243 protein-coding genes, 5 tRNA genes, 2 pseudogenes, 2 riboswitches and 1 other annotated feature (2 of these 253 running past the window's edge) are annotated in these 230686 nt (G+C 40.4%); of the genes and pseudogenes, 213 read left to right on the plus strand and 37 right to left on the minus strand.

Annotation, left to right across the window (positions count from 1 at the left end; all coding sequences use genetic code 11):
• The 18 genes from prmA to recO form a co-directional block, all read left to right on the plus strand.
• On the plus strand, nucleotides 1-614 hold the 3' portion of the coding sequence (gene prmA / locus O2S85_RS08100; protein WP_269412156.1) for a 50S ribosomal protein L11 methyltransferase. 322 nt of this gene lie to the left of the window's left edge; only the last 614 of its 936 coding nucleotides appear in the window; its start codon lies beyond the left edge, outside the window; the stop codon is at nucleotides 612-614.
• 26 nt (nucleotides 615-640) lie between these two features.
• Nucleotides 641-1399, plus strand: coding sequence for a 16S rRNA (uracil(1498)-N(3))-methyltransferase (locus tag O2S85_RS08105; protein WP_269412518.1), 759 nt, complete (start codon nucleotides 641-643; stop codon nucleotides 1397-1399).
• Nucleotides 1399-2754 (plus strand): tRNA (N(6)-L-threonylcarbamoyladenosine(37)-C(2))-methylthiotransferase MtaB, encoded by a 1356-nt coding sequence (gene mtaB, locus O2S85_RS08110; protein ID WP_269412157.1) that lies wholly within the window; start codon nucleotides 1399-1401, stop codon nucleotides 2752-2754. The genes O2S85_RS08105 and mtaB overlap by 1 nt, the downstream gene beginning before the upstream one ends.
• A gap of 26 nt (nucleotides 2755-2780) precedes the next feature.
• The gene (gene deoC / locus O2S85_RS08115) at nucleotides 2781-3440 is read left to right on the plus strand and encodes a deoxyribose-phosphate aldolase (protein WP_269412158.1); all 660 of its coding nucleotides are present in this window, start codon (nucleotides 2781-2783) and stop codon (nucleotides 3438-3440) included.
• A gap of 177 nt (nucleotides 3441-3617) precedes the next feature.
• Complete coding sequence (gene rpsU / locus O2S85_RS08120; RefSeq protein WP_018931586.1) at nucleotides 3618-3794, plus strand: 30S ribosomal protein S21; 177 nt, start codon at nucleotides 3618-3620, stop codon at nucleotides 3792-3794.
• A gap of 15 nt (nucleotides 3795-3809) precedes the next feature.
• Nucleotides 3810-4256 carry a GatB/YqeY domain-containing protein gene (locus tag O2S85_RS08125; protein WP_269412159.1) on the plus strand — a complete coding sequence of 149 codons (447 nt, stop codon included), beginning with the start codon at nucleotides 3810-3812 and terminating at the stop codon, nucleotides 4254-4256.
• 207 nt (nucleotides 4257-4463) lie between these two features.
• A complete protein-coding gene (locus O2S85_RS08130) occupies nucleotides 4464-5795 on the plus strand; it encodes an NfeD family protein (protein ID WP_439649441.1) in 1332 nt (443 codons plus the stop codon).
• 27 nt (nucleotides 5796-5822) lie between these two features.
• Nucleotides 5823-6818 (plus strand): flotillin-like protein FloA, encoded by a 996-nt coding sequence (gene floA, locus O2S85_RS08135; RefSeq protein ID WP_269412160.1) that lies wholly within the window; start codon nucleotides 5823-5825, stop codon nucleotides 6816-6818.
• Nucleotides 6819-6847: 29 nt separating this feature from the next.
• The gene (locus O2S85_RS08140) at nucleotides 6848-7312 is read left to right on the plus strand and encodes a YqfB family membrane protein (RefSeq protein WP_269412161.1); all 465 of its coding nucleotides are present in this window, start codon (nucleotides 6848-6850) and stop codon (nucleotides 7310-7312) included.
• Nucleotides 7313-7416: 104 nt separating this feature from the next.
• Complete coding sequence (gene yqfC / locus O2S85_RS08145) at nucleotides 7417-7695, plus strand: sporulation protein YqfC (protein WP_439649442.1); 279 nt, start codon at nucleotides 7417-7419, stop codon at nucleotides 7693-7695.
• A 32-nt stretch (nucleotides 7696-7727) separates the two neighbouring features.
• Nucleotides 7728-8954: a sporulation protein YqfD gene (gene yqfD, locus O2S85_RS08150; protein WP_269412162.1), complete on the plus strand. Its 1227-nt coding sequence runs from the start codon at nucleotides 7728-7730 to the stop codon at nucleotides 8952-8954.
• A gap of 2 nt (nucleotides 8955-8956) precedes the next feature.
• Nucleotides 8957-9916, plus strand: a complete 960-nt coding sequence (locus O2S85_RS08155; RefSeq protein WP_269412163.1) for a PhoH family protein — start codon at nucleotides 8957-8959, stop codon at nucleotides 9914-9916.
• Nucleotides 9917-9987: 71 nt separating this feature from the next.
• Nucleotides 9988-12132 (plus strand): HD family phosphohydrolase, encoded by a 2145-nt coding sequence (locus O2S85_RS08160; protein WP_269412164.1) that lies wholly within the window; start codon nucleotides 9988-9990, stop codon nucleotides 12130-12132.
• A gap of 136 nt (nucleotides 12133-12268) precedes the next feature.
• The gene (ybeY, locus tag O2S85_RS08165) at nucleotides 12269-12733 is read left to right on the plus strand and encodes an rRNA maturation RNase YbeY (RefSeq protein WP_269412165.1); all 465 of its coding nucleotides are present in this window, start codon (nucleotides 12269-12271) and stop codon (nucleotides 12731-12733) included.
• Nucleotides 12711-13091: a diacylglycerol kinase family protein gene (locus O2S85_RS08170; RefSeq protein ID WP_269412166.1), complete on the plus strand. Its 381-nt coding sequence runs from the start codon at nucleotides 12711-12713 to the stop codon at nucleotides 13089-13091. The genes ybeY and O2S85_RS08170 overlap by 23 nt, the downstream gene beginning before the upstream one ends.
• Nucleotides 13092-13321: 230 nt before the next feature.
• Entirely contained in the window at nucleotides 13322-14224 is a 903-nt protein-coding gene (gene era, locus O2S85_RS08175; RefSeq protein WP_269412167.1) for a GTPase Era, read from the plus strand.
• Between the two features lie 307 nt (nucleotides 14225-14531).
• Nucleotides 14532-14678, plus strand: a complete 147-nt coding sequence (locus O2S85_RS08180; RefSeq protein ID WP_269412168.1) for a YqzL family protein — start codon at nucleotides 14532-14534, stop codon at nucleotides 14676-14678.
• Between the two features lie 55 nt (nucleotides 14679-14733).
• Nucleotides 14734-15477 (plus strand): DNA repair protein RecO, encoded by a 744-nt coding sequence (recO, locus tag O2S85_RS08185; protein ID WP_269412521.1) that lies wholly within the window; start codon nucleotides 14734-14736, stop codon nucleotides 15475-15477.
• A 116-nt stretch (nucleotides 15478-15593) separates the two neighbouring features.
• Here the strand turns inward: recO and O2S85_RS08190 are convergent, their stop codons facing one another.
• Nucleotides 15594-17309: an IS1634 family transposase gene (locus tag O2S85_RS08190; protein WP_269412169.1), complete on the minus strand. Its 1716-nt coding sequence runs from the start codon at nucleotides 17307-17309 to the stop codon at nucleotides 15594-15596.
• Between the two features lie 226 nt (nucleotides 17310-17535).
• Nucleotides 17536-17705: a binding site (T-box leader), on the plus strand.
• Nucleotides 17706-17763: 58 nt separating this feature from the next.
• Here O2S85_RS08190 and glyQ point away from each other — a divergent pair.
• The 11 genes from glyQ to O2S85_RS08245 all read left to right on the plus strand — a co-directional run bounded on the left by glyQ (nucleotide 17764) and on the right by O2S85_RS08245 (nucleotide 30684).
• Nucleotides 17764-18642 carry a glycine--tRNA ligase subunit alpha gene (gene glyQ / locus O2S85_RS08195; RefSeq protein ID WP_269412170.1) on the plus strand — a complete coding sequence of 293 codons (879 nt, stop codon included), beginning with the start codon at nucleotides 17764-17766 and terminating at the stop codon, nucleotides 18640-18642.
• Nucleotides 18642-20726 carry a glycine--tRNA ligase subunit beta gene (gene glyS / locus O2S85_RS08200; RefSeq protein ID WP_269412171.1) on the plus strand — a complete coding sequence of 695 codons (2085 nt, stop codon included), beginning with the start codon at nucleotides 18642-18644 and terminating at the stop codon, nucleotides 20724-20726. The genes glyQ and glyS overlap by 1 nt, the downstream gene beginning before the upstream one ends.
• A 142-nt stretch (nucleotides 20727-20868) precedes the next feature.
• Nucleotides 20869-21498 carry a transcriptional regulator CcpN gene (gene ccpN, locus O2S85_RS08205; protein WP_269412172.1) on the plus strand — a complete coding sequence of 210 codons (630 nt, stop codon included), beginning with the start codon at nucleotides 20869-20871 and terminating at the stop codon, nucleotides 21496-21498.
• Between the two features lie 55 nt (nucleotides 21499-21553).
• Complete coding sequence (locus O2S85_RS08210; protein WP_269412173.1) at nucleotides 21554-22351, plus strand: pyruvate, water dikinase regulatory protein; 798 nt, start codon at nucleotides 21554-21556, stop codon at nucleotides 22349-22351.
• A gap of 395 nt (nucleotides 22352-22746) precedes the next feature.
• Nucleotides 22747-24564, plus strand: coding sequence for a DNA primase (gene dnaG / locus O2S85_RS08215; protein ID WP_269412522.1), 1818 nt, complete (start codon nucleotides 22747-22749; stop codon nucleotides 24562-24564).
• A gap of 120 nt (nucleotides 24565-24684) precedes the next feature.
• Nucleotides 24685-25809, plus strand: a complete 1125-nt coding sequence (gene rpoD, locus O2S85_RS08220; protein WP_269412174.1) for an RNA polymerase sigma factor RpoD — start codon at nucleotides 24685-24687, stop codon at nucleotides 25807-25809.
• A gap of 302 nt (nucleotides 25810-26111) precedes the next feature.
• Complete coding sequence (cccA, locus tag O2S85_RS08225; protein ID WP_269412175.1) at nucleotides 26112-26498, plus strand: cytochrome c550; 387 nt, start codon at nucleotides 26112-26114, stop codon at nucleotides 26496-26498.
• Nucleotides 26499-26576: 78 nt separating this feature from the next.
• A complete protein-coding gene (locus O2S85_RS08230; RefSeq protein WP_269412176.1) occupies nucleotides 26577-27296 on the plus strand; it encodes a tRNA (adenine(22)-N(1))-methyltransferase in 720 nt (239 codons plus the stop codon).
• The gene (locus O2S85_RS08235) at nucleotides 27277-28392 is read left to right on the plus strand and encodes a Nif3-like dinuclear metal center hexameric protein (RefSeq protein WP_269412177.1); all 1116 of its coding nucleotides are present in this window, start codon (nucleotides 27277-27279) and stop codon (nucleotides 28390-28392) included. The genes O2S85_RS08230 and O2S85_RS08235 overlap by 20 nt, the downstream gene beginning before the upstream one ends.
• Nucleotides 28393-28449: 57 nt before the next feature.
• A complete protein-coding gene (locus O2S85_RS08240) occupies nucleotides 28450-29763 on the plus strand; it encodes a DEAD/DEAH box helicase (protein WP_269412178.1) in 1314 nt (437 codons plus the stop codon).
• Between the two features lie 27 nt (nucleotides 29764-29790).
• Nucleotides 29791-30684, plus strand: a complete 894-nt coding sequence (locus tag O2S85_RS08245) for a deoxyribonuclease IV (protein ID WP_269412179.1) — start codon at nucleotides 29791-29793, stop codon at nucleotides 30682-30684.
• Nucleotides 30685-30754: 70 nt separating this feature from the next.
• On the opposite strand, the gene O2S85_RS08250 is transcribed toward O2S85_RS08245, so the two are convergent.
• Nucleotides 30755-31042 carry a DUF2624 domain-containing protein gene (locus O2S85_RS08250; RefSeq protein ID WP_269412180.1) on the minus strand — a complete coding sequence of 96 codons (288 nt, stop codon included), beginning with the start codon at nucleotides 31040-31042 and terminating at the stop codon, nucleotides 30755-30757.
• 370 nt (nucleotides 31043-31412) lie between these two features.
• On the opposite strand from O2S85_RS08250, the gene O2S85_RS08255 reads away from it, so the two are divergent.
• Nucleotides 31413-31823, plus strand: coding sequence for a DUF4190 domain-containing protein (locus O2S85_RS08255; protein ID WP_269412181.1), 411 nt, complete (start codon nucleotides 31413-31415; stop codon nucleotides 31821-31823).
• Nucleotides 31824-32079: 256 nt separating this feature from the next.
• On the opposite strand, the gene yqfZ is transcribed toward O2S85_RS08255, so the two are convergent.
• Nucleotides 32080-32412: a protein YqfZ gene (gene yqfZ / locus O2S85_RS08260; RefSeq protein ID WP_269412182.1), complete on the minus strand. Its 333-nt coding sequence runs from the start codon at nucleotides 32410-32412 to the stop codon at nucleotides 32080-32082.
• Nucleotides 32413-32486: 74 nt separating this feature from the next.
• Between yqfZ and O2S85_RS08265 the strand changes: the two genes are divergently transcribed.
• From O2S85_RS08265 to O2S85_RS08295, 7 genes are all read left to right on the plus strand, one after another.
• Nucleotides 32487-33122 carry an NfeD family protein gene (locus O2S85_RS08265; protein WP_269412183.1) on the plus strand — a complete coding sequence of 212 codons (636 nt, stop codon included), beginning with the start codon at nucleotides 32487-32489 and terminating at the stop codon, nucleotides 33120-33122.
• Nucleotides 33123-33264: 142 nt separating this feature from the next.
• Nucleotides 33265-34893: a Na/Pi cotransporter family protein gene (locus tag O2S85_RS08270; protein WP_269412184.1), complete on the plus strand. Its 1629-nt coding sequence runs from the start codon at nucleotides 33265-33267 to the stop codon at nucleotides 34891-34893.
• Between the two features lie 215 nt (nucleotides 34894-35108).
• A tRNA-Asn gene (locus O2S85_RS08275) sits at nucleotides 35109-35183 on the plus strand.
• 5 nt (nucleotides 35184-35188) lie between these two features.
• Nucleotides 35189-35265: transfer RNA gene (locus O2S85_RS08280), tRNA-Met, on the plus strand.
• Nucleotides 35266-35416: 151 nt separating this feature from the next.
• Nucleotides 35417-35493: transfer RNA gene (locus O2S85_RS08285), tRNA-Ile, on the plus strand.
• Nucleotides 35494-35504: 11 nt separating this feature from the next.
• Nucleotides 35505-35597, plus strand: a tRNA-Ser gene (locus tag O2S85_RS08290).
• Between the two features lie 49 nt (nucleotides 35598-35646).
• Nucleotides 35647-35722, plus strand: a tRNA-Phe gene (locus O2S85_RS08295).
• A 69-nt stretch (nucleotides 35723-35791) separates the two neighbouring features.
• Here O2S85_RS08295 and O2S85_RS08300 read toward each other — a convergent pair.
• The gene (locus O2S85_RS08300; RefSeq protein WP_269412185.1) at nucleotides 35792-36043 is read right to left on the minus strand and encodes a hypothetical protein; all 252 of its coding nucleotides are present in this window, start codon (nucleotides 36041-36043) and stop codon (nucleotides 35792-35794) included.
• A 205-nt stretch (nucleotides 36044-36248) separates the two neighbouring features.
• Between O2S85_RS08300 and O2S85_RS08305 the strand changes: the two genes are divergently transcribed.
• The 4 genes from O2S85_RS08305 (at nucleotide 36249) to O2S85_RS08320 (ending at nucleotide 41957) form a co-directional block, all read left to right on the plus strand.
• Nucleotides 36249-36860: a superoxide dismutase gene (locus tag O2S85_RS08305; RefSeq protein WP_269412186.1), complete on the plus strand. Its 612-nt coding sequence runs from the start codon at nucleotides 36249-36251 to the stop codon at nucleotides 36858-36860.
• Between the two features lie 164 nt (nucleotides 36861-37024).
• On the plus strand, nucleotides 37025-38287 hold the full coding sequence (locus tag O2S85_RS08310; protein ID WP_269412187.1) for an MFS transporter: 1263 nt from the start codon (nucleotides 37025-37027) through the stop codon (nucleotides 38285-38287).
• 71 nt (nucleotides 38288-38358) lie between these two features.
• Nucleotides 38359-40437 (plus strand): peptidoglycan D,D-transpeptidase FtsI family protein, encoded by a 2079-nt coding sequence (locus tag O2S85_RS08315; RefSeq protein WP_269412188.1) that lies wholly within the window; start codon nucleotides 38359-38361, stop codon nucleotides 40435-40437.
• A gap of 221 nt (nucleotides 40438-40658) precedes the next feature.
• The gene (locus O2S85_RS08320; RefSeq protein ID WP_269412189.1) at nucleotides 40659-41957 is read left to right on the plus strand and encodes an IS91 family transposase; all 1299 of its coding nucleotides are present in this window, start codon (nucleotides 40659-40661) and stop codon (nucleotides 41955-41957) included.
• Nucleotides 41958-42428: 471 nt separating this feature from the next.
• Here the strand turns inward: O2S85_RS08320 and O2S85_RS08325 are convergent, their stop codons facing one another.
• The gene (locus O2S85_RS08325; RefSeq protein ID WP_269412190.1) at nucleotides 42429-42767 is read right to left on the minus strand and encodes a hypothetical protein; all 339 of its coding nucleotides are present in this window, start codon (nucleotides 42765-42767) and stop codon (nucleotides 42429-42431) included.
• A 164-nt stretch (nucleotides 42768-42931) separates the two neighbouring features.
• Here O2S85_RS08325 and rpmG point away from each other — a divergent pair, with 164 nt between their 5' ends.
• From rpmG to O2S85_RS08350, 5 genes are all read left to right on the plus strand, one after another.
• A complete protein-coding gene (gene rpmG, locus O2S85_RS08330; protein WP_026681152.1) occupies nucleotides 42932-43081 on the plus strand; it encodes a 50S ribosomal protein L33 in 150 nt (49 codons plus the stop codon).
• Nucleotides 43082-43180: 99 nt separating this feature from the next.
• The gene (locus O2S85_RS08335) at nucleotides 43181-43750 is read left to right on the plus strand and encodes a 5-formyltetrahydrofolate cyclo-ligase (protein WP_269412191.1); all 570 of its coding nucleotides are present in this window, start codon (nucleotides 43181-43183) and stop codon (nucleotides 43748-43750) included.
• Nucleotides 43747-44760 carry a ThiF family adenylyltransferase gene (locus tag O2S85_RS08340; protein ID WP_269412192.1) on the plus strand — a complete coding sequence of 338 codons (1014 nt, stop codon included), beginning with the start codon at nucleotides 43747-43749 and terminating at the stop codon, nucleotides 44758-44760. The genes O2S85_RS08335 and O2S85_RS08340 overlap by 4 nt, the downstream gene beginning before the upstream one ends.
• Before the next feature lie 66 nt (nucleotides 44761-44826).
• Nucleotides 44827-45024, plus strand: coding sequence for a protein YqgO (yqgO, locus tag O2S85_RS08345; protein ID WP_269412193.1), 198 nt, complete (start codon nucleotides 44827-44829; stop codon nucleotides 45022-45024).
• A gap of 116 nt (nucleotides 45025-45140) precedes the next feature.
• Nucleotides 45141-46325 carry a rhomboid family intramembrane serine protease gene (locus O2S85_RS08350; protein ID WP_269412194.1) on the plus strand — a complete coding sequence of 395 codons (1185 nt, stop codon included), beginning with the start codon at nucleotides 45141-45143 and terminating at the stop codon, nucleotides 46323-46325.
• 82 nt (nucleotides 46326-46407) lie between these two features.
• Here the strand turns inward: O2S85_RS08350 and O2S85_RS08355 are convergent, their stop codons facing one another.
• Nucleotides 46408-47271: a hypothetical protein gene (locus tag O2S85_RS08355; RefSeq protein WP_269412195.1), complete on the minus strand. Its 864-nt coding sequence runs from the start codon at nucleotides 47269-47271 to the stop codon at nucleotides 46408-46410.
• 118 nt (nucleotides 47272-47389) lie between these two features.
• Between O2S85_RS08355 and O2S85_RS08360 the strand changes: the two genes are divergently transcribed.
• Both O2S85_RS08360 and O2S85_RS08365 read left to right on the plus strand, forming a co-directional pair.
• Nucleotides 47390-47626 (plus strand): YqgQ family protein, encoded by a 237-nt coding sequence (locus O2S85_RS08360; protein ID WP_269412196.1) that lies wholly within the window; start codon nucleotides 47390-47392, stop codon nucleotides 47624-47626.
• Entirely contained in the window at nucleotides 47601-48557 is a 957-nt protein-coding gene (locus O2S85_RS08365) for an ROK family glucokinase (RefSeq protein WP_269412197.1), read from the plus strand. Before O2S85_RS08360 ends, O2S85_RS08365 begins: the two co-directional genes overlap by 26 nt.
• A 91-nt stretch (nucleotides 48558-48648) precedes the next feature.
• On the opposite strand, the gene O2S85_RS08370 is transcribed toward O2S85_RS08365, so the two are convergent.
• On the minus strand, nucleotides 48649-48825 hold the full coding sequence (locus O2S85_RS08370; RefSeq protein WP_367748993.1) for a DUF2759 family protein: 177 nt from the start codon (nucleotides 48823-48825) through the stop codon (nucleotides 48649-48651).
• Nucleotides 48826-48988: 163 nt separating this feature from the next.
• On the opposite strand from O2S85_RS08370, the gene O2S85_RS08375 reads away from it, so the two are divergent.
• Both O2S85_RS08375 and O2S85_RS08380 read left to right on the plus strand, forming a co-directional pair.
• Nucleotides 48989-49612 (plus strand): MBL fold metallo-hydrolase, encoded by a 624-nt coding sequence (locus O2S85_RS08375; protein WP_269412198.1) that lies wholly within the window; start codon nucleotides 48989-48991, stop codon nucleotides 49610-49612.
• Nucleotides 49613-49886: 274 nt separating this feature from the next.
• Complete coding sequence (locus tag O2S85_RS08380) at nucleotides 49887-50177, plus strand: hypothetical protein (RefSeq protein WP_269412199.1); 291 nt, start codon at nucleotides 49887-49889, stop codon at nucleotides 50175-50177.
• A gap of 158 nt (nucleotides 50178-50335) precedes the next feature.
• Here O2S85_RS08380 and O2S85_RS08385 read toward each other — a convergent pair whose 3' ends face one another.
• Nucleotides 50336-50518 carry a YqzE family protein gene (locus tag O2S85_RS08385; RefSeq protein WP_269412200.1) on the minus strand — a complete coding sequence of 61 codons (183 nt, stop codon included), beginning with the start codon at nucleotides 50516-50518 and terminating at the stop codon, nucleotides 50336-50338.
• 181 nt (nucleotides 50519-50699) lie between these two features.
• Here O2S85_RS08385 and comGA point away from each other — a divergent pair, with 181 nt between their 5' ends.
• From comGA to O2S85_RS08425, 8 genes are read left to right on the plus strand one after another with little or no spacing between them, the layout of a single operon-like run.
• Nucleotides 50700-51713, plus strand: a complete 1014-nt coding sequence (gene comGA / locus O2S85_RS08390) for a competence type IV pilus ATPase ComGA (RefSeq protein ID WP_269412201.1) — start codon at nucleotides 50700-50702, stop codon at nucleotides 51711-51713.
• A gap of 52 nt (nucleotides 51714-51765) precedes the next feature.
• Nucleotides 51766-52428, plus strand: a complete 663-nt coding sequence (locus tag O2S85_RS08395) for a type II secretion system F family protein (protein WP_269412202.1) — start codon at nucleotides 51766-51768, stop codon at nucleotides 52426-52428.
• A 13-nt stretch (nucleotides 52429-52441) separates the two neighbouring features.
• Nucleotides 52442-52726, plus strand: coding sequence for a type II secretion system F family protein (locus tag O2S85_RS08400; RefSeq protein ID WP_269412203.1), 285 nt, complete (start codon nucleotides 52442-52444; stop codon nucleotides 52724-52726).
• Nucleotides 52727-52743: 17 nt separating this feature from the next.
• Entirely contained in the window at nucleotides 52744-53049 is a 306-nt protein-coding gene (comGC, locus tag O2S85_RS08405; RefSeq protein ID WP_269412204.1) for a competence type IV pilus major pilin ComGC, read from the plus strand.
• 50 nt (nucleotides 53050-53099) lie between these two features.
• Complete coding sequence (locus tag O2S85_RS08410; protein ID WP_269412205.1) at nucleotides 53100-53489, plus strand: hypothetical protein; 390 nt, start codon at nucleotides 53100-53102, stop codon at nucleotides 53487-53489.
• On the plus strand, nucleotides 53473-53820 hold the full coding sequence (locus tag O2S85_RS08415; RefSeq protein WP_269412206.1) for a type II secretion system protein: 348 nt from the start codon (nucleotides 53473-53475) through the stop codon (nucleotides 53818-53820). Before O2S85_RS08410 ends, O2S85_RS08415 begins: the two co-directional genes overlap by 17 nt.
• Nucleotides 53768-54223 carry a competence type IV pilus minor pilin ComGF gene (locus O2S85_RS08420; protein WP_269412207.1) on the plus strand — a complete coding sequence of 152 codons (456 nt, stop codon included), beginning with the start codon at nucleotides 53768-53770 and terminating at the stop codon, nucleotides 54221-54223. The genes O2S85_RS08415 and O2S85_RS08420 overlap by 53 nt, the downstream gene beginning before the upstream one ends.
• The gene (locus O2S85_RS08425) at nucleotides 54195-54587 is read left to right on the plus strand and encodes a hypothetical protein (protein ID WP_269412208.1); all 393 of its coding nucleotides are present in this window, start codon (nucleotides 54195-54197) and stop codon (nucleotides 54585-54587) included. Before O2S85_RS08420 ends, O2S85_RS08425 begins: the two co-directional genes overlap by 29 nt.
• Nucleotides 54588-54637: 50 nt before the next feature.
• Here the strand turns inward: O2S85_RS08425 and O2S85_RS08430 are convergent, their stop codons facing one another.
• Nucleotides 54638-54772 carry a hypothetical protein gene (locus O2S85_RS08430; protein WP_269412209.1) on the minus strand — a complete coding sequence of 45 codons (135 nt, stop codon included), beginning with the start codon at nucleotides 54770-54772 and terminating at the stop codon, nucleotides 54638-54640.
• A gap of 62 nt (nucleotides 54773-54834) precedes the next feature.
• Here O2S85_RS08430 and O2S85_RS08435 point away from each other — a divergent pair, with 62 nt between their 5' ends.
• Both O2S85_RS08435 and O2S85_RS08440 read left to right on the plus strand, forming a co-directional pair.
• Nucleotides 54835-55074, plus strand: coding sequence for a DUF2626 domain-containing protein (locus tag O2S85_RS08435; RefSeq protein ID WP_269412210.1), 240 nt, complete (start codon nucleotides 54835-54837; stop codon nucleotides 55072-55074).
• Between the two features lie 290 nt (nucleotides 55075-55364).
• Nucleotides 55365-55618: pseudogene (locus tag O2S85_RS08440) on the plus strand (transposase); the annotation flags it as partial.
• A gap of 163 nt (nucleotides 55619-55781) precedes the next feature.
• Here O2S85_RS08440 and O2S85_RS08445 read toward each other — a convergent pair.
• Together O2S85_RS08445 and O2S85_RS08450 are read right to left on the minus strand one after the other, a co-directional pair.
• A complete protein-coding gene (locus tag O2S85_RS08445) occupies nucleotides 55782-56573 on the minus strand; it encodes a YqhG family protein (protein ID WP_269412211.1) in 792 nt (263 codons plus the stop codon).
• The gene (locus tag O2S85_RS08450) at nucleotides 56563-58218 is read right to left on the minus strand and encodes a DEAD/DEAH box helicase (protein ID WP_269412212.1); all 1656 of its coding nucleotides are present in this window, start codon (nucleotides 58216-58218) and stop codon (nucleotides 56563-56565) included. Before O2S85_RS08450 ends, O2S85_RS08445 begins: the two co-directional genes overlap by 11 nt.
• Before the next feature lie 538 nt (nucleotides 58219-58756).
• A riboswitch (glycine riboswitch) is annotated at nucleotides 58757-58853 on the plus strand.
• 231 nt (nucleotides 58854-59084) lie between these two features.
• Here O2S85_RS08450 and gcvT point away from each other — a divergent pair.
• Genes gcvT through gcvPB form a run of 3 tightly spaced genes read left to right on the plus strand, consistent with a single transcriptional unit; the run spans nucleotide 59085 to nucleotide 63009 of the window.
• On the plus strand, nucleotides 59085-60191 hold the full coding sequence (gcvT, locus tag O2S85_RS08455) for a glycine cleavage system aminomethyltransferase GcvT (RefSeq protein WP_269412213.1): 1107 nt from the start codon (nucleotides 59085-59087) through the stop codon (nucleotides 60189-60191).
• Nucleotides 60192-60206: 15 nt separating this feature from the next.
• Complete coding sequence (gcvPA, locus tag O2S85_RS08460) at nucleotides 60207-61559, plus strand: aminomethyl-transferring glycine dehydrogenase subunit GcvPA (protein WP_269412214.1); 1353 nt, start codon at nucleotides 60207-60209, stop codon at nucleotides 61557-61559.
• A complete protein-coding gene (gene gcvPB / locus O2S85_RS08465; RefSeq protein ID WP_269412215.1) occupies nucleotides 61549-63009 on the plus strand; it encodes an aminomethyl-transferring glycine dehydrogenase subunit GcvPB in 1461 nt (486 codons plus the stop codon). Before gcvPA ends, gcvPB begins: the two co-directional genes overlap by 11 nt.
• A 112-nt stretch (nucleotides 63010-63121) precedes the next feature.
• On the opposite strand, the gene O2S85_RS08470 is transcribed toward gcvPB, so the two are convergent.
• Nucleotides 63122-63487, minus strand: a complete 366-nt coding sequence (locus tag O2S85_RS08470; RefSeq protein WP_269412216.1) for a rhodanese-like domain-containing protein — start codon at nucleotides 63485-63487, stop codon at nucleotides 63122-63124.
• A gap of 417 nt (nucleotides 63488-63904) precedes the next feature.
• On the opposite strand from O2S85_RS08470, the gene O2S85_RS08475 reads away from it, so the two are divergent.
• The 3 genes from O2S85_RS08475 (at nucleotide 63905) to O2S85_RS08485 (ending at nucleotide 68036) form a co-directional block, all read left to right on the plus strand.
• Entirely contained in the window at nucleotides 63905-66466 is a 2562-nt protein-coding gene (locus O2S85_RS08475; protein ID WP_269412217.1) for a vitamin B12-dependent ribonucleotide reductase, read from the plus strand.
• Nucleotides 66467-66614: 148 nt separating this feature from the next.
• Nucleotides 66615-67031, plus strand: coding sequence for a transcriptional regulator MntR (gene mntR / locus O2S85_RS08480; protein WP_269412218.1), 417 nt, complete (start codon nucleotides 66615-66617; stop codon nucleotides 67029-67031).
• 114 nt (nucleotides 67032-67145) lie between these two features.
• Nucleotides 67146-68036, plus strand: a complete 891-nt coding sequence (locus O2S85_RS08485; RefSeq protein WP_269412219.1) for a patatin-like phospholipase family protein — start codon at nucleotides 67146-67148, stop codon at nucleotides 68034-68036.
• A gap of 82 nt (nucleotides 68037-68118) precedes the next feature.
• Here the strand turns inward: O2S85_RS08485 and O2S85_RS08490 are convergent, their stop codons facing one another.
• A complete protein-coding gene (locus O2S85_RS08490) occupies nucleotides 68119-68496 on the minus strand; it encodes an SA1362 family protein (protein WP_269412220.1) in 378 nt (125 codons plus the stop codon).
• A 374-nt stretch (nucleotides 68497-68870) separates the two neighbouring features.
• Between O2S85_RS08490 and O2S85_RS08495 the strand changes: the two genes are divergently transcribed.
• The 25 genes from O2S85_RS08495 to spo0A all read left to right on the plus strand — a co-directional run bounded on the left by O2S85_RS08495 (nucleotide 68871) and on the right by spo0A (nucleotide 90832).
• The gene (locus O2S85_RS08495; protein ID WP_269412221.1) at nucleotides 68871-69380 is read left to right on the plus strand and encodes a YqhR family membrane protein; all 510 of its coding nucleotides are present in this window, start codon (nucleotides 68871-68873) and stop codon (nucleotides 69378-69380) included.
• A 203-nt stretch (nucleotides 69381-69583) separates the two neighbouring features.
• Entirely contained in the window at nucleotides 69584-70645 is a 1062-nt protein-coding gene (locus O2S85_RS08500) for a M24 family metallopeptidase (RefSeq protein ID WP_269412222.1), read from the plus strand.
• Nucleotides 70646-70944: 299 nt separating this feature from the next.
• Complete coding sequence (gene efp / locus O2S85_RS08505) at nucleotides 70945-71508, plus strand: elongation factor P (RefSeq protein WP_269412223.1); 564 nt, start codon at nucleotides 70945-70947, stop codon at nucleotides 71506-71508.
• Nucleotides 71509-71644: 136 nt separating this feature from the next.
• A complete protein-coding gene (gene spoIIIAA, locus O2S85_RS08510) occupies nucleotides 71645-72571 on the plus strand; it encodes a stage III sporulation protein AA (RefSeq protein ID WP_269412224.1) in 927 nt (308 codons plus the stop codon).
• Nucleotides 72568-73080, plus strand: a complete 513-nt coding sequence (gene spoIIIAB / locus O2S85_RS08515; RefSeq protein WP_269412225.1) for a stage III sporulation protein SpoIIIAB — start codon at nucleotides 72568-72570, stop codon at nucleotides 73078-73080. The genes spoIIIAA and spoIIIAB overlap by 4 nt, the downstream gene beginning before the upstream one ends.
• Before the next feature lie 122 nt (nucleotides 73081-73202).
• Entirely contained in the window at nucleotides 73203-73409 is a 207-nt protein-coding gene (spoIIIAC, locus tag O2S85_RS08520; protein WP_269412226.1) for a stage III sporulation protein AC, read from the plus strand.
• A 4-nt stretch (nucleotides 73410-73413) separates the two neighbouring features.
• Entirely contained in the window at nucleotides 73414-73806 is a 393-nt protein-coding gene (spoIIIAD, locus tag O2S85_RS08525) for a stage III sporulation protein AD (RefSeq protein WP_269412227.1), read from the plus strand.
• A gap of 243 nt (nucleotides 73807-74049) precedes the next feature.
• On the plus strand, nucleotides 74050-75252 hold the full coding sequence (spoIIIAE, locus tag O2S85_RS08530) for a stage III sporulation protein AE (RefSeq protein ID WP_269412228.1): 1203 nt from the start codon (nucleotides 74050-74052) through the stop codon (nucleotides 75250-75252).
• A 10-nt stretch (nucleotides 75253-75262) separates the two neighbouring features.
• On the plus strand, nucleotides 75263-75895 hold the full coding sequence (gene spoIIIAF / locus O2S85_RS08535) for a stage III sporulation protein AF (protein ID WP_269412229.1): 633 nt from the start codon (nucleotides 75263-75265) through the stop codon (nucleotides 75893-75895).
• Nucleotides 75879-76514 (plus strand): stage III sporulation protein AG, encoded by a 636-nt coding sequence (gene spoIIIAG / locus O2S85_RS08540; RefSeq protein ID WP_269412230.1) that lies wholly within the window; start codon nucleotides 75879-75881, stop codon nucleotides 76512-76514. Before spoIIIAF ends, spoIIIAG begins: the two co-directional genes overlap by 17 nt.
• A gap of 15 nt (nucleotides 76515-76529) precedes the next feature.
• Nucleotides 76530-77093, plus strand: coding sequence for a SpoIIIAH-like family protein (locus O2S85_RS08545; RefSeq protein WP_269412231.1), 564 nt, complete (start codon nucleotides 76530-76532; stop codon nucleotides 77091-77093).
• A 280-nt stretch (nucleotides 77094-77373) separates the two neighbouring features.
• Nucleotides 77374-77877, plus strand: coding sequence for an acetyl-CoA carboxylase biotin carboxyl carrier protein (gene accB, locus O2S85_RS08550; protein WP_269412232.1), 504 nt, complete (start codon nucleotides 77374-77376; stop codon nucleotides 77875-77877).
• A 12-nt stretch (nucleotides 77878-77889) separates the two neighbouring features.
• A complete protein-coding gene (accC, locus tag O2S85_RS08555; protein WP_269412233.1) occupies nucleotides 77890-79245 on the plus strand; it encodes an acetyl-CoA carboxylase biotin carboxylase subunit in 1356 nt (451 codons plus the stop codon).
• Between the two features lie 26 nt (nucleotides 79246-79271).
• Nucleotides 79272-79667 carry an Asp23/Gls24 family envelope stress response protein gene (locus tag O2S85_RS08560; protein ID WP_269412234.1) on the plus strand — a complete coding sequence of 132 codons (396 nt, stop codon included), beginning with the start codon at nucleotides 79272-79274 and terminating at the stop codon, nucleotides 79665-79667.
• 172 nt (nucleotides 79668-79839) lie between these two features.
• Nucleotides 79840-80214, plus strand: a complete 375-nt coding sequence (gene nusB / locus O2S85_RS08565; protein ID WP_269412235.1) for a transcription antitermination factor NusB — start codon at nucleotides 79840-79842, stop codon at nucleotides 80212-80214.
• Between the two features lie 81 nt (nucleotides 80215-80295).
• Nucleotides 80296-81150, plus strand: a complete 855-nt coding sequence (gene folD, locus O2S85_RS08570; RefSeq protein WP_269412236.1) for a bifunctional methylenetetrahydrofolate dehydrogenase/methenyltetrahydrofolate cyclohydrolase FolD — start codon at nucleotides 80296-80298, stop codon at nucleotides 81148-81150.
• Complete coding sequence (gene xseA / locus O2S85_RS08575; protein WP_269412237.1) at nucleotides 81147-82547, plus strand: exodeoxyribonuclease VII large subunit; 1401 nt, start codon at nucleotides 81147-81149, stop codon at nucleotides 82545-82547. The genes folD and xseA overlap by 4 nt, the downstream gene beginning before the upstream one ends.
• On the plus strand, nucleotides 82531-82767 hold the full coding sequence (locus tag O2S85_RS08580) for an exodeoxyribonuclease VII small subunit (RefSeq protein WP_269412524.1): 237 nt from the start codon (nucleotides 82531-82533) through the stop codon (nucleotides 82765-82767). The genes xseA and O2S85_RS08580 overlap by 17 nt, the downstream gene beginning before the upstream one ends.
• On the plus strand, nucleotides 82767-83651 hold the full coding sequence (locus O2S85_RS08585; RefSeq protein WP_269412238.1) for a polyprenyl synthetase family protein: 885 nt from the start codon (nucleotides 82767-82769) through the stop codon (nucleotides 83649-83651). Before O2S85_RS08580 ends, O2S85_RS08585 begins: the two co-directional genes overlap by 1 nt.
• Before the next feature lie 1001 nt (nucleotides 83652-84652).
• Entirely contained in the window at nucleotides 84653-85225 is a 573-nt protein-coding gene (locus O2S85_RS08590) for a hypothetical protein (RefSeq protein WP_269412239.1), read from the plus strand.
• Between the two features lie 23 nt (nucleotides 85226-85248).
• Nucleotides 85249-86091 (plus strand): TlyA family RNA methyltransferase, encoded by an 843-nt coding sequence (locus tag O2S85_RS08595; protein ID WP_269412240.1) that lies wholly within the window; start codon nucleotides 85249-85251, stop codon nucleotides 86089-86091.
• A complete protein-coding gene (gene ahrC, locus O2S85_RS08600) occupies nucleotides 86084-86533 on the plus strand; it encodes a transcriptional regulator AhrC/ArgR (protein WP_269412241.1) in 450 nt (149 codons plus the stop codon). Before O2S85_RS08595 ends, ahrC begins: the two co-directional genes overlap by 8 nt.
• Before the next feature lie 48 nt (nucleotides 86534-86581).
• On the plus strand, nucleotides 86582-88312 hold the full coding sequence (gene recN / locus O2S85_RS08605) for a DNA repair protein RecN (RefSeq protein ID WP_269412242.1): 1731 nt from the start codon (nucleotides 86582-86584) through the stop codon (nucleotides 88310-88312).
• A 204-nt stretch (nucleotides 88313-88516) separates the two neighbouring features.
• On the plus strand, nucleotides 88517-89797 hold the full coding sequence (gene spoIVB, locus O2S85_RS08610) for a SpoIVB peptidase (RefSeq protein WP_269412243.1): 1281 nt from the start codon (nucleotides 88517-88519) through the stop codon (nucleotides 89795-89797).
• 252 nt (nucleotides 89798-90049) lie between these two features.
• Complete coding sequence (spo0A, locus tag O2S85_RS08615; RefSeq protein WP_269412244.1) at nucleotides 90050-90832, plus strand: sporulation transcription factor Spo0A; 783 nt, start codon at nucleotides 90050-90052, stop codon at nucleotides 90830-90832.
• Nucleotides 90833-90918: 86 nt separating this feature from the next.
• Here spo0A and O2S85_RS08620 read toward each other — a convergent pair whose 3' ends face one another.
• Nucleotides 90919-92265: an aspartate kinase gene (locus O2S85_RS08620; RefSeq protein ID WP_269412245.1), complete on the minus strand. Its 1347-nt coding sequence runs from the start codon at nucleotides 92263-92265 to the stop codon at nucleotides 90919-90921.
• 100 nt (nucleotides 92266-92365) lie between these two features.
• On the minus strand, nucleotides 92366-92605 hold the full coding sequence (locus tag O2S85_RS08625) for a DUF2627 domain-containing protein (protein WP_269412246.1): 240 nt from the start codon (nucleotides 92603-92605) through the stop codon (nucleotides 92366-92368).
• Nucleotides 92606-92789: 184 nt separating this feature from the next.
• On the opposite strand from O2S85_RS08625, the gene O2S85_RS08630 reads away from it, so the two are divergent.
• The 8 genes from O2S85_RS08630 to O2S85_RS08665 all read left to right on the plus strand — a co-directional run bounded on the left by O2S85_RS08630 (nucleotide 92790) and on the right by O2S85_RS08665 (nucleotide 102775).
• The gene (locus O2S85_RS08630; RefSeq protein ID WP_269412525.1) at nucleotides 92790-94871 is read left to right on the plus strand and encodes a sigma 54-interacting transcriptional regulator; all 2082 of its coding nucleotides are present in this window, start codon (nucleotides 92790-92792) and stop codon (nucleotides 94869-94871) included.
• A gap of 166 nt (nucleotides 94872-95037) precedes the next feature.
• Entirely contained in the window at nucleotides 95038-96132 is a 1095-nt protein-coding gene (locus O2S85_RS08635; protein WP_269412247.1) for a Leu/Phe/Val dehydrogenase, read from the plus strand.
• A 116-nt stretch (nucleotides 96133-96248) separates the two neighbouring features.
• Nucleotides 96249-97670 carry a dihydrolipoyl dehydrogenase gene (gene lpdA, locus O2S85_RS08640; protein WP_269412248.1) on the plus strand — a complete coding sequence of 474 codons (1422 nt, stop codon included), beginning with the start codon at nucleotides 96249-96251 and terminating at the stop codon, nucleotides 97668-97670.
• Between the two features lie 148 nt (nucleotides 97671-97818).
• On the plus strand, nucleotides 97819-98811 hold the full coding sequence (locus O2S85_RS08645; RefSeq protein ID WP_269412249.1) for a thiamine pyrophosphate-dependent dehydrogenase E1 component subunit alpha: 993 nt from the start codon (nucleotides 97819-97821) through the stop codon (nucleotides 98809-98811).
• Between the two features lie 15 nt (nucleotides 98812-98826).
• The gene (locus O2S85_RS08650; protein WP_269412250.1) at nucleotides 98827-99810 is read left to right on the plus strand and encodes an alpha-ketoacid dehydrogenase subunit beta; all 984 of its coding nucleotides are present in this window, start codon (nucleotides 98827-98829) and stop codon (nucleotides 99808-99810) included.
• 52 nt (nucleotides 99811-99862) lie between these two features.
• Nucleotides 99863-101137: a dihydrolipoamide acetyltransferase family protein gene (locus tag O2S85_RS08655; RefSeq protein ID WP_269412251.1), complete on the plus strand. Its 1275-nt coding sequence runs from the start codon at nucleotides 99863-99865 to the stop codon at nucleotides 101135-101137.
• 117 nt (nucleotides 101138-101254) lie between these two features.
• Entirely contained in the window at nucleotides 101255-101686 is a 432-nt protein-coding gene (locus O2S85_RS08660) for a BrxA/BrxB family bacilliredoxin (protein WP_269412252.1), read from the plus strand.
• A gap of 99 nt (nucleotides 101687-101785) precedes the next feature.
• Nucleotides 101786-102775, plus strand: coding sequence for an aromatic acid exporter family protein (locus O2S85_RS08665; RefSeq protein ID WP_269412253.1), 990 nt, complete (start codon nucleotides 101786-101788; stop codon nucleotides 102773-102775).
• Nucleotides 102776-102794: 19 nt separating this feature from the next.
• Here the strand turns inward: O2S85_RS08665 and prli42 are convergent, their stop codons facing one another.
• Nucleotides 102795-102941 (minus strand): stressosome-associated protein Prli42, encoded by a 147-nt coding sequence (prli42, locus tag O2S85_RS08670; protein WP_269412254.1) that lies wholly within the window; start codon nucleotides 102939-102941, stop codon nucleotides 102795-102797.
• A 177-nt stretch (nucleotides 102942-103118) separates the two neighbouring features.
• Between prli42 and O2S85_RS08675 the strand changes: the two genes are divergently transcribed.
• The gene (locus tag O2S85_RS08675; protein WP_269412255.1) at nucleotides 103119-104246 is read left to right on the plus strand and encodes a M20/M25/M40 family metallo-hydrolase; all 1128 of its coding nucleotides are present in this window, start codon (nucleotides 103119-103121) and stop codon (nucleotides 104244-104246) included.
• A gap of 11 nt (nucleotides 104247-104257) precedes the next feature.
• Here the strand turns inward: O2S85_RS08675 and O2S85_RS08680 are convergent, their stop codons facing one another.
• The gene (locus tag O2S85_RS08680) at nucleotides 104258-105943 is read right to left on the minus strand and encodes an IS1182 family transposase (protein WP_269412256.1); all 1686 of its coding nucleotides are present in this window, start codon (nucleotides 105941-105943) and stop codon (nucleotides 104258-104260) included.
• 209 nt (nucleotides 105944-106152) lie between these two features.
• Here O2S85_RS08680 and O2S85_RS08685 point away from each other — a divergent pair, with 209 nt between their 5' ends.
• The 17 genes from O2S85_RS08685 (at nucleotide 106153) to argH (ending at nucleotide 128313) form a co-directional block, all read left to right on the plus strand.
• The gene (locus O2S85_RS08685; protein ID WP_269412257.1) at nucleotides 106153-107400 is read left to right on the plus strand and encodes a DNA polymerase IV; all 1248 of its coding nucleotides are present in this window, start codon (nucleotides 106153-106155) and stop codon (nucleotides 107398-107400) included.
• 130 nt (nucleotides 107401-107530) lie between these two features.
• A riboswitch (SAM riboswitch) is annotated at nucleotides 107531-107635 on the plus strand.
• Nucleotides 107636-107731: 96 nt separating this feature from the next.
• Nucleotides 107732-108928: a M20 metallopeptidase family protein gene (locus O2S85_RS08690; protein WP_269412258.1), complete on the plus strand. Its 1197-nt coding sequence runs from the start codon at nucleotides 107732-107734 to the stop codon at nucleotides 108926-108928.
• Between the two features lie 28 nt (nucleotides 108929-108956).
• Nucleotides 108957-110564, plus strand: a complete 1608-nt coding sequence (locus tag O2S85_RS08695) for an ABC transporter substrate-binding protein (protein ID WP_269412259.1) — start codon at nucleotides 108957-108959, stop codon at nucleotides 110562-110564.
• 310 nt (nucleotides 110565-110874) lie between these two features.
• Complete coding sequence (locus O2S85_RS08700; protein ID WP_269412260.1) at nucleotides 110875-112479, plus strand: ABC transporter substrate-binding protein; 1605 nt, start codon at nucleotides 110875-110877, stop codon at nucleotides 112477-112479.
• A 72-nt stretch (nucleotides 112480-112551) separates the two neighbouring features.
• Nucleotides 112552-113496, plus strand: a complete 945-nt coding sequence (locus tag O2S85_RS08705) for an ABC transporter permease (RefSeq protein ID WP_269412261.1) — start codon at nucleotides 112552-112554, stop codon at nucleotides 113494-113496.
• A 51-nt stretch (nucleotides 113497-113547) separates the two neighbouring features.
• Nucleotides 113548-114405, plus strand: coding sequence for an ABC transporter permease (locus O2S85_RS08710; protein ID WP_269412262.1), 858 nt, complete (start codon nucleotides 113548-113550; stop codon nucleotides 114403-114405).
• A gap of 33 nt (nucleotides 114406-114438) precedes the next feature.
• The gene (locus O2S85_RS08715; RefSeq protein ID WP_269412263.1) at nucleotides 114439-115464 is read left to right on the plus strand and encodes an ABC transporter ATP-binding protein; all 1026 of its coding nucleotides are present in this window, start codon (nucleotides 114439-114441) and stop codon (nucleotides 115462-115464) included.
• The gene (locus O2S85_RS08720) at nucleotides 115457-116455 is read left to right on the plus strand and encodes an ABC transporter ATP-binding protein (protein ID WP_269412264.1); all 999 of its coding nucleotides are present in this window, start codon (nucleotides 115457-115459) and stop codon (nucleotides 116453-116455) included. Before O2S85_RS08715 ends, O2S85_RS08720 begins: the two co-directional genes overlap by 8 nt.
• A 20-nt stretch (nucleotides 116456-116475) precedes the next feature.
• Nucleotides 116476-116925: a hypothetical protein gene (locus tag O2S85_RS08725; protein WP_269412265.1), complete on the plus strand. Its 450-nt coding sequence runs from the start codon at nucleotides 116476-116478 to the stop codon at nucleotides 116923-116925.
• A gap of 155 nt (nucleotides 116926-117080) precedes the next feature.
• Entirely contained in the window at nucleotides 117081-118124 is a 1044-nt protein-coding gene (argC, locus tag O2S85_RS08730; RefSeq protein WP_269412526.1) for an N-acetyl-gamma-glutamyl-phosphate reductase, read from the plus strand.
• 12 nt (nucleotides 118125-118136) lie between these two features.
• Nucleotides 118137-119360, plus strand: coding sequence for a bifunctional ornithine acetyltransferase/N-acetylglutamate synthase (gene argJ, locus O2S85_RS08735; protein ID WP_269412266.1), 1224 nt, complete (start codon nucleotides 118137-118139; stop codon nucleotides 119358-119360).
• 13 nt (nucleotides 119361-119373) lie between these two features.
• Nucleotides 119374-120183, plus strand: coding sequence for an acetylglutamate kinase (gene argB, locus O2S85_RS08740; protein ID WP_269412267.1), 810 nt, complete (start codon nucleotides 119374-119376; stop codon nucleotides 120181-120183).
• Nucleotides 120180-121349: an aspartate aminotransferase family protein gene (locus O2S85_RS08745; protein WP_269412268.1), complete on the plus strand. Its 1170-nt coding sequence runs from the start codon at nucleotides 120180-120182 to the stop codon at nucleotides 121347-121349. Before argB ends, O2S85_RS08745 begins: the two co-directional genes overlap by 4 nt.
• Nucleotides 121350-121368: 19 nt before the next feature.
• Nucleotides 121369-124560 (plus strand): carbamoyl-phosphate synthase (glutamine-hydrolyzing) large subunit, encoded by a 3192-nt coding sequence (carB, locus tag O2S85_RS08750; RefSeq protein ID WP_269412527.1) that lies wholly within the window; start codon nucleotides 121369-121371, stop codon nucleotides 124558-124560.
• Entirely contained in the window at nucleotides 124557-125525 is a 969-nt protein-coding gene (gene argF, locus O2S85_RS08755) for an ornithine carbamoyltransferase (RefSeq protein WP_269412269.1), read from the plus strand. Before carB ends, argF begins: the two co-directional genes overlap by 4 nt.
• 124 nt (nucleotides 125526-125649) lie before the next feature.
• Nucleotides 125650-126879 (plus strand): argininosuccinate synthase, encoded by a 1230-nt coding sequence (locus O2S85_RS08760; RefSeq protein ID WP_269412270.1) that lies wholly within the window; start codon nucleotides 125650-125652, stop codon nucleotides 126877-126879.
• A gap of 57 nt (nucleotides 126880-126936) precedes the next feature.
• On the plus strand, nucleotides 126937-128313 hold the full coding sequence (gene argH, locus O2S85_RS08765) for an argininosuccinate lyase (protein ID WP_269412271.1): 1377 nt from the start codon (nucleotides 126937-126939) through the stop codon (nucleotides 128311-128313).
• 69 nt (nucleotides 128314-128382) lie between these two features.
• Here argH and rnz read toward each other — a convergent pair whose 3' ends face one another.
• Genes rnz through O2S85_RS08780 form a run of 3 tightly spaced genes read right to left on the minus strand, consistent with a single transcriptional unit; the run spans nucleotide 128383 to nucleotide 131096 of the window.
• Nucleotides 128383-129309: a ribonuclease Z gene (gene rnz, locus O2S85_RS08770; protein ID WP_269412272.1), complete on the minus strand. Its 927-nt coding sequence runs from the start codon at nucleotides 129307-129309 to the stop codon at nucleotides 128383-128385.
• A gap of 11 nt (nucleotides 129310-129320) precedes the next feature.
• Nucleotides 129321-130337, minus strand: a complete 1017-nt coding sequence (gene namA / locus O2S85_RS08775; protein WP_269412273.1) for an NADPH dehydrogenase NamA — start codon at nucleotides 130335-130337, stop codon at nucleotides 129321-129323.
• Nucleotides 130338-130349: 12 nt separating this feature from the next.
• The gene (locus O2S85_RS08780) at nucleotides 130350-131096 is read right to left on the minus strand and encodes a glycerophosphodiester phosphodiesterase (RefSeq protein ID WP_269412274.1); all 747 of its coding nucleotides are present in this window, start codon (nucleotides 131094-131096) and stop codon (nucleotides 130350-130352) included.
• A 66-nt stretch (nucleotides 131097-131162) separates the two neighbouring features.
• On the opposite strand from O2S85_RS08780, the gene O2S85_RS08785 reads away from it, so the two are divergent.
• The 7 genes from O2S85_RS08785 to O2S85_RS18780 all read left to right on the plus strand — a co-directional run bounded on the left by O2S85_RS08785 (nucleotide 131163) and on the right by O2S85_RS18780 (nucleotide 134907).
• Nucleotides 131163-131375: a hypothetical protein gene (locus O2S85_RS08785; protein WP_269412275.1), complete on the plus strand. Its 213-nt coding sequence runs from the start codon at nucleotides 131163-131165 to the stop codon at nucleotides 131373-131375.
• Between the two features lie 82 nt (nucleotides 131376-131457).
• Nucleotides 131458-132423: an MBL fold metallo-hydrolase gene (locus O2S85_RS08790; RefSeq protein WP_369420018.1), complete on the plus strand. Its 966-nt coding sequence runs from the start codon at nucleotides 131458-131460 to the stop codon at nucleotides 132421-132423.
• Between the two features lie 3 nt (nucleotides 132424-132426).
• Nucleotides 132427-133233 (plus strand): SDR family NAD(P)-dependent oxidoreductase, encoded by an 807-nt coding sequence (locus tag O2S85_RS08795; protein WP_269412529.1) that lies wholly within the window; start codon nucleotides 132427-132429, stop codon nucleotides 133231-133233.
• A gap of 222 nt (nucleotides 133234-133455) precedes the next feature.
• The gene (sspO, locus tag O2S85_RS08800; protein ID WP_269412276.1) at nucleotides 133456-133608 is read left to right on the plus strand and encodes a small acid-soluble spore protein SspO; all 153 of its coding nucleotides are present in this window, start codon (nucleotides 133456-133458) and stop codon (nucleotides 133606-133608) included.
• A gap of 18 nt (nucleotides 133609-133626) precedes the next feature.
• On the plus strand, nucleotides 133627-133836 hold the full coding sequence (locus tag O2S85_RS08805) for a hypothetical protein (RefSeq protein ID WP_269412277.1): 210 nt from the start codon (nucleotides 133627-133629) through the stop codon (nucleotides 133834-133836).
• 397 nt (nucleotides 133837-134233) lie between these two features.
• Entirely contained in the window at nucleotides 134234-134656 is a 423-nt protein-coding gene (locus O2S85_RS08810) for a helix-turn-helix domain-containing protein (RefSeq protein ID WP_269412278.1), read from the plus strand.
• A 170-nt stretch (nucleotides 134657-134826) separates the two neighbouring features.
• Complete coding sequence (locus tag O2S85_RS18780; protein ID WP_367746093.1) at nucleotides 134827-134907, plus strand: putative holin-like toxin; 81 nt, start codon at nucleotides 134827-134829, stop codon at nucleotides 134905-134907.
• A gap of 183 nt (nucleotides 134908-135090) precedes the next feature.
• Here O2S85_RS18780 and O2S85_RS08815 read toward each other — a convergent pair.
• A pseudogene (locus O2S85_RS08815) lies at nucleotides 135091-135234 on the minus strand (LLM class flavin-dependent oxidoreductase); the annotation flags it as partial.
• Between the two features lie 498 nt (nucleotides 135235-135732).
• Here O2S85_RS08815 and O2S85_RS08820 point away from each other — a divergent pair.
• From O2S85_RS08820 to O2S85_RS08880, 13 genes are all read left to right on the plus strand, one after another.
• On the plus strand, nucleotides 135733-135870 hold the full coding sequence (locus tag O2S85_RS08820) for a hypothetical protein (protein WP_269412279.1): 138 nt from the start codon (nucleotides 135733-135735) through the stop codon (nucleotides 135868-135870).
• A 571-nt stretch (nucleotides 135871-136441) separates the two neighbouring features.
• The gene (locus tag O2S85_RS08825) at nucleotides 136442-137344 is read left to right on the plus strand and encodes a phosphate ABC transporter substrate-binding protein (RefSeq protein WP_269412280.1); all 903 of its coding nucleotides are present in this window, start codon (nucleotides 136442-136444) and stop codon (nucleotides 137342-137344) included.
• 111 nt (nucleotides 137345-137455) lie between these two features.
• Nucleotides 137456-138427, plus strand: coding sequence for a phosphate ABC transporter permease subunit PstC (pstC, locus tag O2S85_RS08830; RefSeq protein ID WP_269412281.1), 972 nt, complete (start codon nucleotides 137456-137458; stop codon nucleotides 138425-138427).
• Nucleotides 138428-139312: a phosphate ABC transporter permease PstA gene (pstA, locus tag O2S85_RS08835; RefSeq protein WP_269412282.1), complete on the plus strand. Its 885-nt coding sequence runs from the start codon at nucleotides 138428-138430 to the stop codon at nucleotides 139310-139312.
• A gap of 30 nt (nucleotides 139313-139342) precedes the next feature.
• Nucleotides 139343-140131, plus strand: a complete 789-nt coding sequence (pstB, locus tag O2S85_RS08840; protein WP_269412530.1) for a phosphate ABC transporter ATP-binding protein PstB — start codon at nucleotides 139343-139345, stop codon at nucleotides 140129-140131.
• 137 nt (nucleotides 140132-140268) lie between these two features.
• On the plus strand, nucleotides 140269-140973 hold the full coding sequence (locus O2S85_RS08845) for a response regulator transcription factor (protein WP_269412283.1): 705 nt from the start codon (nucleotides 140269-140271) through the stop codon (nucleotides 140971-140973).
• Complete coding sequence (gene pnpS, locus O2S85_RS08850; protein WP_269412284.1) at nucleotides 140970-142346, plus strand: two-component system histidine kinase PnpS; 1377 nt, start codon at nucleotides 140970-140972, stop codon at nucleotides 142344-142346. The genes O2S85_RS08845 and pnpS overlap by 4 nt, the downstream gene beginning before the upstream one ends.
• Nucleotides 142347-142742: 396 nt before the next feature.
• Nucleotides 142743-143918, plus strand: a complete 1176-nt coding sequence (locus tag O2S85_RS08855; protein WP_269412285.1) for a hydroxymethylglutaryl-CoA synthase — start codon at nucleotides 142743-142745, stop codon at nucleotides 143916-143918.
• Between the two features lie 150 nt (nucleotides 143919-144068).
• The gene (locus tag O2S85_RS08860) at nucleotides 144069-144695 is read left to right on the plus strand and encodes an RQC-minor-1 family DNA-binding protein (RefSeq protein WP_269412286.1); all 627 of its coding nucleotides are present in this window, start codon (nucleotides 144069-144071) and stop codon (nucleotides 144693-144695) included.
• Nucleotides 144650-144826 (plus strand): zinc-ribbon domain containing protein, encoded by a 177-nt coding sequence (locus O2S85_RS08865; protein WP_269412287.1) that lies wholly within the window; start codon nucleotides 144650-144652, stop codon nucleotides 144824-144826. Before O2S85_RS08860 ends, O2S85_RS08865 begins: the two co-directional genes overlap by 46 nt.
• Nucleotides 144827-144849: 23 nt before the next feature.
• Nucleotides 144850-145314 carry a DUF6398 domain-containing protein gene (locus O2S85_RS08870; RefSeq protein ID WP_269412288.1) on the plus strand — a complete coding sequence of 155 codons (465 nt, stop codon included), beginning with the start codon at nucleotides 144850-144852 and terminating at the stop codon, nucleotides 145312-145314.
• Between the two features lie 62 nt (nucleotides 145315-145376).
• Nucleotides 145377-145676, plus strand: a complete 300-nt coding sequence (locus O2S85_RS08875) for a calcium-binding protein (RefSeq protein ID WP_269412289.1) — start codon at nucleotides 145377-145379, stop codon at nucleotides 145674-145676.
• A gap of 31 nt (nucleotides 145677-145707) precedes the next feature.
• Nucleotides 145708-146484, plus strand: a complete 777-nt coding sequence (locus O2S85_RS08880) for a class I SAM-dependent methyltransferase (RefSeq protein ID WP_269412290.1) — start codon at nucleotides 145708-145710, stop codon at nucleotides 146482-146484.
• A 107-nt stretch (nucleotides 146485-146591) separates the two neighbouring features.
• Here the strand turns inward: O2S85_RS08880 and O2S85_RS08885 are convergent, their stop codons facing one another.
• The 5 genes from O2S85_RS08885 to O2S85_RS08905 all read right to left on the minus strand — a co-directional run bounded on the left by O2S85_RS08885 (nucleotide 146592) and on the right by O2S85_RS08905 (nucleotide 149074).
• A complete protein-coding gene (locus O2S85_RS08885) occupies nucleotides 146592-146729 on the minus strand; it encodes a YjcZ family sporulation protein (protein WP_269412291.1) in 138 nt (45 codons plus the stop codon).
• 44 nt (nucleotides 146730-146773) lie between these two features.
• A complete protein-coding gene (locus tag O2S85_RS08890; protein WP_269412531.1) occupies nucleotides 146774-146878 on the minus strand; it encodes a YjcZ family sporulation protein in 105 nt (34 codons plus the stop codon).
• 387 nt (nucleotides 146879-147265) lie between these two features.
• A complete protein-coding gene (locus O2S85_RS08895) occupies nucleotides 147266-147421 on the minus strand; it encodes a hypothetical protein (protein WP_269412292.1) in 156 nt (51 codons plus the stop codon).
• A 63-nt stretch (nucleotides 147422-147484) separates the two neighbouring features.
• On the minus strand, nucleotides 147485-147826 hold the full coding sequence (locus O2S85_RS08900; RefSeq protein WP_269412293.1) for a YolD-like family protein: 342 nt from the start codon (nucleotides 147824-147826) through the stop codon (nucleotides 147485-147487).
• 18 nt (nucleotides 147827-147844) lie between these two features.
• Entirely contained in the window at nucleotides 147845-149074 is a 1230-nt protein-coding gene (locus O2S85_RS08905) for a DNA polymerase IV (protein WP_269412294.1), read from the minus strand.
• Between the two features lie 193 nt (nucleotides 149075-149267).
• On the opposite strand from O2S85_RS08905, the gene O2S85_RS08910 reads away from it, so the two are divergent.
• The 3 genes from O2S85_RS08910 (at nucleotide 149268) to O2S85_RS08920 (ending at nucleotide 152144) form a co-directional block, all read left to right on the plus strand.
• Complete coding sequence (locus tag O2S85_RS08910) at nucleotides 149268-149858, plus strand: histidine phosphatase family protein (protein WP_269412295.1); 591 nt, start codon at nucleotides 149268-149270, stop codon at nucleotides 149856-149858.
• A gap of 242 nt (nucleotides 149859-150100) precedes the next feature.
• On the plus strand, nucleotides 150101-151285 hold the full coding sequence (gene prpF / locus O2S85_RS08915; protein ID WP_269412296.1) for a 2-methylaconitate cis-trans isomerase PrpF: 1185 nt from the start codon (nucleotides 150101-150103) through the stop codon (nucleotides 151283-151285).
• A gap of 82 nt (nucleotides 151286-151367) precedes the next feature.
• On the plus strand, nucleotides 151368-152144 hold the full coding sequence (locus O2S85_RS08920) for a class I SAM-dependent methyltransferase (protein WP_269412297.1): 777 nt from the start codon (nucleotides 151368-151370) through the stop codon (nucleotides 152142-152144).
• 595 nt (nucleotides 152145-152739) lie between these two features.
• Here the strand turns inward: O2S85_RS08920 and O2S85_RS08925 are convergent.
• Entirely contained in the window at nucleotides 152740-153660 is a 921-nt protein-coding gene (locus O2S85_RS08925) for an aldo/keto reductase (protein WP_269412298.1), read from the minus strand.
• 112 nt (nucleotides 153661-153772) lie between these two features.
• On the opposite strand from O2S85_RS08925, the gene O2S85_RS08930 reads away from it, so the two are divergent.
• The 6 genes from O2S85_RS08930 (at nucleotide 153773) to O2S85_RS08955 (ending at nucleotide 158216) form a co-directional block, all read left to right on the plus strand.
• Nucleotides 153773-154318, plus strand: coding sequence for an NUDIX hydrolase (locus O2S85_RS08930; RefSeq protein ID WP_269412299.1), 546 nt, complete (start codon nucleotides 153773-153775; stop codon nucleotides 154316-154318).
• 3 nt (nucleotides 154319-154321) lie between these two features.
• A complete protein-coding gene (locus tag O2S85_RS08935; RefSeq protein WP_269412300.1) occupies nucleotides 154322-155500 on the plus strand; it encodes an endonuclease Q family protein in 1179 nt (392 codons plus the stop codon).
• A gap of 171 nt (nucleotides 155501-155671) precedes the next feature.
• On the plus strand, nucleotides 155672-156310 hold the full coding sequence (spoIIM, locus tag O2S85_RS08940; RefSeq protein WP_269412301.1) for a stage II sporulation protein M: 639 nt from the start codon (nucleotides 155672-155674) through the stop codon (nucleotides 156308-156310).
• Between the two features lie 117 nt (nucleotides 156311-156427).
• Complete coding sequence (fur, locus tag O2S85_RS08945) at nucleotides 156428-156883, plus strand: ferric iron uptake transcriptional regulator (RefSeq protein WP_269412532.1); 456 nt, start codon at nucleotides 156428-156430, stop codon at nucleotides 156881-156883.
• 196 nt (nucleotides 156884-157079) lie between these two features.
• Nucleotides 157080-157751 (plus strand): DUF421 domain-containing protein, encoded by a 672-nt coding sequence (locus O2S85_RS08950; protein WP_269412302.1) that lies wholly within the window; start codon nucleotides 157080-157082, stop codon nucleotides 157749-157751.
• A 72-nt stretch (nucleotides 157752-157823) separates the two neighbouring features.
• Complete coding sequence (locus O2S85_RS08955) at nucleotides 157824-158216, plus strand: hypothetical protein (RefSeq protein WP_269412303.1); 393 nt, start codon at nucleotides 157824-157826, stop codon at nucleotides 158214-158216.
• Nucleotides 158217-158227: 11 nt separating this feature from the next.
• On the opposite strand, the gene O2S85_RS08960 is transcribed toward O2S85_RS08955, so the two are convergent.
• The 5 genes from O2S85_RS08960 to O2S85_RS08980 are packed head-to-tail and all read right to left on the minus strand — an operon-like array spanning nucleotide 158228 to nucleotide 163534.
• On the minus strand, nucleotides 158228-158854 hold the full coding sequence (locus O2S85_RS08960) for an NTP transferase domain-containing protein (protein WP_269412304.1): 627 nt from the start codon (nucleotides 158852-158854) through the stop codon (nucleotides 158228-158230).
• Entirely contained in the window at nucleotides 158787-159887 is a 1101-nt protein-coding gene (locus O2S85_RS08965; RefSeq protein ID WP_269412305.1) for an XdhC family protein, read from the minus strand. Before O2S85_RS08965 ends, O2S85_RS08960 begins: the two co-directional genes overlap by 68 nt.
• Entirely contained in the window at nucleotides 159871-160359 is a 489-nt protein-coding gene (locus O2S85_RS08970; protein WP_269412306.1) for a (2Fe-2S)-binding protein, read from the minus strand. The genes O2S85_RS08965 and O2S85_RS08970 overlap by 17 nt, the downstream gene beginning before the upstream one ends.
• A gap of 2 nt (nucleotides 160360-160361) precedes the next feature.
• Nucleotides 160362-161198 (minus strand): FAD binding domain-containing protein, encoded by an 837-nt coding sequence (locus O2S85_RS08975; RefSeq protein ID WP_269412307.1) that lies wholly within the window; start codon nucleotides 161196-161198, stop codon nucleotides 160362-160364.
• Entirely contained in the window at nucleotides 161195-163534 is a 2340-nt protein-coding gene (locus O2S85_RS08980) for a xanthine dehydrogenase family protein molybdopterin-binding subunit (RefSeq protein WP_269412308.1), read from the minus strand. Before O2S85_RS08980 ends, O2S85_RS08975 begins: the two co-directional genes overlap by 4 nt.
• A gap of 269 nt (nucleotides 163535-163803) precedes the next feature.
• Here O2S85_RS08980 and O2S85_RS08985 point away from each other — a divergent pair, with 269 nt between their 5' ends.
• The 15 genes from O2S85_RS08985 to O2S85_RS09055 all read left to right on the plus strand — a co-directional run bounded on the left by O2S85_RS08985 (nucleotide 163804) and on the right by O2S85_RS09055 (nucleotide 176697).
• The gene (locus O2S85_RS08985) at nucleotides 163804-164010 is read left to right on the plus strand and encodes a DUF4227 family protein (protein ID WP_269412309.1); all 207 of its coding nucleotides are present in this window, start codon (nucleotides 163804-163806) and stop codon (nucleotides 164008-164010) included.
• Nucleotides 164011-164015: 5 nt separating this feature from the next.
• On the plus strand, nucleotides 164016-164906 hold the full coding sequence (gene xerD, locus O2S85_RS08990; protein ID WP_269412310.1) for a site-specific tyrosine recombinase XerD: 891 nt from the start codon (nucleotides 164016-164018) through the stop codon (nucleotides 164904-164906).
• 177 nt (nucleotides 164907-165083) lie between these two features.
• Complete coding sequence (deoB, locus tag O2S85_RS08995; RefSeq protein ID WP_269412311.1) at nucleotides 165084-166259, plus strand: phosphopentomutase; 1176 nt, start codon at nucleotides 165084-165086, stop codon at nucleotides 166257-166259.
• Nucleotides 166260-166367: 108 nt separating this feature from the next.
• The gene (locus tag O2S85_RS09000; RefSeq protein ID WP_269412312.1) at nucleotides 166368-167672 is read left to right on the plus strand and encodes a pyrimidine-nucleoside phosphorylase; all 1305 of its coding nucleotides are present in this window, start codon (nucleotides 166368-166370) and stop codon (nucleotides 167670-167672) included.
• A 178-nt stretch (nucleotides 167673-167850) separates the two neighbouring features.
• Nucleotides 167851-169032 (plus strand): D-alanyl-D-alanine carboxypeptidase family protein, encoded by a 1182-nt coding sequence (locus O2S85_RS09005; RefSeq protein WP_269412313.1) that lies wholly within the window; start codon nucleotides 167851-167853, stop codon nucleotides 169030-169032.
• Nucleotides 169033-169208: 176 nt separating this feature from the next.
• The gene (gene spoIIAA / locus O2S85_RS09010) at nucleotides 169209-169562 is read left to right on the plus strand and encodes an anti-sigma F factor antagonist (protein ID WP_269412314.1); all 354 of its coding nucleotides are present in this window, start codon (nucleotides 169209-169211) and stop codon (nucleotides 169560-169562) included.
• On the plus strand, nucleotides 169559-169999 hold the full coding sequence (gene spoIIAB / locus O2S85_RS09015) for an anti-sigma F factor (protein ID WP_269412315.1): 441 nt from the start codon (nucleotides 169559-169561) through the stop codon (nucleotides 169997-169999). Before spoIIAA ends, spoIIAB begins: the two co-directional genes overlap by 4 nt.
• An 11-nt stretch (nucleotides 170000-170010) precedes the next feature.
• Nucleotides 170011-170766: an RNA polymerase sporulation sigma factor SigF gene (gene sigF / locus O2S85_RS09020; RefSeq protein ID WP_269412316.1), complete on the plus strand. Its 756-nt coding sequence runs from the start codon at nucleotides 170011-170013 to the stop codon at nucleotides 170764-170766.
• Nucleotides 170767-170873: 107 nt separating this feature from the next.
• Nucleotides 170874-171476 carry a stage V sporulation protein AA gene (locus O2S85_RS09025; RefSeq protein ID WP_269412317.1) on the plus strand — a complete coding sequence of 201 codons (603 nt, stop codon included), beginning with the start codon at nucleotides 170874-170876 and terminating at the stop codon, nucleotides 171474-171476.
• Entirely contained in the window at nucleotides 171469-171897 is a 429-nt protein-coding gene (locus O2S85_RS09030; protein WP_269412318.1) for a stage V sporulation protein AB, read from the plus strand. Before O2S85_RS09025 ends, O2S85_RS09030 begins: the two co-directional genes overlap by 8 nt.
• 28 nt (nucleotides 171898-171925) lie before the next feature.
• Nucleotides 171926-173422, plus strand: coding sequence for a spore germination protein (locus O2S85_RS09035; RefSeq protein ID WP_269412319.1), 1497 nt, complete (start codon nucleotides 171926-171928; stop codon nucleotides 173420-173422).
• Nucleotides 173423-173598: 176 nt separating this feature from the next.
• A complete protein-coding gene (lysA, locus tag O2S85_RS09040) occupies nucleotides 173599-174903 on the plus strand; it encodes a diaminopimelate decarboxylase (RefSeq protein ID WP_269412320.1) in 1305 nt (434 codons plus the stop codon).
• Between the two features lie 118 nt (nucleotides 174904-175021).
• Complete coding sequence (locus O2S85_RS09045) at nucleotides 175022-175459, plus strand: peptidylprolyl isomerase (protein WP_269412321.1); 438 nt, start codon at nucleotides 175022-175024, stop codon at nucleotides 175457-175459.
• A 35-nt stretch (nucleotides 175460-175494) separates the two neighbouring features.
• On the plus strand, nucleotides 175495-175956 hold the full coding sequence (locus O2S85_RS09050; RefSeq protein WP_269412322.1) for a M50 family metallopeptidase: 462 nt from the start codon (nucleotides 175495-175497) through the stop codon (nucleotides 175954-175956).
• A 369-nt stretch (nucleotides 175957-176325) separates the two neighbouring features.
• Nucleotides 176326-176697 carry a GNAT family N-acetyltransferase gene (locus tag O2S85_RS09055; RefSeq protein ID WP_269412323.1) on the plus strand — a complete coding sequence of 124 codons (372 nt, stop codon included), beginning with the start codon at nucleotides 176326-176328 and terminating at the stop codon, nucleotides 176695-176697.
• 149 nt (nucleotides 176698-176846) lie between these two features.
• Here the strand turns inward: O2S85_RS09055 and O2S85_RS09060 are convergent, their stop codons facing one another.
• Nucleotides 176847-176930, minus strand: coding sequence for a YjcZ family sporulation protein (locus tag O2S85_RS09060; protein WP_064503397.1), 84 nt, complete (start codon nucleotides 176928-176930; stop codon nucleotides 176847-176849).
• Between the two features lie 206 nt (nucleotides 176931-177136).
• On the opposite strand from O2S85_RS09060, the gene O2S85_RS09065 reads away from it, so the two are divergent.
• The 11 genes from O2S85_RS09065 to O2S85_RS09115 all read left to right on the plus strand — a co-directional run bounded on the left by O2S85_RS09065 (nucleotide 177137) and on the right by O2S85_RS09115 (nucleotide 188173).
• Nucleotides 177137-177880: a segregation/condensation protein A gene (locus O2S85_RS09065; RefSeq protein WP_269412324.1), complete on the plus strand. Its 744-nt coding sequence runs from the start codon at nucleotides 177137-177139 to the stop codon at nucleotides 177878-177880.
• Nucleotides 177877-178470 carry an SMC-Scp complex subunit ScpB gene (gene scpB, locus O2S85_RS09070; protein WP_269412325.1) on the plus strand — a complete coding sequence of 198 codons (594 nt, stop codon included), beginning with the start codon at nucleotides 177877-177879 and terminating at the stop codon, nucleotides 178468-178470. Before O2S85_RS09065 ends, scpB begins: the two co-directional genes overlap by 4 nt.
• Nucleotides 178471-178586: 116 nt before the next feature.
• Nucleotides 178587-179690, plus strand: coding sequence for a D-alanyl-D-alanine carboxypeptidase family protein (locus tag O2S85_RS09075; RefSeq protein ID WP_269412326.1), 1104 nt, complete (start codon nucleotides 178587-178589; stop codon nucleotides 179688-179690).
• A gap of 1 nt (nucleotide 179691) precedes the next feature.
• Nucleotides 179692-180276, plus strand: a complete 585-nt coding sequence (locus tag O2S85_RS09080) for a nucleoside recognition domain-containing protein (protein WP_269412327.1) — start codon at nucleotides 179692-179694, stop codon at nucleotides 180274-180276.
• Between the two features lie 2 nt (nucleotides 180277-180278).
• A complete protein-coding gene (locus tag O2S85_RS09085; protein WP_269412328.1) occupies nucleotides 180279-180809 on the plus strand; it encodes a spore maturation protein in 531 nt (176 codons plus the stop codon).
• A 107-nt stretch (nucleotides 180810-180916) separates the two neighbouring features.
• Complete coding sequence (locus tag O2S85_RS09090; RefSeq protein WP_269412329.1) at nucleotides 180917-181657, plus strand: pseudouridine synthase; 741 nt, start codon at nucleotides 180917-180919, stop codon at nucleotides 181655-181657.
• Nucleotides 181658-181711: 54 nt separating this feature from the next.
• The gene (gene resA, locus O2S85_RS09095; RefSeq protein WP_269412330.1) at nucleotides 181712-182284 is read left to right on the plus strand and encodes a thiol-disulfide oxidoreductase ResA; all 573 of its coding nucleotides are present in this window, start codon (nucleotides 181712-181714) and stop codon (nucleotides 182282-182284) included.
• A 24-nt stretch (nucleotides 182285-182308) separates the two neighbouring features.
• Nucleotides 182309-184291, plus strand: coding sequence for a cytochrome c biogenesis protein ResB (gene resB, locus O2S85_RS09100; protein WP_439649455.1), 1983 nt, complete (start codon nucleotides 182309-182311; stop codon nucleotides 184289-184291).
• A 38-nt stretch (nucleotides 184292-184329) separates the two neighbouring features.
• Nucleotides 184330-185517, plus strand: coding sequence for a c-type cytochrome biogenesis protein CcsB (ccsB, locus tag O2S85_RS09105; RefSeq protein ID WP_269412332.1), 1188 nt, complete (start codon nucleotides 184330-184332; stop codon nucleotides 185515-185517).
• Nucleotides 185518-185693: 176 nt separating this feature from the next.
• A complete protein-coding gene (locus O2S85_RS09110) occupies nucleotides 185694-186407 on the plus strand; it encodes a response regulator transcription factor (protein WP_269412333.1) in 714 nt (237 codons plus the stop codon).
• A complete protein-coding gene (locus O2S85_RS09115) occupies nucleotides 186407-188173 on the plus strand; it encodes an ATP-binding protein (RefSeq protein WP_269412334.1) in 1767 nt (588 codons plus the stop codon). The genes O2S85_RS09110 and O2S85_RS09115 overlap by 1 nt, the downstream gene beginning before the upstream one ends.
• 374 nt (nucleotides 188174-188547) lie before the next feature.
• Here O2S85_RS09115 and O2S85_RS09120 read toward each other — a convergent pair whose 3' ends face one another.
• Nucleotides 188548-188799 (minus strand): ferredoxin, encoded by a 252-nt coding sequence (locus tag O2S85_RS09120; RefSeq protein WP_269412335.1) that lies wholly within the window; start codon nucleotides 188797-188799, stop codon nucleotides 188548-188550.
• Nucleotides 188800-188903: 104 nt separating this feature from the next.
• On the opposite strand from O2S85_RS09120, the gene O2S85_RS09125 reads away from it, so the two are divergent.
• The 4 genes from O2S85_RS09125 to O2S85_RS09140 are packed head-to-tail and all read left to right on the plus strand — an operon-like array spanning nucleotide 188904 to nucleotide 192384.
• Nucleotides 188904-189941, plus strand: a complete 1038-nt coding sequence (locus O2S85_RS09125; protein WP_269412336.1) for a YpbB family protein — start codon at nucleotides 188904-188906, stop codon at nucleotides 189939-189941.
• 10 nt (nucleotides 189942-189951) lie between these two features.
• A complete protein-coding gene (locus O2S85_RS09130; protein ID WP_269412337.1) occupies nucleotides 189952-191496 on the plus strand; it encodes a RecQ family ATP-dependent DNA helicase in 1545 nt (514 codons plus the stop codon).
• A complete protein-coding gene (locus O2S85_RS09135) occupies nucleotides 191489-192070 on the plus strand; it encodes a CPBP family intramembrane glutamic endopeptidase (protein WP_269412338.1) in 582 nt (193 codons plus the stop codon). Before O2S85_RS09130 ends, O2S85_RS09135 begins: the two co-directional genes overlap by 8 nt.
• A complete protein-coding gene (locus O2S85_RS09140; protein ID WP_269412339.1) occupies nucleotides 192067-192384 on the plus strand; it encodes a hypothetical protein in 318 nt (105 codons plus the stop codon). The genes O2S85_RS09135 and O2S85_RS09140 overlap by 4 nt, the downstream gene beginning before the upstream one ends.
• Nucleotides 192385-192501: 117 nt before the next feature.
• Here the strand turns inward: O2S85_RS09140 and O2S85_RS09145 are convergent, their stop codons facing one another.
• Nucleotides 192502-194565 (minus strand): catalase, encoded by a 2064-nt coding sequence (locus O2S85_RS09145; protein WP_439649443.1) that lies wholly within the window; start codon nucleotides 194563-194565, stop codon nucleotides 192502-192504.
• A gap of 203 nt (nucleotides 194566-194768) precedes the next feature.
• Between O2S85_RS09145 and O2S85_RS09150 the strand changes: the two genes are divergently transcribed.
• The 5 genes from O2S85_RS09150 (at nucleotide 194769) to O2S85_RS09170 (ending at nucleotide 199872) form a co-directional block, all read left to right on the plus strand.
• Entirely contained in the window at nucleotides 194769-194954 is a 186-nt protein-coding gene (locus O2S85_RS09150) for a hypothetical protein (protein ID WP_269412340.1), read from the plus strand.
• A complete protein-coding gene (locus O2S85_RS09155) occupies nucleotides 194951-196342 on the plus strand; it encodes an amidase (protein ID WP_269412341.1) in 1392 nt (463 codons plus the stop codon). Before O2S85_RS09150 ends, O2S85_RS09155 begins: the two co-directional genes overlap by 4 nt.
• A 357-nt stretch (nucleotides 196343-196699) precedes the next feature.
• The gene (locus O2S85_RS09160) at nucleotides 196700-197281 is read left to right on the plus strand and encodes a genetic competence negative regulator (RefSeq protein WP_269412342.1); all 582 of its coding nucleotides are present in this window, start codon (nucleotides 196700-196702) and stop codon (nucleotides 197279-197281) included.
• A 193-nt stretch (nucleotides 197282-197474) separates the two neighbouring features.
• Nucleotides 197475-198758 carry a Glu/Leu/Phe/Val family dehydrogenase gene (locus O2S85_RS09165; RefSeq protein WP_269412343.1) on the plus strand — a complete coding sequence of 428 codons (1284 nt, stop codon included), beginning with the start codon at nucleotides 197475-197477 and terminating at the stop codon, nucleotides 198756-198758.
• Nucleotides 198759-198885: 127 nt separating this feature from the next.
• Entirely contained in the window at nucleotides 198886-199872 is a 987-nt protein-coding gene (locus O2S85_RS09170) for a YpdA family putative bacillithiol disulfide reductase (protein ID WP_269412344.1), read from the plus strand.
• 77 nt (nucleotides 199873-199949) lie between these two features.
• On the opposite strand, the gene O2S85_RS09175 is transcribed toward O2S85_RS09170, so the two are convergent.
• Nucleotides 199950-200921 (minus strand): asparaginase, encoded by a 972-nt coding sequence (locus tag O2S85_RS09175; protein ID WP_269412345.1) that lies wholly within the window; start codon nucleotides 200919-200921, stop codon nucleotides 199950-199952.
• A 261-nt stretch (nucleotides 200922-201182) separates the two neighbouring features.
• Between O2S85_RS09175 and sleB the strand changes: the two genes are divergently transcribed.
• The 32 genes from sleB to O2S85_RS09335 all read left to right on the plus strand — a co-directional run bounded on the left by sleB (nucleotide 201183) and on the right by O2S85_RS09335 (nucleotide 230015).
• On the plus strand, nucleotides 201183-201968 hold the full coding sequence (sleB, locus tag O2S85_RS09180; protein WP_269412346.1) for a spore cortex-lytic enzyme: 786 nt from the start codon (nucleotides 201183-201185) through the stop codon (nucleotides 201966-201968).
• Nucleotides 201969-201983: 15 nt separating this feature from the next.
• The gene (gene ypeB, locus O2S85_RS09185; protein WP_269412347.1) at nucleotides 201984-203318 is read left to right on the plus strand and encodes a germination protein YpeB; all 1335 of its coding nucleotides are present in this window, start codon (nucleotides 201984-201986) and stop codon (nucleotides 203316-203318) included.
• A gap of 396 nt (nucleotides 203319-203714) precedes the next feature.
• Nucleotides 203715-204389, plus strand: a complete 675-nt coding sequence (gene cmk / locus O2S85_RS09190) for a (d)CMP kinase (RefSeq protein ID WP_269412348.1) — start codon at nucleotides 203715-203717, stop codon at nucleotides 204387-204389.
• A 16-nt stretch (nucleotides 204390-204405) separates the two neighbouring features.
• Entirely contained in the window at nucleotides 204406-205005 is a 600-nt protein-coding gene (locus O2S85_RS09195) for a lysophospholipid acyltransferase family protein (protein WP_269412349.1), read from the plus strand.
• 73 nt (nucleotides 205006-205078) lie between these two features.
• Nucleotides 205079-206209 (plus strand): 30S ribosomal protein S1, encoded by a 1131-nt coding sequence (gene rpsA / locus O2S85_RS09200; protein ID WP_269412350.1) that lies wholly within the window; start codon nucleotides 205079-205081, stop codon nucleotides 206207-206209.
• Nucleotides 206210-206304: 95 nt separating this feature from the next.
• Nucleotides 206305-206937: a YphA family membrane protein gene (locus O2S85_RS09205; protein WP_439649444.1), complete on the plus strand. Its 633-nt coding sequence runs from the start codon at nucleotides 206305-206307 to the stop codon at nucleotides 206935-206937.
• Between the two features lie 116 nt (nucleotides 206938-207053).
• Nucleotides 207054-208364, plus strand: a complete 1311-nt coding sequence (gene der / locus O2S85_RS09210) for a ribosome biogenesis GTPase Der (protein WP_269412352.1) — start codon at nucleotides 207054-207056, stop codon at nucleotides 208362-208364.
• Between the two features lie 13 nt (nucleotides 208365-208377).
• Nucleotides 208378-209424, plus strand: coding sequence for an NAD(P)H-dependent glycerol-3-phosphate dehydrogenase (locus O2S85_RS09215; protein WP_269412353.1), 1047 nt, complete (start codon nucleotides 208378-208380; stop codon nucleotides 209422-209424).
• Between the two features lie 76 nt (nucleotides 209425-209500).
• Entirely contained in the window at nucleotides 209501-209761 is a 261-nt protein-coding gene (locus O2S85_RS09220) for a stage VI sporulation protein F (RefSeq protein ID WP_269412354.1), read from the plus strand.
• A 241-nt stretch (nucleotides 209762-210002) separates the two neighbouring features.
• Nucleotides 210003-210197, plus strand: coding sequence for a DUF2768 family protein (locus O2S85_RS09225; protein WP_269412355.1), 195 nt, complete (start codon nucleotides 210003-210005; stop codon nucleotides 210195-210197).
• Nucleotides 210198-210211: 14 nt separating this feature from the next.
• On the plus strand, nucleotides 210212-210946 hold the full coding sequence (locus tag O2S85_RS09230; protein ID WP_269412356.1) for a YphF family lipoprotein: 735 nt from the start codon (nucleotides 210212-210214) through the stop codon (nucleotides 210944-210946).
• Between the two features lie 270 nt (nucleotides 210947-211216).
• On the plus strand, nucleotides 211217-212695 hold the full coding sequence (spoIVA, locus tag O2S85_RS09235; RefSeq protein WP_269412357.1) for a stage IV sporulation protein A: 1479 nt from the start codon (nucleotides 211217-211219) through the stop codon (nucleotides 212693-212695).
• A 460-nt stretch (nucleotides 212696-213155) separates the two neighbouring features.
• The gene (gene hbs, locus O2S85_RS09240; protein WP_269412358.1) at nucleotides 213156-213428 is read left to right on the plus strand and encodes a non-specific DNA-binding protein Hbs; all 273 of its coding nucleotides are present in this window, start codon (nucleotides 213156-213158) and stop codon (nucleotides 213426-213428) included.
• Between the two features lie 346 nt (nucleotides 213429-213774).
• Entirely contained in the window at nucleotides 213775-214557 is a 783-nt protein-coding gene (locus tag O2S85_RS09245) for a heptaprenyl diphosphate synthase component 1 (protein WP_269412359.1), read from the plus strand.
• Nucleotides 214558-214560: 3 nt separating this feature from the next.
• Nucleotides 214561-215271 carry a demethylmenaquinone methyltransferase gene (menG, locus tag O2S85_RS09250; protein WP_269412360.1) on the plus strand — a complete coding sequence of 237 codons (711 nt, stop codon included), beginning with the start codon at nucleotides 214561-214563 and terminating at the stop codon, nucleotides 215269-215271.
• A gap of 325 nt (nucleotides 215272-215596) precedes the next feature.
• Nucleotides 215597-216568, plus strand: coding sequence for a heptaprenyl diphosphate synthase component II (gene hepT / locus O2S85_RS09255; protein ID WP_269412361.1), 972 nt, complete (start codon nucleotides 215597-215599; stop codon nucleotides 216566-216568).
• Between the two features lie 75 nt (nucleotides 216569-216643).
• Nucleotides 216644-217090 (plus strand): nucleoside-diphosphate kinase, encoded by a 447-nt coding sequence (gene ndk, locus O2S85_RS09260; RefSeq protein ID WP_269412362.1) that lies wholly within the window; start codon nucleotides 216644-216646, stop codon nucleotides 217088-217090.
• 301 nt (nucleotides 217091-217391) lie between these two features.
• On the plus strand, nucleotides 217392-218558 hold the full coding sequence (gene aroC / locus O2S85_RS09265) for a chorismate synthase (RefSeq protein ID WP_269412363.1): 1167 nt from the start codon (nucleotides 217392-217394) through the stop codon (nucleotides 218556-218558).
• A complete protein-coding gene (gene aroB, locus O2S85_RS09270) occupies nucleotides 218558-219637 on the plus strand; it encodes a 3-dehydroquinate synthase (RefSeq protein ID WP_269412364.1) in 1080 nt (359 codons plus the stop codon). Before aroC ends, aroB begins: the two co-directional genes overlap by 1 nt.
• Nucleotides 219634-220038 (plus strand): chorismate mutase, encoded by a 405-nt coding sequence (aroH, locus tag O2S85_RS09275; RefSeq protein WP_269412365.1) that lies wholly within the window; start codon nucleotides 219634-219636, stop codon nucleotides 220036-220038. Before aroB ends, aroH begins: the two co-directional genes overlap by 4 nt.
• Nucleotides 220013-221104: a histidinol-phosphate transaminase gene (gene hisC, locus O2S85_RS09280; protein WP_269412534.1), complete on the plus strand. Its 1092-nt coding sequence runs from the start codon at nucleotides 220013-220015 to the stop codon at nucleotides 221102-221104. Before aroH ends, hisC begins: the two co-directional genes overlap by 26 nt.
• Before the next feature lies 1 nt (nucleotide 221105).
• Nucleotides 221106-222212: a prephenate dehydrogenase gene (locus O2S85_RS09285; RefSeq protein ID WP_269412366.1), complete on the plus strand. Its 1107-nt coding sequence runs from the start codon at nucleotides 221106-221108 to the stop codon at nucleotides 222210-222212.
• 94 nt (nucleotides 222213-222306) lie between these two features.
• Nucleotides 222307-223596, plus strand: coding sequence for a 3-phosphoshikimate 1-carboxyvinyltransferase (aroA, locus tag O2S85_RS09290; protein ID WP_269412367.1), 1290 nt, complete (start codon nucleotides 222307-222309; stop codon nucleotides 223594-223596).
• Between the two features lie 63 nt (nucleotides 223597-223659).
• Complete coding sequence (locus O2S85_RS09295; RefSeq protein ID WP_269412368.1) at nucleotides 223660-224922, plus strand: tetratricopeptide repeat protein; 1263 nt, start codon at nucleotides 223660-223662, stop codon at nucleotides 224920-224922.
• A 46-nt stretch (nucleotides 224923-224968) separates the two neighbouring features.
• The gene (locus tag O2S85_RS09300) at nucleotides 224969-225544 is read left to right on the plus strand and encodes a ReoY family proteolytic degradation factor (RefSeq protein ID WP_269412369.1); all 576 of its coding nucleotides are present in this window, start codon (nucleotides 224969-224971) and stop codon (nucleotides 225542-225544) included.
• 103 nt (nucleotides 225545-225647) lie between these two features.
• Nucleotides 225648-226109, plus strand: coding sequence for a DUF2487 family protein (locus O2S85_RS09305; protein WP_269412370.1), 462 nt, complete (start codon nucleotides 225648-225650; stop codon nucleotides 226107-226109).
• 126 nt (nucleotides 226110-226235) lie between these two features.
• The gene (locus tag O2S85_RS09310; RefSeq protein WP_269412371.1) at nucleotides 226236-226748 is read left to right on the plus strand and encodes a QcrA and Rieske domain-containing protein; all 513 of its coding nucleotides are present in this window, start codon (nucleotides 226236-226238) and stop codon (nucleotides 226746-226748) included.
• Between the two features lie 6 nt (nucleotides 226749-226754).
• Nucleotides 226755-227429, plus strand: coding sequence for a menaquinol-cytochrome c reductase cytochrome b subunit (qcrB, locus tag O2S85_RS09315; RefSeq protein WP_269412372.1), 675 nt, complete (start codon nucleotides 226755-226757; stop codon nucleotides 227427-227429).
• Between the two features lie 18 nt (nucleotides 227430-227447).
• Nucleotides 227448-228224, plus strand: coding sequence for a menaquinol-cytochrome c reductase cytochrome b/c subunit (locus O2S85_RS09320; protein WP_269412373.1), 777 nt, complete (start codon nucleotides 227448-227450; stop codon nucleotides 228222-228224).
• A 132-nt stretch (nucleotides 228225-228356) separates the two neighbouring features.
• Nucleotides 228357-228932, plus strand: coding sequence for a lipoprotein heptaprenylglyceryl N-acetyltransferase LhaT (gene lhaT, locus O2S85_RS09325; RefSeq protein ID WP_269412535.1), 576 nt, complete (start codon nucleotides 228357-228359; stop codon nucleotides 228930-228932).
• 135 nt (nucleotides 228933-229067) lie between these two features.
• A complete protein-coding gene (locus O2S85_RS09330) occupies nucleotides 229068-229265 on the plus strand; it encodes a sporulation protein YpjB (protein WP_439649456.1) in 198 nt (65 codons plus the stop codon).
• 60 nt (nucleotides 229266-229325) lie between these two features.
• On the plus strand, nucleotides 229326-230015 hold the full coding sequence (locus O2S85_RS09335; protein WP_269412374.1) for a zinc metallopeptidase: 690 nt from the start codon (nucleotides 229326-229328) through the stop codon (nucleotides 230013-230015).
• Between the two features lie 135 nt (nucleotides 230016-230150).
• On the opposite strand, the gene O2S85_RS09340 is transcribed toward O2S85_RS09335, so the two are convergent.
• Nucleotides 230151-230686, minus strand: partial view of a YitT family protein gene (locus O2S85_RS09340; RefSeq protein WP_269412375.1) — the 3' portion only. Its footprint extends 337 nt past the window's final position; the window shows 536 of its 873 coding nt (coding positions 338-873); the start codon falls outside the window, past its right edge; it ends in the stop codon at nucleotides 230151-230153.

Genomic DNA, 230686 nt, shown 5'->3' on the forward strand with positions numbered 1-230686 from the left:
AAGAATGGGCAACCGCCTGGAAGAAATATTATAAGCCTGTTAAAATATCCAAAAGAATTACCATAACCCCGACATGGGAAGATTATCAGGCTGTATCCAGTGATGAATTAATCATTGAACTGGATCCTGGCATGGCATTTGGCACTGGTACACACCCGACAACGGTATTAAGTATGCAGGCCCTGGAACAATATATAAGTAACGGTGATCTGGTGATAGATGTTGGTTGTGGATCAGGAGTATTGAGTATAGCTTCCGTAAAACTTGGTGCAAATCAGGTATTTGCCTATGATTTGGATGAGGTTGCGGTAAAAAGTACAAAAATGAATGCCAAATTGAATAAACTTGATTCGCAGATCGAAACAAAGCAAAATAACTTGTTGGATCATGTTAATAAACAGGCAGATGTTATTGTTTCCAACATTCTAGCTGAAATTATTGTTCGGTTTATTCCTGACGCCTGGCGTAATTTAAAGGAAGGTGGCCTGTTTATTACATCGGGTATTATTCAACCAAAAAAACAAATGGTGAAGGATCAGTTAATAGACAATGGCTTTACGATATTGGAAATAAACGAGATGGAAGATTGGGTCTTGATTGTGGCGAAGAAGTAGATATGATGGAGAAGAAGGTGGTTGGCATGCAGCGTTACTTTATCCCCAAGAGCAATTGGCGGGATAATACGGTAATAATTACCGGTGATGATGTCCATCATATGTTAAGAGTGATGCGGTTTCGTGATGGCGATAAAATAATATGCAATCACCCGGATGGACAAGCAGCAATTTGTAAAATCCACCCGCAAGATCATGATACAGTAGTAGCAGATATCATAGAATGGCTTGATGAATCTGGAGAGCTTCCTGTTCACGTAACCATTGCACAGGGGCTGCCTAAAGGGGATAAGTTCGACCTGATTTTGCAAAAAGGCACAGAATTAGGCGCAGCTGGATTTATACCATTTCAATCTGAGCGTTCAATCGTTATATGGGACAAGAAAAAGGCTGAAAAAAAGTATCAGCGATTCGCAAAAATTGTGAAAGAAGCAAGCGAACAAAGCCATCGAAACCGAATTCCCGAAATTCATGCGCTAGTGAATATGAATGGACTTGTCGAATTAAGTCATCATTACGATGTGTTGCTTTTTCCGTTTGAAGAAGAAGCAAAAACGGATGATTACCAGTCGTTTGCCAACATCGTTAAGCAAATGGAACCCAACCAGCGTATTCTCGTTTGTATTGGCCCTGAAGGCGGTTTTTCAGATGGGGAAGCAGCGGCTTTAAAAACAAATGGTTTCTCTCCGGTTCGGTTAGGCCCGCGTATTTTACGGACAGAAACGGCTTCATTATATGTTTTAGCAAGTATGTCATATCATTTAGAAGAATTGGGGTGTAAATAATGCCAACAGTAGCCTTTCATACATTGGGCTGTAAAGTGAATCATTATGAAACAGAAGGAATTTGGAACATGTTTAAAGAAAACGGCTATGAACGGGTTGATTTTGATCGCCAATCAGACGTTTATGTCATTAACACATGTACCGTAACCAACACGGGTGACAAAAAAAGCAGACAGGTTATTCGTCGTGCCGTCAGAAAAAACCCTGAAGCGGTTGTATGTGTAACTGGTTGCTATGCACAAACATCACCAGGGGAAATTATGGAGATACCTGGGGTAGATGTCATAGTTGGCACACAAAACCGAAAAAAAATGATTGATTATATTGAGGAACATCAGAAAACGCGCGAACCGATAAATGGGGTAACCAACATCATGAAAAATCGTGTGTTTGAAGAAATGGATGTTCCGGCATTTACGGACAGAACGCGAGCATCGCTGAAAATTCAGGAAGGATGCAATAATTTCTGCACGTTCTGCATTATTCCATGGTCACGTGGTTTACTCCGTTCCCGGAAACCCGAAGATGTACTTCACCAGGCGCAACAGCTGGTTGACGCGGGGTATAAAGAGATTGTTTTAACTGGTATTCATACAGCCGGATACGGTGAGGACATGAACGATTATAATTTTGCCAAACTCTTACAGGAATTGGAGACGAAGGTAGATGGATTAAAACGAATCCGGATTTCTTCGATTGAGGCAAGTCAAATCACGGACGAGGTAATCAGTGTATTGGACAAGTCAAAGAAAATTGTCCGTCATCTGCACATTCCATTACAATCCGGATCTGATGCCGTGTTAAAACGGATGCGCCGGAAATATTCCAGTTCGTATTATAAGGAAAAAGTGGATAAAATTCGCAAAGCCTTACCAGGTCTAGCGATTACATCAGATGTTATTGTTGGCTTTCCAGGAGAAACAGAAGAGGAGTTTATGGAAACTTACGATTTTATTAAAGAAGTTGGTTATTCTGAACTGCATGTATTTCCTTTCTCCAGACGGACAGGGACACCTGCAGCCCGTATGCAGGATCAGGTTGATGAGGATGTTAAGAATGATCGGGTGCAGCGGATGATCGAATTATCCAATCAATTGGCAAAAGAATATGCTTCTGATTATGAGGATGAGGTCCTGGAAGTGATTCCTGAAGAACGTATGCCGGACAAAAATAATCCCGATTTGCTTGTCGGTTATACCGATAATTATCTGAAAGTGGTATTTGCCGGCAGTCACGATCTGATTGGTAAAATAGTACGGGTGAAGATAACAAAATCGGGATATCCGTATAATGAAGGCATGTTTGTCAGGGTAATGGATGATGCGACTAACCATCCAATTCGTGTGTCTTCTTAAGTTTTAAAGAAAGGAAGGATCATTTTATGGGAAAAGAATTGGCCAAATATATTGACCATACCCAATTAAAACCAGATACCACCGCAGAAAAAATGCAACAGGTTGTCGAGGAAGCACGCAAGTATCAATTTGCATCAGTTTGTGTCAACCCCTATTGGGTAGCATATTGTCATGAACAACTGCGGGAGACAGACGTAAAAGTATGCACGGTGATTGGATTCCCATTGGGTGCAACAACAACTGAAACAAAGGTATTTGAAACGAAACAAGCTATACAAAATGGTGCGACAGAAGTGGACATGGTCATTAATATTGGTGAATTGAAGTCCAATCATGACCAGATTGTTAAACAAGATATCGAAGCGGTTGTTTCTGCTGCAAAAGGGAAAGCACTTGTCAAAGTTATTATCGAAACTGCATTACTAAATCACGATGAAAAGGTACGGGCATGTAACTTGGCAAAATCTGCAGGAGCCGATTTTGTCAAGACTTCCACCGGGTTTTCGGGTGGAGGAGCAACTATTGAGGATATTCAATTAATGCGGGAAACGGTCGGTACCGAAATGGGGGTCAAGGCTTCAGGTGGTGTGCGTGATGCTAAGGCAACAAAGGCGATGATTTCTGCAGGAGCGACACGAATTGGTGCCAGTGCAGGAGTCGATATTATTGCTGAATCCGATGTTTGAAGGAAACGAAAAAGTTTCACCCCGATAAAATTGGTGTATGAGTTGACCTCTGGATTTGGTTATATTATAATTTAACAAGGCATGTATAAAGGGTATGTTAAATGATCTCTTAAGATTTACTTATGCAACATGTGCCTGTACAATCTGTTTTATGCTTCGGAGGGAGGGGAAATTAGCATGTCAAATACAACTCGCGTTCGTAAAAACGAGTCTCTCGAGGATGCTCTTCGTCGCTTTAAACGTAGTGTATCAAAAAGTGGTACACTCTCAGAATATCGCAAGCGTGAATTCTATGAAAAGCCAAGCGTTCGGCGTAAAAAGAAATCTGAAGCTGCTAGAAAGCGTAAGTTCTAAAGAGGGTGGCCAACCATGTCATTAATTGAACAGTTGAATCAGGATTTAAAACAAACAATGAAGCAGAAAGATAAGGAGAAGCTAAGTGTTATCCGAATGATCAAGGCTTCATTACAAAATGAATCAATTAAACTTAGTAAAGATCAACTTTCTGAGGACGAAGAATTAACCATTTTGTCAAGAGAGTTAAAGCAACGAAAAGATTCCCTCCAAGAATTTAAATCAGCTGGACGCGATGATCTTGTTGGAAAACTTGAAACGGAAATTGAAATGATACAGGAATATATGCCTAAGCAGCTCTCGGATGATGAGCTTGAGGCAATCGTTCAATCGACAATTCAGGAAGTTAATGCAACATCAAAAAAAGATATGGGTAAAGTAATGAGCGCTATTATGCCGAAAGTAAAAGGCAAGGCAGATGGTGCAAAAGTGAACCAGCTTGTACAAAAACATTTAGGCTGATTACCTGTCATGATTTACAGAAATGAAAGGTCTTTGTCAAATTTAGACAAAGGCCTTTTTTTACGGAAGATGATTTAGTGATTTTCTCATTTTATCCATACCGAAGTACCTAATACATGTGATACAATTTAAATAATATTCCTGAAACAAAATCGCGAGTGAATCGTAATAGTAAATGATGGTAGGAAAAAGGGGGGGAGATAGGTTGTGACACAAAGCAGGCTGGTGTCATATTTGCTGATTGGTCTAGTTGCTATCTTTTTTTCCGTACCAGGTATGCAGACAGCCCAGGCACAAAAAGAAAATGGAAACGAAAAACTTGTTTATGTGATCCCCATTGAAAAGGAGGTAGAAAAGGGTCTGGCTTCTTTTTTGACCAGGGCTATTAAAGAGGCTGAAGAGGCTGAGGCCGACCACATTATCTTTGAAATTGATACACCTGGGGGTCGGGTCGATGCTGCGGGACAAATTGCCACTTTAATGCAGGACTTGAAAATACCGACAACTGCTTACATCGTCAATCAGGCGTTATCAGCCGGTTCCTATATTGCCTTGAATATGGACACCATTTATATGCGGCCACATGCTACAATGGGTGCAAGCGGTGTAATTAATGAAGATGGAACGGCTGCAGATAAAAAAGCGCAATCTGCATGGCTTTCGGCGATGAAAGGTGCAGCCGAATCAAAAGGTCGCGATCCGATTTATGCCAAGGCTATGGCTGATCCAGAGATAGATTTACCTGAGTATGGTGCTCCAAAGGGAGAATTTTTGACCCTCGATGCAAAAACAGCGGTCAACGTTAGTTATTCTGAAGGAATCGTCAAAAGTCGAACAAATTTGTTGCATGAACTTGACTTGACAAATGCAGCCGTTCAGGAAGTGACACCAACTTTCTCGGAGGAATTAGCCAGATTTTTGACAAATCCAGTCGTTGTTCCTATCTTACTGTCTATCGCAAGTATTGGACTGATTGTGGAATTGTATTCGCCGGGATTTGGGATACCAGGAATTATGGGGTTATTATCGCTTATCCTGTTCTTCTATGGCCACATTGTTGCAGGTCTGGCTGGTCATGAGGCAATTATTTTACTTGTTTTGGGAATTATTTTAATTATCACGGAGTTTTTTGTCCCGGGTGGAATTGTCGGATTATTGGGTGTTGCTTCGATTCTCGGATCCTTATTTTTATCCGGCGAAGATCTTGGACATATGGCTTTAAGCGTTAGTATTGCATTGGCTGTTGCCATTGTTGTTTCCATTATTTTGTTTAAAATCATTGGACTTGAAAAAGGTTTCTTTCGGCATATTATTTTACGTGACCGGACCACGTCGGAACAAGGCTATGTATCCTCCACTAACAGGCTGGAATTAATTGGTTTAGAAGGGATTACGGCTACACCATTACGACCATCCGGGGCAGCCATTTTTGATGACGAACGAATTGATGTCGTCTCGGAGGGTAGTTTCATCGAAAAAGATAAACCTGTTAAAGTTGTGATGGTAGAAGGAGTTCGTGTTGTAGTTAGAGAAATTTAGTTTTTCAATATTGGGAGGTAAGAGGAGATGGAATTAACACAAATTATGCCGATTATCATCATCGGTATCATCATCATTGTAATTGCGGTTCTTTTTACATTTATTCCAGTGATGCTTTGGATTAGTGCACTGGCGGCAGGTGTCAAGGTTGGCATCTTTACCCTGGTTGGAATGCGTTTGCGCAGAGTTGTGCCATCAAGAGTGATCAATCCGTTAATTAAAGCATATAAAGCTGGGTTAAATGTACAGACAAATCAGCTGGAAAGTCACTATCTGGCCGGTGGTAATGTTGATCGGGTGGTTAATGCCTTAATCGCTGCCCACCGTGCTAATATTCAATTGTCGTTTGAACGCTGTGCAGCAATTGATTTAGCTGGGCGCGATGTTCTGGAAGCTGTTCAAATGAGTGTTAATCCAAAGGTGATCGAGACCCCATTTATATCCGGGATTGCCATTGACGGGATTGAGGTAAAAGCAAAGGCAAGAATCACCGTGCGCGCCAATATTGACCGGCTTGTCGGTGGTGCCGGTGAAGAAACAGTTATAGCTCGTGTCGGGGAAGGAATTGTTAGTACAATTGGTAGCTCGGAAACGCATGCGAAAGTATTGGAGAACCCGGATTCGATTTCCCATAATGTGTTGAACCGCGGGCTTGATGCTGGTACTGCATTTGAAATTTTGTCCATTGATATGGCAGATATTGATATTGGTAAGAATATCGGTGCAATTCTGCAAACGGATCAGGCAGAAGCAGATAAAAATGTTGCCCAGGCAAAAGCGGAAGAACGCCGGGCCATGGCTGTTGCGCTTGAACAAGAAATGGTTGCCAACGTACAAGAAATGCGTGCAAAAGTTGTCGAGGCAGAAGCTGATGTTCCACGTGCACTTGCAGAAGCATTGCGCTCCGGCAATTTGGGAGTAATGGATTACATGAATTACAAAAACATTGATGCCGATACCGATATGCGTGATTCCATTGGAAAATTATCAAAAGATGACAGTGATGAAAACGATGAACAGTAATTTATCTGTCATGAAAAGAGGTGGCATACATGGAAGTGTTGCTTGTCATTCTGGCCATTATCAGCGGGGTTATTGGTCTTTTTAAAGATAAAAAAGGTCACCAAACAAATAAAAAGCCCAATCGGACACCAAAAACAGCATCGCCACCAACAAAACGGAATTACCGACAGCAACGGACTGAACCGGTATCTTCTGATCATTCGCCGGGATCAACGACGATTGTCATGCAAGAGCAGTTTGATTCGCAAATGCATGAGCTGGAACGGATGAAACGAAATGCTAGTAATGATGACGGTGGGGGTATTTACCTAAACTTGGAGGATGCATTAAAAAAATCCAAGCAATCTAATGAAAATAAATTGGCCATGAAAAATCAAATCAAGGATAATTTAAACCGTAAAGGATTGATTGATGGGATTATTATGGCGGAGGTTTTGGGATCGCCAAGAGCACGCAAAGCGTATCGCAATATCCCAACACAACGGAGAAAATAACGAAAAGCCTTCATTAAAAGTAGCAATTTACTTTTAATGAAGGCTTTTTTGTTCTTATCTTGCTTATTTTTTCATAAACATGATGGTGAGAGGGGGCTCTGTATGTGAAATGGTATAAAAAAATTACACCATGGCTAACAAATCATTTAGCACTCCCATCAGATGTCATTCTTGAACTTCCTAGAATAACAATGATTGGTCAAATACACGTTTATATTGAAAATCATCAAGGGCTCGCAGTTTATTCCGAGAACGAATTGAAATTAAAAACGAATAAAGGCTACATTCAAATTCTGGGATCATCATTTGTACTTAAAATGATGCTTCCGGAAGAAATATTGGTTGAAGGAACAATAGAAGAGGTGAAATTTATTCCAGCGTAAGGTTTTAAACTGTTGCTATGGAGGAGGAGACCATGAAACAAATCCAGGGACCATTTATAACCGGTTATGTAACAATAATGGTAAAAGGGAGCATGCCGGAGCTGTTCTTTCAACGCTGTGTGAAACGCGGGATATTGATTTGGGATATCGAAAAGGAGTCACAACAGGTTTGCAAAGGCAATATCAGGCTTCAGGATGTTCATTTAATCAAAGAAATTCGCCGGGGAACCGACTATAAAATATCATTTATCAGGAAAAAAGGGTCCCCATTCTTGTGGCGGCGGTTTTTGCGAAAACGGGAACTTGTTCTTGGCCTTATACTAAGTGTTTTGTTAATCTTTTTTCTATCGAATATTATTTGGGAAGTAAAGATAACCGGTGTGCCAAAAGATATTGAAAAGAAAATTGACAAGCAGCTGGATGCGTATGGCATTCATGCCGGGTCATGGAGTTTAACATTGAAACCAGCAAGTGTCATTCAGCAGAAATTGGTGAATGACATTCCTGAACTCCTTTGGGTTGGTGTGAACAAAAAGGGGACAACCTACTTTCTGGAAGGTGTTGAAAAGGCAATCGTAAAAGAAAAAGAGGTGAAAGGTCCGCGCAATTTGATCGCAACAAAAAAAGGCGTTATTAAAAATATGTTCGTTAAAAAAGGCCTTGGAAAGGTTCATGTGCATGATTATGTCGAACCCGGAGATCTGCTTGTGACAGGTGAGCTTGATTTTGAGACAGAAAACAACCCAAAACAGGAAGAAGACGATAAAAAAGCTAATAACAAGCTGATCGCTGCTGAAGGTGAGGTTATTGCCCAGACATGGTATAAGGTAAACGTTACCGTACCATTAAAAGCAAATGTGGAAATGCTTAGTGGTGATAGCAAGAAAAAATACTTTTTACGTTTTGGAGAAGTGAAACTACCGGTTTGGGGGTTTGGGGATCCGGATTATCAAGATATACATAAAGAGGAAACGGATAATCCAATTCAATTCCTCAAGTGGAAGCTTCCAGTTCATTTTGTGGAATCAACCTTAAACGAACAGAATTTTCACCAACTGAAGCGAACGAGGGAAGAAGCAGTAAAAATTGGCCTGAAACAAGGGGAAAATGAATTGCAGTTACGGCTGGGACCTGATGCAAAAATAACTTCACAAAAAATTTTGCATGAGTCAACAGAGAATGGTAAAGTTAAAATAACCTTATTCACTACAGTAGAAGAAAATATCGCCAAAGAAGAACCTATAAATCAAGGAGATTGAATATGGCAGAGAATCTGAGTACAGCGGACTTACAAATTAATAGTCCCAATGAGGCCTTGGCCTTGTTTGGTATAAATGACAAAAATTTAAAGCAAATTGAAGAGCAATTATCAGTATCTATTGTTACCAGGGGTGAACAAATTCGCGTATCTGGTGCCACTGAAGATGTCGAATTGGTTAAGGAAATATTAATGACATTTCTATCAATTATTCGCAAGGGCCTGACGATTTCCGAACGTGATGTTGTTTATGCAGTGGAACTGGCCAGGGGTGGAAAGATTAATCAACTGGAGACTTTATTTGAAGATGAAATCACAAAAAATGTAAAGGGAAAATCCATCCGGGTTAAAACCTTAGGGCAAAAAAGTTATGTTGCTGCAATCAAATCCAATGACCTTGTATTTGGAATTGGTCCGGCGGGTACAGGGAAAACGTATCTGGCAGTAGTAATGGCTGTTCATGCACTAAAAAACGGCCAGGTCAAGCGGATTATCCTGACTCGGCCTGCTGTAGAGGCTGGGGAAAGTTTAGGTTTTCTGCCTGGAGATTTAAAAGAAAAGGTTGATCCCTATCTTCGTCCTTTATATGACGCATTACATGATGTTTTAGGTGCAGAACATACATTACGATTGATCGAACGGGATACAATTGAAATCGCTCCACTTGCTTATATGCGGGGAAGAACATTGGACGATGCATTTGTTATCCTGGATGAGGCGCAAAATACTACCCCGGAACAAATGAAGATGTTTCTTACACGGCTGGGGTTTGGTTCGAAAATGGTCATTACCGGGGATATTACACAAATTGATTTACCTAAAGGGGTTAAATCAGGTTTGCATGTGGCAAGTCAATTATTAGAAACTGTTAAAGGGATTTCTTTTGTGTATTTAAATCCGACTGATGTTGTACGGCACCCATTGGTACAGCGAATTATTGATGCATATGAACAAGTGAAATAATATTTTCGCAGATCCGGGAAAGTGGGTCTTATTTTCATCTTAGGAGCGTGCCCATGAATGGAGATGAGACTGTGAAAAATACCATAAGAAACCTTATATCATCGTTTCGTAGTACAAGGTCGAAATGGCTTACAATCGTTATTCCAATCATCGTTTTAGGGATTCTTTTCTTCTCATTGACGGTCAATAATGTGTTTACCCCAACATATGATATTGACCGATTCGGGATTGCCAAAGAGACTATTCGTTCACCAATCACGATTGAAAACAAACAAGAAACAGAACGAAAAACAAGGGATACAGTGCAATCGGTGAACGATCGTTATGAAACTTCCAAGGAGATCACCAATGAGCAAATTGGCTATGTAAATGAACTTTTCGATGCGGTCAAAAAATTGGACAAAAAAAAGGACGGGAAGGATTCACAAGCCGACGATGAGTTAACCACCCGTGAAAAGGTGCAAAAATTATCAAATGTATTATCACCGGAAATAACTGAACACGTTGATGAATTAATTCTGACACAACTATTGAAAACTTCACCTGATGAACGCAGAAAAGGTCAGAAGGTTATGGTTGATGCGTTGAAAAATGTATTCCATGAAGGGGTACGAACGGAAAACGTACAAACTGCCAAAGCGGAAGTGAAACAACAAATAAAATATTCCAGCCTTGATAATCAATTACAACAAGCCCTCATGTCTTTAAGTAACTTCGCTGTCACAGAGAACGCCGTGTTCGATGTTGAGAACACAATGGCTGCAAGAAAAGACGCTGCAAGCAGTGTAGAGCCGGTGATGATTCGGGCTGGTGAAATTATTGTCCGGGAAGGGCAAACTATCACAAATGAAAAGTATCAGCAACTAAAATTGGTCGGCTTATTAAATAAAGAACGGAATGTTTACCCGATTATCGGTTTAGCATTACTACTATTGCTAATTACTGGTACAATTGGTTATGAAATGTATGTATTGGATAAAAGAAAACAGCTGAATAAAGGAAAAGCAGCTGCGATCATTCTTATCAGTATTTTTGTAGTCGCCTTAATGAAGGGTGTGAGTCTTTTTACAACCCAGATCAATCAATTATATTATCTGGTTCCTGTTGCTACTGGCGTGTTATTGTTAAAACAGTTGATTCACGAACGGTTTGCAATTGTATTAGCTGGACTATATGCTATTCTGGGAAGTATTATTTTCAATGGTGAAATCCCCGGGTCTCTGAACATGGAGGCCGGTATCTATTTCTTTTTTTCTCAGCTGGCAGCTATTGGACTTCTAGCCAATACAAAAGAAAAAGACCGGCTGGCTATTGTAAAAACTGGAATTGGGCTTGTCATTGTCAATATTATTACCGTACTATTATTTTTATTTTTATCATTTGAAAAATATAATTGGATAGACTTTTTTATTCAGTCAGGCTTTGGTATAGGCTCTGCTTTTTTATCAGTCGTATTAACAATTGGATTGCTGCCGTTTTTTGAAACAGGGTTGGGAATTCTGACCGATATGAAATTACTTTCCTTATCAAGCCCGAACCAGCCATTGATAAAAAAGATTTTGACGGAAGCACCAGGAACCTACCATCATTCGATAATGGTTGCCAATTTGAGTGAAGCAGTGTGTGAAGCGATTGGTGCGAATGGTTTACTGGCACGTGTGGGGGCATATTACCATGATATTGGCAAAACAGTCAGGCCGCATTATTTTATTGAAAATCAGCTGGCTGTTACGAATCCGCACGATCAACTTGATCCAAAGGAAAGTGCTAAAATCATTATTAGTCATCCATACGATGGTGTGGCTATGCTCCGGGAACAGCGACTGCCGGAAGAAATCATTGACATTGCAAAACAGCATCACGGAACAACCCTTCTGAAGTTCTTTTATTACAAGGAGAAGAAAAAGAATGATCAGGCAGAGGAAGCAGATTTTCGTTATCCGGGGCCAAAACCACAGTCTAAAGAAGCAGGTGTAGTGAATATTTGTGATTCAGTTGAGGCAGCAGTTCGGTCATTAAAGGAGCCAACAGAAGATAAAATAGAAGAAATCGTTTCCTCAATTATTAAAGACCGCTTACTGGATGGACAATTAGATGAATGCCCATTAACAATGGAAGACTTGCACATTGTAAATGAGACAATTTGTGAGACATTAAAAGGTATATTTCATTCAAGAATTCAATATCCTACAACAAAGGCGGAGGCGCCCGGTTAGTGGCGTACAAACTGGAAGGAGCCTGAAGTTTGCTAGCCACTGGGCGCTGGAGCCGGACGGAGCCAACAATGGCAAGGGCTAAAGAAAACCTGAAATTTTATGTTTTTTATCCTACAACAAAGGAGACGGATGTATAATGCATATAGATTTTCATGATGAAACGAACGCTGTGCCAAGCGATGATATTGATATGTTGCAAAGGTTACTTGACTTTGCGGCGGAACAAGAAGGTATTCCACATGAAGCCGAGGTTTCCGTCAGTTTTGTCAGCAACGATGAGATTCAAGAACTAAACCGCAATTATCGCCAACAAGATAAGCCAACAGACGTGATTTCCTTTGCGTTACAGGAAACGGTGGAAGGAGAAATACCTATAGTTGGGGAAGATATATCACTTACACTTGGAGACATTGTTATTTCAATGGATCGGGCGAAGGAACAGGCCATTGATTATAATCATTCACTACAGCGTGAAATTGGCTTTTTAACAGTTCATGGCTTTCTTCACTTGCTAGGCTATGATCATATGGAAAAGGAAGAGGAAAAAGTAATGTTCCAAAAGCAAGAGGATATTTTACATGCATTCGGACTCGAACGATAACAAAAAAAAACGGGGAATTGGCCTACGCTTTGCCTGGAATGGAATTATCGAGGTTTTGCAACATGAACGCAATTTTCGAGTTCATATCATTGCCGTACTGCTTGTTGTTTGTACCGGCTTATTACTAAAATTAACAACCGGGGAATGGGCACTGATTGTCTTGGTTATTGGTTTTGTGCTGGCGATGGAGATGGTCAATACAGTGATTGAAACATTACTTGACTATGTGAACCCGGCTATTCATCCGACAGCAAAGGTGATTAAGGATGTATCCGCGGGAGTCGTCTTGATTGCTGCCATTACGGCCGTTATTATTGGTTTGCTCATTTTTTTGCCCAAATTATATAGCCTGTTTTAACCACCTCTTTCAAAACGAAAGGGGTTTTCTTTTTGCTTTATGCATGTATTTTCTGTCAAAAAACAAAAACTTTTTAAAGCTTTTGTCGAATATGTGAAAGTAAGCTGTTTTTGTAGTATTATGGATGTACATCAAAGATAAAAGAAACACTTGAAGATGGTTGCTGTATAGGCACCCGCTTAAACTTTTAAACGAATGAATAACATCGAAAGACACCGGAGGATTACAACATGGAAAATGATTTCAAATCGGGATTTATCGCCATAATTGGCCGACCCAACGTTGGCAAATCAACATTCTTAAATCATGTTATTGGACAAAAAATAGCTATTATGAGTGATAAAGCTCAGACGACACGAAATAAAATTCAGGGTGTATTAACACAACATGATGCACAGATTGTTTTTATTGATACACCGGGAATTCATAAACCAAAACACCGACTTGGGGATTTTATGGTGCAAATGGCAGAAGACACATTAAATGAGGTAGATGCCGTTTTGTTTATGATTAATGCCAAAGAAGGGTATGGCAGAGGGGATCAATATATTATAGACCGACTACAACAGGTAAAAAAGCCTGTCTTTCTAATTATTAATAAAATTGATTTAATCCAAAAAGATGACCTGTTACCATTAATCGAGCTGTACCGGAGAAAATACAACTTTGAAGAAATCATTCCAATATCCGCTTTACAAGGGAACAATGTCATTCATCTGCTGGAAGTATTAAAGTCATATTTACCTGCAGGGCCACAGTATTATCCGGAAGATCAGGTTACAGATCATCCTGAACGATTTATTATTGCTGAGTTGATCCGGGAAAAAGTTCTGCAATTAACAAGAGAGGAAATACCTCACTCGATTGCAGTTGTCATTGAAAATATCGAAAAGCGGGAGTCAAATGCCATTTTTATTCAGGCAACCGTAATAACCGAACGAAAATCGCAAAAAGGCATTCTAATTGGCAAACACGGAAAAATGTTGAAGGAAATTGGAAAAAGGGCGCGAGCAGATATTGAGCCCTTGCTCGGAACAAGGGTATATCTGGATCTTTGGATAAAGGTGGAAAAAGATTGGCGCAACAGGCAAAATCAGCTTCGAGAGTTAGGTTTTCGGGAAGATGAATATTAAGTGCATGTTCAAAAGGAGGATAAAAAGGACCGAGAAGTTCTAGACGGCGTAGCTTTGAGCACCGGAGTGTACATAGAAGGTACATGAGGAACGGAAAAGCAAGCCAACGAACTTCTTCAAAGGAAGGGCGGCTTAAAACGGGCTTTGCGCTCAGGCGTCGGCATACCCCTTTTGCAGGGGCACGTCATTTTTTCCGGACTTTTTGAACATCCTCTAAACATGGTAAAAATTATAACTCATTCTTTCATGCCTTGTGGTCATTCTAATAGTGAGGTTCAAACGCTATAAAGAAAGGTAGGGGTTTCTTGTGATCGACTTTGCATGGAAATTATTTAGTCAAACGGGGAACGTTGAAACCTATTTGTTATTGAAAGAGCTGGAGAAAGAACCAAATGTTAAAGGTCAATTGCAACAACATGAAGAAGAGCTGTCACACCTTGATACAAAATTGTAGCACATACCATTTTTAACCACTTTACATTAGATTTTGCCAAAGAAAGGTGAAACATGTGCTGGAAAAAATTGAAGGCATCGTAATCAAAACACAGGATTATGGTGAAACACATAAAATCGTTACAATATTTAGTAAGAAAATCGGCAAATTTGCCGCGATTGCCAAAGGAGCAAAAAAACCGAAAAGTAGAATGGCTGCTGTTACGCAGCCATTAATTTATGGAGAATTTTTAGTTTATGTACACTCTGGGTTAAGCACGATTCAACAAGGAGAAATCATCTATTCATTACGTCCGATCCGCGAAGACATCATCAAAACGGCTTATGCAGCATATATCCTTGAACTAACCGATAAATTAATAGATGAAAAATCCCCTGACCGGTTTATTTATGATCAACTTCTTTTAACAATGGACTGGATTGCTGAAAATGTGTCCTATGATATTCCAGTCATGATGTATGAAATGAAATTATTTCAAAAAGGCGGTTTTGCACCAATTGTTCATCATTGTGTAAACTGTGGCAGTACCGAGAACCCTTTTTCTTTTTCTGTCGCTGAAGGTGGACTATTATGCAAGCGATGTATGCATTTGGATCAGCTTGCTTTTTCAATTTCTGATTTGCTTGCACGATTGTTACATTTGTTTGCCAGTGTGGGACTTGAGCGTATAGGTACGATTACCATGAAAGACGAAAACATTGCCAAATTGCGGCAAATACTTGATGCATATTATGACCATTATGGTGGATATTACATAAAATCAAAAAAGTTTTTAAACCAGTTGGATAAGTTGAAATAAACATCATTGACACGTACGAAGAAATAAAGTATGATCTCATCTTTGACACCTAAAACCGCCTCAAGTGCTGTAAAATCAACACTTTTGGCGGCTTTTTTAGAGCCTAAAACTGCGTACTATTTTCCTTTTTTGGTTTGTTTTAAAATTTTTTTCATGTTTTTTTGGGTTACTATTTCGAAGTCAGTCCTAAAGCCAAATGCATCATGCAATGCATCCGTAATTTCTGTTCGAGTAAATGCTGGTATGTATCCTTCACCATCTAACTCACGCATGTTCATATTCCTCAATGTACTGACTAGTTCAGGGCAAGTAAAACGTTCATCTACCTTTTTTTCCAAAATACGATACATCAATAGGGACAGAAAGCATGTCAGAAAATGTGCTTTTATGCGGGATTCTCTTTGTAAATAAACAGGTCGAGTCCGGAATTCACTTTTTAATATGCGGAATGTCTCTTCAATTTCCCATCTCCCCTGGTTAATTTTGATCACTTCCTCAATGGGAGATTCCAGATTGGTACATACCGCATAAAACCCATCATACATCGATTCCTTCTCTATTTGTTCTTGATTCAAAACCACTTGGGCTTTATCCGCAATTTCCCCATCATCCGTCACATGGGTGGATTTTATGAACCTTTTCGGATCATTTTGATGCGGTTTATTCAAAGAGGCGGGCTTCTCTATTTTTTTGATCGCTCGCTCAATTTGTTTCTCCCGAATGGATGATTGATATCGTTCATAAACAGGTGAATAGGTGACAATTAACTTTTGTTCCAAATCATTTTCTTTTATCCATCGCTCTTTATAATAGGTTCTTTTGTCATTTTCGAGCTGACGGATATCATTCAAGTTTATTTTTTTATTACTCCCAGGTATTCGCCATCCTTCTGGATCTAAAGCCCACTCCTTAAGAAATTTCTTTAGTTTTTTAATCGATTGTGTGGTCACAAATGCACGTTCTCCATAGGTGTTGTATATCCGGTTACCATTCGAAGAAAGACCAGCGTCCGTGCATACAACAAACTTGGAAAGATTAAAGTCTTTTAAAATGCGTTTTTCCAAGGGCTTCAACGTTGGTTGTTCATTGGCACTCCCGGGGTTCATACTGAAAGCGAGTGGGAGGCCAGATCCATCCATAAATAATCCCATTTGAACGATTGGATTCGGGCGATTTTCTTTCGAAACGCCATATTCCCTCAGGCTATCTTCTTCTTCAATCTCAAAGAAAAAATTAGTGCAGTCATAATAAAGAACCTGTGTGTTCCGCCCGACGACATTCAAGCTATTTTTATAAACTTTTTCCTCAATAAAATCTGATTGTTCTTCGAGGACGTTGAGGGCCCGATATATTTGATGTGTCTGAAAATGTGCGGGTTCTAGTAAATCCTTTGCGTGTTCAAATGTGCCTTTTTTAGAAGTGGGATGCAGAACGCGCAAATAGAGAAGACGCGTGAGAATCTCGTTGAGATCATATTCAAATTCATATTTTTGTGAGATCTCCTGACAAACTTTATCCAGTTTCAGCTCGTGATAAATAGATTGTAAAAAAAGATAACCAGTATTGAAGAGCGTTTGTTTATCTCGCTCAATTTGCTTGTCGGGATTGTATTTCGCAATGATTTTGTGATTATTTTCTTTTTCTTCTAGTGTTAATTTTTTGGCATATTCTTTTGCCCAGGTGTAGGGATCTATGCCAGGATGTTTTTTTAAAATTTCTTCGTGATTTCCCAAGGATTCAACAACTTTGGTTGTTCTTTTATTGTTTCGATAAATATCCTTAATCACAAAATAAGATGTAGAATTTTTAGAACGACTGACTTTAATGCGCACATAATCGCTCCTTAAACCAGCTTTAGTTATCTACATTATACCATATTACGAAATGTTACGAAAGGATAAAAAGGAAAAATTGACAAAAAATAAAGCCGCATCAAGGCTTTTATCCATTTTTTAAGTTTTTAGGTGTCAAACTCCCGCCAGTTGGATAAGTTGAAATAAACATCATTGACACGTACGAAGAAATAAAGTATGATTTGTACAGACTTTGAAACAGTACAAGAATGCGGTGACGGAGAAAAAGTACTTGTTGCTTACTATTATAGCGAATCCAGGATGGTGGAAGCTGGATATAGGACTACAAGGAAAGGCGCTCCCGAGCATTTTAATAAAGTGGCTCTTGGCGGACAAGAGCAAATAGGGTGGAACCGCGGTAAAACCGTCCCTATGTCATGTTTAGACATAGGGACGGTTTTTTGTGTATCAATAAGGAGGTAAAACGATACTAATGAACATTCAACAAATGATTTTAACATTGCAGAAACATTGGTCAGATCAAAATTGTATTTTAATGCAAGCTTATGATGTCGAAAAGGGGGCGGGAACGATGTCGCCGATGACATTGCTTAGAAGTTTGGGACCGGAACCATGGAATGTCGCTTATGTGGAACCGTCACGCCGTCCTGCTGATGGCCGATACGGTCAAAACCCTAATCGTTTGTATCAGCACCATCAATTTCAAGTGATTATGAAGCCGTCCCCGGCAAATATTCAGGATCTGTATCTCAATTCCCTGATTGCACTTGGAATTGATCCATTAGAACATGATATCCGTTTTGTGGAGGACAATTGGGAAAATCCGACGCTTGGTGCCGCAGGGCTGGGATGGGAAGTATGGCTTGATGGTATGGAAACCACCCAGTTTACCTATTTTCAACAAATTGGTGGTCTTGACACTAATCCTGTCGCGGTCGAATTAACATATGGTTTGGAACGATTAGCATCTTATATTCAGGATAAGGAAAATGTGTTTGATTTGGAATGGACTGATGGCGTGACTGTAAAGGATATCTTTCTGCAGCCGGAATACGAGCATTCTACCTATACATTTGAAGAATCAGATACAGATATGCTGTTTAAATTATTTTCCATGTATGAACAGGAAGCAAAAACGACAATAGAAAAAGGCTTGATCTTTCCGGCATATGATTATGTATTAAAATGTTCACATACCTTTAACCTGCTCGATGCCAAAGGGGTCATATCGGTTACTGAACGCACTGGATATATCAGCCGAGTTCGTAATCTGGCAAGGGGTATTGCTAAAGCATATGTTGCCAAACGGGAAGAATTGGGATTTCCAATGCTGAAGGAGGAGACAAAATAATGGCCAAGGATGTGTTATTTGAAATTGGTTTAGAGGAAATGCCGGCACGATTCATTGATGATGCGGAAAAGCAGCTCCGTGATAAGACGGAAAAATGGTTGAATGAATTGCGCATCTCTTTTTCAGTTGTTGTTTCTTATTCGAGCCCAAGAAGACTTGCAGTATTGATAAAGGATATGGCGGAAGAACAGGCGATGCTTGAGGAAGAGGCAAAAGGCCCTGCGTTAAAAATAGCCAAGGATGCGGATGGAAATTGGACAAAGGCGGCAATTGGATTTACCAAAGGTCAGGGTAAAACGGTAGATGATATTTATACTAAGGATGTAAACGGGACAAGTTACATCTTTGTAAAAAAACATATTGAAGGCAGCCGATCCATATCGATGCTGCCGTCATTCAAAGGAATCATTGAGTCCATCAAATTCCCACAAAATATGCATTGGGGAAAGGAATCACTAAAATATGTCCGCCCTATACGCTGGATTGTGGCACTATATGACGAGAAAGTTATCCCTTTTACTATTGCTGATGTCACTACTGGCCGACAAACGCGTGGGCACCGTTTCCTTGGGGATGTGATTGAACTTGGTCATCCCAAAGAGTATGTTGAAAAACTTGCGGAAAACTTTGTTATCGTTGAACCGGATAAACGTGAGAAAATGATTACAGAGGGAATTCGCACACTGGAAAGCCAAAAAGAGATACAAATTCCAATTGCAGCTGATCTGCTTGCGGAGGTGAGGAATCTGGTGGAATATCCTACCGTTTTCATCGGTGAGTTTGACCAATCATTTTTGCAATTGCCATCAGAAGTACTTATTACATCGATGAAGGAACATCAGCGTTATTTCCCAGTAAAGTCAAGGTCGGATGAGTTATTACCTTATTTTGTTGGTGTTAGAAACGGGGATAATCAGGGACTGAAAACCGTCGTAAAGGGAAATGAAAAAGTGTTGAAAGCCCGACTCTCAGACGCACAATTTTTCTATGATGAAGATCAGAAACATTCGATTTCATTCTATTTGCAAAAACTGCAAAAAGTCGTATTTCAAGAGAAATTGGGTACGATTCATGATAAAGTTGAACGTGTTGTCTATTTAACGAAACAAATTGCTGATGTTTTAGGGATAGATGCTTTTCAAAAGCAACGAGCTATCAGAACGGCAGAAATTAGCAAATTTGATTTGGTGACAAATATGGTCGATGAGTTCACTGATTTACAAGGTGTGATGGGGGAAAAGTATGCTATTTTGTTTGGAGAAGATCATACAGTTGCCAAAGCAATTGCCGAGCATTATCAACCTCGTCATGCAGCAGGTGAACTACCGGAAACGACAGAAGGTGCAATTGTTAGTGTTGCTGATAAATTAGATACAATTGTTGGCTGTATTTCTGTTGGTTTGGTACCAACGGGTTCACAGGATCCGTATGGTTTAAGACGTCAGGCAATTGGTATCTTAAAAATTTTGCAGCATGAAAACTGGAAAATCCCCGTGTGGCAGTTGTTGGATATGACACAGCAACTATATCGGACACTGGATATTGAACAAGCCGAAGCTGAATTGGTGAAAAAAGAACTGGATGAATTTTTACGGTTACGGGCGACATATTTGTTAAAAGAAGCGGGAATTGAACCCGATATTATTCAGGCTGTTTTGGCAAATAGATTAGGGATCGTTGGATATACGATTTCCAAAGCACGCATACTTTCGGATAAACGGGGTCAGGAAGTCTTTAAACCTACAGAGGAGGCATTCACCCGTGTTTTGAATATCGCCAAAAAAGCTGATAAAAAAGAGGTGGATGTCGAGTTATTTGAAACACCTTCAGAGGCATTTTTATATAAGAAATATCAAGAAGTTATAACAGCTTACAAGACAGCAAATGAAAGCCTTGAAGCTGAACAAGCTCTGAAGGAATTAAGCAGTTTGACTGACGCCATTCATAATTTCTTTGAGCATAATATGGTGATGGCCAAGGATGAAACAATCCGTGAAAATCGCTTAGCCTTAATCCATTCAATAGCAACCTTGATCAATGATTATGCTGACATGACTAAAATAAGCTGGAAACAACACTTCTAACTAACAGGAAGTTTTCTATTTTCAATGTGGTCTTGTTGCAACGCCAGCCAATAACAGGAATTTTCGCTTTTCTTTTTCCTTTTCACTGTAAATAGTCTATACTATTGAAATAAGAGTATGACACATTGTGGGTGGTGAAAGGGTGGAATTATCGAATCGACAGGAACAGATTATAGAAATTGTCAAAGCGAATGGTCCAATAACGGGAGAGCAAATTGCACAAAGGCTGTCGCTGTCCAGGGCTACATTACGTCCTGACTTGGCTATTCTTACGATGGCAGGTTTTTTGGATGCGAGACCACGTGTTGGCTATTTTTTCACGGGAAAAACCGGTTCGGAACTGTTAACAGAAAAAATGAAAAAATTTAAAGTCCATGAATATCAGTCGATACCGATTGTTGTAAGAGAAAATGCCTCGGTTTATGATGCAATATCAACCATGTTTTTAGAGGATGTTGGTACATTATTTGTGGTGGATAATCAGGCTTGTCTGACAGGTGTCCTATCACGAAAGGATCTGCTTAGAGCGAGCATCGGTAAACAGGATCTAAATGACATACCGGTACACATTATTATGACACGAATGCCTAATATGACCGTATGCAGGAAAGATGATCTCCTGTTAGATGCGGCAAAGCAATTAATAAATAAACAAATAGACGGATTGCCAGTTATAAAAGATGGGGAAGAAGGTCCAGAGGTGATTGGAAGAATTACAAAAACAACGATAACCAAGGCGTTTGTAGAATTAATTACCGATGAACATTTATAAGTCTGGCAAAGAATCATATGAAGTAGAGGTTATCAGGTGCAAGGGAGGGTGATTGATGGGATCGAAACCATTAGTTTACGTTTTATCAGATTCTGTTGGCGAAACAGCAGATCTGGTTATCAAGGCAGGTCTTAGTCAATTTAATAATGGAGAGTATAAAATTCATCGTGTACCCTATGTGGAAGATAAACAGACGATTGACGAAACGCTTGTTTTAGCTAAAGAGCAGCAAGGTATTATTGGTTTTACACTCGTAGATCCTGTACTACGTAATTATTTAAATCAAGAGGCAGGAAAACTTGGTGTAGAAGCGATCGATATTATGGGGCCCATGATGGATGCGATGGAGCGTCTGTTTGGGAAACCGCGGTTGGAACCTGGTTTAGTCCATAAGCTTGATGAAGACTACTTCAAACGGGTTGAAGCGGTTGAGTTTGCGGTTAAATATGACGATGGTCGTGATCCACGCGGGATAGCAAGGGCGGACATCATATTGATTGGCGTATCGCGGACATCAAAAACGCCATTGTCTCAATACCTGGCCCATAAGCGGCTAAAAGTGGCCAATGTTCCAATTGTACCAGAGGTAGAACCGCCGGAGGAATTGTTTGAGGTGGATCCGGACAAATGCATCGGTTTGCGTATTAACCCGGTGAAATTAAATGATATCCGTAAAGAACGGTTAAAGACACTTGGATTAGGTGACCAGGCAACCTATGCCAATATGGGCAGGATTCAGCAGGAATTAGAGTATTTTGACCAGGTTGTCGGTAAAATCGGCTGCCGGGTTATAGATGTATCCAATAAAGCGGTTGAAGAAACGGCAAACAGTATTCTGCGGATATTCAGCTAAGAACAAAACACCAAGCATTCTACCAAATAAAGGTAGGATGTTTTCTTATGTTTTTAAGTATTTCATGTAGCAATTTATGTATTTGTGTATTATAATATGTATTTGTGTAAAAATGTGTGTACAAGCTTTGTTACAGGGGAGGCGTAATCTGAAAAATAAAACATTGCCAATGCAGGAGGATTCTCTGTTATCAATGTAGAATTAATTATAGAGTTGCAAGGTTTACGTCCCTGTATAACGAGGTACAATGGTAATGGGCAAAACGCTAAAAGACTGTATAAAGAATGATCCTTCTTCATATAGAAGGAGATTTTTTGACAAATGATAAAAATATTGTCGAATTTTTAAAGGATTTTTTTCGTTCATCTCGAATTAATTAAAGTACGGTGATGAAAATGCCAGGTTTTATTCCAGAGGAGACGGTTGAAAAAATTCGTAAAGCCAATGACATTGCCGATGTTATCAGCGAATATGTACAACTAAAGAAACAAGGGAAAAATTATGTGGGTCTCTGCCCTTTCCATGCTGAAAAGACACCTTCTTTTTCCGTAACCCAAGATAAACAAATTTTTCATTGCTTTGGCTGTGGAAAAGGCGGTAATGTGATAAATTTTATCATGGAAATGGAAAGTTACTCCTTTTATGATGCACTGAAGCTCCTTGCCAATCGAAGTGGAATCGAACTGCCGACGAAGGATATGCCCCAGCAAAGTTCGCTCTCACAGGAGAATCAAACAATTTTATCTGCTAATGAATGGTTACAAAAACTATACCATCATTTGCTTCGATTTACAAAGGACGGAAAAGAAGGATATCAATATTTGCTTGACCGGGGAATCACAGAGGAAGTAATCGATCAATTCCAATTAGGCTTTGCGCCGAATGTAAAAGATTTTGTTCCCGAATTTCTTCGTAAAAAAGGTTACCATCAGCAAACTTTGGTAAAAGCCGGATTGCTTTCATTGAGGGACGATAATACGGTTGTTGATCGTTTCAGAGGCAGGGTCATATTCCCGATTCGTAACCACTTGGGGAAGACGGTTGCTTTTGGTGGAAGGGCTATTGCTGATCAGGAGCCGAAATATTTAAATAGCCCGGAAAGCGATCTGTTTCAAAAAGGGAAACTGTTATTTAACTTCGATCAGGCAAAAAAACATATCCGCTCAACAGGAGAAGTCATCTTGTTTGAAGGGTATATGGATGTGATTGCTGCATTTCAGGCAGATGTTAAAAACGTCATTGCCACATTGGGCACATCTTTGACCGAAAATCAAGCAAAATTGTTAAGAAGATATGTCGATACAGTAATTATTTGTTATGATTCTGACTATGCTGGTATAGAAGCTGCTTATAAGGCGGCAAATTTATTACGCCAAACCGGTTGCGAGGTAAAGGTCGCCTTCATGGAAGATGGGATGGATCCCGATGATTATATTAGAACATATGGTGGCGAGGCATTCAACAACAAGGTAATTAAAGCAAGTGATACCTACATGAGCTTTTACATGCGTTATATGAAAAAGAATTATAATGTAAACCTTGAAGGAGATCGCATACACTATATCGAAATAATCCTAAAGCAGCTCGCAACGATTGATAATGCCGTTGAACGGGAATATTATCTAAAAGAGCTAAGTGAAGAATACGATTTAACGATGGATGCATTAAATCAGGAAATCCAAAAAATCCGCCAAAATATGGGGATGAATAAGGATAGGCAACAAAAGAAACGATATACTACTAACAATGAAAAGGATTCCGCTTCAGCAAAAAAAATGCTGCCTGCCTTTCAAAATGCAGAACGTCGGTTGCTCGCATATATGTTGAAAGATGTTACCATAACCGAAAAAGTCCAGGATACAATTGGCGGATCGTTTAATATGGAAATACATCAAGTTATTGCAACCCACTTGTATGCATATTATGAAGAAGGCTATCCTGCAGATGTTAGCTTATTTATTGACAGACTGACCGACGAAAAAATTATACAGGCTGTCATTGAAATCGCAATGATACCTTTAAATGAAGATATTAGTGATCAGGAAATTAACGATTATATATGGACGATCTTGGCCGAAAATAAAGATATGACCGCAATTAGGAAGTTAAAGGAAGAACAGCGGCAGGCCGAAAAACAAAGTGATCCAATTAAGGCTGCGAAAATTGCCATGGAAATTATAGAGATCCAAAAACAATTAAAGAAACCAATCTGATTAAATGGTTAAAGATAACAGATTACTTACCGATATTTGAACAAACGCATGTTTGTGAGGTATTTACTACCTCATTGGATGAAGTTTTATTTTATAAGAGGTATGAAAGGAGGGGGACTCATGGCTAAAAATGAACCCGCACAAATGAAGGACAATCAAACGACAGAGCAAACGGTTGACCAGGCAAAAAATCAATTGCTCGAAATAGGAAAGAAACGCGGTGTACTTGCATACGAGGAAGTTGCCGATCGATTGTCAGGGTTTGAAATAGAATCAGATCAAATGGATGAATTTTATGAGTACCTGAACGAACAAGGTGTGGAGATAATTGGTGAGTCAGACGAAGACCCCAAAATGCAACAAATCGCAAAGGAAGAAGAATTTGATCTGAACGACTTAAGTGTCCCGCTTGGTATTAAAATTAATGATCCGGTACGTATGTATCTAAAGGAAATTGGCAGAGTTGACTTGTTATCTGCAGCAGAAGAGATTGATCTGGCAACCCGGATTGAGCAAGGTGATGAGGAAGCAAAAAGACGTTTGGCCGAGGCTAACCTACGTCTGGTTGTTAGTATTGCTAAGCGATATGTGGGCAGAGGAATGCTGTTTTTGGATCTCATTCAAGAAGGCAACATGGGTTTAATGAAGGCTGTGGAAAAATTTGATTTCCGTAAAGGATTCAAGTTCAGTACGTATGCTACATGGTGGATTCGCCAGGCAATAACCAGAGCAATTGCGGATCAGGCACGGACAATTCGTATACCTGTTCATATGGTCGAAACCATCAATAAACTCATTCGTGTACAACGTCAGCTGCTACAGGATTTAGGCCGTGAACCATCCCCTGAGGAAATTGGTGAAGAAATGGATCTATCTCCTGACAAAGTTCGTGACATCCTGAAAATTGCCCAAGAACCGGTATCACTGGAAACACCGATTGGTGAAGAAGATGATTCCCATTTGGGTGACTTTATTGAAGACCAGGAGGCACTTTCGCCATCAGACCATGCTGCTTATGAATTGCTAAAAGAACAATTGGAAGACGTGCTGGACACGCTAACCGATCGTGAAGAAAATGTGTTGCGTTTGCGGTTTGGTCTCGATGACGGACGAACACGTACATTGGAGGAAGTCGGGAAGGTCTTTGGTGTAACCAGAGAGAGAATACGCCAGATTGAAGCAAAAGCTTTGCGGAAACTGCGCCATCCAAGTCGCAGCAAACGCCTTAAAGATTTCCTTGAATAAATTTTTTGTTCAGTCATTGGGCACATATGTGTGTCAATGACTGCAACTTTATTTTTTAATGGCTGGTACCGTTTTCATTTCTTAGTATCTATTTTACGGAATTTCTTATGATATTGCAACCAGGGAACTTATTTTTCTTCATGTTTTTTGGTTTTGGATAGTACCTGTTAGAAAAATAACTTTTTCCGGATAATGATTTAAAAGATTTCACAGCTTATCCCTTTAAACAAATGACATTTTCGAGTAAAATGAAGGTAGTCTTTGTAAAATTGAATAAGGGAATACATAAGGAGGAAAGACGGATGAAGAAGAACCCAGTCGTCCCATATGCACTTATAGCCGTAATCGGGATCGCTTTGGTAATCGTCATATCTATTGCTGGGATACATCAGCGGGACGATATACAAAAGGCGGAAGAAGGCGGGGAGACACAAGAGCAGAAAGGCGCCGAAGAAGGTGAAGGCGGCGAAACAACCGATCCGGAAGCTATTTTCAAACAAAATTGCTCATCATGCCATGGTGAAGACTTATCTGGTGGCATGGGTCCTAATCTGCAAGATATTGGTTCAAAACATTCAAAAGATGAGATTGAAGGAATCATTGAAGAAGGACCGGGTCAAATGCCACCTGGCTTAATTGAAGGTGACCAAAAGGACGCAGTAGCAGAATGGCTTGCCGAGAAAAAATAGCAATAAGACATAGTAAGAAAGCTTTCTGGCGATTTCAGAAAGCTTTCTTTATCTGTTTAGAAATAAGGTGAATTTCAAATGGAACAACTCATTACACTTTCAGATCGGCTGCAACAGGTTTCATATTTTTTACCCAAAGGTGCCATTTTTGCTGATATAGGTTCAGATCACGCTTATCTTCCATGCTATGTTTGCATGCTGGATAAAAACGCCCGGGCAATTGCTGGTGAGATTAATAAAGGTCCATATAACAGTGCAAAAAAAACCGTTAGAGCATGTCAATTAACAAATCGGGTGGATGTTCGCCTTGGAGACGGCCTGGAAATAATCACGGCTGATGAAATAAGGCAATTAGTCATTGCTGGCATGGGTGGCAAGCTAATCCGTTCTATTCTGGAAGCTGGAAAGGATAAACTAAAGCTGGTAGAACGGATTATTGCGCAGCCGAATGTGAACGCAAGAGGAGTACGGAAATGGTTAATTACAAATAATTATAATATCAAAGACGAAGCAATAGTCGAAGAAAATGGTCATTCTTATGAGATTATTGTCGCTGATATGTGTGAAAATGGGCCAACATCAGCCTGGACCGAACGCGAATTGCTATTCGGACCGATATTACTTAAAAAGCGACCAGATGCCTTTTTCAAAAAATGGAGATATGAACAAAACAAATTATCCCGTATTATTGAGCAGATGAAACGAGCGACTGTGAGAAATGAAGTGAAAATCCAATTTTTTGAGCAGGATTTACAATGGATACAGGAGGTTTTGCAAGATGGTGAAAACGATTCATAATCCAGATGTGTTTCAAGTAATGGAGCAGTGGGCACCGAAAAAACTGGCATATGATTGGGATAATGTTGGCTTACAGATTGGTAATTTTAATAAACCAGTTAAAAAGGTAATGATTACGCTGGATGTACTGGAATCCGTTGTAGATGAAGCGATTGAGAAACAGGTGGATTTGATTATCGCCCATCATCCATTACTGTTTAAACCAATGAAACAACTGAACACAGATACGGTTAAAGGACGAATTATACAAAAAATAATTCAGCATGATATTTCCGTATACGCATCCCATACGAATCTTGATGCAGCAAATGGCGGGGTTAATGACATGTTGTGTGATATAATTGGTATTGACAATAGAGATATTTTACTGGAAGGGTTTACGGAGGAATTGGTGAAGTTCAGTGTATATGTTCCACAAACTCATGCAGTTGCTGTACAAGAAGCACTTGCAGAAGCTGGAGCGGGGCATATCGGCAATTACAGCCATTGCACATTTCAGACGAATGGCCATGGTACATTTAAACCGTTGGCGGGCACTAATCCGTATATTGGGTCGGTAAACGACCTGGAAAAGGTTGAAGAAGTCAAAATAGAAACCATTGTACCAATGACTTTAATAGGCGGGGTAGTGCAAATGGTTAAAGATAAGCATCCATACGAAGAACCGGCTTATGATATTTACCCATTAAAAAATAAAGGGAAGGCGCATGGCATTGGCCGGATCGGAACACTAACCAGCGAGATGAATTTGACAGACTTCTGCGAACATCTGAAGACCGTTTTGGAGGTGCCATGTGTCCGGGTTACTGGTGATTTGACAAAACCGATTAAAACTGTTGCTGTACTTGGTGGCAGCGGGGAAAAATATATCCATGAAGCCAAAGCAAAAGGTGCTGACGCTTATATTACTGGAGATATGACCTTTCACCCAGCACAGGATGCTTGGCAAATGGGGCTGGCTGTAATTGATCCCGGACATCATGTGGAAAAAGTGATGAAACAAGCAGTAAAAACGTATTTGGAGAAACAGCTTGCACAACAAGGTATCGAAATTATCGTTTCACATGCAAATACGGAGCCATTTCGATTTATTTAAGAATCGGTTATAGACACGATAGTATACAGATGAATAAATATTAAGGGAGCACATTGCATGGAAAGAAATAACTTCAGTAAGTTTGCATTTCAACCCACACTAATGGAGGCTGTTCAACGTCTCGGGTTTTACCAGCCTACAGAAATCCAGCAACAGGTTATTCCTGCTGTTGGACAAGGCAGAAGTCTAATCGGTCAGTCACACACGGGCTCCGGTAAAACACATGCCTATTTGCTGCCATTGTTTAATCAAATAAACATGGAGCAACGGGAGGTCCAATTTGTGATCACCGCACCCACCAGGGAACTAGCCATGCAAATTCATGAGGAAACAAAAAAAATCATTCATTATGCGGACAAAGACACCCAGTGGACAGTTAAACTTCTAGTTGGGGGAACGGATCGGCAGAAGATGGCGGAAAAGTTAAAGGAACCGCCACATATTGTGATTGGAACCCCCGGGAGAATATTGGATTTGGTCAAAGCAGGGGCACTATCCTTATACACAGCCCGTTCATTTGTTATTGATGAAGCAGATTTGATGTTGGATTTGGGTTTTCTGCAAGAGGTCGATCAGCTACTGGTAAGGTGTAAAAGCGATATCCAAATATTAGCTTTTTCGGCAACGATCCCACAAAAGTTGGCACACTTTTTAAAAAAGTATTTAGAAAACCCTGTGCATATCAAATTAAATGATCAACTGTCACCGGAAACGATGGAACACCGGTTAATTGCCTTGAAACATCGTGATCCCGCTGACGTCATAATGGCGATATCCGAAGTTATTAATCCGTATCTGGCAATTATTTTTGCCAATGGAAAGGAAGCGGCAAATGATCTTGCTGCCGCATTACAGCAAAAAGGACTGGAACCCGGGTTGATACATGGGGGGTTATCGCCACGTGAGCGAAAACGGGTGTTAAAAGAGATCAAGCAGCTACGTTACCAATATATTGTAGCTACCGATTTGGCAGCGAGAGGCATCGATATCCAGGGTGTCAGTCATGTGATTAATGCCCAGTTACCAAAGGAAGAAGATTTTTACATTCACCGGGTAGGGAGAACCGCCAGAGCTGGGTTGGAAGGAACAGCAATTAGCTTGTATGATGAACAAGATACGAAATTGATTAAAAAGTTGGAGGAGAAAGGACTCGTCTTTACCTTTTACAACATAAAAAATGGCCAGTGGCAAAAGTCCAAGGCCTGGAATCAACGGAATATAAGAAAGAATACCGAGATAAACACAGAAAAAGAAGCATGGAAAAGGGTACGAAAAACAAAAAAAGTAAAACCTGGTTATAAGAAAAAGATGAAAAAACAAAAAGAACAGATTCAGCGTCAACTTAACAAAAACAGTAAACGAAAAAGATGAATTAATATGTTGGGAGAGGTGTCAATTTTGTTGAAAATAGGATCACATGTGTCGATGAGCGGGAAGAAAATGTTGTTGGGTTCGAGTGAAGAAGCTGCTTCATATGGTGCAAATGCGTTGATGATTTATACTGGAGCACCACAAAATACAAGAAGAAAACCGGTTGATGAGCTTAATATTGCAGCTGGGAAACAGCACATGGAAGACAATGGTATTGATGATGTTGTTGTCCATGCACCGTACATCATCAATATTGGGAACACAACAAAACCGGCCACATTCGAACTGGGAGTCAACTTTTTACGGAATGAAATTGAACGGACGGAGGCTCTGGGGGCTAAACAAATTGTTCTTCACCCTGGTGCACATGTTGGAGCAGGTGCGGATGCAGGGATCGAGAAAATCATTGAAGGATTAAATGAAGTATTGGATAAAGAGCAAACCGTTCAAATTGCTTTGGAAACAATGGCTGGAAAAGGTTCGGAAATTGGCCGGACTTTTGACGAACTTGCCAAGATTTTTGACGGGGTAACACGGAATGAAAAGCTTTCCGTTTGTTTGGATACTTGTCATATTCATGATGCCGGATATGATGTCGTGAATAACTTTGACGATGTATTAGATGAATTTGACAAGATTGTTGGCATCGATCGTCTCAAAGTTATTCATATCAATGACAGCAAAAACGAACGTGGTGCCCACAAGGACCGTCATGAAAATATTGGGTTCGGTCATATTGGTTTTGATGCGTTGTGCCGGGTGATTTATCATGAACAACTTAAGGAATTACCAAAAATCCTGGAAACGCCATATGTTGGGGAAGATAAAAAGAATAAGAAACCACCATATAGATTTGAAATTAATATGATTAGAAACCGGGAATTTGATCCGGATCTAAAGGAAAAGATCATGAATCAATAATTAAAAATTTCCCGCTCGGCCTAAGCTTTTAATAAACAGGAATAACGCTGGTTTGCGTTATTCCTGTTTATTAATAAAATAATGATTCCAATCCATATGATTTTACTATTTCGTTAAATAATTTTTGCGCTTTTTTGGCAGTTTCCAGATCGGTAATCTTTGCTAATTCCTGTAACATATCGGCCCGGCCATCTGCGCTAAATGGATCAACGGTGTGTGTTTTTAAGTATTTTGTTACCGCTTTTGCCTGCTGGTTGGTAATGGAAAATCCATATTGTTTACTATACGTGTAAAGTTCCTCAGAGGTTAGTCGGGAAAGTTTTTGTAAAATAAAGTCTTTAATAAATGTAGACATCATTATACTCCTTTGCGATTGTGCTGCTTTATATTATGTTTGCCGGCCGAAAAAGTTCCCTTATAAGAGGATGTTCAAAAAGTCCGGTAAAAATGACGTGCCCCTGCAAAAGGGGTATGCCGACCTGAGCGCAGAGCCCGTTTTTAGTCGGCCTTCCTTTGAAGAAGCTCGTTGGCTTGCTTTTCCGATCCTCATGTACCTTTTATGTACACTCCGGTACTCAAAGCTACGCGCCGCCTAGAACTTCTCGGTCCTTTTGATCCTCCTTTTTGAACACGCACTAATACGTTTCCAAAAAGTAACACCATTAGATTCGGTAAGGATTCATAAACTATTGGTGCACCTCCATTACAGGAAAGTGAGGTATATGTTTATGGACGAATTCAAACGTTTGGACAGGATGGAAGACGATCTACGTGATCAGGAAGATCCTGATATGGTTGAGACTGATTTATCCGATGACGATCCATCTGTTTTTAATCCAGCACGTCAAGCGGATGATGAAGAAACAGCTGCCGAATTAACGGCTGATGATCTTGACGACACGCCGTCAAGAATCGAGACTGATGACGATGATGAAACGAATGTAAATAGTGCGTATGGCTGGGTTGCGTTGGCATTGTCAATTATATCCTTCTTCTGGATGCCGGTTATTCTAGGTGCAGCGGGAATTATTGTCGGATTTATCGCCAGAGGCCGCGGTGCAAATACACTTGGTATGACAGCAATCATTGCCGGTGCTGCTTCCATTATAATTTCACTGTTTATACTGCCATTTGTATAAACAAAAGAGGCTGACACATGTCAGCCTCTTTTGTTGCTTGCTTAGGAAATTATAAATATTAAATGCTGTGGGTAACTTTGTAATCGGATGAGCCCCGTCCGGCTCCAGCGCCCAGGGCTAGTGTGCTTCCTTCACCTTCGTACGATAAGTCAACATCGACTCCCTCTGGTCGTCGTGTTTCCTTTATCTCCTACGGTTCAGTCCAGCACATACGCCGCTAACCGGGCGCTTCCGCCTTTGTGCTAATGTTCTTCATTTACCTATTGCTGTATAATGGAAAATAATAATATTCTTCTGTTTTTATGTTGTGTGGATCGGTGTGGTTGATCAGACGAAAATCATCAAAAATTTGTTTCATATCCAGTGTTTCAAGGGAGCCGTTGACCTCTTCGGCAATGGATAGAACCGTATCTCCGGCATGGACTTTTACTTTGACTACATGAAATTTTTTTGTTGTGTTTTCTTCCATGGAAGTTTGCTGCGATACAGCCGTCGAATTAACTGCTGTACCATTTACCAAATCATGATATATACTGATAATGATTAAAATCGTAACAACAAAGATGATCCATTTTTGTAAAGCGGTCATAGTCATTCTCCTTTTTTTGAAACAAAACTTGATGATTGCCCGTATATACATAATGAAGAGGGGGAGGGGAAGAGATGGACATTTTTGCTTATAGTTGGCTAGGATTTATCATTACTGGTTTTGGTACATTATTTTTAATTGGTGAAATTTTAGTAAATATGCGAGGACTGTTTGGTCTCCTGGGAATCGGTTTTATTGTTGTGTATTTTTCTGCATACCTTGAGACAGGTTCATTTATTATCATGCTTATTATTTATTTTATAGGATTATTACTGATCATTATTGATGGTAAGCTGCTAAATGATGGAACGCTTTCAACGTTGGGGCTGGCCGGGATGTTGATTTCCGTTGCACTTGCTGCACCTGACTTAACATCTGGTTTGTATGGTGTTGCCGGGGTACTTGTCGGTGGATTTTCCTCATTATTATTTTTAAAAGTATTTAAGCGTCGGGATATGTGGTCCAAACTTACATTAAAAGACCGTTTAACTACCGAGGCTGGTTATAGTTCAATGAATAAAGATTATGAAAAACTCCTGGGACAAAAGGGGATCACCTTAAATGACCTGCGCCCGGTTGGAACGGTACGGATACTCGATAAGGATTATAGTGCTGTTTCGAATGGTCAGTGGATTTCCAAAGGGAGTTCTATACGTGTAGTAGAGGTAGACGGGACGCGAATCCTGGTGGAAAAGATAGATGAAACATAATTCTCCGTTACGGGGAATTTTTTATTTTAAGCAGTTTGAATTTGTGAAAAAGGAAAAAATCTTTACAATCTATCCTGGTATACATAATAATGATACTTAGATACCATCATATATCACTCTAATGAAGGGTAGGTTTTAGCCTTTGCAAATGGACGTACAAACCATTCTTTTTGAATTCTTTGGCGGCCTGGGGATTTTTCTTCTTGGAATTAAATACATGGGCGACGGATTACAGAAAACAGCGGGAGATCGGTTAAGAGATATTCTTGACAAAACGACGAGCAGGCCAATTTTGGGTATCATTGCTGGCATGGTTGTAACTATGTTGATTCAAAGTAGTTCAGGGACCACCGTGTTAACTGTCGGGTTGGTAAATGCCGGATTCATGACATTGAGACAGGCTATTGGTGTTATCATGGGGGCGAATATTGGTACAACCGTAACTGCATTTATTATCGGAATTGAACTGGGAGACTATGCTTTACCTATTCTTGCAATTGGATGTTTCTTGATTTTCTTCTTTTCCAATCAAAAGGTCACGGCAATCGGACAGGCTATATTTGGCTTTGGAGCACTATTTTTCGGGCTGACTCTGATGGGAAATGGGATGGCACCGTTAAGTAATTTGGAGGCATTTCATCAGCTTACGCTAAACATGAGCGAAAATCGGATCCTCGGTTTATTGGTGGGAACACTATTCACGGTAATCGTGCAAAGCTCAAGTGCCACCATCGGTATTTTGCAAGGGTTATTTGCTGAAGGAGCGATCGATTTACATGCTGCTTTACCTGTTTTATTTGGGGATAATGTAGGTACGACAATCACGGCGGTTTTAGCATCACTTGGGGCGAGTGTAGCTGCAAGAAGAGCCGCATTTATCCACGTTATCTTTAACTTGATTGGAGCTGCGATTTTTTTAACTTTTTTACCGCTTTTCACGAAGTTTGTTGAATTATTACAGGATCAATTCGATTTGAATCCGGAAATGACATTAGCGTTTGCGCATGGCAGTTTTAATATCGCCAATACATTGATTCAGTTTCCATTTATCGCTGGACTAGCCTGGTTGGTGACAAAAATAATCCCTGGTGAAGATGTAACTATTGAGTATAAACCACAACATCTGGATCCAATTTTTATCCAGCAATCATCAGCAGTTGCGTTGGATCAGGCAAAGGCTGAAATCATTCGTATGGGTGAATATGCATGTATGGGGCTGGAAGAGACGAATCAATATTTGTTTACCCGCCAACAAAAACATTCCGATTTGGCAAGACAATTGGAAGGTGCACTTAATAATCTGGATCAGAAGATAACGGATTACCTGGTTACGATAGCGTCAGGTTCATTATCGGAATTGGGAAGCGCCCGGCATACCGCATTAATGGATTTAGTTCGAGATATAGAGCGAATCGGCGACCATTTCGAAAATATTATTGAACTGATTGATTATAAAATTGCCAATAAGGTTGATTTGACCGAAGAGGCACAAACAGACTTGAATCAGATGTTTACATTAACGATACATACGGTTAAGCAGTCAATAAGTGCACTGGATCAAGTGAGTCGAGAAAAGGCGTTAATGGTTGTTGATAAAGAGGACGAAATTGATAACATGGAACGCCGCCTTCGTAAACAACATATTGTTCGAATGAATAAGGGACAATGCACTGGATCTGCCGGGATCGTATTTGTTGATATGATTAGCAATTTGGAGCGGATTGGGGACCATGCAGTGAATATCGCAGAAGAAGTTCTTGGTGGTAAATAGATAATGTTATCGGCTTTACTGGGTAGAGCTGATAACATTATAAAATTTATTATTGAAAACCGCGAATGAACATGCTATAGTATTTATTGTTGTTGTAACAAACAACACGATCTAACAATTTTTATACATATAACATTTTAATTGACATTTCTTGTTGCAAATGGTAAGATATTATTCGTCGCTGATTAATGATGAGCTAGTGAAATGATAATTATTCCACAGTAGCTCAGTGGTAGAGCTATCGGCTGTTAACCGATCGGTCGTAGGTTCGAATCCTACCTGTGGAGCCAATGATGGCGGTGTAGCTCAGCTGGCGAGAGCGTACGGTTCATACCCGTAAGGTCGGGGGTTCGATCCCCTCCGCCGCTACCATCTTAATATGTTACATCATGCTTCTGGTGTGGTTAATGTATTAAATTGATATTTTACGTACATGGCTTAATATATAGTAGTAATCATTCTGATAAAATGTACGAGAATAATGATCGAATACAAAATTTAATTAGTTATCAACTGGAAAAAAGGACCCTTAGCTCAGCTGGTTAGAGCTATCGGCTCATAACCGATCGGTCGCAGGTTCGAATCCTGCAGGGTCCACCATTTAGACATACGGAGGTATACCCAAGTCTGGCTGAAGGGATCGGTCTTGAAAACCGACAGGCGGGTCAAACCGCGCGGGGGTTCGAATCCCTCTACCTCCTCCATACATAATAGATGCCAGAAGTTAAAGATCAGATGTCGAAAATTGAATATGGCTCGGTAGCTCAGTCGGTAGAGCAAAGGACTGAAAATCCTTGTGTCGGCGGTTCGATTCCGTCCCGAGCCACCATTTTGACAAGCAGTCGCTTGTTTTTTTATTGCAAATAGGCTTTTATACAGAATAATTGTTGGCTAATAGTCAACTAGACCACTTATCTGCTTTCATCTGATCATACGCAGCTTTAAAATTTTGGAAAGATTTCTTTCCCAATTTGTTAACATTCCCCTCAAAAAAACGATTGAAAATAATGTCTTTTGCTTCCTCTACTGTGCAATGTTGGGTATTCATGGTTAGCTTGAAATAAGAACAAAAATATTTTTGACTAAGTGTACCCGCATTTTTGATGAACATATCAATACTCCTTTTAAAATAATTATCTAGTTTTCCCATTATAGAACATACTGGGTGATGATCCAAAGATTTGCGGTTTAACAAGATGTTTCATTCTTTTTAAACCGGGTAAATAAATATTGGAGCATCATTCTGTTGAAATAAATCGTTTCATTTGCAAGTGTTATAATGCTCTGATAATCTTATAGCAAAAGGGTTGGACATAAGCTCCCTTTTTAACCATCATAAAGGAGGACGTTAAGCAATGGCAAAATTTGAATTACCAGAATTACCTTATGCATACGATGCTTTAGAACCAACAATTGACAAGGAAACAATGAACATCCACCATACGAAGCATCACAATACTTATGTTACCAAATTAAATGGAGCACTTGAAGGACATGAAGATCTTCAAGATAAATCGCTTGAAGATCTGTTGGGCAACCTTGATGCAGTGCCAGAGGATATCCGTACTGCTGTCCGTAATAATGGCGGTGGACATGCCAACCACAGTCTTTTCTGGAAAGTACTTTCTCCAAATGGCGGTGGAGAGCCTTCAGGTGAACTTGCAGAGAAAATAAATGCTAAATTTGGCAGCTTTGACAAATTTAAAGAAGCATTTGCTGATGCTGCTGCTGGACGTTTCGGATCTGGTTGGGCATGGCTTGTTGTTAAAAACGGCGACCTTGAAATTACCAGTACCCCAAATCAGGATACTCCATTGATGGATGGTGTAACACCAATTCTTGGACTTGATGTTTGGGAGCATGCATACTATCTTAAATATCAAAACAGACGCCCGGAATATATTTCAGCATTTTGGAATGTAGTAAACTGGGATCAAGTTGAAAAAAACTATAACGAAGCCAAATAAAATGCCAGAAAAAACGCGGGAGATTTTCCCGTGTTTTTTAAATGATAAAAAACAAGCCAACGGATTTTTCTAAAAACTTTTATTGGTTGCATTTCTTAATCCTTTTGCATATCTCATCTTGATTTGCTCACACTATTGGATATACAAAAGGAGAGCTTAAAACCATGAAAAGTTTGGAGAAAATAACAGGAGTAGAAGTAAATCGTGATTTAATTTTTTTGTTAATAATTGGAGGGCTTTATTCGCTGGGAATATTTCTTTCCAATACATTTGTAAATATTTATTTATGGAAGCAGTCGGGGGATTACATGACCATCGCTATTTACAACCTTGGCATTTATGTATTTCAAGCGGTTATGTTTATTATCGCTGGAAGAATAGCCAAGAAGATTGATCGTGTTATCGTGTTAAGACTAGGGGTAATTTTTTTATCTCTATTTTTTTTGACTGTTTTAATCATTGCTGAAAAGGCATCAACTTTTAATTTTTTGCTGGGCAGTCTGCTTGGAATTGGGTATGGATTTTATTGGCTCGCATACAATGTGTTGACGTTCGAGATAACAGAACCGGAAACGCGGGACTTCTTTAACGGTTTTCTTGGTGTCATGCAATCATTTGCTGGTATGGTTGGACCAGCACTGGCGGGATTCATCATCGCCAGAATGACCGATAACGTTGGATATACTACCATTTTTTCAATATCCTTTATTTTATTTATTTGTGCCGTAACCTGCAGTTTTTTCCTGAATCGCAGAAAGGCGGAAGGAAACTTTCATTTTAAACGGATCCTGGCTGAGCGGACGCAGAACAAAAACTGGGGAAAAATTTTATATGCCCATGTTTTTCAAGGACTGCGTGAAGGTATTTTTGCTTTTGTTATCTCCATTTGGGTCTTTATCGTGACAAATAGTGAACTGGCTCTCGGGATGTTCAATTTAACATTGTCAGCCCTGTCCTTTGTTTTTTACTTTATGGCGACCAAATTAATTAAACCATCGTTACGAAAAAAAGCAATTCTGCTTGGTGGAGCCATCCTTTATTTCTCCATTTATATTATTTTATTCCATATCAGCTATGCCAACTTAATTATTTATTCGGTTATGATTGGTATTGCTTATCCAATTCTCAATGTCCCATATGCATCACTTACTTATGATGTCATTGGTAAAGCGTGGAAGGCAAAAGACCTTAGAGTGGAATACATAGTTGTCCGCGAATTATTTGTCAATATTGGCCGAGTGGCTTCCCTTTTGATTTTTCTAATCGCGGTTTCTTTGTTTCCGGCCGAAAAAATTATCCCGGTTCTGCTTGTTGTTTTAGGAACAGGTCATTTATTTATTTACTTGTTTGTGAAGAATATCTATTTAGGTAGCCCGCACAACCCGGTGATGATGAAAGCACAGCTTACGGATGAAAAAAATCGTTAAAACATATTAGATTTCGGGCGGAAAAATGCTATAATAGAAGGGAATGCAAAAAAGGAACCAGGGGGAGAAAAATGGGGAAAAGGAAAAAGAAAAAACGACAGCTTCCCTTTCGTTTAAATATATTATTTTTTGTGGTATTCCTTTTATTTGCAGGGTTGATTTTTCAGCTCGGGGTTGTGCAAATATTGAATGGACAAAGTTTTCAGGAAGAAATTGATCGGACCATTCAGGAAACAACAAAACAACCAGTACCACGAGGTAAAATTTATGATCGCAACCATCAGGTAATTGTGGATAATAAACCACTTTATTCGATTACATACACTCCGGCAAAAGGTGTGCAGGCCGAGGAGCGTCTGGAGGTTGCCGAAAAGCTGTCAAAGTATATTTCCATGTATGATGATGAAGATAAAAAAAAGAAATTTAAAACAATCACACTACGCGACAAAAAGGAATATTGGTATGTAAAACATGAAGAAGAAGCTGAGCAACTGCTATCAGAGGAAGAAGCTGCCGAGATGGATCCGGCCGACCAATATCAAACCATTTTGGAGCGAATCAAGAAGGAAGACGTCACTGATTTAACAGAAGACCAGCTGAAGGTCATTTTGATCAAAAAGGAACTGGATAAGGCTCAAACGTTAACACCACATATTGTGAAAAATGAAGGTGTAACCTCGGAAGAATATGCCAAGGTAGCTGAACATCTTAGTGAACTTCCTGGTATAAATGCTTCAACTGATTGGGATCGGTCATATCCCTATAAGGATACATTCAAAAGCCTGCTCGGTTCGATTACCTCCCAACAGGAAGGGATACCGGCCGATAAGGAAACTTATTATATGACACGGGGTTATACGCGTAATGACCGGGTTGGCCGAAGCGGTCTTGAAGAGCAATATGAATCACTTTTAAGAGGCCGTAAAGAGCAGGTAGAATACACAACGAATAAAGATGGGGAAGTGGTTGGCTCCAACGTCGTTGTAAAAGGTGAACGCGGAAAAGATCTTGTCTTATCGATTGATATGGAACTACAAAAGCAGGTCGATAAAATTCTGCGCGAGGAAATGGAGAAAATAATAAGCAAATACCCATATGATAACCGATTTGCCAATGATGCTTTGGCAGTGGTAATGAATCCGAAAACTGGAGAATTATTAGCAGTTTCCGGCCAGCACTATGACCGAAAAAAGGGCAAATTTAGAAATGTTGCCTACCAGGCGTTATATGACCAATATCGACCAGGGTCGGCTGTCAAAGGTGCGACGGTATTATCTGGTTACCAATCAGGTGTTATTTCCCCAGGAACCGTATTTAATGATACGCCAGTTAAAATTAAAGGTACGCCGCCAAAAAGTTCCTGGAAGACTATGGGACCCATTAATGATATTGATGCACTTAGAATGTCATCCAACGTTTATATGTTCAACATTGCCATGCGGATGGGCGGGGAATTTAATTACCAGTACAACCACTCGATTAATTTCAATCCGGCGGCATTTCAGCAAATCAGGAATTACTTTGGGGAATTTGGTCTTGGCGTTTCAACCGGTGTCGATTTTCCACATGAAGGAACCGGGTATAAGGGTACGGAACTTCAAGCCGGAAAATTGATGGACTTTGCGATTGGTCAGTTTGATACGTATACGACCCTGCAGTTGGCACAGTATGTTTCAACAATTGCCAATGATGGTCTGCGCGTTCGTCCACACTTTTTAAAGGAAGCCCGTGAACCGTCTGCAACCGATGAACAACTGGGTCCTATTTTTGACAGTGTGACAACGAATGTACTAAATCAGATAGAAATGAAACCAGAACACATCAGCCGGGTTCAAGAAGGTTTCCGCAGGGTTTATCAGTCACCAGGGGGTACCGCTTATAGTGAATTTTCCGGGAAAGATTATAATCCGGCCGGGAAAACTGGTACAGCAGAGAACGAAGTATATATAGATGGAAAAAAATACGATACGGAAAATAACTCCCTAATCGGGTATGCTCCATTTGATAATCCGGAAGTTGCGATGGCGGTTATCGTGCCGGATACAGGGATTAGTAAAGGAGATCATGCCAATAACAAAATCGGTGAACGAATTCTGGATGCGTATTTTGATCTAAAAAAGGAAAGTGACAGCAAGGAATCAGAAGAATAAATATCGTTTTGTATCTGCCTTATCCAATGGAAAAACCGTCTGTATCTTCAGAGATACAGACGGTTTTTTGGCAGTAAAGAAAGTATATACATATTTCTTTCTGCATAAGTGCAACTAAGGCATTCGCCTAAAAGCTTGGCGAATGCCAAGCTTTCTAAAAAGATAGGAAAGTATAAAATTTGGGTCTACCGCAGTGAGTGTTACTGTGGTATTTTTTATGTATGGGGAAAAACATATTAAAAAAAATCTTCTTTGACGAAAATCAACATTGGGAATCATTCAAAAGGAAATACGGAAAGAGAATCCGTCCTATTGTCACAAAGGAGGTAGAGAAATTTCGTGACTGTGGAGATATGAAAAAAGGATTCAAACTTTTTGTTTGTGAGGGCTGCCATGATGTAAAGCGTATTCCCTTCCGATGTAAGGGACGTTTTTGTACAACCTGTTCTGTTGGAGAAAGCGAAGAATGGAGTCGTCTATTGTCTGAGGACGTATTACAAGTGAATCACCGACATGTGATACTCACAATTGATGAAGGGTTACGGGATATATTCCTTTTACATCGTGAGCTTTTAAAGCCACTTATGGATGAAGCAGCCAAATTACTTACTGACTATTTTCAGAAGAAAGCCAAGGTGATACCGGGGATTATAGTTGGATTGCATACGTTTGGTTCCAAAGTGAATTTCAATCCCCATGTACATATGATGGTAACGATGGGGGGAATCACGAAAAAAGGGGAATGGAAAGGATACGATTTTATACCATTCAAGATGCTTCGAAAGCAATGGCAGACGGTAGTGTTGAAGCTCATCCGAAAAAACTTGACGAAGCAAGAAAAGAAAAGGATACAGCCAAGATTACAAAAGGCTTTTTCCGCAAATGGGGAAGGCTTCTATGTGTATGCCCCAAAACAAAGAGGAAAGATAAAAGAGCAGCTTCGCTATATTGGCCGCTATATTCGTCGACCAGCGATTGGAACCAATCGGATCGAGGCATATGATGGTCAAACTGTAACTTTTAAGTATGTGGACAAGACAGATGGGAAAGAAAAACATGAAGTAGTTACAGTAGAAGAGTTTATCATCCGTTTAATACGTCATATTCCGGATGAACAATTTAAAACGATTCGTCATTATGGCATGTACTCAAGAAGGAGCAAGAAGTTAAGTAAAAAGCTGTTGGCTACATGGCAACAAGGAACAAAACGATGGATACTGAAGGTGAAAAAGACATTACGCCGCCAAACATGGAGAGAGCGTATTATTTCAAGTGGACAAAAAGATCCAATGATTTGCCCACATTGCAACAACTATTATGAGTACATGGGTGAAGTCTGTCTTGAGGGAGGACGATTAGAAATAAAAATAGCATTAACGAAAGAAGCAAAAAGCTATCTAGAAAGGGTGATTCATCATCTCGAAGGCAACGGGCAAGAAAAGCAAAAAGAGGAAAAAGGGAACCGACCATCTGCGCCCCAAGAAGACGTTTGTCAATTATCATTGTTTGGTGTGTCATGAGGAGGAGAAGATTCCTTATGATGTCGTACAGGAATTTGATTTGATGGATGGAGGAGATCCAACAACTCCACCCAGATTTAGTTGTGAACAATGTGGGGGAGACATGTATCCGGAGTATTATAAGGGCATACATGGACAGGAATATAAATTATCGGATTTTCTCTAACTATGGTGGATACAAAAGGACCGGGCGGGGTTTGCCCGGTTTTTCTAAAAACTTATTTAGTTATCGTTTTGGCAAGTTCCTTTTAGTGCGTGTTCAAAAAGGAGGATAAAAAGGACCGAGAAGTTCTAGGCGGCGTAGCTTTGAGCACCGGAGTGTACATAAAAGGTACATGAGGAGCGGAAAAGCAAGCCAACGAGCTTCTTCAAAGGAAGGCCGACTAAGAACGGGCTTGCGCTCAGGCGTCGGCATACCCCTTTTGAAGGGGCATGTCATTTTTACCGGACTTTTTGAACATCCTCTTTTAGTTATTTTTTTAAAATCGCTTTAATATCATTACTGTCAAGAGCGGTTCGTTCCGCGATGTCATCCATGGGATATCCTTGCTCATGTAAGGCAAAAACTTTTTGAATTAAAAGTGGTTTTGCATTTTTTGGTTTTGCAGGGGTTACATCATTCGATATATCGGTAAGAAGTTCTTCTTCCAACACTTTTATTTTTTTCTTTAATTGATATGTATCCTGCATCGATGAGATGGAAAGCTGTTCCATCTGACTTTCCAGGTCAGCAAATTTGTCATTCATAAAGAAAGTTAGAATAAACAATACCACTGCAACAGCAATTAGGGTAATTAATACATACATCATAAGCATTCCTACAATTATTCTCCGTCTATAGTTATAACATAGAAATGTCGACAGGAAAACTGCTATTTTTTAAAACAGCAGTTGATTGACGCCGAAAAATCTGCTATGATAGTAGGGTCGAAAAAAGGTTGTGTAGCAAGTTTGAATGTTTGGAGGGAAAGAATATGCGTGTAAACATTACATTGGCTTGTACTGAAACTGGAGATCGTAATTATATCACTACAAAAAACAAGCGTACCAATCCTGAACGAATTGAGCTTATGAAATATTGTCCAAGACTAAAAAAACACACGTTACATCGTGAAACAAAATAAAGTAAAGTATAGTAATAACTCTTATCACGTGAAATGATAAGAGTTTTATTTTGGCTTTTAAATACGATATAATGTTGATAGAAGAGGGGGCGGGTATTTGTGGATAAATCTCAGCTGCGTCAATCTATCACTACATATTTACGCAAGCTTTCGGCAAATGAGAAGCAAAACATTGAAAGTAAACAAAGCGCGGAACTTAAAGAACTGGAATGCTGGAAACAGGCTAACACCATTGGAATCACGGTTTCTCAGGGATTAGAGTGGAATACCAGGCCAATCATTGAAGCTGCCTGGTGTGAGGGGAAAACGGTCTGTGTCCCGAAATGTTTGCCAAAAACCAAACAACTGGAATTTTATCAGTTTGATACATATGATCAATTAGAGAAAGTTTACTATAATTTACTGGAACCTAAACCTGAAGAAACAACGAAAGTAAGTAAAGAACAAATAGATTTATTAATTGTACCTGGCCTTTTGTTTGACAGACGTGGTTATCGAATTGGATTTGGCGGCGGGTACTATGATCGGTTTTTAAAGGACTACCCGAATCAAACCATTTCGCTTGCCAGTGAGCGACAAATCATTAATCATTTACCTGTAGAGCCATTTGATCTGCCAGTTCAAATGATTTTGACAGAAAGTGGATTGTTGAAAGAAGGAATATCATGAATTTCGAACGTTATTCCCGGCAGCTTTTATTTTCTCCAATTCAAAAGGCCGGCCAGCAAAAACTGGAGACCAGTACGGTACTAGTCGTCGGTGCTGGCGCGTTGGGGACGGTCATTAGTAATCATCTGGTTCGTGCTGGTGTTGGTACAGTACGCTTGGTTGATCGTGATTATGTCGAATTAAGCAATTTACAGCGGCAAATGTTGTTTGATGAAGAAGATGTTAAGGAAACTCTTCCAAAAGCCATCGCCGCAAAACAAAAACTGAGCAAAATAAATAGTGATGTCACCATTGAAGCGATCGTGGATAATGTAACAAACGAAAACATTTTCGCGCTTATGCATGGTGTGGATGTAGTCATGGATGGAACCGATAATTTCTCCACCCGAATGCTATTAAATGACAGTTGCTTTTATCAGGGGATCCCTTTTTCGTATGGTGGCGTTGTCGGTGCCAGGGGAATGACAGCATTATTTATTCCTGATAAAACCCCATGCCTGAGATGTTTAGCGAAAGAGGGGGCAGGAAGCGGCGAGACGTGTGATACGGTAGGGGTTATTGCTCCTGCTGTCGATATGATTGCCTCTATGGAGGTTATGGAAGTCTTGAAATATCTAACTGGTAATAGAAATGCTTTACGCTCAACATTAAAAACAATCGACTTTTGGTTTAATCAGTCATTTGATATGAAATTAACCAGTCCCGATCCAGGATGTTTAACCTGTCAAAAGAAAGCATATCCTGCATTAAGAAAACAGGCACAAGATGCGGAAACTGTACTATGCGGAAGGAACACGGTGCAAATACACAAGCAATCGGCCTGGGATCTGAAAAAGGTTGAGGGGCAGTTGCAAAAGATCATGAAAACGAAGCGCACACCTTTTTTGCTTAAGGCACAGTTGAATCACGAAGCCACTTTTGTCCTGTTTCCGGACGGTCGAGTGCTCGTCCAAGGAACAGAAGATACAATCAAAGCACGGACGTTATACGATCGGTATATCGGATCCTGATGCATAATTCGCACGCTTTAGGAACATAACTAATATTAAGAACTAAAAATAGAAAAGGGTGTTCCTATGCGAATCTTGGTTATTTTTGCCGTGTTTGCAACGGTATTAACAGTCCTTTATAAATGGCGATATAAATTATTAAACATGGTTTTGGCCTTTGCGTTGTTGCGTAAGATAAGTGTTGTTATCTCCATGAACATGCCAACGATTAAGGACAAGATTTTACCAAAATTATTCAATAAACAGGTGGAGCAGCAAGCTTAAGCAAAACGCTCAATTTTTAAGAGGCTGGGTACCAGCTTCTTTTTTTAATAGAAATTATACATTTGCTACGTAAATGCCCCACAATTTTGTTATCATATCTTTAAGGTGGTGACGAAATGGATGTGGATGAACAATATACGATGTATAAATTAGCGTATAATTTGGTAGCTAATGATCATTTTGACGTGTTGCATATTAATAAAAACCAAGAGGAAATTTGGCTGGAGCGGAATGTTAATAAACAATCCCAGATTATTCGCTTGCTGCATCATGGATTTGATTGGAAAAATCATTTAAAAAAAGACATTGCTATTGTATTTCAAAAAACGAAAGCCATGAAACGTTTATTACAAGGAAAATATGTACAAGTACATAATGTTTATATTTCCGCTTATTCACCAGTTGACACATGGGAAGAATTGAAGCGCCCGATGCAGTTGAATGAGAAAAACCCGGTTAAAATGAATGTCTATTATTTAGACGATGCGAATGAACAGGAAGAATTGCATCGGTTATTCGAAACAGTAGATCTAACAGCGTTTGAAACTAATCCTAAGCCATCGGATGATGAAAAAGAGTCAGAAATCAACTATTTTCAAAAGGGATTAGCTAATCATTTATATACGAAAAAGAAAGAAACAGAAACAGTGCTCTTTCATGGAAAACCTTTTTTTACGTATATCTTATTGGCGATCAATATCATCATGTTTTTTCTTCTGGAGATGAGCGGGGGGAGTACTTTAACCCAAAACTTGATCGATTTTGGGGCGAAATATAATCCCGCAATTCTAGATGGTGAATGGTGGCGGATTGCTACGTCCATGTTTTTGCATATTGGTTTATTGCACTTATTTATGAATATGCTGGCATTATATTATTTAGGTGCTGCTGTGGAACAAATGTATGGGGCGAGCCGTTTTATTTTTATTTATTTCCTTGCTGGTATTGGCGCGGGTATGGCGAGTTTTGCCACGTCAATACATATCTCAGCTGGAGCATCGGGTGCCATATTTGGCTTATTTGGTGCGTTGTTATTTTTTGGCTTAAATTATAAACAGATTTTTTTTCAGACCATGGGTAAAGGCATCCTGATCTTAATTGGGATCAATATTATTTTTGGCCTTTCTGTTCCGCAAATTGATAATAGCGCCCACATTGGCGGTTTAATCACTGGTTTTTTGGCTTCAGCTATCGTCGGTTTACCAAAAAAGCGAAACATTTTTATACAATCAGCTGGTTTCATTGTATATGTGATCGTCATTGCCGGATTAATTGTCTATGGTCTGAAACAGTATACCTAAGACAGGGGTGCACAGATATAAAATAGAAAAAGACATCTAACCAATGCAAATGTTGGATGTCTTTTTCATATTCATATAAACCTTAATTACCAATACGTTGAATTAACTTCTCTTTCTTTCCATCAAGTTGAAAGAGCACAAGTAAGTGGGTTCGGTCTTTGGCAACCAATACGAGCGGAATATAACTTGATTCAAGCTGACTTGTTCCGGATGTTGCAGGAATAATATAATTTTTATACAATCCTTCCCACAGTTTACCTATAATTTGATCTGTTTGCGCTTGTGACATCGCCGGCAAGCTACGCTCATTGTATAGATATAATGATGTCAATGGAATAGAATGATAATCTCCACTGGCGATTTGAAAATGCTGCATTAATTCATTCCAATGATAAATTAATTGCTGTTTTGTTGTGGTATCCAGCTTTTCTTTCCATTCCGCCGTAAATCTATTTTGGGGAGTGGAAAATGGTTCGATTGGTACGGTAGGGGAATTCGCTACATACAAAGCATCATGCGACATTTGCTGGATACTTTTGATTTTGTCTTCCGGATAATGAACTTCCCCGTAATGAAAAGATATTGCCTGGAAGTAACTACTATTTTCACAGGACAATTCTTTTTTTAAATATATTTTGTCTGTATTCTCCTGCCATTTACTGGAAACCCCTTTTAGCCGTCCGTTTGCAAATAATATAGAAGCATCCTGTCTTAAATAGACTTGTTTATTACTTTTTGATTGGCTTGTCCAGCTGATGTTGTATGGCTGCTGATCTTTTTCTGATGTAAGTGCGATTTGGGTCGATGCAGTAGTAAACGATGTATTGGTATCAATCGGAAAATAGGTGATGGTCTGAATGGATCGAGTATGCTCAAAGTAAATAAAGCTTGCTAATGTAATAAATAACAGAAATAATATCGAAAAAAGCCATTTATACAACATCATCACCCTTTGTAAACTTGTCTATTATAAGATGTATGATAAAAGGCAAGCTATTATGCGAGTTAAAGTTTGTTATACCTTAATGCTATTCTGTTTGGTATAATATAGGGTGGTGATTGGTTTGCAAACAGTTTATGATGTACAGCAGTTATTAAAGCGATTTGGAACAATTATTTACATAGGGGATCGGTCGGCGGAGCTATCGCTTATGGAATCGGAAATAAAGGAACTGTATCAATTACAGTGCATCCAAGCCGAGGAGTATACCAAAGCACTTGGCATATTAAGAAAAGAGCGCACAAAACTTCGCCGTAAAAGGAGTGATACGGGAGATGGAGAAAGTCATCATCGGAATTGATATTGGCGGAACAACGAGTAAACTTGGTATATTAAATCGACAGGGAACTATTTTATTAAAATGGGAGATTCCTACATCCAAAGCAGATAAAGGTGACATATTGGTTCGCGATATTTGGCAATCAATACAGAGCAAGTTAACATTGGAACAAAAGAATAATATTCTTGGTATCGGCGTAGGTGCCCCTGGCTTTATTGATGGAACGACTGGATTGGTATATGAAGCAGTTAATATCGGCTGGAAGAACTTTCAGTTGGCAGAGCAGTTTTCACAGCTGACCAAGCTGCCAGTTTTTGTCGAAAATGATGCCAATATTGCTGCTTTGGGAGAAAATTGGGTTGGAGCCGGAAACCAGGTGGAAAACCTTATCGCAATTACCTTGGGTACAGGGGTTGGCAGTGGTATTATTGCTGCTGGTACCATTCTGAACGGTGTTAACGGTACTGCCGGTGAAATTGGTCATATAACCATTGATCCAAACGGATATCCCTGTAATTGTGGGCGGCGAGGATGTTTGGAGACCGTTTGCTCGGCGACCGGGATTGTTCGCCAGGCGATGGCACTTGCCGAAGAGAAGCCGGATAGCAATCTTGCCAAGTTTATTGGAGAATCCGGCGCGCTTACAGCAAAGGATGTATTTGCTTTAGCAAAAAAAGGTGATATGCTTTGTCAGACAGTGGTTGAACATACAGGGGATACCCTGGGGAGGGCGATTACTGATTTAGCAATAATCATCAATCCTTCCATCATTTTAATTGGTGGTGGCGTATCAAAAGCAGGTGATCAATTGTTGTCTGTCATTAAGGAGGCTTTTCACAAATATGCACTGCCACGGGTTAGTAATGTATGCGAGATCAAACTTGCCCAACTAGGAAACGATGCAGGAATTATTGGAGCAGCATATTTGGTTGAGCAGCATGCAGGACGGTGAAATATTTTTATATACCTGTTTTTCACAAGGACGTATAAAGACCAGGAAAAGCTGACGCAACAGCTTTTCCTGGTCTTTATAAACTGATGGATTATCCGGTAATTTCCCCAATGATTGTTGCAATGGAGAAAAAGCCAAATGCAATTGCAGCAAGGGCTGAAACAACCAAAGCAAACATGTTCTTGTATTTAAGCTGACGGACGACCGAAATGACAGCCAAAATAGCGACAATAAGCAAGATACTTGCCAGGACAATTCTCATTTCCATCTTTCCTCCTTCAATGGTTCCATGTTCATCTAGTTGATCTGGAAATCATGTTTATATTATTATGTATCTAAACAGTTCATCATATTTATTTTATAGTAATTCGTCATATTTGTCGAGACTTACAAAACAACAATTTTCACTTAAGGATGGGGGATGTAATAATATGAAGTTGAAAAAAATGTCATTGGGACCACTGGGTACGAATTGTTATCTTATTTTTGACAAGGAGCGTGGATTAATCATTGACCCAGGCGGTGATGCAGACCAGGTCATTGCTTTTTTGAAAAAGGAAGGGATTAAGCCTGTGGCTATTTTATTGACACATGCTCATTTTGACCATATCGGCGCTGTTGATGAATTACGTAATCATTACGGGATCGATGTTTATTTGCATGATATGGAAGCTGACTGGTTAGAGAACCCACAGTTAAATGGCTCTTCATCATTTATAGGACAGGAAATTAAAACAAAAGGGGCGGAGCAATCGCTGAAACCAGGGGAATTGATGATCTCTGGATTTCGGTTTCAAGTACTGCATACACCTGGTCATTCCCCTGGAAGTGTCAGCTTTGTATTTTATGATGAAAAAATCGTATTCGGCGGCGATGCCTTGTTTCAACAAGGAATTGGACGAACAGACCTCCCCGGCGGTAATTACCAGCAGTTAATTAATTCAATTCAGGAAAGACTCTATTCGTTGGATGATACGTTTACTGTCTATCCCGGCCATGGTCCAAAGACAACAATCGGCGAAGAAAAACGCCTTAATCCATTTGTTCAAGCATAGATAAATAGGAAAAATAAAGAACCCTTCTTAGTTAAGAAGGGTTCTTAGGGGGATGTGCTCTGCTCTTTGTTGGTTAGGGATAAAAGTTAAGCTACTATTCATAGTATATAGGCAGATAAATAACATGTCAACAGGTTTTTGAAAAAAAGTAAAAAACCCCGCAAAAATTTCGAGGCCATTGAAAAAGTCCAAAAGATATGATTTCTAATTTATGATGGGAATCGTATCTTTTTTTAGCTACAATAGAGCTATCAATTAAAGGTGGATGGCTTTTATGATTCAGAAACAAGAGGAAATGATCTTAAGTCTATATTCAGAAATATATGATCTGGTTGTACCTAAAGAAAATTTTCTAAGAAGGCTCGATGATTTAGTTGACTTTTCTTTTGTATACAATGAATTAGAGGATAAATGTAAAGTATGGTTTAAGGATGGGTGTTACAAGCCCAGGGCAAAAAGTAAGACGTATTCCGTGACCATTAAATTGACAAGCATATGGAGCAAGCAAAGTTTCAGGAAACGGATGGCAATATTCACCGTAAATCTAAAACAAATATTGAATTAATGAGCTAAAAAATAAGTAAAATAAAAATATGCAAATCAATAAAAAGACAACTCTAAATTTCAAAAAATGAATTAGAGTCATCTTTTTTGATAACTAATCTGTAGTTTCACTGAAAAATCGTAAGTTTTTCAGCGGCCTCGCATAAGGCGACCTGCTTTTCATTCTTTCTTCATTATTGATTTAACTGCGAACGGCAGTACACCAAGCCATCGGTTGCTGTACAAATTAGCTTGTTGTTTGGGTTTATCCTTGATCCTCTTTTTTCGGCGATGTTCTGCCGGTGTATTCATGTATGTTACGGCTTTTTCTGTGACATATTTGACAATATCGTTACCAGACATCAGCAACACCCCTAAATTTATATCATTGTATTATTAGCTTTTCCTGTAGTCAATCGGCTATACATCAAGCATTTCCTCTCTCCCGAAAATTTTTTTTGTTTTTTTTTAATAAAAAAGAAGGAATTTGTCAATCTGCGTCGAATAAGTATCTATAAGAGAATAAAATGGAGGTGGTAAAGCATTGAACCCCGCAAAATCACTCGCAACCAAACTTCTGCAATCAGCGATTGAAACCCGCGCCTCGGATATTCATTTTAATCCTTTTCCCGATCACACAGATATTTATTTCCGAGTTCAAGGCAAACGTATTTTCAAACAAGCGGTTCTTGCTTCACATTACCAGCAATTACTTACCTACTTTAAATTTACATCAGGAATGGATATAGGCGAAATTAGAAAACCGCAAAATGGAACCATTGATATGGAATTCGACTCAAAATATTCGCTGCGTTTATCCACCTTGCCGGTCAACCATATGGAAAGCCTGGCAATCCGCATCCTCCCGCAAGAAGAGAACTTAACACTCGATCAGCTTTTCCTATTCCCAAACCAGTTAAAACGATTAAGACAATGGATCATGAATCGAGCAGGGATTATATTGTTCACCGGTCCAACCGGAAGTGGCAAAACTACGACCTTATATGCACTGTTACAAACAATCCTGCAAGAGGATTCCTACCAAACCATCACATTGGAAGATCCTGTGGAAAAAGATATATCCAATATTTTACAAGTTCAGGTGAACGAAAAAGCCGGAATCACCTATCAAGCTGGTTTAAAGGCTGCACTGAGACATGACCCAGATATTATTATGGTCGGGGAAATCCGTGATCGGGAAACAGCCAAATTTGCCTTTGAAGCATCCCTGACTGGTCATTTGGTGTTAAGTACTTTACATGCAAAAAACGCAGCAGGTACCATTCATCGTTTGGTTGAATTGGGGATGACAACCGCTGATCTGGAACAATCACTCGTAGCCGTTGCTGCACTGGAATTGCTGCCGTTCGATCTCAATGATGAAATAACCAGGCGTGCGGCAATTCTTGAAATGTTAGATGGCAAACTGTTGGAACAAACGCTAAAAGGGGTTGATGTACATTCCATAAACGACTTTCAATCTTTTTATCATTTACGAAAGAAGGCATATGCATATGGTTTTGTATCTGAAAAAGTATTTTATGCAGATCAGGCATAGGACGTTAAAAAAAGAATTGCAACTATTGTTTCTCAACCGCCTTTCCCGCTTATTGAAAAATGGTTACACATTACTTGAATCATTGCAAATTATCCAATGGAATTCCGCATTGGCACAACCCGCGGCAACCATTACAACCTGCCTGAAAAATGGCAACAGACTCGATCAGGCATTGGAACAAGCCAACTTTAACTCCTTCATCACCTCCTATCTTTATTTTGTTCGGGCAAATGGTGATATTGAAGCGAGCATTGATAAATGTTTGGCCATGTATGAACAGCGTCTTCAGTATACAAAGAAATTCCAGCAAGTCGCCAGATACCCCGTTATACTGCTGTTCTTCTTTTCTATTGTGCTCTTTTTTATCAAACGATCCGTTCTTCCGTCTTTTCAGGAGCTATTTATGGCAACAGAGGAAACATCCTCCATGATATCTATTTCCATCATGATTATCGACATACTTACTTCCATGTTAATTGTATCGCTTATCGTATTGATTATTGGTGCGACCTTATGGCAAGTAAACAAACAAAAAGTTTCCATTGATAAACAAATTAAACTTTATAGCACCTTACCGTTTTACCGGAACTATAAACAAATACGTGTCTCATTCTTGTTTGCGACCCACTTTAGTTCATTGTTAAAAACAGGTATCTCCATTAAAGACATATTATCAACCATGTCTGAACAAACAAAATTACCTATCCTATCTTAATTATGCCACACTGATGACCCAGGAATTAAATCAAGGTAAACACCTGTCAAGTCTGTTATCACAATTCCGTCTGTTAGATAAACAAATTCCATTAATTTTTCAAAAAAATGCCGATGCTGCTGCATTAGAAAAGGATTTATCCGTGTATGCAGAATTTCTTACTGAAGAACTGCATCGAAAAATAATGAGGAATTTGACCTATATTCAACCTATCTTTTTTATTACTTTGGCAGGTTTAATTGTGTTTATTTATATAACCTTGATGTGGCCGATGTTCCAATTAATCAAAACAATTTAATTGAGGAGATGTAGTTCATGTTTAAAAATCAAAAAGGGTTTACCTTAATCGAGATGTTAATCGTTTTGATGATCATTTCGGTACTAATCATTTTGATCGTGCCCAATTTGGCAACGAAAAGTAAAGAAGTTAATAACAAAGGCTGTGATGCATTAGTCAACGTTGTTCAATCGCAAATTGATTCCTATTATGTAGATAATAAAAGTTATCCTTCCAGTATCAATGATTTGGTTAAAGAAGATTATATTACTACAAAACAAACAAAATGTCCGAATAAACATACGCTTACAATTGACGGCGGGAAAGTAAAGGAATCCAGATAGGTATGTAAATGAGGAAAAACGGGTTTTCTTTACTGGAAGTAGTTTTTGTCTTGGGTATTTGGTCACTTTTATTCTTGCTTGCGGTTCCCTTGCAGTATTCTGTTTTGGATAATCAAGAGGATGAACAATTTTTAAAAACGTTTCAGTCGGACATTTTATTTCTGCAAAATATAAGCTATGCTTCAAGTAGTCGGATTGAGTTAGTATTTGATCACACAAACCATTGCTATACCATTGAAGGACTTGATGAAGGAACATTACTTAAACGTTCGTTTCCTGCTGAATGGGATATCGATGAACGGACCATGAAAGAGGGTATTTCCTTTAATAACCATGGTACAATCAGAAAACCCGGTCGGATTCAGATAGATACACCATCAACAAGGTATCAAATTATCTTTCCATTAGGCAAGGGGCGCTGTTATGTTGAAAAACTGTAAAGGATTCACACTCATTGAGGTACTGGGAGCATTTGGTATCGTCATGATGATTGCCACAACACTCCTGCCAATTATGCATATCGTTCATAAGGAAGAGGAAGTATTAAGTGAACGCCGGCAGTATACCAACCAATTACATGATGAGCTGCAAGCCTATTTGTGGGAGGGGCATGATCTTCTCCCTCCCATTTCTTTTGCCAAAACTAATAATAGTACAACTTTGTTTTATGATTTTACAAACGAGGATCATTTAGTTAAAGGATGTGTCAAATGGACCAATGTTAAAGCAAAACAAGAGACTGTCTGCTTATATGGCTATCCGGCGGAATAAAAATAAGAATGGATTTACTTTTATTACATTACTGGTTACGATCACCATTTTATTTACGACCCTTCCCTTTACCGCATATTTTTTACAATCCATTGATCCGTATTCCCATGATCAAGAACGTGCGATCCAGCAATTTTTTTATTTTTTGCGTGACGATGTTTTACAGGCAACTGACTATGCGGTCACACCAACCAAACTGACATTGAAAGATAAAAACCAAACGACCATAACCATTGAGCAATATCAAAATCTCATCAGACGCCAAGTAAAAGGGAAAGGACATGAAATATACCTGCGTGAGGTCAAAAAGGTTTTGTTCGAGAAGCTCCCCTATGGTATTAAAGTTTCTATTACATCAGCACAAGGAGAGACGTATGAAAAATCGATCATGTTTTACCAATAACCAGCGAGGCTTTATTTTTCCATATGTATTGTTCATTACAGCCATTATTTTGCTGGTTGTTACCGCAAAGGTTTCTGCTTATCAAAATGATATCAGGATCAGCCACAATCACGAGAATCAGCTGACCATTGAAACGTTGGTGCAAATGGGCCATGAACAATTTAAGCAGGAAATGAATAAGCATCCAGGAAAAAAAGGGCACGTATCATATCACTATCCTCCGGGAAATGTTACCATCACCTATACACAAAAAAGTCCGAAAAAATATGACCTATTATTTCAAGTACCAGCTAATGATAAAACATACAGTACGACGATGATATTGGAACTGGATGAAGTTGTACAAACAGCGAATAAAGAATAGGCTTTTGCGTTACACTATCCATACCCATCGTATATGTGTATCCTGCTCACCTAATTATTGCCATGGTCTACACCATGTATCAATCCCAACGAAGCTTTATCAACATCGATCGAACTGAAAATATGTTTGGAGCGGCGATATTTGTTCGTACGGGACAAAACTTCCGATTGTTTAGCAAGTTTCATTTACAACATGAAAATCCTGGTTTATAATATCATTGACAAAGGATATAAAAGGAGGGGAAAATATGGATCGTATGTTTCGTGTCCTCGCTTTTTGGACAGGAATATTTACCGTAATGTTCTACATAGGCGGAATGGAAAAAACCGCATTATTATTCCTGGTTCAAACTGCATTTTTCCTTACAGTTGGCTACTTGAAATTGTCTGAACGCATGTATATGTATTTATTCGGAGCTTATTGTACCATCTTTATGGTCGGTTTCACCTGGTATTCAAACTTTATCCTTGTACCAGGTTTTGAATAATTAAGTCTGGATAAGGATGGAAACAGCCGGTTCTTTCCACGCTTTTCCATCCTGCATATACATAACCTTTCTGGAAAAACCTCGTGAAATTTTTGCGGGGTTTTTTACTTTTTTTCAAAAATCTGTTGACATATTAGATATAAGTATATAAAACACGCTAGAATATAGAACAAGGGGAGTGGCGACAGAAGGAAATTTTCCGATGATCTGAATATATGTTTTGCAATTATATTTTTGTTGAAAACACAAGAAAACATTGAGTGCAAGCTGTGCCATAAACAACGAAGCACATCCGTTACCCATCGTCTATCCAGCGCGTGATATACACGTCGAACATCATCGAGCGGACGATGAAGGAAATCAAGAAACGCACAAAAACCATGAACAGTTTACCAAGTGAAAGGGCGACAGAAAAAGTAGTGTACTTTCAAGTAACCGACTCTAACCAAAGATGGGGGAACGAAAATTAAGGGGATTCGCAAGCGCTTACCAGCAGCTACAGGACATGTTTGAAAAACGATACGGGAAACCAGATAATAATTGATGTAATTCCGAGGATACTCTATTAATTTACACAAACTTATTGACAGTACCACCCACCTTTAATTGATAACTCTATTGTAACTAAAAAAGATATGATTCCCATCATAAATTGGAAATCATATCTTTTAGACTTTTTCAGTGGCCACCCTTATGCAACCTGCTTTTCATTTAATGGTCCCTTCTGCCAAATAAAAAATTCCTCCATTAATTATCTCATAGGATACTTTTGGCTGGTATCGTTCTTTTATTTCTTGTAATTCTTTTTCCATTTGAATTGTTTGTTCGTCATCGGTAACATTCTGATAAAAATGTTTCAACATGGCACTTTCTTCCTTCAAGGTTTTTATTGATTCTTCAGCCCAATCATTGTTCTGCCGTTTGATGTGATCATCAATAACTGATTCAATCCGTGAAAAACCACTTTTCAACCTGATTAACGGAGAAATGGTAAAACAGTAATCAGAAATTGTTAATTGTAGTGGCAATTGTTGCAAATGATCCATCATAGAAAACTTCATCATGCCGTTGACCAGGTGAAGCCCAATTGACAGCAACTCATCCTTTTTTTGTTTTCCAATGTAACTGATCTTCGTATTTAAAACAAGCCATGGATAAAGTGCTGTTTTAGTTGTTGTATCAAGCTGTTGAAATAGTTTGGTATATTTTTCATTTGTTTTCAGATGCTTGAAAATTTGTTGAAGTCTTGGGCTGCCATAATGGATCCATTCCCCTTTTTCATCCTGTTTTTCCGGATTGGTAATGAGTGTCAGTTGCATAGGGGCACCTTGATTTCCCATCTTCTTGATATAGTGCCAGTAAAACGGCCGGTTCATTAACGCTTTGTCCATTTCTTCCGTTAATTGTACGGTTAAGACACCATCTTTATTTTGTAACATACGGCAGTCGTTTGCTGTAAAATAGCGGACTAAAAATTCATTGAGGTTTTCAATTGCCATATTGCTGTTCCTCGCTAATCGGATTTTCATGTTTATACTGAATAACTGAAGAAAGATTATCCAATTTAATTTTTGCCTCCCCAGTCGAAGTGGATTCGGAAAAAATGGACTGGATCTCTGTCTCCAAATCGCTAATGCTTAATTCGGAAAGGATGGCATCCAAATTACCGATGACTGATTCAAATAGATTAATCTTCTCATATAATAAGGTCATAATATGTTCTTCCACCGTATTACGAATTGCAAAATTGTAAATGTGGACATCTTTTTCCTGACCATATCGATGAATCCGGCCAATACGTTGTTCCAGCCGCATTGGGTTCCACGGCAAATCATAATTAATCATATAGTTGCAAAACTGCAGGTTAATCCCTTCACCACCTGCCTCCGTGGCAATTAGTACCTGGGCATGATTTTGAAATAACTGCCGCATCCAATCCTTTTTACTACGCTTAAACCCGCCACGAAAAGGGACGGAAGTGATGTTACTTTGTTTTAGATACCATTGTAAATAGAGTTGTGTTGCCCGGTATTCTGTAAAAATTATCACTTTTTCATCTGGATGTTGTTGAATTAACTCAACCACCTTTTCCGCCTTGGCGTGATGGGGAAGCTGTTCGATTTTCCCTGCGAGATGGTGAAAGAGTTCGTCAGCGTGTTCATTCATTGCCATTTTTTGCAAAGATAAATAACAGGCTTCTCTTGACGAACAGATTTCCCGTAATAAAGTAATTTTCGCAAATGAGGCGGTGAATTGAACTTGATCCAATTCCTGATAAAAATCGTATTCCTCTTTGGAAAAATCAACCCAGATCGTCTCAATATGCCGTTTTGTATTGTTCAGGTCTGTTTCATTTCTTGTATTACGAATCATAACTTTTTGAATCAATTGTTTCAGATAGGTATCCTGATTAATTTGCTTCCGATCCTTTCCATATTGTTCAAGGAAAGATTCATAATTTCCTAAATGACCGGGTTTGAGAATGGATACCAAATTGAAAATCTCGACAAGTTGGTTTTGTACCGGTGTTGCGGTTAGTAGTAAACAATATTTCTTTTTTAAGGAACGAACAAATGCGTAGTTTTTTGTCTTATGATTTTTTAATTTATGGGCCTCGTCAATGAGAATAAAATCATAATCAATGTCCAGGATCTCTTCCCGATGTGGGGAACGTTTTGCCGTATCAATAGAAGAGATAAGAATATCACATTGTTTCCAGGAATAGTTTTTTCGATGCCCAATCGCAGGGATATAAAACTTGCTATTCAATTCCTTCTCCCATTGATTGACAAGGGAAGCGGGTACAAGAATTAACGCCTTCTTTACTAAACCGCGAATCATATATTCTTTCAAAATAAGCCCTGCCTCAATCGTTTTTCCCAGCCCCACTTCATCGGCAAGGATCGCCCTTCCGTTCATTTCTTCAACTACTTGTTCTGCGCAGGAAATCTGATGTTGCAAAAAGTTTACATGTGGAAGATATGTCAGCGCCCGTAAACCATTGAATGTTGGCGTCATTGTTGTTGTCTCTGCCTCATACGCCATTTGAAATAATTCCCAATGAGAAAGACCAGTTTCCTTATCAAGGCATGTTTGTAGGTTATCGATAAATGTAGTGTCTCTTTCCAGTTGTATCTCCTGCATAAATTACGACTTCCTCCTGTATAAAAGAGATGGGATATTACGCCCGTTAATACGTTAAAAAAACAATTGTTATATATTGAAAGTCCAGTAACAATCTTCTAAAAAAAGGACCGAGAAGTTCTAGTCGGCATAGCTTTGAGCACCGGAGTGTACATAGAAGGTACATGAGGAGCGGAAAAGCAAGCCAACGAACTTCTTCAAAGGAAGGCCGACTAAAAACGGGCTTGCGCTCAGGCGTCGACATACCTCTTTTGCAGGGGCATGTCATTTTTACCGGACTTTTTGAACATCCTCTAAAAGGAACACTTATTTAAAAATATAAATGTTTTATAAATTCCACTACTTTTGCAAGGGTATTTATGATATACTAAAGCCAAATCAAGATAGAGATTTCCGATTAGAGGAAAATGAACTTTCATAGATGTTTAATACACATCCCGCTATATTACGAATGTGATGTGTTTGATTCATTAATTTGGCATCGCTTAACATTTTGTATTAGTAGTATACCCAATTACATCTATTTTCATAAAAGCGAATGACTGTAAGGGGAGAGATTGCGTAAATTTATATTACGCAACGCCGAAGGAGCAAACTCATGTGAATCTCTCAGGCAAAAAGACTCTTACAGGACGCACCTCTGGAGAGCGTTTACAGCATTTGTAAACCACCAACGAAGCAAGCATCCGCCGGCAGTGTTCTCACTGTTTTAAAAAGGGTGCGCAACTTTCAGGTTGACTGACAGAGATTTCCTTTATAGAAGGAGATCTCTATTTTTTTGTGTAAAAACAAAGAACAAAAAATGAAAAATGGTCAATACCGCTGAAATTTGGGAATTGCCCATGTTCGAAAGGGAGTGGACAGGTGTGAGTGAATTAAAGAAGACCCCGTTGTTTCCGGAGTATGAAAAATACGGGGCGAAGACAGTCGATTTTGGAGGCTGGGATTTACCGGTGCAATTTTCCAGTATTAAGCATGAGCATCAGACAACAAGAACAAAGGCAGGTTTATTTGATGTATCCCATATGGGTGAGATAGTTGTTAAAGGGGAACAGAGTCTGGCTTTCTTGCAAAAGGTGATGACAAACGATATTGCCAAACTTGTGCCCGGACGTGCACAGTATACGATTATGTGTTATGAAAATGGCGGAACAGTTGATGACCTAATCGTTTATATGATTGACGTCAATCATTATTTGCTTGTTGTGAACGCAGCTAATACAGATAAGGATTACCAGTGGCTTGTAAAAAACAATGCGGAAGATGTAACGGTTACCAACGAATCAGCAGCGTATGTTCAATTGGCATTGCAAGGGCCATTAGCGCAGGAAATTCTTCAACCGTTAACAGGTACAGATTTAAGCGGGATTAAACCTTTCCGATTTGCCAATCCAGTTTATTTTTCCGGGATCAAATCAGGTGCGATTGTTTCCAGAACCGGCTATACCGGCGAGGACGGATTTGAAATTTACATTGCTGCCAAAGAAGGTCGTGCATTATGGCAGCTGATCATGAACGCCGGTAGCGACAAGGGGTTGGAACCAATTGGTCTTGGTGCCAGAGATACATTAAGATTTGAGGCGAATTTGGCTTTATATGGTCAAGAATTATCTGAAACCATTACACCAATAGAGGCAGGCCTGGGATTTGCCGTTAAACCGAACAAAGAAGCTGATTTTATTGGGAAATCTGTATTACAAAAACAAAAAGAGGAAGGTCCTGCCAGAAAATTGGTTGGGATTGAGATGATCGATAAAGGGATACCAAGGCATGGTTATCAGGTTTTTGCTGATGACAAGGAAATTGGATTTGTGACATCGGGCACACAATCTCCAACATTGCAAAAAAATGTGGGTTTAGCATTATTACAGGCTGAATATGCAACTGTAGGTACAAAGGTTCAAATTCAGGTCAGGAAAAGAGCACTACAAGCGGTTATTGTCGCAACACCATTTTATAAACGTGCAAAATAGGGGGAGGGAATACCAGTGGAATTTCGATATTTACCAATGACAGAAGAAGATAAACAGGCAATGCTTGAGAAAATTGGTGTAGAAAATACTGATGCATTATTTTCCGATATTCCGGAACACGTTCGATTTAAAAGGGAACTGCAGCTGAAGCAACCTGCAAATGAGTCGGAATTGAAAAAGGAATTGGCTGGTCTGGCAAAACAAAATGCGAATTTACAGGATCATTGTTCGTTTCTTGGGGCAGGTGTCTATGATCATTTTATCCCGTCTGTTGTCGACCATGTCATTTCCCGTTCTGAATTTTATACAGCATATACACCTTACCAGCCGGAGATCTCTCAGGGGGAATTGCAGGCAATCTTTGAATTTCAGACGATGATTTCTGAGTTAACCGGTATGCCGATTGCTAATTCATCCATGTATGATGGAGGAACAGCGTTGGCTGAAGCAGTAACATTGAGCGCGGGTTCAACCAAAAAGCAAAAAATTCTTGTATCCAAAGCAGTGCACCCCGAATCCCGGGAAGTAATTACTACCTATGCCAAAGGGCAAAATCTTGAGATCATCGAAATTGATCAATATAACGGCCGAACAGATTTAAAACAATTGGCGAATGAACTCGATGAAAATACAGCGAGTGTGGTGATGCAATATCCAAACTTTTTCGGTCAAATTGAACCATTGGATGAAGTGGAAACGTTGATTCGTCAGCAAAAGAAAACGATGTTCATTGTGTCCAGCAACCCTTTGGCATTGGGATATCTAACCCCGCCTGGAGAATTTGGTGCTGATATTGTCGTTGGGGATACGCAAGTTTTCGGCATACCTGCCCAGTTTGGCGGCCCGCATTGCGGCTATTTTGCAACAACAAACAAATTAATGCGCAAGGTTCCGGGCAGATTAGTTGGTCAAACGATAGATGAAAACGGCCAACGTGGTTTTGTCTTAACATTACAAGCAAGAGAACAGCACATCCGCCGTGACAAAGCAACCTCAAATATTTGTTCCAATCAGGCATTGAATGCACTGGCAAGTTCAGTAGCCATGAGTTCGATCGGCAAACACGGAATCAAACAAATGGCCATGTTGAATATGCATAAAGCACGGTACATGAAGGAACAGCTGGAAAAGAAAAACATTGAGATTGTCACGACTGGTCCTTTTTTCAATGAGTTTGTTATCCAATTGCCTGGTAATGTGTCAACATATAATAAACAATTATTGAAAAAAGGGTTCATCGGCGGCTATAATCTGGAACGGTCTTATCCTGAATTAACAGGACAGATGTTGCTTGCCGCTACAGAGATTCGTACAAAAGCGGAGATCGATACTTTTGTAAAAGAATTGGGGGATATTCATGGTTGCTAAAGATTTTCCATTAATTTTTGAACGCAGTAAGGCAGGAAGAACGAGTTATAGTCTGCCAGCATTAGATGTACCGGAATATGATTTACAATCGGAATTCGATGAGCAATTCATCCGTCAGACACCGCCGGAATTGCCGGAAGTAAGCGAATTGGATATCATCCGGCATTATACCGGATTGTCCAATCGCAACTATGGTGTAGACTCAGGATTTTATCCACTCGGTTCGTGTACGATGAAATATAATCCGAAAATAAATGAAGATGTAGCCCGGCTGCCAGGCTTTAGCCAAATTCATCCATATCAAGATCCGGAAAGTGTTCAAGGTGCATTGGCCATGATGTATGATTTACAAACAGCATTAGCGGAAATCACCGGGATGCATCAGGTTTCATTACAGCCTGCTGCAGGTGCACAAGGGGAATGGACCGGGTTAATGATGATTCGTGCTTTTCATGAAGCAAATGGGGATAGGAAACGAACCAAGGTCATTGTCCCTGACTCCGCACATGGCACTAACCCTGCATCCGCATCTGTTGCAGGTTTTGAAGCGGTAACAGTAAAATCGAATGAAAAAGGTTTGGTAGATCTTGATGACTTAAAACGCGTGGTTGGTGAGGATACAGCAGCATTAATGCTGACAAACCCGAATACATTGGGGTTATTCGAAGTAGAGATTCTGGAAATGGCGAAAATTGTACATGATGCCGGTGGGAAACTGTACTACGATGGTGCCAATTTAAATGCCATTATGGGCTACACCAGACCAGGTGATATGGGATTTGATGTTGTTCATTTGAATTTGCATAAAACCTTTACCGGGCCACATGGCGGTGGAGGTCCAGGTTCGGGTCCGGTTGGAGTTTCAGATGAATTGGCCGCATTCCTGCCAAAACCGCTGCTTGTCAAACAAAACGACAAGTATATGTTTGACCACGATCGGCCACAATCAATTGGTCGGGTGAAGCCGTACTATGGTAATTTTGGGATTAATTTACGTGCATATACCTATATTCGGACTATGGGTGGTGAAGGGCTTAAAAAGGTTAGCGAATTTGCGGTATTAAATGCTAATTACCTGATGCGACGTTTGGCAGATGAATATAAATTGCCTTACCTACAGCACTGTAAGCATGAATTCGTGCTTTCCGGTAAAGATCAAAAGAAATTGGGAGTCAGAACCCTTGATATCGCTAAACGTCTGCTGGATTATGGGTATCATCCGCCAACCATTTATTTCCCGTTGAATGTGGAGGAAGGAATGATGGTTGAACCAACAGAAACAGAGTCGAAGGAAACATTGGATGGGTTCATTGATGCAATGCTTGCCATTGCCAAGGAAGCAAGAGATGATCCAGAGACCGTCCAAGAGGCACCACATACAACTGTTGTTAAGCGGATGGATGAAACAACCGCCGCACGAAAGCCGGTATTACGGTATCAAAAAGAATAAATAGAAAAAGCCAAAGTCGGTGTGTTAAAAACATAACGGCTTTGGCTTTTTTAATGGAATGATGTTTTTGAGTACAAGTTAAACCAGACTAGTATCAATGCGTGCAGCTTCTTTATTTAATCTTTCCTGTCCATTTTTTAAAGCCGCCTTTGAGTTGATTTACGTCTTGATAGCCTTTTTTATGAAGCAGTTCTGCTGCCCGGACGGATCGTGTTCCATTTTGGCAATAAAGGTAGACAGGTTTATCCTTCCGTAATTCAACGAGACGTTGTTTCATTTGCGTTAAAGGTATATTTCTTGCGCCAAGTATATGCCCTTTTTTAAATTCCTGGGGCTCACGTACATCGATTAATTGGGCTTTGCGATACCCTTCCTTAAACTGGTCCTCGGTTAGCGTTTTTAAATAAGCTCGCTGTCGGAAATAGCGAAACAGCATAAATGCAATGATAAGCACAAGTGCAATAATGAGAATTGTCATGTTTTTTCCCCCGTTTTTTAATGCTTCTAATTTCTATTATATGGTTCATGATCAATTTTTTCAAAGAGTTTAATGTTAATATCTATGAAAAGTAGGTCTATATACCTATGTTTATTTTCTTGATAAGATGTATCATGTAATTTGTGATATTTTGCGGTTGATATATTTGCTAAAACATCCTCATGGTAAATGCAAATGGTGAAAAAAATGATTTAAACAATTGTATTGGTTATTTACTTGTTTTATCGCAAAATTACACACGAAATTACATTTTTTCATGTTTGACAAAAACATGCTTTTTTGCTTCATAGTACAATATATAGTGTATTTTTAAAAAGGCAAGCACAATATATTGTTCTTTTTAGTTTATTTATGGTAAAGTGATTCTAGAAGTTAAATAGGAAAAGGAGTGAGGAAATGTCGACGGCTGTCGAAGAGCGAAATCAAATAAACATAAAAAATTTAAACCAGGACATTGCATTGTTCCCGCAAGTTCACCCGATCACGACAGATATGAAGTTAACACATAAAGGGGTATCAAGACTTGTGATGCTGGACCGTTACGCATTTAAAGATACAGAAAAGAAAACCTTGAAGGCGGGGGACTTTGTTGTATTGACGGTGAAAGCAGATCCGAAATTTCCAGCACGTGGTCTCGGTTTTGTAAAAGATATTGACTGGGTTCATAAGCAAGCTGATATACAGGTTAATCCAGAATTTGTCCATGTCCTCGATCTTGAAGAAGAACGTGAAACCGGAGTAGTCAAGCGTTCGCTCGATGTGATTGATAAGCCATTGGAGGTTTATTACGAACAGATTGCCAAACGAAATGCAACGGGGCTTTCTCAAGTTGAACCAACAGAAGAGAAACGGCGTGAATCATTCATCAAGTTTAACAAAGAATTATCAAATCTAAACTTTATTCCGGCCGGCCGGGTTCTTTATGGCGCTGGTTCAAAAACAGATGTCACGTTCTTTAACTGTTACGTGATGCCATACATCCAGGATTCGCGTGAAGGGATTTCCGATCATCGCAAACAGGTTATGGAAATCATGAGCAGAGGTGGTGGTGTTGGTACCAATGGATCAACACTTAGACCTCGTAATACATTGGCAAAAGGGGTCAACGGGAAATCATCTGGTTCCGTATCATGGTTGGATGATATTGCCAAATTAACTCACTTAGTTGAGCAAGGCGGCTCAAGACGTGGAGCGCAAATGATAATGCTTGTAGATTCTCACCCGGATATCATTGAATTTATTATTTCCAAGATGCAGAACCCGAGAATTTTACGATACTTAATTGAAAACACTGGAGACGAACAAATCAAACAGCTAGCACAAGAAAAATTGAAGTTTACGCCATTGACAGAAACAGAGGTTGCACTGTATCAAGGGATTGTTAATTATAAAACGATGCCAGGATTGGGCGGTTTTTCCGAAGCAGCGATTAAAGAGGCCGAAACCAAATTAAGAGACGGCGGAACATATTCTGTTCATCAACCAGAGTTTTTAACTGGTGCGAATATCTCCGTTTGCTTAACGAAAGATTTCATGACTGCCGTGGAAAATGACAGCTGGTATGAACTGCGTTTTCCGGATGTAGAAAATTACACAAAACAGGAAATGGAAGACTATAACAGCCAATGGCATGAAGTGGGCGACGTTCGCAAGTGGGAAGAAATGGGTTATGGTATTCGGGTTTATCGCCGGATCAAAGCCAAGGAATTATGGAACTTAATTAATATTTGTGCAACGTATTCAGCGGAACCGGGAATTTTCTTTATTGACAATGCGAACGATATGACGAATGCCAAAGCTTATGGCGATCAGGTTGTCGCAACAAATCCGTGTGGAGAACAACCACTTGCACCATACTCAGTCTGTAATTTAGCAGCAGTGAACCTTGCTGAATTTGCAAATAAAGACACCAAAACAGTAAATTTCGAGAAACTAAAGCAAACAGTACAAACTGGTGTGCGAATGCAGGATAATGTGATTGATGCCACACCATACTTTTTAGAGGAAAACAGAAAACAAGCGTTAGGTGAACGTCGTGTTGGTCTCGGCGTCATGGGACTTCATGATCTCTTGATTTACTGTGAAACCGAATATGGTTCAGTAGAAGGAAACAAATTGGTCGATCAAATATTCGAAACGATAGCTACAACCGCATATCGTGCATCGATTGAATTGGCCAAGGAAAAAGGAAGTTTCCCATTCCTGATTGGTAAGACGGACGAAGAAACAAACGAACTTCGTCAAGCATTTATCGATACTGGTTACATGAAACAAATGCCAGATGATATTAGACAGAACATATTAAAATATGGCATTCGGAACTCCCATTTATTAACTGTTGCGCCAACCGGATCCACTGGTACAATGGTTGGCGTAAGTACCGGATTAGAACCATATTTTTCCTTTTCGTACTTTAGAAGTGGACGACTTGGAAAATTTATTGAGGTTAAGGCAGATATTGTTCAAGAATATTTAGATCAACATCCGGATCAGGATCCAAATCAATTACCTGACTGGTTCGTTTCAGCAATGGAATTACCACCGGAAGCACATGCTGATACCCAATGTGTCATCCAGCGCTGGGTAGATAGTTCCATTTCCAAAACGGTTAATGCACCAAAAGGATATAACGTCGAGCAAGTAGAGAGCGTCTATCAACGTCTATACCGGGGGGGAGCCAAAGGTGGCACGGTTTATGTAGACGGCAGCCGTGATACCCAAGTGCTAACCTTAAAGGCGGAGGAAAATTCATTTGATGAAACAGATGAAACAGAACAGACACAAGAACAGCCGCGTGTTGTGCTGATGGATACCATCCAAGAGCTGGATAAAACAAACGTTACCATCGGTTCAGAAGTTGGAGATACTTGTCCGGTGTGCCGTGAAGGCAGTGTAGAAGACATTGGTGGTTGTAATACATGCACAAGCTGTGGTGCCCAATTGAAATGCGGGTTATAGGATGATGTTTGTCAAGAGGGGCTAATCATTTATTGATTAGCCCCTAATTTTTGCGGATATGGCTTGTCTATCGGATAGTTATCATGTATCCTTAAACTAGAAACATTGTTGCCTTCCCTAAAAATTATTTTCGAAGTGAGGAGATTTTATGCCAACTCCAAGTATGGAGGATTATATAGAACTGATATATAAATTAATTGAATCGAAAGGGTATGCACGTGTATCCGATATAGCCGAAGCATTAGAGGTGCATCCATCTTCTGTTACAAAAATGGTACAAAAATTAGATAAAGATGAATACTTGAATTATGAAAAATACCGGGGATTTATTTTAACTGCCAAAGGCAAAAAAATTGGTGAACGATTGGTATTTCGTCATGAATTACTTGAGCAGTTTTTGGAAATTATCGGCGTGGAAAAAGAAAATATTTATCAGGATGTGGAAGGAATTGAGCACCACCTAAGCTGGAATTCCATTGACCGAATCGGTGATGTTGTGCAGTATTTTAAGGCGGATAAGGAACGGATTGCCAAATTACGTGAAAACCATATTGAAGCTGAATAGGACGATCGGAATCCATCTAACCAGGTGGGTTCTTTTATTTTCTTTTAATTTCATGTTCTAATTTTTAAACATTTTGCTTAAAGATGTATAAAGCCCGAATAAGGAGCGAAATCGATGAAAATTGATGGCGTGTTCTCTGGCGGTGGTGTAAAGGCTTATGCGTTTGTGGGTGCGTTACAAAGCGTAGAAGAGCATGGGCATGAATTTGTTCGCGTGGCAGGCACTTCTGCTGGAGCCATTGTTGCTGCATTTGTGGCGGCGGATTATCGGCTGCAGGAACTGAAAAAAGTACTGGAAGAACTTGACTTGAGGAATTTCCGCGATCCGCCCGCCATAAGTAATTATATTCCATTTAGCAAGTGGTTGTTTTTTTATTTTCAAATGGGGATTTATAAGGGTGATAAACTGGAAAATTGGTTATATGAACGTTTAGCCGCGAAGAAGATCTATACGTTTAGTGATGTCAAGCAAGGTCAATTGAAGGTAGTTGCCAGTGACTTATCACTTGGGAAGATGGTTGTCATTCCAGACGATTTGGAACGTCTCTATGGTATAAACCCAAATTATTTCCCCATTGCTAAAGCAGTACGCATGAGCGCAGGGTTTCCGTATTTTTTTATGCCCAAAAAATTACCAGGTAAAACAAGACAAAAAAGTATTATGGTTGATGGCGGTTTACTAAGCAATTTTCCGCTTTGGATCTTTGAAAACGGTGATACTACGAAAAAGCGGCCAGTTTTAGGGATAAAATTAAGCGCAGATATGTCAGAACCCCATCCACGGAAAATTAAAAATGCATTTGATATGTTCCATGCCCTCTTTTCTACCATGAAACAGGCACATGATGCACGTTATATCTCGAAATCGCAAAAAAATAACATCATCTTTATACCGGTTGAAGATGTGGAGACAGTTAACCTTTCGATTCCGGAGACAGTGAAAACCAATTTGATTAACACAGGAAGAATGAGCGCGGATCAGTTTTTGTGCAATTGGCCTAAATAAAGTGAGCGTCAATTCTGTCGGTCGTTCTGCTTCCCAATGAATGTACGTTGAAAGAATATCAATGAAAAAACCGAGCTGTCATTTAAAAGGATGCCCGGTTTTTTCTTTTTTGTTTATTGCCGTTTCCATCAATCACCCGCAAATGGGTTGCACGTTTGGTGGCCTTTTTTTTCATGTTTAATGGTTGCGGTGATTTTTGGCGAACTGATTTCTTATTATTTGTTTTATATTTTGCTTTTGATTGTTTCACTGCTTGCTTGTATTTTTTCATGTCGCTGGAAGGGGCCCTTTTCTTAAGAAACACGAAATAGATTACCGCGAAAATCGCTATACTGACACCGAGCATGGTAAAAATACGGCCGAAAAAGTGTGCTGTATTATTAAATAGTTGAGAAAACAAGCCGATAACAGCAAGACCGATGATCACATAAACGAACACGGAAAACTTATTGCGAATCATAAACATTCAGACCTCCTTTCAAGGTACGTAGATACAAAACTCCCTTATTTTCTGTATACCACCAAAGAGGGGGTTTATATCGTCTTTTTTACTGGTTATCTTAAATTCTTTCCTTTTTACATGAAAATATTCAAATTTAGTTTGGTTTTTTGTTCAAAGTAAAGAAAGTATAAAATTTATGGATATATGAAGCTTATAACTGGAAAGGCCATGTCCGGCTCCAGCGCCCAGCGGCTAGTGTGCTTCCTTCACCTTCCTATTGGCTCACTTCCTAATTTCATTTTACTAAAAAACATGGGGTTTCACTAGCCCGGATTATAAACTTCGAGACTTAATTTTCGACAATTGGTGATAATAGGGGTGGAGGTGGTATTGTGGCGGAAAAAAAACCAAACCAAGCGTCTTCGCAACAAGTGAAACCAGTGTCCATATTGCCCAGATCCTTATTCACCGGTTTTATCGGCGGACTGATCTGGAGTATATGCGGTGTACTCCTATATTATTTTAATTTTGCAGAGGTTTCCCCCAAAACTTTTGAGTTACGGTCCTGGTTAAAAACAGAATGGACAGACAGCTGGCTTGGCGATGTTATTTCCATACTTGGCGCAGGGATACTCTCCATATTGGCAGCGTTTATCTACTATGGATTGTTCAAGCGAATCCGGCCGTGGTGGTTTGGAGCAGTTTACGGGATTATCCTCTGGGTGATTATTTTTTATGTTTTACACCCGATTTTTGGTGATGTGCCATCTTTAGCCGAAATGAACATGCATACGATTGTGTCAACGGTCTGTTTATTCATACTTTATGGTACTTTTATTGGGTATTCCATCTCATATGATTATTATGATACGGTTGTAAAGGTATGGAAAGACAGGAAATAAATAATTATCCAAACAAGTGGGTTTATGATAAACTATAAAAGTAAAAAATCGTTTTGCAGTAAGTTTCACACATAGAACATTCAGAACAGATCAGGTGCAGATAAAAATTATTAGTCTTTCCATGGCAGGAACAGAGAAATGAGAAAACTACAGTCGACTCGAGAACACTTTGATCAGCTCAAAACAGAAAGGGGAATGGGAATATGGAGAAATTAACAAAGCTACGTGAAAAGCTTGAATCCCATGCGTTGGACGCAATTATTATTACAAGTCCAGTTAATCGGAGGTATATTACAGGATTTACAGGTACAGCTGGCGCAGCGATTATTACAGGAAAAGAGGCGCTATTTGTTACGGATTTTCGTTACATAGACCAAGCTACTGAGCAAGCCCGCGAATTTGAAATTATCCAGCATAAAGAATCCATGATTCAGGAGCTTCATGAGCAATTGCAAAAACGGAATATAAAACGTGTCGGTTTTGAAAAGGATCATGTGACTTTTTCCGAATATGAACAGTATCAGGAACTGTTTTCAGCAGAACCTGTTCCAGTCAGTGGATTGATTGAAGATTTACGGCTAATCAAATCGGAAAGCGAACTCAAAATCATGAAACAGGCTGCCAAAATTGTTGATGATGCCTTTATTCATATTCAAGACTATATCAAACCGGGCGTCAAGGAAATTGAGATTGCCAATGAACTGGAATTTTTTATGCGCAGACAAGGTGCTACATCATCCAGTTTTGATACAATTGTTGCTTCCGGCTATCGTGGAGCGCTGCCACACGGGGTAGCCTCAGAAAAAGAGATTCAAAATGGAGAGCTTGTCACAATGGATTATGGTGCTTTGTTTCAAGGCTACTGCTCCGATACGACAAGAACAGTCGCTGTTGGAGAAATAAGTGATGAGTTGCGGAACATTTATAATACGGTATTAACGGCGCAACTCAAAGGTGTGGAAGGTGTCAAACCGGGAATCACTGGCAAAGAGGGAGATGCGATTGTCCGGGATTATATAACAGAACAAGGTTATGGAGACAAATTCGGTCATTCCACTGGGCATGGTTTGGGAATGGAAGTACATGAACAGCCGACACTCTCACATCGGTCAGAAACAATATTGGAGCCTGGGATGGTTGTTACTGTTGAACCAGGTATTTATGTGCCAAATGTCGGCGGTTGCCGGATTGAAGATGATCTGGTAGTAACCGAAACAGGTAATGAACGGCTGACATTTGCTGATAAAGGATTAATTCAATTGTAAATGCGTGTTCAAAAGGAGGATAAAAAGGACCGAGAAGTTCTAAACGGCGTAGCTTTGAGCACCGGGCTTGTACAGGAAGTACTGACTTCTGCGTTGCCCACAGGACGTGGGCGGTTTTAGCAGAAGGTCCTTTTCCCAGTACATGAGGAGCGGAAAAGTAAGCCAACGAACTTCTTCAAAGGAAGGCCGACTAAGAACGGGCTTGCGCTCAGGCGTCGGCATACCCCTTTTGCAGGGGCACGTCATTTTTACCGGACTTTTTGAGCTTCAAATAAATTTTCCAAGGAGGGAATTCTCGATTGATTTCAGTTAACGATTTTAAAACAGGACTAACTATTGAAGTAGATAATGATATTTGGCAAGTTATGGAGTTCCAACATGTCAAACCAGGGAAAGGGGCAGCATTCGTCCGTTCCAAACTCCGGAATCTCCGGAATGGGAATATCCAGGAAAAGACGTTCCGTGGTGGTGAAAAGGTAAACACTGCCCATGTTGAGACGAAAAAAATGCAATACTTATATGCATCAGGTGATACCCATGCATTTATGGATACGAACACCTATGAACAAATTGAACTGCAGACCAGCCAAATTGAATACGAATTGCAATTCATGAAAGAAAACATGGAGGTCTCGGTTATAACCTACGAAGGGGAAGTCCTTGGGGTGCAATTACCAAATAATGTGGAACTTGAGGTGACGGAAACAGAGCCGGGGATCAAAGGAGATACCGCCAGTGGTGGATCCAAACCGGCAACACTGGAGACCGGTTTAATTGTTCAAGTGCCGTTTTTCGTCAATAAGGGGGACGTATTGGTAATCAATACATCCGATGGAAAATATGTATCCCGGGCTAATAAATAAATAGCATTTTATTGTATCAACAGGAGCAGTCGCTTTTAGACTGCTCCTGTTTTTGTTTGCTCTTTAAACGAGTCATATTCCTACTATGTCCACATACATTTAGTATAAAGCTAATATTATAAGGTGAGGACTTGCTATGGAAGAAATACTGCGTTTATTTCCACAATCAATTCGTGAACATGTACAAGCAAAAGTAGGCCAAAGATGGACTGTCTTGCAGGAAATTCGGTTTCGGCTGCATCAGCCAATTGAACTTGTATTTGATCATCAAACAGAATGGCTGGCAAGGTGCAGGCCGACACAACAAGATAGCATGCATGTACTAAACCAAATAAGTGCGTTTTCCCTCTACCGGCTGGAAGATGAATTACGTCAAGGGTATGTCACCATTGAAGGTGGACACAGGGTTGGGCTTGCCGGGAAGGTAAATACTTTACATGGTTTTGTCAAGGCTATCCAGCATATCACATTCATGAATATCCGTATTGCAAAGGAAAAAATAGGTGCCGCCGCTTCATTATTGCCGTATCTTTACCGAGAAACCTTTAAGAATACACTACTCGTCGGGGCGCCGCAAACAGGGAAAACAACTATTATCAGAGATTTAACGCGATTACTTGCTTCCGGCTGGCGTAATATTCCGGCAAAAAAAGTCGCCGTTATCGATGAGCGCTCAGAAATTGCTGCTTCATTAAGAGGGATTCCCCAACATAATCTGGGGTTGCGGACGGATGTCATGGATGCATGTCCGAAAGCTGAAGGCATGATGATGATGATTCGTTCCATGTCACCGGATATCCTGGTTGCGGATGAAATTGGCAGCCAGCAAGATGCAGAAGCGTTGATGGAAGCCATTCATGCCGGAGTTAGCGTCATTTGCACCATTCATGGTAAGGCATTGGACGAATTAAAACGACGTCCCTCACTCCAACAGCTTTTTGACCATCGTGTTTTCGAACGTATCGTCATTCTAACGAAGCAAAAAACACCGGGTCAAATCCAGTCTATTTACGATAAGCAGGAAAAAATTATCTTTAAGAAACCTTTGGATGACGCCATATGAAATGGATTGGTGCCCTGCTCTTCATTAGTATGACAACATGGATAGGTTTTGAAATTAGTAAACGAATAGATGATCGTCCAAAGCATATTAGACAGTTGAAAAATGCCTTGCAAATCCTGGAAGCAGAAATCCTATATAGCCAGCTGCCATTACAGGAAGCATTTCTAACCATTGCCAAACAAATACCGAATCCATCAAGATCATTCTTTGAAAATTTAGGTGAAGCTATGGAGAAAGATGATGTGGAGTTGGCTGATTTATGGGAGCGGCAAGTAAACGTCCTGATGCAGCAGTCTAGTTTGAAGAAAATTGAACAAGAGATTTTGCTTCAATTCGGACAAACCTTGGGACAACACGATTTCACCCAACAACAAAAACAGATTCAATTAACAGTAAGCCATTTAGACCGGGAGTTGGCGGAGGCGAGAGATGATCAATACAGATATAGTAAAATGGCAAAAAGTTTGGGCATTTTATGCGGATTGTTTATTGTCCTGTTATTTTTTTAGAATGAAAGGCTTTGAACTCAGGTAGTGATACTTTTACATGAGCAGAATAGAAGTCTGTATTTTTATACCATCCAGTTTAACCGGACAATCCATTCTTGCCTTCTAAGGAAAGGGGTACATCCATGCTAAGTGATGCAACCATTTTATTTCAAATTGCCGGGATCGGAATCATTGTTGCAATTATTCATACCATTATGAAACAAATGGGGAAAGAAGATATTGCCCATCTTGCTACAGTGGTTGGGTTTATCCTGGTTCTGATTATTGTTATCCAGGGTCTGGCGGATCTATTTCAGGAGATTAAGTCAGTCTTTTTGTTCCAGGGGTAGGTACATGGATATCTTACACGTTGTAATCTTCGGTATTGTTGCAAGTATTTTGTTTATCATGCTAAAGGATCTAAACCCATCCATTGCTTTTTTCCTGATCCTGATTACCGGAATTATTATTTTCCTTTCGATCATTAATCAAATCGGCACGATATTTTCTATGCTGGAATCGCTGGGAGCTAAGGCACATATAGATGGGATGTACATGGAAACTATCCTGAAAATTATTGGTATCGCCTATATTGCTGAGCTTGGTGCAAGTATTACTAAAGATGCCGGGCTTAGCTCAGTGGCCCAAAAGATCGAACTTGCGGGCAAAGTGTTCATTCTGCTCTTGGCCATCCCGGTTATCACAGCTGTTATTGAGGCGATCTTAAACTTTTTGCCAACCGCATAATCTGTATAAGTGCGTGTTCAAAAGGAGGATAAAAAAGGACCGAGAAGTTCGAGGCGGCGTAGCTTTGAGCACCGGAGTGTACGTAAGAGGTACATGAGGAGCGGAAAAGCAAGCCAACGAGCTTCAAAGAAAGGCCGACTAAAAACGGGCTTGCGCTGAGGCGTCGGCATACCCCTTTTGCAGGGGCACGTCATTTTTACCGGACTTTTTGAACATCCTCTATAAAGGAGAATAGGTAGATGGATGAAACTAGCTAAACGAAGTATCGCCATATTGTTTCTTATTTTACTAATTGCCAATGGAAGATCAGTGTTCGCTTCGCCTGACGACACCCCAGATTTACCTGACTCACCTGATGCAACAGATTTGGAATCTTCCATTCTCGACGATGTCAAATTGGAGGGAATCCAGCAATATTGGGACCAGCTTGTTCGGGATTATAGCGGCTATATACCCGAATTGGAAAAGACAAGCCTATATGAATTTTTGAAGAATAATGGTTCATTTTCATTCAAATCGATGGTGTTGGGTGTTATAAAATATTTATTTTATGAAATCGTTTTGAATGGAAAACTACTTGGGTTGTTGCTGATGCTGACATTGTTTTCCGTATTGCTGCAAACGATACAGACAGCTTTTGAACAAAATACCGTCAGTAAAATTGCCTATTTTATTGTGTATTTGGTATTGCTTTATTTAGCATTAAACAGTTTTTATTTGGCGTTTTCCTATACTAAAGAGGCCGTTGATTCGATGAGTAATTTCCTGATTGCATTAATCCCGCTTGTATTGGGATTGATGGCTTCTTTTGGCAATGTTGTTTCCGTGTCTTTTTTCCATCCGGTGATCGTTTTTTTAATCTATGTCAGCGGGGTACTCGTATCCAAGTTTATTTTACCGCTTGTATTTTTATCAGCCTTGCTTATGATTATTAGCAGCTTAAATACACAATATCAAGCAACCCATTTGGCGAATTTATTTAAATCAGTTGCATTAGGTGTACTTGGCGCTTTTTTAACTATCTTCCTTGGGGTCATGTCGGTACAAGGGGCTACAAGCGCGATTCAGGATGGAGTAGCCATGAAAACAACCAAATTTATCACCGGCAATTTTATCCCGGTTGTTGGCAGGACATTTACTGACGCGGCAGATACGATCCTGAGTGCTTCGTTATTGTTAAAAAATGCGGTTGGCATTGTGGGTCTGGTGATTGTGGTATTTCTGGCACTGTTTCCAGCGATGAAAATATTGGCAATCGCGTTTATCTATAAAATTGCTGCGGCTGTTTTGCAACCGATTGGGGATGGACCGGTTATATCCTGTTTGAATATCATTAGCAAGCATATGTTTTATATTTTAGCCGCATTGCTGGCTGTTACGCTAATGTTCTTTTTGGCAATTGTAATCATCGTTGTCGCCGGTAATATAACCTTGTTGCTGCGCTAGGGGTGAGTATATGGATTTACTGATAAATTGGGTTACACAAATTGTCATATTTTTGATTATCGCGCTAATTATAGATTTGCTTATTCCGGCTACGGCAATGAAGAAATATATTAAGCTTGTTGTAGGCCTTATCTTAATTTTGATATTTTTAAAACCGGTTTTTTATTTATTTAATATGAATATTGATCAATCGTTGGATACCGCTTTTTCCAAGCTGAGCAGGGAAGAGGTAAAACAAGATTCTATGAAAAATTCTATCGAAAAGCAAAAAAAAGAAATACAAGCTGGACAACGTGCATATATTTTAGAAGAAATGGCTGTCCAACTAAAAGATCTGGCCAAGGACCGGCTCAAGGATGAATACCAGGCAGAGATTGTCAATATCGATTTCCAGTTTAAGCCGGACGAAGAACCAGCATATGAAAACCTGGAGGAAGTCATTGTATATCTTGGTCAAATGGAAGATGAAGAGGAGGGAGCAGTGCAAACAGTTGATAACATCGATATTAATACCGATGCCCCAGTAGAAGATGATGAACAAGATGTACAGGAGATCAAACATTTATTGCACGATGTATGGGAGATCAATGACGAAAAGTTGACAATCATATGGAAGGAGGGTCATCTTGATCGAAAAACTTAAACAGTTCTTCAGTAAAAAAGACTCCGACAGCAATGTGAAAAACCCGTCCAAAAAAATAAGATATCTAATCGTCATTGGCTTGTTGGGCTTGCTCTTAGTTATTCTCAGTAATGCATTTTCTTCATCATCTGACAAAGGGAAAGAGGATCTACTTAAAACAAATCAGCCTGACCAGGATACGAATAGTACATTTGCCAAGAAAGAATCTGCTACCAGCGATGTAGATGAATTGGAAGCAAGCTATGAAAAAGATCTTGAGACGATGTTGGACAAGATCCAGGGTATATCAGATGCTGAGGTAATGGTCAACCTTAATTCTACAAAGGTAAAAGTCTATGAAAAAAATCTGATTACGGACCAGCAAACGACTGATGAGTCTGATAAAAATGGGGGAACAAGAGATGTCGAGGACAACTCGGAAGAAACTGAAACTGTACTTGTAAGACAGGGCGATAAGGAAGTCCCATTATTAATACAAACCAAAAAACCGGATGTCAGGGGTGTCTTCGTGGTTGCAAAAGGCGTTGACCATGCAACAGTGAAAAAGTGGGTGATCGAATCTGTTGCGAGAGTCCTCGATGTACCAGTCCATAAAGTATCCGTAATGCCAAAAAAATAGGGGGAGGAAATGAATATGCTGAAAAAACAAACGGTGTGGTTATTAACAATGCTCAGTTTGATGATTGTCCTAAGTTTTTACTACATGACATCAAACAAAACAAACGAGGTAGCTTTTTTGGAAAATGACAAGGATGAACAGCAAACAAATAAGGAAGTCTCGGAGGAAGCAAATAGTGGGGATGCTAAAGTAGATGACGTTGCCAATGTCGGACAAGACCAATTGTTTGAAACAATGAGGCTGGAAGTACAAGATCAGCGCAGCAAGGAAGTTACACGCTTGGAGGATGTCGTTGCTTCCAATGCAGCAAGTACAGAAGAGAAAAATAAGGCATATGATGACATTGAAGCGCTTGAACAACGGTCTTCAAAAGAATCGATTTTGGAAGAATCCATTCTCGCATCAGCGGATTACCAGGATGTACTAGTCCGATTTGACGATAAAGATGCCGGTAAAGTACATGTAAATGTGATTACAGATGAAATGCCAAAAGATCAGGCATTGAATATCATGCAAATGGTACGCGATGAATTTGGCGAGGTTCCGGTTGATGTTAATTACCAGCCTCAAGAAGGGTAAAATAAAAATGAACCAAAAACAAAAATCACGTGAACTCTTATCTTTTTGATAAGAGTTTTATTTTGTATTCGCAATCTGATCACATTATTGCTATAATTAGACTGTTATTTGGCCATTGGAGAGAGAATATAAAGCATTTTGAAGGTATTGCCCTTGATGTTTGTTAAGGCTTTATCGTAAAATGTGAAAGGGAACAATTTAGGACCTGTTTTTATATTTTGGTATTAATTTTTTAGGAATTCACAACTGAATGTCCTGTAAACAAAGGGGTGCTTAGGAAATGTTAAATGTAGAAGAAATTCAGGAATTAATTAAATTGATCGACCAAACATCTATTGACGAATTTACCTATGAAACACAGGGAACAACGATTTCGATGAAGAAGGCTTTGGGTGAAACGATGGTGCAACCAGTTCAAAAGGTAGTAGCCCCAGTTGAAAAGCCTGCCGAAACAATTAGTAATCCATCGCCACAGCCAGTAGCAGAGCAAGATCAAGCGCAAGTATCACAAACCGCCCACACCAACGAATCAACCGTTGATTACGATTATGAGATTACGTCCCCAATGGTCGGTACATTATATTCTTCTTCATCACCGGAGGCAGATCCATATGTACAAAAAGGCAGCACAGTGCAAAAAGATACCGTGGTTTGTATCATTGAAGCAATGAAATTATTTAACGAAATTGAAGCGGAAGTGAATGGAGAAATCGTCGAGATCTTAGTGGATGATGGCGAATTGGTGGAATATGGTCAGCCGTTATTCCGAGTCAAGACGAAGTAAGGGGACGATAGCATGATTAAAAAACTATTGATCGCGAACAGAGGGGAGATCGCTGTTCGAATTATTCGCGCATGTAAGGAAATGGACATAGAAACTGTTGCTGTATATTCAGAGGCAGATAAAGAATCATTACATGTAAAGCTTGCTGATGAAGCATACTGCATTGGGCCGACATCAAGCAAAGATAGTTACCTTAATTTCACCAACATTATGAGTGTTGCTACGATGACCGAGGTGGATGCCATTCATCCGGGATATGGATTTTTATCGGAAAACGCAGATTTTGCCGAGATCTGTCGGGCTTGTAATGTTACTTTCGTTGGTCCATCCTCGAATGCTATCCAGCAAATGGGAATCAAAGATGTTGCCAGGGAAACAATGAAGAACGCGGATGTACCAATCGTTCCCGGTTCTGAAGGAATCATTGAATCCGAAGAAGAAGCAATCGAAGTTGCAGAAAAGATTGGCTATCCAGTCATTATTAAAGCTACTGCCGGGGGCGGTGGAAAAGGGATCCGTGTTGCTCATGATCAAGACAACCTGATCAAGGGAATCCGGATTACACAAAAAGAGGCAGAAACCTCTTTTGGTAATGCCGGCGTATATTTGGAAAAGTTTATTGAAGATTTCCGCCATGTTGAAATCCAGGTTTTAGCGGATCAGCATGGGAATGTAATTCATTTGGGTGAACGGGATTGTACGATTCAGCGCCGATTGCAAAAATTGGTAGAAGAATCGCCATCACCAGCGTTGACACCTCAAATAAGGAAGCAAATGGGTGAAGCTGCTGTAAAAGCCGCCAAAGCGGTAGACTATGTTGGAGCAGGTACGATTGAATTTATTTTTGACCGGTCGAGCAAGTCATTCTATTTTATGGAAATGAATACACGTATCCAAGTGGAACATCCGGTAACTGAAATGGTCACTGGCATCGATCTGGTTAAGGAACAAATTAATATTGCTAACGGCAAACCATTATCTATTACCCAGGAAGAAGTTGAATTCGAGGGCTGGGCAATTGAATGTCGGATTAATGCGGAGAACCCGTTTAAAAACTTTATGCCTTCACCAGGCAAAATTGCGATGTATTTACCACCAGGCGGTTTAGGGGTTCGCGTTGATTCAGCAGTATATCCGGACTACACCATACCGCCATATTATGATTCCATGATTGCGAAATTAGTCGCCTATGGGCCAACAAGAAAAGAAGCCATTCAACGGATGAAACGTGCCTTGGATGAATATGTTATTGAAGGGATTTATTCGACGGTTCCGTTTCATCGGATCATTATGGACCATGAAGTGTTTGTTGGCGGTGATTTTAATACGAAATTCCTGGAAGAACATCCGATTGAGGAAATTGAATAAGGTGAGTGTTCAAAAGGAGGGTAAATATGAGTGAACAACCATTATTAGACGTTAGTGATGATACAAGTCTTGGAAAGGTTGAAATTGCCCCTGAGGTTATAGAGGTAATTACCGGTATTGCAGCCTCTGAAGTAGACGGCCTGTCATCTATGCGTGGCAATTTTGCTGCCGGGGTGGTGGAACGCTTAGGGAAGAAGTCACATGGTAAAGGGGTCAAGGTCGAATTAACTGATTCAGGGATATTGATTGATCTGTATGTCGTTTTAAACTTTGGCGTTTCCATTCCGGAAGTTGCTCAAAAGCTACAAACGAATATCAGACAGACAATTAAAAATATGACTGCACTTGAAATCGCGGAAATTAACATTCATGTCGTTGGGATCCAAATGGAAAATCGTGAACAAGCAGAAACCGACGAATAGAAATAAAAAGCCATGGTCCAAGGAATACGCCCTTGGCCATGGCTTTTATTGCGGAGAATCTATATGATATATCCATGTTCGCAAAGGTGCATGCCCAGCTACCAGAGCGCTTTTACTTTTCATGTAATCATGTTATGATTTGTAGAGATATAATAGAAGGAGTAGTGTTTTGATGAAACGTCATGCGGCAAGAGAGAAGGCCTTTCAAATTTTATTTCAACTGGACATCAATGAAATAAACCCCAAACATGTTGCAGAGGAGCAAGTGAAACAGGATGCATTTTTGGAAAAACTTGTGTCAGGTGTCATCAATCATAAAACAGAAATTGATTCAGTGATTACGAATCATTTGGAGAAATGGTCTATCACCAGGATCGCGACAGTAGAACGGACTATACTGCGAATAGCAACTTATGAATTACGTTATCTTGATGATATGCCAGCAAAAGTTTCCATCAATGAGGCTGTTGAATTGGCACACACGTACGGGGATGACAAGTCCGGTAAATTTGTTAATGGCGTTTTATCACGCATTAACGGGCTGTAATACCGCCTCCTTTTTTAAGCGCGAGTAAACTCAACCAAGAAGAAAGGGTAAACGGCCCATAAATCAAAAGGGGATGAGGACTTGACGGCAGAAGTGATAAATGGTAAGGAATTGGCAGCTGAAATCAAGGCGGAGATGAAGGCAGAGGTATCCCGCTTACGTGAACAAGGACTAATACCACATTTAACGGTAGTGTTAGTTGGAGATGACCCGGCATCAAAATCATATATAAATGGGAAGAAAAAAGCATCCGGGGAAATAGGGATTTCATCGCAAATCATTGAACTTCCCTCGTCTACAACAGAAAAAGAATTGCTTGAATTGATTGACCGGCTCAATCATGATCGGGATGTTCACGGAATATTGGTTCAGTTACCATTACCGGAACATATCCAGGAACAATCGATCATTGAGGCAATTGATCCGGCGAAGGACGTTGACGGGTTCCATCCAATTAATGTTGGTCGAATGATGACAGGTAAGGATTCATTCCTGTCTTGCACACCATATGGAATTATAACCATGCTAAAATCCCGGGATATTCAAATAGCTGGTAAACATGCGGTTGTCATTGGCAGAAGCAATATAGTTGGCAAGCCGGTTGGCCAACTTTTGCTCAATGAAAATGCGACGGTAACGTATTGCCATTCCAAAACAGCGGATTTAAAACATCATACCCAACAAGCAGATATCCTCGTCGTTGCTGTTGGCAGGGCGAATGCAATTGATGCCGATTATTTGAAGGATGGAGCTGTAGTTGTTGATGTAGGAATCAATCGATTGGCTGATGGCTCGCTTACGGGTGATGTTGATTTTGACAGTGCAAAGGCAAGAGCTGCATACATTACACCGGTGCCAAAAGGTGTGGGGCCAATGACGATTACCATGCTATTGAAGAACACGATTAAAGCTGCGATTGGACTGGCAGACCATTGAACGATAAATATCTAACAGTTACGGCCCTGACAAAATATATTAAGCGGAAATTTGATACCGACCCACACTTGCAAATCATTTGGCTAAGAGGAGAAATTTCCAATTTTAAACACCATAGCCGGGGTCATATGTACCTGACGATAAAAGATGAATATTCGCAAGTGCGAGCTGTTATGTTTGCCGGAAATAACCGGTATTTAAAATTCGTCCCGGAAAATGGTATGCGTGTCCTGATCAAAGGGAAAATTGGTGTATATGAACCACAAGGGCAGTACCAGCTTTATATTCAGCAAATGCAGCCCGATGGCATTGGTGCATTGTATTTAGCTTTTGAACAATTAAAGGAAAAACTACATAAATTGGGGTACTTTGAAGAGAGCATCAAGAAACAATTACCAAAATATCCAAAGCATATTGGTGTGATTACTTCACCAACTGGAGCTGCTGTTCGTGATATCATTACAACAATTAAACGAAGGTACCCGATCGTTGAAACGACTGTTATACCGGTGCTTGTGCAAGGACAGGCTGCTGCTGATTCGATTAAACGGGCGATCGAATATGCCAACAAACTGGCAGCATTCGATGTGCTTATTGTCGGTCGAGGCGGCGGTTCGATTGAGGAATTATGGAGCTTTAATGAAGAAATCGTTGCCCAAGCAATTTTTCATTCAGAAATTCCGATCATTTCCGCTGTCGGACATGAAACAGATGTAACGATTAGTGATTACATCGCCGACTTGCGCGCACCAACCCCAACCGGAGCAGCAGAACTCGCTGTCCCTTCACAAGTGGAACTAATGGATAAAATTCAAGGGTTCAAACGCTCCTTGACGAAAATAATGACCCAAAATATCACTCAGGCTGAAACGCATTTAAACCGTATGAAACGGGCATATGCATTTCGGTATCCCGAACAGCTTGTCGTTCAAAAAGAGCAGGAACTGGATAAGCTGGTTGAACGAGTGGAAAAGGGTTTTAATCAAGTGACTGCCGATAAACAACGGTCATTACAAGTGATTGAACAACGTTTACTAAATCAGCATCCCCGAGAATTGTTGGAACAAATGAAAAAGGAATTAAAGCAAATAACCAAACAACAGCGTAATGCTATGAAGCAAATCGTTAAAAGAAAATCTGTAACTTTTGCAAATATGATTGATAAACTATCCTTGTTAAATCCACTGGAAACGATGAAACGTGGCTATGCCATTCCATATGCAGCCAATGGTCAGATTATCCGATCGATAGCGGCTGTAGATTCAAATGAGGACATTTCCGTTCAGCTTGCGGACGGATTACTGGATTGCAGGATTACTGAGAAATACCGGTCACGAAAACTCGATACCGGACAAGGCACGAGTATGGAGGAGGAGCATGATGGAGACGACATCTGAAGAAATTTCGTTTGAAGAGGCCATGTTAGAATTGGAAAAGATTGTAGAACGGCTGGAAGAAGGAGATGTACCTCTGGAAAAGGCCATTTCCTATTATCAGGACGGTATGAAACTTTCTAAATTATGTAATGATAAACTGAAACAGGTACAAGACCAAATGACTAAAATAATGAATGAACAGGGAGAAACGGAACCATTTACGATTCAGGAGGAAGAGTAGTGCCGCAAACATTTGAACAGTATATCGAACAAAACAAGAAAATAATCGATGAGGAATTGCGCCGTTATTGTCAATCATTACGGATTCCCAATCGTTTAAAAGAAGCAATGCTATACTCGCTTGAAGCGGGGGGAAAACGATTGCGTCCAATTTTGCTCATGGCTGGCTTTGAAGCATATGGCAAGGAGAAAAGTAACGTATTGTCAACAGCAGTCGCATTGGAAATGATTCACACGTATTCCCTGATTCATGATGATCTGCCAGCGATGGATAATGATGATTTCCGCCGTGGAAAACCGACAAACCATCGTGTGTTTGATGAAGCGACCGCAATCCTGGCTGGTGATGCCTTATTGACGTACAGTTTCGAAATTATTGCTGATGATCCGCTGCTTACTCAGGACCAGAAGGTGGAGGTTATTAAACTGCTGTCTCAGGCCAGTGGACCAAAAGGAATGGTGGCTGGGCAGATGCTGGATATGGAGGCGGAAAACAATGAAATATCCTTGGCAGAACTGGAAGAAATTCATGCACAAAAGACCGGGGAGTTGTTTGCGTTTGCGATAACGGCTGGTGCATATCTTGGAGGAGCAACACCTGGCCAACTGGAACATTTGCGGGAATTTGCACACTGTTTGGGACTGATTTTTCAAGTTCAGGATGATATTCTTGACGTAATAGGTGATGAAGATAAAATCGGCAAACCGCTTGGCAGCGATGTAACCAACGACAAAAACACATACCCCAAATTATTGAGTCTCGATGGCGCACAAAATAAGAAACAAGTTTATAAAGAAAAAGCGAATACAGCCTTGGAAAAAGCCGGAGCGGAAACTTCCTTACTAATGGAACTAACCGATTATTTTAGTAACCGCGACCATTAAAAACAAAGGCGTTGAAGCCGGCTGTGGATCGCTTTGGATGCAAAAACCGACTTGAGGGATGTCGTCTTATGGCAATGTGAAAGGACCTGCATCCTGACGTCATGATGGTAAAATCGTAGAAATTTGGTGCGAAACATGCTATAATATAGTCAATACGGAATGGTGCAGTATTCTAGTCAGCCCTCCGCTCCTGAAGGCAGGCCTAAAAATCTGCTAAAGGGCACATCGATGAAGTTCCTTGTGTTGGCTTGAGGCGCCCAGCCTTGGGTCAGTGCTGGGAGTTAAGGTTTTAGGGCGATCCACAAAGGCATGTGGGCGATGACCCTATTACCGCGGAGGCCCATATCTGTCGTGATGACTAAGCCTAGGAATCATTATGGAATGGGGTATGAACCTGCTTATGTGAGGGAAGGGACAACTCACATGCAGCGTAGCCTGCCTTGAGTGGTACTTGAGAGGATTGGACTTTAAAAATAGTAAATCAGATGGCCACTGGTTTCACTATTGTTTTCTCCATGAAATCGAGACTGCAAAAGAGGCTAGGGAACGGTTAAAGGCTGTTGAGGAAATCTCCTAGACTGTTCTTATGGACGTATAAAAGAGATTATAGTGTGGACTAAGTGGTAATCCAGTCCGGCTTTTGGTGACAAGCCGAGATGGTTTTAAAGGGGAACCGCCTTTTATGGCAACATTGGGTAACCATCTGGGAAAACCTACTGGACCTAAGCCACAGTTTTAATCTTTTGTACGGCCATTCCGGTTCTACATACCAAGAGTGTTCAAAAGGAGGATAAAAAGGACCAAGAAGTTCGAGGCGGCGTAGTTTTGAGCAGCGGGCTTGTATAGGTTGAGCAGCGGAAAAACAAGCCAACGAACTTCTTCAAAGGAAGGCCGACTAAAAACGGGCTTGCGCTCAGGCGTCGGCATACCCCTTTTGCAAGGGCACGTCATTTTTACCGGACTGTTTGAACATCCTCTAATTTATTCAAATGAGGTAAAGAATGAAATCACATATAAAAAGCTCGATTAAATTTAGTTTAACCACTGCCGTTATCACATTTGTGTTAGCGGCAATTTTTTCAGTCATATCACAGTCATTGTTAAGTGATGTCATGTGGGTTGTTGGATTATTGATTGTACTGTTTATCGTCTTAATTGGCGTGGTATTCGATATGCTGGGAATTGCCGCAACTGCTGCAGATGAGAAGCCATTTCATGCGATGGCTGCTGAAAAAATAAATGGGGCAAAAGAGGCGGTCCGAATTATTCGTAATGCTGACAAGTTTGCCAGTTTTTGTAACGATGTGATCGGTGACATCTCCGGGATTGTTAGTGGAACAGCAACTACTATTGTTGTGTTACAAATTGCCAACATGCTGGGACAAGGCGATGGCTCTTCTGCTCAAATAGCCTTAAACGTGTTTTTAACAAGTTTAGTTGCGGCAATAACTGTGGGCGGGAAAGCATTTGGAAAATATTTTGCGATCCATGCCTCCACGAATATTATTTTTTACACTGGAAAAGTGGTTGCGTTTTTAGATCACCGTTTCAAAATCAAGATATTATCTAAATAAAAAAATCAACAAAATTGAGGATTATGCATATGGCAAAAAAAAGATTGGATGTATTATTAGTTGAAAGGAATTTAATCGATACACGGGAAAAGGCAAAGCGGGTTATTATGGCCGGTTTAGTATTTTCCGACCAGGAGCGGATGGACAAGCCCGGTGTGAAGGTAGACGAAACGATTCCATTGGTTATTAAGGGTAAGCAGATGCCTTATGTGGGTCGGGGCGGCCTAAAACTGGAAAAGGCCTTGAACTATTTTGCGATTTCTGTGAACGGTCGGATTATGGTTGATGTTGGATCATCAACAGGCGGTTTTACCGATTGTGCTTTGCAGCAGGGGGTAACTAGAAGTTATGCCATTGATGTTGGTTATAATCAGCTCGATTGGAAGTTAAGGAATGATGACCGTGTTGTGGTGATGGAGCGAACCAATTTCCGCTATGTAACACCAGATATGCTTGACAAAGGAAGACCGGATTTTGCTACTATCGATGTTTCCTTTATTTCATTAAAATTGATTTTACCTGTTTTAAAAATATTGCTGGCTGAAAACAGTGATATTATTGCCCTAATTAAACCGCAATTTGAAGCGGGGCGTGAACAAGTTGGCAAAAAAGGAATTGTTCGGGATAAGCGGGTACATCTTCAGGTTTTGACAACAATCATTGCATTTGCCAAAGCGGAAGGCTACCAAGTTTTCGATATAACGTACTCACCAATTACCGGCGGCGATGGCAATATCGAATTTTTAGCTCATTTTGGCTGGAATCATGACAAAACTGGTAGAACCATCACCGATTTTGAATTGAGGCAATTAGTCGCCAAGGCACACCATAATTTCATCGTAAAAAAGAGGGAAAATGATGAGTAAAATTCAACGTCATATTAAAATTCGTGAATTAATTACAGAAAACGAAATTGAGACACAGGATGAATTAGTGGATCGTTTAAAAAGTCTTGGATATAATGTCACCCAAGCAACTGTCTCCCGGGATATAAAGGATTTGCATCTGGTAAAAGTACCAACAGGCAAAGGTTTGCATAAGTATAGTCTCCCAGCTGACCAGCGCTTTAATCCCCTGGATAAATTAAAACGCTTAATTGTGGATGCATTTGTCAAAATTGATCATGCCAGCCATTTTATTGTGCTAAAAACATTGCCAGGTAATGCACATGCGATTGGGGTTTTGATTGATAATTTGGATTGGGAAGAGATTATGGGTACGATCTGCGGGGATGATACATGTCTGATTATTTGCCACACGGAGGCTGAATCATTGCTTATTAAAGATCGTTTTTTAAGTATGCTATAATAAAAAAGATACAAAGCTTATTCATTATTTTGTAAGGGGAGACGTAACGTGCTTACGGAATTATCCATTCAAGATTTTGCTATAATTGATCATATTTCACTAACCTTTCAAGAAGGTCTCACTGTTTTAACGGGTGAAACTGGAGCCGGTAAGTCGATTATTATTGACGCCATTCAATTACTTGCCGGTGGACGCGGTTCAGTTGAATTTGTCCGGCATGGCACCAAAAAGGCACAAATTGAAGGTTTGTTTACTATCGAAAATCCGGATCATCCCATTTACAATTGCGGAAAACAATACGGAATTGATATCCAGGATGAAATGGTTGTTTTACATCGAACGATTACAGCAAGCGGGAAAAGCATCTGTCGGGTGAATGGAAAATTGGTAACGTTAGCCATCCTGAAAGAATTTGGAAAAACATTAATCGACATTCATAGTCAGCATGAAACACAAAGCTTAATGGATCCTGATAGCCATATCCGCTTACTTGACATGTATGATCCAGAGGCTATTTCACAAGCTAAAACCACCTACCTACAATTATATGAAAAATTACAAACATTAAAAAAGCGCTATCAGTCGTTATCCGAGAATGAACAAGAAACTGCCCACCGCCTTGATCTTCTTCAATTTCAAATGGACGAGCTGGAAAAGGCAGAACTGCAACCCAATGAAGATGAAACACTAGAAGAAGAACGTGCGGGACTGGCGAATTTTGAACGTATTTATCACGGGCTTCAAGATGCTTATAACGCTCTGTACGGGGAACAAAAAGGTTTGGAATGGTTAAGCATGGCAAGCCAATCACTCCAGGAGAATCAAGCGTACGACAATTTTGTTGCTGAAAAAGCAGAAGAATTGTCCAACCATTACTATATGATTGAAGAATTAACTGTTGCATTGCGTAATTATAGTGAAACATTGCAATACAATCCCGAACGCCTAAATGAATTGGAAGCAAGACTGAATGAAATAAATCGTTTAAAGAAAAAATATGGACCTACTGTTAATGACATCCTTGAGTATATGGCGAACATTGAGGAAGAACTCGAGCAGCTTACCAATAAAGATTCCCATTTGGTTCAATTAGCCGATGAAATAAACGAATTGGAACAAGATGCATATTTGGAAGCAAAACAATTGCATGATATTCGCAAGCTTGCTGCAAAACAATTAACAGAAGCGATTCATCGGGAACTTGCCGGATTATATTTGGAAAAAGCGTCATTTGCGGTTGCTTTCGATGCGAATAACGATGAAACAAATCCGGTTAAACAGCCGCGGTTATCTGAAAATGGCTATGATCATGTACGTTTTCTTATTTCAACCAATCCTGGTGAACCATTAAAGGATATAACAAAAGTGGCTTCTGGTGGAGAATTATCCAGAATTATGTTAGCTATTAAAACCATTTTTGCCAAACACCAAGGTGTAACCAGTGTAATTTTTGATGAGGTGGATACCGGGGTTAGCGGCCGGGTTGCCCAAGCAATAGCCGAAAAGATTTTTCGCATTTCTACTGATTCCCAGGTTTTATGTATTACCCATTTGCCGCAAGTTGCTGCTATGGCTGATACACATCAGTTAATCGAAAAGCATGCGGATAACAATCGAACGGTCACAGCTGTAACCGAGTTAACGACCAAGCAAAAAACTGACGAACTTAGCCGGATGATTACCGGTACGAAATTAACTGATACAGCAAAAGAACATGCAAAGGAATTACTGGATTTGGCCGAAAATTTTAAACAAAAAATACAAATGCAGCTTAATTGACATTCAATAATGGATATCCCCTGAATTATGCTCAAACAACCAGACAATTATGTCTGGTTGTTTGTTTTCTGCGCTAAATATTTGAAAAAGGAAATGTTACACTGCTTTTCTTATCATTCCCCAGTTTAAAAAGGACCTCGTTCGGTCAAATTAGAAATACAGAAATAAATATGGTATGGGCAAGGAACGAGGAGAGTGAATTGATTGAAGCACACAAATAAAATACGAATATTGGTTGGTGTTTTGCTTCTGACAGCGATGATTGCAGTTCCTTTTTTTACACCACTGAAGCAATACCTGTCCATTCCCAATAAATTGGTCACATTCATCAACCAAGCTCCATTTGAAGTTCCTGCTCTAGGAGATAAAATAAAGATTAAAACCGATAACAAAAATGTTCAGGCAATAAACTCCTCCAAATTTCAGGCATCCAAAACGGGAAATAGCCAATTGGTATATAATGTAGCAGGTTTCCCCGTAAAAAAGGTGGATCTTTCCGTTTTAGATGATGTTAAGGTTGTACCTGGCGGCGAATCCATCGGGGTACAGCTCCACACGCTAGGCGTTTTGGTTGTTGGACATCATTTGGTCAAAGGCGATAATGGTGCCTCATCCCCTGGAGAGAAAGCTGACATAAAAGTTGGCGATATCATCCTAAAAATTAATGGGAAATCAGTAAAAGAAATGGCAGATGTAAAGCCTTATGTGGAAGAAGCTGGGGAAAGCGGCGAAGATTTGGATGTAACAATCAAACGGGGAAAAGAAACGATGAAAACCACGCTTCATCCGGAAAAAGATAAAAAATCATCTGAATATCAAATTGGTTTGTATATCCGCGATTCAGCAGCAGGTATAGGAACAATGACATTTTATGAACCCAAATCCAAAAAATATGGTGCGTTAGGGCATGTTATTTCAGATATGGATACGCAAAAACCGATTCAAGTCCATAATGGTACCATTGTCGGTTCCCAAGTGACTTCGATTGAAAAAGGAGATAACGGTGCCCCAGGAGAGAAGCAAGCAAAGTTCTCTGTAAAAGACGATAAATTGGGTAATATAACAAAAAATAGTCCGTATGGGATCTTTGGCAAATTAAAAAAATCTGTTGAAAATGGTATTTACGACAAACCAATGCCAATAGCTTTATCACATCAGGTAAAAGAAGGACCTGCCAAAATCCTAACGGTGGTTGATGGTGAAAAAGTGGAGGCCTTTGATGTCGAAATTGTCAGCAGTGTTCCACAGAAATACCCGGCAACAAAAGGAATGATCATTAAAATTACCGATCCCAAATTGCTGAAAAAAACAGGTGGAATTGTACAAGGGATGAGCGGCAGCCCGATTATTCAAGATGGAAAGGTTCTTGGTGCCGTTACCCATGTATTTGTTAATGATCCAACATCCGGTTATGGTGTTCATATCGAGTGGATGTTGCAGGAGGCGGGAATAAACGTTAATGATTCCCAAAAAAAGGCAAGCTAATAATAAAGGGTACTCAAAAGCTTTGGAAAACATTGCTTTTGAGTATTTTTTATGACAAAATACGACAAAAATAGTAGCGTTTTGTCGTAAAACCGCAATTTTTATCAAATGTAGTCGTAAAACGAAGGTAATCAGAGATATACAAAGTTTTTTCCGTAAAAATTAAAGTTTTTTAAATAAATAGAGGATATTTAAATCAAATGTCGAATACATTACGTAGAGACCGGAAATACATAAAGGAGGAACAAGTCTGTGGAAAAAATAACGGTTTGTTTAGTCGATGATAACAGAGAGCTGATTCAACTTATGGAGGATTATTTCGAAGGACAGCAGGATATCGAGGTTATCGGTACTGCATATAATGGTCGTGATTGCTTGGAATTGTTAGATGACATTGATCCGGATGTTTTGATATTAGACATTATCATGCCACATGTCGATGGACTGGCGGTGCTTAACCAACTACGGGACATGAATAGAGAGCATGATCCAAATGTGATCATGCTGACTGCATTTGGCCAGGAGGAAGTCATGAAAAAGGCAGTGGATTTGGGTGCTTCCTACTTTATTCTGAAGCCGTTCGATTTGGACAATTTGGCGGATCAGATTCGGCAAGTACAAGGAAGCAGCGGTATTAGCCATTCAAACCAGAGAAAATTTAATAAGAAAGAACAAAAGAAAAAAGATTTGGAAGCAAGCATTACCAATATTATTCATGAAATTGGTGTGCCGGCGCATATCAAGGGGTACATGTATTTAAGGGAAGCCATTACCATGGTTTATAATGATATTGAATTATTAGGATCCATAACAAAAGTATTGTATCCGGACATTGCCAAGAAATTCAATACAACGGCATCACGGGTAGAACGGGCGATCCGACATGCCATTGAAGTAGCATGGAGCAGAGGTAATATTGAATCCATTTCGGCATTATTTGGCTATACAGTGAACATTTCCAAAGCAAAGCCGACGAATTCGGAATTCATCGCAATGGTTGCTGACCGATTAAGGCTGGAACATAAGGCAAGTTGATGCAGGCGGGATAAAATAGCACAGTGAATTTGTCGTAACAAACTCACCGTGCTATTTTTGCCGCTATTCGCTGACTTTCAAAAAAATCAGGTGAAAAACGCTTTATATAATGATTGCACCGAACGTTCCAGGTCTACTTCCTGAATACCGAACATCATGGAAACTTCAGATGAACCCTGGTTTATCATCATGATATTGACACCGGAATCGGTAATCGCACTTGTCGCTTTTTTGGCTACGCCGACCGTACTGATCATTCCTTCCCCGACAACCATGATCATTGCCAAATCACGATGAATTTTGATGGTATCAACGTGTAATTCCGATTCTATTCGTTCGATCACTCTTCTTTCTTTCTCTTTTGTGAAGTATTTTTGCCGAATGACAACAGACATATCATCAATTCCCGATGGTGCATGTTCAAATGAAATTTCTTCGTCTTCAAAGATCTGCAATAATTTTCGTCCAAAACCCAACTCACGGTTCATCAGATATTTGCTGACGTAGAGACTGCAAAACCCGTCATCACCGGCAATTCCGACAACACATTGTTCCGTTGGTTCCTTTTCAGCGACCACCATTGTACCTGGTGCATTTGGGTTATTTGTATTTTTGATGCAAACCGGGATTCCTTTTTTAAACGCCGGGATTAATGCTTCGTCATGGAATACAGAGAACCCGGCATATGATAACTCACGCATTTCTTTATAAGTGATAGTGGTTATCTCTTTAGGCTGTTCAACAATCGATGGATTTACGGTATAAACGGAATCGACATCGGTGAAATTTTCGTAAAGTTCGGCTTGTACACCTGCTGCGACAATCGAACCTGTAATGTCAGATCCGCCCCGGGAAAAAGTAACCAACTTTCCTGACTTCGTATATCCAAAAAAACCGGGGATGATTTGCACGCCATCTTGTTGACGTAATTTATACAAATTGGTAAAGCTTTCTTCGAGAACTTGTGCATTTCCAGGTTGATCGCTCACAATAATGCCTGCTATTTCCGGGTTCAAGTATGTAGCTTCAACACCAATTGATGTTAAGTATGCTTGAAGCGCTTTTGCTGAAAAAACTTCACCCAGCGACTTAATGGTATCTACTTTAAGTGAATTTTCTGCATCACTTGCCAATACATCTTCTATGGTTTGGTGAAGCTCATGAGCAATCGCAGACGTTAGGTTAAGTTCCTCAAGGATACTTAGAAAACGATCGTTAACCAGGTCGAGCAAATCTTCATATGGACGGTCCAGATCATCGTTTTCCGATATCTTGATTAACGTATCGGTGATTTTTATATCATCTTTGTAGCGTTTCCCTGGTGCTGACACCACAATAAATTTTCTTGCTGGATCCTGTTTAATAATCGCACCGACTTTTTTGATTTGGTTCGCACTTGCTACCGAACTTCCTCCAAATTTTGCTACCTTCATAATATCTCTCCAATAAATAAAGATTTATAATAATGTTACAAATGGTACCACATTATTAGTCTTTTGTGTATAAAAAAAGATAACTAAATTACATAATTAGTCATCTTTTATTCGCATGTATCTGTTTTTTAACAGCTTGCCGTTTACGGTCGCGGTGGACGATAAAACCGCCGATAAATCCGATTCCTGCAGCAAAAAGGATAAAGCCGATAAAAAATTGCAGGCCGATGTGGAGAAAGACTGCTGTTAGTTCATTAAATAATGCATCCCGCATCAATTTTATACCATAGGCCGCGATAACTCCTGGAACAACCAGTATTAAGACCGCAATTATTCGCATGTTCATTCTCCTTTGAATGTAAAAAATTTTGCTCATCATTTTTATTGCTTTCCGTTTGCGCTTGATGACTTTGTCCATTGCCAGTATAGCAAAAAACTATGAAGATAGAAACGATGTAATGTTTGCTGAAATGTGCAGATTAGCGTATGATAATAATATGCAAAAAATTGCAAGGTGGGGTTTAATGAAACGGGTGCTGATTGTTGGGGCAGGTAAGGGTGGAACCGCTTTACTGGAAATGTTATATGTAGCTGATCGGATGCAGGTCGTAGCGATTATTGACCATAATCAACAGGCAAAAGGGCTTGAACTGGCCAAAATCTATGGTATTCCAACCGGTTCAAACTGGAAGGAATGGATGGATGAGGACGTCGATATTGTCATTGAGGTGACGGGGAATGAACAAGTACTTGATGAATTAATGCAAACAAGTCATGGGAAAATGATTGTAATTCCTGGTTCCATTGCCTATATTATTGTCGAATTATTAGACGAAAAGGAATCATTATTTCGCCATATCAAAACACAAATGAATCATCAACACCTGATCCTGAATAATATTCGCGATGGCATGATTGTCGTTGATAATCAAGGTATTGTTCAATTTGTCAACAAAAGCACAGAACGAATCACGGGCATTGCAAAAGAGGCTTCTGTGGGTAAGCCAATTACGGATTTAATCGCCCAAAGCAGACTCCCCCATGTATTACATAGCCGGGTAAAGGAAGTGAATCAGAAATTACTTTTGGAAAACGGCAAGCAGGTTATTACCACAAGGATCCCAATGATTGATGCAGATGGTGAGCTGGTTGGAGCCTTCGCCGTCTTTAAGGATATTACCGAAGTGATGACCCTTGCAGAAGAAAATACTGATTTAATTGAAATTAAAACCATGCTGGAGGCGATTATTCATTCATCCGACGAAGCCATATCGGTTGTTGATGAAAACGGCAAGGGTATTATGATTAATCCGGCGTATACGAAGATAACCGGTTTAAAAGAAATGGATGTGGTCGGCAAACCGGCAAATGTTGATATTTCAGAAGGTGAAAGTATACACATGGAAGTGTTAAAAACCCGCAAGCCTGTACGGGGGGTTCGAATGAAGGTTGGAGCTGCCAAACGTGATGTGCTGGTCAATGTTGCTCCTGTAATCGTGGATGGCAAGATCAAAGGGAGTGTTGGCGTTCTCCATGATGTATCCGAAATAAAAGCATTGACCAATGAGTTAAAGCGGGCACGGCAGATCATTCGTAACTTAGAGGCCAAGTATACATTTGACGATATAATTGGTGATTCTCCGGAATTGAAACTTGCGCTTGAACAAGCGAAGATCGGGGCGCGCACACCGGCAATTGTCCTGTTAAGGGGTGAATCTGGAACGGGGAAAGAGCTGTTTGCCCATGCGATTCATAACGAGAGTGACCGCAAGCATAACAAATTCATCAGAGTGAATTGTGCAGCCATTGCAGAGTCAATTCTGGAGAGTGAATTATTTGGCTATGAAGAGGGGGCATTTTCCGGAGCAAAACGTGGTGGGAAACGCGGCTTTTTTGAAGAGGCAAACATGGGAAGTATTTTTCTTGATGAAATTGGTGAATTATCATTACATACGCAGGCCAAATTATTGCGGGTGCTACAAGAAAACGAAATCGTCCGTGTCGGGGGGACAGACCCGATTCCGATCAATGTTCGTATTATTACCGCAACCAATGTAAACTTGGAAAAAGCGATTATGAACAAAACATTCAGAGAAGATTTATATTATCGCTTGAACCGTTTGCCAATCTATATTCCTGCACTACAAGAGCGCAAAACTGATTTACCATGTCTGATTGAACATATAATTGAAAAAATTAATCGGGATTATGGTCGCCATGTCCGCTCGATTTCTACCAAAGCTTTATTGCGACTGGAAAAATATCACTGGCCGGGCAATGTTCGGGAATTGGAGAATGTAATTGGCCGCGCAATCATTTATATGGACATGAATGAAGAAGAAATCAACGTGGAACATATTCCCGATTTGGATTTGGCATCTATTAAGCAAAATCCGGAAGCACAGGTTTCAAAAATAAAGCACACGAGAACTTCACTAAAGCATGCCATAGAAAATTATGAAAAACAGTATATTAAAAAAGTGTACCAACAGAACAATTATAATAAAACTAAAACAGCAAAAGATTTAGATGTTTCCATTCGTAATTTGTATTATAAAATGAGTAAATATCAAATTGAAAAAAGTAACCTGCAAGACCTTTCATAAGTGCAAAATTTTGCATGGTAATCTCTAAAGGAAATGAAGCGCTTACAAAGGAGTTTAATTGGCATGGAAATTGCAATATTATTTTAGGCACTTCAACACGATACACAACTAAGTATAATGAACAATCCTGATGCAACATAGGGGTTCATTTGGGGAGGAATAGAAAATGGAACTATTTAATTATATGGAAAAAGACGACTATGAACAATTGGTTTTTTGTCAGGATAAAAATTCAGGACTCAAAGCAATTATTGCAATTCATGATACAACGCTTGGTCCTGCCCTTGGTGGAACAAGGATGTGGACATACGATTCTGAGGAAGAAGCAATAGAAGATGCATTACGCCTGGCTAAAGGGATGACATATAAAAATGCTGCAGCCGGTTTAAACCTTGGCGGCGGAAAAACGGTTATTATTGGTGACCCGAAAAAAGATAAGAATCCGGAGATGTTTCGGGCGTTTGGACGTTATATTCAAAGCTTGAATGGACGGTATATCACAGCCGAGGATGTTGGCACCACAGTTGACGATATGGATCTGATTCATATGGAAACAGATTTTGTAACAGGGATATCTCCAGAATTCGGCTCATCCGGTAATCCATCTCCTGTCACCGCATATGGGGTATACAAAGGGATGAAGGCAGCAGCAATGGCCGCGTTTGGATCTGATTCCTTAACCGGAAGGACTATTGCCGTACAAGGGGTTGGCAATGTTGCTTTCAACGTTTGCAAGTATTTGCATGAAGAAGGGGCAAATTTGATTGTTACCGACATCAACAATGAAGCAGTCGATCGGGCTGTTGATGCTTATGGTGCAAAGGCGGTTGACCCAAATGACATCTATAGCGTGGAATGTGATATTTATGCACCATGCGCACTAGGTGCCACCATTAACGATGAAACAATTCCACAGCTCAAGGCAAAAGCAATTGCGGGCTCGGCAAACAACCAATTAAAACACCCGGAACATGGAGATATTATTCATGAAAAAGGGATTGTTTACGCTCCTGACTATGTGATTAATTCTGGTGGCGTTATTAATGTAGCCGATGAATTACAAGGTTATAATCAGGATCGGGCAATGCGAAAAGTAGAAACCATTTATGACAGCTTAACGAAGGTGTTTGCCATCGCCAACCGGGATCAAATTCCTACCTACGTTGCTGCAGATCGCATGGCTGAAGAGCGCATTGCTTCTGTCAGCAAATCCCGCAGCCAGTTCCTGTTAAATGGACATCATACATTAAGCCGTAGATAATGAAGGTTGACTGGATTGGAACATCCATTTTAAATCAATAGTATAAAGTCCTGGTTCAACCACGATATAATATATTTGAAAATGAAACATTGATTTTGAAAAAGGAGAATGGAGTTATGACGGAAGAATATGATCTTGCCATTCTTGGTGGAGGAACAGGTGGCTATGTAGCTGCCATCCGTGGTGCCCAGTTAGGAATGAAAGTGGCTGTTGTTGAAAAGGAGCAACTCGGAGGCACATGCTTACATCGCGGGTGCATTCCTTCAAAGGCATTGCTCCGAAGTGCCGAGGTGTTCAGACAAACGAAAGAAGCAAATATTTATGGCGTCGAAACAAGTGATGTCACATTGAATTTTGCCAAGGTTCAAGACCGAAAAAAACGTGTGGTGCAAACCCTGCACCAGGGTGTAAAAGGATTAATGAAAAAAGGGAAAATTGATGTGTATGAAGGTTTTGGCCGAATACTTGGCCCTAGTATATTCTCACCAATGCCCGGAACGATTTCTGTTGAATATGCAAACGGGGATGAAAACACGATGATCGTTCCCAAAAATGTATTAATTGCCACTGGTTCAGCTCCAAAATCATTACCTGGATTAACGATTGATGGGGAACATGTCATGAATTCTGACCATGCATTACAAATGGAAGAATTGCCGGCATCGCTCATTATTGTTGGTGGTGGAGTTATCGGGGTTGAATGGGCATCTATGCTTGCTGATTTCGGTGTCGATGTGACTTTATTGGAATACTTGCCATATATTCTGCCAACAGAGGATGAGGCGATTGCCAAGGAAGCTGAAAAACTGTTAAAGAAAAAAGGAATTTCTATTGTTACTGGTGCAAACGTGTCAACAGAGTCATTAGCTATCGAAAATGGGGTACGAATCCAAGTCGAGGTAAATGGGGTGCCGGAAAGTTTTACAGCGGAGAAAATGCTTGTTTCAGTTGGACGCCTGGCAAATACAACCAATATCGGGATAGAGAATACGGACATCGTGGTGGATCATGGGATGATAAAAACCAATCAGTATTATCAAACGAAGGAATCCCATATTTATGCAATTGGAGATTGTATTGGCGGCATGCAGCTGGCCCATGTTGCTTCACATGAGGGGATCATTGCGGTGGAGCATATGGCTGATCAAGCCCCAGAGCCAATTGACTACGATACTATTCCTTCTTGTATTTATTCCAGCCCGGAAATAGCAAGTGTCGGCTTAACGGAAAAGCAAGCCACAGAACAGGGAAAAGAAATAAAGGCAGGCATATTTCCATTCCAGGCGATTGGTAAAGCACTCGTATATGGTGAGCCGGATGGTTTTGTTAAAATTGTCGCGGATAAACAAAATGATGATTTGTTGGGAGTCCATATGATCGGACCTCATGTCACTGATATGATATCCGAAGCCGGGCTTGCCAAGATACTTGATGCTACCCCATGGGAAATTGCTGAAAGCATTCACCCGCATCCAACTTTATCTGAAATAATTGGCGAAGCTGCACTTGCTGTTGATGGCAAACAAATTCACGGATAATCCATTTTTCTTAAGGTGTGTTCAAAAAGGACCGGGGTGCTTAGTCAAAGCTCCCCTTTGAAATGTGAATTCTTCTCGGGCTTATTGAACATCCTCTATAGGCAAACAAAGCCGAAAATAATAGATTGTTAAGAAGGAGGCACCATTTATGGCAAATAACCGACATGAAACACTGGGTTTGTCAGATGATCAGGTTTTAGATATGTATAAAACCATGTTACTGGCAAGAAAAATTGATGAACGGATGTGGCTGTTAAATCGCGCAGGGAAGATTCCTTTTGTCATTTCCTGCCAAGGACAGGAGGCAGCACAGGTTGGCGCGGCTTTTGCATTAAACCGGGAAAAAGACTATGTCGCACCGTATTACCGGGATATGGGTATTGTACTATCGTTTGGCATGACGACACGTGATCTCATGTTATCCGGTTTTGCGAAAGCAGAAGATCCAAACTCCGGCGGACGGCAGATGCCCGGGCATTTTGGCCAAAAGAAAAACAGAATTATTACCGGATCATCCCCGGTAACAACTCAAGTTCCACATGCGGTTGGTGTCGCGCTGGCTGCAAAAATGGAGAAAAAAGACATTGTATCCCTCGTTACGCTAGGAGAAGGATCTTCCAACCAGGGTGATTTTCATGAAGGATTGAATTTTGCTGGCGTCCATAAATTACCAGTGATTACCATGGTTGAAAATAATAAATATGCTATTTCGGTACCGATTGAACGGCAATTGGCTTGTGAAAAAGTATCTGACCGGGCAAGTAGTTATGGTATGCCTGGTATGACAGTCGACGGTAATGACCCGCTGGCAGTATATGAAGCAGTTAAAACGGCACGCGAACGAGCGGTTAATGGTAAAGGTCCGACTTTAATTGAAACTGTCTCCTATCGGCTGACCGCTCATTCCAGTGATGATGATGACCGCCAATATCGAAATAGTGAAGAAGTGGAAGCGGCCAGAAAAAAAGATTCTATCGTTACATTTGCAGCATATTTACGTGAAAAGGAAATCCTGACAGACGCACTTGAACAAGAGATTCTGGATGACATTGCTGTAAAAGTCAATGAAGCGACCGATTATGCGGAAAATGCAGCATACGCCGAGCCGGAAGAAGCATTGAAATTTGTCTATGAATCGTAGGGAGGGAGATTGATTATGCCAGTAATGTCGTATATTCAGGCTGTAACCACAGCATTAAGAGAAGAAATGCAGCGGGATGAACATGTATTTATCCTGGGGGAAGATGTTGGTAAAAAAGGTGGTGTGTTTGGGGCAACAAAGGGGTTATTTGATGAATTTGGCGATCTAAGAGTGATGGATACCCCACTCGCTGAATCTGCTATTGCGGGTGTTGGAATTGGTGCGGCCATGTACGGAAAGCGTCCGGTCGCAGAAATGCAGTTCGCGGATTTCATTATGCCTGCCGTCAACCAGATTATCTCCGAGGCAGCCCGTATACGCTACCGTTCAAACAATGATTGGGAATGTCCGATTACTATTCGTGCACCGTATGGCGGAGGGGTTCATGGCGCGCTGTACCATTCCCAATCGGTCGAAGCAATGTTTGCCAATCAGCCAGGTTTAACCATCGTTATGCCCTCTTCGCCATATGATGTGAAAGGTTTATTAAAAGCATCCATCCGCAGCAATGATCCAGTTTTGTTTTTTGAACATAAACGTGCATACCGGTTGCTGAAAGGGGAGGTGCCAGACGATGATTACGTGTTGCCGATTGGTAAAGCAGATGTGAAGCGGGAAGGATCAGACGTTACGGTGATTACATATGGGATATGTGTCCAATTCGCTTTGCAGGCAGCCGAAAAATTGGCGGAGGAAGGAATTGATGTGCATATTGTTGATTTACGTACCATCTATCCTCTTGATAAAGACACGATTATTGAAGCAGCGCAACGGACGGGAAAAATACTGCTGATTACGGAAGATAACAAAGAAGGAAGTATTATTGGAGAAGTTGCGGCTATTATTGCTGAAAATTGTTTGTTTGACCTCGATGCCCCTGTTAAACGACTGGCGGGACCAGATATTCCAGCTATGCCATATGCACCAACAATGGAAAAATACTTCATGGTCAATCCAGATAAAGTGGAAACTGCGATACGGGATTTGGCGGAATTCTAAAGAAGGCATATACAATTGGAAAAGTGACGGATATTCACGAAGGAGGGATTATATGGCCACTGAGAAAATTACGATGCCCCAGCTTGGCGAAAGTGTTACGGAAGGTACCATTAGCTCCTGGTTGGTAAAAGTCGGCGATAAGGTGAATAAATATGACCCAATCGCAGAGATATTGACCGATAAAGTGAACGCTGAGGTACCATCCACATTTACGGGTGTGGTAAAAGAGCTCGTTGCCCAAGAAGGAGATACCATTCCGGTTGGTGAACTAATCGGTTATATCGAAACAGAAGAAGCAATAAAAAATGAACAGGGCGCAACCAAAGCAGATGAAAATCAGGAAATAGTTCATGCAGTCCAGGAGGATATTGAAACGGATCAATCCATGAAAACCCGGTATTCCCCTGCTGTATTACGGATGGCCCAGGAAAATAATATTGATTTGACCAAGGTAAATGGAAGTGGGAGAAGCGGCCGGATAACCAGGAAGGATATCGAAAAAATAATCGCATCCGGAAAGACACCGGAACCGACAACAGCAGAACAAACGGCACAAGACCAACAAACACATCAAACGATCCAACAACCATCATTATCTGCTGGTCTCGAGCAACAGACAACTAACACCGGGGATATTGAAATCCCAGTTACCGGCGTGCGTAAAACAATTGCCCAGAATATGGTTCGTTCCAAACAGGAAATTCCCCATGCCTGGATGACCGTTGAAGTAGATGTGACAGATCTTGTATCGTATCGTAATCAAATCAAAGATGACTTTAAACAAAAAGAGGGATTTGGGCTTACCTTCTTTGCCTTCTTTGTCAAAGCTGTCGCCCAAGGATTAAAAGAATATCCGCAACTCAACAGCACCTGGGCAGGCGATAAAATTATCCGAAAAAAGGATATTCATATATCAATTGCAGTAGCGAATGAAGATAAATTATTTGTTCCGGTAATTAAACATGCCGATGAAAAAAGTATTAAAGGCATTGCAAAAGAAATCTACGCGCTTGCCGACAAAGCGCGTACCGGCAAGTTAACCCCGGATGATATGCAGGGTGGTACATTTACGGTGAACAACACCGGTACGTTTGGCTCGATACATTCCATGGGCGTTATTAATCATCCACAAGCAGCAATTCTCCAGGTGGAATCAATTGTCAAACGCCCAATGATTATTAATGACATGTTTGCTGCCAGAGATATGGTGAACCTATCCCTGTCACTGGATCACCGGATTTTGGATGGCCTTGTTTGCGGCAGATTTTTGGCAAAGGTTAAAGCAATATTGGAAAACATGAATAAAGATACAACATCGATTTATTAGTGCGTGTTTTGCAAGAAGGTATTACAGGGCAGGCACTTTGAATTGAAATCCTTTGATAAAATTGATAAGCTATGAATAGGATTTAACAATATTTCAATTAAGGGGATGGAAGTTCAGATGGATTTTAATCTATTTATGAATGATGTAGTCGATGCTGCACGCAGAGATATCGTCGAAGCTGGATACGAAGAATTGAAGAGTCCAGAACAAGTAGATGAGGCACTCAACCGTAAAGGGACAACGCTGGTAATGGTTAATTCAACTTGTGGTTGTGCCGGTGGTGTTGCTCGTCCAGCTGCTGCAAACGCCATTCATTATGATAAACGACCAGATAATCTGGTAACTGTTTTTGCCGGACAGGATCAGGAAGCAACCGAGCAGGCCAGAACCTATTTTGAAGGATATCCGCCTTCATCACCATCGTTTGCTTTTCTAAAAGACGGAAAAATTGTGACAATGCTGGAGCGTCATGATATTGAAGGTTTTACAGCGATGGATGTAATGGGTAAACTGCAACATATTTTTGATGAAAATTGTGAAGAAGTATAAAAACTTCAATATCTTTTTGAGGCTGTCTCATAGATTTACGGGTCAGCCTCATTTTTGGTCAATAATGTAAATGTTCGCTTGTTAAGGGAGCTTTGTATCGTGAAAATTGGCTATCGGACCATTAAAACAGCAATAGGTACACCGGTTGCGATTACGCTCGCTCAATTGGTTGGTGTAACTAATTATGTATCTGCGGGTATTTTAACGATGCTGTGTATTCAGCCATCAAGAAAACGATCCGTCTTAAGTGCGTGGGATCGCTTTTTGGCATGTACATTAGCACTCATTTTCTCTTTTGTATTTTTTGAAACAATCGGCTATAATCCAATATCAGTGGGAATTATGCTGTTACTGTTTATTCCCGTTACCGTACTTCTAAAAGTATCACAAGGTATTGCCACAAGTTCGGTTATTATTTTGCAGTTATATGGTGCCGGACACATTACTGTACGATTTATTTTCGAAGAGTTCTTATTGATATTGGTAGGAGTTGGCGTTGGATTACTGGTTAATTTATATATGCCTAGTTTGGAAAAAAAGTTAAAACGAATGCAGCGAAAATTGGAAAAAAACTTTCAAACGATTCTTATGGAAATTGCCTCGTACATACGGGATAGAAATGAATCATGGAGTGGAAAAGAAATTACCGAGGTAGAACATATTCTGGAAGAAGCGAATGACCTTGTGGAACGGGATATGGAAAATCATTTACTGAGACAGAAGCACCCCTATCAGGATTACTTTATCATGCGGAAAGAACAGTTTGAAGTTTTGCGGCGAATGCTTCCGCTTGTCACCAAACTGCCAAATACCGTAACTATTTCGGAATCGATTGCCGACTTTTTTGAGAAATTATCCCAATCCGTCCATCCTGAGAATACGGCAGAACTGTTTTTGGATGAACTGGAAAACCTCAAGAAAGAGTTTGACGAAGAACCACTGCCAAAGACACAGGAGGAATTTGAAACAAGGGCAAACCTGTTTCGATTGCTGCATGATATTGAAGACTATTTAATATTGAAAAAGAAATACAAGGCAAGCGATGTGGACAAAAATAAAAAGACTGGTACCGACCAAACAGGCCGGTAGTCCAGTCTTTGGAATATTGCTATAAAAACATGGCTAGTCCAGTTGTAAGTGATGTTAAAAGCATGGCAAGTATCATCAGGTAGACAATAAGTTTAAATCGTTTCTGTTGTTTTGAGTGTTTCTTTTGCGTTGGTTTTACTTGTTTGTTTTTTGGTTTTTGTACCACCAGTATTCCTCCCTCATTGGCGAATCCTACCTGTATTTTATCGTTAAAAGTTGGTTGGGACAAGTGTAAACAAGATGAAGGGAGAAAATTGCATGGAGTTCCATCAAGTGGCCAGTATTATAAGATTTTTACAAATGTAGATAATGATAATCTGAAAAGTAGAGGAAGTGTAAGGTAATGGTTCAAATAAATCAAGATCGTCTAGTAGAAGAATTTATGGAATTAGTGCAGATTGATTCGGAAACAGGTCAGGAAAGTAAAATAGCAGAGGTCTTAAAACAAAAGTTTACAGACTTAGGTCTTGATGTTGTAGAAGATGATAGTAAGTCAGAGACAGGACATGGTGCAGGAAACTTAATTTGCCATTTGGAAGGAACAAAGGACAATGTGGATACGATTTATTTTACATCACATATGGATACAGTTGTCCCTGGAAATGGTGTCAAACCCTCCATTCAGGATGGATATATTGTTTCTGATGGAACAACCATTCTTGGCTCTGATGATAAAGCCGGACTAGCGGCTATCCTGGAAATGATTCGTACTTTAAAAGAAAACGAGATCGAACATGGTGATATCCAATTCGTTATCACGGTAGGAGAAGAATCCGGTTTAGTTGGTGCAAAATCCTTGGATCCGGCAATGCTTAAGGCGAAATACGGCTATGCAATTGATAGTGATGGTACGGTAGGGGATATTGTTGTTGCCGCACCTACGCAGGCCAAAATATTTGCGGTCATGAAAGGAAAGACTGCCCATGCCGGAGTTGCACCGGAGAATGGTATATCGGCCATCACCCTTGCAGCCAAAGCAGTTGCAAAAATGCCTTTGGGCCGAATTGATGAAGAAACGACTGCCAATATTGGCCGATTCGAAGGTGGAAAACAGACGAACATTGTTTGCGATTATGTGGAAATATTAGCGGAAGCACGCTCGCTTGTTCCGAAAAAGATGGAGGAACAGGTGGCGAAAATGAAAGAAGCATTTGAATCAACGGCGAACGAACTTGGAGGCAGTGCCGAAGTAAATGTGAAAGTGATGTATCCAGGTTTCAAGCAAACACAGGGTGACCAAGTTGTTGAAGTAGCTCGCAATGCTGCCAAAGCAATCGGCAGGGAGAGCAAATTGTTAAAAAGCGGCGGCGGTAGTGATGCGAACGTGATTGCTGGATTTGGCATTCCAACGGTGAATTTAGCCGTTGGTTATGAGGATATTCATACGACCAATGAACGCATTCCTGTTGACGAACTGGTCAAAGTTACGGAATTAATCACTGCAATTGCTCAAGAAGCAGCCAAACAATAATAACTGGAATTTCACGAAGAGGCTGGGACATAACTAGCCAAAAATAGTAAATAAAAAGGTTCCAAGCAAATCAAAAGTTTGCTTGGAACCTTTTTTGTGGAGTTGTTTCTATCTTCCGGTACTAATTTACTGTTCGTGGCGGTGTACTTTCTCAAGTTCACCGCCATCAATGCAATTCCTAATTCATTTTTCACTTTCTGTTTTCCTCTAACGGAAAAACGAGTGAAACGCAAATTAGCCTTCAGAAAGCCGAACGCTGGTTCTACATCGATTTTACGTTTTCCGTAAATTTCACCAGTTTTCTCGTCTGAAAGCTTCGCACGTACATATTCTTTTTGGGATTCCCACTTTTCATTAATGTAGACTCTTCGGTTGTTCCCTTCTTTTGCTTTCGTGCATAAATCGCGGAGTGGACAGCCCGAACAGTGCTCACATTCGTACACTTTAAATTCACGGGTGAATCCGTACCTGTCTGTTCGTTTGGAATGATGGCTAAATCGTACTTTCCGTCCATTTGGGCACAGAAAAGTATCTTCGTCCTCATTATAATCCCAATTATCTACATGAAAAGCGTTGTCCTTATGCTTCTTTTTCTTCTCCTTTCGATATTGATTGTATGTAATAAGTGGCGTTCGATTTCGGTTCTCGATGATATCTTCATAATTCTGTTCACTGCCATATCCGGCATCCGCGACAACGTGTTCCGGCAGTTCGAAAAAGTTTTCTTCAATCGAGTCGAGAAAAGGAATTAAGGTGCGTGTATCCGTCGGGTTTGGGAAAACATCGTAAGCGAGCGCGTATTGACCTTCCGTTGCAATCTGGACATTGTAACCAGCTTTCAATTGACCGTTCTTCATGTAGTCATCCTTCATGCGCATAAACGTCGCATCTGGATCCGTTTTTGAGTAACTATTGCGATCACCAAAAATCTCCATATCGTTTTGATACTTTTGTTTACGGTTGATGAAATCGGTAAATTTCTTGCGAGCTTGTTTTGGAAATTTACGTTCGGAACGGATTTTCTTTCGTTCGCTACCAACCTCACAAGCTTCGATTTTTTTATCGTATTCCTCAACCTTTTCATCTAACTTTTCGACTACTTCTCCCATTTCTTTAACGGAAAGTTCCTCTTCTGTTTCTCGCTCTATTGCCGGGATGATCTCCTTCTCCAACAGCTCATCATACAGTTGATTGGACTTTTCGATTAGCTTATCACTATATTTTTCAACGGATTTCCGCCACACAAAGGTGAACTTATTGGCGTTCGCTTCAATTTTTGTACCATCAATAAAAATGGCTTCCTCTTCAATCAATTCCTTTTCCACAAGCTGATTCCGGAACTGGACAAAGCATTCACGCAATAACTTTTCGCTGTGTGGATTAGAACGGAATCGATTGATCGTGCGATAGCTGGGTTCATGTCCTTGAGCCAACCACATCATGCGGATACTATCCTGTAATAAAGCTTCTATTTTACGACCAGAAAACACGGATTGCGTATACCCACACAAAATGACTTTCAACATCATGCGAGGATGGTACGCAGGACGGCCGGTTTGTCGTATAAAGTCATCGAAAACCTCTTCAGGAATACTCTCGACAAGATCATTGATCGCAAAAGCAATATCATTCTCTTTCAATTTAATTTCTAAATCTAGCGGCAAAACTACCTGATTCATGGTATAATGTTTAAACATAAGGACACCTCCATAAATTATTGTGTAGTTACTTTAATTTTATCAAAGGGTGTCCTTTTTGTTTACTAAAATAATGTCAAAAAAGGCGTGGGGCCTACACTTTTTTAGTGTAAGCTCCTACGCCTTAATTTTTATTTACTGGAGTTTTGTCCCAGCCTCTTCATATATGTTATAATGTTAGAAACAACAGTTCGCAAAGGGTGGATAACATGTCTCAATGGTATCCGAAAAACGGACGGGTAATTTTCCATATTGATATGAATTGTTTTTATGCATCAGTTGAAATGGCTTATAATCCTAAGCTAAAAGGGAAACCGCTGGCAATTGCCGGAAATCCTGAGGAACGAAAAGGAATTGTGGTAACCAGCAGTTACGAGGCCAGGGAAAAAGGGGTTAAAACAACGATGACATTGTGGCAGGCACGCAAACTATGTCCCAATTTGATTGTCATGAGACCTAATTTTGATCGATATCGAACCGCTTCAACGGAAATGTTTAAAATGCTTGCTGCAATCACCCCGTTCGTACAACCGGTCTCCATTGACGAAGGTTATATGGATATTACGGAATGCGAACAGCTTGGCGATCCGATTACGATTGCCGAAAAATTGCAGAAACAAATCAAAAACGAGCTGGATTTACCTTGCAGCATTGGCATTGCGCCAAATAAATTTTTGGCAAAAATGGCCTCCGATATGAAAAAGCCAATGGGGATTACCATTCTTCGTAAGCGTGATCTTCCTCAGAAGTTATGGCCACTTCCAGTTGGTGAAATGTATGGCGTTGGGGAAAAAACAGCCCGTAAATTAAACGCGATTGATGTCATAACCATTGGTGATTTGGCCCGTCATGATGTATACCAGCTTAAACAGGTTTTGGGAATTAATGGAGAACGATTACAAAACCGGGCTAATGGCGTGGATCCAAGACCGGTTGATCCAGATGCTGTTAATGAGTTTAAAAGCATTGGCAGTTCACAAACATTACCTGAAGATACGACCGATGAAACAGAAATCCGTAAACTGATGCACCAGCTTGCTGAAAATGTGGAACGCAGGATGAGACGAAAACAGGCAGCAGGAAGCAGTGTTCAAATCATGATTCGCTATCATGACCGCAAAACAATTACCAGAAGCAAAAAACTGCAAACATATATTGAGACAAAAGAGGATATTCTTCAAGCTGCCAATGAATTATTTCAAAAACACTGGAATTTGGAGCCAATCCGTTTGCTTGGTATAACGGTTCAGGATGTGGATGAGAAACAAAATATCGCCTACCAACTGGATTTATTCACGTATGAGCAGGAAGCGGAAAAGGAAAAGCTCAATAAGGCAATTGATGAATTAACCACAAAATACGGCAAAAACCCATTTAGGAAGTTGACGAATCTTGAAAAGGATGAACAACCACATACAAGTTTTCAAAAGGATTTTCTGGATGATTACAAGAGATAAGTGCTCACATCATTATGTATGGTGTGGGCTTTTTTGTGGGGATCAAGCATAAAATGTATGTGGGCTGCGTATTTTATGTTGACAATCCCTACCAGTATTGTTAACATTAAAATCAATCAACAATTAAAGATTCTTATCAAGAAAGGTGGAGGGACTGGCCCTGTGATACCTGGCAACAGACTGTGGCAGTACTGTGCTAATTCCTGTGAACGTGTATGTGTTCAGAAGATAAGAAGGAGCCATATGTGATTAAATGTGGTTTACCCTCTTCTTGTCTTAAAGGAAGAGGATTTTTTAGCTATTTAATCATAAAAAAAGGGGGAGAAGGAGCATGAACATTAAGGAGCAAAACAATATTCTTGAATCGATTTATTCAGAGCTGGATCAGAATTTGGAGGAAATTATCGGTTGGAGAAGGTATATGCACCAACACCCGGAACTTTCATTTCAAGAAGAAAACACTGCTAAATTTATTGAAGAAAAACTGATCGGATTCGGACTGAAGGTAAGGACAAACATTGGTGGTAATGGACTCATCGGCATTTTGGAAGGAAATCAACCCGGAAAAACAATTGCATTGCGCGCAGATTTCGATGCCTTGCCGATTGAAGATCAAAAGGATGTACCATATAAATCATTAAACCCTGGTGTCATGCATGCATGCGGTCATGATGGTCATACCGCTGCTTTATTGGGAACAGCTAAAACCCTCAGCAAGTATCGCCGGTATATAAATGGTACGATCATCTTCATTTTCCAACCTGCTGAAGAGCTGCCTCCCGGGGGAGCAAAATATATGATAGAAGAAAATGTACTAGATGGCGTAGACTACGTATTCGCTGCACATCTTGCATCTGACATTCCATTGGGGAAAATTGGTGTAGGGGCAGGATATAAAGCAGCTGCAGTCGACAAATTTGAAATTACAATTGAAGGAACTGGAGGCCATGGAGCAAGGCCACATCAATCCAATGATCCGATTGTTATTGGCAGTGATATTGTCAATGCCTTGCAAAAAATCGTCAGCCGGAGAGTCGATCCATTAAAATCGGCGGTCGTCACGCTTGGTGTGTTTCAGGCGGGAAATGCATTTAACGTTATCCCTGAAACTGCACGATTGGAAGGAACGGTACGTACATTTGATGAAAAAGTAAGAACGCAAGTGAGCGAGCAGATTTATTCAATTGTAAACGGCATTGCAGCCGGTTTTCAGGCAACAGCGAAAATAGATTATTTATTTGGTTATCCAGCATTGTATAACCATCAAACAGAAACGGAAACAGTCAAAAAGCTATTAAGTGAAACTTTTTTAGAGAGTTCGGTTGTTGATCTTGAAACAGGCATGGGTGCTGAAGATTTCTCCTACTTTCTATTAGAAAAACCAGGTACATACTTCCGGGTTGGTTCACGAAATGATGATGAAAGCACACATTTCCCACATCATCACCCGAATTTTGATATCGATGAGCGGGCGTTGTTGAATATTGAAAAGGCATTTACGAAAATTGTTTCTTATTATTTGTTTTAAATATGAGCGATGAACATGGGGGAGTGTGATGAAGGTTTACAAATCATTGCAAATCATATTACGTTTAATAATCTCATTAGTCATTATTGGTTTAATTGGCTGTTCAAAGGATAGTAACAGTCAGAATGCAGATAAAGAAACAGACGGTACCCCGGTTAAGGGAGGAGAGCTGAATGTGGCGATCGGATCTGAGCCGGATTCCCTTGACTGGATGTATATTTCTGCGACTGCCACAAGAGACATCGCTTGGAATATGTTTGAAACTCTATTTGCCTTAGATCAGGATTTTGGTGCAAAACCAATGATTGCAAAGGACTATAAGCTTAGTGATGACGAAAAGACCTATACTATTCAGTTGCGTAAAGGGGTGAAATTTCATAATGGCGCCACCGTGACAGCTGATGACGTTGTTGCCTCCATTGAACGTTGGGAAAAAGTATCCTCTGTCGGGAAGATTACTGGTAAATATATTAAGCGAGTAAAAGCGATTGATGCGTATACGGTTGAAATTAAATTAAAGGAAATTTACCATGCTTTTGTTTCCGATATGACTGCTCCAAAATCAGCCTTGATTGTCATACCTGAGGAAATTGCCAACGAAGCAGATGATAAGCCGCTTAAGCAGAACCAGCTTATTGGAACTGGCCCATATCAATTTGAAAAATGGGATAAAGGAAATGAAATTGTTTTAACCCGGTTTGATGATTACACAGCTCGTGAAGAAACAGATTGGAATGGTTTAACCGGAGAGAAAGTGGCTTACCTTGATAAACTTAATTTTCAAATTGTGAAAGACCCACAAGTAATGGTAAATGGATTAAAGACAGGAATATACGATTATGTTGAAAGCATTCCAGCCGATTTGTTTGATGTTATTGATGCTAATGCAGAATTAGACCCGGTTACCTACATGAATGGGTATAACATTATTTCAATGGATAAAACAGAGGCTCCGTTTGACGATATTAAGGCTCGTCAGGCGCTTCAATACGCATTGGATAAAAAGTCAATTGCTCAGGCTGCATACGGAAATGAACAATTTTATAGTTTTGATGGAGCATTATTTGATCCGGAACAAGGGGAACTTTATTCAGATAAAGGAATAGACAACTATTTAGCTTATGACAAGCAGAAAGCAAAAGAACTGCTTAATGAGTCAAATTATAATGGGAAGACGCTGACCATTTTATATTCCAATGACACAGCGGAGTATGAGAAGATTGCGCAAATTGCCAAACAACAAATGGAAGAAATAGGATTTAAGGTGAAGTTAGAACCTTATGAATGGGCGACCTATCTGGAAAAATGGATGGATCCATCGAATTGGGATTTAGTTGTTATTGGTTGGTCTACCCGGTTTTCTCCTAGTGAACTTGGTATGCTGGAGTTAAATGCGGCAAGAAGCGGCTGGTATACAAGCGAACGCTGGGAAGAATTAATAAATCAGTGGGGAACGGCCAAATCAACGGAAGAGAAACAAGAAATTTTAGGTGAAATGAATCAAACCATATATGATGAACTACCATTTATAAAAATTTCTAATGTGAAGCGGTTTGACGCCAAAAGTAATAAAGTTCGTCATTTGGAGAACTGGGTTGGACCTCGTTTTTGGAACACCTGGAAACAAATGGAGTAGAATGTAACGGAGGTCCCGTTTATAACGGGCTTCCGTTTTACATAACTACAAGATAATGACGAAATTTTAGTTCACGTATTAAATTTTAATACATAAGTTAAATGGTGGGATTACTTTTGTTTTTGAACCCTAATTGCGAACTCGTTACTGTATATTTTATCGATAAAAGACGCTTTTATACTGTGTGAAAAATATAAAGAGGTATTGGCTTAAAAGTACAGAAGAGAATAAGTACAGAAGAGAATAAAAAATTATAAGGATGATAGATAGTTTTATAGAATTACTGATAAGGTGTAAATGGGGGATTACCGTGAATATCAAAAAATATAATCATATTTTTATTGCAATATTAGGTCTGTTTCTAATGAGTGGTCTCATCGGCTGTAGTAAAGATGCCGCTTCAGACGGAAATACAGACTCCGCTAAGCAAAAACCAACAGAAGGCGGAACATTAAATGTCGCGATATCCGCCGATCCAGACACGATTGACTGGATGTATACAGGGGCCACAGTAACCCGGGATGTAGGCTGGCATATATTTGAAACACTGTTTGCACTAGATAAAGACTACAAACCTAGACCAATGATTGCGGAGGATTATGAAATAAGTGATGACCAAAAAACCTATACAATCAATATTCGTAAAGATGTGAACTTTCACGATGGTTCTGCTGTTACCGCGGATGATGTGGTTGCATCGATTGACCGATGGAGAAAGGTATCTTCTGTTGGAACTATCGCCAGCGAATACATTGATCAGGTAAAAGCAACAGATGAACATACGGTTGAGATAACGTTAAACCAAGTATATAGCCCACTTTTGGCGGATATGGCTGCACCAAAATCGGCGCTTACCATTATCCCGGAGAAGATTGCTAAAGACGCTGGGGAACAACCATTGCAACCAGAGCAACTTGTAGGTACCGGTCCATTTAAATTTGAAACATGGGACCGCGGAAGTGAAATTGTCCTTGCTAAATTCGAGGATTATTCTGCTCGAGATGAAACCGACTGGGGCGGGTTAACTGGGAAGAAAGTAGCTTACTTGGATGAAATTAAGTTTCAAATTGTCAAAGATCCACAAGTAATGATTAATGGTTTAAAAACGGATCTATATGATTATGTGCAACAAGTACCACCGGATTTATATCAAATGGTCGAAAGTGACCCCAAAATGGATCCAGTGTCATATATTAATGGCTACTCAACGATTACACCGAACAAAGCAAAAGCACCATTTGATGATATAAAGGCACGTAAGGCATTAAACCATGCCCTGGACAAAAAGACCATTGCTGAGGCAACCTATGGAAACGATGAGTTTTATCACTTTGATGGCGGATTGTTTGACCCCGAACAAAAGGAATTATATACAGAAGACGGAACAGATGGTTATTTGGCATATGACAAGGACAAAGCGGAACAGCTCCTAGAGGAATCAAGTTATGATGGAAAGCCAATCACAATCATGTTTAGCAATAGTTATCCTCGTTATGAAAAAATTGCCGAGGTGCTCAAGGAACAATTAGAAGAAGTCGGATTCAAAGTTGAACTGGAACCATATGAATGGGCAACATATTTGGAAAAATGGCAGGATCCAAAAAATTGGGATCTGGTTGTCGTTGGCTGGTCAACCCGTTTCTCCCCGAGTGAGCTTGGTATGCTAATTTTAGATACCAATAGTAGCGGCTGGTACAACAGTGATCGTTGGGAAAAATTATTAAATCAATGGAGCACTGCCAACTCTAGGGAACAGAAGAAGGAGATTTTAGCGAAAATGAACCAGACCGTTAACGAGGAACTTCCGTTTATTAAGGTAGTTAATGAATCTACTCTTGATGCCAAAAGCGATAAATTAAAAGACTATGATAGCTGGGTCGGACAACGGTTCTGGAATACTTGGAAGAGTAAGTAAATGATTATGTAGGAAGCATTGTCATTTTGTATCCCGACGTGCTTCCCTTTTCATTCAAAGGAGGGAAATAAGTTGCTTCAGTATACCATACGTCGATTAATATCCATCATACCGGTTATGTTTATTGTCAGTATTATTGTTTTTTTAATTGTTCATTTGACACCTGGGAACCCAGCCTTTCTTATTTTGGGGGAAGACAGTTCAGAAGAAAGCATTGCCCAATTGGAAAGCCAGCTTGGATTAGATAAGCCAATGGTGATCCAGTTCTTTGATTGGATCAAAAACATTGTTACAGGGGATCTTGGACAATCGGTTTACTCATCGGAACCGGTTTTAAATATTATTATTGGTCATTTTGGCCCAACATTTAGTTTAATGATTCTTTCGTTAATACTCGTTTTACTGATTGCAATTCCAACGGCTATTTTTGTTGTATGGAAACGGAAAACGGTTTTGGATCCAATGTTTATTTCGGTGTCACTGCTTGGTGTTTCGATTCCGGAGTTTTGGTTTGCGATGTTATTAGTACTTGCTTTTGGAGTAGCAATTCCAATTTTCCCTGTTGCCGGATATATCCCAATGGCAGAAGGATTTGGTGATTGGCTATACCATCTTTTACTACCTGCTTTTGTGCTGGCAGCTGTTGAAATTGGCCTGATTGCACGGATGCTGCGGGATGGCATGCTTGATTCCGTAAATCAGGATTATACACGGACTGCACGTGCTAAAGGTGTCAAAGAAAGCAGGGTGTTAATGAAACATGTGTTTTCCAATGCGTTGATCCCTACAACAACTGTTATCGGTACAACGGTAGCTGGTTTACTTGGTGGAACGGTGATTTTGGAAACTATGTTCACCATCCCTGGGATTGGTCAGCTCTTAATCGATTCGATCCACCGAAGAGATTACCCGGTTATTCAAGGAGTTGTCTTATTTATCGCTGCGATATATGTTTTGGTAAATCTGGTGGTCGATTTGCTTTATGCGTTTTTGGACCCAAGAATACGCTACGATTAAACCGGAACTATTTGTTGAAATGGGATCAAAATCAAAAAGGGGTTTTCAACCATGTTAAAGAAAAAGCGTAATTTGCTATCATTAATCGTACTTGTCCTTATGGCAGTGGCTACAATCACGGCTTCATGGTGGCTCCCGTTATCCCCATACGATATTGACTCTGGCAATCGATTATTGGGACCGACTGGGAAACATTGGTTTGGGACAGACGACTTTGGACGGGATATATTTGCCCGGACTGTTATTGCAGCTCGGGTATCCCTGCTGGTTGGTGTAGTTGTTGCATTTTTGTCAACTATGTTTGGAACCATTACCGGATTAATCGCCGGATATTACAAAAAAGCAGATTTCATCATCATGCGGATAATCGATGGCATGCTGGCTTTCCCGGCACTATTGCTTGCATTGGCATTGGTAGCGGCATTGGGTGGTAGCATTACAAATATTATCATTGCTTTGACGCTAGCTTTTTGGCCGGTTATGACCCGGGTTGTCCGGTCAACGGTACTGCAAATTAATTCGATTCAATATGTGGAAGCGGCTAAAACAACAGGGACAAGTGATCTGGTTATTTTAACACGCTATGTTTTGCCAAATATCCTTTCCCCAATTATTGTGCAAGGAACGTTTATTTTTGCCAAGGCAATTTTGGCCGAGGCAGCACTTAGCTTTTTAGGGGTTGGGGTCGATCCTTCTACACCGACTTGGGGAAATATGCTGCAGGAATCACAAATTTACATTACTATTGCACCATGGTTTTCTATTTTTCCGGGGCTTGCTATTGTGATTACTGTACTTGCCTTAAATTTGCTCGGGGATGGGTTGCGAGACGCATTTGATCCACATGCAAAAAAATTGAAAAAAGCAACGAAACGTTCCATGAAACAACGAAAACAAAAATTTGCCTAATTATTAGGTTTCAGCATCAAAGGGGTGAGCAATATGTTGGAAGTAAAGAATCTGAAAGTCCATTTAGATACACCAGATGGCATAGTAAAGGCGGTTGACGACGTGTCATTAACCGTAGAAGCGGGGGAAACGATTGGCATTGTTGGGGAATCTGGAAGTGGTAAAAGTGTGCTTGCCCTCTCCATTATCCAACTTAATCCACAGCCTCCCGCTTTTTATCCTAAGGGTGAGATTCTGTGGGAAGACCGAAATCTATTGGAACTGAATGAACGGGAACTACGTAATATTCGTGGAAATGAGATTGCGATGATTTTTCAAGATCCGATGTCCAGCTTAAATCCGGTTTTTCGGATCGGAGAACAGTTAATAGAAGCGATTCGCACCCACCAGCCGATGTCAAGTAAAGAGGCCGAACAAAAGGCTTTGGAGCTGTTATCTGACGTGGGCATTCCGGATCCCAAACGCCGATTACGGGATTACCCGCATCAGTTTTCCGGTGGAATGCGGCAGCGGGTTTTGATTGCGATGGCTCTAGCCTGTCAGCCGAAATTACTGATTGCAGATGAACCAACAACTGCACTGGATGTTACTATTCAAGCACAAATATTGCATTTGATGAAGGATATTCAACAAAAATATGGAACGGCAATTATGATCATCACGCATGATTTGGGAGTTGTTGCAAATTTAGCGGATAAGGTGTTGGTAATGTACTCTGGTCGAATTGTCGAGGAAGGAACGGTAGAGGATATATTTTACCGAACGTCCATGCCTTATACGTGGTCACTTCTGCGTTCATTGCCGCGTATTGATGCGGACATCCAGGAACGTCTCCTGGCAATCCCAGGACAGCCGCCAAATCTTGTAGATCCGCCGGCAGGATGCAATTTTCATCCCCGCTGCCCGTTTGCAATGGAGGAATGTACGCAAGTGGATCCATCTTTGACTACTAGGGGTGAAGGCCATCGCGCTGCGTGTATTCTTACAAATGAGGAATTTACTGTGCGTAAACAAGAAATCGAAGCTACTGAACAAAATGAGGTGAATAGTCTTGACTGAGTCTTTGCTGGAAATACGTGATCTTCATGTTCACTTTCCGATTAATAATGGGCTATTTAAAAAATCGAATGCTAGCGTAAAAGCGGTTAATGGTATCGATATATCGGTTGATAAAGGTGAAACGATTGGTATTGTCGGGGAATCCGGGTGCGGGAAAAGTACACTTGCCCGAACGATTATCGGGCTCCAAAAGCCGACGTCTGGAGATATTTTGTTCGAAGGGGAAAGTATTACTCATTATAATTCGAAACAAATGCGTCGGTTACGTGAGGATGTACAAATGGTTTTCCAGGATCCGTTTACAAGTCTGAATCCACGGATGAAAGCCGGCGATATCATTGCAGCACCATTAAGGGCATATAAGCGGATAACGAATGAGGAACAACAGGTAAAGGAATTAATGGAACTTGTTGGTCTAAAACCTGATGATTATCATAAGCTTCCCCATGAGTTTTCCGGCGGTCAACGGCAGCGTATCGGGATTGCTCGTGCGATTGCTTTAAAACCGAAATTAATTATCTGCGACGAACCAGTGAGTGCCTTGGATGTGTCAATCCAGGCTCAGGTGATTAATTTGTTTGAAGACTTGCAAAAGGAACTGAATCTTACTTATGTATTTATTGCACACGATTTATCGGTTATCAAGCATATTGCGGATAAGGTAGCTGTCATGTATTTGGGGAAAATGATGGAGGTGTCAGACGGCGAATCGTTTTATCGAAATGCACAGCATCCATATACGAATGCATTATTGTCGGCGATTCCATTACCAGACCCAAAAAAAGAGCAGTCACGCAATCAAATAGTATTACGTGGTGAACTGCCATCTCCTGCTAATCCACCAACCGGGTGTGTATTTCATACAAGATGTCCCTTTGCTACAGAGCTTTGTAAAGCTAATATTCCAGCATTAGAATCTAAAGGTGAGGACAATCACCAAGTAGCTTGTTTTTATCCGATTAACAAGAAAGATGCTACACCTGTACAGTAATTGCAACAAGGGGGATAATTATGACTGAGCGAAACAAAATTACGCAAATGGATGCATTTTTAATCGAAACAATACGTGCGAATGGTATATCAAACCAAGAACTGCTTGAAAAAGTAAAACAAGGCAATGTAAGTGAATGGAAAAATTTCAATCCCCATTTTGATTTTACGCGGTTGGTTGATTTATACCAACAAGATACAGAAACACTTTCTTGCATATTAAACGATGGGTACACCCTGAAGTTTGTGACTATTAAGGGGATTCAACGGTTACTTAGGCTTAAATTCGGTATGGAAGCAGATAAAGATTACCGGCACACCGAAAATGGACTCAGCGGCATTTCTGTTACAGAAAAACAATTAGCGGTTATTAACGATATGTTATCTCCAAACTGGACGATTCATGTTGATGCCACAAGCGATAAAATAAATTATGAAATTAGTATTCTGCAAACCTACGCTCTAAACTAATAGTTTGTGAAAACAGCTCATACCAAAATGAGCTGTTTTTTATTATAAATGATTTAATTCTGAAAAAGTGAAATTATAATATAAAAAACTATTGCATTTTTATACATAAATATGTATAATGATACACAATCAAATTAATCGTAAGGGGCTGACAAATCTTGAAGGTAGGAATTGTAGGTGCAAACGGATATGGTGGAGCGGAACTCATCAGGCTGTTGCACAATCATCCTCATGTAACATTAGAATTGCTTGTATCCAACTCCACCCAGGGACAGTATATTGTTGATCAGTATCCGCATTTACATAGCATTGTGGAACTTCCGTTGGAAAAGCTGGATGCGGAGGGAGTAAGCAACCGGGTCGATGTCCTATTTTTCGCAACACCTTCAGGGGTAACCAAAGAAATTGCCCCTTCGTTTATCGAAAAGGGGGTGCCGTGTATCGATCTTTCCGGTGATTTCCGCTTAAAGGATGGCAGCTTATACGAACAATGGTATCAACAATCACCAGCTGACCCGGAATATTTAAGGCAGGCGGTATATGGGCTCCCGGAGCTTTACCGAGAAAGGATAAAAGAAAGCACATTTATTACTAATCCCGGTTGTTACCCAACAGCTGCCATACTCGGAATCATGCCTGCCTTAAAAACGGAAATAATCGATATAAATGGTCCGATTATTATAGATGGGAAAACTGGGGTATCTGGTGCCGGACGAAAACCATCACAAGGAATCGTGTTCTCTGAAATCAATGAAAATACCAAAGCTTATAAGCTGGCAAGCCATCAACATACACCGGAAATTGAACAAATCATTTCTGATATTCACGGACAGAATATACATTTATCATTCACTGCCCATATTGTTCCAATGACGAGAGGGATTTTGTGTACAACATATTTGCCGTTAAAAAAACCGTTAACTGATAGTGAAGCAGTGCAGTTGTATCAGGAAATTTATCAAAATGAACCTTTTGTTCGGGTTAGACCAAAGGGTATCTCGCCGACAACGAAAGAAGTGTATGGTACGAACTATTGTGATATTGGTCTTGCGGTTGATCAGCGCACAAATTTGTTAATCGTCGTTTCAGTAATTGATAATCTTGTTAAAGGTGCGGCGGGTCAGGCAATCCAAAATCTGAATCTATTAAATAATTGGGATGAGCGGACAGCACTTGATGTAATTCCGGTTTACCCATAGAAGGAGGAAAACATGGCAAAACAATTGGCGCAGATCAACAAGGTAGAGGAAGGCATTACGACACCCAAAGGCTTTCACGCCGGGGGTCTGCACTGTGGCATCAAGCGAAAACGACACGATCTTGGCTGGCTATATTCAGAAGTTCCGGCAAATACGACTGCTGTCTACACGACAAATCTTTTTCAGGCAGCACCTTTACAGGTTACAAAGGATAGTATTGCAACAGCACAGAAGATTCAAGGTTTACTGGTTAATTCCGGAGTAGCCAATGCCTGTACTGGTGAGGAAGGTTTACATAATGCCTATCACATGCGTCATTTATTCGCTGAGAAGTTGGGTGTTGCTGACAACTTCATTGCAGTCAATTCAACTGGGGTCATCGGGGACCAATTGCCAATGGAAAAGCTTGTTGCTGGAATTGAAGCTATCCATCTCGATAAATCTGTTCCAGCTGACTTTGCAAAAGCAATCTTAACGACTGATACATTTACCAAAAACGCCTGTGTACAGCTGGAACTGGATGGGAAGCTGGTAACCATTGGCGGGGTTGCTAAAGGATCCGGAATGATTAATCCCAATATGGCGACAATGCTTTCGTTTATCACAACCGATGCAGCAATCGAATCAGAAGCATTGGATATGGCTTTACGAACTGCTGTAAACCAGACGTTTAATTGCATTACCGTTGATGGAGATACAAGCACCAATGACACAGTAATGGTGATGGCAAATGGTCAGACTTCGAATAAAACAATCACTATAGCGGATGAAGATAATCTTTCATTATTCACAGAGGCTTTAATACAAGTTTGCCAATCGCTAGCCAAGCAGATTGCCAGAGATGGCGAAGGGGCAACCAAATTAATTGAGGTACAAGTGAAAGGTGCCAATAGTAAGGAAGATGCGCAAGTAATTGCCAAATCGATTGTTGGCTCAAGTCTTGTCAAAACAGCGGTATTCGGCGCTGACGCCAACTGGGGAAGAATTATTTGTTCGATGGGCTACAGCGGTATTACGTTTGATCCAAATAAGCTTACCGTTTCGCTTGGTACGAGTAAAATTATCGATAACGGTTTACCAGTTTTATTTGATGAGGCGGTTGTACATGAATATTTAAAGCAAAATGAAAGAATCATTATTCAGGCGAATTTAAATAGCGGTATGCAGGAAGCGATGGCATGGGGCTGTGATCTTTCCTATGATTATGTAAAAATCAATGCTTCCTATCGTACCTAAGGGGAGGAAAGCAATGGCATATGTAGTTATCAAATGTGGCGGCAGTATTTTACCGCAACTTCCCAAAACGTTTTACGAAAATATCGTCACCATAAAAAAAGCATATCACGTACAGCCAGTGATTGTACATGGCGGTGGTCCAATGGTCTCCTCTTTGCTTGAAAAACTGAACATTGCCACGTCATTTGTTGATGGTATGCGAGTCACTACAGAAGATGTTCTGGATGTTGTAGAGATGGTTCTATCTGGATCGATTAACAAGCAGATTGTCCGAAATATCCATGTGAGTGGTGGTGATGCGGTTGGATTAAGTGGCGTTGACGGTAGATTGTTGGAAGCACAACCATTGCAACATAAGCAAAGATTGGGGTTTGTAGGTGAAATTAAAACGGTGAATACGAAAATGTTGACGGAGATAACCGCACAACAGCAAATCCCGGTTATTTCCCCCATAGCAGTCGGTCAAAGTGGACAGCGTTGGAATATCAATGCTGACTTGGCAGCCGGAGCTGTAGCCAAGGCACTCCATGCTTCGCTATATATGGTCACAAATGTTGCAGGGGTTTTACAGAACGATAGCGTGATTTCCCGTTTGGATGCCCAAGACGTAGAAATGATGATCGAATCGGGACAAATTCATGGTGGAATGATTCCGAAAGTCCGGGCAGCAATTAGCTGTTTACAACAAGGTATCAAACGTGTTGTCATCTTCAACGGCCTGGAGCAGGATAGCCTGATTAAACTGACAGTCGGGAAACAGGTGGGAACCTCATTTACTTTACAGCGGGAGCCAGCGAATTTGCAGCAAGGAGGAATACGATGAAGACAGATACCATGATTTCGCCATTAATGCAGACATACAATCGATTTCACGTAAATCCTGTAAAAGGAAAAGGTTGTTATGTTTGGGATGCAGATGGTCATCAATATCTGGATTTCACCTCGGGAATCGGCACTTGCAATCTCGGGCATGTACCAGATGCAGTCAAGACGAAATTGATGCAACAACTGGAGAATCTTTGGCATTGTTCCAATCTATATCACATCAATGTACAAGAGCAATTAGCCGTAGCTTTAACCGAAAATAGCTGTCTGGAACAAGTGTTTTTCTGTAATAGTGGTGCAGAAGCAAATGAAGCGGCCATTAAGCTTGCTCGTTTATACCATCCAGAAAGAAGTAACATCATCACCTTTCAACAATCATTTCATGGACGCACCATGGCGACACTAAGTGCATCCGGGCAGGAAAAAATTCAGATCGGTTTTGCTCCGTTACTCAGCGGGTTTACTCAATTTCCTTATAATGACCTTGATCATTTAACTAAATTGAAAGAAGAATTACCTGCTGCGGTGATGCTCGAGCTTGTTCAAGGGGAAGGCGGGGTCCATCCGGCAGAACAGCAATGGATTGATGAACTGGTGCAAATTTGTACAGATGATGACATCCTGCTGATTGTCGATGAAGTACAGACAGGGATGGGACGTACTGGTACCTTATTTGCCCATGAGCAGTATGGGTTTGACCCCGATGTGGTAACAATTGCCAAAGGATTGGGTTCCGGCTTTCCTATCGGGGCGATGATGGCGAAAAAGGAAGTTTCCAAGGCGTTTCAGCCAGGAACTCATGGCAGCACGTTCGGGGGGAATCCACTGGCCGCAACAGCTGGATTAGCGACTATCAACGAATTGCAACATACATCAGCAATCGTAAACGGGGAGGAGAAAAGCCATATTTTACTGACGTACCTCAATCAACTAAAACAGGATTTTCCACAACTAAAAGCAATTCGCGGTCGTGGATTATTAATTGGAATAGAAACAGACAGTTCAGCAGGTGACATAGTCAAGGCAGCCATCAAGGAAAAATTACTGATTCTAACAGCGGGACCAACCGTTATCCGACTGCTACCGCCATTAACGATTACTGAAGATGATGTTACGTTGTTTGCAAAAAAGTTTCGAAATGCATTGCAACAAGTGTATGCATAACTTACAGGGGGGATGACTTATCGAAACGGTTAAAAAGGTACTTGTTATTGGTTCCGGACCAATTGTGATCGGGCAGGCAGCTGAATTTGATTATGCTGGTACAGAGGCATGCCTGGCATTGAAAGAAGAAGGCATCGAGGTTGTATTACTAAATAACAACCCGGCAACGATTATGACCGATGAAACAGTCGCTGATTCTATTTATCTGGAACCAATGAATCTTGCAACACTTGAAAAAATCTTCGAAAAGGAACGTCCGGACGGCATGATTGGTACGCTTGGCGGGCAAACGGGATTAAATTTAACATTACAAGCTTATCAATCCGGATTATTGGAAAAGTATCATGTGCAATTATTAGGTAGTACCGTAGATTCGATTCAAAAAGGAGAGGACAGGGAACAATTCCGCTCCCTGATGAAACAGTTGAACGAACCAGTTCCGGATTCATATATCACGACAACGCTGAATGATGCGATTGATTATGCAGATAAAATCGGTTATCCGGTTATTGCCCGTCCTGCCTATACACTTGGTGGTACAGGTGGTGGATTTGCCGAAAACAAACAACAATTACAGACGATTGTGACCACTGGGCTAAAACTAAGTCCCATTCACCAAGTGCTAATCGAAAAGAGCATTAAAGGCTGGAAAGAAATCGAATTTGAGGTGATACGTGACATTCATGACAACTGTGTGATTGTTTGCAGCATGGAAAATGTTGATCCTGTTGGCGTCCATACGGGGGATTCAATTGTTGTCGCTCCGGCAAAAACGTGGACCGAACAACAACATACCATGTTATGTACTGCAGCGGTAAACATCATTCGCAATCTTGGTGTGATCGGTGCTTGTAATATCCAAATTGCACTGAAACCAGATGCCAATGAATATGCGGTGATTGAAGTCAATCCCAGGGTCAGTCGTTCTTCAGCATTAGCTTCAAAGGCTACTGGTTGTCCAATCGCCAAAATTGCTACCAAATGCGCTCTGGGTCAATCATTGGATTCCTATTTCCCAACCAAAAATGCTACAGTTCATGAGCTTAACATCGATTATACAGTTGTCAAAATCCCGCGGTTTTCGTTTGATAAATTTCCTACAGCGGACAGAAAACTGGGTACGCAGATGAAAGCAACCGGGGAAACAATGGCAATTGATCTAACTTTTGCCGCGGCGTTAAACAAGGCGATTCGTTCGTTGGATAATGGATTGCATTCATTAGCACATCCATTGATTGCTGGTAAGGATTATTCAGTTTTATTGCAACATATGCAACAGCCTACTGATCTAAGACTGTTTGCTGTAGCCGAAGCACTTCGTCAAGGAAAAGGTATTACGGAAATCTACCAGCAAACTTCCATTAGCAAACCTTTCTTAATCGAAATGAAACAAATGGTTGAAATGGAGCAAATGCTTGCGAATGAATCATTGGAGTCCGTGACCAAGGAGCAGTTGTTAAAGGCGAAACAAATGCAATTCAGCGATGTGGCCTTGGCAGCATACCTGGGGACAACCGAGCAACAAGTACAGCAAAAACTAAAAGCGAACCAGTTAACCGCTCGTTATCAGGTCGTTCAATCAGAAAATCATTTTCCTTATTTTTATTCGACCTGGCAACGGGAAGTGAATCCGGAAAAGGCATCGAATGACCCGAAAAAAGTATTAATTTTAGGTTCCGGCCCGATCCGAATTGGGCAGGGAATGGAGTTTGATTATAGCTCGGTTCATGCTGTTTATGCTTTGAAAAAATTAGGATATACCACAGTGATTATAAATAACAACCCGGAAACCGTTAGTACGGACAGTGCGGTTGCCGATCGATTATATTTTGAACCATTAACAACAGAAGATATTCTGGCAGTAATCGAACACGAACAAATAACAGGTGTCATGATTCAGTTTGGGGGGCAAACAGCGATCAATTTAGCGCGCGAATTGACTGGAGCTGGAGTTGCGATTTACGGAACCTCAACAGAAAATATTGATTTACTCGAGGATCGTGAGCATTTTTATCAGCTATTAAAGCGAATCAATATCCCGCATATTGAGGGCGAAATGGCGTATAGTGTATCGGAATTGCAGGCTTGCGCTCAAAAAATCGGTTATCCGGTTCTTGTCCGGCCATCTTATGTTATTGGCGGGCAATCGATGTATATTATTCATGAGAAAGCAATGTTGGATACGTATTTAGAAATATTAACGGATTCAGATCAACGTATATGGCCAATTGTTGTTGATAAATATACACCCGGTCTGGAAGCGGAGGTAGATATTATCAGTGATGGAACACATTGCTTCATACCTGCGATTGCCGAACATGTGGAACGTGCCGGCGTGCATTCCGGAGACAGTATCGCGGTGATGCCACCCGTCCAACTATCTGATGCTCAACAAGCTCAACTGATTAAATACGCGACATCCATTTGTCGTGAAGCAAATATTGTTGGCCTGGTGAATATGCAGTTCGTAGTTACAGATCAACAAATCTATGCACTTGAAGTGAATCCAAGGGCATCACGAACAATTCCAATGATCAGCAAGATAACAGGAATTCCGATGGTCGAGCACGCCATTCGCGTACAGCTTGGAGAAAAACTTGGTGAGAACCGTTTTCCGGAACCCATTGACTATTATGCTGTGAAAGTACCAGTATTTTCTTCGGGACAATTAGCAGGTGTCGATCCGAAGCTGGAACCTGTCATGAAATCGACTGGAGAAACACTCGGTCTTGCAATGGATTACCAGGAAGCATTGGCAAAGGCTGCCGATACAAAAGCGTATACATTAACAAAGGACCCGGAAAAGCCATATCTGTTATGTTCAGTTTCCGATCGGGAAAAGTCGTTACTTCTACCGATACTAAAACAACTTGGTCAGCACTTTACCTTACTGGCAACACCGGGAACAAGTGCATATTTAACCAAACATCATATGCCAAACCAGAAGATTGACAATGATGCCGAAACAATGGAGCAGTTGTTTGCCAAGCAGACATTAGCAGGGGCAATTGTTATTCCAAATGGGTTACAACAGAAGAAAAATGGCGAGCAAATACGAACATTGGCGATTAACTATCAGGTTACATTATTTACCTCAGCAGAAACATTACAAGTTGCATTTGATGGTATGGTTCGGACAGCAACCAGTGTTACATCACTTCAGGAATATCATCAGCAGTACACAACGTATAAAAAGGGGATGTTGATTTGAAAAGTGCAGTGACAAAAGCGAAGGAAGCACGGCCAGTGTTGCAGCAAAAGGACTTCTTAACATTACACGCACTTGATGGTTCGGAAATGATGGCATTGCTTGATGAAGCTGTCAAATTGAAGAAAGAAACAAAAGCAGGCGTTCATAAACCATATTTACAAGGGAAAGTCCTTGGAATGATTTTTGAGAAAGCGTCCACCCGTACGAGGGTTTCCTTTGAAGTTGGTATGCAGCAGCTCGGTGGAAATGCAATATTTTTAAGTAAACAGGATATACAATTGGGACGCGGGGAATCGAATGCAGATACCGCTAAAGTATTATCAAGATATGTGGATGGCTTAATGATTCGAACCTTTGGGCATGACATCATTGAAACTTATGCAAAAGAGGCCACGATTCCGGTGATAAACGGTCTGACGGATATGCACCATCCAACACAGGTGCTGGCCGATTTATTAACAATATACGAATACAAGGGAAAACTTGCTGGATTGAAGCTTGCTTATCTGGGAGATGGCCATAACAATATGTGTCATTCCCTGATCGAGGGGGCAGTAAAGACAGGTATCGATATGACTATTGCCTGTCCTGCCGGTTATGAACCAGATGATGGAATTTACCAAACGATGAAGCAAGAAGCGGAAGAAAACGGAAGTACACTAACTTGCAGCGAAAACCCGATTGAGGCCGTAACTAATGCGGATATTGTTATTACTGATGTATGGGCCAGTATGGGAAAAGAAGCGGAAAGTGAGGAGCGTCATTTTCACGAGTTTCAAGTGAATCAAACACTTTGTCAACACGCTAACGAGGATTATATCTTTTTACATTGTCTCCCGGCCCATCGTGGAGAGGAAGTAACAGCAGATATTATCGATGGACCGCATTCAGTTGTTTTTGATGAAGCAGAGAATCGATTGCATGTACAAAAGGCATTACTAAAAATATTATTATCAAATGAATAGGAAGCTTGTTAATTAAATGGTATTATCAGATAAGTGGAACTTCATTCCAGATGAATGTTAGTTGAAAAACGAATGGATAATTATTGCTAGTTCGTGTGGGATAAATAAATTTGGAGGGATTGGCATGAGTGAAGGAAAGATTGTATTGGCATATTCCGGGGGATTGGATACATCTGTCTCGATTAAATGGTTACAAGATAAATATAATTATGATGTGATTGCTTTGGCGATTGATCTTGGGGAAGAGAAAGATCTGGAAGCGGTCAGACAAAAGGCGCTAAACGTTGGTGCGATTAAAGCAATTGTGATTGACGCCAAGGATAAGTTGGCAAATGATTATTTGTTGCCGGCATTACAGGCCAATGCCTTATATGAAGGCAAATATCCGTTATCTTCCGCATTAAGTCGGCCGTTAATTGCCAAACTGTTGGTCGATGTCGCTGAGCAGGAAGGAGCGGTCGCGGTTGCCCATGGTTGTACTGGAAAAGGAAATGATCAGGTGCGTTTTGAGGTTTCTATCCAGGCATTAAACCCTAATCTACAGGTTGTTGCTCCAGTTAGAGGATGGGGAATGACCAGAGATGAAGAACTTGCTTATGCTAAGGAGAAAGGTATTCCAGTTCCGGTTGATTTGGATAACCCATTTTCGATTGATGCCAACATTTGGGGCAGAGCTTGTGAGGCTGGTGTATTGGAAAATCCGTGGAATGTTGCACCTGAAGAGGCCTTTGCCTGGACGAATCCGGTAGAAGAAACACCAGACCAGCCGGAATATGTGGATATTTCGTTTGAAAAGGGTGTTCCAGTAGCACTGAATGACCAGCCAATGGATCCAGTGTCGATCATTGAGACATTGAATAAAGAGGGCGGCAAGCATGGGATTGGTAGAATTGACCATATCGAAAATCGTTTGGTTGGGATTAAATCGCGTGAAGTCTATGAAAACCCAGCTGCCTTGATTCTTATCAAAGCACATCAGGAAATGGAATTTTTAACCCATACGCGTGAAGTAGCCCAATTTAAGAAAACAGTTGACCAGCAATTTGCCCAAATGATCTATGATGGTCTGTGGTATTCACCGTTACGCACCGCCGTTGATGCCTTTGTTGCAGAGACGCAACAGACCGTTTCCGGTAAGGTACGTGTAAAATTATTCAAAGGCAACCATACAGTAATTGCCCGTCAATCAGATTATAGTCTGTACAATGAGGAACTGGCTACCTATGAAAAGGGAGATATGTTTGATCATAATGCTGCAGTCGGTTTTATTAAGCTTTGGGGATTACCAACCAAGGTTCATGCCGAGATTCATCAAAACAAAAACAAAAAACATCAGGAAGAAGTCTATCAATAGTTTTTTGCGGAAGTCTACTGAGCTTCCGCAGGCTATACATAAAGGAGTGAACATTTTATGTCAAAACTCTGGGGCGGACGTTTTACCAAAGCAACCAATCAACTGGTTGAATCATTCACGGCATCCATTGAATTTGACCAGCAATTTGCCATAGAAGATATTGAGGGAAGTATTGCCCATGTCACGATGCTAAGTGAATGTGCGATTATTACAGATGAAGAAGCACGGCAAATCATCGACGGATTACAAACGATTAAAAAGAAAATCAAGTCAGGATCTGTTAATTATACGATTGAAGATGAAGACATTCACATGAATATCGAACGGATGCTGACTGAAGAAATTGGACCAGTTGCCGGGAAACTGCATACAGGAAGAAGCCGTAATGACCAGGTGGCAACCGATATTCATCTTTATGTAAAAAAGAAAACAAAGGAAATGATTAACCTAATAACAGCAGTTCAGCAAGCATTTGTCAATCAGGCAGATACGAATATTGATGTAATCATGCCGGGGTACACACATTTGCAACGGGCACAGCCGATCTTGTTTTCCCATCATATTCTGGCATATTTCTGGATGTTGGAACGGGACAAAGAGCGACTGAAGGATAGTATAAAACGCGTAGATTGGTCGCCACTTGGCGCTGGTGCACTGGCAGGGACGACTTTTCCAACCAATCGGGAGCGTACCGCAGAGTTGCTTGGCTTTGATACGGTTTATCCAAATAGCCTGGACGCGGTTAGCGATCGCGATTTTGTACTGGAGTTTCTATCAATTGCTTCGATCTTAATGACCCATCTTTCCCGAATTTCGGAGGAGTTGGTTATCTGGTCCAGTCAGGAATTTAATTTTGTCGAGCTGGATGATTCGTTTTGTACCGGATCAAGTATCATGCCACAGAAGAAAAATCCGGATGTACCAGAACTTCTAAGAGGGAAAACCGGCCGGGTACATGGGAATTTATTTGGTCTGTTAACCGTTTTAAAAGGTCTTCCGCTTGCGTATAACAAAGATATGCAAGAGGATAAGGAAGGGCTGCTGGATACAGCGACAACGCTTGACGGGTCATTACGTCTGTTGGCGCCGATGATTGATACGATGCAGGTGAAAAAGGAAAACATGTATCATGCTGTTGACCAGGATTATTCCAATGCAACGGATATAGCCGACTACCTGGTGACGAAAGGTTTGCCATTTCGTGAAGCGCATGAAATCATCGGAAAAATCGTGTTATACGCGATCCAGCAGAAGAAATATTTGCTTGAACTATCACTAGATGAATACCAATCATTTAGCACATTATTTGCAAAGGACGTTTTTACATTTCTTGAACCAAAACATGTGGTAGATGCGCGAAAAAGTTTGGGTGGTACGGCGAAAAGTCAGGTGCAGCAGCAATTGGCACAGGCGAAAGCATTGATGGAGGGATAATGGCAAGCTGTAACTTGAATAAATGACAAAACGCTTGGTAACAAACTCCCAAGCGTTTTGTTCGTTCGTTTATTTTTTGGCAGGAATGGTTGTCCGAAAAAAGTCACTGGCGATTTCCGTGTTGGGGAAAATCGCTTGTGCTTCTTGACGTAACCAGACATTGTCTGCCTTTTGATAGCGCGATGAGATATGCGTCAGGATGAGCTGTTTGACATTTGCATCATGGGCAAGTTGAGCTGCCTGTGCAGTGGTGGAATGAAAATAATCCTTGGCAAGATCTGCCTTGCTCTGCTCAAATGTTGCTTCATGCACGAGACAATCGGCATTTTCCACAAACGCGCTGTTTTGCTCCGGATTTCTTGTATCGCCAAGTATTGAAATAATCCGTCCAGGTTTATCAGGACCGATAAAATCTTTGCGTTCGATCACTTGTCCATCAGGCGTTGTGACTGTTGGATTTTCTTTAATCTGCTGATAAATCGGACCCGGCTTGATACCCGAGGCTTTCAGCTTATCGGCCATTAGCTCGCCCTGTTTATCTTTTTCGACAATACGGAATCCGTAACAAGGAATACCATGCTGCAATTTTTTGCAATAAACGGTGAAGTTTTCATCCGCAAAAACTTGTCCCTCCGTTACCTCTACAATTTCAAGCGGATACGTCAAGTGTGTTCCACTTGTACACAAGCTTGTCTCGATAAAATCCCTAATCCCGGCTGGTCCATAAACAGTTAACACATCATTGCCACCTTGAAAGGAGCGGCTGCTTAAAAACCCTGGAAGCCCAAAAATATGATCGCCATGCATGTGGGTAATAAAAATCTTGTTTATTTTCCGCGGTTTGATGGATGTTTTTAAGATTTGATGCTGGGTTGCCTCACCGCAATCAAACAGCCAGATACTGTTTGCCTCTTGTTGCATGGCAAGCGCGATCGCTGTGACGTTTCGTTCCAAAGAGGGAACTCCTGCACCCGTGCCAAGGAAGATTAATTCCATCTGTCTACCTCCTACCGCCAGCCGCGTTCATATTGGATCGGGGCTTCGATGTCATAACCTAGTTCGTCAGCTGCGGCCTTAGCCCAATATGGATTCCGGAGTAATGCCCGTCCGATGACGACAACATCTGCACGCTCATTTTGCAAAATTTCTTCTGCTTGCTTACCAGTTGTGATCAGTCCCACTGCACCGGTTGCAATAGCTGTTTCATGCTTAATCGTCTCGCATCGGGGTACCTGGTAGCCTGGATACGTATTAACTTTTGCCGGTACAACACCACCTGAGCTGCAATCGATTAAATCAATGCCTTGCTTCTTCATTTCTTCAGCAAAATAAAGCATGTTATCCAAGGTATTGCCGTCTTCATGATATTCATCTGTTGAGATCCGGACAAAAATCGGACCGTTCCATTCTGTCTTTACCGCATCAATAATTTCAGAAAGAAAACGATAGCGATTTTCTGGTGAACCACCATACTGATCTGTTCGTTTATTGGTTAATGGTGATAAAAATTCATTGATTAAATATCCGTGTGCACCGTGAATTTCCACAATATCAAAGCCTGCAGTTTTTGCGCGTCGTGCCCCCTGTTTAAACGCATCAATGGTTTGTTTGATATCATCGATTGTCATTTCATTTGGAACTTTATATGAATCATCGAATCGAATGGCAGATGGTGCAAAAATTTCTGATTCCAGTTCCGCTTTTCGACCAGCATGCGCGAGTTGAATACCTGTTTTTGCACCATATGCATGCAACTGTTCATTCAACTCTGTTAGTCCCGGGATATGCGCATCATCCCAAATTCCTAAATCCTGTGCAGAAATTCGACCTTCAGGCTGAACAGCAGTAGCCTCCGTGATCACAAGCCCTGTTTGACCAACAGCCCGGCTGACTAAATGGGTGAAGTGAAACGGTGTGATCATACCATCCTGATTGTAACAAGAGTACATACACATCGGTGACATCACAATCCGGTTTTTTAGTTCCACGTCTTGAAAGTGTATTGGTGTAAATAGTTTTTGCATGTATAATTCCTCCTAGTCCTTATGTTTTAACTGATATGCGCTACGCTGTTGCAATGCGAGATTAGGAACATCAGTAATCAGACCATCTATTTTTTGGGTGAAACATTGACGCATATGCATCGGTCGATTCACGGTATATACTCGCAGTGTCATATTCTCTTTTTGACATGCCTTCTTAAGGGATAGCCGAAGCAAGCGAAACTTGACATGCAGTGCATTTGCTCCCATTGCCTTGGCATCATGTACAAGGTTTGGATTTCTTCGGGAAGTCAATAAAGCAATATCAAGGTCTTGGCAAAGTTCGCTTATCCGTCTGACACTAAAGGGATTAAATGTGGACAGTGTCGTTCGATGTAATAAGTCGTAGTGTGATAGCATATCATACACAATTGTTTCCATGTTCTTATAGATTATCTTAGTATTTTTTAACTCAATATTTAAGTATAACGACTTGGGTTTGATCCATTGTAAAAATTCTTCCAATGTGATGATCGTGGTACCTATGAACTTTTTGGAAAACCAGGAACCAGCGTCCAATTCTTTTAGTTGATTTAGCGTCAGATCTTTGACATATCCCTTTCCGTTTGTTGTCCGTTTCACCTGTTCGTCGTGGATTAACACAGGTATACCGTCTTTGGTAAGCTGCACATCAGTTTCGATACCGTCTGCCCCTTGTTTATAAGCTAGCTCAAAGGCAGGCATTGTATTCTCTGGAGCAAGTTTACTGGCACCGCGATGTGCAATGATTTCAGTTGTCACACGTTTCACCCCCTCTATGATTGTGTTGTAGTTCACAGCAAAAGTCAATTTTCAAATGCTTATTACATGAACGGTCAGTTCTTTGCAGTCAGTCTCTGGTTATTATGTATATACTACTTCGATTTAAAAGGTGTTTTTGTATTCAATTTGAAAAAAATCGAACCGAGACGGGCTATCTCGGCTAATAGGAAAGGAAAAACGCTGGAAGTCGACCGAGAGTCGGGTATTACAGCAGATATGAAAGGCAAAACACAAGGGATCGACCGTGAGAAGTACTAACCCGGATAAGAGATAAAAGTGACAAAAACGGAGAAAAAGTGTAAAATAGTAATAAACTGAACGACCATTCACTTGGAGGCTTATGATGAAAGTATTACACGACACCATTCATCAGCTAACGATTCCCACGCCTTTTGCAGTAGGAGATGTACATGTTTACCTCTTAAAAGGTGACGTTTTATCGCTCGTTGATGCGGGGGTGAGAACAAAAGAAGCATGGGAAGCGCTGGTATTACAATTAAAGCAACTAGGCTACTCGCCTAATGATATTGAACAACTTATTTTAACCCATCATCATCCAGATCATATTGGACTTGTTGGAGAATTTCCACGTGCACATTCCATTGTCGGACATTCATTTAATGAACCATGGTTGACGAAGGATGAATCATTTTTCAACCGGTATGAACAATTTTTTAAGGATTATTTCGCATTCTTTGGTGTTCCGGACGTATATTTAAAATATTTGGAGCAAATGAAATCAGAACTGGGACATTTTGGTGAAGGGTCATTAACAGCTGTTATCGATGAAGGGGATGTTTTACCTGGTCATGACCAATGGCGAGTTATCGGGACAAAGGGGCATGCACAAAGTCATTTATCTTTTTTTCGGGAATCAGATGGGTCATTTATTGGCGGTGATCACTTGCTTGCCCATATTACCCCGAATCCGGTATTGGAGCCACCTTATAATGAAGGACAAGAACGGCCAAAACCATTACTGCAGTATCGAAGTAATTTAAATAAGTGTTTGCAATTGGGAATCCAAAAAGTGTACCCGGGTCACAATGAGGTGTTTTCGAATCTGGATGAATTGATACCAGCCCAGCTAAAACTGCAGGAAAAACGGGCAAATAAAGTATTTGAAATGCTTCAGGTTAAGGAACAAAAACCATTTGCAATTTGTCAGCAATTATTTCCCAAAAAGTTTGCAAAACAGCTTGATTTAACCATGTCTGAAACCATCGGCCAACTGGATTTTCTTGAAAATGAGGGGAAAATACTGGCAACCGTGAAAGATGGTATACTTTTCTATCAAATTAAATAGGTGATGCTCGTGAAACAACAACTGATCAAGAATAAACGAATTATTGTAACAGGTGCATCCAGCGGGATTGGCGAACGTCTTGTCTGGCACATTGCTAAAAATGGTGGTATTCCAATTATGATTGCCCGCTCTGGAGCGAAAATGGAAAATTTACAGGATAAGCTTGTTCGGGAGTTTGATATCAGATCATATGTGTATCAAGCAGATGTAACCGATCATGATGCCTATGCACAGGTTTTGGAAAAAATTCTGACGGAACATCAACAGATTCATGGGCTGATTAATAATGCCGGTGCTGGTGTCTTTGCCGCAGTTGAAGATGTGGAATGGGACGATTTGGATCATATGTTTGAATTAAATGTCTATGCATTAATCAATGGAACGAAGCAATTGCTGCCACATTTTTCTGCAAACCGCAGAGTCTGTCATATTGTAAATGTTGCTTCCATGGCAGGAAAAATTGCTACAACAAAATCCGCTGTTTACGCTGCTACAAAGCATGCGGTGCTTGGCTTTACCAATGCATTACGGATGGAAGCAGCCGAAAATAGAATATTTGTCACCGCAGTTAATCTTGGGCCGGTAAAAACCAACTTTTTTAAAACAGCTGACCCGAACGGTACCTATCAGAAAAATGTTGCGCGCCACATGCTGGATCCGGATAAAGTAGCCAAAAAGGTTGTAAAAAATCTGTTTCAAAACAAAAGAGAAATAAATTTGCCATATTGGATGGCATTTGGAAATAAAATCTATCAACTTTTTCCTGGTTTAATAGAACGATTGTTGAAACGGCAATTTAATAAAAAATAGAATCATAAACCTTTCCTTGAACCACAGTTTTTAATGACTGTGGTTGTTTGTTTTGAAAACATGGACAACCACTTCTTCCCTTCACTACTTCATTTCGATCGGATCATCTATGTGGATGCAAAATATTCATATCATGGGTTACTGAAAATTTACGATTGTATCGTTCCTGGTGTGCATACTCTTCCACAATTAACAAAGACTATGGGGTGGAGGTGTATTGCAATGGCGAACAAGAAAAATAAAAATACTGGTGCCATGAGTGATGAGCAGGCTGTCAGAAAAAAATTATCAACAGAATTTGATCATGAATTTGCTAATGAACCTTTGACTGCAACTGAAAGGTATAATAATAAAAAGACAAAGAAGCGACAATAATCCAAGGAGGTTGACAAGATGGCAGATAAAAAAGGCAAAAATGGAGAAATACAGGAAAATGTTAATGCAGAGCTTGGTGGAATAGGGTTTTATGGAACAACGTCCAACATGGAAATAGCAGGGTATAAAGCTTCCGGAGATATTGAAAATGCGGGAAGGTTGGATAAGGGATTTAAACGGCCGAAACATCCAGGTGCAACTGCCTCTGTAAAACAAGAAAAAGATTAAAAAGGACAGGGAAATGAACTGCCGACACTCCCCCCTATTATAAAAAACAACCAAGACTTCCAGGTTGTATCTTGGTTGTTTTTTCGTTGTTTTCATTATTGATACTGTTTTTTCCTCCAACTGAAAGTATGAACAACATGTATTTTTTCGGTATAAACAGAATATGTAATAGTAAAGACTCACTAACGAAATAGGATCCAATTATAATGAATTGGATCCTATTTTAGAGATTGGACATTGCTCGATTAACGCTGGAGAGGTTGTCCTAAATTTTAGCCTTTTCTCCCTTTGTCAAATGTCTCATGGATAACATCGATAACATCTTCTTTATCATTATGTCTCAGCAATTTTATCATCCTTTCCATTACCATTTTTCCAACTGTGAGGTGATTTATACATGAAAACCGTGACCATAAGGTTGAAAGATGACATATATGACCAATTAAAGGAAATAACTGAGCTGGAAAATCTGATTAATCGTCACCGCGACAAAACCAGAAGCGATGATTACAAAATGGAAGAGTTTGTTGTAGGCTGCATTATGGAAAAGATTGAACAAATCAAACAATTCGACAGGCTTAATCCTTTCATGGAAAATACACAGCAACCAGTCATTAAAAACCGGTTTAAAGAAATAGCGAAAAATAAAAATATCTACATAAAGGATATCGCCGATCAATTGAACATGAAGCCACCAAACATAAGTAAAATTTTTAACAACTTATCCCAGCCGCGGTTGGAATTATTTATAAAAATTTGGCTGGTTTTAGGGTGTCCACCGTTACACAAGTGTATTTATGTAGACGAAGATTTACTTTAGCTGCTTCGTCTTTTTTTGTATTTTAAAAAAAGTGGAATAAGACAAGCTGATTCACCCATATCGTTAAATATAATCATTTTTAAAGAAAATTATCAAAAACTATATGTTAAAATTCAGAATCGGATAAAACAGCACAACTCCTTTAAGTCAAACAGAAAGGGAGATGCAGCATGTCTGTATTCGAGGCGCTTGTTCTGATGATTTCATTTGGAACATTGATGGTCGCAGTATTGTCTGAGCAAAAAAAATAACTACCCTGTCACAAGCACTTTTGGGTAGTTAACATCATGTTCGTTAGGTTAAAACCGTTTGGTGATAGCTGTACCATTCGGTTTTTATTATTGTATGCGTTAATGCGTATGAATTACCACTTAAATAAATTTTACGTCATAAAATCACCAAGATAAAATCATTGAAAAGTCCCGCACTTATATCTATTCTTCACTAACCACTTCTTTCAAAATTTCATAGGAACGTTTCTGTTTATCCTTGTCGTGAATATATGACACGGCCATGAGTTCATCTACATTATATTTCTCCTGAAAATCCGTCAACTGAGTCCGTATGGTATCCTTGCTCGGGGTCTGTTGTGACTTTGAAATAAAGTTCGATCATTTATAAAAAAGTTTGATAAAATCACATTGACAAAACGTACTGTGACAATGCAACATTGGGCCATTTTGTTGCATAAAATTGAATCAATAATAACACACTGATAATAAGGGGTATACAACAAAATTAAATAGACCTTTTGGTGTTGCGATAATAAGTTATTTTTATATCTTTGGCACCATTGTTTTATTATTTACCTCTATTTTTTTGATGCGGATGCAAATTCCGTTGGCATTGCAGAAAGGTTTGGTCTCCCAGATATACCTGAACAGCTAATGAGGGTATTAGTTGCGATATTTACAATAATATTGGTTTATGGTTATTTAAGACTTAAACAATCGGGATTTTGGCTGATAGCATCATTTTTTGTTCCGTAAAAGGGCGCTCATCTTTAATAAGGATCGGTCTTGCGTCATAAAAAGGCCCCAGTCAAAACAACGGAGAAAGTGCAATCCTTTTTCATTATGAGAGACATATTTAGGTTGATTGAACGCATGATCAAACATGTACGGGAAACGGTTTTGCCCAAAGATCATGTTGAAAAAATTAAAGAGTTGCATAAACAACAAATTGAGCAAATGTCATTGCCTTTAGCTGTTTAATCTCCAAGTTTATCTATACTTCAAATGGTTTTTAAAAAACTATTTAAATCCAAGGGGGAAGTATGTCCTTTTTTTGACTACAAATTATTGAATATTCAATTACTACCTCCGCAATTCACACCATTTACTTTCATTTCCAATTATGGGAGTAAAGATTACTTACTTCCGGTTCATATTCTTTAAAAAAGGTATTTCTTGAACACGCTCTAATAGGGGACATTCAAAAATCCGGTAAAATTGACGTGCCCCTGCAAAAGGGGTATGCCAACCCTGATCGTAAGCCTGTTTTGGCCTGCCTTCCTTTGAAAAAGCTCGTTGGTTTGCTTTTCCGATCCTCATGTGCCGGGAAGTAGTAACTTCTGTATTGTCCACGTCCTTTGGGCAACGCAGAAGTTACTACTTCCCGTACAAGCCTCGATATTGAAATATTCCGATGAATAAAAGGACAAAACATTTATTCATCGGAACAATATTTCTTTACAAAACCTTTACATTCTCTTAATACTCAATTAACGATTGATCTATAGCCTTGTAGTTGCGAGAACATATTACATTCCTAAGGAGGATTATTGTGAAGGTGAAAAACAAACTGGTTTTAATAACTTTGGTTACATTGATGGTTTTTGTAACTGCATGCGGAAATTCAGCGAATGGCAAATCGGGGAGTGAAGCCGACAATAACAAAGACAAATTATCCGGATCCGTTATTATCGGTGGTTCAAGTGCTCTTCAACCATTGGCAACGGCTGCCGCTGAACAATTTATGAATAAACACCCTAACACACAGGTTCAAGTGCAAGGCGGTGGTAGTGGTACAGGGCTTAGTGAAGTCGCTGCAGGAAATCTTGATATTGGAAACTCTGATTATTTTGCGGAATCACAAGAAGGCATTCCAGCTGATAAATTGGTTGATCACAGAGTAGCTGTTGTTGGTATTACTGCAGCAGTTCACCCTGACGCAGGTGTAACCAATCTTTCAAAAAGCGATCTGATCAAGATATTTACCGGGAAAATAAAAAACTGGAAAGAAGTCGGCGGTAAGGATGAAAAAATAACACTTGTTAACCGTCCGGACGGCTCGGGCACACGCGCTACTTTCATTAATTTTGCCTTGGACGGTACAGCGCCTGCCGAAGGGATCACAGAGGACTCTTCCAACACAGTGAAAAAGATTATTGCGGAAACCCCTGGAGCGATCGGGTATCTAGCATTCTCTTACTTCGATGATTCCGTTGTCAAAATGAATATTGACAATGTCGAAGCAACGGACGAAAGTGTTATCTCTGGCGAATTTCCGATCTGGGCTTACGAGCACATGTACACAAACGGTAAACCAGACGGTGCGGAAAAGGCGTTTCTTGAATATATGATGAGCGATACAATTCAAAATGGCCCCGTCGCTAAGCAAGGATATATCCCAGCCTCAAAAATGAATGTCGAGCGTAATGCTCAAGGTGAAATAACTAAGAAATAAAATTATAAGCGTAGGGTAGGTAATGCAAGGAATGTCTACCCCGTTTATACCTTTTATGATTCAGTATAAAACATCCAGAAAGTATGGTTTGGAGAAGGAGGAGTTGATTGAATGGCTCTAAACGACAATGAGGTAGAATGGAACCCAACTGCTAATACCACATTTGCCAGTAAAAGACTTGTGAAAAGACAAAAAATCAGTAAAGCCCTGTTCTGCAGAAATAGTGAATTACGAGGAAAATTAATCATTACCGTTAGTGCATTCTTTATGATGGCGGCTGCCGTGGCAATTACACTTTTTTTGACGATCAAAGGCTTGCAGTTGTTTATTCAAGACGGAATCAACATATTTGATTTTATTACCGGGACAGAGTGGAATCCAACGGGAGAAGAAAATCCTTCATACGGCGCATTTTCATTTATTTTCGGTTCATTGTCGGTAACCTTTCTGGCCGCCGTGTTCGTAGCCCCGATCGGAATTGGAAGTGCCATTTTCATGACAGAGATCGCCAAGAAATGGGGGCAGAGGGTACTGCAACCGGTTATTGAAATACTTGTTGGCATTCCGTCTGTTGTTTATGGTTTGATTGGATTATCGATCATCGTTCCACTTATTAGGCAGTTTATCGGGGGAACTGGTTTCGGCTTATTGGCTGGAACAATTGTTGTCGGTATGATGATTTTACCGACTGTTACAAGTATTGCAGCCGATGCGATTCGGTCTGTCCCCTACCACTTGCATGACGCTTCATATGCGCTTGGGGCAACGCGATGGCAAACCATTTATAAAGTTGTTATTCCAACTGCTTTACCCTCATTACTGACAGCGATTGTGCTTGGAATGGCACGAGCATTTGGGGAAGCACTGGCCATTCAAATGGTTATTGGCAATGCACAGGGAATGCCGAATTCTTTAGTGGATCCCGCTGCAACATTAACAACGATTACCACCCTTAGCATGGGACACACAACTTATGGAAGTCCGCATAACAATGCGCTTTGGTCCTTGGGATTGATTCTACTTGTGATGTCCTATGTATTTATTATTTTTATTCGATTTTTATCCCGGAGGAGGAAAGTGTAAATGAACAGTAGAACAGTAAATCATATAGCAACCACTTTGATAATTTGCTGTGCCCTGGTTATGATCGGAATGCTTGCTACTCTTATGGGCTATATTTTATATCATGGTATTGCGCAAATTGACCTTGGTTTTTTAACCACTGATTCCAGTTCCTTTCTAACAGGAGGTGGTATCAAAAATCAGCTGTGGAATTCCTTTTACATTTTATTCATTACAATGGTCATGGTTGTTCCCCTTGGCATAGCTGGCGGAATTTATCTTGCGGAATATGCAAAACCGAATAAATTAACATCATTCATTCGTTCTTGTGTGGAAGTCATGGCATCACTACCATCTATTGTTGTTGGAATGTTTGGCTTGCTCCTGTTCGTCAATTACTTTGGCTGGCAGTATTCGATTCTATCAGGAGCGCTTGCTTTGACGGTCTTTAACTTACCGGTCATTGTCAGAATGTCTGAAGATGCATTGCGTTCTATCCCAATTGAATTAAAAGAGGCAGGTCTCGCGCTCGGTGTTCCCCACTGGCATACGATTAAAACTGTATTGCTTCCTGCCGCGTTTCCAGGAATCTTAACCGGGGTGATTTTGTCGGCGGGACGTGTGTTTGGTGAATCGGCAGCATTGTTATTCACAGCAGGACTTTCGACGCCAAACCTCAATTTCACAAATTGGAACCCATTTGCAGCAAATTCACCATTAAATATCTTCCGTCCAGCGGAAACTCTATCCGTTCATATTTGGAATGTGAATGCGAATGGGATCATTCCGGACATAAGGGAAGTCGCAAATGGATCTGCTGCTGTCTTGGTGATTGCCGTATTACTGTTTAATTTACTTGCACGTTGGATTGGTCATGTCATTTACAAAAAAATGAATGGTAACTAAGGGAGGAAAATTATCTTGATAAGTACACAGATGAAAAGCAACGTCATGCCAATGGCTAATGAAACGACCCCAATTTTTCAGCTTAAAGACTTGAATGTTTATTATGGAGAAAACCATGCCGTAAAAAATGTTTCCTTATCGATTCTAAAACAAGCTATCACAGCCTTAATTGGGCCATCAGGATGCGGAAAGTCCACTTTTTTAAGAACACTCAACCGCATGAATGATTTAATACCCGAAGCACGATGTGAAGGTGAAATTGTCTACGGGGATGTTAATTTACTCGATCGAAAAATTGATGTTGTAGGACTTCGCAAAGAGATTGGTATGGTCTTTCAAAAGCCGAATCCATTTCCCAAGTCCATTTTCAATAATGTGGCTTATGGGCCCAAAATGCAGGGAATTAAAAATAAAAAGAATCTAAGTGAAATTGTTGAGAAAAGTCTAAGGGACGCAACGCTATGGGATGAGGTAAAAGACCGTCTTGATCAGAATGCTTATGGCCTTTCTGGCGGTCAGCAACAACGGCTTTGTATTGCGCGTTGTTTAGCTGTGAAACCAAGTGTCATTTTAATGGATGAACCGACATCTGCGCTCGACCCGGTATCAACATTGAAAATCGAGGAACTTATCCAAAGATTAAAAGAAAAATTTAGCATTGTGATCGTAACCCATAATATGCAGCAGGCGTCACGGATTTCGGATCAAACTGCATTTTTCCTTAATGGTGAGGTGGTGGAAATGTTTGATACAGCTTCCATTTTTTCAAATCCGTCTGATCAACGTACGAAAGACTATATCTCAGGTAAGTTCGGATAAATAAACCCTGAGTGATTCCTGAAGCAAATGTTAACATTCATTGAGGTTTTCAAATGATTTGTATATATTAAACATAGTGTCCCCTGATGTGTGGAACAAAAGTCCGTTAAACAATAAACGCAGAATGGAGTGTGAAAATGAACGAAAAAGTCATGGTTGTCGATGACGAAATCTCCATCGTTACATTGCTTGAATTTAATCTCACAAAAGCCGGCTATGAGGTAATACCCGTCACGGATGGTCTTACCGCTCTCCATCTAGTCAAAGAAAAACAGCCTGATTTAATTGTTCTTGATCTAATGTTGCCGGGGATGGATGGAATAGATGTCTGCAAACAGCTAAGGGAACAGAAATTGCTCACCCCGATTATTATGCTAACGGCAAAGGATGACGAATTTGATAAAGTACTCGGTCTTGAGCTGGGGGCGGATGATTACATTACCAAGCCATTCAGTCCGAGGGAAGTCGTATCCCGCGTAAAGGCGGTACTCCGACGTACCATTCTTGCAAATGATGAATTGGAATTATCAAAGGAAGAACAAATAGTCATTGGTGAATTGGAAATTTACCCCAAAAAATATGAAGCTTATTTCAAAGGCCAGGAAATGGAATGTACGCCGAAGGAATTTGAATTACTCGTGTATTTAGCACAAAATAAGGGCAATGTTCTTTCAAGGGAACAAATTCTCAATGCGGTTTGGAATTTTGATTATGTCGGTGACACAAGAATTGCTGATGTGCATGTTAGCCATTTGCGTGAAAAAATTGAAGAAAATACGAAAAAACCGGGTTATATAAAAACGGTTCGCGGATTTGGATATAAATTGGAGGAACCCAAATGATACACCATATCGTATTCCAATTTATGGCTATATTGAGTGGGATATTATTGGTGTTACTATTAGGTGCCGGAATTGTGCTATTTTTGTTTTCAGGACACTTGTTGCTCGTTTCCGTAGTGTTAATATCGACATTCCTTTTGTTCCTATTCATTGGATATTTTGTCATTAGGAATTTTGCAAAACCATTGGATGAATCGGTTAGAATGATCAAGCAGTTCACAGCTGGTAATTTCAGTACACGTACATACATAGATAAGCCGAAATCCACCGGTCAGCTAAATCGTCATTTGAACGAACTTGGAGAAAGCTTGCAAAAAACGGTCAAGTTATCCCAGATTCAACAAGACCAGTTGGAGACGTTAATTGAAAACATTGACAGTTCTTTACTTCTCATTGATATGGACGGGCATTTACGGCTTGCCAATCAAACCTTCCAGGATATGTTTCATATTAAAAAAGGAGATTGGTTCCACAAAAACTATCAATATGTTCTCCATGATGAGGAAGTTAGAAACACAATACATGAATCCATCGTTAACGAAACGATTGTACGTCAATCCGTTATCCTGCCGCTTGGTATTGAAAGACGATATATTGACATTTACTGTGCCCCAATTAAACACGGTTCCAGTCATGCGAAAGGAATTGTTGTCGTCCTTCGTGATATTACTGAGCTAAAGAAACTAGAAAAAGTAAGAAAAGAATTTGTTGCTAATGTGTCCCATGAATTAAAAACCCCTGTTACCTCTCTAAAGGGATTTGCCGAAACACTGTTGGATGAAGAGATGAAAGATGAAAATATTAGAAAGAAATTTATGACGATTATTTTGAGAGAAAGTGAGCGATTGGAAGCGTTAATTTATGATTTACTGGAACTCTCAAAAATTGAAAGTGATACGTTTCAACTGAATTGGCAAGAAGTGGATCTTAGCAAAATTGTAGATGAAACGCTTGAATTACTACAAGAAGAAGCAAAAGAAAAAAGCATTGATATACAATCCGGGGCGAAAGGACATACCGTGATCGAGGGCGATCCTTTTCGCTTGAAACAAATGTTCATTAATGTTATCACAAATGCTATTGTTTATTCCCCCGAAAAAGGGTTTATACATGTTCATGTTGAAGGTTTCCCTCGTACTGTTGAATTTATTGTCAAGGATAACGGGATAGGAATAAGCTTGGATGAAATTCCGCGAATTTTTGAGCGTTTTTATCGCGTTGACAAGGCAAGGGGCCGGAATTCCGGCGGTACAGGTCTTGGGCTTGCCATCGTTAAACACTTAACAGAGGCGCACAACGGAAGAATTGATGTAAGAAGCGAGATCGGGAAAGGGACAACGTTTAAAATTATATTCCCTAGGTCACAAGAATAGAACTTACAATATCGGATCAACCATGGAGAAGCGAGTATTACAATAATACACGACCCTCGCTTAAGAGGTAAATAAAGTTGGAATCGCTACAAGTGTCCCGAATAAAATCATTAAGGACAGCACTATTATATTTTTCCTGGAAAGCCGTCAACTGAATTGAACGGGACGGCTTAATTGCCGATTTATACAAACTGCTCGATACGGACCTGGTAGTTTTAACCAGGTCCGTCCCAGTGCAACCTTTTCATTGTTTTTCACACCCATTTATATTATTATTTATACTGTTAACTTAAGGTTGTACAGGTATGTGAAAATAATCACGAAGTATCGATGCGGCTTGGGGTTTTTCTCCAGCACATGATATATAAATTTTATAGCAAGCAGGAGAGAAGAAAATTGAAAATAGGAATCGATAAAATAGGCTTTTATACACCTCATTTGTATGTAGACATGAACAAACTGGCTGTCAGTAGAAATGTAGAACCCGAGAAATTTACAATCGGAATCGGCCAGGAAAAAATGGCAATTCCACCGCTAACTCAGGACGCTGTCTCACTTGCAGCAAACGCGGCCCTGAAAATATTAGATGACGATGATAAAGAGAAGATTGATTTTGTTATTTTTGGAACGGAGTCGGGGATTGATCACTCCAAATCAGCAGCGGTATATGTTCATCAATTGCTTGGGTTAAAACCACAAGCACGCGCCATTGAATTAAAACAGGCCTGTTATGGGGCAACTGCTGGTATCCAAATGGCTAAAGGGCATATCGCACTACATCCAGGAAGCAAAGTGCTGGTATTGGGATCAGATATCGCCCGTTATGGTTTGAATACCTCGGGAGAAGCTACGCAAGGGGCTGGTGCAGTTGCATTACTCATTAGTGCAGATCCAAAAATTATGGTTTTGGAAGAACATAATGCATACATGACCGCTGATATTATGGATTTCTGGCGGCCAATTTACGCTGATAAGGCATTTGTGGATGGAAAATTTTCCAATGAACAGTATATTGCGTTTTTCAATAACGTTTGGCGGCAATACAAAGAAAAGACAGGTCTGGAACTGCAAGATTATGAAGCAATCTGTTATCACTTGCCATATACAAAAATGGGTAAAAAGGCGTTGCGCACCATTTTGGATGAAGGAACAGTAGTGGACCAGGAACGGATCATGGCCAATTATCAAATTAGTACGGCGTATAATCGGGTGGTCGGCAATATTTATACAGGATCATTGTATTTAAGCTTGTTATCGTTATTAGAACAAAAAGAAAACCTGGAGGCGGGATCCAGAATCGGGTTATATAGTTACGGCTCGGGTGCAGTAGGTGAGTTCTTCAGTGGAATTTTGCAACCAAATTACCGAAAACACCTGCAAATAGACCAACATACCAAGCTATTTTCTGAACGTACCGAGGTAACTGTTCCTGAATACGAAGCCATTTTTGAGGAAACTTTACCCACGAATGATCGGAAGGTGGAATTGGAAATCGACCAGGATCCTGCAACCATTTGCTTTGCAGGTATAACGGATAATAAGCGACAATACATCAATAAATCAGCTAAATAACTGTAACAAATTAGTAGAACCATAGCGAGCGCCAATGCTATGGTTCTATTTTTATTTCTTGGCAGGGTAGCGGTAAAAAGTATATAATAATGGTTACATTAATCGGAAAGATAGTTTGGCTATTACTATTTTAAAGAAAGGACAATCCCAATGGAAACAGCGACCCAATCATTACCGGAACATGAAATCCTGGCTATATTACGGGCTGCAGATGAAATTATTGCACAAGGCGGACGGACATTGCTTGCCAAAATCCTGAAAGGTTCACGAGAGAAAAAGGTTCTTGCACTAGAATTGGACAAGTGCCCAGTCTATGGTTATTTCAAACCGGAAAAAATGGAAGCGGTCAAGGAAAAAATTGAGTGGATGATCGATTATGATTTCCTTGATATTCAATATTCAGGGAAACTTCCGATGATTGTGTTCACGGAACGCGGCTGGTATATTGAACGGGATCGGCGTGCTGATGAATTTTTGGCTGAATGGGATAAGTGGATAGAAGAAGATCAACCAATACCAGATATGACCTACTTAAAGGATCGCAATCGAGGAATGATACTTTTGCTATTGAAAAAAGTGCAGGAATCGGGGGAAACTAAATATATCCCGTATCTGGAGGCATGGGAACAGGTTGACTATAAAAAGGTACGTGCGGAAATCAGGAAAACAATCGGCATGTTGAAATCTGGAGAACAGGTTGATCGTAGTGAAGCTTTGGAAAGGCAACAGGAATGGAACGAAGCATTAAAAGGATCTGCCCACAGGATATACAGCTAAAGTGCTGGGAATGTGGTGATCGGTTTACCTTTTCAATCGGAGAACAAAAGTTTTTTAAAGACATGGGTTTTCAGTGGCCAAAACGATGTGAAAAATGCCGGTTGGAACGGAAATTTGGCGAATTATTTTGAAACAGTCTCAAAAGGAGAGGAGAATGAACGTGGCAGCCGCAAAGGAAAAATTAGCAGAAAAGAAAGAGCAGTTACTTCAGCTTACAGGTGATTTTAGCAAAACGTATTTAAATGAGGAATATGAGGTGGTTGTAAAAAAGCTGATCGATAAAATGGCTAGAAAGCGGGATGTGCCATTTATTGCCGGGAAAATTGAAATTTGGGCTGCGGCTATTATTCATGCATTGGGGACGGTGAATTTTTTATTTGACGAGAGTACGCAACCATATGCTTCTGTTACAGATATCAATGAATATTTTCATACAAATAAAAGTACTGTCTCGCAAAAGTCAAAAAAGATTCGCGATATGTTTAACATGTCCTATTTTGATAGTGAGTTTGCAACAGAGTCGGTTAAACAAGAGAATCCACTTAATAATATGTCAATGATAAATGGACTACTCGTTCCAAACGATATGATTAAGACAGATTTGGATGATGGGAATTAAGGGTAGCCGAAATCCTGGGTGTTACCATACAAGATAAAAGTGACAGTGAACGATTTGAATTGATGGAAGTAACGAACGAGCATTTGGGAAGGTACTACCGGTATTTGCAACAGCACTTGACTTTTCCTTTTCGAGCAACTTATGAAGAAGAAACGGGACCGCTTTCATTTACTGAACATGAGTTGAATTGTCTCCAGCTGGATCAAGAGATACAATTTGAAGAATTTTACGGAATCCTCGTTGAATGTAGGGAAGGGAGAAAGAAAACAATACGGGAATTAGCTGATATTGTAGTCGATGAGGAAAATGTAAATTATCAACTAATTGACGATTATCAAACATGGTTTTGGAATTATCGTTAGAATAGTGAAGCATGGTTAGGGAGAGAACTTGATGAATAAACCAGTAGAATCAGATGATATATGGGATGCAAACCTTTACGACGGGAAGCATGGATTCGTTTCCAAATATGGGAATAACGTTATCAATATATTGGAACCGAACATGGGAGAGTCTATTCTTGATCTTGGCTGCGGCACCGGAGACTTAACAAAAACGCTTTATGATCTTGGTGTCTATGTAACAGGAATGGATAAATCAGCAAATATGATTGACCAAGCCCGGTTTAAGTATCCAGATATACCGTTTCAAGTTGGCGATGCTACAGCATTACCTTTTGATGAGACGTTTGATGCAATATTTTCCAACGCAACGCTTCATTGGATCAAGTCGCCGGAGAAGGCCCTGCAGTCGATTTATCATAGCCTGAAAAAAGGCGGTCGTTTTGTAGCGGAATTTGGTGCGAAAGGAAATGTAAAAACAATCACCAATTCTATTGAAAAGCAATTTGCTATGTTGGGACTAACTTATCAGCAGGAACGTTTTCCGTGGTATTTTCCAAGTGTTGGTGAGTATGCATCGTTAATGGAGCTGGTTGGGTTTAAAGTTGTCTATGCCAGTCAATTCGAACGTCCAACACCACTTGAAGGCGGGAACGGATTGAGAAATTGGATCGAGATGTTTGGCAAAATGATGTTTATCGGGTTGGAGTATGAAACAATCCAAAAGATAATTACGGGTGTGGAAAATGATTTACGGGATACCATGTTTCAAGATAATAGCTGGATTGCGGATTATGAACGGATCAGGGTTAAGGGAATAAAGGAGTGATCTACTCAGGGGGGGGTTTTTGTGAAAACGTCAACAGGCTGCCGGTAATCTGACAGCCTGCATTGCTTTGTATTTTTAAGTTTTACTTTCCAATGCACTGCTGGTGATTAACACCAGCAAGCGCCAACGATGATAAGAAGGATGAATAATACAACGATCAATGCAAATCCGCCGCCAGTACCGACATATCCACCGCCGTATCCGTATCCTCCACAACCACACATGTTACGACAACCGAAACCCATAATAAAATTCCTCCTTCATTTAATTAAAATTTTTATCTTGCCGTTTAATATCCATATCCTCCAACATAGGCTGCCAATACAATAATTAATAGGATAAACAACACAACGATTAAAGCAAATCCGCCACCATATCCTGCTCCTGCAAACAGCCTTGCTTATTCAAGTATCACCTCCATACTGCCTACAATCAATATATGTGAGCAGGTAGCGAATGTTAGGGACATTATCCCAAGTCCGCCTCTTTTTTGGGTGACTTTTTTCAAGACTAGCGTACATGCGTTTTTTATTGTGACTTTTCTGGTCATTATGTAATTACTTTGTGCGATGGTACTGGCTGGATTTATTTGACGAATGTAAAGAGCAAAGGGAAGCAACTTGGGATTACCTTGTGAGATACATAAATTGTGTGTTTTAGTTAGGTGACTTTTTAAGGAAGGTGTCCAAAATTCATCAAATGATAAAGTGAGGCTCTTGCTTTTGATTTGGTGATCTTTGGACACGTGTTAAAACATGAAGCATAAAGGGGGGTTACAGAGTCAATAATCGATTTCCTCAAAGTCTTCTGGTTGTGGTGTTGGTTGCATTTGTTTTAACGTATTACTATCAGAAATTTCATTGTTAATTTCTTGATAGGATTTTACCTTACCAGCTTGTTTCTTTGCAGATTTTTTGTTTTCCTTGTCGTTATTCATTTTAATTATCCTTTCATGTATGGATTGATGGTTATTTTTTGTTGATTGAAAGGATTTATACACTTACAAAACAGCAATATCAATCATTTCAGTAAAAGCAATCCACTCACTGTCTTCCGCCGAAACCAATTTCAATTGCTGTCCGGGGACAACCTTTTCTATTTTCCCTGTTACAAAATGATCATGATAGGGATGAAAAAGTTCAATCCGTAAATCAAGATCCTGTTTCATTGCATCAGAAATAATTTGGGAAAACAAAGCCATTTGCTGTTCATCGATAATTGGCTTGGTTCGTTTGGTTAGTTCCTTTTGGTGTTTGCGAATGCGTGCTTTGTGCTCCGGCAGCATCATACGGCTGGATTCCCACATTAAATTTTGTCCAGGGGTTAATTTATTTGGGTTCATTTTTCGTCTTTTCTCCTTTTATTTATAGTGACCACCAATCTTCTCAGCCCGATCAAAAGCCTGCCCGGCATCAGTTAGGGAAGCTGCTCGAACAATGGCGGTTGGACCATATTTGTCGTGAATATAGTCCATCGCTTCTGACAAGTGCTCCTTTTTCAAGGAAAAATCAAAAAAGCTGAGCTGGAAAGGATCGGCCGGTTGCAGCTGTGATAGCGTAACGCCAACACTACGAACGGGCTGCCGATCCCAGTGCATACGGAATAAATATAGTGCAGACCGGAAAATATCCATCCCGAAATTGGTCAGCGTTGCGAGCTTTACTTGCCGATGAAATCCGGTCGGAAACGTCACATTCATCCCCCGAACCCCCACCGACACAGTATTGCCGCGATAGCCACCGGCACGGGCACGTCTGGCAACTTCTTCACTTAATTCCAATAAAACCACTTTAATCTCGTCAAATGTTTCGTAATCTCGGGGCAGCGTCATGTGATGGCCAACCGCTTTTTGGTGATCATGTGTCTTTGTCGTTACTGGAGCATTGTTAATTCCGTTGGCGGTTTGCCATAAGACCTGCCCATTGATGCCCCAGCGTTTGGTTAATGCATCCACAGAAAAGGTGGCCAGCTGCCCAATTTTTTGAATTCCCATCCGTTGCAGGTGTTGTTTCATCCGACTGCCGATTCCAAACATCTTACCAATTGGGAGTTCCCACATGGTTTCTTTCATATTGGATTGATCCAACTGAAAAATACCATCCGCGTTTTTCTTGGCAAAGGCATCACAGGATATTTTGGCCAACACTTTATTCGGACCAATACCAACCCGCGTATAAACACCCGTTTCTTCCATGATTTCCTGCTGGATTTTGCGGGCAATCGTAAATGGATCGCCAAAAAGTTTTTGACTTCCGGTGACGTCCAGAAACTGTTCATCAACGGAAAACACTTCAACCAAATCGGTATAATGCTCCAATATTTCGGTGATTTGGCAGGACACATCAATGTATCGCTGCATCCTCGGTCTGACAACAACCGCTTCCGGGCATTTATTTTGCGCTTCCCATAATGCTTCAGCTGTTTTTACGCCATATTTTTTTGCAATTGGGCAGGCAGCCAGTATAATTCCACTCCGCCGCTCCGGATCCCCCGAAACAATGACTGGTTTATCCTTCCACTCCGGATTTTCCGCTTTTTCTACAGAAGCATAGAATGTTTGCATATCCACCAAGAAAATAACGCGTTTCACGCCACAATCCCCCTCTACAGAAACTAATGTTCGTGTATTTATTATATGCGAATATACGTTCTTTATTCAATGGTAATTTATAGAATGTGCGGTACGCGGATACTATGATAAAATGATTACAGAGTGAACAACACGCAGGAGATAAAAGGCAATGCCTCTACCTATAGACAACAAAAAGATTGGATGTGGAAAGATGACAAAATTTGGATTTATCCGGCATGGTGTAACAGATTGGAATCAGGAGCGTAGAGCGCAAGGAAGTTCGGATATACCCCTTAATAATGAGGGACGTGAACAAGCTGCAAAACTTGCGGAGCGTTTGCAAACAGAAGATTGGGACGTGATCTATGCTAGTGATTTGGCAAGAGCCAGAGAAACCGCTGAAATGATTGCGAATAAAATGAATGGTGTCACAATCCATTTCGATCCAAGGCTTCGTGAAGTTGGTGGAGGGCTAATTGAAGGAACAACGGAAAAAGAACGTATAGCAAAATGGGGTATCAATTGGCGAAATCTGGATCTGGAAAGGGAAAGCGATGATTGTGTTATGGCAAGGGGACAGTCTGTATTGGCTGAAATCCTTAGTGAGAATAACGGGAAAAATATATTGATTGTCAGTCATGGATCATTTATTAGGCGACTGCTCGGGGAATTGGTCCCGGATGATGATGTGGAAGAATCACTCGGCAATTGTTCATTGACCATCCTGGAGAAAAATGAAAACGGATGGAAATTGGAGCTGCATAATTGTACAAGGCACATAACCGCAGATTCATTACTTTGAGCACAGGATATTATACGGAATTAACGTTTGTGTATCAAAGGGAGTTAATATAATCGTCCCCTATTCTATTGTTGAGTGATAATAAAAATGTTACGCAGTCCGGATAACTAGCGCTGCTTAGTCCAATTTTCCATTCAAATCATGCATCTTTCCAATTGGGTTGTTATTGAAAAAAAGGGATTTTGGGAATGAAGTAGAAGTATGTGGTAAGGTCATTAAAAACAAGGGAGCTAACTAAGAAAATGGGTAATTGGGGAAAACAAATTCAAATTCCGGCAACTTATATGCGGGGCGGAACAAGCAAGGGGCTATTTTTTCTAAAAGATGATTTACCTACTGACCCGGTAATACGGGATAAAGTATTATTGCGTGTCATCGGAAGCCCAGATCCTTATGGGCAGCAGATCGATGGAATGGGAGGTGCAACTTCAAGTACCAGTAAGGTGGTCATTTTAAACAAAAGTGAACGTCCAGGATGTGATATAGACTATTTATTCGGGCAGGTAGCCATTGAGCAGCCCTTGGTTGATTGGAGTGGCAACTGCGGAAATCTTACTTCGGCCGTTGGTCCATTTGCAATATATAGAGGTTTGGTAGAAGCGCCAAAGAACGGAATAGTTACGGTTAATATTTGGCAGGAGAATATCGGGAAAAAAATCATAGCTCATGTTCCAATAGAGAACGGGACAGTACAGGAACTAGGGGATTTCGTACTTGATGGGGTAACCTTTCCGGCAGCAGAAATAAAATTGGAATTCCTTGATCCTGCTGGTGCTGATGAAAAGAGTACAGATGGTGGTGGGATGTTTCCTACAGGGAATCCACTAGATATCATTCATATCCCGGGTATAGGAGAAGTAGAGGCAACTTTAATTAATGCCGGGAATCCTGCTGTCTTTGTGGAGGCGTCTGCATTGGAGCTTAGAGGGACGGAGCTTCAGGATGATATAAATAGGAATGCAGACTTACTGAACCGTTTTGAGTTAATACGGGCTCATAGTGCAGTAATTATGGGTTTAGAGGAAAGCGTAGAATATGCTAAGAAGCGTCAGCACACACCTAAAATTGCATTTTTTGAAGAAGCAACTAGTTACACCACTTCGGATGGAAAAGAAGTACATAGGGATAATATCGACATTTTGGCGCGAATCCTTTCAATGGGCAAGCTGCATCACGCCATGACTGGTACAGGTGCAGTAGCAATTGCGGCTGCAGCTTCAATACCAGGAACTATTGTTAGCAAGATTTTAGGCGACGTTATGCCCGAACTTCGCTTTGGTCACCCGTCTGGTACTTTAACAGTAGGTGCCGAAGCTGCAAAGGAGGAAATCGGCTGGACTGTAAAAAAGGTTGTAATGAGTCGTAGTGCAAGAAGATTAATGGAGGGGTCCGTTCTACTACCTGATTTTAACGACCTTACCAAATAAGATAAGTTTTCGTTTTTTTTAAATTATCCATGTAAACTACCTTCCGTAAACTGAAAGCATAAACATTAAAGGGGTATTTGGGATGGGGATTGATTTTCACAATGAAAAGAATAAACATAGTTATGTGACAAGGAAAGTCGATGATACATGGCTATCAGCAATAACAGCACTCATTCAAGGACGGGCAATTAACAAGGCAGTGGATATTGGAACAGGCGGAGGGATATATGCAAAGGCACTTGCTGATTTGGGCATTCCTTCCATCACTGGCATTGACTTTTCGGAAGTCATGCTTGATGGAGCTGAGCAATATTGTCGCTTGTATGAACAAATCGAGTTCAAACTTGGAAATGCTTATAGTACTGGATTGTCAAGTGCATATGCAGATCTGGTTTTGGAAAGAGCACTCATTCATCATCTTGATAATTTGGCTGCTTGTTTTTCCGAGGTTTATCGTATTTTACAGCCAGAGGGAATGCTGTTGGTACAGGATAGAACACCAGAAGATTGTCTCATCCAAGGAGATCATCATCATATTCGCGGGTACTTATTTTCTTTATTTCCGCATCTTGGAGAGATCGAGACAAAAAGAAGATATGCTTCCCACACTGTTAAAGCCGCACTGGGAAACGCGGGTTTCCATGCTATTAAAGAGATAAAACTTTGGGAAGTGCGAAAAACGTATACGAACAAAGAAGAATTGCTCAACGATATTAAATCACGAAATGGACGCTCGATTCTCCATGAGTTATCAGATCAACAGGTGTCGCAATTTGCTGATCATGTAAACCAATTGATACAAGAAGATGGTCTAATTGTAGAAAAAGATCGATGGACGATTTGGGCGGCGGAGAAATGATCCGATGATAGCATAGAGTGGGAAATTCCATCATACATAATCGCTTAACAACAAGACGTTATAATATCAGACAATTAGAACTGGAATAGGTAATCTTAATTACTAAGCATATTGTAATTTTCAGAGGTGTCCATAAATAAACAAAAATTAGAATATGGATTGGGTTAATTGCTAGTCTCATCATATGCATTTACGGTGTTTATGGACTAATGACAAGTAGTTCGATATCGAGTTTGTCATTTATCCCTGTTATTCTAGCTATAGGTGGTTTCATTAGTTTCATCGCGAACGCTAGTTAATTGTCAGTGGTACCGGCACTACAGTTAACATCTTAAGATCGGGGATTAAAGTCTGGTTTACAATGGCCTGATTCATGGTATAATAACCTTAGAAGTTCATACAATAGGAAAAACCGCCCCATGCTGTAACATGGAGCGGTTCCAATAGACTAACCCCATTCAAGGGTTGGCACAGTGAAGCAATAATCCCTCACGGCCTGGCTAAAGCACATGAGGGATTATTTTTTGTCATTTTTGCCCCACCTTAGCGGGCACTAAGACTCCCATTTCAAGATTTTGCGTGGAAATCACAAAAATTACCGATGGTTCGTATATTGAACTGGTTTGGTAATAGCTTGTAGTGCCCGATATTTTTCTTCAGTAAGTACTGCAGACGAGTCCATTGCAGTATTTTCCGCAAGCTGTTCCTCTGAGCTTGCCCCAAATACAGCACTTGCAACTGCTGGGTGATGGAGTACATATTGAAGTGCTGCAGTATTGAACGAGGTGTCCTCGCCAATCACATTTTTTATTTCATCATAAATCTTTACTAATTCCTCATACGTATAATCTAAATATCCATCCCGTGATTTACGTTCGATTTGTTTTCTTCCATTCTTACTTAAGATCCCTTTCGCTAATGGCCCGCGGGCAAGGACGCTAATGTGGTTTTCCGCCAGCAAGTCCAATACTTCTTCCTCGGGACGGCGATCCAGCATGCTATACTGCATCATCACTGCATCGATATGGGACCGTTTGACATATTCCCGGATGACGTTTGGACGAATCGATGATATTCCATACGCACGAATGAGACCCTCTTGTTTTAGTTGTTCAAAAGCCTCAATGGATTCATCAATTGGATCATCGATGGTACCGCCATGCAACATATAAAAATCGATATAATCGGTGTTCAATCGTTTTAAGCTATCCTTTAGACCTGCTTTAATGTGTTCTTTGGATGGATCCCAGTACCAGTCTTTGGTATCACGGTTAAAATGATTGCCAACCTTTGATGTGAGAATAATTTCTTGCCGCTTTCCTTTTATTGCTTCACCGACAATTTCTTCATTCAAACCAAAATTGTATAAGTCAGCGGTATCCAGATGATTGACGCCTGCCGCTAATGCTTTGTCAATAATTGTTTGGGCTTTGGCTTGATCTGTCCCTAATGACATGCAGCCAAGTGTTAGCTCGGATACATATATGTCTGATTTACCTAATCGGTTTTGCTTCATATTAATTCCCTCCGTTTTCCATTCGTAATTCCATTGTAAAAATAGACATGCACAAACTCAAGTTTTTAAATGTGGTAAAATGGGGAGTAGCTTATAAAATGAAGGTGATCATATGAAAAAATTTGAAGAGAAAACCATTCAAACAAAACAGATATATAATGGAAAAGTGGTCAAGCTACAAGTGGATGATGTTACATTGCCAGATGGAAAGACTGCCAAGCGGGAATTAATCAAACATCCTGGAGGGGTGGGGATTATTCCAATTACCAAAGACAAAAAAATTGTGATGGTGGAACAATATCGGAAACCGTTGGAAAAATCGCTGGTGGAAATCCCCGCTGGCAAGCTGGAGGCAGGAGAAAAACCGGAAGTAACAGCGGTAAGGGAGTTGGAAGAAGAAACAGGATTTACAACCAGCAGCCTCAAGCTTGTTACCTCTTTCTATAGCTCGCCGGGATTTGCCGATGAATTAATGTATATTTATTTAACGGACAAGCTGGAACCGCTTAAAGAAAAAGTGGCTGGTGACGATGATGAATTTGTTGAACTCGTGGAATTAACTTTGGATGAAGCAAAACAATATGTTAAGGAACAACGAATTCATGATGCCAAGACAAACTATGCAATTCTGTATTTAGAAATGTTGGAGATGATGTAAACCATGTTACAAGCCTATTTTGCTGATATGCACATTCATATTGGCCGGGATATGTACAATAAACCAGTGAAAATAACCGGTGCGAAAAGCCTGACATTAACGAACATATTAAAAGAGGCCAGTAGAAATAAGGGGATTCAAATGGTCGGAGTCATTGATAGCCATGCCCCCGCGGTGCAACAGGAGATCAAACAATTAATGGAGCAGGGTTCCGCTTATGAATTGGACAATGGCGGGATCCGATTTGAACAGGTAACCCTACTATTGGGCTCGGAAATTGAAATTTATGATGAAAACTGTAAAGGCCCCATTCATGTTCTCTGTTTTCTCCCAACTCTGGATATGATGGAACGTTTTTCCGAGTGGCTGACAACCAAGATGAAAAATATTACATTGAGCTCGCAACGTTATTATGGAACCGCAAAGGAACTGCAATATAAAGTCAAAGAACTGGAAGGCATTTTCATCCCGGCCCATGTGTTTACTCCGTTTAAAAGTATGTATGGCAAAGGGGTACACCAATCATTAACCGAGGTATTTGATCCTGATTTAATCGATGGAATTGAACTTGGGTTAAGTTCAGATACCGATATGGCGGATCAAATCAGCGAATTACATGACTATACCTTTGTCTCCAATTCGGATGCCCATTCCCTGGCGAAGATTGCCAGAGAGTATCAGGAAATTTTGATGGAAGAGCCATCATTTCAAGAATTTGATTGGGCACTACATGAAGTGGACGGACGAAAAATCACCAAAAATTTTGGGATGAATCCGCAATTGGGTAAGTACCACACAACCGTTTGCAGTAATTGTTTAACACAAGTGACGTATAAAACGGAACAATGTCCAAACTGTGGATCGAAAAAAATTATCAATGGCGTATTTGACCGGATTCAAGAATTAGCAGATGCCAAGGAAGTAACAAGGGAGCGCCCGCCGTATCTGTATCAGGTTCCCTTGGAATATTTGCCAAAACTAGGTCCAAAAACATTCCAAAAACTATTAGATCGTTTTCAAACCGAGATGTATGTCATTCATCATGCCACATTGAAAGAATTGCAAGAAACGGTTCCGGAAAAACTAGCAAATGCGATTATGCAAATGCGAGAAGGAAAGCAGACGATTCATGCAGGCGGCGGTGGCCGATATGGAAGTATTGCCCAATCGAATGACAGTTAAATGACGGTCCGGACAAAGGTCTACTACTCCGGACTGTGTAGCCAATCCGGAAAAAGAAGACTATTAAAAATGTAAATATGGTATTATTATCAGGAATTCTTCATAGATTTTATTATAAGGGCGTGTCTAAAAAATTATTACGTTCATCTTAAAATCGAATGGAGGATTCCGATGTACCAAAAAAGAACGCTAGCTGTAAATCACATAAAGGAACATGCAGCAATATATCTGTTTATGGTTATTTTGTTTCTAACTGGTATCGTTTTTGGTGCAATTATCGTAAACAGTATGAATTTTGTCCAAAAACAGGATTTGTTTTTTTATTTGGAACGTTTTTTTGGGCAAATTACCGATAAAGACCAGATTGCAGGCGCAGATATTTTAAAGGAAAGTTTCTTTTATCATACCAAGTATTTATTGCTTTTGTTTGTGTTAGGGCTGTCTGTCATCGGGTTGCCGGTAGTTTGGATTTTATTGTTTGTCAAAGGTTTGGTAGTCGGTTTTTCGGTAGGGTTTATTGTAAATCAGCTTGGCATAAAGGGATTGGCACTTGCATCGATTGCAATTGCGCCGCAAAATATTCTAGTCATTCCCATTTACATTATTGCCGGAAGTCTATCGATGATCTTTTCCCTGACCCTATTAAATAAACTTTTTTCCAATAAATTGTCCCAGCCGATTTTACAACCATTTGGCAGATATGTTACTGTTTTTTCCTTATTATTGGTTTGTTCCGTCGCTGCTGCCGGTATGGAAGCTTTTGTCAGTCATGGAGCCATGGAAACATTACTCAAATCCCTTTATAAATAAAAGTAATTATTATATAATAATAATTATTGATAGCAATTTAAAATGATTATACTTTGACACCTGTTTTCCTAATGCATATAATGAAGATGGGAAGAGGGAGGGGGATTATGCATGGCTATGGAACACCGGATTGATCGGATCAAAAAGCAACTCCATGCACAAAGCTATAAGCTTACTCCACAACGGGAAGCGACGGTAAGGGTATTGTTGGAACGCGAAGAAGATCATCTGAGCGCTGAAGATATCTATTTGCTTGTAAAAGAAAAGGCACCAGAAATTGGGCTTGCTACAGTTTATCGCACATTGGAGCTATTATCGGAACTTAAAATTGTTGATAAAATAAATTTTGGTGATGGCGTTTCTCGTTATGATTTGCGTAAAGAAGGCGCAGAACATTTTCATCATCATCTTGTCTGTATTGAATGCGGAGCAGTAGAAGAAATTGTTGATGATTTGTTGCAGGATGTAGAGAAAATCGTTGAGAATGACTGGGGTTTTCAAGTCAAGGACCATCGTCTTACCTTCCATGGTATCTGCAAAAATTGTCAAAAAGTTGCTGTGAAGTCAACATAGATTGACATGTTCTTTTTTTGCTACATACCAATGGTTCGGCGGAAATGAAAAAAAGAAAAGAATGAGGTGAACTGTCCATATTTTGGGCGGTTTTTTTGTGCCTTTGAAGGATTACCCGATTGTCCAGGTTTTTGATATGTGTCTATATTTCCCATACAGATAACACATACTAACCTTAGAAGAGGAGGGGTAGTTGGTGTTTTTGTTTATTGGGAAAGCGGTCATATTGTACATTCTGGCAATCGGTGTTATCCGGCTAATGGGGAGGACTGCTTTTGCGCAATTAACAGCGCATGATCTGACAGGTCTTTTCTTTGTTATTACATTGGCAATGGGGCCGTTAGCAAATGATAAATTGAGCTATGCCATTGGCGGATTAATCGCTATTGGTGTGCTTCATATCGTTTTTTCCAAACTTGCACTTGTCAATTACCTGAATAAACTATTCATTGGCAAGCCGACATTGATTATCAAACATGGTAAACTAATCAAGGAAAATTTAAAGCAATCTCATTTTACCCTGGCAGGTGTGCTGGCTACGCTTCGTGAAAAAGGCTATCCCGACTTGACCCTGGTTGAATTTGCGATAATTGAACCGAGCGGGGAGATTAGTATTATACCGAAACAAGCGGCTACACCGGTAACTCCCGAACAATTAGGGATCGAAACAGCATATCAGGGTATCCCAGTGGCTGTTATTGTCGAGGGGAAAATCCAGTATCGTAACCTGAAACATATGAATAAGGATGAACAATGGCTGAAGAAAGAATTAAAATCCGCCGGTCAACCAAATCATGAGACTATTTTTTATGCGGCTGTACGTGACAAAGATGATCATTTGCTGACCATTGATTATGGTAACGGATAAAACAGATAACATCACGCAAAATATATACCAGAAGGACATTATTTTCCTGATTACCCCAAAGGAGCGATCATTTTGCAGCCAAAACAGACTGTATTGGAACGTTATCAGCAGCAACAACTCATGCAACAGCAACTAAATGATTTACAGGTACAAATGCAAACGAAGCAGCAGCCATCCCCAAACCAGCAACGGCTGCAGCAGATTTTTCAAGCAACACATAACGCCTTGCAACAGGCGCATCAATCGGTTCGACAGGCCCAGGCAGCCAATCCGCAACAAGTTCAACTACAATCTGCTGAACAAAGCCTGCAGCAGGCAACTCAACAGCTGCAACAATTAAAAACATCTGCCCCTGAACTTTCTTTGGCGTTACCCAAAGGGACCCAGCAACAACTAAAACAGCTTGATCAGCAAATCCAGCAAGCAGCACAAACCTTGAACTTGGTAAAAACATCCATGCAATAAGGAATTCCCGGTTACATATGCATGGTGCAGTCTTTAATTATCTGGTAATCCGCTGTTGTATCCACATCAAAAAAAGCCCAGGGGTCGGAAAAATGAACAAAACGTCCTTTTGCTGATTCATGCTGTAGCAATTGGCGGGCCCCTTGATCACCTTGTAATTGGAATAGTTTTGGGAATATACTGCTGGTAAACAAAATTGGCGGTCGTGCTATACCGGAAAAGGTTGCCGCAACAAATAATAAATCTGGGTTCTGTCTATGCTGTTCAATCAGTTGATTAATCATCCTCGTGGAAATGAATGGCTGGTCGGCTAAAAGAACCATGGCCGCCTTCATATGGAATTTTCCTGCGTAATGCAGGCCACATTTTAATGAATACGATTGGCCCTTGCCGGCATCTTTACATGCAACATGAACCCATTTTCCTTGGTACGTCGAGAGCCAGTCATTCGGTATCCAATTAAGCCTATCCGTCGTATTGGTCACAACAATTACCCGGTCCAGGGACGATTGTAGGGCAGTACGAAGGGCAAAACTACCGAGTGGTCTATTTTCAAGTGGCTGATGCAGTTTATTCTTGCCAAAACGTCTGCTTCTGCCTGCTGCTAGATAAATGGCTGCTATTTCGTCTCGTGTCACCGGCTAACCTCTTTTCATACGATTTTTCTCGTTTAACCTGAACCATGTCAGCAACAATGCTAATAGCGATTTCTTCAGGGCCCTTAGCCCCAATTGCCAGTCCTGCGGGAGAATGAACGTGTTCTGGTATGTTTTTTCCATGCAAGAGTCTGGAAGTACGTTTACGTGGACCGAGAATGCCAAAATAGTTTACCTGTTGACTGGACAATGATGCAAGCAGTTCTTTGTCCTTTTGAAAATCATGGGTCATAATCATAATGGAATCGGTTGGCCAGAAATCCAGTTCTTTTACCATTTCCGGAATGGATGGGGTCTTGATAAAATTAGCATCCGGAAAATCCATTTTGTTCAGCCTTGCCAGCCGCCAGTCCCAGATGATTACCTTAAAATTGGTTTTAGCTGCTACAGCTGCCAAAGGAATGACATCAGGCCCTGCTCCAAAAATAAACAGGCGGGGTTGTGGTTCAAAACGATGAATAAAGATATGGCTACCCAAATTTTCCATATATTGCAGACGTGATTTGTTCGCGTGACGTGCAATTTTGTTCAATTGATGTGACATGGCATCACGATGGCCAAACATATGCTGATCCTTCGACACATAGAGCGTGCGAACAGACGAAGGATCTTTTTCAAAAATCTTCATTGCTACTACTGGAATGCCCTGATGAAGATAAACCCTTAATGTAAGTAAATCCTTGTAGTTTATAGAATTCACCTTTTCCAGGAGAATATGGATTTTTCCGTTACAACCAGCACCGCGACCCCAGGATAAGTCGTCCTCGGCACTTGTATCATAGACAAATGTCTGATTTTGAACCGATGACGTTTGCATCAGTTCAGTCGCCCGAATTGCCAAATCAGTTTCCAAACAGCCTGCACTAATGATGCCTATTTGCTTTCCATTTGCGGAAAACAGCATCGATGTTCCTTCTTTTTGGTATGCTGACCCTTCTACATGAATAATTGTCGCTAACACACTTTGCTCATCCGAATTTGCGATTTCATCAAGCATTTCAATAATATGAGCCATTTTTGTTTTTCCTCACATTCAACATGCTTTTTACAGCCTCCTTGATTTCCTGGTATCCAGTACATCGGCAAATATTGGATTCCAGCCATTCATCAATTACTGCATCGTCCGGATCAGGGCAATTTTCGATGAGGGCATAACTATTAAGTACATATCCGGGTGTACAATATCCACATTGAATCGCCCAATTTTTGATGAAATCATTTTGCACAGTCTGGTCAAGTAATCCTTCAATCGTTGTAATTTGATGATTGACTGCTTCTACAGTTAGTATGTGGCAGGAATTAATGGGAGTGCCATCGATAAGAATGGTACATGTGCCGCAATCGCCATTCTCACACCCGGGCTTTGCTCCCATCAGTCCCAGTTGATCGCGTAATGTATATAGAAGTGTCTCTGCATTGCGTACATATAGGTTTTTTTGCAGACCATTAATGTTTAATGTAACCAAGTTTTCTTGTGCTGCTTTCATCGTCAGGATACCCCCTTGCTACGTTGCAATAATTTCGCCAGTTCCTGTGCCAGCACAAATTCCCGGTATTCCCGTGATCCATGCATGTCGTTATGCGTTGCACCCGGCAGATGGTTTAGTACCTGTTGGATTCTTGTTTGCTCCGAATAGGAGGTGTCATTTAATACCAACTCCAATTGCTCCGTTCGAAAAGGGAAATCACATACACCGCTAAGTGCAACCCTTATTTTTCCGTCCACTTTCATGGAAGCGAGAGAGACAATCGGATAGTTCACATTGGAATGTTTTGTTTTTTTGCTGCTCCAGTATGGATAGTTGGAAAATTGACCATCCGTGATGATCTGGATAAGAAATTCTCCATCATTCAGTTGTACGCCGTTCTGATAGATTTTATGAATGGATGTTGTTCTGATCCCCTTTTTTTCCGCAATGACAACCTCGCTGTCGGCTAACAGAAAAGGAAGAAGGGCCTCCCGATAACATAGATGCCCGGAAATATTGCCGCCAATTGTTATTTTGTTGCGGGCAGTTCGGTGTGCAATCGCACGTGAAACGTCTGACAGTAAGGGAAATAGGTTGGAATCAGCAATGGTTGTCAATGTAACAGCTGAACCAATCACAAGTTGATTTCCGTTGAACTGAAATTCATTGCAATCAGGGATTCCTTTTAAATCGATGACTGCATCCACTTGGATCTCATGCATTCGGGCCCGGCTAATAAATTCTGTGCCACCCGCATAGTAGTGGGGTATTTTTCCGTTTGCCTGCAAATCGTAAAATAGCGTGACCGCTTCCTGTATGGTTGTTGGTTTATAATATTCAAAATCAAAGGCTATCATTTGCTTCCTCCTCTTTTCCGCCAAATCAGTTCAGGTACCAGGGGAAGCTGGTTCATATTCGTACCACAGGCAAGTGATAAACTATTGGCTAAAGCGCTGGCCATACCGATGACCCCATATTCGCCAATCCCCCGGGCTCCGAATGGTCCATCGACAAGTGGTGTTTCCACGAAATCAACAAGGTATTCCGGGGCTTCACTGAATCGCAGAATATCATAGGATCTTAGTTTCGGATTAAGTACCTTTCCATTATCATCAAAGGTAAACGATTCTCTGGAAGCCCAGCTTAGTCCCAGATACATACCACCACGCATTTGCCCAATTGCCGCGTTTGGATTAATCACTTTTCCAGCATCAAGGACAGTTGCTGCTTTGAGAATTTTGTATGTGCAATCGAGTGGGTCGAATTCGATTTCGACCGCTTGCGCACCAACTGTCCATTGCGGTCCCGGTTTACCAAAACCAGTTTCCGGATCCAATGGTGTCAAATGCCGCACAACATGAGACCCTTCACCAATGACCAAACCACCTATGGAATTACCATTTGGATATTTGTATGAATTCGCTACATCCTTGATCTTTATTCCATACTCAGGACTATCCTTGATAAAAACCATCCCATTTGCCACATCGAGATCATCAGGTAAACACTTTAGTACAATTGATGCGGTATTTTTTAATTGTTTGATTACATCTTCAGCTGCGGCGATCACGGCTCGTCCAGCCAAATAGGTTGTACTGCTGGCAACCGTTTTCCACTGATGCGGATCATATTGGGTATTTACTTCCATGGTCACATGAATTTTTTTCATATCCATTTTCAATCGTTCGGCCAGGATTTGTGCCAGCACCGTTTTTGTCCCCTGGCCAAGTTCCACGGCAGCACAATTCAAATTCACGCTCCCATCGCGATTAAAGGTGAGAATCACGCCGGCTGTTGCATTTGGCGGCGTACTCGAGGTTTTCCAAAATGAACTGATTCCTTTTGTTCGTATTTTACCGTCATTTGTTGTGATCTGTTGTCCTTCATCCCAATTGATAAGCTGTTTTAACTTTTTTATACATGAAGATACATCACCAATATTGCTGGCATTTAAATGGGTTTGGGTTGGTGTTGTATCACCTGGCTTGATAGCATTTGCCAATCGTAATTCAAGGGGATCCATATTTAACTTTGCGGCAAGTATGTCCATGGCTCGTTCCATGACAAATGTTAATTCATTGTGTCCAAAGCCTCGAAATGAGGTGGCATATGGATGGTTTGTATAAACACAATGGGAATCACAGGTGACATGATCAATTCGATAAGGGCCGGTGCAATCGACGGCACCAGCCTTACTCATGCCGGCACCCATGTCGGAATAGGCTCCGCTGTCAAACAAAAATTCGAAAGCGGCTGCTTTTAATTTCCCGTCGCTGGATGCACCAAGTTTTACCTTCGCCTCCAATCCGATATGAACGGGTGAAGTGATTAAATCTTCTTCCCTTGAATTTTGGATTTTTACCATTTTCCCTCCAACAGCTCGGGAGGCTACATAGGCCAGAAATTCAAGTTGTACGGTTCCTTTTCCGCCGAATGCGCCACCGAGCATGGGCGTATGCACCGATATTTTCCCTGCGTCAATATTGAAAAACTGACTGAATAATTTTTTGATATAAAAAGGCCCCTGTGTTGAGGAATAAATCATAACTCGATCATCGGGAAGAATTTCCACCCGGGCGACTCTTGTTTCCAGTGCTGCATGGTCAGACGGCGAGAAGGACAAATCTGTTTCAATGGTTATATCACTTTCATTCCAGCCGGTTTCCATATTGCCTTTTCGGATTTTGGTCAGGTTGGCAATATTGGAGTCGGGTATTGCATGGACTCCTTCCACTTGAACTTTATATGTACCTAAATCCTCGTGAATTAACGGAGCATTGGGCAGGATCGCTTCACCAGGAGAATTGACAACAGGCAGTTCCTCATAGTCTATGTGAATAAGATTTGCAGCCTGTTTTGCATGCTGGATAGTATCGGCAACTACCATTGCAACCGATTCACCGTAATAACGAACCTTTTTCTGTGCTAAAATAGGCCGGTCAGCAAGCAATGGACCAACAAGCAGTGGTACTTCCTCACCGGTTAAAATAGCCTGCACGCCGGGAACTTCCCAAGCTTTTGCTGTATCAATAGATTTAATTTTGGCATGCGCGTAATCACTTGTATGTAAGGCCGCATGCAGGACTCCTGGGATAGAAATGTCTCCAGTATATTTTACCCGGCCAAATGCTTTATCCGCAGCATCGATCCGTTGCACATCCTTCCCGACAACGGAAAAATTCTCTTTATTCATCTCCACACACCTCGGATTTCAGACTATAGATTGTAGTATTTGCCACTCCAATTTCATTTATACAATGTACGGTCACTCTAATTTACAAATGGGCGAAAATAGCGTATTTTTAAGGTATGGTTCGTTTAGAATGTGGTCTTTACTAATCTCATGTTTACGTTAGCAAAATGGTCCCATTTGCGTTTTCTTATTGCTTCTATGTATATTGTTCTACTTTTTTGGCATATCTTTTAAATAAGATAGCTTTAATTTAGAAGGGGACATGCCTTGTGAAGCAAATAATATGGGACACATTAAAGATTTTCGTTATTTTTGTTGCATGCACGTTTTTGTTTTATTTTGGACTTCAGGCGATGCATACTGAATATGAACAAATCCATCGTTATGATGTACCTGAAGGACCATCTGTCAAAGTATTTAAGACCGACAACCGTTTCATTGATCGATTGCATTTATTTTTTCGATTAGGAGAGTAATAGTCATGTTGGAATCACAATTGGAAGATTTCTTTCATCATTTGAAAATCGAACGGGGATTGTCGGATAATACGCTAAAGTCGTATCATCGAGACTTACAACAATATTTGCATTACATCAAAACTGCTACAGGGATGGTACAATGGGAGGCTGTCAAGCGAAGGGATATCACGGGATTTCTTTATATGTTAAAGGACAATGGTAAATCTGCTGCCACCATCGCAAGAATTCTGTCATCCATTCGCCTGTTTCATCGTTTTTTAATTAATGAACAACTTGTTACCCATGATGCATGCCTACACATTGAAACCCCCAAACAGGAAAGAAAACTGCCGGATGTTCTATCACCTGCCGATGTGGAGGCGTTGCTTTCCATCAGTGGCAATACGCCATTGAAAATACGAAATAAGGCGATGCTTGAGTTGTTATACGCGACGGGACTGCGGGTTACAGAGTTGATTACCATTCCGATTAGTGATCTTCATTTAACCATGGGATTTGTTCGCTGTTTGGGAAAAGGAGCGAAAGAGCGAATTGTTCCGCTTGGTGATCTTGCCAAAGACGCGGTCCAGGAATACATAGACGATGCCCGCAGCAAATTGGTTAAACATCAGGACACAAAAGCATTATTCGTCAATCAGCATGGCAGGCCTTTAACACGGCAAGGCGTTTGGAAGATTTTAAAGCAGGCAGCCAGGGATGCTGGTATTACCAAAAAAATAACACCGCATACACTGCGACATTCCTTTGCGACCCACTTGTTGGAAAATGGTGCTGATTTGCGGTCGGTTCAGGAAATGCTTGGACATGCAGATATTTCTACTACGCAAATTTACACGCATGTGACAAAAGCTAGATTAAAAGATGTCTATAATATGTATCATCCACGGGCGTAATAGTTCGACTATTGTCCGACAATTCCAAAGACGATATAAAACGAAGCCAGAAGGGGAAACTCTTATTTCTATCTTCATTCCGTTGTGCACATACGAATCACGCATAGTCGCGTTGCTAGTGACAAAATAGACATAATTAAAATATAAACAGGGAAGATAATACTGGGAGGTTTGATCATGAATCAATTTAAACGGGTATTTTTAATTGTTCTGGATTCGGTCGGGATCGGCGAAGCACCAGATGCGGCCAAATTTGGTGATCAAGGTGCGGATACACTTGGTCATATTGCGGAGCGGATGCATGGGCTTCATATGCCAAATATGGGTAAATTGGGGTTAAGTAACATTCGAGAAATTGATGGGGTAGAAAAAGCAGCTACACCATTAGCCTGTTATACAAAAATGCAAGAGGCATCCAATGGAAAAGATACGATGACCGGTCATTGGGAAATTATGGGGTTGAACATCCAACAGCCGTTCCGGACATTTCCTGATGGTTTTCCACCTGAATTAATCAATGAACTGGAAGCAAAAACAGGCCGGAAAATAATTGGTAATAAGCCTGCTTCCGGAACTGCTATTATTGAAGAACTTGGCGAGGACCATATGAAAACGGGTGACCTGATCGTTTATACGTCAGCCGATTCCGTGTTACAAATAGCCGCCCATGAAGAGATAGTTCCGCTTGATGAACTTTACCGGATCTGTGAAATTGCCCGGGAGCTGACATTAGATGAACGATACATGGTTGGGCGAGTGATTGCCAGACCATTTGTTGGCAAGCCAGGGGCGTTTGAACGCACTCCCAATCGGCATGATTATGCACTAAAACCATTTGGACGGACAGTAATGAATGAATTAAAGGACAGTGGTTATGACGTGATTGCCCTTGGGAAAATTTCCGATATTTATGATGGGGAAGGAGTTACCGAAGCAATTCGGACGAAAGACAATGAAGATGGCATGACCAAAATAGTGGAATCTATGGATAAGGACTTTACCGGAATCAGTTTTTTAAATTTGGTTGACTTTGATGCCAAATATGGTCATCGACGTAATCCAAAAGGATATGGGGAGGCGTTAGAAGCATATGATGCCAGACTTCCAGAAGTTTTGCATAAACTGACTGATCAAGATTTGCTGATAATTACAGCTGACCATGGGAATGATCCAATTCATCATGGAACTGATCATACGCGTGAATACGTCCCATTGCTTGTTTATCATATCGGCAGTAAACAAGGCAAAGAGCTGCCATTACGAAAAACCTTTGCAGATGTTGGTGCAACCATTGCCGATAATTTTGACATAAAAATGCCAGAGCATGGAAAAAGCTTTTTGGGTGACATTTGATCAACAGACAAATATGAATTGGAAATCGGTTATTCCCTGATTTCCAATCGATACATAATTTCCATCTTGACAGACGAAAGTAATTTAAGGATGAATCGAGGGGTTTATATGAGAATGTATGATATCATTGAAAAAAAACGCGATGGTGGGGAATTAACTGAAGCAGAGATTCGTTTTTTTGTTGAGGGATATACCAAAGAAGACATTCCTGATTACCAGGTTAGTGCTCTATTAATGGCGATTTACTATCAGGGCATGACCCCGGAGGAATGTGCTACCTTAACATCAGCAATGGTTGATTCTGGAGATAAAATCGACCTTTCTGCGATTTCCGGGATAAAGGTTGATAAACATTCCACTGGTGGTGTAGGCGATACTACCACATTAGTCCTAGCACCACTGGTTGCTTCATTAGGTGTCCCGGTTGCAAAAATGAGTGGGCGCGGATTGGGACACACTGGCGGAACCATTGATAAACTGGAAGCTATCCCGGGATTTCATGTGGAATTGACAGGCGATGAATTTATTGAGTTGGTTAATAAGAATAAGGTGGCCGTTGTGGGACAAACCGGTAATTTAACACCTGCTGATAAAAAACTGTATAGTTTACGGGATGTGACCGCTACAGTGGATTCTATTCCACTGATCGCCAGCTCAATCATGAGTAAAAAAATCGCCTCCGGGGCTGATGCGATCGTGTTGGATGTGAAGACGGGTGCAGGTGCCTTCATGAAGGACCTGGCAGATGCCAAGGAACTGGCGCATCAAATGGTTTCCATTGGCAATCATGTAGGCAGAAAAACGATGGCCGTCATTTCAGATATGAGTCAGCCACTTGGCAGAGCAATCGGAAATGCATTGGAGGTTCAGGAAGCCATTGAAACACTTAAAGGTAATGGACCAACAGATTTAACCGAATTATGTTTCACACTTGGCAGCCAAATGGTCGTTCTAGCCAACAAAGCAGATAATCTTGATGACGCCAGGTTAAAACTAAAGGAAAGTATCCAAACTGGTAAAGCCTTGGCACAATTTAAAACCTTCATTGCCTCCCAAGGCGGAGACGCAAGCGTAGTGGATGACCCAACACTACTACCGGCAGCTGCCCAAAAAATCGAGTTAAAGGCGAAGAACTCCGGCACGATTCAAAGTATTATCGCAGACGACATTGGTACGGCAGCGATGATGCTTGGGGCTGGACGGGCGACAAAAGAATCAGATATTGATCTTGCAGTAGGTCTTGTACTTCATAAAAAAGTTGGTGATAGTGTCAAGGCGGGAGAAACTTTGGTAACGATCCATGCGAATCAAGAGCAGATCGATGAGGTGAAAGAAAAATTGTATACAAGCATTACCATTGCTGAGCACCCGGCAAAAGCGCCATCTTTGATTTACGATATGATAACTGAATGATATTTCACAGACAACGGGTACATCATCCAGATGATGTGCCCGTTGTCTATATCGGTGCTAATCTTCAATTTTTCGGTACATACCATCATTAATTACCGAAAAACAGAAGCCATTTCAAGTTATAAAAACAATGCTTCCTGTCAATCCTAGAAATATATTGACTCTTGGAGGTAAGGCTATGAAAAAGAATGTTTTTTTGATTAGTATGGTTATGACTTTATTATGGTTCTCTAGTTTGTCTGTTTTTGCCGCAGAGAAAGGAACGGATAAATCCAAGGAATCCCTTGATCTTGCTCCCGATGCAAAATCGGCTATCCTGATTGAGCGGGATACTGGAAAAATACTATTTGATAAAAATAGCCAGGAAGAGCTTCCACCTGCGAGTATGACGAAAATAATGACCCTCCTGCTCATCATGGAAGAACTCGATCGGGGTAATTTAAAATTGGACGAAAGAATTCGAGTTAGCGAAAACGCCGCTTCCATGGGAGGATCACAAATCTTTTTGGAAGCTGGCGAGGAAATGACTGTCAATGATCTGTTAAAGGGAATCTCCATTGCTTCCGGTAATGATGCGAGTGTCGCCTTGGCAGAACGTATTGCTGGCAGTGAGGAAGCATTTGTACAAAAAATGAATAAAAAGGTTAAGGACTTGGGTCTGAAAAATACCCATTTTAATAATTGTACCGGTTTGCCGGCTGATGACCACTACAGTACAGCACATGACATGTCAGTAATGGCCAAAGAACTATTAAAATACGAAAAGATTACTGACTATACCTCGTTATATGAAGATTACTTACGCAAAGGAACCGAGGATGAATTCTGGCTGGTCAATACCAATAAACTAGTAAAATTTTATCCAGGTGTTGATGGATTGAAAACAGGCTATACGAATGAGGCGAAATATTGCCTGACAGCAACTGCCAAAAAGAATGATATGCGGGCGATTGCTGTTGTGATGGGGACCAAAACAACAAAAGAACGAAATGCCAACGTTACCAACATGCTGGATTACGCGTTTAACCAGTTTAGTACCAAGAAACTATTTAAAAAAGGGCAACCAATTACAACCCTGAAATTATTAAAAGCAGAAGATGGTAAGGTGGATGTTGTCGCCTCGGAATCGATCAGCACCTTGTATGAAAAGGGAAAAGAACCGAAAAATATTGCCACCTCAGTGCAAATGGATGACATAAACCTGCCATTGAAAAAAGGAGATAAGGTCGGAACGTTAGTTGTAAAAGACGGTAAAAAGGTCTTGTCAAAAACACCGTTAACCGTGAATAAAGATGTAAAACAAGCATCCTTCTTCACGTTATTTAAACGCTCTCTGGGCGAACTAACAAAATCACGCTAACCAATCAAACCAAGCGCAGCACCAACCGTCTGCGCTTTTGGTGTTGTTACGACGAACCTTACTAAATGAAATTTCATTCTGTTTTTGTCGGTTTTTTTCTTCTTTTGTCGTCATGCAGGAATTGAGGGGCTTCATATTGAAATGAAAAGGTACAACCTATGGAGGAGGAGACACAAATGAGTTTGGAGACTACATTCGATGTAAAAGAAGATGTGTTGATTGTCCGATTAGCCGGAGAACTCGATCATCATGAAACAGAGAAGCTACGTACTGCGTGGAAGGATATGTTGTATAAAAATGATGTAAAACATGTGGTACTAAATTTAGAAGCCGTATCATTTATGGACAGTTCAGGTCTGGGAGTCATTTTAGGACGGTATAAAGAGGTTCTTCAACTGGGTGGCGAAATGGTAGTCTGTTCTGTTTCGCCGGCTGTTAATCGGTTGTTTGAGATGTCCGGGATGTTTAAAATCGTTCGTTTGGAGGAGAACGAACAATATGCATTAGTTACATTGGGGGTGGCATCATGAATAATGAAATGAATGTAGCGTTTTCCAGTATTAGTGAAAATGAATCATTTGCCCGTGTGGCAGTGGCCGCATTTGTCACACAAATTGATCCGACAATGGATGAGCTGACGGAAATCAAAACAGTTGTATCCGAGGCTGTAACAAATGCGATTATTCATGGGTACAATAATGAACCGGATCATCAAGTCTATATCACATGTGTATTGCGTGACGATGAATTAGAATTAATCATCAAAGACGATGGGGTAGGGATTGGCGATATAGAAGAGGCCAGACAACCTTTATTTACCTCGAAACCTGAGCTGGAACGATCGGGCATGGGCTTTACGATCATTGAGAATTTTATGGATTCGGTTAAAGTTATCTCGGAGGCAGGAGCAGGCACATCTGTTTACATGACGAAACAATTAACAAAAAATAAAACGGTGAGTAAGTAGGAGACTTGCCAATGGATGTAAATGTTAAGCATTTCAATCGTAAAGATGATCCTTTAACCGATGAGCAAGTAAAGGAATATATTTATAAGAGTCAACAAGGCGATCAAGATGCCAGGGATTTACTCGTAGAAAGGAATATGAAGCTTGTCTGGTCAGTTGTGCAGCGTTTTATCAATCGTGGCTATGACCCGGATGATTTATTTCAAATTGGCAGTATTGGTTTGATCAAATCCATTGATAAATTTGATCTCTCCTATGATGTCCGGTTCTCCACGTACGCTGTTCCTATGATCATTGGAGAAATCCAGCGGTTTATTCGCGATGATGGCAGCATAAAAGTGAGCAGGACACTTAAAGAAACTGGAAATAAAATCCGCAAGAAGAAAGATGAACTAACCAAACGGCTGGGCAGATCCCCTACCATTCATGAAATAGCTGATGAATTGGATATCTTGGCTGAAGATGTTGTCCATGCGGAGGAAGCAGCGAAATCACCGCATTCCATTCATGAAACGGTGTTTGAAAATGACGGGGATCCGATTACATTATTGGATCAAATCGCTGATACGGATACACGATGGTTTGACAAAATTTCACTACAGGAGGCAATACGGGGGTTAAATGAGCGGGAACGACTTATTGTCTACTTGCGGTATTACAAGGATCAAACCCAATCTGAAGTGGCGGATCGCTTGGGAATATCGCAAGTACAAGTATCAAGATTAGAGAAAAAAATATTGCATGATATGAAGGATAAAATGGGCTGACATAGCAACAGACAAAAACCAAAAAGCAGATCATCACAAAGATGATCTGCTTTTTGTGTTCATAAAAAGTGAGTTTTTGCGAATGCTAACCGTATGGGGTGATACATATGACAAATATCGTGTACATTCGCATGAAGAAAAAGATAGAAATAACTGGAATGAAGACAATCTTGTTAAAAGACATTGCTTATTTGTCTACATCCTCTCATTTCAAACAGCAAATGGAGGAAACAACCCTTTATCATATCACGAAAAAGGATCGGAATATCGTTGTTATCGATGGTTTTATCATTATTGATCATTTAAGTCAGTTATTTTCGGATTTGGAATTTCAACTTGTTGGACCACAACAGACTATCATTTGGATTACAAAAACAAAAAAAACACCATCTGTCATATTAGCATCTTTTGTCTGGATTATATTGTTTATCGGAGCAGCAATGACGATTATGAATTTTCATTACGATGTCAGCATGCAGGAAGTGCAACAAAAAATACACTATTTATTAACTGGAAAACATAGCAAGTACCCACTTTGGATACAAATACCATATTCATTTGGGCTGGGAGTCGGGATGTTGTTATTCTTTAATCACTGGTTTAAAAAACGGTTTAATGAAGAACCAAGTCCGCTCGAAATTGAACTATTTAATTATCAGCAGGATCTGAATCAATATGTCATGCATTACGAAAATAAGTTAGATGATTAGTCATGGGTTGCAAATTATCGCCGAGATCATTATTGGATTTGCCAGTGGTCTTGCTGTGGGCGGTGGTTTTGTTGGCTTCTTAACCGTTTTAGGTGTCATCCCCCGACTTATCCAACTAAGTAAAACAGATCGGCTGATTCCCGCTTATAGTGCATGTATTATTGCCGGTCTTTTGTTTGGTACCTATATGTCATTTTCCGATATAGCATGGAGTGAACCTGCCATTATACTTGTAATTTTAGGTGCATTTCACGGGATTTTTAATGGGATGCTGGCAGCTGCCTTAACTGAGGTTCTTAATGTCTTTCCGATTCTATCCAAACGGATTGGTCTGGAACCATATTTATTAGGTCTGCTTATGGCGATTGTATTTGGAAAAGTAGCCGGATCGTTGTTTCAATGGCTGATCTTTGTCAGATAAAACGAGCATAGAATGGAGTGAGTCAAACATGTCGGACACGAAAAAAAATAAGAGTCCCATCTCACCGGATATTCATGAGACAGAGAAATACATGGAGAAACATGTTGGTGTCAATGTATCATTTGATGTAGGTTTTCGCGAGATCACCGTATTAAAAACTAAAATTCAGCTCTATTATTTAAATGGGATGGTTGATTCATCCAACATTATTCAAATCTTAAAAGTGCTGATCGAAATAAATGACCGTGAAACGGAAAGGAAAAAAGTCCAGTCCATTATTGAAAATCGCTTGATCCACCAACAGGTAGAACAGATTAAATCAATGGATGAAGCAGTAGACCAAATGTTGTCCGGGTTAATTGTGATTTTTATTGACGGCTATAGTGATGCATTTGTGATTGATGTACGTCATTATCCTGGACGAACGCCAGAGGAACCTGATACTGAACATGTGGTAAGAGGTTCACGGGATGGCTATACGGAAAATATCATTGAAAATACTTCCCTCACCAGGCGACGTATTCGCGATGAACGGCTTCGCAATAAAATGATGAGAATTGGCGAACGGTCAAAAATGGATGTTTGTGTAACTTATTTACAGGATGTTGCCGACCCTGGTCTGGTGGATTTAATCAAAAAAGAAATCCAAAAAGTGGATATTGATGGAATGTCGATGACCGATAAAACACTGGAAGAATTTATGATTAAAAACAAGTGGAATCCGTATCCAATGGTTCGTTATACAGAACGACCGGATGTTGCTGCTCATCATTTGCTGGAAGGTCATGTTGTTGTCACTGTTGATACATCACCAAGTGTAATTATTTTTCCTACGACTTTCTTTCACCATGTACAACATGCGGAAGAGTACCGCCAGCGTCCAGCGATAGGTACATTTATTCGGTGGGAGCGAATGCTGGCGATTTTGGCATCTCTTTTCCTTTTGCCATTTTGGTTATTATTTGCCTTGGACCCAACGTTATTGCCTGAATCCTTATCATTCATTGGTCCAAATGAAGAAGGTACAATCCCGATTGCTGTTCAAATTATTTTAGGAATCATAGGAGTAGAATTTTTACGAATGGCTGCCATTCATACACCTACACCGTTGGCAACATCGATGGGGTTAATCGCCGCTGTACTTATTGGGCAGATAGCGATTGATGTAGGGATGCTCAGTCCGGAAGTAATACTATATGTATCCGTCAGTGCAATCGGTTCCTATGTTACACCAAGTTATGAGTTAAGTGTCGCCAATAATATAGTTAGAGTTCTTTTAGTGCTTGCTGTAGCATTCTTTGGGGTGTATGGATTTGTTATTGGTATTACTGTGTTCACCCTATTCCTGGTAAGCCTGAAATCGTTGAAAACACCATATTTTTGGCCGTTTATACCATTTAATGGGAAGGCGCTGATGCATGTTGTATTTCGAATTCCCATGCCATTTTCTGATATACGGCCAAGTATTGTCCATCCTCGCAATGCCTATCGTCAGCCGCTACCGAGGGGAAAAGTTGATGAATAACCCGGAAATTGACATTGGAAATAACAATGGAAGGAAACATTTCCATTGTTATTTCCTTTTCATTTTTTCTTTAATATGATAAAGTTCTTTTCATAAGTTTAACAAATGCAACTGTTTCATCTTTTTGAACAAGCACTTTGGAACGGTTTTAGTTTGGAAAGGGACGGTAACAATACATGATAATAGATAATCATCCATTTACAACAGAACAGGGCCATTTAATGGTCGGGGGTGTTGATGCTGTTGATTTGGCAAGGCAATATGGAACCCCGTTATATGTATATGATGTTTCATTGATTCGTAACAATTGTCGAGCGTTTGTAAAGACGTTTGAACAGAAAGGGGTAAAGGCACAGGTAGCCTATGCAAGTAAAGCATTTTCCTCGATTGCCATGCTTCAGGTAGCCAAACAGGAGAATATGAGCCTTGATGTTGTTTCTGAGGGAGAGTTATATACCGCATTACGGGCTGGTTTTCCAGTGGAACGGATTCATTTGCATGGTAATAATAAAAGCAAAAACGAGATGGAAATGGCAATTAAACATGGGATTGGCTGTATCGTGGTCGATAATTTCCATGACATTTCCTTACTTGATATACTATTAAAGAAATACAATAAAACAATGGACGTACTGATGCGTGTGACCCCGGGTATTGAAGCAAAAACACACCAATATATTTTGACCGGGAATGAGGATTCCAAATTTGGCTTCAGTTTGCAAAATGGACAAGTTGATCAAGCCTTTGAAAAGCTGTATTTTCATGAACAAATTCGGTTTAAAGGACTGCATTGCCACATTGGATCACAAATCACAGAAACCGATCGTTTTTTATTGGCATCCGATAAGTTGTTCGAAAAAATCAAAAAGTGGAACCAACAATACGGCTATATACCGGAAGTCTTAAACCTTGGTGGCGGCTTTGGCATCCGCTATACCGAATCAGATAACCCGATCCCATTACATTTCTATGTAGAGCATTTGGTAGATGCAGTTCAGCGGCGTGCCACACAATTGTCGATTCCTATGCCGGAAATTTGGCTCGAACCGGGACGTGCGATTGTTGGCAATGCTGGTATTACGTTATACACGGTTGGGGCAATGAAGCAAATCCCTGGCGTGCGGCAATATGTGTCAGTTGATGGGGGAATGACCGATAATTTGCGTCCCGCTTTATATGGAGCGAAATATGAGGGTGTCATTGCCAATAAAGCAGAGCATCAGCCAATACAAACCGTTTCTATTGCCGGCAAGTGCTGTGAGTCAGGTGATATGCTCATATGGGATTTACCGGTCCCTGAAATAGACAATGGAGATATTCTGGCGGTCTTTTCAACGGGTGCCTATGGGTATTCCATGTCCAATAATTATAACCGGTTTTCCAAGCCCGCTGTTGTTTTTGTTGAGAACGGTGTCGCGAAACTGGTTGTTGCCCGGGAAACCTATCAAGATGTTGTACAGTTTGATTTGTCTTATGAATAAGGGCAGGCCCAGATGTCAAATTTTGCTTGAGTATCTTGCCGTTTTGCTCGTAATTCTTTTAAAAACAGAAAATACATGGTAAGATAACATTGATTTCAATCATAAAGGGGAATAAATAATGGCTAAAAGAGGCTATATTTTGATGGAAAATGGCGATAAAATCGAATTTGAATTATATCCAAATGAAGCACCAGGAACAGTCGCAAACTTTGAAAAACTGGCAAATGAATCATTTTATGATGGTCTGACCTTTCACCGGGTAATCGATGGTTTTGTCAGCCAGGGCGGGTGTCCAAACGGAAACGGGACTGGCAATGCTGGTTATACCATCAAATGTGAAACAGAAGGAAACCCGCACCGGCATGTGGAAGGATCCTTATCAATGGCACATGCAGGAAAAGATACCGGGAGCTGTCAATTTTTCATTGTCCACGAGGCTCAACCGCACTTGGACGGTGTTCATACCGTTTTTGGACAAGTAACATCTGGTGTGGAACATGCCAAAGCAATGCACAACGGGGATGTAATGAAGGAAGTTAAAGTTTTTGACGAATAAGCATTACCTCATGTGAATGCACTGGGATGTGTGGTATGAATATTTATCTTGTGCTATTGCTGGTTTTTATTATTGCACCAATTAGCACTTTATTGCACGAATTAGGACATGTGCTTGGTGCAAAATGGGCAAAAGCTGATTCTATCATACTATCCATTGGATCCGGTTATAAGATAGCAGCATTTTCCTGTAAGCGAATTCGGGTTTCCCTTCATCTATTGTTTTTTCTGGGCGGCATGGCCTACAATGAAAGAAATAAACCGTATAAATCAAGGGAAATCATTATCATTAGTTTGTGTGGTCCTGTCAGTAACGTAATTGCTGCAGCTGTGGTATTTTATTTCGCCGGTTTCTCTTATGGATTTGTCCGTGCATTCATTTTGTTTAATATGTGGCTGGCAGTGATTAATTTAATACCGTTTCACCTAAACGGGAAACAATCGGATGGCTATACGATTGTAAAAGCCATATTAAACCGTTACAAAACCTGCAAATAAAATACGTGGTGTTTTTTTCAAGGGTTTGACTTTCGTATAGCAAAATAGAATGTTGTCAATGCTGAAATAAAGGGTGAAAAAATAGTTGAGTCAGCGTAAAAAGAATTGGATCCTATTTGCATTTTTGCTTGTCATTGGAATGACATGGGGAGTTGTTTATTGGTTTGTGTTCGTTCTGTAAGAGGATGTGCATAAGGTATCGCGAAATCAATAATAGTTGACAAGAACATGTTGTTCAGGCACATTAATATATATTACGCTATACTTGGTAGAATGCTTTCGATATCGATATAGAAATGTTTTTTAAGTATTTGCCGGCTACGTTTTCTTTCCATGATCTTCAGGTTATTTTCATAATGAGGGGTATCTATGTTAATTCGTTATAAAAAAAATTCGGAAAAAATTGCAATGGGTTTACTTTCTTTTATGCCAAATGAAAAGGATGTAAAAAAATTGCAACAAACCATAAAGGAATACGAGACAAATCCCGATTGGCACCTTTTTCTATGGAAAGAAGATGATGTGCTAGGTGCGATTGGTGTACGTATTGAGAATGATCTTAATGCAGTTGTCCAGCACATATCAGTCAATCCTTCCCATCGCAATTCGGGGATTGGCAAGAAAATGATCAATGAAATTAAGTCAATGTATCAGGATAAATATGCCGTTTGCGCAGATGAACATATTCAAGATTTTTACAATAAATGTACCTCTGATGATAGTGAAAAAGATGATGACTGATAACATCTTTTTCACGGCTTTATCAAAATGACGAGATCAAGTCAAAGAGCCAACCCTTTCATTGGGTTGGCTCTTTGTCGGTCGTTATTTGTTTGCAAACTACAAACAAATGAACAATTTGTTATGCATTCGCACGCAAGGCTATCATTCTATAGCCAAGCAGCACCAACGATAATGAGTAAAATGAACAATACGACGATTAACGCAAATCCACCGCCATAACCTGCACCCATTTGAAATTCCTCCTTTTGAACTTAAAGAATAAATGTCTAATCAACATTTATCTTTCGTTAATAACTTATGTAGGACATTGGAATAGTGTATAGGCGCATATGTTATGTTTATCATTTTTTAATGATTAAAACCTATAATTTTGGTATGCTGTATTTGTTTAAACAGTTACGTTGGTCGATATTTTTTATGCGAAAGGAAGAAAACAATGAATCAGGCTTATCAGGTAAAAATTGATTCATTTGAAGGACCGCTTGATTTATTATTGCATTTAATCAACCGATATGAGATTAATATATACGATATTCCGGTCGCACAAATAACGGAACAATATATGGAGTACATCCACACCATGCAACAGTTGGAATTAAATGTAGCCAGCGAATATCTGGTTATGGCTGCCACATTGCTAGCCGTAAAAAGCCAAATGCTATTGCCAAAACAGGAATTGGACATGGAAGATGAAGGATATGAAGAGGATCCGCGAGAAGAGTTGATGGAGCGCCTAATAGCCTACCGAAAATATAAGCAAGCAGCCGAGACATTGAAAGAAAAGGAAATGGATAACCACCAAATCTTCACCCGTGCCCCAGTTCGAATCCCTGATACTGAAACACAAAAGCCTATGGTGCAAGGGGATGTTTCCATTTATGATATGCTGGGTGCATTAAATAACATGTTGGAAAGGAAAAAGTGGAAAGAGCCTCTCGAAACAAAAATAAACCGGGTTGACATTTCACTGGAGCAACGGATGGAGGAAGTGATCCAGGTGGTAAAACAGAGTCGGGACGGGATTCTGTTTGATGATCTGTTTACCTACCGTTCACGTTCTCATATTGTTGTGACTTTTGTCGCCATATTAGAGTTGATGAAAACGAAACAAGTATATTGTAAACAAGAAAAACAACTTGCGGATTTATATGTTTTTGATGGAAGAAGCGTGAAAGCATGAATGAATTAAAAGCGATTGTGGAAGGTTTGCTGTTTGCCAGTGGTGACGACGGCATTACCGTGAAACAACTTGCAAGCATACTGGAGGTTCATTCGGATACGGTTGAACAAATGCTTGAGGAATTAGCCTACGAATATGAGCACACCGAACGAGGGATGATGATTATAAAATCTCATGAGGCATTTCATCTGACAACGAAACCGGAACATAGTGATTATTTAAAAAAACTATTGGAAACGCCACAATCATCTAAAATGTCACAGGCAGCATTAGAAACATTGGCGATTATCGCTTATCGGCAACCAATAACCAGAACAGAAATTGATGAAATACGTGGGGTGAAAAGCGAACGGCCGGTACAGACATTGCTTTCCAGATCTTTGATTGAAGAAGTAGGGCGCCGTGAAGGAATTGGGCGTCCAATCCTGTTTGGGACAAGCAAAGAATTTCTAACGTATTTTGGGCTGACCTCTTTGGAGGAATTACCACCGTTGCCTGAAGAGATTGATCAGAATGCAGTTGAACATGAAGCAGATTTATTTTTTGAGAATTTTACTACCGGTACAGACGAAGAACCACATTCCAAATGAAACCTTTGCACAATGATTGTGTAAAGGTTTTTTCTTTTGCAGTTACACCTTTTTATCATACTATAAGTTGTCCAGCATAGACTGTAGAGACACAAAAACTACGGGAGGACCCCCATATGCGCTGGATATTTGTAACCGTCATATTTGTTGGATTATGTATGCTTGCTTTCCCCGGAGATGGACAAGCAAAGCCAAGCACATCCGCGAAACAGGCTATTTTAATGGAGCAATCTTCCGGAAGAGTATTATATGAAAAAGATGCCAATCAACGCCGTCCAATTGCCAGCATAACAAAAATCATGACCGCCATTATCGCAATCGAATCTGGAAAAATGGACGATACGGTGACTGTTTCGAAACGGGCAGTCTATGCTGGGGGGTCATCTATTTATCTTGAGGAGGGTGAGAAGATCAAGTTAAGGGATCTTGTTTATGGGTTAATGTTGCGCTCGGGAAATGATGCTGCGGTAGCAATTGCAGAACACGTCGGTGGCAGTGTAGAAGGATTCAGTTACTTAATGAATCAAAAAGCCCGATGGTTGGGAATGACAAATAGCCATTTTGATAATCCGCATGGTCTCGATTCAAAAACGCATTATTCCACCGCATATGATATGGCACTGCTGATGCAATATGCCATGGATAACGATGCCTTTCGAAAAATTACCGGGGCAATCACCTATAAAGCCACGACAAAAAAATATGCCTGGCAAAATAAAAATAAGCTATTAACGCGGTACTATGATTATTGCATCGGCGGGAAAACGGGTTTTACCAAAATTGCCGGGAGAACATTGGTTTCAACAGCACGTAAAGATGACATGGAATTGATTGCTGTTACCTTAAATGCCCCTGATGACTGGCAGGACCATATCGGAATGTATGATTGGGCATTTGACAAATATAAGATGACATCGGTACTTGATAAAGGTAAAATGACGTACCATGTACAAGGGACTAATCAAAAAACGACAGGGTTTATTCATCAAAACATCGCTTATCCCTTGGATTCACAAGAGCAAAATAGTATCCGTTTGAAAACGTTCATGCTGAATAAAGACCTGCAAAACAATAAGGAGAAAATTGGCAAGACCATCGTTTATTTGGATGGAACCCCGCTTGAAGAAGTACCTGTTTATAAAGAGGATCAGCAGGCAAAGAAGAAGACATTATTCACAGATACCAAGTCAGTATTAAAACAAATGACAGGGTTGGATTAGTATGGTTAATATTATTTGGGCTTCCATGGCCATTATTGGCATCTTTTACGCGATGATAAATGGCACAATGGATGAAGTAAATAAGGCATTATTTGAGAGTGCTGAAGAGGCTGTAACCATATCAATTGGATTAATCAGTGTTATGGTATTTTGGCTGGGGATTATGAAGGTTGCTGAAAAAGCTGGGATATTACGCAGGCTCACCAAGCTGTTTCGTCCAGCTGTCGCCAAATTATTTCCAGAGATTCCCAAAGATCATCCGGCAATGGGTTATATTTTATCCAACTTCACTGCAAATATATTCGGACTCGGGAATGCAGCAACTCCAATGGGTCTTAAAGCCATGGAGCAAATGAAACAATTAAGTGGCACAGATACCGCGTCAAGATCGATGATTACGTTTTTGGCATTAAATACATCAGGTTTGACAATTATCCCGACAACAGTCATTGCTATTCGTATGCATTATCATTCCGTTTCGCCAACGGAAATTGTCGGTACAACAATTGTTGCCACCATTATGTCATCACTTGGGGCTATAATAGTAGATCGGATATTTTACCATCGCAGTATTAGGAGGGAATAAAGATGGCGGTCATGACCACAATAAGTACCTGGCTTATTCCATGCTTTATCATGCTTGTCCTCATTGTGGCAACCTACAAGCGCGTTCAAACCTATGAAGTGTTTGTGGAGGGAGGAAAAGAAGGTATCAAAATGGCCTTCTCCATACTCCCTTTTTTGGTAGGAATGATTGTATCCATCGGGATTTTACGGGCGTCTGGTGCACTTGAAGCTTTTATAAATATGTTAACACCATTTTTAAGCATGATTGGCGTTCCTGCTGATATTGTACCACTTGCATTGATCAGGCCGATTTCCGGTACTGCGGCTTTGAGTATTACGACAGAGTTGATTAGCGCGAACGGACCTGATTCCTTTATAGGCCGGCTGGCATCTACCATGCAGGGAAGTACCGACACGACACTCTACATATTAACCATTTACTTTGGTGCTGTTGGTATTAAAAAAATGCGATATGCGTTAAAAGTTGGACTCATTGCTGATTTAATTGGTATAATTGCCTCGATTGTAATCGTCACTATTATATTTGGATAAACCTTTAGAGTAGCGTTAACTTATAGTTAACGCTACTATTGTGTTGGTGGGAGATAAAAGGTAAAATACCAAAGGATCATTAAATTTCAGGAAACATGGTGATAAATATGGCAAACATAGAGGAACGCTTGCAGAAGGTGATTGCAAGAAGCGGAATTACTTCAAGAAGGAAGGCTGAACAGCTTATTGTTGATGGAAAGGTAAAAGTGAATGGAAAAACAGTGACAGAACTTGGCACCAAAGTCTCGCCTCATGATGACGTGGAAGTAAACGGCGTACCACTCGAAAAAGAGGCACCTGTTTATTATTTGCTGTATAAGCCGCGTGGCGTTATATCGAGTGTGAAAGATGACAAGAATAGAAAAGTAGTTACTGATTTTTTCCCTGAGGTAAAAGAGCGAATTTTCCCGGTTGGAAGGCTTGATTATGACTCTTCTGGGATTATTTTATTGACGAATGATGGGGAATTTGCCAACCTGTTAATGCATCCCCGTTATGAAATGGACAAAGTTTATGTGGCAAAAGTAAAGGGAATCCCATCCAAAAAAGAAATGAATCGTTTGCGTAATGGCATCCGTGTAGATAATGACAAGTTAAAAATTATTGGCTATAAATTTTTGTCAACCGATAAAGATGCAAACACAGCAATTATCGAAATGACATTGCATGAAGGAAAAAACCGCCATGTCAGGCGCATGATGGACGGGCTTGGTTACCCTGTTATCAAGTTGAAAAGGGAGCGGTACGGGATGCTAACATTAAAAGGGTTGAAATCCGGTGAATTCAGGGCATTAACACCACATGAAGTAAAGATGATGCGTGAAGCAGCTACAAAAATTGTTGAATAATAGTCAAATTTACCATATCACACACATGATATAATAACATGGGGAGTGACTGCATTGACGGAGAAAAAACAGCGACCGGACAAAACAAAGAAAAAACGAAACCGTTTAATTTTTAGATCAGTTATTTTGGCGATATTGGTAGTGGCTGTAGGTTATGCCTTGATTTCCAATTTAACCGAGGATAATGCAAAAGTGGCAAAAGGTGATGATGCTCCTGATTTTAAATTAAACCAGGTGAACGATAGTAACAATTTACAGTCGGTTCAACTAAGTGATTTAAAGGGAAAGGGTGTTATGCTTAATTTTTGGGCGACCTATTGTGATCCATGTAAAGCTGAAATGCCCTACATGGAGAAGTTATATCCCAAATACAAGGAACGAGGGGTGGAAATTGTCGCAGTCAGTCTTGATGCGACGCAGCTTGTTATTGACAAGTTTATTAATAAGTATGATTTGACATTCCCTGTGCTCCATGACACCAAAAATCAGGTATTGGATCAGTATGGTGTCGAACCGCTTCCAAGTACTTTTTTCATTAATCCGGACGGCAAGGTGGAAGAGGTTGTTGAAGGAGCATTAACGTTGGATACACTGGAGGATCATCTGAAAAAAATTGAGCCCAAATAATTAATGTGAGGGATTTCTATGAGTGTGAATGATGTAAAATGTGAGTGTGGGCACGTTAACCCCGAAGGTACCGTGCTTTGTGAAGCATGCGGGAAGCCAATTGAGGGAAATCAGCACATTGATGGTAACGATAAACGAAAATTGCTAAATATGCGTTATGACGGTAGCGCCCGGCGATCACAGACATATAATAAGTCAATTATTGATAAAATATGGAGCTTTTTCTCCTCTGTGAAGGTTGGGGTATGGTTAATTTGTCTTGCCTTAGTCGCGTCAGCAATTGGGACCATCTTCCCGCAAGAACAATACATACCGGCAGATGCTGTTTCACGCGATCCCGCAGTCTATTACGAGGCTACCTATGGCATACTCGGGAAAATTTATTATCAACTGGGATTTCATCATTTATATAGTTCCTGGTGGTATATGATATTAATTGCGTTAATCGGTGTTTCTTTGGTCATCTGCAGCCTTGACCGTTTTGTACCACTTTACAAAGCGTTAAAAAGGCAGAAACCAAAACGCCATGAAACGTTTTTAAATCGCCAGCGTCTATATAGTGAAACAGAAAATGTTACCGCAGAAGAGAAAGAAAAAATCAAGGCATCACTTAGGAAACAGCGTTATAAAGTCCGGGATGAAAATGGCCATATTTTAGCGGAAAAAGGAAGATTCTCGCGTTGGGGGCCCTATGTAAATCATATTGGCCTGATTATTATTTTATTAGCTGCGATACTGCGAATGACACCACTTCTTTTTTCGGATGACTATGTATGGGTCAGGGAAGGTCAGCGTACCGTTATTCCTTCCACAAATGGGGAATACTATATCGAAAATAAAGGTTTTATTCTTGATACATGGGACCCAGAAGAAGCAGGTGGCAAATTTAAAGATGCCATAGAAAAACAAGGAGAGGTACCGAAAAACCATCAAACCGATGCGGTGATTTATAAAAAATCAGGTGATTCCATTCCAGGCGAAGAACCGGATTTGGAAAAAGTAACCGAGGGGAAAATTCGGCTCAACCAGCCACTGAAATTTGACAAATATACCTTGTATCAATCCGGTTATCAGCAAAATGAGTTTACGAGTATGTCATTTAACATTCTAAAGGCGGATACGAAAGATAAAGAATATGATCATTTAACGTTTAAGTTGCATACAACGGATAAGGACAATGACAAAACGCTGGGAACGTTTACGATTGATTTGAACAATCAAAAAGACGTATACAAACTTGATAATGGTTACCGTGTGCAAGCTGAACAATATTATCCCGATTATTATCTGGAAGGCGGCAAACCAGAATCGCATAGTGATAAACCGAAAAATCCCGCATTTGTGTTCTTCGTTTATCCGCCAGACAGTGATAAACCCGAGACAAGTTTTGTCGGGTTGGACGGGAGCATTTCGGCAGCTGGAGAAGATTCGCAATATAAGCTGGACATTAAAGATTACAAGCTGAAAGGCGAACTTGGCAAATTCAAAATTAATTTTAACGAACCAAAATCAGAATACAAACTTGATAATGGAACCAGGGTGGTCGTTGATGAGTATTACCCTGATTATGAAGAGGAAGACGGACAGGCAAAATCAAAATCCAAATATCCCAGAAATCCAGCTTTAGAATTGTCGGTTTATCCACCCGGCAGTGACAAAGCAGAAAAAAGCTTTGTTGGTATTGGCAAAAATGACGCGATCACAAAAGGAAATCAATACAAGCTTGGTCTCGCTGGTATGAAACTTCATGATGTTAGTGGCATCCAGGTGAAAAAAGATTATACCCTCCCATTTTTCATTGCTGGAGCAATCATCTTTTTAATCGGGGTGGCACAAGGTATGTACTGGCACCATAGAAGGATTTGGATTCATCCAAAAGACAACGGACTGCTTGTGGCTGCCCATACAAACAAGAACTGGTTCGGCATTAAGAAAGATATTGAAAAAGCAATTGAAGGAACCAATGTGAATATGGTAGTGGATCAACAAGAATTGGAAGATGATTAAGGAAGGCATAAAAAGGTAGTTCAAAAGGGGGTTTTTTGATGGATTATTTAAAAATTAGCGGTACAGCGTTATATACCGCCTTTTTTCTATATTTGATTGCTACCATTTTCTTTGGGGCAACGATTAAAGACGACAAGAAGAAGCAGAAGCAGGGGGTGTCGGGGATAATCGGCATTACCCTGACCCTGGTTGGCTTCGCGGCACAGATTGTGTATTTTGTGACCAGATGGATCGCCAGTGGACATGCTCCCGTCAGTAATATGTTTGAGTTTGTCACCTTTTTTGGTATGGGACTTGTTTTGGCGTTTATCATCATTTACTTTATTTACAAGTTAAACATTTTGGGTTTATTCGCTTTGCCACTTGCATTAATCGTCATCGCCTATGCGAGTATCTTTCCAACAGATGTTTCGCCTTTGATATCATCGTTGCAAAGCCATTGGTTATACATCCATGTAACAACTGTATCAATAGCCGAAGCCATCTTGTCGATCAGTTTTGTTGCCGGTTTGATGTATTTGATTCGCCAAATTGATCAATCAAAAGGTAGTGCACGCACTTTCTGGCTTGAGGTTATTTTATTCGGACTGTTTATTCTGCTTGGGTTTAGTGTAGCAGGTGGTATATTCAAGGCTATGGATTATCATGCTGAGTTCCAATATATTGAACAAGGAAACGAAACAACAGTCGATTATCAAATGCCGGCAATTGCGGGACCGCATGATGGGAAATTATTAACGCAAGATGCCATGAGTCCATGGTTTCAAGCACCTTCCTGGATGCATGGGGCAGACGCGGGACGTAAATTTAATTCGGTTATCTGGTCCGTGTTTGTGGGACTGGTTATCTATCTCATTTTCCGCTTGATTGCCAGAAAAAGAGTCGGCGCTACCATTCAGCCATTAATAAAAAAAGTTAGTCCAAATTTACTGGATGAGGTGTCTTATCGAGCCGTCGCCATTGGCTTCCCACTCTTTACCTTAGGGGGACTGGTTTTTGCCTCTATTTGGGCGCAGCAGGCCTGGGGTCGCTTTTGGGGCTGGGATCCAAAAGAAGTATGGGCACTTGTCACATGGTTCTTCTATGCCGCATTTCTTCATTTGCGATTATCCAGAGGTTGGCATGATGAAAAATCTGCCTGGCTTGCCGCGGGTGGATTTGCTATCATTATGTTTAACCTGATTGCGGTTAATCTGATATTGGCTGGATTACACTCCTATGCATAGTTGTAAACAACATTAACTATAAAATGAGACAGGGGGAAATCGATTTGATCGGTTTCCTCATTTCCGTTTCATCATGCTGTGGGCGTGTGATCCTGAATATTAGTGTTTTCTTATACTTTTTTAGATAGTTCATTTATACTTACTTTAGGTAGGGTATAAGAGGAGAGTGAAGTAAAATGGAAACAAATGCAACCATTCTAGTTGTGGATGATGAAGAACGAATCAGACGATTGATTCGGATGTATTTGGAACGTGATGATTTTGTTGTTGAAGAAGCGGATAATGGCAGGGATGCTTTGCGAATGGCCACGGAAACAGACTATGATGTGATACTGCTTGATATTATGATGCCCGGGATGGACGGCATTGAAGTCTGCCAGGAATTGCGTAAAGAAAAGGATACGCCTGTTATTATGTTAACCGCAAAAGGGGAGGAATCCAACCGGGTACAAGGTTTTGAGGTGGGAACTGATGATTATATTGTTAAACCGTTCAGCCCCCGTGAAGTGGTTTTACGAGTGAAGGCCTTATTACGCAGAACTAGCACCAATGTGAGTGAAGAACAGACAGGTCCGACGAATTTACTTGTTTTTGAGCACCTGACGATTGATAAAGATGCGCACCGGGTTACTGCTGATGGCAATGATGTTAGTTTAACCCCAAAAGAATACGAATTGCTCTGCTTTTTAGCAAAGGCGCCTGATAAAGTATTCAATCGGGAACAATTGCTGAAGGAAGTTTGGAATTATGAATTTTTTGGTGACCTGAGAACAGTGGACACCCACGTTAAACGACTTCGCGAAAAGTTAAGTAAAGTCTCTGATGAGGCGGCAAAAATGATTGTAACCGTCTGGGGTGTCGGCTATAAATTTGAGGTGAACGAATCATAATGTTCTGGCGCAGTGTAGTTGGGAAACTGGCAGTAACTATTTTATTGCTGGTTTCTTTTGTCTTATTTATACTGACTATTTTGTTATTGGAGTTTTTTGAGAACTTTCATATCGCAGAGGCGGAGAAAGATTTAATGCAAACCGCTACAAAGGTATCTTATCTGATGGAACAGTACGATGACGAAGATTTACTCTATGAAATGACCGATCGGATCAAAGACCCTTCCAGCAGGGTGGCCATTGTCCATAAAGATGACGGGTTATGGGTCTCTCCCAGCAATAATACGTATTTGGAAAAATTAAACGAGCAATGGATAGCCGATGATCAAGATTTGTCCGATGTATTGGATAAGCACAATAAAGTCAAAAAGCAAGCAGCAATTCCAGGCAAAGATGAGAAGATGATGATTGTTGGATTACCCGTTTCTGATGATGAAGCCGTTTTTGTTTACCAATCATTGAATGTTGTTAATCAAACAACAGCTCAAACAACTAAAATTATCTTTCTGGCCGCCGGAATTGCCATTGTGTTAACAATAATCTTTGCTGTGTTCCTTTCAACAAGAATTACCTCACCATTAATCAAAATGCGGGAAGCTGCCATTGATTTAACAAGAGGAGAATTTAATAAAAAGGTACCTATTTTGACGCATGATGAAATAGGTGAATTGGCCACAGCTTTTAACCAGATGGGTGAACAGTTAAATTTCCATATTAATGCACTAAGACAAGAGAAAGAACAATTATCCGGGATCGTTAATTCAATGGCTGATGGAGTTATCACAATGAATCGAAATGGCGATATGATTGTAACGAACCCACCAGCGGAACGGTTTGTTCGGGATTGGTATTTTGAACATAATCTTCCTGTTGACGAAGCAAATTGGAAACTTCCCACTGATTTAAACCAGGTTCTCCAGGAGGTTATTGAGGGAGAAACAGAGGTTCTAAAAGAAATTAGTATACTGGGAAGAAACTGGGTAATGATCATGACACCGTTATACGATCAGTCGTTTGTGCGAGGTGCTGTGGCAGTCATCCGTGATATGACCGAGGAACGGCGCTTGGATAAAATGCGTAAAGATTTTATTGCCAATGTATCGCATGAATTGCGGACACCTATATCGTTAATGCAAGGATATAGTGAAGCAATTGTTGATAATGTTGCTGAAAGCCCGGAAGAAAAAAATGACCTGGCACAAATTATTCATGAAGAATCACTACGAATGGGTCGTCTGGTCAATGAGTTATTGGATCTCGCCCGCATGGAGGCAGGTCATACCCAGTTGAATTTGGCACCTGTGGAAGTTGAACCATTTGCGGAACGAATCATGAAGAAGTTTAAAGGTATTGCTGATGAACAGGATGTCAAGCTAACATTGTCAAAAAGTATCGCCAATCCTATCGTCACATGTGATGAGGATCAAATCGAACAGGTATTTACCAATTTAATTGATAATGCTATTCGCCATACGGATTCAGGCGGCACTGTAAAGGTAACTGTGGAAACGAATGCCGATGAGATGCATGTGATGGTAACAGACAGCGGAAGTGGTATTCCTGAAGCAGATCTTCCATTTGTGTTTGAACGGTTTTATAAGGCGGATAAATCGAGAACAAGAAATACCAAGAAGAAAGGGACCGGTTTAGGGCTGTCAATCGCCAAAAATATCATTAATGCCCACCATGGCAGCATTTCAGTTCAGAGTAAGTTGAACCAGGGTACGACATTTACATTTAAAATCCCGACACATGAAAATCATTAACGTGCGTGTTCAAAATTTTACCGGACCTTTTGAACATCCGCTTAAAAGTATTCTGATCCCCAAACGATTCATCAAATGGACCATGAACCGTTTGGGGATTCATTTTTTTGCAGGAATGGAAATCATGATTTTCTACCGATATATTTTGGCAAAAACAATTTCTTAAGTAATTTTAAACCGAAATATGGTGCTTTGGGTTATGACAGGCAGGATAAATTTTAGAATTAGGTGTTTTTGCGGGTTTTGACATTCTAATGCTAGCAAATTATGATAGAATCAGGAAGGAAACTGTAGAATAAGAGGTATCATGTTGGGTGCTTGGGGGAATAAGCAGCGGTAAGTGGTTGTATCAAGCATAAGTTGACTCTCGTAAACTAGTCTTCAAACTTATGTGGATCACCGAAAAATGGTTGATCGGCAATTTTGATTGAGTCTGTCGGACAACCCTGACAAGCATCTTCCATCTCATCCTCCCATTCCTCAGGGACAGCTGCGGTACCTTCATTATTGTCGAGCAGAACAAAAGATAGTCCATCGTCATCATCATCATATATATGCGGGGCAGAAAAGCTACAAGCACCACAGGCAATGCATGTTTCTTTATCAATGATTGTAAATTTTGGCATGGGTTTTCCCCCTAACTAGATAACACTTCCTTTATTGTAAAACCACTTTTGCTATTTTTCAAACCTTCGCCAGCAACTTCCACGAAAAAGGAGAAGATAATCAATTGCTAATACATAACCTAATCCTAACCTGTTGCCGAAAGATCAAAGCCAAGCGAACAACGGCCGCTATCTATTATATTTTAACAGGGAAAAAATCCGTCCAAACCATGCAGGATATCCATATTTTTGAACTGCAAGCTTACTACGGCGTTGCGCAATCGTTGTCGAAACAGTATTTTCACAAATTGATTCAACAGCTGGAACAACATGACTTACTGGATATTGATGAAGATGCCTGTTTTCGGTTGACAGAAAAAGGGGTAAAATGGCTAAAATCACAGACTCGACCAGCCAATTTTAACGGTTTGAGGTATCATCAGTTAGCACCCATCTTTTCTGACCGTTTGCTGTTATTGATTCAGACATTAACCAATAGTAACATGGGAAATTACCGATTTATTCCGATTGTTGATAAAAAACCGGTACAGGGCTGGGTCAAATCTTTTTACAAAATGGTAAAGACATCAGAATCGGACTATATGAAAGCTTTATACAAGGAATTACATATGTTGTTAAGTACATTATCCGAGGATGAAGCAAATATATTTGTCGACCGTCTGACTGGTTATCAGATTTTCGGAAAAAGCAAACAGCAACTGGCGGAAAAATATCAGTCAACGATAATAGATGTTTCGCTCATCTGGATGCGGATCATTCATCAAATGCTGGCAGGTATTCAGAATGATACGTCAAATTATCCAATATTACATATGATAATTCGTGATTGTGAACAACAGTCGTTTTTTACGAATACAGCGAGAAAGACATACCATCTTCTGAGAAAAAACTACACGATCCCGGAAATTGCCGCAATAAGAGGGCTCAAGGAGAATACAATCCATGATCATATTGTGGAAATTGCTTTAGCAGATCCAACATTTTCGATCAGCCCATTTATTGATAGAGAACAATATCAGGAGATTATAGCCGTTATGGAGCAAATTGATAGTTATTCGTTAAAACAGATTAAAGAAGCATTGTCGTCAGATATTGGCTATTTTCAAATTCGACTTGTATTGGCAACAATTAAACGTGAATAGGGTGGAAGATATGATAGAACAAGCTACATTGGAAGAAAATTTATATCATTATTTTGGGTATAAAACATTTCGAACCGGACAAAGAGAATTGGTAGAGGAAGTATTAAACGGCAATGATGTGTTAGGCATACTTCCGACCGGATCGGGGAAATCATTGTGCTACCAGTTGCCAGCCAAACTAATGAAAGGGACAACGATTGTCGTTTCCCCGCTTATATCACTTATGATCGATCAAGTCAATCAACTAAAGGCAAATCATTTCAAAAAAGTTACGGCATTAAATAGCTTTATGAACCCGATGGAACGGCGACAAATTTATCGGGAACTGCAGACGTATGATCTGATTTATGTTTCACCAGAGCTGTTGCAGCAGGATGAACTAATAAGAAGATTAAAGCAAATCCGAGTTCCTTTATTTGTTATTGATGAAGCACATTGTATTTCGCAATGGGGACACGAATTCCGACCCGATTATTTAAAGTTAGGCTCAGTCATTCGGGAATTAAACGATCCAGTGATCATGGCATTAAGTGCTACCGCCACCAAAGAAGTGCAGCAAGATATTGTTACCTATCTAAAACGACCGAATATGGTGAAACATATCTTTCCAATGGATCGGGAAAATATTGTGATCACAGTCAAAAAGGTTGACGATGATCAGGAAAAAATAGCCCTTTTAAGGGACCTGTTTAAGAAATACACTTGTCCAGCAATTATTTATTTTTCCAGTCGCCACTCAGCGGAGACGACTGCACAACTACTAAGGGAGAAACTGCCGGAGCAACGAATCGCATTTTACCACGGCGGGATGGAGCAGATGGATCGAATTGCCATTCAGCAGCAGTTTATGCACGATCAGTTGGACATTATTTGTTGTACAAGTGCATTTGGAATGGGAATTAACAAAAGTAATATTCGTCTTGTTGTTCATTTTCATCTGCCACCACAATTGGAATCCTATATTCAGGAGATTGGCCGGGCAGGTCGGGATGGTGAGCCCAGTATAGCTTTACTGCTTTATGCCAACATGGACAAGATGATACCAACAGGGTTAATCAGGAAAGAACTCCCTTCCAGGCAGCAACTGGAAATTGTTGTGAGACAACTAGAGTTATTGGAAGAACGAAAACAGGCTTTTCCCAGCACGGAAGAGGCCGTGGATATGTTCCAGCTGAACGAAACTCAATGGCGATTTTTGCGCCATCAAATCGAAAAACATGGTATGATAGAAAAAAATAATTGGGCAGTAAATCATGAGAATTGGCAACGAACACGCCTATCTATACAGCACTATATGGAAGAACGCGTATCCATCAAGGAAAGAAAGCTAATGGAAATGATTCAATGGACAGAGACTCAAGGATGTTTACGAAAACATTTGTATCAACATTTTCAGGATTCGTACAGCAAGCCCTTGGACAACTGTTGCAGTAATTGCGGTTTTTCTTATTCCGTTTTACAACCGGTGGACAAGTCAATAAATACCGATGTTCCTGCAGGTTCCTGGTGGGAAAAACTGCAAAAACTTCTGCTGGCAGGTGGTAACTATGCCTAGCCAACGTGAGATATTGAACCAGCTGACTGACCGGGAATTAACCAAACAATTACTATTTTCCCAAGGGCTGTTGCTTTTTCTTGGTATTCTATTAAGTTTAATCCTATTTGATCATCCTGCGCAATGGCTTCATCTGTTTCGTTTTAATGGTTTTGAAATTGTATATTATGGTGTTTTTCCGGGACTGATTGTCGTAGCTGTGGATGCCGTTTTAATGTATGTCTTGCCTGAACGTTATTATGACGATGGCGGGATAAACGAACGAATTTTTGCCAACCGCTCAGTTATGGGGATAATCGGACTTGTACTATTGATAGCCATTGCAGAAGAGGTTTTGTTCCGAGGCGTGCTACAAACGACCATGGGATATGTTATAGCAAGTACGGTTTTTGCCCTTGTTCATATTCGTTACCTGAAAAAGCCCGTCCTGTTGGTTTCGGTGCTTCTTGTTAGTTTTTATCTTGGTTATATGTTCAAGCTGACAGGCAACTTGTTTACTACTATGACCGCACATTTTATCATTGATTTTTTGTCTGGTCTTCTTATAAGGTTGAAAAAGAGGTGTATGAGATGACAAACCATGGAAATAAACAGGATGAGTTGAAAAAATTGGTGGAAGAAATAACAGATGGAAAGGATACATCCACAAATAGAACCAGCGCGGATGAGCAGATGGATAAAAAACAGATGGTTCCTTCACAAACCAGGGAAATGGATATATTGAATTTACCGCCGAGAAAAGAAGTTCATGGCAAAACAAATCAACGCATCCGTTGGCAGGTAAGCGGACCACTTGTCAGATTGTTATTGGTTATCATTATTATTATTGCTGTTTTAGCAGGTTTATATTATGTGGGTGAGGGAAACATAAGAGGGTTCCTGGGCTGATTTGGTATTGAGACAAATTACCCCCTGTAGCTGTTGGCCGGAAACTACAGGGTATTATCAGGTAATATGCATTCGCATTACTGATTCCGAGGTGATAGAACTCGGCATATTTAAGGGCTATTTTCGATTCCAAAAACGCTGATGGGCAATTGCTTTGACAAATTCGTTTCCAAAGTCGGAATTGTTTCCGGCAAAAACAACACCAGCTGCGGATCTTATTTTAAACTGGGACTGTGCAGTTGTTGCAACACCAATTGGTTTATAATGTTTGAATGCTACTTTTACGAACGACATGACATCCTGGTGGAATTTTGCTTCATTTTTGGAACTTCCACCAACGACATAAAGTGAGTCAAGCAGATAGGGACTAGTTGTCAGAAATGTTTTATCAGCCTCGATTGTTGTGCCGTCTGCCCCTATGACTGTACCAAGCGTTTCACTTACAATATCTATAAATACCCCACATTGCTGTAGATAATTAAGCACATTTATGACCTCTTGACCGTTAAAACCATTGCCAATCAGTACACCTACTTTCTGCGTATATGCATATTTAGGTGTATTGGCCTGACTAAGAGAAGGATAACTGGTAGAAACAGGAACATTGGTCCCGCTTGGGCGATCCACACCAATATTGTCCGCAACAATACATGCCATTTCCTTATCAACGTTGACAAGTATATCAGCAACCTGCTGTCGAACAGATTCGCTTTTTACACTTCCAACCTGATAGCTTAGTCCCTCAATAGTATGCTGCTTTTCTACAGGCGTCAAACTGTTCCAAAATATTCGTGGTTGTGAATAGTAGTCTTTGAATGAATCGCTTCTGGCTCTGATTTTGTAGCCATCGACTTTCTCCGGATAATCTGTATAGCCGCCTTCTTCTGGAGGCACCGTGTATGGCGTGTTATTTGCCAGCGAATTTTGATGATAGTTTACCTTATCAACATCAATTCGCTGTCTCATATAGCCTCGGCGTTGATTATTATGAAACGGGCAGATCGGCCTGTTAATTGGCAATTCAGCGTAATTGGCGCTGCCAAGTCGATGTTGTTGTGTCTCTCTATACGCCATTAATCTTCCCTGCAAAACGGGATCATTGGAAAAATCAATCCCCGGAACGACATTGGCAGGATTAAATGCGGCTTGTTCAGACTCCGTAAAATAATTATCAATATTTCTATTTAATGTCATCTTGCCGATCATCTGAACAGGAACAAGTTCTTCCGGCCAAAATTTTGCAGGATCCAGAACATCAAAGTCGAATGCAAATTCATCCTCCATCGAAATCAACTGGACACCCAACTCATATTCAGGATAAGCGCCTTGGTCAATCGCCTCTCTGAGATCCCGGCGGTGAAAGTCCGGATCGAGTCCGCCGATTTTCAGTGCCTCATCTTGTAAAAGGGAATGAACACCCAGCACTGGTTTCCAGACATATCGCATAAACGTGGCTACACCTTGTTCATTAACGAATAGGTACGTATTAATGGACCATGATTCCATCATTCGGTAACTTCTCAGAATGCCCCGATCAGACATGATCCACAGCACCATATGTAGCGCTTCAACGTTATTGGCCACATAATCCCAGAAACGGTCATGGGCGCCGGAAGCCGTAGGTATATCATCAGCTTGCTTGGCTTGGTATGCATGCATCACATCCGGAAACTTCATCGCGTCTTGATTAACTAATACAGGCATGGCAATAGTTGTCAGATCGACATTTCCTTCTTCTGTATAAAGCTTAACACCCTGACAGCGTAAATCCCTTGCCGTATCATAGGATCCTTTAGCTCCCTGTACAGTAGAAAAACGAATTGTTAGCGGCGTTTTTTTCCCGGCTTCCTGTAAGAAACATGCTTTCGTCACATGTTTCATGGACCGATAACATTCAAACTCTCCATGTGCACTGTAACCTCTTGCATGAACCACTCTTTCCGGGATTTCTTCGTGAACAAAATGGCCCATCTTTTCAAAGAACTCGTAATCCTGACGTAAACTAGGACCACGTATTCCGGCTTTTAATTGGTCCTGATCCTGTGATCTTTTTTTTCCTTCCTGTGTCGTCATTGGTTTCCCGGAATCTTTTACACGGAACTGATCCAGCTGCTGTTGTTTGAGATTTTCACGATGTCTTTCTTCGTTTCTTGATGACTTATCATCCATATAATCACCCATCCTATAAATACATTTTTCAACCCCATATATATTTGTATGTTTTACTATTGAGCTTAGAACATCTTTTATTTATGGTAATGGATAATTTACATCATTATTGAATCAGCTCGCGGGCAGACTACATAACGCGATTTTTTGGTCTTCCTGCACTTTCTCCTAGGCTTTTCATATAGTAATTACAACCCGCAAAGGAGGGAACATGAATGGATTACGTAAACTTCTTAAAACAGCGATTATATTTACAGGGAATTCCAGTCTATGAAAATGATATCACCCATATTCATAACATAATCTACACGATAAACCAGGCTCAATCATCGCTCCGCACCTTCCCCCATCTAAACCAAGAGGTGCCAATTACGATTGTTGATAAGGAGTTAATGCTATGACTGACCTAGCCTTTCTAACCGCTACCGATCTTGCATCATTAATAAAATCTAAACAACTATCTCCTGTAGAATTGACAAGACATATATTAAATCGCATAGATACGTTTGATCCGATCCTTCATACGTATATTACTCCGCTGCCCGAATTGGCGCTTCAACAAGCAAGGGAAGCAGAAGCGAACATTATGCATGGGCGATATATTGGACCTCTCCATGGCATCCCACTTGGTATCAAGGATAATTACTATACAAGAGGTATAAGAACAACGGTTGGCTCCAAACTTTTTGCTGATTTCGTCCCGGAGGAAACAGCTACAGCAGCAGATAAATTGTTAGACGCTGGGGTGATCATGTTAGGGAAGCAAAACATGCATGAACTTGCAGCTGGATCAACTGGTACCAATCCGTTTTTTGGGACTACCCGAAACCCTTGGAATACCCAATGTATGCCAGGCGGCTCAAGTGGTGGTGGTACCGCTTCTTTGGCAGCTGGACTGGCAACAATTGCTACTGGAACCGATACTTTTGGGTCGATTCGCTTACCTGCAGCCATGTGTGGGGTTTACGGATTAAAGCCAACCTATGGGCTTGTTAGCACGCAAGGCATTTTCCCTACAGCTATGTCATTAGATACTGCTGGACCCATAGCGCGCTCAGTTTCCGATTTGGCTTTGATGCTTAACGTCATGGCAGGTTTTGATACAAATGATCCTACAAGCCTGAGGGTATCTATTCCCAATTACATGATAAATCTAAATAAAGGAATTAGCGGACTAAAAATAGGTATACCCACTTACTATCTCGAGGGGTTAGACCCAGATGTGGAAAAACTCTTTAACAATGCAATAGCAACATTGCAACATCTGGGAGCTGAAATAAGGGAGGTTGAGATCCCTGAATTATCGATGTCAACATTTTCTGGATACGTGGTTGTGACAGGGGAAGCAGCAAATTTACATTACAAATGGCTACAGGAACATGCAGAGGATTATTCCACAGACATCCGGTCCTTCTTTCTATCGGGTATATTAACGAATACACCGCAATATGTTAGCGCTCAACAAGCTCGAAGAAAGATGGTAGAGTCATTTCATAAAACTTTTTGCGATGTTGATGTAATGCTTGGACCAACTATCCCCATCACAACTCCAGCGTTCGATGAGAATTGGGTTAAACAAAATTTAGATGTGATAAGACGATGTTTGCCATTTACTTCTCCTGTGAATTTAACGGGTACACCGAGCTTATCTGTACCAATGGGATTAGATTCAAAAAGAATGCCAGTCGGTATGCAATTCATTGGAAATCATCTTTCCGAAAAACAGTTGCTGCAAATTGGTTACGTCTGGGAAAGTACAGATCCTTTAGGTAGGTATTATTATGAATGATTAATCAAAGAGGACGTGATCTTGAGAGGTTCATGTCCTGTTTCGTATACCAGATACCAACGACACTTCATACGTATATGCCGGGTAGAATTTGTCCTAATCATGGTTAATTTAATACATAAAATATGGTATGATCACAATATAAAGGGAAGGAAAGCATAGTGATGTTTACTTGTAAGAATTTCAAAAGGGATAAACCGGCCATTATGAATATTCTTTATGGCGGAATCATTTATCAAGACATTAAAATGATCCTTCTAAATAGTTCAACAATGCCATGATTTGCATATGATATGGTAAGCAGAATAAATAAGTGATTGAAATAGGATAATTTTGTTGCGTAAAGGAGGATACGAGATGCGTATAGAACGAGTATCCGATAATCAATTTACCATTTTCTTAACGTTTGATGATTTAATCGAACGCGGTTTTACCAAAGAGGACTTGTGGGAAGATGTAACAGGTGTCCGCAATTTATTTAGTGATATGATGTACGAAGCAAGTACGGAATTGGGCTTTGAATTGGGCGGTTTACTGCTTGTACAAGTCCATTTGATGCAGGCGCAGGGCATGCATGTTATCGTGACACAAAACAGTGAAAATATAAATTGGGATGAGGATTTTGTTGAAATGAAAGTAACCTTGGATGAAAGCAAAGAGCTAATCTTCTCTTTTGATGACTTCGAGGATATTATTCAATTGGCAGCTAACTTACAGGCCAAATCCATCGACGGGGGAAAAATTTATCACATGGATGACCGCTATTACATGCTGATGGAGGATGCGGATCTAAAGGACAATTACCGCGAACATATCATTGCCATTATTCTTGAATACTCTTCACCAAGCATTATTACATCCACACGGTTGAAGGAATATGGGAAGGTTATTATGGAACAGGATGCAATTAGACGGATTATGGAAACATTTTACGTGTGAATGTTTCCATCTAACGTCTGATTCATCACAGGGATTAACTGATAGAAAAGACCTTGGGAATCGTCCGGTTATTTTTTCCATTGCTTTGAGAGGAAATAACTATATTTTATTGCATATTTACTATGAAGGTGTATACTAATCTCTGAGTACAGCTATTATATAAAAATGGATGGATATTATAGGAGGTAAATTCATGGTAGCCGATAAAGCAGCAGATTCTTCCGGAAATCAAACAAACGAGAAAATGGACGTATTAAATTCAACCCGAACTGTTGTAAAAAATGCGTTGGATAAGTTGGGTTACCCTGATGAGGTATTTGAATTATTAAAGGAACCAATGCGAATGTTGACAGTGAGAATACCTGTTAGAATGGACGATGGCTCCATCAAAATTTTTACCGGTTATCGCGCGCAACATAACGATGCTGTTGGTCCAACCAAAGGCGGTGTTCGCTTCCATCCGGACGTGACGGAGACAGAAGTCAAGGCGCTGTCCATTTGGATGAGTTTAAAAGCAGGTATCGTTGATTTGCCATATGGTGGTGGTAAAGGTGGAATCATCTGTGATCCTCGTGAGATGTCCTTTCGTGAATTGGAAGGGCTAAGTCGTGGCTATGTTCGGGCAATTAGTCAGATTGTTGGTCCGAATAAGGACATTCCTGCTCCGGATGTGTTTACAAACTCACAAATTATGGCATGGATGATGGATGAATACAGTCGCATTGATGAATTTAATAGTCCAGGATTTATTACAGGTAAACCAATCGTTCTCGGCGGCTCGCACGGAAGAGACTCTGCAACTGCAAAAGGCGTTACAATTGTTATCAATGAAGCAGCAAAAAAACGGGGCATTGATGTAAACGGGGCAAGGGTAGTTGTTCAGGGATTCGGTAATGCAGGCAGCTTTTTATCCAAATTTCTGCATGATGCCGGTGCAAAAGTGGTTGGTATCTCTGATGCATATGGCGCACTTCATGATCCGGATGGTTTGGATATCGATTATTTATTGGATCGCCGGGACAGCTTTGGTACGGTGACAAAATTATTTAATAACACGATTACCAATAAGGAATTGTTGGAATTGGATTGTGATATCCTTGTACCTGCCGCAGTTGAAAACCAAATTACAGCGGAAAATGCGCATAATATTAAAGCAGATATTGTCGTTGAAGCCGCGAACGGTCCAACAACATTAGAGGGTACTAAAATTTTGACTGATCGTGGTAAATTACTGGTACCGGATGTACTGTCATCCGCAGGCGGTGTGACTGTTTCCTATTTTGAATGGGTACAGAACAACCAAGGCTATTATTGGCCAGAGGAAGAAATTGAAGAAAAACTGGAAAATATTATGGTGAAATCATTTAATGCTATTTATAATACAGCACAAACAAGACGCGTAGATATGCGGTTGGCAGCATACATGATCGGCGTACGAAAAATGGCAGAAGCAGCCAGATTCCGCGGCTGGGTGTAAGTGCAAAAGCGCAGGCGACCGGTTGGGTGCGAAAAAATCGAATTGAATGACGGAAAAACTCTTATCATGTATATTTGTATGGTAAGAGTTTTTTTATGTTTATAAGTTAGAAAGGGAAGTGCGTACGATGCAAATGGAGCATACGATTATTGTAGGTGGCGGTCCTTGTGGTCTATCAGCTGCAATTGAATTACAAAGAAAAAACATTATACCGCTTATCATTGAAAAAGAAAATATTGTTAATACCATCTATAATTTCCCGACACACCAAACCTTTTTTAGTACAAGTGATCGTTTGGAAATTGGCGATCGGATGTTTATTACAGAAAAGCAAAAACCCGTTAGAATGGAAGCTTTAACCTATTATCGTACGGTAGCCGAGCGGGAAAAAATAAGAATCAATCCTTACGAAAAGGTAATAGAGATAGAAAAACAAGATGACACATTTTTCGTGAAATCGCAAAAGACAACTGGCGAAACGCAAGAAATACAGGAATATCAGGCAGAAAATGTGATCATCGCTTCAGGCTATTATGATCATCCCAATTGGCTGAACGTTCCGGGAGAAGAAAAGCAAAAGGTTGTGCATTATTTTAAGGAAGGACATCCGTATTTTAATAAAGATGTGGTTGTGATCGGTGGGAAAAACTCAGCTGTTGACGCGACAATGGAACTTCATAAAGCGGGAGCCCGGATTACTGTTTTATATCGGGGCAGTTCTTACTCAAAGAGCATCAAGCCATGGATCCTGCCTGATTTTGATTCATTAATACGGAAAAATATTGTAACGATGGAATTCAATGCACAGGTGAACGAAATTAAGGATGATGCTGTTGTCTATACCGTAAACGGTGAAACAAAACAGATTAAGAATGATTACGTTTTTGCAATGACCGGCTATCGACCAGACCACCAATTTCTTAAAAATACCGGCATTTATATTAATGAGGAAGACGGTCGGCCTTACTTCAATGAGCAAACAATGGAAACTAATATTCCGGGAATTTATGTCGCTGGTGTTATCACTTCAGGGTATAATAATAATATTATCTTTATTGAAAATGGTCGTGATCACGGCAAATTAATTGCTGAGGCGATCCAGAATAAGAAATAAACAGACAAGATTAAGACAAGTAAAATGGGGATGGCAGTAAATAGCCATCCCCATTTTGGTTTTAATACATGTCCGGTTTATTTTTGCTCAAAGCAGCGTTTTAACGTGTCCAGATCATGCTGTTGCTGTTCAAGTGCCAATAATAATTTTATGCGAGCCTTGGGACCATTTAACCCCTTAGCAAAAATAATGCCCATGTCTTTAAGCTGTTTGCCTCCGCCGTCATAGCTGTACGTTGGCTGGACAATCCCCTGATAGCATCTTGAAACAAGTGCCACAGGTATTCCTTCAGCTATCATGGTTTGCAGGGAGGGTATTACCTCTTTTGGCAGATTTCCTTGGCCAAGCCCTTCAATGACAACTCCATCAGGTTTCAAGTTTGCTACCGCATTGATTAATTGGCTATCCATGCCGGCATAAGCTTTTAATAAGATAACCGTTTTTATAATCGTTTTGACAGGAAAAAACTCCCTTGTAATAATTGTGTGATGAAAAATAATCGAATCCTTCGTTATGATACCAATTGGGCCATATTGTGGGCTTTGAAATGTTGCCACATTACTGGTTGATGTCTTGGTCACATTATCAGCAGTGTGTATCTCATCATTCATTACCACCAATACTCCTTTTCCCGCGGCATCATCTTCTACCGCAACCCTTAATGAGCTAAGCAAGTTATAAAGTGCGTCTGAACCAATTTCGTTACTGGATCGCATCGCACCTGTGAGAATAATTGGTTTATTTGTTTGCACAACCAAGTTGAGAAAATATGCTGTTTCCTCCAATGTGTCAGTTCCATGTGTGACAACGATACCATCGTACAAGTCGCTTTTTTGATCAATTAATTTGGCCAAATCCAACATATGTTTAGGGGTTATTTGTGGAGAGGGCAACTGAAAAGCAATGATCTCATCCACATCGGCAACTGCTTTAAAATGGGCTGATACATTCATTAATGGATGATCCGCTGTTGTTGTAACCTCACCCGTTTGTTTATTTTCCAGCATGGAGATTGTCCCTCCAGTGTGAATGATTAAGATACGTTTCAAAAATATCACCTACCAATAAGTTTTTTAGTTCAACTAGTCCGGCTTATCACGCAAGCTTTATATATTCCAATCCCAATACCATCATACGATAATTTGGATTATATGGGAAACAGTTATGAAGAGAGATCAGCGTCCTACATACGTTTTATACGGTATTATACCTCTTAAAAATTTCGCTTACCAAACGGTTGCAACATAAATGAATAAAAAGGATGTTAAATCAAAAAATAGGTTCATCAATGCAAGGTAGGAGGAAAAAGTATGACCTGTAAAAAAATGTTCCTATTATTTATTATCATATGTTTCTTTTCCGTAGGACTCCAGGCATCACACCCCCCAAAAACTGTACATGCTTTTAGTGACCAAGTTATTCAAAAAGGTGCAACAGGAGACGATGTTATCGAGCTTCAGGCCAGATTGCAATACATTGGTTTCTATAAGGGGAAGATTGATGGAGTTTTTGGGTGGGGAACATATTGGGCATTACGAAATTTTCAACAGGAATTCGGGATGAAGGTAGATGGGCTTGCGGGTCCGAAATTAAAGCAAAAGCTAGTTAAGGCAACGAAGTATGATAAACAACGCATACTTAAACAAATGGGGAACGGACAGGCGGCTGCCAATCAAGGCGGTGGAAATAACACGAATAAGCAAAGCAACACAACAACTTCGGTTAACGTACCCCAAGGTTTTTCGCAAAATGATATTAAATTAATCGCTAATGCGGTATATGGTGAATCACGTGGAGAGTCGTATGTCGGTCAGGTTGCTGTTGCAGCAGTAATATTAAACCGGGTGGAAAGTCCGAATTTCCCGAATACAGTTTCCGGTGTTATCTTTGAACCATTGGCCTTTACAGCCGTTGCGGACGGACAAATTTGGTTAACACCAAACGAAACAGCAAAAAGAGCAACACTGGATGCAATCAATGGCTGGGATCCAACAGGAAATGCACTATATTATTTCAATCCAGCAACAGCTACATCTGCCTGGATTTGGTCCAGACCGCAAATCAAACAAATTGGTAAGCACATATTTTGTAAATAGAAAGGTGTGATAGACATGACTCGATGGATATTAATTACCGTATTGGCAGTTGGCTTGGTTGGAGTTGGAATTTGGGGTTATCAGGAGCATCGTGATAAAAATGCAGTTCTTATGCAAGCAGAGAATACCTATCAACGCTCATTTCACGACCTCTCATACAATATGGATTTATTAAATGACAAGATCGGCACGGCACTTGCGATGAACTCCAGGGGAACATTATCTCCGCAATTAGCCGAAATTTGGCGTCTCTCATCAAACGCACTATCTGATGTTGGACAACTGCCATTGTCGTTGCTTCCATTTAATAAGACAGAGGAGTTTCTGTCCAATATTGGTGATTTTACCTATAAAACAGCGGTTAGGGATTTAGATAAAAAGCCGCTGACCGATCAGGAAACAAAAAAGTTGGAGACATTATATAAACAATCGGGTGATATCACGAATGAATTGCGCCAAGTACAACACGTTGTCCTCAATAATAATCTTCGTTGGATGGACGTACAGCTCGCCTTGGCATCTGATAAAGCCAAATCGGATAACACAATCATTGATGGACTGAAAACTGTCGAGAAAAAATCAGAAGGGTTCTCAGAAAGCAACCTGAATACTGCACCAACCGGAAAGTCATCACAGGAACATCAATATAAATTTCTGAATGGGAATAAAATCTCAAAAAACGAGGCATTAAAGCGTGCCAGGTCACTTTTGCAGATTTCAAATGACGATGATGTCACGCTAACCAAAAGTGGTAAAGGTGCAGATATACCGTTCTACAGTATATCCTCTAAAGATGGCGACAAATCTTCTTATATGGATATATCAGAACAAGGGGGAAAACCTATTTCACTTGTTGTCGACCGTCCAGTGGGAGAACAAAAACTGAGCCTCAATGATGGCTTAAAAAAGGCTGAAGCCAACTTAAAAAAATATGGTTTTGATCATATGAAATTTTTCCAAAGCAGTCAATATGATAATGTTGGTGTCTATTCTTTTCTTTATGATGACGATGGTGTCCGGGTTTATTCTGATGCAGTTCAGGTGAAAGTGGGACTGGATAAGGGAGATATATTAGGCTTAACCGCAAGAGAATACTACATGAACCATACCGATCGGGATATAGCCAAACCTAACATTACGAAAGATGAAGCTAAAGCAAAAGTCAACCCGGAAGTAAAGATTAACGAAGAACATTTGGCGGTGATTGATAATGATTCGGGTGACGAGGTATTAACGTACGAATTCCTTGGTGTACTTGGTAATGAAACATACCGCATTTTTATTAATGCAATGGATGGCAGCGAGGAGAAAGTAGAAAAAATGGGTGGAACGGAACTGAAATATGCATGACATTCGGGGATGGGCAAAACGCCCCTCCCTTTTCATTTACAGGTAATCGTGGGTAATCATTGTCGCTATCCGGGCACTTCCGCTTTTGATCGTCCAGCTCCAGTGCCCAGCGACTAGCAAACTTCAGAATTCTTCCTCCGATAAGTCAACATCGGTTCGTAAGTTAAAGGAAGGCCGACTAAGAACGGCCTTTGCGGCCAACGTCGGCATACCCCTTTTGCAGGGGCATGTTTCCTTTATCTCGTCAGAATCCTTCCAGTTTGTACGTCGCTATCCGGGCACTTCCGCTTTTGATATAATTATGTTATTATTTCTATAGTGTTTTTCTTTTCATGTCTTTTGGGCTTGAATGGGTTATTATGTATTACTGGGTAATGAGAGGAATGAGTAACATTAATGAAGGAACAAATCAGAATAGCAATTGACGGGCCTGCTGCAGCGGGAAAAAGCACCGTGGCGAGAATTGTCGCTCGTAAGCTTAGTTATATTTATATTGATACAGGTGCCATGTACCGCGCTTTAACGCTGAAGGCATTACGAGAAGACGTCCCTGTTGATGACGAAATACGTTTGTCCGAGCTGTTAATACATACTGAAATTGTGCTCATGCAGGCAGAAGGAGGACAAAGCGTTTTAGTAGATGGTGAAGATGTCACATCGGAAATTCGCTCGTTGCCAATTACCAATCAAGTTTCCTATGTAGCCAAACATCCAAGTATACGCAAAGAAATGGTCAAACGGCAGCAGGAACTTGCCGCAACAGGCGGGGTGGTAATGGATGGGCGGGATATCGGCACCCATGTATTGCCGGATGCCGAAGTGAAAATATTTCTTTTGGCAACAGTGGAAGAACGAGCAAGACGCAGGTATAAAGAAAACGAAGAAAAAGGCTTTCATTCGGATTTGGATGAACTGAAAAAGGAAATAGAACAACGGGATCTGATTGATTCAAAACGGGAGACGGCGCCACTAGTCAAGGCAAAAGATGCTGTTGAAGTAGATACGACATCATTGTCAATCAGGGAAGTGGCAGCGCTTATATTGGATCAGGTCAAAAAAGTAATCAGTTGAAATGGATGGATGAATTATGAGCTTTTATCATTTTGCAAAGGTCATTGTATCGCTTATCTTTTTTCCTTTGTATCGCATCCACGTAATCGGTAAAAATAATGTACCAAGTTCAGGTCCTGTGATCATTTGCAGTAATCATATATCCAATTTGGATCCCCCGGTAGTCGGAATCACCTCACCCCGAGAGATTTATTTTATGGCAAAAGGGGAATTATTCAACAAACGTTTTTTGAACAAGTTATTATCAGCGTTTCATGCCTTCCCGGTGAAAAGAGGAATGAGCGACCGTAACGCATTGCGAAAAGGGCTAAATATCCTTAAAGAAGGTCATACACTGGGGCTCTTTCCTGAAGGGACAAGGAGTAAGACCGGGGAATTGGGCGAGCCATTAGCAGGCGCTGGGTTTTTTGCTTTACGTTCCAATGCGACAATTGTTCCATGCTTCATTTCCGGGCCATATAAACCGTTTCACAAACAAACGGTTATATACGGAAAACCAATGAATATAGAAGCTTACCGTAACAGCAAGAGTTCCGCCAAAGAATGTGCGGAAGCAATTATGGCCGAAATCAAATTGTTAAAAGATCAGCATGAATCTACTTTACTTGACAAATAAATATAACTGTTAGAAGTTAGAAAAAAGAATATTTTATTATTTAGTTGGCTGTGTATCTTAAGGAGGCAATATGATGAGTGAATCAAATCATGAGTTAACCGAAGTTTCGATAGGCGATGTTGTGACCGGGACCGTTATAAAGGTAGAGGAAAAACAGGTTTTGGTCGACATTGGATATAAAACAGAAGGGATTGTTCCGATTAGTGAGCTGTCCAACCTTCATGTAGAAACAACAGGCGATGTGGTTAAAGAAGGCGATGAACTGCAATTGAAGGTAAAGAAAGTAGAGGATGATGAGGTAGTCTTATCGAAGCGTGCAGTAGATGCGGACAAGGCTTGGGACACTTTGGAAACCAAATATCAAAATGGCGATATTATAGAAACAGAGGTTAAAGAAGTTGTCAAAGGTGGCTTAGTCGTTGATATTGGTCTGCGCGGATTTATTCCTGCCTCACTTGTAGAAACTTATTATGTAGAGGATTTTTCAGAATATCTTCATCAGCCAATAACCGTGAAAATTGTTGATCTGGACAAAGAACAAAACCGGGTTATTTTATCCCACCGCGCTGTCGTGGAGGATGAGCAGACTGCGAGAAAACAGCAATTATTACAATCATTGGAAGCGGGTCAAGTGCTGGAAGGAACCGTACAGCGAATTACGAGTTTCGGTGTATTTGTTGATCTTGGCGGAATTGATGGCCTTGTCCATATATCCCAGCTTGCTCATGAACATGTTAATAAGGCATCAGATGTTGTATCAGAGGGCGATAAAATTAAGGTCGAGGTATTGGCTGTCGATCGTGACAATGAACGCATTTCACTGTCGCGGAAAGCTACATTGCCTGGCCCGTGGGAAAATATAGAAGAACGCATTTCCAAAGGTGACGTTCTCGAAGGTACAGTGAAGCGGCTGGTAAACTTTGGCGCGTTTGTTGAAGTGTTACCAGGTGTAGAGGGCTTAGTGCATATTTCCCAAATCGCCAATCGTCACATTGGTACACCACAGGAGGTATTGGAAGAAGGTCAAACGGTCAAGGTTAAAGTCCTTGATGTTAATGAAACAGAAGAACGCATATCACTAAGTATTAAAGACTTGGAAGAGCAACAAGCCACAGACGATTATAAGCAATATGAGAAAGACGATGATCAATCCAGTTTCCAGCTCGGTGATATGATTGGTGATAAATTGAATAAATATAAGTAAGTAAAACTTAAATAAAAAAATAAAAGTTCCTCATGGATGTCGTGAGGAACTTTTTTGTTTAAGAAACCGCCATAGTAGTTATAATACTAAGGGTGGTGAGTTCATTGACAGACGGATTAATATTTTTATGGTTTTCTTGGATATTATGGATCATAGTTACGTTCTTTATGCGGAAAGGACGAAAACGAACGTATTTTGCCTGTGTGTTGCTATTGTTAATTTGCGGTTCAAATATGACATGGGAAATTGGAGAATATAAGGTTACTTTTTCATTTTTAATTCTGTTCGTTTCACTTGTTTTTTTTCATACTATCGCTCAGTCACTTTACCTGTTATTTTCCGCATTTACCCTTTGTCTTGCTTATACTGGTATTCTATTTTGGGAACAAATCACGCCGATATGGATGTTTTTGCCACGAATGATACTTATCCCCCTTGTACTGGTTACTATCATTTCTGTGCTAATCAAATCATTCGAACACAAATTGGCAATTGGATTATTCGGAATTACTTTTGGAGAAATATATCATAGTGTTGTTTTAGTGAGGTATACGATTCGGGAACCCATCGGGGATACGGCATTTTTTGATATGTTAATGACATTTTTGATGCTTCTTACTGTTCTTGAAATATTGCATAAAGGAAAAACTGTCTTATACGCTTTTGCCCAAACATTCTCACGGCCAACTGTTAAAAAGCATAAAGTACACAAAACATTAAATGGATGACTACGAGTTCGACAGGAAATATGTTGTGATTAGTGTGTGCTTTTGCTAGAATTAATAAAGCTGTAACAGGGAATCTTTCCCGAAACAGTAGAAAGTGTAGAAAGGATGTTCCTTTCATGAGGAAATCTGTTATTGCAATTGTAGGCAGACCAAATGTCGGAAAATCAACCATCTTTAATCGGCTGGTTGGCGAGCGTATATCAATCGTAGAAGACATTCCAGGAGTTACAAGAGATCGTATTTATGCAGAAGGAGAATGGTTAACATCAACATTTAATATTATTGATACCGGTGGAATTGAAGTTGGAGATGAACCATTACTGGTAAAGATGCGCCAACAAGCGGAAGTGGCGATCGAGGAAGCAGACGTCATCATCTTTTTGGTAAATGGACGTGAAGGAATTACAGCTGCTGATGAAGAAGTAGCTAAAATATTATATAAGTCAAACAAACCGGTTGTTCTGGCGGTAAATAAAGTAGATAACCCGGAAATGCGGGAACAAATTTACGAATTTTATTCCCTTGGATTTGGCGAACCATATCCAATTTCCGGTGCGCATGGACTTGGTCTTGGTGATATGCTGGATGCAGTCGTTGAGCTGTTTCCAGAACGGGAATTAGTTGATGAAAACGAAGATACGATCCATTTTAGTGTAATTGGCCGTCCGAACGTTGGAAAGTCATCATTGGTAAACGCTATTTTAAATGAGGATAGGGTAATCGTCAGTGAAATAGAGGGCACGACAAGAGACGCCATTGATACCAAATTGCGCAAAGACGACCAGGAATACGTCATTATTGATACAGCTGGAATAAGAAAGCGCGGGAAAGTATACGAAACAACGGAAAAATACAGTGTGTTACGAGCATTAAAGGCAATTGAACGATCAGACGTTGTTTTAGTACTTATTGATGCAGAAACAGGTATCCGTGAGCAAGACAAGAAGGTTGCCGGTTATGCCCATGATGCTGGACGAGCTATTGTGATCGTTGTTAATAAATGGGATACTGTAAAATCAGATGAGAAGGCAATGAAAGAGTTTGAAACAAAGGTCAGGGCACATTTTCAATTTTTGGATTATGCGCCAATTGTTTTCTTGTCTGCTAAGACGAAAAAGCGATTGCATACACTGTTACCTGCCATCAATCTGGCGAGTGAAAACCATGCCAAACGGGTGCCAACCAATGTTTTGAATGATGTTATTATGGATGCCTTGGCAATGAACCCAACGCCAACTATAAAAGGGAAACGGCTGAAAGTTCTTTATACAACACAAGTGGCAGCGAAACCACCCGCTTTTGTTGTGTTTGTCAATGATCCGGAGTTAATGCATTTTTCCTATAAACGTTTTTTGGAAAACAAGATCAGGGATGCGTTTGGATTTGTTGGTACACCGATAAAAATTTTTGCACGAAAAAGGCAATAGGAGGAGAACTATTTTGGCAAAAGTTGCTGTACTAGGTGCCGGAAGTTGGGGCACCGCATTAAGTATTGTACTTGCAGATAAAGGACATGATGTACGGTTATGGACGCATCGCAAGGAACAGGCGGATGCGATTAATACAACCCATAAGAATGAAAAGTATCTGGAAATTATGATTCCGGAAAAAATAATAGCGTATCATGATTTACAACAGGCAATACAAGATGTATCTGCCATTATTCTAGTCGTTCCAACGAAAGCGATCCGGGAAGTATGCAGCCAATTGGATACACTATTGGAGGAAAAAGTTACCCTCATTCATGCATCGAAAGGGATTGAACCAGAGAGCCTGAAACGTGTTTCCGAAATGATAGCCGAAGAAATGTCCCAGTACAAAAATGACGATATTGTTGTGCTTTCCGGACCGAGTCATGCCGAAGAAGTTGCAAAACGGCAACCAACAACAGTTACTGTTTCGTCATTAAATGAAAAAAATGCATGTGTGGCCCAAGACCTGTTTATGAGTGATACATTTCGTGTGTATACCAGCACGGATGTAATTGGGGTTGAGCTTGGCGGCGCTCTAAAAAATATCATCGCCCTTGGTGCAGGAATTTCGGATGGGTTGGGATATGGAGACAATGCAAAAGCAGCGCTCATTACCAGAGGATTAGCAGAAATTGCCCGGCTTGGGGCTTCACTTGGTGCCAATCCGTTAACTTTCCTTGGATTACCTGGTGTAGGGGATTTAATCGTAACTTGTACAAGTGTACACAGCAGGAATTGGCGAGCCGGAAATCTATTGGGAAAAGGAAACAAGCTCGACCAGGTATTAAGTCAGATGGGAATGGTTGTCGAAGGGGTCAGAACGGCAAAAGCTGCCTATCAATTTGCCCAAAAACAAGAAATTGAAATGCCAATAACTGCTGGTATTCATAAAATATTGTTTGAAGATGCCAAACCAAAAGATGTGGTTGACCAATTAATGAATCGGACAAAACGGGATGAAATGGATGATTTGGCTGTATTGTTAAGTAATCGATATTCGTCCAATACGGATTAAACTAGCCTAATATCCACTCACTTTCCCCCTTACCTTGCATATAATATGATGAATTAAATTGCAAGGAGGGAAGCTAGTGAGCAATTTTCAAAAGAGTCTCTTTGACAAACTAAACCAAAAAGCTAACATCGATCCCAACGAAGTATATAAAGTGGCTGATTCGGTCAAAAACGCGAACTTTTCCGATGAAAAAACCGTTCGGGATTTGGTACGCAGGCTGTCAAAATTGGCAAACAAACCAATTTCCAAAGAAAAAGAAGACAAAATTGTACAATCTATTACGAAAAATAAAATGCCAGCAGATATGCAATCACTGAATCAACTATTTAAAAAGTAATAAGAACTGGGCAAGTTGAGGATGCAAATACGGAAAATCTTGCATAAAATAAATCGCACAAGCATTCATGGATAGAGTTGTTGTGGGTGTTATTTAGTCAATCTGAGATGAAGTTAGCCCTCCTTCATCTCAGGAAATATTTTCGGACGTTTTAAACAAAAGGTCTTTTCGTGCGATGGGCAATAATCATGTGTTATAATAATTTGTCAGGTTATGAGGTGCTCGATTTAGAGGTGAGGTTATGTCAGTAGGCTTAATAAAAATGTGGATATCCTTTGCTGGAATAATCCTGCTGTTAATAGCAATCGGTCTGATTCTCTTAAGCAGATACAAGCTGAAAGGATTTTTTGCTATCATCATTTCTGTACTTGCTTATATCTGTTTGATTTTAGGCGGTATTATTATATTTTATATTGTTCTTAGCGGGCCAGTGTAGGAGGAGACACACCAATGAAATATACATATTTTCGTTTATGCATTGTTTTGCTTGTTATCATTGCGACATTAAGCGGATGTTTGTACCCGGATGACAAGCTTAGCAAAAATAATGCTCCAAATGAAGATCAACTGGAATTGGTTCAAAATGCGGTTGATGAATACCAGGAACAAACAAATGGTCTGGTTCCCATCAAAACGAAGGATGAGGATACACCAATTTTTCAAAAATACTTGATTGATTTTACAGCATTAAAGGAAAAGCACCTTATTACCGAAACTCCTGGAAATGCCTATGAAAATGGCGGAGTCTATCAATACACATTGATCACGCCGGAGGATAATCCCCGGGTTAAATTAATTGATTTGCGCATGACGGAAACCATTCGTTCGGTAGGGGTCAAGCTGAATATGTATCGGAATGAGCACATGTATCCGCCATATGGAGAACAAATTACCAAAGGAGTATATAAATTAAATTATAAAAAGTTAGGATTGGACAGGGAACCGGTTGTAAAAAGCCCATACTCCCAAAAGAATCTGCCCGTCATTATCAATACCGATGGTGAATTATTTGTTGACTACCGGATGGATCTTTATGACGCATTAAATAAGCATGGGCATGATGTGAAGGAAGGGGACGACATCCGCTACCTGTTAGCAGAAAACAACCCATTTGTACCAGCGTATTCACTTCCGTACACTGTTCATGATGGAGAGCCGGTTTTTTTACAAAAAGAAGATAAATAAGGCATATAAACTCCCTTGTCACATATATTGTGGCAAGGGAGTTTTATTGGAATGTGATTATTGAATAACGGGTAATTGTTACGACACTCCCCCGAAAATTTCGGTCCTTTCTAATGTTACACGTTATTCACCACAGAGACACCAGGATTCTTTTTTATATTTTTCTATTCATTTAAGGCATAATTTGATAGGACAACATCATAGACTTGTAATGTCAATTATTCGTAGTTTGTTCGTTAGTAAATGTAATGGAGATCGGGAGGGGATCGTTTGGAAAGAGTTGATATTTTTAAAGATATTTCGAAGCGGACGAATGGAGATATTTATTTAGGTATTGTTGGAGCGGTTCGGACAGGCAAATCAACATTTATAAAAAAGTTCATGGAACAGGTTGTATTACCAAGTATTGAAGACGAGAATGATCGCAGTCGTGCACTTGATGAGTTGCCACAAAGCGCTGCCGGTAAAACAATCATGACGACAGAACCCAAATTCGTTCCCAATCAGGCGGTATCCATACATGTAGATGAGGGTTTGGATGTCAATATCAGACTCGTAGATTGTGTAGGATATGCTGTTGATGGCGCCAAAGGTTTTGAAGATGAGAATGGACCAAGAATGATTCACACACCATGGTATGAGGAACCAATCCCATTCCATGATGCCGCGGAAATTGGCACAAGAAAGGTTATTCAAGAACATTCTACGATGGGGGTTATTGTAACAACCGATGGAACCATTGGTGAAATCCCTCGCAGTGACTATGTTGAAGCAGAAGAAAAGGTAGTAGATGAGTTAAAAGAAGTAGGTAAACCATTTATTATGGTGATCAATTCGGTTAGACCTTCAAGCCAGGAAACGGAGTTATTGAGACAAGAATTGGCAGAAAAATATGATATTCCTGTATTGGCAATTAGTATCGAATCTATGACTGAACATGATGTTCATAATGTTTTGCGGGAGGCTTTATTCGAATTTCCAGTATTGGAGGTCAATGTGAATCTGCCGAGCTGGGTCATGGTATTACGAGAAAATCATTGGCTCCGGGAGAATTATCAAGATGCGATCCAGACTACTGTAAAAGACATCAAGCGGCTGCGTGATGTGGATAGCATTGTGGGGCACTTTAACGATTATGAATATATTGAACGAGCGAATATTGCCGGGATGGAGATGGGGGATGGGGTCGCTGAAATTGATTTGCATGCACCCGATGATTTATATGACCAAATACTGACAGAAATTGTTGGTGAAGAAATCCGCGGGAAGGATCATCTGCTTGAACTAATGCAAAATTTCGCCTATGCCAAAAGGGAGTATGATCAGGTTTCAGGTGCATTGCAAATGGTCAAACAAACAGGTTACGGAATCGCGGCACCGAGTTTGGAGGATATGGCGCTCGATGAGCCAGAGATTATCCGTCAGGGCTCACGTTTTGGAGTGCGTCTCAAGGCAGTAGCACCATCCATACACATGATCAAGGTTGAAGTGGAATCTGAATTCGCCCCGATTATCGGAACAGAAAAACAAAGTGAAGAGCTTGTCAGATATTTGATGCAAGATTTTGAGGAAGATCCGCTATCCATTTGGGAATCAGATATCTTTGGCCGTTCACTCAGTTCAATTGTCAGAGAAGGTATTCAAGCTAAAATTGCTATGATGCCTGAAAATGCCAGATATAAATTAAAAGATACGCTGGAACGGATTATCAATGAGGGGTCAGGTGGATTAATCGCCATTATTTTATAGCAGCAAACGGGCTGCTATTTTTTTTGCGCATTTTTGCACTTAAAAAAAGGGATTGCTCATATAGCTTTGAAACTAAATTCGTCTATTAAAAAGCGTGAATATGGCGGTTTCATTTTAGTTCTTCCATGAAACCACCAACATTTCTTATATAAATAAAATTTTTTTGTGAAAACAGCAGGAAATTCCGTATTTATGTCGTATAACTATAATAATGCCTGCGCATTGGATAAGGCGGTTATTTTAACAAAAAACAGGAAAAATCATAAAAAATACCCCAATTTATTATAAAAATACGATCTTATTGTTGAATTTTGTTGCAAACTCAGTTATTATAAGCCTTGTCATCAATGAAAAAGGTGGCTTAAAAGTATAAAAGCAGGCAATTTGGTTAACAAATGAAGACATCATGATTTATTTGTAATTCCAATGTCTATGAAGACTCTGGGAGGAGGTGAATGTCATGAATAAAACAGACTTAATAAATGCAGTAGCTGAGAAGAGCGAACTATCAAAGAAAGATGCTACAAAAGCTGTTGATGCAGTTTTTGAATCTGTCATGGATTCACTTAAACAAGGTGAAAAAGTACAGTTGATTGGATTTGGGAACTTTGAAGTACGTGAGCGTTCAGCTCGTAAAGGCCGCAATCCACAAACTGGTGAAGAAATTGAAATTCCTGCAAGCAAGGTGCCTGCGTTTAAACCAGGAAAAGCCCTTAAAGATACAGTAAAATAATGGATTTACATAGGGCGGAAAAAGGATGCGTCAATGCGCATCCTTTTTCTATGGAAAAAAGAAATACTTCTTGAATGAAGTTTCACCAGTAGAACGGGACTAACATTCACGGGAGTAGCCCCCACTGAAGTTTCACTTTATGATTTGCCAAGGAATTATGCTATAATGACTTGGGAAGATGAAAGCCGTGTACAACTGTCTCATTTGGTACAAGCGCATCCTGCTTAAAGGCGGGATCAACCTTGTAAGAGGATTGGCAGATTTCAAGTGATACAATCAAACCAGACAGTTAGCTTATTGCCCATCTATTCCGGTGACCTTAGTGAAAAGGCTTAGGTGATGATATTTGAACACACTAGATAAGCAAATGAAAAAATACAAAGCATTAATTAACAAGCATATGCAACATACATATTTAGACAAGTACATAAGAAGTGCGATTATCCCCGAAGAGAAACTATTTGTTTTGTTATCCGTTATCAATACCAAGGGGTTATCTGAATCACAAAAAGACACATATATCATTACCGCGATGCTCGTTCAAATAGCGTTGGACACGCATGACACGGTCGTAAAAGTAACGGATCCTGCTGAGGGCAAACAGGAAAAACGCAGAAAACAGTTATCCGTTCTTGCCGGGGATTATTATAGTGGGCTCTATTATTCATTACTGGCAAATAGTAACGATTTTGATATGATTCATGTGCTTGCAACAGCAATTAAAGAAATCAATGAGGCAAAAATGAACTTGTATTATTTGGCTACTGATTCCTTGGAGAAATACGTACAAATTGTGAAGAAGGTGGAATCTTTATTATTTGTTCGGATAGCAATGCATGTGAATGAATTCGCGATAATAGGTTTGTTGGAGAATTGGTTGCTGGAAAATCGGCTGGTTCATGAAAAACAATGCTTGCAAAACAAAGGATATTCACCTTTGTTTGCTTGGTGGCCTAAAGATGAATCTGTTCTATCAGCCAATTTGGAATCAATCATCGACCGTTTGCATGCGCGAATAAAAACAGAAATTGAGGAAATTCCATCCAGTTATCATGACCTGTCAGATCGTATAACCGCTCAACTGAATGATCATTCTACGATCCGAACAAAACAAGCGGAAGAAGGGTAACAGATGCAACAGCAAGAGAAAGAGGAACGTGTCCATCACGTGTTTGAAAAAATATATAATAACTATGATGCAATGAATTCCGTTATCTCATTTGAAATGCACAAGGCATGGCGCAAAGATGTGATGAAGCAAATGCAAGTGCAAAATGGTGAACAAGCACTTGATGTTTGTTGTGGAACCGGTGATTGGTCATTTTCCCTGGCAAAAAAAGTAGGGCCAACGGGGAAGGTAATTGGATTGGATTTTAGTGAGAACATGCTTCAAGTTGCCAAAGAAAAACAAAGACATACATTTCCAATGAGGCAGCTCCAATTTATCCACGGAAATGCCATGCAGTTACCATTTGCAGACAATACATTTGATTATGTTACCATCGGATTTGGTTTAAGAAATGTCCCGGATTATATGACTGTTTTAAGGGAAATGTATCGAGTAGTTAAACCAAATGGGAAAGTTGTGTGTTTGGAGACATCCCAGCCTACAATGATTGGCTATAGACAACTATTTTATTTTTATTTTCGATTTATTATGCCATTATTTGGCCGTTTATTTGCAAAGAGCTATAAGGAGTATGCCTGGTTACATGAATCAGCAAGAGATTTTCCAGGTAAACAGAAATTGAAACAGATGTTTGAACAAGCAGGTTTCTCCCAAGTTCAAGTAAAAAGTTACAGTGGCGGAGCAGCAGCAATGCATATGGGCACAAAGGCGTAAGCACCCCGGTTAGCGGCGTACAAACTGCGCCCGTGCAACACGGGTGGTTCGGCGTTGCCGCGCAAAGCGGCGTCCTTAGCCGAACATCCTTACCTACGAGATAAAGGAAACATGCCCCTGCAAAAGGGGTATGCCGACGTTGGCTGCAAAAGCCGTTCTTAGTCGGCCTTCCTTTAACTTACGAACCGATGTTGACTTATCGTAGGAAGAAACCTGAAGTTTGCTAGCCGCTGGGTGCTGAAGCCAGACGGCACAAAGGCGTAAGCACCCGGTTAGGCTTGCCACATTAGTACAAAACAATGTTGAAACGCAAAAGGTGACATGCATGAAATTAGCGAAGACTTATGGATATTTAAAAAAAGATTTAGATCATATTGAACAAGCCTTAAATAGCGCAATCCAGGCGGAACACCCTGTTTTACGGAATGCAGCTACACAGTTATTGAATGCTGGTGGAAAAAGGATCCGTCCGGTATTTGTTCTGCTGTCCGGACAATTTGGCAACTATGATATGGAACGGATGAAGACTGTTGCTGTCTCGCTGGAACTCATTCACATGGCTACGCTTGTTCACGACGATGTGATTGACGATGCTGAGTTACGGAGGGGAAAACCAACCATTCGGCAATTATACGATAATCGTGTTGCTATGTATGCCGGTGATTATATACTGGCGAGATCCTTAGAACAAATCACCATGTTAAAAAAACCGCAAGCACACCATGTGTTATCAAAGACGATTGTCGACGTTTGCATTGGAGAGATCGAGCAGATCAAGGACAAGTATGACTGGAACCAGCATCTGAGAAATTATTTGCGCAGAATCAAGCGAAAAACGGCCTTATTAATCGCAACAAGTTGCAAATTGGGAGCCATTGCTGCGGATGTGTCTGAAGTATATGCCAATAAATTATATCAGTACGGTTATTATATTGGCATGTCTTATCAAATTATTGATGACATCCTCGATTTCACCTCATCCGCGCAAGAACTCGGCAAGCCGGTTGGAAATGATCTGTTGCAAGGCAATATTACCTTACCTGTTTTATTCGCTATGGAGGATAAAGACTTTAAGCGTTTATTACAAGAAACCTTTTTGAATCCGGATACCATTTCGGATAGGCAGATGCAAGTGCTGTTGACGGGACTGCATGAAACAGATGCGATAAACCGCTCCTATAACTTGAGTAATCGTTATTTGGAAAAGGCATTGCATATTGTCGAGCAATTGCCGAATGTCAAAGCAAGGAACACATTAAAGGAAGTTGCTAAATACATTGGTAAGCGACGTACGTGAACATTGTCATTTCTGTCAAAGTTTGTTAAGATTTTATAGGTTTGACAAAATATACATACTTGAAGAGGTGGAAAAATGGAAAAAACATTTTTGATGGTAAAGCCGGATGGTGTGCAACGCGATTTAATTGGTGAAATTGTTACACGTTTTGAACGGAAAGGATTTCAACTCGTCGGCGCGAAATTAATGAACATTTCGACAGATTTAGCCGAAACACATTATAGTGAACATAAGGAACGCCCTTTCTTTGGTGAATTGGTAGGATTCATCACATCCGGACCTGTATTTGCCATGGTTTGGGAAGGAGAAAACGTGATTACAACTGCTCGGGAAATGATGGGAAAAACCAACCCAGCTGAGGCAGCGCCAGGTACCATTCGTGGCGATTTCGGTGTTACGGTTGGAAAAAACATTATTCATGGCTCTGATTCGCCTGAAAGCGCTGTACGTGAAATCAATTTATTTTTCAATGAAAACGATATTTTATCATATGAAAAACAAGAGAACACTTGGATTTATTAAACAGCAACAACCTCCGTCCCAAAACGGAGGTTTCTTTATTACAGGATACTTTTTTTACCACGCATTAACTGGCAGTAATCCCCCTGCTTTATAAAACAAAAAGGAAATACTCTTGTGGATTGATGCCCAAGGGTATTTTTTTAAGTGTCAGCGACTATATTTGAATCGCTCCATTGCATAAATCAATTATTCGTCATATAATTATAAATTATTACTTACATAATCATTTCCTTAAATATTGCCACATTTGGATTTGAATGTGATATAGTTATACAAAATTGCTTGGATGGAGGATGTAACAATGCGTTATTTAACTGCGGGAGAATCACACGGAAAACAACTGACAACAATCATCGAAGGCATTCCTTCCAATATGCCATTGGTTAAAGAAGATATTAATTCTTCTTTGCTACGTAGACAAAAAGGGCATGGGCGTGGTAAACGCATGCAAATCGAAAAGGACATGGCTGAAATAACGAGTGGTGTTCGTCATGGCTACACATTGGGCTCGCCGATAGCTTTGGTTATACATAATGATGATTTTAAACATTGGACCGATATCATGGGAGAGGATCCAGTTGCGCAAGATCAAAAAATCCGTCGTGAAGTATCACGGCCGAGACCAGGGCATGCGGATTTGAATGGTGCACTTAAATATGGTCATCGGGATATGCGCAATGTACTGGAACGCTCCTCGGCAAGAGAAACGGCTGCACGCGTGGCTGCTGGGGCCGTTGCAAAAACACTGTTAAAACAACTGGGTATTGACGTTGTTGGCTATGTTAAAGAAATCGCTGGAATTCGGGCTGCTGAGATAAGTGATTTATCATGCCAGGAGCGATTTGAACGACAAGAAGCGTCTCCTGTACGTACGCTTGACAAAACAGTGGAAAAAGAAATGATGGATGCCATCGATCAAGCCAAAAAGGATGGTGATTCAATCGGTGGGATTTGTGAGGTATATGTACAAGGCATGCCCGCTGGTGTTGGTTCCTATGTCCACTATGATCGTAAACTTGATGGCCGGATCGCTGGTAGTGTTGCAAGTATTAATGCATTTAAAGGGGTCGAATTTGGTATCGGTTTTGAAGCAGCCCGAAAAAACGGCAGCGAAGTCCATGATGAAATTACCTGGAACGAACAAGCTGGCTATTATCGCAAAACCAATCGACTGGGTGGTTTTGAAGGTGGAATGACGACCGGGATGCCCATCATTGTCCGTGGTGTCATGAAACCAATCCCAACTTTGTATAAACCGTTGCAAAGTATTGACATTGAAACAAAGGAGCCGTTTCATGCAAGTATCGAGCGATCTGATTCGTGTGCTGTCCCAGCTGCATCTGTGGTCATGGAACATGTGGTGGCCTTTGAGCTGGCCCGGACGCTTTTGGAACAATTTCCAAACGACCAGTTTGATAAATTGAAAGCGGCCATTGATGAATACCGGGAAGAAATAAGGTGTTTTTAATGGATAAACTATTGATCCAAACAAGTACAGATCCTTACTTTATTTTTACGGGTAAGGATCTGCGGTTTTCACTAACTAAAATTTTACCGAAAAAGTACCCGACAATCATGATAATTACTGACGATATTGTGGCCGATTTATATCTTGATGATTGTCTGAAAAGTTTGCCGAAAGATGCTCGTATCTTTCATTCGATTGTCCAGCACGGCGAACACGCAAAGGGAATCAAGACATACTATCAGTTGCTTACTGATGCGATTACCGGTGGTTTGGACAGGCAATCTCTGATTATTGCTTTAGGCGGTGGTGTTGTCGGAGATCTTGCCGGATTTGTTGCTGCTACCTTTATGCGCGGAATTGATTACATTCAAATGCCGACGACTATCCTCGCGCACGATAGTAGTGTAGGGGGAAAGGTTGCGATTAACCACGAATTAGGAAAAAATCTGATTGGTAATTTTTACCCACCGAAAGCGGTTATTTATGATACAACAACATTGGCATCATTGGACGAACGGGAAATACGTTCCGGTTATGCCGAACTTGTCAAGGAAGCATTAATTGCGGATAAAACATTTTTTGATCAATTAATGAATACAAATCTTGCTTCGCTAACGACTGATCAGTTGGCAAATCATTTGCAAAACGGTATGGCGATCAAGGCAAAAATAGTAGAAGCGGATGAAAAAGAAGCCGGTATTCGCAAATACTTAAATCTTGGTCATACACTCGGTCATGCACTCGAAGCAGAATTAGGTTATGGCATATTGACACATGGTGAAGCAGTGGCGATCGGTACATTATTCGCGATCAAGGTCAGCGAAACGATTTTTTCTGGAAATCTACCATATATGAAACTAAAAAGCTGGCTGCAAGAAAATAATTATCCATTATCAGTAAAGCCGGCGGTCAATGTGACAGCATTAATAAACAAAATGAAATCAGATAAAAAAACGGTAGCCAAAAAGATTCATATGGTATTACTGAAACAAATTGGTAATTTGCAGGAGATGGAAATAAGTGACAAAGAGATATCTTTATTATTGGAATCATTCTTTAGAGAGCTGGTGGTAGCATGATACGTGGTGTACGTGGAGCAACGACTATCGAGGAAAATAATGAACAAGAGATTGTAACCAATACAAAAGAATTAGTCGAGGAAATGGTAGATAGCAATGGAATAAAACCCGAGGATATTTCCCATGTCTTCATTTCCGTAACCAGTGATGTAACTGCTGCTTTTCCGGCAAAATCACTTCGGCAAATTCCGGGATGGGTATATGTACCAGTGATGTGTATGCAAGAAATTGAAGTCCCAGGAAGTCTCACGCGTTGTATCCGGGTGATGATGGTCACGAATACAACCATGGATCAGCGGGAAGTACAGCATGTATTCCTTCATGGGGCAAAACAACTACGTCCGGATTTAATTGGAGAGGAAGGTAATGAAGCAAATGTACGGAAAACAAATATTAACTGAAATGGCACCATATAAACAAGGCAAACAAATGGATGAGGTAAAGGCTGAATACGGATTATCCAAGATTGTAAAACTGGCATCAAATGAGAATCCATTTGGTTATTCACCAAGACTAAGGGAACAATTACCATCAATACTAAACGAATTTGAATTTTATCCGGATGGACACGCGCAAGCTCTACGGACTAAATTAGCGGAAAAGTTGGCTGTCCCTGAAGATCAGTTGGTTTTCGGCAGCGGAACAGATGAACTGATACAGATTATTTGCCGAACATTTTTGTATCCTGGTGTAAACACAGTGATGGCCACCCCGACCTTTGGGCAATATAAACATCACGCACTTGTTGAGGGGGCTGATGTAAAGGAAATCCCAACCGTAAATGGCTATCATGATCTACCGGCAATGATGAAGGCAATAGACAAACAAACAAAAGTAGTATGGCTATGTTCACCTAATAATCCAACAGGAAGTCTGATTCCCAAGAATGAACTTATTGCATTTCTGGATCAATGTCCTGAAGATGTCCTGGTGATACTGGATGAGGCATATTACGAATATATTGCTTCTGATCACCGATATCATACCATCGACGCCATTCGTACACATAAGAATCTATTATTATTAAGAACATTTTCCAAGGCATATGGGCTGGCAGGCTTACGTGTAGGTTATGGAATTGGCGATGAAGAACTGATTGCTAAATTAAATATTGTCAGGGGCCCATTTAACACTTCATCTCTCGCACAAAAAGCAGCAATCATTGCGATTGGGGATCAAAATTTTATTGAAGAAACCAATCAGCGAAATTACAAAATCAAAGACGACTTTCAACGCTTCTTAGATAATCTTGGCTGGTCTTATGATGATTCACAAACCAATTTTCTGCTCGTTAAGCTGCCGGTCGCAGGAACTGAATTATACGATTATTTATTGAAACGAGGGTATATTATTAGACCCGGGGAGGCACTTGGCTGTCCAAATACAGCTCGTATCACGATTGGCAATGAACAGGATATGAAAGAATTACAAACGATACTAACAGACTTTGCAAAGTTGAGGGATTGACATGGCAAAACAAACAATATTTGTCATTGGGCTTGGGCTGATTGGTGGATCACTGGCAAAGGCAATTGCGGAAACGAACAATTGCTATATCATTGGCTATGATACGAACCCCAAGACGATTGAATTTGCCCAAATGAGCGGAATCATTGATGAATCGAGCTTATCGATTACTGAGTCAGTAAAAAAAGCAGACGTTGTTATTTTTGGGACACCGATTTCGGATACCATTGCCTTGATGCAGCAAATTGATGAGGTGCCGCTCGATCATCCCGTTATTATGACGGATGTTTGCTCTGTGAAGAGTTCCGTCATGTTGGCAGCCAAACAATTAAAGAATCCCAATATTACATTCATCGGTGGTCACCCAATGGCAGGTTCACACAAAAAGGGTATCATGGCAGCGAAAACCTATTTATTCGAAAATGCGATCTATGTGCTGTCACCATTGGACGAGCAATCAATTGCACAGGTAGAGACGCTGAAGGAATTATTAAAGGGCACAAGAAGTAATTTTGTTATTTTGCATCCTGATGCGCATGATGAAATGACCGGAGTAATCTCCCATTTCCCTCATTTGATTGCCTCATCTCTGGTTCATCAGGCCAAAAAATGGGAGCATACCCATACATTTATTCCCAAGCTTGCGGCCGGGGGATTTCGTGATATAACACGGATCGCCTCAAGCAATCCGGAAATGTGGCAGGATATTTTTTACCATAACCGGGAGAAAATGTCCCAGTTATTGTCAGATTGGATCGCTGAAATGACGGAATTAAAGCAGCTGATCGACCAGAATCAACATGTACAAATGACTGGTTATCTTAAACAGGCAAAGGAATACCGGGACGGTTTAGGAAAAGATGATAAAGGTGCAATTCCGGCATTTCACGATTTGTATGTAGATATTCCCGACCAAAGCGGCGCTGTCGCTTCCGTGATGCAAATCCTAGCTGCCAAAGAAATCAGCATAAAAAATATTGAAATCCTGGAAATACGGGATGAAAGCATCACCGGTATCTTACGCCTAAGCTTTCCGACTGAGGCATTCCAATTGGCAGGTAGCCAGATTTTACAAAAAAAGGGATATGAAGTCATCATGGATAATTGAGTAGATGTTCGTCATAGCTCCACTAAGGTGATGATATTACATAGGGAACGTGTTCATTGCCTATAATTTGTAAAGAACAAAAGGAAGTGGTTGAATGAGTGTTAAAGAGCTGACGCCGAGTCACAAATCACTGACCGGTGTATTAGAAGTCCCGGGGGATAAATCAATTTCACATCGGTCTGTTATACTCGGGTCCATGGCAAATGGAACCACGACCGTCAGAAACTTTCTGGATGGTGAAGATTGTTTGCGGACAGTTGCCATTTTTAAAGCTTTGGGTGTAACCATTGAGAAACATCATACCACCCTTACGATTCATGGGAAAGGAACACAAAACTTAATGGAACCCGTTGTACCACTTTATTTTGGCAATTCCGGAACAACTGCCCGTCTAATGATCGGGGTGCTGTCAGGACTCAGGTTTTTCTCCACTGTTTATGGTGATCCATATTTAACGAAACGGCCAATGGATCGGGTGATTATACCTGCCCAACAAATGGGAGCAGTGTTTGATGGACGAAAGGGTGGAACATTTTTACCTTTATCGATCAGGGGCGGGGAACTTACCGGAATACGTTATACGCTTCCTGTCAAAAGTGCCCAGGTAAAATCATCTGTACTGCTTGCAGGGCTATTGGCTGAAGGGGAAACCACTGTAATTGAACAGACTCCGACAAGAAACCATACCGAAAACATGCTTGGTGCGTTCGGTGCGAATGTAGAACAACAGGACGGAGAAATCACCCTGGCTGGGAAACAGAAGTTAACCGCAACCGATGTTTTTGTGCCTGGTGATATATCATCTGCTGCATTCTTTTTTGCGGCTGCTGCTATTGTAAAGGGAAGTCAATTAACCATTAAAAACGTTGGACTTAATTCGACACGAACCGGAATTCTTGATGTCATGCAGCAAATGGGGGCTGCAGTCGAAATAAGTAATGAGCAAACTATTAGCGGCGAACAGATGGGTGATGTTACAATTTCCTATAGCAATTTAAAAAGCACGGTCATTGAAGGAGAAATTATTCCACGGTTAATTGATGAAATACCGATTATTGCGTTGCTGGCAACCCAAGCCAAAGGAAAAACCATTATCAGGGATGCTGCTGAATTAAGATTGAAGGAAACGGATCGGATAGCTGCGATTGTTGAAGTGTTAACCACTTTAGGTGCACAAATCGAGGCGACGGACGATGGCATGATTATTCACGGCAAGTCAATATTACATGGTGGAAAAGTACGATCTTTTCATGACCACCGAATCGCTATGATGGCGTCAATTGGTTCGCTTATAGCAACAGATCGTGTATACTTGGATGATGATTCTTGTATAGCTATTTCCTACCCGGATTTCTTCACTGATCTGGCTACGGTTTTAAATTAATCTTAAACGAAAGAATCCGCTTCATGGTGGATTCTTTTTCAACTATGGAAAGGATGTACCAGCTTGGAAACGATTATGGAAGCAGTTCACTTGATGGAAAGTAAGAAAAGCGATGAAGCAATTGCTTTATTAGAAGATTATTTGCCAGTGGCTGATGAAGAAGAGCGCTTTACGATAGCAGAACTATTTGTCCAATGGGGTTTTCTGCAGGAAGCAAGCCAGATCTTGGAGGAGCTGCTGCAACAATACCCACATGAAGGTGAAATCAAGGTTATGTTGGCCGATATTTATATTGAGCTTGAAGCCGATGAAAAGGCGATTGAATTGTTAAATAATATTCATGAAACGGATGAATCTTATTTAGAGGCATTGATTCAACTTGCTGATTTGTATCAGGCACAGGGATTGTTCGAGGTAGCGGAACAAAAACTGCTTACTGCTAAACAATTAAATCCAACCGAACCGATTATTGATTTTGCTTTGGGTGAATTATTGTTTTCTACCGGTGATTATCTGAAGGCGATCACGTATTATCAAAAAGTGATCGGGGTAACAAAGGAAGTTGCAAATGTATCTGTCCCCGGTCGTTTGGCTGAGAGCTATGCAGCAATCGGGGAATATGAAGAAGCGTTGAAAATTTATCAGGATGTCGAACATGAAGATTCGGACACCTTATTTAAGTATGGATTAACCGCACACCAAGCAGGAAGAAGCGATATTGCGATAAAGGCATGGGAACATGTCGTTGAAATCGATCCGTATTACCACACTGTTTATTATCAATTAGCTAAAGCTTACGAAGAGGAAGAACTACCCAACGAAGCATACACCACAGCGAAAAAAGGGCTGCAGGTTGATGAGTTTAATAAGGAACTGTTTTTCTATGCAGGCACATTGGCGCATCAACTAAATGAAAATACTGATAGTGAAAAATGGATGCGGCAAGCAATTGCTTTGGATCCTGATTATAAAGAAGCGATCCTGTCATTGATTGAAATTTTTAAAGAAAAAAATCAGTATGCCGATATCATTGATTTGATTGAGGAAGTGAAAACAACCGGTGCGAATGACCCGCTATATGAGTGGGAGCTGGCAAGAGCCTACAATGAAACAGAATCATATAAAAATGCATTAAACCATTATCAAGAAGCATATAATAGCCTTAATAAAGATAGTGAATTTTTAAAAGAATATGCGTACTTTTTGACCGAAGAGGGGAGGATAGCTGAAGCACTGCCAATTTTTCGGGCGTATTTACAGTATCAGCCTGAAGATTATGAGGTAGAGGAATTTTATAATCGGCTGGATGAAGAAACAGACAGATGACAGATAATTAACTTTTTATACTAGAATAGTGAAGGAGGTAAATGATATGCAAACTCCTATTTCCGTACAAGATAAAAAGGAATTTATTCAATGGTTTTTAAATAATTATCAATTAAAAAAGCGTGAAAGTGTCTGGATTCTTAACTATTTGATCAACCATGAAGAGATATTGGCCAATGCTCACTTTATTAGGGAAGCGAGATTTTGCCCAAGGGCGATAATCATGAGTAGTCATTGCTCAAACGAAGTACCGTTTCGCTTTTACAAAAGTCAATTGGTAACAACCGATGCCGAAAAATCATTCCACGATATCCGTTTGAATCAGAAAGAGCCTTTATATATTCAATTAAATTTCCGTGATGCCAAGCAAAATGCATTATATGTAGCTATTTTAGAGGATAATCCGTTTGTCCCCGAAGATTATTTTATTACAAACAAGGATCGGGAATACGCGAAACGGCTATTGGATAAAGTTATCTACGATTATCAGCGAAATGCATTACAAACGGAAATTGATCAGGCACTTGATGAGAAAGACCAGCAAAAATTCACAGAGTTGGTGAAACGGTTACATAATCTGGAAAGAAAAAACCCCTTTCAACCTAAATTGCTGAGGCAATAGGTTGATTTTTTTTGCCTTGATAGATAAGATTTAGGTTAAGCGTAATTATTTCGCTTATATTTTTTATTTTTTTGTAAAACATAGAAGGAGAGGCAGGATTCATATGCAATGGAGTAAACCGGACTTACAACAATACATAAAGGCTAAGGAATATGTTGATACTTTAATTATTCCATTACTTCCGTTTCAGTTATCCCGCGATGAAAACCTGGAGAAAGATGCTTTTCGAGGGGATGTGCTGAATATTTTCACAAATGCAATTGAAAAGGAATTGACCGGTAGAGTATTATTAAGTCCAAACTATGTCTATTTGAATGAAAAAGACATGGATGCCGAAATCAAACGATTGAATCTGTGGGTCGAGAATGGTCTGAAACAACCGTTTGCGCATGTTTTTTTTGTAACGTTTGATTCAAAATGGAAAAGGCATGAGCGTGAACTAAATGGAACACTTATCTGGCTTGCAGGGATTCAAACCGGAGACATTCATTCCAAAGAAATGCAGGCCTTTATCAAAGAACAAGTGAATCAAATCGGGGAACTAATACAATCTTATTGGGTATAATACGAAACTTTTATAACAACAGGGATTATTTATTGACCGGACAAACAGTTTGCGCTATCATGGTAGTGTCCTAGTAATCTGATTAAATCATTATGTCCGTGAAAAACGAATAGAGGGGGGAAAATCATGAGTGAGAAAAAGCAACAGGTATCCCGTCGGCAATTTCTTAATTATACGCTTACAGGCGTAGGTGGTTTTATGGCAGCAGGTATGCTTGCTCCGATGTTACGAATGGCAGTTGATCCTGTCTTGCAGCCAACTACAAAAGGTGAGATGGTAAATGTCGGTATGTCTGTCGATGATCTTACCGATGAACCTCAACGTGTCGATTGGAAAATTGATCAGGTTGACGGATGGTATGAATCAGAAGTTGAGAAGGCAGCTTGGGTTTATAAGGATGATAACGGTGATGTTGTCGCACTTTCCCCAATTTGTAAGCACCTTGGCTGTTTTGTTTCCTGGGAAGGCAGTGATGACTTTCCCAACCAATTTTATTGTCCATGTCACGGGGGGCGCTATTACAAAAATGGTGTAAACGTTCCACATACACCACCAACTGCTCCGCTTGATGCTTATGAAACGAAGGTAAAAGATGGAATGTTGTTCCTTGGAGAAGCAAAACCACGAGGGGGGGCGTAATAAATTATGCTGCAGAAAATGTATGATTGGATTGATGAACGCGTTGATATTACGCCTTTATGGCGCGATATTGCGGATCACGAAGTACCGGAACACGTTAACCCCGCGCATCATTTTTCCGCGTTTGTGTATTGCTTTGGGGGCTTGACATTCTTCGTAACAGTAATACAAATACTTTCCGGTATGTTTTTAACAATGTACTATGTTCCAGATATCGAAAATGCATGGAAATCTGTTTATTACCTGCAAACAGAGGTTGCACATGGGCAAATTGTCAGAGGCATGCACCACTGGGGCGCAAGCGTTGTAATTGTAATGCTATTCTTACATACTTTGCGCGTATTCTTTCAAGGCGCATATAAAAAACCGCGTGAACTTAATTGGATGGTCGGAGTACTACTTTTCTTCTGTATCCTTGGACTGGGTTTCACGGGTTATCTGTTGCCATGGGATAACAAAGCATATTTCGCAACACAGGTTGGACTTGAAATTGCCGAACAGGTACCATTTATTGGGGAATGGATTAAGATTCTGTTATCCGGTGATGCGAGCATTGTCGGTGCGCAGACATTGACACGATTCTTCGCAATTCATGTGTTCTTCTTGCCGGGAGCGTTGTTTGCTTTAATGGCTGTTCACTTTTTATTAATCCGTAAACAAGGAATTTCCGGACCACTATAAAAAAAGGAGGGGGAAGCTGTGCACAAGGGTAAAGGAATGAAATTTGTCGGTGATTCACGGATTTCTGCCGATACAAAACCAAATATTCCAAAAGACTATTCAGAGTATCCTGGAAGAACAGAAGCTTTTTGGCCCAACTTTTTATTGAAAGAATGGTTAGTTGGTGCTGTATTCCTGGTTGGATTTCTCTGTTTGACTATCGCGCATCCATCACCGCTGGAAGGGATGGCTGATCCGACAAACGCAGGATATATACCATTGCCAGACTGGTATTTCTTATTTTTATACGAATTGCTAAAATATGACTTTGCAAGTGGACCGTATATCCTAATTGGTCTTCTTGTTATTCCAGGTCTTGCATTTGGAAGTCTGTTATTGGCACCGTTTTTGGACAGGGGCCCGGGCAGGAGACCACATCAACGGCCAGTTGCTGTCGGAATGATGTTACTTGCAGTTGCATCTGTCATTTGGCTTACTTATGAATCAGCTTCAGGTGTTGACTGGGAAGCACGTGCGGAGAATAATAAACCGGAGCCAGTAGCAGATGTTGAGATTGATGAAGATGACCCTGGTTTTGAAGTATTCAAAAATAATTGTGCATCCTGTCATGGTGACGATTTACAAGGTGGAGGGTCAGCACCTTCCTTAATTGGTATTGATCACTCAAAAGAGGAAATTGAGAAAATTGCTCAGGAAGGAACGGGCGACATGCCTCCAGGTGTGTTCAATGGTTCCGATAAAGAATTAGATCAACTGGCGGACTTTATCGTTTCTGTTAATGAAGATGCGAAATGACCGTTATCGGTTTGATGAAGACACCTTTGCCATATCAAATGGTGAGGGTGTCTTTTTCTTTCTTTAAATGATGTGGGGATACATTTGCACATCATTGCTTTTATTTTGCAGTGGAAAGGATTACAAATGGTAATGGTAAGGTACATATTACAAGACAGGAAATTCATCCTCTTTTTATTTATTGTTAATCTGTTGGGAACGATTTATGGATATATTTGGTATAAAACACAGTTAGCTATCACACCACCCATTTTTCTAATATTTGTCCCAGATAGCCCTACTGCCAGTTTGTTTTTTACCATTGTCCTTTTTTTCTTTTTGTTTCGAAAAAACGCCCCGTACATGGAAGCGTTAGCAATGGTTACACTATTCAAATATGGGATATGGGCAGTAGTAATGAATCTTTTAACTCTTTTTATCGACGGAAGTTTAAGTTGGCAGGGCTATATGCTGATTGCATCACATGGAGCGATGGCTATTCAGGGTTTGTTATATGCTCCTTTTTATCGGATAAAACTGCGTCATTTAACCGTCGCTTCCATTTGGACGTTGCATAATGATATTATTGATTATGTATTTGGTATGATGCCCATGTATGGGTCGTTGATGGTCTATATGAAAGAAATCGGCTATTTTACCTTTTGGCTTAGTATTTTATCTATTTTGCTTGCATATTGGCTAACACTTGGAAAACAATCAGAAAGGTAGGATAATTGTCCGTTATAAATATAATTACCCGCGCATACATTGATAATAGAAGATGTATGTGGGGTGATCACAATGAAACATCCGCAATTGATTAGCAAGCTGTTTTTTTTCGGCCTTGTTATTTCATCAATTTGGATGTATATACCAGACAACACGAATGCATTGCCGTTACATACGAACCCAGCCGTCAGGGCAACAAATGATATGAGTTTGTTTTACTGGTTTGTCGCAATTATTGGGGGGCTAATTGCGATCACATTGACGTATGTAAGTTACAGGAAATATAAAGGGGAACAGAAGAAAAGAGAGAAGGATAAAGAACAAAACAGTTGACTTTTAACAAATCTTTGACTAAAATTGACCATAAGAAGAATAATAAATGGAGGAATGTACATGTTTGCTGGATTTGGTGGATATATCATTTATATCATACTAATAATGGCTATCCCCCTTTTAGCTCAATCAAAAGTAAAGAACACTTATAAGTTATATGCAAAAAAACCAACTTCTTCCCAGATGACTGGGGCTGAGGTAGCTCGGAAAATTTTACATGACAATGGTATATATGATGTGGAGGTACAGGAAACAAAAGGATTTCTTTCCGATCACTACGATCCACGGAAGAAAGTTGTTCGGCTTTCAAGCGGGAACTTCCATGGTCAATCAATGGCATCATCGGCCATTGCTGCACACGAGGTTGGACATGCCATTCAAGATGCCGAGGAATATGCGTTTTTGCGGTTTAGGGGTGCACTGGCTCCAGTCGCAAACTTTGGTTCAAATGCTTCTTTTTTCCTAATTATTGCCGGATTTATTTTTAGTATGTGGAACCTGGTTCTTTTTGGGATTGTCTTCATGTCTCTTGCAGTGTTATTCCAGCTGGTAACATTGCCGGTTGAATATAATGCCTCGAATAGAGCGATGGCACAGCTTGTGTCAACGGGAATTATCCGGAATAATGAAGAGCGTGACACGAAAAAGGTTCTAAATGCAGCAGCTCTAACTTATGTTGCAGCAGCATTGGTGGCAGTTGCCGAATTACTTCGTTTCGTTCTCATGTACGTAGCGGCCAACCAGGATTAAGCGTATAATAACACTTTCATAAAATAAATTTTAAAAAAGGATGGTATCCACCATCCTTTTTTGCTGCTTAGAAAATTATAAAAAATTAATGCTGTGGATAACTTTGTAATCAGGATGAGCTTTCGCATTTGTTCTTTAGTCATGAATCGGTTTTTTATTTTCATCCAAGGTAAAACCCTCTCCAACAACATCATGTACTGAGCCCATAGCTACAAACGCATGGGGATCAATATTTTCAATAATCCCTTTTAACCGGACTATTTCATTACGGCCGACCACACAATAAAGTACATCACGTTTTTCCCCGGTAAAACTCCCTTTTCCAGCTAAAACAGTTACACCACGATCCATTTCATTATTAATTTTTTGTGCAATTTCTCCGCTATAACTAGAAATAATTGTCGCTCCTCTTGCAGCATAAGCTCCTTCCTGAATGAAATCAATTACCCGGGAACCAATATAAACAGCCACAAGTGTATACATTCCTTCGACAAGGTTAAGAAACACAATGACGGAAGTGGCAATCACCATGAAGTCAATCAGAAACAGCGTCTTTCCCATGCTCCAGCCGGCGTATTTATAGACAATTCGTGCAATGATATCGGACCCGCCAGTTGTACCACCATAGCGAAAAATAATCCCAAGCCCAATCCCAACGAAAACACCGGCAA

The organism is Lentibacillus daqui (assembly GCF_027186265.1).
Taxonomy (GTDB): domain Bacteria; phylum Bacillota; class Bacilli; order Bacillales; family Amphibacillaceae; genus Lentibacillus_C; species Lentibacillus_C daqui.

Coding starts and splice junctions, on each gene's coding strand:
- rpsU (WP_018931586.1), top strand. CDS start 3,618: ATGTCAAATACAACTCGCGTTCGTAAAAACGAGTCTCTCGAGGATGCT.
- O2S85_RS08350 (WP_269412194.1), top strand. CDS start 45,141: ATGGATGTGGATGAACAATATACGATGTATAAATTAGCGTATAATTTG.
- ypeB (WP_269412347.1), top strand. CDS start 201,984: ATGACTCGATGGATATTAATTACCGTATTGGCAGTTGGCTTGGTTGGA.
- rpmG (WP_026681152.1), top strand. CDS start 42,932: ATGCGTGTAAACATTACATTGGCTTGTACTGAAACTGGAGATCGTAAT.
- mtaB (WP_269412157.1), top strand. CDS start 1,399: ATGCCAACAGTAGCCTTTCATACATTGGGCTGTAAAGTGAATCATTAT.
- O2S85_RS08650 (WP_269412250.1), top strand. CDS start 98,827: ATGCCAGTAATGTCGTATATTCAGGCTGTAACCACAGCATTAAGAGAA.
- O2S85_RS08660 (WP_269412252.1), top strand. CDS start 101,255: ATGGATTTTAATCTATTTATGAATGATGTAGTCGATGCTGCACGCAGA.
- O2S85_RS08415 (WP_269412206.1), top strand. CDS start 53,473: ATGTTGAAAAACTGTAAAGGATTCACACTCATTGAGGTACTGGGAGCA.
- O2S85_RS09030 (WP_269412318.1), top strand. CDS start 171,469: ATGATTAGTCATGGGTTGCAAATTATCGCCGAGATCATTATTGGATTT.
- hepT (WP_269412361.1), top strand. CDS start 215,597: ATGAAATTAGCGAAGACTTATGGATATTTAAAAAAAGATTTAGATCAT.
- O2S85_RS09195 (WP_269412349.1), top strand. CDS start 204,406: ATGAGCTTTTATCATTTTGCAAAGGTCATTGTATCGCTTATCTTTTTT.
- O2S85_RS09035 (WP_269412319.1), top strand. CDS start 171,926: ATGTCGGACACGAAAAAAAATAAGAGTCCCATCTCACCGGATATTCAT.
- spoIIAA (WP_269412314.1), top strand. CDS start 169,209: ATGAGTTTGGAGACTACATTCGATGTAAAAGAAGATGTGTTGATTGTC.
- qcrB (WP_269412372.1), top strand. CDS start 226,755: ATGCTGCAGAAAATGTATGATTGGATTGATGAACGCGTTGATATTACG.
- O2S85_RS08845 (WP_269412283.1), top strand. CDS start 140,269: ATGAACGAAAAAGTCATGGTTGTCGATGACGAAATCTCCATCGTTACA.
- O2S85_RS08420 (WP_269412207.1), top strand. CDS start 53,768: ATGTTAAAGCAAAACAAGAGACTGTCTGCTTATATGGCTATCCGGCGG.
- glyS (WP_269412171.1), top strand. CDS start 18,642: ATGGCCAAGGATGTGTTATTTGAAATTGGTTTAGAGGAAATGCCGGCA.
- spoIIIAE (WP_269412228.1), top strand. CDS start 74,050: ATGAAACTAGCTAAACGAAGTATCGCCATATTGTTTCTTATTTTACTA.
- ccsB (WP_269412332.1), top strand. CDS start 184,330: ATGGATTATTTAAAAATTAGCGGTACAGCGTTATATACCGCCTTTTTT.
- O2S85_RS09330 (WP_439649456.1), top strand. CDS start 229,068: ATGTATATACCAGACAACACGAATGCATTGCCGTTACATACGAACCCA.
- O2S85_RS08425 (WP_269412208.1), top strand. CDS start 54,195: ATGAAAAATCGATCATGTTTTACCAATAACCAGCGAGGCTTTATTTTT.
- O2S85_RS08470 (WP_269412216.1), bottom strand. CDS start 63,487: ATGACAATTCTCATTATTGCACTTGTGCTTATCATTGCATTTATGCTG.
- O2S85_RS08210 (WP_269412173.1), top strand. CDS start 21,554: ATGGGATCGAAACCATTAGTTTACGTTTTATCAGATTCTGTTGGCGAA.
- O2S85_RS08140 (WP_269412161.1), top strand. CDS start 6,848: ATGGAAGTGTTGCTTGTCATTCTGGCCATTATCAGCGGGGTTATTGGT.
- O2S85_RS09050 (WP_269412322.1), top strand. CDS start 175,495: ATGAATATTTATCTTGTGCTATTGCTGGTTTTTATTATTGCACCAATT.
- O2S85_RS09140 (WP_269412339.1), top strand. CDS start 192,067: ATGACAAACCATGGAAATAAACAGGATGAGTTGAAAAAATTGGTGGAA.
- O2S85_RS08595 (WP_269412240.1), top strand. CDS start 85,249: ATGCATATGGCAAAAAAAAGATTGGATGTATTATTAGTTGAAAGGAAT.
- O2S85_RS08655 (WP_269412251.1), top strand. CDS start 99,863: ATGGCCACTGAGAAAATTACGATGCCCCAGCTTGGCGAAAGTGTTACG.
- O2S85_RS08980 (WP_269412308.1), bottom strand. CDS start 163,534: ATGAATAAAGAGAATTTTTCCGTTGTCGGGAAGGATGTGCAACGGATC.
- O2S85_RS08305 (WP_269412186.1), top strand. CDS start 36,249: ATGGCAAAATTTGAATTACCAGAATTACCTTATGCATACGATGCTTTA.
- lysA (WP_269412320.1), top strand. CDS start 173,599: ATGATAATAGATAATCATCCATTTACAACAGAACAGGGCCATTTAATG.
- O2S85_RS08365 (WP_269412197.1), top strand. CDS start 47,601: ATGGAGAAAGTCATCATCGGAATTGATATTGGCGGAACAACGAGTAAA.
- der (WP_269412352.1), top strand. CDS start 207,054: ATGAGGAAATCTGTTATTGCAATTGTAGGCAGACCAAATGTCGGAAAA.
- O2S85_RS09025 (WP_269412317.1), top strand. CDS start 170,874: ATGACAAATATCGTGTACATTCGCATGAAGAAAAAGATAGAAATAACT.
- sigF (WP_269412316.1), top strand. CDS start 170,011: ATGGATGTAAATGTTAAGCATTTCAATCGTAAAGATGATCCTTTAACC.
- O2S85_RS09165 (WP_269412343.1), top strand. CDS start 197,475: ATGGTAGCCGATAAAGCAGCAGATTCTTCCGGAAATCAAACAAACGAG.
- sspO (WP_269412276.1), top strand. CDS start 133,456: ATGGCGAACAAGAAAAATAAAAATACTGGTGCCATGAGTGATGAGCAG.
- nusB (WP_269412235.1), top strand. CDS start 79,840: ATGAAACGTCATGCGGCAAGAGAGAAGGCCTTTCAAATTTTATTTCAA.
- pnpS (WP_269412284.1), top strand. CDS start 140,970: ATGATACACCATATCGTATTCCAATTTATGGCTATATTGAGTGGGATA.
- pstA (WP_269412282.1), top strand. CDS start 138,428: ATGAACAGTAGAACAGTAAATCATATAGCAACCACTTTGATAATTTGC.
- O2S85_RS08355 (WP_269412195.1), bottom strand. CDS start 47,271: ATGATGTTGTATAAATGGCTTTTTTCGATATTATTTCTGTTATTTATT.
- lpdA (WP_269412248.1), top strand. CDS start 96,249: ATGACGGAAGAATATGATCTTGCCATTCTTGGTGGAGGAACAGGTGGC.
- argH (WP_269412271.1), top strand. CDS start 126,937: ATGTCAAAACTCTGGGGCGGACGTTTTACCAAAGCAACCAATCAACTG.
- O2S85_RS09155 (WP_269412341.1), top strand. CDS start 194,951: ATGACTGACCTAGCCTTTCTAACCGCTACCGATCTTGCATCATTAATA.
- deoC (WP_269412158.1), top strand. CDS start 2,781: ATGGGAAAAGAATTGGCCAAATATATTGACCATACCCAATTAAAACCA.
- scpB (WP_269412325.1), top strand. CDS start 177,877: ATGAATGAATTAAAAGCGATTGTGGAAGGTTTGCTGTTTGCCAGTGGT.
- glyQ (WP_269412170.1), top strand. CDS start 17,764: ATGAACATTCAACAAATGATTTTAACATTGCAGAAACATTGGTCAGAT.
- aroH (WP_269412365.1), top strand. CDS start 219,634: ATGATACGTGGTGTACGTGGAGCAACGACTATCGAGGAAAATAATGAA.
- xerD (WP_269412310.1), top strand. CDS start 164,016: ATGTTGGAATCACAATTGGAAGATTTCTTTCATCATTTGAAAATCGAA.
- O2S85_RS08325 (WP_269412190.1), bottom strand. CDS start 42,767: ATGATGTATGTATTAATTACCCTAATTGCTGTTGCAGTGGTATTGTTT.
- ybeY (WP_269412165.1), top strand. CDS start 12,269: ATGCATATAGATTTTCATGATGAAACGAACGCTGTGCCAAGCGATGAT.
- argJ (WP_269412266.1), top strand. CDS start 118,137: ATGGCAAAACAATTGGCGCAGATCAACAAGGTAGAGGAAGGCATTACG.
- O2S85_RS08910 (WP_269412295.1), top strand. CDS start 149,268: ATGACAAAATTTGGATTTATCCGGCATGGTGTAACAGATTGGAATCAG.
- O2S85_RS09135 (WP_269412338.1), top strand. CDS start 191,489: ATGCCTAGCCAACGTGAGATATTGAACCAGCTGACTGACCGGGAATTA.
- O2S85_RS08885 (WP_269412291.1), bottom strand. CDS start 146,729: ATGGGTTTCGGTTGTCGTAACATGTGTGGTTGTGGAGGATACGGATAC.
- spoIIIAC (WP_269412226.1), top strand. CDS start 73,203: ATGCTAAGTGATGCAACCATTTTATTTCAAATTGCCGGGATCGGAATC.
- yqgO (WP_269412193.1), top strand. CDS start 44,827: ATGCGAATCTTGGTTATTTTTGCCGTGTTTGCAACGGTATTAACAGTC.
- O2S85_RS09110 (WP_269412333.1), top strand. CDS start 185,694: ATGGAAACAAATGCAACCATTCTAGTTGTGGATGATGAAGAACGAATC.
- O2S85_RS08805 (WP_269412277.1), top strand. CDS start 133,627: ATGGCAGATAAAAAAGGCAAAAATGGAGAAATACAGGAAAATGTTAAT.
- fur (WP_269412532.1), top strand. CDS start 156,428: ATGGAACACCGGATTGATCGGATCAAAAAGCAACTCCATGCACAAAGC.
- O2S85_RS08265 (WP_269412183.1), top strand. CDS start 32,487: ATGGACATTTTTGCTTATAGTTGGCTAGGATTTATCATTACTGGTTTT.
- O2S85_RS09225 (WP_269412355.1), top strand. CDS start 210,003: ATGTCAGTAGGCTTAATAAAAATGTGGATATCCTTTGCTGGAATAATC.
- O2S85_RS08430 (WP_269412209.1), bottom strand. CDS start 54,772: ATGAAACTTGCTAAACAATCGGAAGTTTTGTCCCGTACGAACAAATAT.
- O2S85_RS08230 (WP_269412176.1), top strand. CDS start 26,577: ATGGAACAACTCATTACACTTTCAGATCGGCTGCAACAGGTTTCATAT.
- spoIIIAA (WP_269412224.1), top strand. CDS start 71,645: ATGGAAGAAATACTGCGTTTATTTCCACAATCAATTCGTGAACATGTA.
- spoIIAB (WP_269412315.1), top strand. CDS start 169,559: ATGAATAATGAAATGAATGTAGCGTTTTCCAGTATTAGTGAAAATGAA.
- O2S85_RS08545 (WP_269412231.1), top strand. CDS start 76,530: ATGCTGAAAAAACAAACGGTGTGGTTATTAACAATGCTCAGTTTGATG.
- O2S85_RS09130 (WP_269412337.1), top strand. CDS start 189,952: ATGATAGAACAAGCTACATTGGAAGAAAATTTATATCATTATTTTGGG.
- O2S85_RS18780 (WP_367746093.1), top strand. CDS start 134,827: ATGTCTGTATTCGAGGCGCTTGTTCTGATGATTTCATTTGGAACATTG.
- O2S85_RS09145 (WP_439649443.1), bottom strand. CDS start 194,565: ATGGGTGATTATATGGATGATAAGTCATCAAGAAACGAAGAAAGACAT.
- O2S85_RS08900 (WP_269412293.1), bottom strand. CDS start 147,826: ATGAACCCAAATAAATTAACCCCTGGACAAAATTTAATGTGGGAATCC.
- O2S85_RS09160 (WP_269412342.1), top strand. CDS start 196,700: ATGCGTATAGAACGAGTATCCGATAATCAATTTACCATTTTCTTAACG.
- O2S85_RS08810 (WP_269412278.1), top strand. CDS start 134,234: ATGAAAACCGTGACCATAAGGTTGAAAGATGACATATATGACCAATTA.
- O2S85_RS08645 (WP_269412249.1), top strand. CDS start 97,819: ATGGCAAATAACCGACATGAAACACTGGGTTTGTCAGATGATCAGGTT.
- O2S85_RS08340 (WP_269412192.1), top strand. CDS start 43,747: ATGAATTTCGAACGTTATTCCCGGCAGCTTTTATTTTCTCCAATTCAA.
- O2S85_RS08895 (WP_269412292.1), bottom strand. CDS start 147,421: ATGAATAACGACAAGGAAAACAAAAAATCTGCAAAGAAACAAGCTGGT.
- O2S85_RS08745 (WP_269412268.1), top strand. CDS start 120,180: ATGAAGACAGATACCATGATTTCGCCATTAATGCAGACATACAATCGA.
- O2S85_RS08370 (WP_367748993.1), bottom strand. CDS start 48,825: ATGGAAATGAGAATTGTCCTGGCAAGTATCTTGCTTATTGTCGCTATT.
- O2S85_RS08315 (WP_269412188.1), top strand. CDS start 38,359: ATGGGGAAAAGGAAAAAGAAAAAACGACAGCTTCCCTTTCGTTTAAAT.
- O2S85_RS08715 (WP_269412263.1), top strand. CDS start 114,439: ATGTTGGAAGTAAAGAATCTGAAAGTCCATTTAGATACACCAGATGGC.
- O2S85_RS09115 (WP_269412334.1), top strand. CDS start 186,407: ATGTTCTGGCGCAGTGTAGTTGGGAAACTGGCAGTAACTATTTTATTG.
- O2S85_RS08560 (WP_269412234.1), top strand. CDS start 79,272: ATGAGTGAACAACCATTATTAGACGTTAGTGATGATACAAGTCTTGGA.
- sleB (WP_269412346.1), top strand. CDS start 201,183: ATGACCTGTAAAAAAATGTTCCTATTATTTATTATCATATGTTTCTTT.
- O2S85_RS08320 (WP_269412189.1), top strand. CDS start 40,659: ATGGGGAAAAACATATTAAAAAAAATCTTCTTTGACGAAAATCAACAT.
- O2S85_RS08725 (WP_269412265.1), top strand. CDS start 116,476: ATGACTGAGCGAAACAAAATTACGCAAATGGATGCATTTTTAATCGAA.
- yqfD (WP_269412162.1), top strand. CDS start 7,728: ATGAAACAAATCCAGGGACCATTTATAACCGGTTATGTAACAATAATG.
- accB (WP_269412232.1), top strand. CDS start 77,374: ATGTTAAATGTAGAAGAAATTCAGGAATTAATTAAATTGATCGACCAA.
- O2S85_RS09065 (WP_269412324.1), top strand. CDS start 177,137: ATGAATCAGGCTTATCAGGTAAAAATTGATTCATTTGAAGGACCGCTT.
- O2S85_RS09335 (WP_269412374.1), top strand. CDS start 229,326: ATGTTTGCTGGATTTGGTGGATATATCATTTATATCATACTAATAATG.
- O2S85_RS09080 (WP_269412327.1), top strand. CDS start 179,692: ATGGTTAATATTATTTGGGCTTCCATGGCCATTATTGGCATCTTTTAC.
- O2S85_RS08925 (WP_269412298.1), bottom strand. CDS start 153,660: ATGAAGCAAAACCGATTAGGTAAATCAGACATATATGTATCCGAGCTA.
- mntR (WP_269412218.1), top strand. CDS start 66,615: ATGCCAACTCCAAGTATGGAGGATTATATAGAACTGATATATAAATTA.
- O2S85_RS08820 (WP_269412279.1), top strand. CDS start 135,733: ATGAGAGACATATTTAGGTTGATTGAACGCATGATCAAACATGTACGG.
- O2S85_RS09090 (WP_269412329.1), top strand. CDS start 180,917: ATGGCAAACATAGAGGAACGCTTGCAGAAGGTGATTGCAAGAAGCGGA.
- O2S85_RS08695 (WP_269412259.1), top strand. CDS start 108,957: ATGAAGGTTTACAAATCATTGCAAATCATATTACGTTTAATAATCTCA.
- O2S85_RS08790 (WP_369420018.1), top strand. CDS start 131,458: ATGATGAAAGTATTACACGACACCATTCATCAGCTAACGATTCCCACG.
- era (WP_269412167.1), top strand. CDS start 13,322: ATGGAAAATGATTTCAAATCGGGATTTATCGCCATAATTGGCCGACCC.
- O2S85_RS09055 (WP_269412323.1), top strand. CDS start 176,326: ATGTTAATTCGTTATAAAAAAAATTCGGAAAAAATTGCAATGGGTTTA.
- O2S85_RS09045 (WP_269412321.1), top strand. CDS start 175,022: ATGGCTAAAAGAGGCTATATTTTGATGGAAAATGGCGATAAAATCGAA.
- O2S85_RS09120 (WP_269412335.1), bottom strand. CDS start 188,799: ATGCCAAAATTTACAATCATTGATAAAGAAACATGCATTGCCTGTGGT.
- O2S85_RS09085 (WP_269412328.1), top strand. CDS start 180,279: ATGGCGGTCATGACCACAATAAGTACCTGGCTTATTCCATGCTTTATC.
- O2S85_RS09305 (WP_269412370.1), top strand. CDS start 225,648: ATGCAATGGAGTAAACCGGACTTACAACAATACATAAAGGCTAAGGAA.
- spoIIIAB (WP_269412225.1), top strand. CDS start 72,568: ATGAAATGGATTGGTGCCCTGCTCTTCATTAGTATGACAACATGGATA.
- O2S85_RS08865 (WP_269412287.1), top strand. CDS start 144,650: ATGGAACGAAGCATTAAAAGGATCTGCCCACAGGATATACAGCTAAAG.
- O2S85_RS08155 (WP_269412163.1), top strand. CDS start 8,957: ATGGCAGAGAATCTGAGTACAGCGGACTTACAAATTAATAGTCCCAAT.
- O2S85_RS08170 (WP_269412166.1), top strand. CDS start 12,711: ATGCATTCGGACTCGAACGATAACAAAAAAAAACGGGGAATTGGCCTA.
- O2S85_RS08675 (WP_269412255.1), top strand. CDS start 103,119: ATGGTTCAAATAAATCAAGATCGTCTAGTAGAAGAATTTATGGAATTA.
- O2S85_RS08250 (WP_269412180.1), bottom strand. CDS start 31,042: ATGATGTCTACATTTATTAAAGACTTTATTTTACAAAAACTTTCCCGA.
- O2S85_RS08400 (WP_269412203.1), top strand. CDS start 52,442: ATGACCCAGGAATTAAATCAAGGTAAACACCTGTCAAGTCTGTTATCA.
- O2S85_RS08860 (WP_269412286.1), top strand. CDS start 144,069: ATGGAAACAGCGACCCAATCATTACCGGAACATGAAATCCTGGCTATA.
- O2S85_RS08685 (WP_269412257.1), top strand. CDS start 106,153: ATGTCTCAATGGTATCCGAAAAACGGACGGGTAATTTTCCATATTGAT.
- O2S85_RS08875 (WP_269412289.1), top strand. CDS start 145,377: ATGGAAGTAACGAACGAGCATTTGGGAAGGTACTACCGGTATTTGCAA.
- O2S85_RS08485 (WP_269412219.1), top strand. CDS start 67,146: ATGAAAATTGATGGCGTGTTCTCTGGCGGTGGTGTAAAGGCTTATGCG.
- O2S85_RS09300 (WP_269412369.1), top strand. CDS start 224,969: ATGCAAACTCCTATTTCCGTACAAGATAAAAAGGAATTTATTCAATGG.
- O2S85_RS08490 (WP_269412220.1), bottom strand. CDS start 68,496: ATGATTCGCAATAAGTTTTCCGTGTTCGTTTATGTGATCATCGGTCTT.
- O2S85_RS08105 (WP_269412518.1), top strand. CDS start 641: ATGCAGCGTTACTTTATCCCCAAGAGCAATTGGCGGGATAATACGGTA.
- O2S85_RS08880 (WP_269412290.1), top strand. CDS start 145,708: ATGAATAAACCAGTAGAATCAGATGATATATGGGATGCAAACCTTTAC.
- lhaT (WP_269412535.1), top strand. CDS start 228,357: ATGGTAAGGTACATATTACAAGACAGGAAATTCATCCTCTTTTTATTT.
- O2S85_RS08965 (WP_269412305.1), bottom strand. CDS start 159,887: ATGGCTCATATTATTGAAATGCTTGATGAAATCGCAAATTCGGATGAG.
- O2S85_RS09075 (WP_269412326.1), top strand. CDS start 178,587: ATGCGCTGGATATTTGTAACCGTCATATTTGTTGGATTATGTATGCTT.
- O2S85_RS08435 (WP_269412210.1), top strand. CDS start 54,835: ATGGATCGTATGTTTCGTGTCCTCGCTTTTTGGACAGGAATATTTACC.
- O2S85_RS08970 (WP_269412306.1), bottom strand. CDS start 160,359: ATGAAAGCAGCACAAGAAAACTTGGTTACATTAAACATTAATGGTCTG.
- O2S85_RS08935 (WP_269412300.1), top strand. CDS start 154,322: ATGTTACAAGCCTATTTTGCTGATATGCACATTCATATTGGCCGGGAT.
- spoIIIAD (WP_269412227.1), top strand. CDS start 73,414: ATGGATATCTTACACGTTGTAATCTTCGGTATTGTTGCAAGTATTTTG.
- O2S85_RS08620 (WP_269412245.1), bottom strand. CDS start 92,265: ATGAAGGTAGCAAAATTTGGAGGAAGTTCGGTAGCAAGTGCGAACCAA.
- dnaG (WP_269412522.1), top strand. CDS start 22,747: ATGCCAGGTTTTATTCCAGAGGAGACGGTTGAAAAAATTCGTAAAGCC.
- O2S85_RS09150 (WP_269412340.1), top strand. CDS start 194,769: ATGGATTACGTAAACTTCTTAAAACAGCGATTATATTTACAGGGAATT.
- floA (WP_269412160.1), top strand. CDS start 5,823: ATGGAATTAACACAAATTATGCCGATTATCATCATCGGTATCATCATC.
- pstC (WP_269412281.1), top strand. CDS start 137,456: ATGGCTCTAAACGACAATGAGGTAGAATGGAACCCAACTGCTAATACC.
- rnz (WP_269412272.1), bottom strand. CDS start 129,309: ATGGAATTAATCTTCCTTGGCACGGGTGCAGGAGTTCCCTCTTTGGAA.
- cccA (WP_269412175.1), top strand. CDS start 26,112: ATGAAGAAGAACCCAGTCGTCCCATATGCACTTATAGCCGTAATCGGG.
- O2S85_RS08450 (WP_269412212.1), bottom strand. CDS start 58,218: ATGCAGGAGATACAACTGGAAAGAGACACTACATTTATCGATAACCTA.
- O2S85_RS08580 (WP_269412524.1), top strand. CDS start 82,531: ATGGAGACGACATCTGAAGAAATTTCGTTTGAAGAGGCCATGTTAGAA.
- O2S85_RS09005 (WP_269412313.1), top strand. CDS start 167,851: ATGAAAAAGAATGTTTTTTTGATTAGTATGGTTATGACTTTATTATGG.
- ahrC (WP_269412241.1), top strand. CDS start 86,084: ATGAGTAAAATTCAACGTCATATTAAAATTCGTGAATTAATTACAGAA.
- O2S85_RS08870 (WP_269412288.1), top strand. CDS start 144,850: ATGAACGTGGCAGCCGCAAAGGAAAAATTAGCAGAAAAGAAAGAGCAG.
- O2S85_RS08930 (WP_269412299.1), top strand. CDS start 153,773: ATGAAAAAATTTGAAGAGAAAACCATTCAAACAAAACAGATATATAAT.
- pstB (WP_269412530.1), top strand. CDS start 139,343: ATGAAAAGCAACGTCATGCCAATGGCTAATGAAACGACCCCAATTTTT.
- O2S85_RS09060 (WP_064503397.1), bottom strand. CDS start 176,930: ATGGGTGCAGGTTATGGCGGTGGATTTGCGTTAATCGTCGTATTGTTC.
- O2S85_RS08710 (WP_269412262.1), top strand. CDS start 113,548: ATGTTAAAGAAAAAGCGTAATTTGCTATCATTAATCGTACTTGTCCTT.
- yqfZ (WP_269412182.1), bottom strand. CDS start 32,412: ATGACCGCTTTACAAAAATGGATCATCTTTGTTGTTACGATTTTAATC.
- namA (WP_269412273.1), bottom strand. CDS start 130,337: ATGCAAAAACTATTTACACCAATACACTTTCAAGACGTGGAACTAAAA.
- O2S85_RS09000 (WP_269412312.1), top strand. CDS start 166,368: ATGAGAATGTATGATATCATTGAAAAAAAACGCGATGGTGGGGAATTA.
- deoB (WP_269412311.1), top strand. CDS start 165,084: ATGAATCAATTTAAACGGGTATTTTTAATTGTTCTGGATTCGGTCGGG.
- O2S85_RS08240 (WP_269412178.1), top strand. CDS start 28,450: ATGGAAAGAAATAACTTCAGTAAGTTTGCATTTCAACCCACACTAATG.
- O2S85_RS08500 (WP_269412222.1), top strand. CDS start 69,584: ATGGAGAAATTAACAAAGCTACGTGAAAAGCTTGAATCCCATGCGTTG.
- O2S85_RS08300 (WP_269412185.1), bottom strand. CDS start 36,043: ATGGGAAAACTAGATAATTATTTTAAAAGGAGTATTGATATGTTCATC.
- O2S85_RS08635 (WP_269412247.1), top strand. CDS start 95,038: ATGGAACTATTTAATTATATGGAAAAAGACGACTATGAACAATTGGTT.
- O2S85_RS08255 (WP_269412181.1), top strand. CDS start 31,413: ATGGACGAATTCAAACGTTTGGACAGGATGGAAGACGATCTACGTGAT.
- aroC (WP_269412363.1), top strand. CDS start 217,392: ATGCGTTATTTAACTGCGGGAGAATCACACGGAAAACAACTGACAACA.
- O2S85_RS09170 (WP_269412344.1), top strand. CDS start 198,886: ATGCAAATGGAGCATACGATTATTGTAGGTGGCGGTCCTTGTGGTCTA.
- O2S85_RS08235 (WP_269412177.1), top strand. CDS start 27,277: ATGGTGAAAACGATTCATAATCCAGATGTGTTTCAAGTAATGGAGCAG.
- ndk (WP_269412362.1), top strand. CDS start 216,644: ATGGAAAAAACATTTTTGATGGTAAAGCCGGATGGTGTGCAACGCGAT.
- rpsA (WP_269412350.1), top strand. CDS start 205,079: ATGAGTGAATCAAATCATGAGTTAACCGAAGTTTCGATAGGCGATGTT.
- O2S85_RS08625 (WP_269412246.1), bottom strand. CDS start 92,605: ATGCGAATAATTGCGGTCTTAATACTGGTTGTTCCAGGAGTTATCGCG.
- O2S85_RS08385 (WP_269412200.1), bottom strand. CDS start 50,518: ATGTCTGGTAACGATATTGTCAAATATGTCACAGAAAAAGCCGTAACA.
- spoIIIAF (WP_269412229.1), top strand. CDS start 75,263: ATGGATTTACTGATAAATTGGGTTACACAAATTGTCATATTTTTGATT.
- O2S85_RS08795 (WP_269412529.1), top strand. CDS start 132,427: ATGCTCGTGAAACAACAACTGATCAAGAATAAACGAATTATTGTAACA.
- O2S85_RS08125 (WP_269412159.1), top strand. CDS start 3,810: ATGTCATTAATTGAACAGTTGAATCAGGATTTAAAACAAACAATGAAG.
- argB (WP_269412267.1), top strand. CDS start 119,374: ATGGCATATGTAGTTATCAAATGTGGCGGCAGTATTTTACCGCAACTT.
- gcvPB (WP_269412215.1), top strand. CDS start 61,549: ATGGTTGCTAAAGATTTTCCATTAATTTTTGAACGCAGTAAGGCAGGA.
- O2S85_RS08920 (WP_269412297.1), top strand. CDS start 151,368: ATGGGGATTGATTTTCACAATGAAAAGAATAAACATAGTTATGTGACA.
- spoIIM (WP_269412301.1), top strand. CDS start 155,672: ATGTACCAAAAAAGAACGCTAGCTGTAAATCACATAAAGGAACATGCA.
- O2S85_RS08690 (WP_269412258.1), top strand. CDS start 107,732: ATGAACATTAAGGAGCAAAACAATATTCTTGAATCGATTTATTCAGAG.
- rpoD (WP_269412174.1), top strand. CDS start 24,685: ATGGCTAAAAATGAACCCGCACAAATGAAGGACAATCAAACGACAGAG.
- O2S85_RS08310 (WP_269412187.1), top strand. CDS start 37,025: ATGAAAAGTTTGGAGAAAATAACAGGAGTAGAAGTAAATCGTGATTTA.
- O2S85_RS09285 (WP_269412366.1), top strand. CDS start 221,106: ATGGCAAAACAAACAATATTTGTCATTGGGCTTGGGCTGATTGGTGGA.
- O2S85_RS08680 (WP_269412256.1), bottom strand. CDS start 105,943: ATGTTTAAACATTATACCATGAATCAGGTAGTTTTGCCGCTAGATTTA.
- aroB (WP_269412364.1), top strand. CDS start 218,558: ATGGATAAACTATTGATCCAAACAAGTACAGATCCTTACTTTATTTTT.
- O2S85_RS08975 (WP_269412307.1), bottom strand. CDS start 161,198: ATGATAGCCTTTGATTTTGAATATTATAAACCAACAACCATACAGGAA.
- accC (WP_269412233.1), top strand. CDS start 77,890: ATGATTAAAAAACTATTGATCGCGAACAGAGGGGAGATCGCTGTTCGA.
- hisC (WP_269412534.1), top strand. CDS start 220,013: ATGTACGGAAAACAAATATTAACTGAAATGGCACCATATAAACAAGGC.
- hbs (WP_269412358.1), top strand. CDS start 213,156: ATGAATAAAACAGACTTAATAAATGCAGTAGCTGAGAAGAGCGAACTA.
- O2S85_RS08380 (WP_269412199.1), top strand. CDS start 49,887: ATGATTCAGAAACAAGAGGAAATGATCTTAAGTCTATATTCAGAAATA.
- cmk (WP_269412348.1), top strand. CDS start 203,715: ATGAAGGAACAAATCAGAATAGCAATTGACGGGCCTGCTGCAGCGGGA.
- O2S85_RS09310 (WP_269412371.1), top strand. CDS start 226,236: ATGAGTGAGAAAAAGCAACAGGTATCCCGTCGGCAATTTCTTAATTAT.
- prpF (WP_269412296.1), top strand. CDS start 150,101: ATGGGTAATTGGGGAAAACAAATTCAAATTCCGGCAACTTATATGCGG.
- O2S85_RS08375 (WP_269412198.1), top strand. CDS start 48,989: ATGAAGTTGAAAAAAATGTCATTGGGACCACTGGGTACGAATTGTTAT.
- O2S85_RS09230 (WP_269412356.1), top strand. CDS start 210,212: ATGAAATATACATATTTTCGTTTATGCATTGTTTTGCTTGTTATCATT.
- menG (WP_269412360.1), top strand. CDS start 214,561: ATGCAACAGCAAGAGAAAGAGGAACGTGTCCATCACGTGTTTGAAAAA.
- aroA (WP_269412367.1), top strand. CDS start 222,307: ATGAGTGTTAAAGAGCTGACGCCGAGTCACAAATCACTGACCGGTGTA.
- O2S85_RS08590 (WP_269412239.1), top strand. CDS start 84,653: ATGAAATCACATATAAAAAGCTCGATTAAATTTAGTTTAACCACTGCC.
- O2S85_RS08785 (WP_269412275.1), top strand. CDS start 131,163: ATGAACGGTCAGTTCTTTGCAGTCAGTCTCTGGTTATTATGTATATAC.
- comGC (WP_269412204.1), top strand. CDS start 52,744: ATGTTTAAAAATCAAAAAGGGTTTACCTTAATCGAGATGTTAATCGTT.
- O2S85_RS08475 (WP_269412217.1), top strand. CDS start 63,905: ATGTCGACGGCTGTCGAAGAGCGAAATCAAATAAACATAAAAAATTTA.
- O2S85_RS08445 (WP_269412211.1), bottom strand. CDS start 56,573: ATGGCAATTGAAAACCTCAATGAATTTTTAGTCCGCTATTTTACAGCA.
- O2S85_RS08630 (WP_269412525.1), top strand. CDS start 92,790: ATGAAACGGGTGCTGATTGTTGGGGCAGGTAAGGGTGGAACCGCTTTA.
- O2S85_RS08760 (WP_269412270.1), top strand. CDS start 125,650: ATGAGTGAAGGAAAGATTGTATTGGCATATTCCGGGGGATTGGATACA.